Below are 224,988 nucleotides of genomic sequence, written 5' to 3' on the forward strand. Positions count from 1 at the left end.
GACGCGCAGGTGCTGGACGGTTTCCCAAACCGCGTGGGGCGCGTTCATCGTCGCGATGCACAGGGCGGCGAGGATCCACAGCAGCGTGCGGGCCTCGATCCGCCCGCGCGGTCGGGAGAGGGGTAGCGCCGGAGCCGGCATGTTTGGTGGATCACCCGGGCGGGCGGTCGATGCCCTCGCCGGCATGCTCGCGCGGTTCCGCTTAACGCGCGGTCAAAGGGCACCGGACGCGCGGCCCGGCCGTCGATCCGGCCCCGCGGCGCCAGCGATTCCTTAACCACGACCGGGCATCCTGGCGACCGGTCGGCGTCCTGCGCGTCGCGCGCCGCACCAATCGCCGGAGCATGGGATGAGCCACCACACCGAGACGCTGGTGATCGGCGCCGGGCCTGCGGGTCTGACTGCCGCCTACCTGCTGTCGAAGAAGGGCCGCTCCGTCACCGTCCTGGAGCGGGATCCGGCGCAGGTCGGCGGGATCTCGCGCACCGTCTCGCACAACGGCTACCTGTTCGACATCGGCGGCCACCGGTTCTTCTCGAAGTCCCAGGCCGTGGTCGATCTCTGGGACGAGATCCTCCCCGACGACTTCATCGAGCGCCCGCGCCTGTCGCGGATCTACTATCGCGGGCGCTACTACGCCTACCCGCTGAAGGCCTTCGAGGCTCTGCGCAACCTCGGGATCCTCACCAGCGCGGCCTGCGTCGCCTCTTACCTCTACGCCCGCCTGCGGCCGGTGGCGGAGCCCAAGACCTTCCACGCCTGGGTCCGCAACCAGTTCGGCGAGCGCCTGTTCTCGATCTTCTTCAAGACCTACACCGAGAAGGTGTGGGGCATGTCGTGCGACGCGATCTCGGCCGACTGGGCGGCGCAGCGCATCAAGGGGCTCGACCTCGGCGCGGCGATCCGCGACGGCATCAAGCGGTCGCTGGGCCTGCGCAAGGCGCCGAAGGCCGGCGGCCCCGTCATCAAGACTCTGATCGAGTCGTTCCGCTATCCCCGCCGCGGCCCCGGCATGATGTGGGAGGCGGCAGCCGCCAAGATCCGCGCCCAGGGCGGGCAGCTGAAGCTCGACCGCGGCGTCGACTCCCTCAGCTACGATGCCGGAACCGGCATCTGGACGGTGGCGGCCCGCCGCTCGGACGGCAGCCGCGAGACCTTCACGGCCCGCAACGTCGTCTCGTCCGCGCCGGTCCGCGAGCTCGTCGACGCCATCCGCCCGCGGCCGCTCAGCACCTTCAACGCCCGGGCGCTGAAGTACCGCGACTTCCTGACGGTGGCGCTCATCGCCAAGTCGGACAAGAACTTCCCGGACAACTGGATCTACATCCACGACCCGTCGGTGAAGGTCGGCCGGGTGCAGAATTTCCGCTCCTGGTCGCCCGAGATGGTGCCGGACGCGGACCACACCTGCTTGGGCCTGGAGTATTTCTGCTTCGAGGGCGACGGCCTCTGGAACGCCGACGATTCGGAGCTGGTGGAGCTCGCCAAGCGCGAGATCGGTCAGATCGGCCTGATCGACCCGGCCGACGTCGTCGATGCCTGCGTGGTCCGCCAGCCGAAGGCCTACCCGGTCTACGACGAGGAGTATGCCGGCCACGTCGTCACCGTGCGGCGGGAGCTGGAGCGGGATTTCCCGAGCCTGCACCTCGTGGGCCGCAACGGCATGCACAAGTACAACAATCAGGACCACGCGATGATGACCGCGATGCTGACCGTGGAGAACATCCTCTGCGGCCGGCGTCGGCACGACGTCTGGCGGGTGAACGAGGACGCCGAGTACACCGAGTCCGGCGTGTCCGGGGCCGACGTCGCCCTGGGCAGCGAGCGCCTCGTGCCGCGCAAGGTGGCCTGAGGCCAGTTCCGGTCGGCCTCCCGTCTTTGCGAGCGAAGCGAAGCAATCCAGGGCGGCGCTGAGCGCCTCGAAGTCGCGCTGCCCTGGGTCGCTTCGCTTCGCTCGCGATGACGGAGGGTGCGACCCCACTGAGGTGACGATCGGAAACCCCGCGGACAGCGACAGGGCTCCTGCCGCGTCACCGGCGCGGCTTGCCGGTCTCTGCGGCGCCCCTATCGTTCCTTCCCGGTAATGCCCTGGTCCAAGGGCCGCCGGGAGGATTCTATCGATGCGATCTCTGCTTCTCGCCGCGCTCTTCGCGGGCGTGGCCATGCCGGCGGCGGTGCTCCCCGCCCTGGCGCAGGGTGCGGCCCCTGCCGAGACCAAGGCCAAGACCGACGACCTCGAGAAGCTCCAGGGCTTCCACAGCACCGACACCCAGGCCGCCGCGGAGATCCCGCAGACCGGCCGCCGCCCCGACGCGATCCGCAAGAACCTGTCGAAGATCAAGCTGCCGGACGGCTTCAAGATCGACCTGTACGCGGTGGTGCCGGACGCCCGCGCCATCGCGGTCGGTCCCAATGCCGGGGTGCTTTTCGTCGGCACGCGCAAGAGCAAGATCTACACGGTCACCGACCGCGACAAGGACCGGGTCGCCGACGAGGTCCGCCCCTTCGCGCCGGGCATCACGTTCAAGATCCCGAACGGCGTCTGCTTCTCGAAGGACGGCGTGCTCACCGTGGTCGAGCAGAACCGCGTCCTGGCCTTCCCGGCCGCCGAGTTCTTCTACGAGAACCCGGACGTCGCCGCCGGCGTGCTGGTCAAGCAGGGACAGCTGATCCCGGCCTCCGAGGAGAGCTTCAACCACACGGCCCGCGTCTGCCGGGTCGGTCCGGACGGCAAGACCTACATCGCGCTCGGCCAGCCCTACAACGTGCCGCCCGCCGAGAAGGCGGACCTCTACAAGAAGACTGGCATCGGCGGCATCATCCGCATCGACGCCGACGGCAAGAACCGCGAGGTCTACGCGACCGGCATCCGCAACTCCGTCGGGATGGATTTCAATACCGACAAGTCGCTGTGGTTCACCGACAACCAGGTCGACGGCATGGGCGACGACAAGCCGCCGGGCGAACTGAACCGCTCCACCAAGGCGGGCGAGAATTTCGGCTTCCCGTGGTTCGGTGGCGGCTCGGTCCGCACGGTCGAGTACAAGGACCAGACCCCGCCGGCCGACGCCGTCGCCCCGCAGGCCGAGCTGCCGCCGCACGCGGCCGATCTCGGCATGACCTTCTACAACGGCAAGCAGTTCCCGGCCGCCTACAAGGGCGGGATCTTCATCGCCGAGCACGGCTCGTGGAACCGCACCGAGCCGGTGGGCGCCCGGGTGATGTTCGCCAAGCTCGGGGCCGACGGGAAGGTCGAGTCGGTCAAGCCGTTCGCGGAAGGGTGGCTCACCGGCGACGGCGAGTATCTCGGCCGCCCGGTGGACGTCGCGGTGATGCTCGACGGCTCGCTGCTGGTCTCGGACGATTCCGCCGGGGCGATCTACCGGATCTCCTACGAGAAGTAGTCTTTTGTGACCTGGCGCCTCTCCGCTCGTGAGGCGCCAGGTCGCGGAAAGCCGCAACGCGCCCTCTCTGACGTGCGGGAGAGGGCGCGCGTCCCGTTCCGACGCGAGCGGACAAGTCTTCACTGATCTCAGAGTTCGAGCCCGCCCGATGATCCGCCCGCTTCTCCTCCTCGCCGCCACCCTCGTCCCGCTCTCGGCGCAGGCCGGCGACGCGGCCGCAGGCAAGAAGCGCGCGACCGCTTGCCAGACCTGCCACGGCATGGACGGGCTCTCGAAGCTGCCGGAGGCGCCGAACCTCGCCGGGCAGGTCGAGCCCTACCTCGTGAAAGCGCTCACCGAGTACCGCGACGGCAAGCGGCAGAACGAGATCATGAACGTGGTCGCGAAGGAGCTGTCGGACGCCGACATCGCCAATCTGGCGGCGTACTACGCGGGCATCCAGATCGACGTGCTGCCGCCGGGGTAAGCGGCACCACCGTCATTGCGAGCGCAGCGAAACAACCCAGGGCGGCGGGCCATTGACGAGCGTCGCGCACCTGGTTTGCTTCGCTCCGCTCGCAAAGACACGGTGGATCAATCGTCCATCTTCAGGGCGGCGATGAACGCCTCCTGGGGGATCTCGACGCGCCCGAACTGGCGCATCTTCTTCTTGCCTTCCTTCTGCTTGTCGAGAAGCTTGCGCTTGCGCGAGATGTCGCCGCCGTAACACTTGGCGGTGACGTCCTTCGACAGCGCCCGGATGGTCTCGCGGGCGATGATCTTGCCGCCGATCGCCGCCTGGACGGGGATCTGGAACAGGTGGCGGGGGATCAGGTCCTTCAGCTTCTCGCACATGGCCCGGCCGCGCGACTCGGCGCGGGTGCGGTGGACCAGCATCGAGAGGGCGTCCACCGGCTCGGCATTCACCAGGATCGACATCTTCACGAGGTCGCCCTCGCGGTAATCCGACACGTGGTAGTCGAACGAGGCGTAGCCCTTCGAGATCGACTTCAGCCGGTCGTAGAAGTCGAAGACGACCTCGTTCAGCGGCAGGTCGTAGACCACCATGGCGCGCTTGCCGACGTAGTTGAGGTCGATCTGCACGCCGCGGCGGTCCTGGCAGAGCTTCAGCACGCCGCCGAGATACTCGTCGGGCGTCAGGATCGTGGCGCGGATCCACGGCTCCTCGATCGTCTCGATCTTCATGATGTCCGGCATGTCGGCCGGGTTGTGCAGCTCCTTGGTCTCGCCGTCGCGCATCTTCAGGTGGTAGACCACCGAGGGCGCCGTGGAGATCAGGTCGAGGTTGAACTCGCGCTCCAGCCGCTCCTGGATGATCTCCAGGTGCAGGAGCCCGAGGAAGCCGCAGCGGAACCCGAAGCCCAGCGCCGCCGACGTCTCCATCTCGTAGGAGAACGAGGCGTCGTTGAGCCGGAGCTTGCCCATGGCGGAGCGCAGGTTCTCGAACTCGGCCGCGTCCACCGGGAACAGGCCGCAGAACACCACCGCCTGGACCTCCTTGAAGCCCGGCAGCATCTCGGTGGTCTGGCGCTTGTCCTCGGTGATCGTGTCGCCGACGCGGGTGTCGGCCACCTCCTTGATCGAGCCGGTGAAGAAGCCGACCTCGCCCGGTCCCAGCGCGTCGATGTCGGCCATCTTCGGCCGGAACACGCCGATCCGGTCGACGCCGTAGACGGCGTCGGCGCCCATCATGCGGATGGTCATGCCCTTCTTGAGTGTGCCGTCGATGATCCGCACCAGCACGACGACGCCGAGATAGGCGTCGTACCAGCTGTCCACGAGCAGCGCCTTCAGAGGCGCGTCGCTCCTGCCCTTCGGCGGCGGCAGGCGGTTGACGATCGCCTCCAGCACCGCCTCGATGTTGAGGCCGGTCTTGGCCGAGATCGGCACGGCGTCGGAGGCGTCGAGGCCGATCACCTCCTCGATCTGCTCCTTGACCCGGTCCGGCTCGGCGGCGGGCAGGTCGACCTTGTTGAGGACCGGGACGATCTCGTGGTTGGCGTCGAGCGCCTGGTAGACGTTGGCGAGCGTCTGCGCCTCGACGCCCTGCGAGGCGTCGACCACCAGGAGCGAGCCCTCGCAGGCGGCGAGCGAGCGCGAGACCTCGTAGGCGAAGTCCACGTGGCCGGGCGTGTCCATCAGGTTCAGGACGTAGTCCTTGCCGTCCTGGGCCTTGTACTCCAGGCGCACGGTCTGCGCCTTGATGGTGATGCCGCGCTCCTTCTCGAGGTCCATCGAGTCGAGCATCTGCTCGCTCATGTCGCGGAGCGCGACCGTGCCAGTGGCCTGGATCAGCCGGTCGGCCAAGGTCGATTTGCCGTGGTCGATATGCGCGACGATCGAGAAGTTGCGGATGGTGTCGATCGGGGCTGTCATCGGCATTCCGTTCGGGCGCGCGCCGGCGCGCACCGTCTGACGTCAGGACGTGTTCGGATGGAGCGGCTCCCGCGCGAGATAGCAGCGCGGCGGGAAGGCGCCAAGCGCGGCCTGAGCGCCCGGGGGGAGAGCGGGCCCGGTCGGTGATCGCACGCAAGCGAACGGGGGCCGGAACGAGCCGGCCCCCGGGTCACGATCGTGTCTGGCGCCGAGGAGCGATCCGGCTCAGCGACCGCGGTCGCGGATCAGTCGCTCGATCTCGGCCTCGCCGTGGGAGCGCGCCTTGGCCTCGGTCGGATGCTTCCGGTCCGAGCGCTGGTGCAGCTTGCCGTGCTTGCGGATGCTCCACTGGAACAGGGAGCCGCTCTCGCCGACCGGCTCCACGTCGAGGCTGAAGGGGTAGGTATCTGTCTGGGTATCGCTCATGGGGCCGATATGGGGCGGTCAGCGACCTTTCGCCATGCCTGATCGCCAAGTCCTTGCGCGTTTACGCGTCCGCACCGGTCGCGCGCGCCCGCGCGGCCATGGCAACGAGGCTTTTGCGCAGCGCACCCATGTCGGTGACGCGCTCCGGATAGGGGACGCGCACCGTGCGGTCGGCCGCCATCAGGTCCATGCCCTCGGGGTCGAGGCCGGTGAGTCGCCAGGGCAGGTCGGCCGCGCCGCCGGCGCCGGCGGCGTAGAGCGCCAGCGCGTCGGCGTGGTCGGCGTTCATGTGCTCGACGGCGCCGCGCTCGCCCGCCACGATCGCCTGCGCATCCGAGAGGTCGAGGAGGAGCTGGTCGCGGGTCAGGGTCGCGGCCTTGGCGAAGCCGCCATTGAGGTGGCCGGCCTCCGGCGCCAGGGCGAAGAAGCCGAAATCCGGGAAATCGGCGTAGAGCTTGGCCTTCGGGTGCCGGGCCAGGAACCGCTCCCGGGCCCGCGCCTCGGCGGTCTGCAGAGCGCGTCCGACCACGGTCAGGCGGGGATGGGCGAGCGGGTCGCCCTTGCCGCCCTGCGAGAACAGGAGCGAGCAGCGCGGGTCGGCCAGCAGGTTGCGGGTGTGGGCCGACAGCCGCGACAGCAGCATCACCGGCGTGCCGTCCGCGTCGGTGGCGATGGTGACGAGGGAGGCGAAGGGTGTGCCGTCCGGCTCCAGGGTCGCGAGCGCCCCGGACCGGACGCTGCGCAGGAGCGTGCGCGCCAGGCCGATCGCGTCGAACGGCGCCGCCTCGGCCGGCAGCGGACGGGCCGGTCCGCCCGCCCCGGGACCCGTGTCGATCGTCTCGCCCATGCGCGATTCCTCCCCTCCGGACAGCCGCCCGGTTTCGCCGCCACGTTAGCGGCGCAGCGTCGGCGGCGCGAGGCACCGCGACCGCGTCAGATCGGCCGCGGAAGGACCGGTGCGCTCCCGTGTTACGGCCAAGCTATGACCGCCGCTCGCTTTTTCCGATCGGCCGTACTAAAGCACCTGTCCCTTTGCGTGTGCCGGGCTGCGCCCAAACTGCCCGGTTCGCGTTTTTGTCTGCCCCCTCGGGGCCGGGACGTGGCGCGGCCTGTGCGAAGAGCCGGGACCGCGCCTGAGCCCGTTCAGTCAGGGACCGCGCATGCCGACCATCGCCCTCGTCGACGACGACCGGAACATCCTCACCTCTGTGTCGATCGCGCTGGAGACCGAAGGCTACCGCATCCAGACCTACACGGACGGGGCCTCCGCGCTGGACGGTCTGCGCCACTCCCCGCCCGATCTCGCGATCTTCGACATCAAGATGCCGCGCATGGACGGGATGGAGCTTCTCCGACGCCTGCGGCAGAAATCTGACCTTCCCGTGATCTTTCTGACGTCGAAGGACGAGGAGATCGACGAGCTGTTCGGCCTCAAGATGGGCGCGGACGACTTCATCCATAAGCCGTTCTCGCAGCGCCTGCTGGTGGAGCGGGTGAAGGCGGTGCTCCGGCGCTTCGCCAAGGAGGCCCCCGGCAGCACGCCCCGCGGCGAGGCCGAGGTCGCGGCCCGGTCGCTCGAGCGCGGCGCGCTGATGATGGATCCCGAGCGGCACACCTGCACGTGGAAGGGCGAGCCGGTGACGCTGACGGTCACGGAGTTCCTGATCCTCCAGGCGCTCGCCCAGCGCCCCGGCGTCGTGAAGAGCCGCAACGCGCTCATGGACGCGGCCTACGACGACCAAGTCTACGTCGATGACCGGACCATCGACAGCCACATCAAGCGGTTGCGGAAGAAGTTCAAGGTCACCGACCAGAGCTTCGACATGATCGAGACGCTCTACGGCGTCGGCTACCGCTTCAAGGAGGCGTGATCTCCAGGATCAGCCCCGTGGCCGCACGTACCCAGACCCAGACCGAGGATGCCCCGCCCCGCGCCTCCCTGGCCCAGACCCTGTCCCGACCGCTCGGCTGGCCCCGCGCCGTGTGGGAGGCGGTCGGCCAGCGCGCCTCGTCGAGCCTGACGCGCCGCATCGTCGTCCTCAACCTCGTCGGGCTGATCGCGCTCCTCGTTGGGTTCCTCTACCTCAACCAGTTCCGCCAGGGCCTGATCCAGGCCCGGATCCAGAGCCTCGCCATCCAGGGCGAGATCATCGCGGGGGCGATCGCCGCCTCGGCCTCGGTGGACACCGACACGATCCGCATCGATCCCGACAAGCTGCTCCAGCAGCAGGCCGGCGAGGCGGCGGAGGAGGAATCGCAGCCGCTCGCCTTCTCGCTGAACCCCGAGAAGGTGGCGCCGCTGCTGTCGCGCCTCGTGACGCCGACGGGCAACCGCGCCCGGGTCTACGACCAAGAGGGCGGCCTCCTGTTCGACACCCGCACCCTGTTCAAGCGCGGCGATGCCAGCCGGCCCGACCCGCTCGAGCCGAAGCCCCACAAGCCCGGCATCCTCGAATCCGCCTTCGAGGCGGTACAGTCCAAGCTCGGCGGCCTGTTCCGCAGCCGGTCCGAGACCACCGAGGAGACGGGGCCGGTGAACGGGCACTCGCTCCGGGAGGTCCAGGCGGCGCTCGGCGGCAATCGCGGCAGCCTCGTGCGCCGGAACAAGCTCGGTGAGACCACCGTCTCGGTGGCGGTGCCGATCCACCGGGCGGGCTCGGTCCGCGGCGCCCTCTTGATCTCGACTCAGGGCGACGCCATCGACCGGGTCATCGCTTCGGAGCGGTTCGGTCTGCTGCAGGTCTTCCTCGTCGCCTCGGCGGTGATGGTGGTGCTCTCGTTCCTGCTGGCGGGTGCGATCGCGGGACCGGTCCGCCGCCTCGCGGAGGCCGCCGAGAAGGTCCGCATGGGTATCAAGACCCGCGAGGAGATCCCGGACTTCACCGAACGTACGGACGAGATCGGCCACCTGTCGGGCGCCCTGCGCGACATGACTCAGGCCCTCTACCGGCGAATCGACGCGATCGAGAGTTTTGCGGCGGATGTCAGCCACGAGTTGAAGAACCCGCTGACCTCGCTCCGCAGCGCGGTCGAGACACTGCCGCTCGCCAAGACCGACGAGTCCCGTGGCCGGCTGATGGCGATCATCCAGCACGACGTGAAGCGCCTCGACCGTCTGATCAGCGACATCGCCGACGCCTCGCGCCTCGACGCGGAGCTCGCCCGCGCCGAGGCCCGGCGCGTCGATCTCCGGCGGCTGCTCACCACCGTCGTGTCGGTCGCCAACGAGCGCCGGCGCCCGAAGGATTGCCTGATCCAGCTCGACGTCGAGGCGACGGGCTCGGAGCAGGACGCGCCGTTCACGATCATCGGCCACGACAGCCGGCTCGGGCAGGTGGTCAACAATCTCCTCGACAACGCCCGCTCGTTCTCGCCGACCGACGCGAAGGTCCGGGTCGTGCTGCGCCGCGTGCGCGGGGAGGTCGAGATGATCTGCGAGGACGAGGGACCTGGCATCCCGGAGCACGCCCTGGAGCGGATCTTCGAGCGCTTCTACACCGACCGGCCGGAGCAGGGTTTCGGCCAGAACTCCGGCCTCGGCCTGTCGATCTCCCGCCAGATCGTCCAGGCCCATCGCGGCACGATCCGCGCCGAGAACCGGCCCGGCGCCCCCGACGAGGACGGCGAGCCGACGGTGCGCGGCGCCCGCTTCATCGTGCGCCTGCCGGCGGCGCCGCGGCAGCTCCACGCCTGATGGTCACCCTGCACGGCGCCTGCATCGCGCTGTGCGGGGCCGGGATCCTGATTCGGGGTCCCTCGGGCGCGGGCAAGTCCAGCCTCGCGCTCCTGCTCGCCGCCGCGCCGGACGGCGCCTTCGTGGCGGACGACCGGGTGCTCTGCGCGATTCGCGACGGGCGAATCACGGCCGGTCCCCATCCCGCGCTCGCCGGACGTGTCGAGGTCCGCGGCCAGGGGATCCTGTCGGCGGCCGATCTCGGCCTGGCGGTGCGGCCGGAGGCGGTGCTGCATCTCGCCGTCGACCTGGTGGAGACGGCACCGCGCCTGCCCGAGCCGCCGGAACCCGCCGACATCCTCGGCCTCGCCGTTCCGCGCCTCGTCCTCGATCGGGGTGCGCGGGCGGCCGGCCTCGCACCGCTCCTGGTTCGTGCGGCGCTGCGAAAGCCACGGCCGTGACTTCGCAGCCGCACAGGCGCCTCGATTCGCCCAAGACTGGTATCCCCCATGGCGCACACGCGGCGGCCGTGGCATGATCGCACCAATGTCCGGGCAAAAAAGTCGCGATCGCCTTGTGGGGGGCTGTGCGATGCACAACATGGCGGCACACACAGGACGTTGGAACACGTGTCGATGATTGGCATGGTGCTCGTCACCCACGGACTCCTGGCGACCGAGTTCAAGGCCGCGCTGGAGCACGTGGTCGGTCCACAGGATCAGATCGAAACGATCACGATCGGGCCGGAGGACGATATGGAGCTGCGACGCCGGGACATCATGTCCGCGGTCTGTCGCGTGAATACCGGGGACGGTGTGGTGGTGCTGACCGACATGTTCGGGGGCACGCCGTCGAACCTCGCGCTGTCCTGCATGAACGGCGGATCGGTGGAGGTCGTGGCGGGGATCAACCTGCCGATGCTGATCAAGCTGGCCAGCGTCCGCGACGAGGAGAAGCTCGGCGACGCCGTGCTGCACGCGCAGGAAGCCGGCCGCAAATACATCAACGTCGCTTCGCGCGTCCTGGCGGGCAAGTAGTTCTCCGGGATCAGGCTTCCAGGACGGCCGCCGGCGGAGCCGCGCGCCGCGCGCTCACGGTGATTCCCACCGATGCCGCGATCACCAGCGCGATCGCCAGCCACTGGACGGCGCTGATTCGCTCTCCCAGCAGGACCAGACCCGCGCAGGCCGCCACGGCGGGCTCCAGGCTCATCAGCACGCCGAAGCTCTTCCGGTCCAGGCGGCGCAGGGCGACCATCTCCAGTGAGTAGGGCAGGGCGCTCGACAGCAGCGCCACCGCGAAGCCGGCGATGAGGAGTCCGGGCGCGAGCAGGGCCGGTCCGGCCTCCGCCACGCCGAACGGCGCCACGACGAGGGCCGCCGTCAGCATGCCCAGGGACACGGCCTGGCCGCCGTCGATCCGCCCCGCGCGCTGCCCGAACAGGATGTAGAGCGCCCAGCACAAGGCCGCGCCGAGATCGAGGGCGACGCCGACCGGGTCGAGGCCGTCCGCGCCGGCGATCGGCAGCAGCAGCGCGAGCCCGGCCACCGCCACGCCGATCCACAGGAAATCCGAGCGGCGGCGCGACGCGATCAGCGCGACCGCCAGCGGCCCGACGAATTCGATGGCCACGGCCGGCCCGAGCGGCAGCCGTGCCAGCGCGAGGTAGAACAGGAGGTTCATCAGCCCGAGGGCCGTCCCGTAGAGGGCGATCCAGCCGGCCTCGCGTGCCGGGAGGCTGCGCCGCCAGGGCCGCCAGACGGCGATCAGGATCAGCGCCGAGAAGCCGACCCGGAGGGCCGAGGTCCCCGCCGCGCCCAGCGCTGGGAACAGGCTTTTGGCGAAGGTCGCGCCGCACTGGAGCGACACCATGCCGGTGACCAGCGCCGCCACGGACAGCACCGTATCGCCGAGGCCGAACCTGTTGCGTGACACGGGGGCGACATTCCTGAGGACCGGGATCCGGCGCGGGCATAGCAGATGCCGGGGCCGCCGCGGCCCACGCTCGGCCTCATGGCACACGCCATCCTCGCGCACGGCTCGCCGTCCCGGGCCAGCGGAGCGTCCGCCGGCCCGGCGTCGTCCGTGACCGGCCCTTACAGGATGAAGCGGCTCAGATCCGCGTTCGAGGCCAGATCCTGCACCCGGTCGCGCACGTAGGCCGCGTCGATCGGCACCGTCTCGCCGGACCGATCGGTGGCGGTGAAGGAGATCTCGTCGATCACCCGCTCCAGCACCGTCTGGAGCCGGCGCGCGCCGATATTCTCCACCGAGGAGTTCACCTCCACGGCGACCCGCGCGAGGGCGTCCACGGCGTCGTCGGAGAAGGTGAGGGTGACGCCCTCCGTCTCCATCAGCGCGACCGTCTGCTTGAGAAGGCTCGCCTCGGTGGCGGTCAGGATCTGCTTGAAATCGTCCACCGTCAGCGGCTGCAATTCCACCCGGATCGGCAGGCGGCCCTGCAGTTCGGGGAGGAGGTCCGCCGGCTTCGAGACGTGGAAGGCGCCAGAGGCGATGAACAGCACGTGGTCGGTCTTCACCGGCCCGTGCTTGGTCGCGACGGTCGTCCCCTCGATCAGCGGCAGCAGGTCGCGCTGCACGCCCTCGCGCGAGACGTCGCCGGACGAGCGGCCCTCGCGGGCGCAGATCTTGTCGATCTCGTCGAGGAAGACGATGCCGTTGTTCTCGACCTCGCGGATCGCCTCGCGGACGAGCACCTCGTCGTCGACGAGCTTGTCGGATTCCTCGGCCATCAGCGGCGCGTAGGCGTCCCGCACCAGCACACGGCGCGGCTTGCCACGCTGGCCGCCGAGCGCCTTGCCGAGCATGTCGCCGATGTTGATCGCGCCCATCGAGGCGCCCGGAACGCCGGGAATCTCGAACATCGGCATGCCCGCGGGGGCGCCGGAGGTCAGTTCCAGCTCCACTTCCTTGTCGTCAAGCTCGCTGTTGCGGAGCTTGCGCCGGAAGCTGTCGCGGGTGGCCTGGCTCGCCGTCGGCCCGACGAGCGCGTCGAGGATCCGGTTCTCGGCGGCCGCCTCGGCCTTGGCCTTGACGCCCTCGCGCTTCACCTGCCGCGTCAGGCCGATCGCCACCTCGACGAGGTCGCGGACGATCTGCTCGACGTCGCGGCCGACGTAGCCGACCTCGGTGAATTTGGTGGCCTCGACCTTCAGGAACGGCGCGTTGGCGAGCCGGGCGAGGCGGCGGGCGATCTCGGTCTTGCCGCAGCCGGTCGGCCCGATCATCAGGATGTTCTTGGGCGCGACCTCCTCGCGGAGCGGACCGGTCAGCTGCTGGCGGCGCCAGCGGTTGCGCAGCGCGATCGCCACGGCGCGCTTGGCGTCGTGTTGCCCGACGATGAACCGATCGAGTTCGGACACGATCTCGCGGGGAGAGAACGTCGTCACCGCTTTGCCATCCCTGTTCCCGGCCCGAAAACGGCCCCGCGCCGGGAATGGGGTCGCGCGCGGCCCCGCGCAAGGGGCCACGCGTCGGCCGGTCGCCGCCTCAGTGCGCCGCCGGGACCGCCGCGGCGTCGCCCTTGTCGTGCCGGCCGAACCGCTCCACCAGGGTCGCGCTGGCCTCGTTGAGGCCGATGACCGTCACGTCGCGGCCCCGGGCGCGGGCCTTGAGCACCACCCGGTCGAGGGCCGCAATGGCCGAGATGTCCCAGAAATGCGCCGCGTGGACGTCGATCACGAGGCGCTCGACCGGCTCCAGCACGTCGATCGCCTCCGAGAAGGTGCTGGCCGAGGCGAAGAACACTTGCCCGGTGACGGTGTAGGTCCGGGTGCCGCCGTCGGCCGAGAGGGCGGACGTGATCCGGTTGAGCCGGGCGACCTTGCCGGCGAAGAACACGCCGGACAGCAGCACGCCGACCAGCACGCCGATCGCGAGATCCTTGGTGGCGACCACGACCAGGACGGTCGCCAGCATCACCGCCGAGGAGGGCAGCGGGTTGGTGCGCAGCCGCAGCAGCGAGCGCCACGAGAAGGTGTTGATCGAGACCATGATCATCACGGCCGTCAGCGCCGCCACCGGCACGACGGCCAGCAGGTCCTGCAGCGCCACGAGGAGCACCAGCAGGAACGCGCCGGCCACGAGCGTCGAGAGGCGGCCGCGGGCACCCGACGAGACGTTGATCACCGACTGGCCGATCATCGCGCAGCCGCCCATGCCGCCGAACAGGGCCGAGGTCATGTTGGCCACGCCCTGGCCCATGCACTCGCGATTCTTGTCGCTGGCCGTGTCGGTCATGTCGTCGACGATCTGCGCCGTGAGCAGGCTCTCCAGCAGGCCGACCGCGGCGAGCGTCGCCGCGTAGGGCAGGAGGATCCGCAGGGTTTCGAGGGTGAGGGGCACGTCCGGCAGGGCGAAGCTCGGCAGCGTCGAGGGCAGGGCGCCGAGATGGGCGACCGTGCGCACGTCGAGGTGGAAGATCGCGGTGATCGCCGTCAGGACGGCGATGGCCACGAGCGGCGACGGGATCGCGCGGGTGAGCCGCGGGAATCCGTAGATGATCGCCAGACCGAGGGCGATCAGCCCGTAGGTCGCCGGCGTGACCCCGGTGAGCTCGGGCAACTGCGCCAGGAAGATCAGGATCGCCAGCGCGTTGACGAAACCGGTCATCACCGATTGCGAGACGAACCGCATCAGCCGGCCCAGCCTGAGCAACCCGGCCAGGATCTGGATGACGCCCATCAGGATCGTGGCGGCGAAGAGGTACTGGACGCCGTGCTCGCGCACGAGGTCGACCATCACCACCGCGGTCGCGGCGGTAGCGGCCGAGATCATGGCCGGCCGACCGCCCGCGAAGGCGATGGTGCAGGCGATGACGACCGAGGCGTAGAGGCCGACCTTCGGGTCGACCCCGGCGATGACCGAGAAGCCGATGGCCTCTGGGATCAGCGCGAGGGCGACGACGATCCCCGACAGGGTGTCGCCGCGCAGGTTGGAGGTCCACGACCGGAGATATCCGGCGTTCCGGGCTGCGTGTGTTGACATCGATGAATCCGCACGAGCGGCGTGCCCGCGTCGCTGGCGGGTCAGAGCGCGTCTCGAATGCGTGGTCCGGCGGATCGGCGGCCGGAAGAGCCACCCGGGCTTTCACCGGGTCCTTGCGAATGCGCCGACCCTAGGGGCGCGCGCGCTGCAATGCAACAACGTGGCGGGAAACGCTCGGCGACGCTTCCGTCATCGCGGGTCCGGCTCTGCGGTTCCGAAATGACGGGCGCGTCGGTCCGGCCGCCTCAGGCCGCGCGGACCTGGGTCACGAAGCCCGCGACCTCGCCGCCGAGCCCGTTCGAGCGGCGCGCGATGTCGGCGGCGGCGTTGAGGACTTCCGCGGCGCTGGCGCCCGTCTCGCGGGCCGCGCCCAGGACCAGCGCCATCGTGTCCGTGACGGCGCGGGTGCCGCTGGCGGCCTCGGAGACGCTGCGGGCGATCTCCTGGGTCGCCAATTGCTGCTCCTCGACGGCGGCGGCCACGCCGAGGGCGATCCCGTGGACCTGCTCGATCGTGCCGCCGATCTCCTCGATCGCCGCGACGGCGTCGTGGGTCGCGGTCCGCATCGCGGCGATCTGCCCGGCGATCTCCTCGGTGGCCTTGGCGGTCTGCGTCGCGAGATCCTTCACCTCGGTGGCGACGACCGCGAAGCCGCGCCCGGCCTCGCCGGCCCGCGCCGCCTCGATCGTGGCGTTGAGGGCCAGCAGGTTGGTCTGCCCGGCGATGGTGGAGATGAGGGAGACGACCTGCCCGATGCCGTCGGCGCTGCGGGCGAGGGCCTGGACGCTCGCCCGGGTCCGCCGCGTCGCCTCGACGGCGCTCTCGGCGGCCGTCGAGGTCTGGGTCACTTGGACGCCGATCTCGCTGGCGGTGGCGGCGAGTTCCTCGGTGGCGGCGGCGACGGCCTCGACGTTGTGGGCCGTCGTCTCGGCGGCGCGGGTGACCGCCTGCGACTGCGTGCCGGCGTGCTCGGCGTTGCCCGCCATGGTCGCGGCGGCACGCTCCAGCCCGGCGGCGGCCCCGGCGAGGTGCTCGACGAGTCCGCCGATGCTGCCCTGGAACCGCTCGGCGAGCCCGGCCATCTCGGCGCGCTTGCGCGTCGCCGTGTCGGCCTCCAGCCGCTGGTGCTCGTGCCGCAGGCCCTCGGCCTCCCGCATCGTGTCGCTGAAGACCTGCATGCTCGTCCAGATCGCACCGATCTCGTCGCGTCCCGGCTTGACGGCGGGCAGGGTGTGGTCGCCGCGCGAGAGGCGCTGGATCGCGTCCGAGACCGCCCGCAGCGGCCGGGCGATCTGCCGCTGACCGATGAGCAGGCCGAGGGCGCAGCAGATCACGGTGCCGATCAGGGCGAGGCCGAGCAGGAGGAGCGTGCGCGTCTCGAACAGGGCCTGGGTGTCGGCCTTGATCGCCGCCATCTCGCCCCGGCCCTGCTTCACCAGGGCGTCGATGCTGGCCTGGAAGGCCTTGCGGTTTGCCCGGTTGGCGTCGTTGAACCCGAGCTCCGCGGCCGCCTTGGGGCCGGTCGTGTCGCCCGCGTCCGCGAGGGCGCTGCGGAGGGCGCGGAACGCGTCGGCGTTGCGCACCATCGTCTCGAAGAGCGGCCGCTCGGCCTCGGTCACCCGCGGTGCCCAGTCGGTCCGCAGCGCGTCCATCTCGGCGAGACCCTTGCGGATCCCGGCGGTGTACTTCGCGGCTTCCGCGCGGTCGGCGGAGGCGTAGACGCCGCGCGAGTCCATGGTGACTTCGGCGGCGAGGCGGTTGAAGTTCGCGGCGTCGAGCGCCCGGATCGACGCGCTCTCGACGCTCGTCAGCGAGCGCTCGAAGCTCTTCAGCGTCGCGACGCTGACCCCTGCCACGACCAGCGTCGTCAGGCTGCAGGCGCCGACGAAGCTCAGGAGTTTTCCGCCGATTTTCATTGCTATCCGACCGTCGAGGCGCGATTGGCGTCAAAATGCCGGTTATTCGTCAAGACGTCGTAAACTGAGCTGATCCGGAATTATTTGTCACGCCTCTGAGCAGGGTCCTGATGAGGAAGGGGCGCGGCGGGCGCCGCGCCCGACCCGATCAGGCCGCCCGGACGGTGTCGAGGAAGCGGCTGACTTCCGCAGTCAGGTGCTCGGATTGCCGGGACAGCTCCGAGGCCGCGTCGAGGACCTGGCCGGCGGCGACGCCGGTCTCCTCGGCCGCGCCGGCGACGCCGGAGATGTTGCTCGTGACCTCGCCGGCGCCGACGGCCGCCTGCGCGACGTTGCGGACGATCTCCTGGGTCGCCGCACCCTGTTCCTCGACCGCGGCGGCGATCGAGGTGGCGACGCCGCTGATCTCGCGAATCCGGTCGGTGATGCCGGCGATCGACGTCACCGCCTGCCCGGTCGAGGCCTGGATCTGCGCGATCTGGCCGGAGATCTCGTGCGTCGCCTTGGCAGTCTGCTCGGCCAGCGCCTTCACCTCGGAGGCGACGACCGCGAAGCCCTTGCCGGCGGCCCCGGCGCGGGCCGCCTCGATGGTGGCGTTGAGGGCCAGCAGGTTGGTCTGGCCGGCGATGTTGGAGATCAACCCGACCACGTCGCCGATCCGCGACACGGAGTTGCTCAGTTCCTGGACGAGCGCGCCGGTCTGATCGGCGTCGGAGACGGCCCGCTGCGCCAGATGCGCTGAGCCGTCCACCTGCCGGCCGATCTCCTGCACCGAGGAGCCGAGTTCCTCGGCCGCCGCCGCGACGGTGTTGACGTTGGAGGCGGCCTCCTCGGCGGCCGCCGCGACCGTGTTCGACTGGCTCGAGGTCTGGGACGCCGTCGCCGACATGGTCCGGGCGGTCGCCTGCAGCTCGGTGGCCGAGGACGAGACCATGCCGACGATGCCGCCGACCGCGCGATCGAAGCTGTCGGCGAGTTCAATCATGGTCCGGCGCCGCTCGGCCGCGGCGGCCGCGTCGGCGATCCGCTTCATCTCGGCCTCCTCGGCGGCCTTCTTGGCGACCATCGCCTTGATCCCGTCCACGGCACGCCCGACCGCGCCGATCTCGTCGCCGCGGGCGGCCTCCTTGATCTCGGCCTCGATCTCGCCGCGGGCCATGCGCTGCAGCACGGCCACGAGGCGGCCGAGGGGGCGGGTCAGCATGGCGAAGACGAGGAAGGCCAGCAGCCCCGCGATGACGACGCTGGCGACGCTGCCGAGCAGGCTCGCGAGGTAGGCGGCGCCGAAGGAGCGCGCCTGCTCGTCGCTTCGGGCGGCGAGGAGGTCGCGCTCCGCTTTCTCGGCCTCGCCGATCTTGGCGCGCAGGGCATCCATGGACGCCTTGCCGGCGCCGCTCGCCTCGATCTGCCGGGCCTTGTCGAGGTTCCCCGCCTCGACGAGGGCCATCTCCTTGGCGGCGATATCGTTCGACCACGTCTCCGCCGAGCCGCGCACGGCCTCCAGGCGCGCCTGCTGGGCGGCGTTGTCGGCGGTGAGCGACTTGGCGCTCTCCAGGGACACCTTGAAGGACTTCTGGCCGGCGCGGAGCGGCTCCAGGAATTTCGGATCGCCCGCGATCAGGTAGCCGCGCAGGCCGGTCTCCTGATTGACCATCGCCTGCGTGAGGCCGTCGAGGGCGGAGATGACCTGATAGGAGTGCTCCGTGAGATGATTGACGCGCTCGATCGAAGACAGGTGACTGTATCCGATGGCGCTGATCCCCACCGTGACCGCCGCCAGGCTGCCGAATGCGGCAGTCAGCTTCGTTACGATCCGGACATCGTTGATCGAGCGCATAGTCAGTCCCCAGGGCCCCATTCGGGAATTCGGATTTGGTTCCCTGGCGGCTGTGATAAATTATACGCTGTAAATTTTGTCTTACTGCGGGCTGTATCGCCCGGATGAACCCTGTTGAACGGCGGTTGAAAACCTGCTGTCAGCAGTCGAGCGTCGGTGATCGTTCCGCGCAGTGCTGTCGTCGGCGAGTACAACCTGAGATAAGAGGCGGCGCGCCGGATTTCGTTGCGGCGCTACGATCCGTGCGCGGCTTCGAGGAAGGTTTGCAGGATGCAAAGACCGGCGCCGCAGCGTATTCGCCCGCGGCGCGGTTCGCGCGGAAGCTGTGATGACCCGCGTAGAGCCGGGCAGACCCCGCGCCGATGCGCGAGCGCCCGCGACGGGATCCCGGCGACGCGGGCACACCGTGAGCGATCGAGCGCGCGGCGACGGCGGCGGAGCCGGCGAGCCCGGCTCCGCCCGGCCGGGTCTCAGGTATCCAGTGCCTCGATGACGAGGTTTCCGTTGGTGTAGACGCAGATCTCGGCGGCGATCGTCATGGCCCGCCGCACGATCGCCTCGGCGTCGAGGTCGCCGTCCTCCAGCGCGCGGGCGGCCGCCAGGGCGTAATTGCCGCCAGACCCGATGGCCATGACGCCGCTCTCGGGCTCCAGTACGTCGCCCGAGCCCGACAGGAGCAGGCTGACCTCGCGGTCGGCGACCAGCATCATCGCCTCGAGCCGGCGCAGGTAGCGGTCCGTCCGCCAATCCTTGGTGAGTTCCACGCAGGCCCGGGTCAGCTGACCGGGATACTGCTCCAGCTTGGCTTCGAGGCGCTCGAACAGCGTGAACGCGTCCGCGGTGGCGCCGGCGAAGCCGCCGATCACCGCACCCTTGGCGAGGCGCCGGACCTTGCGGGCGTTCCCCTTCACGATGGTCTGGCCGAGGCTGACCTGACCATCGCCGCCGATGACGACGCGGCCGCCCTTGCGGACCATCAGGATCGTGGTCGCGTGCATCTGGGGAACGGCGCCCCGGTCGTCGTACCTGAATGCGTCCTGGCTCAAGATTCGGCTCCGCTCTCGATCGCGCCGAGATGGGGAGCTTCGCCGGCCGAGTCCAGCCGGTGCCGGGATCGCGCGCCTACTCGGCGACCGCCTCGGGGCTGCGCACCGGGCCGGCATCCTGCAGGATCGACTGCGCGGCGGCCTCGGCCAGGAGCGCGTAGCCGCGGTCGGCCATGTGCAGGCCGTCGGCGGCGAAGAGCTGTTTGGTCGTCAGCTTACCCTCGCGCACCCAGCCGTGCATCAGGTCGGCCCGGCGGATCACCGGCACGTCGAGCTCGTCGCCGATGCTGCGCACCGCGTCGCGGAAGCGCGAGGCGCCCGGCGTGGATTCGAGCTTCGGGCACCATTGCGGCTCCATCAGCACCACGTCGATGCCGGCCTCCCGGATCCGGCGGATCGCCGACACAGTGGCCTCGCGGAAATGGTCGAGCGACACGCCGCGCAGCGGGTCGTTGCTGCCCGTCTGCCAGATAACGAGCTGGGGCTCGGCCGCGATCACGTCGCGGTCGAGGCGCGCCAGCATGTCGTCGACGTGCTCGCCGCCGATGCCGCGGTTGATGACCGCCACGTCCATCCCGTGCAGCTTCTTGCGCAGGTCGATCTGCAGGCGGGCCGGGTAGGCGTTGGCCGGGGTCGACGCGCCCACGCCCTCCGTCGAGGACGACCCGAAGGCGACGATCTTGAGCGGGGCGCCGATGGCGATCTGGCGAGCGACGTGGGGCAGGTCCGGGCTGTCGCCCAGGTCGAAGCCCAGCATGTCCAGGGATTCGGGCAGCAGGTCCGCGTAGGCGAGGACCGCCGTCGGAAGGACCAAGAGGGCGCCCAACAAGCCCAGGCGGCGCAGCATCCTGCGGGCGGGGAAGACAGTGTTCAGCGTCTTGGACACGGGACCGACGGCTCCGGCTCTCGTGAGCGGTAGATACAATCTGACACAGGGCCCTGAAAAGAGCGGTTCCGGGCAGAGTTTGAAAACGCACTGAATTCGTAACGCAAAATTAGGCATGAGTGGGGAGGCGCGCCCTTGCCCGAGGATTCCCGGCAACATCGGCGCGGCGGGTCGACCCCAGCGACGTTGGCGTCGCGGCACCCGCACGCCCGCCGCCGAGTCGGCATGAACCATGCAGAACAAACCCCGACGCGTCTCCGAGAGGGCGGCGGAGCGCGCGGTCGGGGCCGCGGCGCGTCCCCCGACCGGCCGCGGGGCTCCGTGAGCCGTCCCATGGTCGACCGCTTGCGCATCGCGATCCTCACGCACTCGACCGACCCGCGCGGCGGCGTGGTCCACGCTCTGGCTCTCGGGGAGGCCCTGGGCAGGCTCGGCCACGAGGCGGTGGTCCACGCGCCCGACCCGACCGGCGGCGGCTTCTTCCGCGCGGCGCAGTGTCCGGTGATCTCGGTCGCGGCCAAGCCGGTCGCGGGACCGGCCGCCGCGCTGGTCGGCGCCCGGATCGCCGACTACTTGGCGCATTTCTCGACGCCCGCCGCCTGCGACTTCGACGTCTTCCACGCCCAGTGCCGGATCAGCGGCAACGCGCTCGCCACCCTGACCCGGCGCCGCCTGATCCCGGGCTTCGTGCGCACGGTCCATCGGATCGACACGTTCACCGATCCGCGGCTCGCGCAGTGGGAGGAGCGGGCGATCCTCGATGCCGGGCGCCTGCTCTGCGTCAGCCGGACCTGGGCGGCGACGCTGGCGGCCGAGTACGGCGCCCGGGCCGACGTGGTCGGCACGGGCGTCGACGGGGCGGCCTTCACGCCCGATCCCGGGCCGGAGGATGACGCGCTCCGCCGCCGCCTCGGCCTCGGCGGCGGCCCGGTCTTCCTCAGCGTCGGCGGCTTCGAGGCGCGCAAGAACACGCTGGCGATCGTCGAGGCCTTCGCGGCCCTGCGCCGGACCTGCCCCGACGCGCAGCTCGTCGTGGCCGGCGCCGCGCCGCCTCTCGATCAGGCCGGCTACGAGGCCCGGTGCTGCGCCACGCTCGAGCGCGAGGGGCTCGAGGTCGGGCCCGGCCGGCCGGTGATCCGAACCGGCGCCTTGGCGCAGGCGGACATGCCGGGCCTCTACCGCCTCGCCGACACCCTGGTCTCTCCCTCCCTCGCGGAGAGCTACGGCCTGTGCGTTCTGGAGGCGATGGCCTGCGGAACGCCGGTGATCGTGTCGGGCCGGCCGCCCTTCACCGAGTATATCGCCCCCGGCGAAGCCCTGTCGGTGAACCCGGACGACACCGACGCCATTGCGTCGGCCATGCGGGCGAGCCTGGAGCCGAGCCGGCGGGCGCGGCTGCGCAATGCCGGCCGAGAGGTCGCCCGGGCGCATGTCTGGGACGCCTGCGCGGCGCGCCACCTGCCGACCTACGCGGAACTCGCGCCCGGGGACGCGCCGTTGATGGCCGCGGCCACGGGGGCGGCGGCCTGGAACACGCTGCGGGTCCCGCGCGATGCCTGAGATGCGCTTCCATATCCGGTGGCCGGACGGGACCCGCGAGGCCTGCTACTCGCCGTCGCTGGTGATCAAGGACCACCTCGCGGTCGGGCAGGACTACCCGCTCGACGAGTTCGTCGCGCTGACCCGGCTGGCCCTGGGCATCGCCAGCGAGCGCGTCCGCGCCCGCTACGGGTTCCCGTGCGGCCGCGCGCAGGCGCAGCTCGCCCGGATCGAGGAGGGCGCCCGCCGCCAGGAGCCCGGGACCGTCCACGTCGAGGCCTTCGAGGACTGATGAGGGCCCGCGGCATCGCCGTGCGGCGAGGCGACGCGGCGCGGACCAGCGGCGCGCCGGGTTGTCCGCAGGACCCACGGCGCGCGGAGGCCTAGGCGATGATGACCCGGATTGCGGCAGTGCTGGTGCTGGTGCTGGCCGCGTCACCCGCGGCGGCGCAGACGCGGCCGTCTAGCACGGCGATGACCTGTCAGCAGACGATCCGCCTCATCCAGGCGCGCGGAGCGCTCGTCCTCGGGACCGGCGGCATGACCTACGACCGGTTCGTCCGCGACCGCTCGTTCTGCGAGCCCACCGAGATCGCGCGGCGCGCCTTTCGGCCGACCCGCGACAACCCGAGCTGCCTGATCGGGTACACCTGCTACGAGCCCGGACGCGGCGACTGGTTGGGTGTGGACGACTAGCACCGTTCCCGATCGCGCTGCCGCGTTTCTCGAGCGTGGAAGAGGGGGGTGAAGTGCGGGACGCCGGCGCAGCGAGCGCGCCGCGTCAGCCGGCGTCCGGGACCGCCCGACCGGGTTCGAGGGCGACGATCACCCGACGATCCCCGGCCCGGCGGGTGAAGCCCGTGGCGTCGAGGTGCTCCAGCAGCGGGATCGAGAACTTGCGTGAGATTCCCAGGGTCGCACCGGCCTCGCGGGCCAGGAATCCGGTCTCCGCCGTCCGCGCCGTCGGGAAGGCGTCGATCAGGCGGCTCTTGGCGGTGGCCACCGCTTCCCGGTGGAACAGCACGGCGCGGCGCTGCACCCGGTCGACGGCGCGGATCACCGTGCCGGCTCCCACGAGGTAGGTCAGCGCCTCGCGGCGGCGCACGTCCCGGCCGATGGCCTCGGCCTCGTCGGGCGGGCTGAGGCCGGCGCGGCGGAAGACCTGCTCCAGCCGGCGGGCGGCCTCGCTCTCGTTCCGCGCGGGGTCGAACTCGGCCCGCCGCCACAGGGCGCCCGCCTGGGCGACGCCGCCGGCGGCCGCGAGGTCGCGCAGGACCGCGCCGGTCACCGCCTCGGGCAGCGCCAGGGCGCGGGACAGGCGCTCCAGGGCGATGCCGTGCTCCATCGGGTAGTCGCGGTGATGGTGTGCCAGGGCGGCCAGCGTGCCGGTGCGCAGCGCCTCGAAGGCCGCGGCCCCGACGAAGCGGTCGCCGATCGCGCGGGCACCGTCTTCGGAGAGCGCCTGCCGAGCGCGGTCCGGCGCGATACCGGCGATCCGGGCGAGCTCGTTGAGCGGTGCCCCGGCCGCGCCGAGCTGCCCGAGGCGGACCGTGATCGCCTCGGCGGGACCGCCCGCCGCCAGGGCGGCGAGGTCGGCCATGACCCGGGGATCGTGGCGCCGGCGGCGGCGGCTCGCCGGGTCGAGGATCCGGCCGCCCGCCACCGTGACGGAGGGCGAATCGAGCCGCAGCACGAAGGGCTCCCGCGCCGGCACCGCCACCGGTTCGCCGAGGTGGAGCTGCGCCTGGGTACTGGCGCCCGGCTCCAGGGCGTCGCAGTCGAGCAGCCGCAGCCGCGCCTCGACCTCGGTGGTGCCGAAGAGCAGGCGGCAGGCCGTGCCGCCTGCCAGGGCGTCCGGCAGGCTCGCGGCCGCGGTGATCGCCACGTCGAGCCACGGGCTCTGCGCGAGCAGGCCCGGCAGCGACAGCGCCTGCCCACGGGCGATCTGGTCGAGGTCGATGCCGCGCAGGGCGACCGCCGTGCGGCGCCCCGGCTCGGCGCGCTCGACCGCGCGCCCGTGGATCTGCAGGCCGCGCACCGTGGCGGTGCGGCCGCCGGGGGCGATCTCGACGGTGTCGCCGACCGCGAGCGGCCCGCGTCGCAGCGTCCCGGTCACGACGGTGCCGAAGCCCGGCCGGGAGAAGACCCGGTCGACCGGAAGGTAGGGGAAGCCGTCGTCGCGGACCGGTTCCGTCTCCGCCACCAGCGCCGAGAGGGCGGCGGCGAGCTCCGGCAGGCCGTCGCCCGTCACGGTCGAGGTGGCGATGACCGGGCCGGCCTCGATCCCGGCCCGGGCGGCCGCTGCGGCGATCTCGGCGGCGCGCGCGGCCACGGTCTCGCGCGTCGCGAGGTCCGCCTTGGTCAGCGCCAGGACACCGCGGCGGACGCCGATGAGGGCGGCGATCTCGAGATGCTCCACCGTCTGCGGCTTGATGCCCTCGTGGGCGTCGACCGCCAGCAGAACGGCCCGCATGCCGGTGGCGCCGGAGATCATGGCGCGGACGAACCGTTCGTGGCCCGGCAGGTCGACGAGGTCGATCTCGCCCTGCGCGGCGGTCAGCAGCGCGAAGCCCGGCACGATGGACACGCCGCGGGCGCGCTCTTCCTTGAGCCGGTCGGTCTCGACGCCGGTGAGCGCGCGGACGAGCGCCGTCTTGCCGTGATCGACGTGCCCGATCACGCCGACGAGGAGTGTCTTCAAAGCAGCCACCGACCGCATCTTCTCCGCGGTGCCGCCGTCCACAAGGGGCGCGCCGCTCGCTCGAAGGGGAATCCGCCGCGCCGGCGCGTCGCGGCGCCGTGTGCGCCTCCGGGCGGTCGGGGCCGGGGCTGCGAGGCAGATGGATTGTGGACAATTTGTCTTGCCACGCCGTGCCGTTTTGGGAAAGCGCGATTTTAACGCAGCGCAGCATCCATCCGCCGCGGGCGACCGGTCCCGTCCCAGCTTGACGACGGCGGCGCCGCCGCCTTTGCTGCCGCGGGTGCGTCGGACGGTCACGCCCCGATGCCGGCTCCGCGAGATGCGACGCAGGATGCGATGCAACCGGAGCCCATCCCTGGCTCGTTAGCCGGGGCAGGCGACGAAGAGGAGCGTATGAGCGACACCGATAGCCACGCCGCGGCGGAGCCCCGCGAGGTCGAGCTGAAGCTCGACTGCGCCGGGCCGGATCTGACGGCGCTCGCGTCCCATCCCCGGTTGAAGGACGCGTCGGCGACCGAGCCCGAATCCCTGGTGACGACCTACTACGACACGCCCGATCGCGCGCTCCGGAAGAACGGCCTGACCCTGCGCGTCCGCGCCAAGGGCGACCGCCATATCCAGACCGTGAAGGCCGGGAGCGGCGGCGTTGGCCTGTTCGACCGGGCCGAGTGGGAGAGCGAGATCGCCGGGCAGGCGCCGGAGCCCGCGGCCTGGGCCGACACGGCCGCCGGGCCGATCCTGCGCGAGGCCGACGCGCCGCTGGAGCGGCTGTTCGCCACCGTGGTGCAGCGCCGAGAGATCCCGGTCGCGCAGGGCGAGTCGCGCGTGCTCGTCACCCTCGACGAGGGCCATGTCGAGACCGACTCGGGCGTCGCGCCGCTCTGCGAGGTCGAGCTGGAACTCCAGTCCGGCGATCCGGCCGACCTGTTCGCGCTGGCGCGGGAGCTGGCCGAGACCGTGCCGCTGCGCCTCGGCGTGAAAGCCAAGAGCGCGGTCGGCTACGCGCTCCTCGACGGGATCGAGCCCGGCGTCGTGAAGGCCGAGGCGGTGGAACTGCCCGAGGGCGCGAGCGCCGGGGAGGTCTTCCGCCGGGTGGCGCGCGCCTGCCTGCGCCACATGCGCCTCAACGAGACCGCCTTCCTGGAAGGCGGCCGCCCGCCCGAGGCGCTCCACCAGATCCGCGTCTCCCTGCGCCGCCTGCGCTCGGCGCTGTCGCTGTTCGGGCCCATGCTGGAGAGCGATCCCCGGGCGGCCGGCTTCAACGACGAGATCAAGCGCGTCACCGAGCCCTTCGGCCACGCCCGCAACCTCGACGTATTCCTGAGCGACACGCTGCCGGATCTCGCGGAACAGCGCCCCGACGAGCCCGGCCTGGACGCCCTGCGCGCGCGCGCCGAGGCGGAGCGCGCCACCGCGTACGACGCGGTCTCGGAGACCCTCGAGAGCCCGCAATGGCGCGCGCTCGTCATCGACTTCGCCGGCTGGGTCGAGGCGGGCTCCTGGGCCGCCGGCCCCGACGCGGCCGTCGACGGGCGCCACTTCGCCGCGCAGGTGCTCGACAAGGCGCGCGCGCGCCTCAAGAAGCGCGGGCGCGGCCTCCGGCACCTCGATCCGCACACGCGGCACCGGGCGCGGATCGCCGCCAAGAAGCTCCGCTACGGCGCGGAGTTCTTCGCCGGTCTCTACCGGAAGAAGAAGGCGGTCCGCCGGCAGGAGAAGTTCGGCGCCGCGCTCTCCGACCTGCAGGACCATCTCGGCGCGCTCAACGATCTGGAGACGGCCCGGGCGATGACCGAGAGCCTGTCGGGACCGCCGATGCCGGGTTCCGACGATCCGGGGGCACAGAAATTGCTCGACGAGGCCGCGGACGCACGGTCCGAGCTCCTCGACGTCAAGCCCTTCTGGCGCTGAGGCTTCTCGCGCCGCCGGCCCGGTCGGAACCCGGCCGGTGCGGCGGCGTTCGCCGGACGCGGATCGGCCCGTCCGGGGCAGGGAGCGCGGATGGCCCACGCCTACAGGTTCGGCATCGAGGAGGAGTTCTTCCTGGCCGATGCGCGCACGCGCGGCACGCCGCGGGCCGGCCTCCGGGCCTTCCATGCCGCCGTGCGGGCCCGCCTCGACGACGCCGAGCGCGAGCAGCTCCAGTGCCAGGTTGAGGTGGCCTCGCCGCCGACCGCCGATCTCGCCGAGGCACGGGGGCATCTCGCGGATCTGCGCGGCAGCCTCGCGGAGATCGGCGCCGAGCGCGGGATCCTGACCTTCGCCGCGGGCACGCATCCGATCGCCCGGTGGCGTGACCAGCGCCCCACCGACAAGGCCCGATACCACGGGATCATGGCCGACCTCCGGATGCTCGGCCGGCGCAACCTCGTCTGCGGCCTTCACGTCCACGTGGAGGTCCCGGACCCCGAGGCGCGGGTCGGGCTGATCAACCGGCTGCTGCCCTACCTGCCGGTGCTGCTCGCGCTCTCCACCGGCTCGCCGTTCTGGCAGGGGCAACTGACCGGCCTCGCCGGCTACCGGATGCGCGCCTACGCCGAGCTGCCGCGCACGGGCGTGCCCGAGCTGTTCGCCGATGCCGACGACTACGCCCGCTACGTCGACGTGATGACCCGCTCGGGCGCCATCGCGGATGCCAGCTATCTCTGGTGGCACGTGCGCGCGTCGCTGAAATATCCGACCCTCGAACTGCGGGTCGCCGACAGCTGCACGCGCCTCGACGACGCGCTGTGCATCGCCGCGCTGTTCCGCTGCCTCGTGCGCCGGGTGGTCCGGGACAAGCGGCTCAATGCCGGCCTGACCGCCGCCTCCCGCGGCTTCGTCATGGAGAATCTCTGGCGGGCCGAGTGCGACGGCGTGCGCGCGACGCTCATCGACGAGGCGCAGGTCCGGACGGTGCCGGTCTCCGCGCTGGTCGAGACCCTTCTCGCCGACATCGCCGAGGATGCCGAGGCGCTGGGCTGCGCCGCCGCCTGCGGGCACGCGGCGCGGATCGTGGCGGAGGGGACCAGCGCCGACAGGCAGATGGGCGTGTTCGCGGCCGCGCGCCGGTCGGGCGCGCGGGAGCGCGCGGCTCTGTCGGCGGTGGTCGATCATCTCGCGGCGGAGACCGCCGCCGGCTCGAGGTCCGGGCCTGGGGGGCACCCGAACATCGCTCCGGCGGCGTGACGACGGGCGCGGAACCGGCTGAGGGGGGATCGTCGAGGCCGCGTTCCGTCGGCCGCGCTCGAGGACGCGGTCGGCCGTATGAGTCGCATGGCCATGTTGCCGAAGGATGTCTGGCCGCCGGTACCGCGCGCCTTTATGGCCGGTCGCGCGGCGACGGGTTCCCTCCGTGCCGTCCTCTGCTATCCCTCGCGTCCCAGCAGCCACCCCGACTCCGCGGCCGACCCTCCGGAATGAGCCTCCTGCGCGACCTCTTCGGCCATGTCGGCCGTACCGTGACGGCCTATGCCGGCGACAAGGCGTTGATGCTCGCGGCGGTCTCGGCCGCCGCCAACGTCATCGTGGCCGACGGCGAGGTCGCGGGCCCCGAATTCGACGCCGCCCTGCATGGCCTGAAGGCCGACCCGGTCCTGATGAAGGGCTACGACGCGCTCATGCTGGAGACGGAGCTCTACGAGGGCATCGCCCGGGCTCGCACCCGCCTCGGCCGGGCCGAGAACCTGCGCCACGTCGCGGCGGTCGCCGAGCGGCCCGCGGCCCAGCGCGAGAACGTCTTCCTGATCGCCGCGGACGTCGCCGACCAGGACGGGATCAGCAACATCGAGGCGGGCGCTCTCGGCGAGATCGCCGTCGCCCTCCGGGTCGACGCGATCGCGCTCCTGCGCGCCAACCCGGTGCGGCGCCCGCTGGCCTGACCGGCCCGGTTGGCACCGCGGTTGCTCTCGGGTGCGCGTGGTGGGAGCGCTGCGAAGTCGGCCGCGCCCGCCTATAACGTCAGCGTCGCACGGCGATCCGCCGTGAAAGGAACCGGCATGGCCGAGATGAGCCTCAGCAAGACCCACAACCTGCGCGCCGACGGAGCGCGCCTCTGGGCGACGATCCTGGAGACCGCGCAATTCGGCGGCACGCCGGCCGGCGGCATCAACCGCCTGACGCTCTCGGCCGAGGACGGCCAGGTCCGCGACTGGTTCCGGGAGGCCTGCGAGGCGGCCGGGCTCACCGTGTCGGTCGACGCGCTCGGCACGCAGTACGCCCTGCGGCCGGGCCGCGACATGGGCCGCAAGCCGATCGCCTTCGGCTCGCACCTCGACACCCAGCCGACCGGCGGCAAGTTCGACGGGGTCCTCGGCGTGCTGGCGGGGCTCGAGGTGATGCGCAGCCTGAACGATGCCGGCATCGAGACCGAGGCGCCGCTCCTCGTGGTCAACTGGACCAACGAGGAGGGCTCGCGCTTCGCCCCCGCCATGATGGCCTCGGCGGCCTACGCGGGCGACTTCACCACGGACGAGATCCTGGCCAAGCGCGACGCCGCCGGCACCACGGTGGCGGAGGCCCTCGACGCCATCGGCTACCGCGGGGTGGAGGCCGTCGGCACGCGGGAGATCGGCGCCTTCGTCGAACTGCACATCGAGCAGGGGCCCATCCTGGAGGCCGAGGACAAGACCATCGGCGTGGTCGAGGGCGGCCAGGGCATCATGTGGTTCGACGGCGTGATCACCGGCTTCGAGAGCCACGCCGGGACGACGCCGATGCCGCGCCGCCGCGACGCGCTGCTCGCGCTCTCGGAATTCGCCCTGGCCGCCGAGCGGATCGCGCTGGGCCACGCGCCCACCGCGGTGGCGACGATCGGCGAGGCCGCGATCCTGGCGCCCTCCCGCAACGTCGTGCCGGGCCGGGTCGCCTTCACGGTGGACGTGCGCGATCCGCGCTCCGAGACCCTCGACGCGATGGAGGCGGCGCTCGGCGAGGCGGCCGCCGAGATCGCGGCGCGGCGCCATCTGGAGATCGCGCTGACCCGGATCTGGCGGAAGGAGCCGGTGCCGTTCGACCCCGCGATCGTGGCGGCGATCGACGCGTCCGCCGAGAGCCTGGGGCATCCGCGCCGCCGGATCATCTCGGGCGCCGGCCACGACGCCTGCAACCTCGCCGCGAAGGTCCCGGCGGCGATGATCTTCGTGCCGTGCAAGGACGGCGTCAGCCACAACGAGTCGGAATCGGCCACGCAGGCCGACTGCGCCGCCGGCGCCGACGTCCTGCTGCAGACGGTGCTCCGCCTCGCCAACGCGCCGCGCGCCTGAGGCTTCCCGCCGGGACGGCGCCCGTCGTCCCGGCGCCGGGCGCGCCGCACCGCCCGCGCGGAGGTGTACCGCGGCGGAAAATCCCGTAAGGACCGCTCCATGAGCGCGCGATCCTACCGCGACGCCAGGGGCCGGCCGCTCGTCGCGGTCACCGGCATCGGCGTCGTCTCCTCCCTCGGTCAGGGACAGGCCGACACGTGGGCGGCCATGACCGAGGGCCGGTCGGGCATCCACGCGATCGCGCGGTTCCCGACCGACACGCTGCGCACCCGCATCGCCGGGACGGTGGACTTCCTCGACACCGATCCGCTCGTCGCGCCGCTCCTGTCCGAGCGGTTCGCCGCCGTCGCCGCCGAGGAGGCGGTGGCGCAGGCCGGGATCGGCGCCAGGGGCGATTTCCCGGGCGCCCTGTTCATCGCGGTCCCGCCGGTCGAGATGGAGTGGCCGCAGCGGCAGGCCCTGGCCGAGGCCGCGGGCGGCGACGGCCCGGTCGACTACGCCGGCCTCCTGCGGGCGGCGGCGACGCGCCGCTTCGATCCCTGGCACGACCTGTTCATCTTCGGCACGGTCGCCGATCGCATCGCTGACCGCTTCGGCACGAAGGGCTCGCCGATCTCGCTCTCGACCGCCTGCTCGTCGGGGGCCACGGCGATCCAGCTCGGCGTCGAGGCGATCCGGCGCGGCGAGACCGCGGCGGCGCTCTGCATCGGCACGGACGGCTCGGTGAACCCGGAATCGCTGATCCGCTTCTCGCTGCTCTCGGCGCTCTCGACCCGCAACGACGAGCCCGCGACCGCCTCGAAGCCGTTCTCGAAGGACCGGGACGGGTTCGTCATGGGCGAGGGCGCGGCCGCCCTGGTGCTGGAGGACGCCGAGGTCGCCGTCGCGCGCGGCGCCGCGATCCTCGGCTACGTCCTCGGCTGCGGCGAGAAGGGCGACGGCTTCCACCGCACCCGGTCCAGCCCCGACGGCGCGCCGATCATCGCGGCGATCCGGGCGAGCCTGGACGATGCCGGTGTGGCGGCCGAGGCGATCGACACGGTGAACGCGCACGGCACCTCGACGCCGGAGAACGACAAGATGGAGGCCCTGGGCCTCGCGGCCGTGTTCGGCGACCGCGCGGCCGCCCTGCCGGTCACCTCCAACAAGTCGATGATCGGCCACACCCTCACGGCGGCCGGCGCCATCGAGGCGGCGGTCTCGCTGCTGACCATCCGCCACGGCCGCATCCCGCCGACCATCAACCACCGCGTGCCGGACCCGACCATCGCCCTCGACATCGTGGAGACCGCCCGCGATCTGCCGGTGCGGACCGTGCTGTCGAACTCGTTCGGCTTCGGCGGCCAGAACACCTGCCTGGTCCTCGGCGCGGAGCCCGCGTGAGCGCCGCCGACACCCCGCGCCGGGTCCTCGTGACCGGCGGCGCGTCCGGCATCGGCGCCGCGATCGTCCGCGCGCTGGCGGGATCCGGCCTCGGCGTCGACTTCACCTACCGCGCCTCGGCCGAGGCCGCGCAGGCGCTGCTGGCCGAGCTGCGGACGACCTACCCGGACCGGTCCTTCGCGGCCCATCCCGTCGACCTCGCCGACCGGGCCGCGCTGGACACCTTCTGCGAGACCGCCGAGGCCGCGGGCTATTACGGCCTCGTCCACAATGCCGGCCAGTCCTGCGACGCCCTCGCGGCGATGCTCGATCAGGAGCGGGCCGAGGCCGCCATGCAGGTCAACTTCTTCTCGCTGACGCGCCTCGCCAAGGCGCTGGTGCGGGAGATGACCCGGGCGCGCGCGGGCCGCATCGTGGCGGTCGGCTCCGTGGCCGCCCTGCGGGCCAATGCCGGCAACGCCGCCTACGCGGCGACCAAGGGCGCGCTCATCGCCTATTGCCGCACCCTGGCGATCGAGACCGCCAAGCGCGGCGTGACCGTCAACGTCATCGCCCCGGGCTTCGTCGACACCGCCATGATGGAGCGCTACGCCGCCTACCGCGACGGGATGGAGCGCCAGATTCCCGCCGGCCGCTTCGGGCGGCCCGAGGATGTCGCGGCGCTGGCGGCCTTCCTGATGGGCGAGGGGGCATCCTACATCACCGGGACCGTGCTGCCCGTCGATGGCGGCCTGACCGCCATGATGGGTGTCCACCGGACCTGACGGTGGCGCCGCCGAACCGGACGATTCTGCCGATGCGCGCCAGCCTCGCCCTCACCGCCGCCCTCTGCGGCGCGGCTCTCCTGGCCCCGGGCGACGCCCGGGCGGAGCCGCAGGTCTACCGAATTTCCGGCCTGCCGCCGGGCGAGCCGCTCAGCATCCGCGCCGAGCCGGACCCGTCCGCCGAGCAGATCGGTGAGATCCGCAGCCGCGCCCTGGTCTTCGGCTGCACCAACGACACGCCGAGCCGCACCACGTGGTGCCGGGTGAAGGCCGGACGCGCCCTCGGATGGGCGCGGCGGCGCTACCTGGCGCCGGAGTGACGAGAGACACGATGCGAGCCCTCCAACTGTTCGGCGACCGCGACCTGCGCCTCACCGAGATCGAGCCGCCGCCCGCGCCCGGCGCCGGCGAGGTCCGGATCCGCATCCGCGCGGTCGGCCTCAACTTCATCGACGTCTGGGGCTTCCGCGGCATGGCCTTCGCCAAGCGGAAGATGCCGCTGATCGTCGGCGCGGAGGCGGCCGGGATCGTCGAGTCGGTCGGGGCGGACGTCACCGGCCTCGTCGCGGGCGACCGGGTCGTGCCGTACGGCGCCATGACCTGCGGCAAGTGCAAGGCCTGCCGCGAGGGGCGCGACAACCTCTGCGAGGACGTGTCCGGCGTGATGGGCTTCCATCTCGACGGCTTCGCCCGGGAGTTGGTGACCATGCCGGCCCGCCTCGTCGTGAAGGTGCCGGACGGCGTCAGCGACACCGACGCCGCCTGTGCGGGCATCGCCTTCGGCACGGTCCAGCACATGCTGTTCGACAACGCGCGCCTTGAGCCCGGCGAGAGCGTGTTGGTCCATGCCGGCGGCTCCGGGATCGGGACCGCGGCGATCCGCATGGCCAAGGCGATCGGCTGCACCGTCTACACGACGGTCGGCGACGACGAGAAGGGTCGCAAGGCCGCCGAGCTCGGCGCCGACCACGTCATCAACTACCGCACCGAGCGCTTCGAGGGCGAGGTCCGCCGGCTCACGAAGCGCAAGGGAGTCGACGTGGTGTTCGAGCATGTCGGCGCCGATACCTGGAACGGCTCCCTGCTCTGCCTGAAGCGCGGCGGCCGACTCGTGACCTGCGGATCGACCTCGGGCGTCTCGGCGACCATGAACCTGATGCAGCTGTTCCAGCAGCAGTACCGCATCACCGGCTCGTTCGGCTGCTCGCTCGCGAATATCGGGCAGGCCCTCGCCAAGATGGAAGCGGGCATTCGACCGGTGGTGGATACCGTGTACCCGCTGGCGGATTTCGCGCAGGGTCTGGAGCGCCTCGAATCGCGCCGGGTGTTCGGCAAGATCCTCGTCAGCCTGTAGCGCCGGCAGCGGCGCACCCGCCCGGCGCCGCACCGTCACCGGGTGCGGCGATCCGCATTTCGCGCTGCGGGAGACTTGTCGTAAACGTCGCTGTACGGGTGCGCTGGGGGGCCGCCCGTACCGTTCTCTGGAATCGACTGTGCTGCGTCTCGCCCTCCTGCTCAAACGGTCGTACCCGCGCCTCGCGGGCTTCGCGATGATCCCGGTGATCCGCGCCCTGGTGCTGCTGGCCCGGATCCTCGGGCCGGTCCGGTCCACGGCACTCGGCGCCGCGCTCCTGCGAACCCTCGGACCGCTCCTGCCGGCGCACCGCACGGCGATGGCGAACCTCCGGGCGGCCTTCCCCGACATGTCGGAGGCGGAGCGGAAGCGGATCGCCCTGGAGGCCTGGGACAATCTCGGCCGGACGGGGGCCGAGTACGCCCATCTCGACAGCCTGTTCGATTACGATCCCGCCGCCACCGGCGACTTGCGGACGGAGGTCGCCGGGATCGAGCACTTCTACGCCCTGCGCGACGATGGCCGGCCCGGTCTGATCTTCTCGGCGCATCTGGCGAACTGGGAATTGCCGGCGATCTGCGCGGCCCGTTTCGGCCTGGACGCCACCGCGGTGTTCCGGCCGCCGAACAACCCCGCCGCCGCGCGCCTCGTCCAGGAGGTCCGCCGCCGGACGATGGGCGGGCTCGCCGCCTCCACGCCGGGCGCCGTCTTCGCCATGCGCGACGTGGTCGAGACCGGCGGCCACCTGGGTCAACTGATCGACCAGCACTTCACCCGCGGCGTCGTGGTGGAGTTCCTCGGCCGGCCATGCCTCGCCAACCCCCTCTTGGCCAAGCTCGCCCGCCACTACGACTGCCCGGTGCACGGCGTGCGCGTCGTGCGCCTGCCGGAGGGCCGCTTCCGCCTCGAGCTGACGCCGCCCCTGGACCTGCCCAGGGCGGCCGACGGGACCATCGACGTCGCCGGCGCCATGCAGGCGATGACGGCCGTGGTCGAGGGCTGGGTGCGGGAGAACCCCGGCCAGTGGCTGTGGATGCATCGCCGCTGGCGGCCCGACATGCTGCCCAAGCCGAGAGTGGCGCCGGCGCCACTTCAACCGACAGTAGAGATCTCTCAAGCCAACGTGATTTCACCTTCGGCCTCGCAGACGGTCTGATGGATCGATGACGCCCCGGCACCGCGCCCCGACCCGCGACCGCCGCGCGCTGCGCGCCGCGCTGCTTGCCTGCGCGACGCTGGCCGCGATGCCGGCGCGGGCCGAGCCCGTCCGCGCCGTGGTCGAGCTCTTCACCAGCCAGGGCTGCGGCGCCTGCCGCTCCGCCGACCCGGTCCTGCGCGACCTCGCCCACAAGCCCGGCGTCATCGCCCTGACCCTGCCGGTGACCTACTGGGACTATCTCGGCTGGAAGGACACGCTCGCGCTGCGGCCGCTGACCGAGCGCCAGCGCGCCTACGCGCGGGGCCGCGGGGCCCGACAGGTGTTCACGCCCCAGGTCGTGGTCGACGGCAACGGCTTCGCCGTCGGGTCCGACCGGCCGGCCCTGGAGCGCCTGATCCGCGATGCCTGCCAGCACGGCGGGCTGCCGGTGCCGGTGCGCGGGGAGACCAACGGCGACCGGATCCTAGTGGAGGTCGGGGCGGCCCCGGAGGCCAAGACCGAGATCCGCGGCGACGTCTGGCTGGTGCCCGTGCTCCGCAGCCGCGCCATCGCGATCCAGTCCGGGGAGAACGGCGGCCGGACGGCGACCTACGTCAACGTCGTCCGAGGCATGCAGCGGCTCGGTCCCTGGACGGGCCAGCCGACCCGCTTCGAGGTGCCCGACACCCAGGCCCGCGTCGCCGACGCGGACAGCTGGGTCGTCCTGCTCCAGGGCGCGGCCGACGGCAAGCCGGGCCGCATCTTCGGGGCCGCCAAGGGACCGGGGCTCTAGGCGCGGGGTCGCGCGCTGCTACTCCAGCGAGATCGGGTCGATCTGCCGGCGGCCCTCGCGCCGGTGGCGCGCCCGGGACGCGTCGGCGAGCGACGACAGGCGAGCGTCGAGGCGCTCGGACAGGCGGCCCACCAGCCCGATCAGCCCGTCGATCATCCGGCTGACGCCTGCGACCGTCCCGGTCACGGCTCCGACGATCCCGTTCTCGATGGCACGACCGATTCGGCGAACACGCTGCATGACGACTGTCGCTGGGTGGGCGGCGCCGGCGGCGCCCCGATCCGCGGCAGGTAGGGCGGCCGCTCCGGCCCGTGATGCGGCCGAAAGCGGCGCGGGTCCGCGCCGCGGGAGCGGAACCTTCGCGCGTCGCGGCCGGAGCGCTCGAACCGGCGGGTCGGCAGGCTCGTTGCATGGGTGAGCGGCCCGCCGTCCCGCGCGGGCGCCCGAGATCGAGGGTCGGCCATGCGGCGACGCCCGTTCCTGTCCGGGATGTTCGCCGCCCTGTCGCTGGCCGGCCGCCCCGCCCGCGCCGCGGATACGGGCGTCGACCTCCTCCTCGTCCTCGCGGTGGACGTGTCGCTCAGCATCAGCGAGGCCCGGTTCGACCTCGAGCGCCGCGGCTACGCCGAGGCCTTCGGCGACCCGCGCGTGCTGCGCGCCATCGGCGACGGCTTGACCGGGCGCATCGGCGTCGCCCTGTTCGACTGGGCCGGACCCGGCGAGCAGCAGGTCGCGGTCGACTGGATGGTGATCGCCTCGGCGCAGGACGCGGCCGCCTTCGCGGCGCGCCTCCGCGCGGTGCCGCGGCCGTTCTACGGACGCACCGCCATCGGGTCCGCGATCGGTTTCGCCGCCGACCTTCTGGCCCGCGCGCCGTTCCGCGCCGAGCGCCGGGTGATCGACATCTCCGGTGACGGCACCGGCAATGCCGGGCGGCCCATCGCCGAGGCCCGGGACGCCGCCGTGGCGGCCGGCATCACGGTGAACGGCATCGTCATCCTCACCGAACCCGAGGGGATGCCGGCCTTCCTGAAAGAGCATACCAATCCGGCGGGCGGCCTGGCCGCGTATTACCGGAGCGTCGTGATCGGCGGGGAGGGCGCCTTCGTGATGACCGCCGAGAGCTTCGCGGCCTTCGGACGCTCGCTCATCGCGAAGCTCGTGCGCGAGATCTCCTGACCGTCACCCGGATCCCAGAGGACCGACCATCGATGCGCCTTGCCGTCCTCCAGTTCACGCACGAGACCGTCACGTTCCTGCCGAACGACACGACCCGGGACGACTTCATCTATCCCGGCTCACCGGCCGCCGGGGCCGCGCTGCTCGCCACCGATCCCAAGGGCTACATGGGCGGCTTCGTGCAGGTGGCGCGGGAGTACGACGGCGTCGAGCTCGTGGGGATCACCTCGCCGCTCTGGCCGCGCACCGGCACCGCCTCGGGCTGGATCACCGCCGACGCCTACGCGCATTTCCTCGGGCAGATGGTGGCGGAGCTGCGGGCGCAGGGCCCGTTCGACGGGGTCTATCTCGCCCTGCACGGCGCGATGGCGGTGCGCGGCGTCCCCAGGCCGGAGGCCGACATCGCCCGCCAGGTGCGCGCCGCGGTGGGCGAGGGGTCGATCCTGGTCGGGACCTTCGACCTGCACGGCAACGAGGACGCCGCCTTCCTCGACCACGCCGACATGGCTTTCGCGGTGAAGTACTTCCCGCATTACGACGGCCACCTGCAGGGGCAGCGGGCCGCCCGGATGCTGGTGCGCGCCGTGCGCGGCGACTTCCGGCCGGCGCACCGGACCCTCAAGGTGCCGATCCTCTCGCCGACCGTCGTGCAGTGGACCGGCGCCGCACCGTGGTCCGACCTCGTGCAGCGGGCCCTCGTCTGGGAGGCGCGCGAGCCGGACGTGTACGTGAACGTCTTCTTCGGCTTCCCGTGGGGCGACGCCCCGGACGGCGGGATGACCGTGCAGGCGATCACCGACGACGACCCGGCCCTCGCCGAGCGGGTGGCGCGGGATGTCGCGGATTTCGCGTGGCGGCAGCGGCGCGCGCTGCTCGAGGCGACGCGGATCCACACGATCGCCGACGGCGTGCGCCTCGCCCGGGCGGCGGTGGCGGAGGGCGCCGCCCCGGTGGTCCTCGCTGACCACAGCGACCGGTCGGGCCGGGCGACCTGGCTGCTGCGCGAGATCCTCCGGCAGTGCCTCGCCCGCACCCTGGTCGCCACGGTGGCGTCCCCCGACATCGCGGCGGGGTCCCTCGCGGCCGGCGACCCGTTCGACGCGCCGGTCGGCGGTGGCGGCGACCCGTCCGCGGGCGACCCGGTGCGCATCACCGGGACCGTGCTGCGCGTCGTCGCCGCGCCGGAGCCCGGCGTCGCCGGCAGCGGCGGCGGAGGCACCTGGATCTGCGTCGCGTTCGGGGCCGGCAACGTCCTCGTGCTGAGCCCGCAGCTCGCGCAGATCGTCGAGCCCGACGAGCTGTGGCGGCTCGGCCTGGACCCGGCGGATTTCGACGTCGTGGCGATCAAGTCGCGGGTGCATTTCCGGCGCGGCTTCGACGACAGCGGCTACGCCCGCACGATCCTGCTGGTGGAGCCGCCGGAGCCGTTCCTCGGCACGGTGCGCCTCGATCACCTCGCCTACGCGCAGATGCGGGCCGCCGACTTCTTCCCCTACGGCGACCCGCCCGGGCCCGTCCCGTCCGACCCGTGACCGGTCCGGCGGGGACGACAGGTGGCGGCCGCCGTCACCCGCCGGTGCTCGCCCCGCACGTGCGAGGGCGCTAGGTTCATCCCGTACGCGCTCGGTGAGGCGCGGCGAGGGAGAGACGGGATGCGGATTCCGGCCGACAGGCTGACCGCCTACGTGCGGGACATCTTCGTGCGCGAGGGCTGCGCCGAGCCGGAGGCCGAGCGCATCGGCCGCTTCCTCGTGGCGGCGAACCTCACCGGCCACGACAGCCACGGCGTCGTCCGCGTCACCCGCTACATCGAGTGGCTGCGCGCCGGCGAGGTCGAGGCCGGCCGCACGCCCGAGATCGTGACCGACGCGCCGAACTTCGCACTCGTCGACGCCCATTACGGGTTCGGGCAGACGGCCGGCCCCGTCGCCATCGATCTCGGGATCGCCAAGGCGCGGGCGAACGGCGTCGCGATCATCGCCCTGCGGCATGCCGGGCATATCGGCCGGATCGGCGAGTGGGCCGAGCGGGCGGCGGCGGCGGGGCTCGTCTCGGTCCATTTCGTCAACGTGGCGGGGAGCCTCCTCGTGGCGCCGTTCGGCTCCGTGGAGCGCCGCTTCTCGACGGCGCCCTTCGCGGCCGGCTTCCCGGTTCCAGGAGGCGACCCGATCATCCTCGACTTCGCCACGTCGCTGGTCGCCGAGGGCAAGGTGCTCGTCGCCTCGAGGGGCGGCAAGCCGCTGCCCGAGGGCGCGCTGATCGAGCCCGACGGCCGCCTCAGCGCCGACCCGGCGACCCTGTTCGGCCCGCTGGAGGGCGTCGAGCGCGACAACCAGCGCGGGGCGGGTGCGATCCGGGCCTTCGGCGAGCACAAGGGCTCCGGCCTCGCGCTGATGTGCGAGCTATTGGCCGGCGCGCTCACCGGCTCGGGCACGGCCGGTCCCGGGCAGCGGCGGATCTGCAACGGCATGCTGTCGATCTACGTCACGCCGTCGGCCCTCGGCACCGAGGACGCCCTCGCCGCCGAGACGCGGGCCTATCTCGAGTTCTTCAAGAGCGCCAAGCCGATGCCGGGTGCCGAGGTTTTGCTGCCCGGCGAGCCGGAGCGGCGGATGCGCGCCGAGCGCCTCGCCGAGGGCGTGCCGCTGCCCGAACCCGTCTGGGAGACCCTTCTCGCCGCCGGCCGGCCGCACGGCCTCGACGGCAACGCCTATCGCACCTGAGCCGGGAACGACCCGGCACGACACCACGCTCGGCGGCGACCCCCGGCCTCAACGGGGGCGCCGCACGGACCGGGGACGCCATACCCGGAAGACGGGAGGAGCCCACGATGCCTCGCTTGCGCTGGCTCATGATCGGCCTCTGCATGGCCGCCAACGCCATCAACTACATCGACCGCGCCAACCTCGCGGTCGCCGCGCCATCCATGACCAAGGAACTCGGGCTCGACGCCACCGACATGGGCCTGATCCTGTCGGGCTTCTTCTGGACCTACGCGATCATGCAGCTGCCCTTCGGCTACGTGGCCGACCGGGTCGGCGCGCGGCTCTCCCTCGTCGTCGCGGTGGTCTGGTGGTCGGCCTGCACGGCGCTGACCGCGGTCGGACGGGGGTTCCTGTCCCTGCTCGGCCTGCGCATGCTGCTCGGTATCGGTGAGGCCGGGGCCTACCCGTCCTTCGCCAAGGTCGCGGCCTCGTGGTTCCCGCGCAGCGAGCGCAGCTTCGCCAGCAGCATCTTCGACAGCGGCTCCCGGGTGGGCTCCGCCCTGGCGATCCCGCTGGTCTCCTGGGTCATCGCGACGCTGGGCTGGCGGGAATCCTTCGTCGTCACCGGCGTGCTGGGCTTCGTCTGGGCGGTGTTCTGGATGTGGCTCTACCGCGAGCCCGAGAACCACCCGAAGGTGTCGCCGGAGGAGCTCGCCCGGCTCCGGGCCGCGCAGGAGCGGCCGAAGACCATCGACGCGGCGGACGCCCAGAACCAGGTGCCGTGGCTGTCGCTGTTCCGCTACCGCACGGTCTGGGGGATGATGGCCGGCTTCTTCTGCCTCAACTTCGTGATCTACTTCTTCATCACGTGGTTCCCGACCTATCTGGTCAAGGCGCGGGGCTTCTCCCTGGCGGAGCTCGGCACGCTCGGCAGCCTGCCCGCCCTGGCGTCGATCCCCGCGGGCTGGCTCGGCGGCTTCGCGTCGGACGCGCTCTACCGCCGTGGCTGGAGCCTCACCGCCGCCCGCAAGACCTGCCTCGTCGGCGGCATGCTAATGTCGTCGGTGATCACCCTGTCGATCATCGCGCCCAACATCTACGTGGCGCTGCTGTGCTTCGCGGTCGCCTACGGCAGCCTCGCCTTCACGGCGGCCTCGATTTGGGCGCTACCCGGCGACGTGGCGCCGACCCCGGCCCACGTGGCCTCGATCGGCGGCATCCAGAACTTCGCGTCGAACGTCGCCGGGATCGTGACGACGACCTTCACCGGCGTCATGCTGACGGTCACCCAGGGCTCGTTCGTGATCCCCCTGATCGTGGCCGGCGGGTTCTGCCTGCTGGGCGCCTTCATCTACCTGTTCGTGGTCGGCGAGATCGCGCCGCTGCCGGTCCGCGACGCTCGCGCCCCGGCCCTGCGCCCCGAAGCGGCGCGGTGACGGCGCGGTGACGGCGACCGGCGCGACGGCATCCGAGGAGAGACCGATGTCCACGTATCCCGTGATCACCCTCCGCCCCGCCGACGGCGTGGCCGTGGCCCGCGGCGCCATCGAGCCGGGAACGCCGGTCGCCGACGGCGTCGCGGCGGCGGAGCGGATCCCGGCCGGCCACAAGGTCGCGGTCCGGGCCCACCGGAGCGGCGAGCCGGTGACCAAGTACGGGCAGATCATCGGCTTCGCCAAGGCGGACATCGCGGCCGGCCGCCACGTCCACGTCCACAATCTCGGGATGGGCGAGTTCGCCCGGGACTACGCGTTCGGGGTCGATGCGAGGCCGACCCAGCTGGTGACGCCGCCCGCGACCTTCCAGGGCATCCGCCGCCCCGACGGGCGCGTGGCGACGCGCAACTACGTCGGCATCCTCACCTCGGTGAATTGCAGCGCGCACGTCGCCGACCTGATCGCCGACGCGTTCCGGCGGCACCCGATCCTCGGCCTCGACCCGCTCGCCCCCTATCCCAACGTCGACGGTGTCGTGGCGCTGACCCACAAGACCGGCTGCGGCATGGCGATGGGCGAGCCGCTCCGGCTCCTGCGGCGGACGCTCGCGGGCTACGCGCGGCACGTCAACTTCTCCCACATCGTCATGATCGGGCTCGGCTGCGAGGTGAACCAGATCGGCGCCTTCCTGGAGGAGCAGGGGCTCGGCGGCCGGATCCGCAGCATGAACATCCAGAGCCTCGGCGGCACCCGGAAGACCGTCGAGGCCGGGATCGAGTTCGTGACCGGCATCCTGGCCGAAGCGAACGTGGTCCACCGCGAGCCGGTGCCGGCGAGCGAGCTGATCGTCGCCCTGCAGTGCGGCGGCTCGGACGGGTATTCCGGCGTGTCGGCCAACCCGGCGCTGGGGATCGCCAGCGACCTCGTGGTGCGGAACGGCGGCACGGTGATCCTGTCGGAGACCACCGAGACCTACGGCGCCGAGCACCTGTTCACCCGCCGCGCTATCAGCCCGGAGGTCGGCCAGAAGCTCGTCGACCTGATGCACTGGTGGGAGGAGTACACCCGCAAGGAGGGCTCGGAGATCGACGCGAACCCGTCGCCGGGCAACAAGGCCGGCGGCCTGACCACGATCCTGGAGAAGTCCCTCGGCGCCATGGCGAAGGCCGGCAGCACCAACTTGGTCGACGTGCTGCGCTACGCCGATCCCGTCACCGCCAAGGGCTTCGTCTTCATGGACACGCCCGGCTACGACCCGGTCTCGGCGACCGGGCAGGTCGCGGGCGGCGCGAACCTCGTCTGCTTCACCACCGGCCGCGGTAGCGTGTTCGGCTGCAAGCCGTCGCCTTCGATCAAGATCGCCACCAACTCGGCCATGTACCGTCGACTCGAGGAGGATATGGACGTCAATTGCGGCACGATCCTCGACGGCGCGGAGAGCGTGGAGCAGGCCGGCCACCGGATTTTCGACCTCATCCTGCGGGTCGCCGGCGGCGAGCGGACGAAGAGCGAGCAGTTCGATTTCGGCGCGTCGGAATTCGCCCCCTGGCAGATCGGCGCGACCGTGTGAGGGAGCGGGGCGCGCGCTCCGCCGTCATCGCGAGCGCAGCGCGGCGATCCGGGGAGGCGAAACTTCGGTGAGTGTGGCGCAGCCCTGGATTGCTTCGCTGCGCACGCAGAGACGGCCATTCCGACCGCCGTGCAGGCCTGGTCTCAGAGGTCGGTCCGGACCACGTGCGGGAAGCTCAGGATGAAGTCGGGGCCGAAGGCCGTGACCGGCGTGTGGAAGCCGGGCGCGACGGTGCCGGCAGCGACGCGGCGGGCCGCCTCCAAGGCGGTCCAGACGGTGAGCGTGTAGCCCTCGGGCGTCTCCATCCGGCTCGCCGCGCGGCGGCCGGCGCCGTCCCAGGCCTCCGCCAGGAAGGTGCTGCGGGCCTTCTCGCGCGCGGCGGCCGAAGGGCCCTCCGGCAGCCGGTCGATGCCGCGATTGATCAGGCGCTGCGCGGTGCCGCCCGCGATGATGCGGCGGATGCCGGCGGGCAGGCCGGCCGCCGCCGCCATGGCGGGGAAGGCCTCGAAGTAAACGTCTATGTTCGGGACGCCGGTCGAGTACCACGCGCTCGACACGTCGCCCCAGCCGAGCCCGACGGTCCGGCGCGGTCCCGTTCCGAAATCCGCGGTGGCGCGCGGCGGGCTCGGCAACTCTACGATGCGCCCGTCCCGGCGCACCCGCGTGCCCCAGGCGATGCCCTCCACCATGGTGCGGGCCGTGCCGCGGCTGAAGCCGCCGAACCCGCCGATGGAGATGCGCAGATGCGTCGCGCCGGGAACGCGGCCGGCCACGTGCGCGGCGAGGCAGTCGCTCGGCACCACGTCGAAGCCCGCCGCCGGCAGGAGGACGATGCCGGCCGCCTTCGCGGCCGCATCCTTGGCCGCGAGGGCCTCCAGCACCGCGATCTCGCCGGTGATGTCGACGTAGTGCGCGCCGGCGGCGAGGCAGGCCTCGGCCATCGGCCGCGCCGTCCGCGAGAACGGGCCGGCCGCGTGGATCACCGCCGCCACGCCCGCGAGGGCGGATTGCAGGCCCGCGGCATCGTCGAGCCGCGCGGCCCGCATCTCGAGGTTCAGCCGGGCCGCCAGCGGCCGCAGCTTCTCGGGATCGCGCCCTGCCAGGATCGGGCGCAATCCCTGCCCGACGGCGTGCGCGGCCAGGAGCTGCCCGGTATAGCCGGTGGCGCCATAGATCAGGATCGCGGTCATCCCGGGGTTCTGACACCGCTTCCGCCGGTGTCAAAGCGCGCGCCGCGTCGCCGCCCCGGATGCTAGGGCTGCGCCGATCCGATCGTCCCGCGGCGGGGATCTGAAACCCTCCGTCCCCGCCCGAACAGGAGCCGAGGCACGATGTACGAGCGTAACCTCCCGCCGCGCGCGCGCCGCGCCAGCCGCAGGATCGCCTGCCTTGGCGCTGTCCTCCTGGGTCTGGCCGCGCCCGCCCGGGCCGGTGACGGGTCGGTGGTCCTGAAGGCGCCGTCCGACGCGAGCCCCGGCATCGCCGCCATGCCGCAGATCGCCGCGCCGGCCGACGAGGCCGAGCGTCGGATCAACGCGGCGCTGAAGCGCCTCGACGCGCGGGCCCTGCAGGCCGAGCAGGCGTGCAAGGATCAGGGCGGGAAGAACAGCTCCTGGGAGCGCACCGTCCAGGCCCCGATGCGCGGCCCGCGCTTCCTGAGCTTCGTCATCTTCGACAGCGGGTTCTGCGGCGGCGCGCACCCGAACAGCGGCACGATGTCGATCGTCTACGATCTCACCACCGGCGCCCCGGTCGATTGGACGACCCTGCTGCCCAACTCCCTGACCGGCAAGCTCGCCCTGGCGGAGGGCCCGGGCGGGACCAAGATGGTGACGCTCGCGTCGAAGAGGCTGCACGCCCTCTACCTCGCGGGCTATCGCCCGAAGACGGGCGATCCGAAGGCGGACGACGCCGACAAGGAGTGCCGCGAGGCCGTCGCCGAGACCTATGACGGGCAGCCGCCGGCCATGATGGCGTGGCTCGACGCCAAGGCCGGTGGCCTCGCGGTGCAATTCGACCTCGCGCACGTCGTCCAGGCCTGTGCCGACCCGGTGGTGATTCCCGTGGCGACGCTGCGCCGGGAGGGCGCGCAGCCGCTCCTGGCCGTCGCGCTGGAATCCGCGCACGCGCAGGCCTCGAAGTGACGCGATCGGCCACAGCGTGTTCGGCCTCGACGCGGGCCCCCGACGGTGTAGCGTGAGTCCGCGACGGCGCGATGCCAGCGCGCCGTGTCCGAGGGGCGGCCCATGTCTGGATCCGGCGTTGTCGACGAGGCGGCCGTCGCGGCGAGCGGGCCTTTCGGCGCGTTCGCCGGCGGCCTGCCGGACCTGTCGCCCCTGCGGCGGGCGGTGATCGCGGCCTGCCGGCGGCCCGAGCGGGACTGCGTGCTCCCGCTCCTCGAAGAAGCGCGCCTGCCGCCCGAAGCGGCTCGGCGCGTCGCCGAGGACGCGCGTCGCCTCGTCGAGACCCTGCGGCGCCAGGGCACCCGCGGCGGCGTCGAGGGGCTGATCCAAGAGTACGCGCTGTCCAGCCAGGAAGGCGTGGCGCTGATGTGCCTCGCCGAGGCGCTGCTGCGCATCCCCGACGCGGCGACGCGGGACGCGCTGATCCGCGACAAGATCGCCGGCGGCGACTGGGCCGCCCATCTCGGGCACAGCCCGTCGCCCTTCGTCAACGCGGCGACCTGGGGCCTGCTCGTGACCGGCAAGCTGGCGGCGACCCGGGACGAGGCCGGCCTGTCGGCCGCGCTCACCCGGCTGATCGCCCGCGGCGGCGAGCCCGTGATCCGGACCGGCGTCGATCTCGCCATGCGGATGATGGGCGAGCAGTTCGTGGCGGGGCGAACCATCGCCGAGGCCCTGCGGCACGCGGCGCGGCTCGAGGCGAAGGGCTTCACCTACTCGTACGACATGCTCGGCGAGGCCGCCGTGACCGCCGAGGACGCCGAGCGCTACCGGCGCGCCTACGCGGACGCGATCGCGGCGATCGGCGCGGCCTCTGCCGGGCGCGGCGTGCTCCGCGGCCCTGGAATCTCGATCAAGCTGTCGGCGCTCCATCCCCGCTACGCCCGCGCGCAGCGCGACCGGGTCCTGGCCGAACTCTATCCCCGCGTGCGGGACCTCGCCCGCCTCGCCGAGGGGCACGGCATCGGTCTCAACATCGACGCCGAGGAGGCCGACCGCCTCGACCTGTCGCTCGACATCCTGGAGCGTCTCGCCGCCGAGCCCGATCTCGCCGGCTGGGACGGGCTCGGCTTCGTGGTCCAGGCCTACGGCAAGCGCTGCCCGTTCGTTATCGACGTGCTGATCGACCTCGCGCGGCGGTGCCGCCGGCGGCTGATGGTGCGCCTCGTGAAGGGCGCCTACTGGGACAGCGAGATCAAGCGGGCGCAGGTCGACGGTCTGGCGGATTTCCCGGTCTTCACCCGGAAGGTCCACACCGACGTCTCGTACCTCGCCTGCGCGCGCCGGCTGCTCGCGGCGCCCGACGCGGTCTTCCCGCAATTCGCCACCCACAACGCCCAGACCCTCGCGAGCATCGTCGAGATGGCCGGCCCGGATTTCCGGCTCGGCCAGTACGAGTTCCAGTGCCTGCACGGCATGGGCGAGCCGCTCTACGAGGCGGTCGTCGCCGGCGAGATCCTGCAGCGGCCCTGCCGCATCTACGCGCCCGTGGGCACCCACGAGACCCTGCTCGCCTACCTGGTGCGGCGCCTCCTGGAGAACGGGGCCAACACGTCCTTCGTCAACCGGGTCGCCGACAAGGCCGTGCCGGTGGCGGATCTGATCGCCGACCCCGTCGTCGCCGTCGAGGCCGCGCCGGATCCCGGCGCGCCGCATCCGCGGATCGCGGCCCCCCGGGCGCTCTACGGCCCGGCCCGCGCCAACGCGGCCGGGCTCGACCTCGCCGACGAGGCGGCCCTCGCCCAGCTGTCGGACGGGTTGGCGGCGAGCGGCCGCACCGCGTGGCGGGCGGCACCCTCGGGCGCGGACGACGCGGCGGCCGACGAACCCGTCCACAATCCCGCCGACCGCCGGGACATCGTCGGCTTATACCGGGCGGCGACGGCCGAGACCGTGGCGGTCGCCGTGGCGCGCGCGCAGGCGGGCGCGGCCGGCTGGGCGGCGACGCCGGCGACCGCGCGCGCCGCCTGCCTGCGGCGGGCCGCCGACGCCCTCGAGGCGCAGATGCCGCCGCTGATCGGGCTCGTCGTGCGGGAGGCGGGCAAGACCTGCGCGAGCGCCGTCGCGGAGATCCGCGAGGCGGTCGACTTCCTCCGCTACGCCGCCGCCGAGGCCGAGCGGACCCTCGGGGACGCGCACGCGCCGCTCGGTCCGGTCACCTGCATCGCGCCGTGGAATTTTCCGCTGGCGATCTTCGTCGGTCAGGTCGCGGCCGCCCTGGCGGCGGGCAACACGGTCCTGGCGAAACCCGCCGAGGAGACCCCGCTGATCGCGGCCGCTGCCGTCCGCGCGCTGCACGCGGCCGGGATTCCCGTCGAGGCGCTGCACCTCCTGCCGGGCGACGGCCGTGTCGGCGCCGCCCTGGTCGAGGATCCGCGCGTGCAGGGCGTGATGTTCACCGGATCGACGGCGGTGGCCAAGGGCATCCAGCGGGCTCTGGCGGAGCGGCTGAACCGTTTCGGCGAGCCGGTGCCGTTCGTGGCCGAGACCGGCGGCCAGAACGCCCTCGTGGTCGATTCCTCCGCGCTCGCCGAGCAGGTGGTGGCGGATGTCATCGCCTCGGCCTTCGATTCCGCCGGGCAGCGCTGCTCGGCGCTCCGCATCCTGTGCCTGCAGGAGGAGATCGCCGACCGGTTGCTGCACATGCTGAAGGGCGCCCTGCGCGAGCTGCGGGTGGGCGACCCGCGGGCCCTGCCCGTCGATGTCGGGCCGGTCATCACCGCCGAGGCCGCCGACCGGGTCGTCGGACACGTGGCGCGGATGCGCGCGCGGGGCTTCCCGGTGGAGCAGTTTCCCCTGCCGCCCGAGGCCGGCGCCGGGACCTTCGTGCCGCCGACCCTGATCGAGATCGGGGCCGTCGCCGATGTCGAGCAGGAGGTGTTCGGGCCGGTGCTGCACGTGCTGCGCTACCGCCGCGACGGCCTCGACGCGCTCCTCGCGGCGATCGACGCGACCGGCTACGGGCTCACCTTCGGGCTGCACAGCCGCATCGACGAGACCATCGACCGCGTCCTCGACCGCGTGCGGGCCGGCAACCGCTACGTCAATCGCAACATCATCGGCGCGGTTGTCGGCGTGCAGCCCTTCGGCGGCTCCGGGCTGTCGGGGACGGGCCCGAAGGCCGGCGGCCCGCTGGCCCTCGGCCGCCTGCTGCGACGCGCACCCGCCGCCGCCCGCGACGGGCTGGCCGCCGACGATTCGGCACTGCGTCCCTACACGGCGTGGCTGCGCTCGCGGCACCGGCACGACCTCGCGGACAGGCTCGAATCCGTCCGCTATCCCAGCCGCGCCGCGATCGCGCTGGCCGGTCCCGTCGGAGAGCGCAACCTCTACGCGCTGCGTCCCCGCGGGCGCGTCGCGGCTGTGGCGGCGACCGAGACGGCGCTCCTGCTCCAGCTCGGCGCGATCCTCGGCACGGGCAACGCGGCCGTCGTCATCGGGCCGGACGGGCGCGATCCGGTCCTGGACGGTCTGCCGGAAGCGTGCGCGGCGCGGGTTGCCCGGGCGCCGGACCTCGACCGCGCGGGCGCGATCGCCGGGGTCCTGTTCGCGGGCGACGCCGACGACCTGCTGGCCCTGAACAGGGCCGTCGCGGCCCGCGAGGGCGCGATCCTGCCGATCCAGGCCCGCTGCCCGGAGGCGCTGGCGGCCGGCGACCTCTACGATCCGGCCGGCCTGGTGGAGGAGGTCACCACCACGATCAACACCGCGGCGGCCGGCGGCAATGCCAGCCTGATGAGCGTCGGGTGAGCTCGCATCTGCCCGGTCAGGCCGACCGGCGCAGGTTCCAGAACAGCGGCAGCCCGGTCAGCATGCCTTCGAGGTCGCGCCGGTAGGCGGTCGGCTGGAAATACTGGCCGCAGGGCAGGTAGGCGCCGACCTCCAGGGCCCGCGCCTGGATCCGCGCCGCCAGGGCCTTCTGGGCGTCGAGGTCCGGCGCGTCGAACCACGCGCCGCGCAGCTCCTCCAGGCGCGCGTCGGTCAGCCAGCTCGGCACGCCGGCCCGGCCGTTCCCGCGGGCGGCCAGATGGTAGGCCGGCGAGAGGTGGTCGAGCCCGCCGGAGAAGATGCCGAACATCGACCAGCCACCCTGGTCCAGGGGCTTGGCGTTCAGGATCCGCTGGTTGACCGTCCCCCAGTCGGTGGCGACGACGTCGAGGTTCATCCCGATCTTGCGGCAGGCATCGGCCATCACCTCGCAGATCGCGTTGATCCGCGGCACGTCGGTCCCGGAGAGCAGCACGACGCGCTCGCCCTTGTAGCCCGCCGCCGCCAGCGCCCGCTTCGCGGCGGCGAGGTCGCGGGGGGCGGTCAGCGCCTCCATGCCGGCCGAGGACGCCATCGGCCCGCCGGCCGTGAAGATGCCGACGGGCCCGCGCCGGATCGCCGGGTCGCTGCCGGCGACGGCGTCCATCATCTCGGTCTGGTCGACGGCCGCGAGCAGCGCATGGCTGATCGCGGGATTGTCGAAGGGCGGCAGGGTGTGGTTGAGGCGGATCTGGCCGATCAGCCCGGCGGTTTCCACCAGATCCACCCGCACGGCGGGCTGGCGGTTCAGGTCCGGCACGAGATCGACGAGGGGCTGCTCCCACCAGTCGATCTCGCCCGAGCGCAGGGCGCCGGCCGCGGTCGCGCCGTCGGGGATCGTGCGCCACTCGACGCGGTCGAAATGCGCGATCCGCGGTCCCGCCGTGAAGCTCGGCGTGCCGTCGGGGCGCGGTCGATAGGCCTCGAACCGGCGGTAGACGTTGAGTGAGCCCGGGACCCGCTCCTCGGGGACGAAGCGGAACGGGCCGCTGCCGACGATCTCCGGCACCGGCTGCGTCGCGGGCGTCGCGCTCAGGCGCTCCGGCATGATCACCGGGACGTAGGAGGTCGGCTTGGCCAGGGCGTCCGGCAGGAGCGGGAAGGGCCGCTTCAGGCGGAACTGCACCACCGTGTCGGAGGGGGCCGAGAGTTCGTCCACCGTCGCGAACAGGGCCCCGCCATAGGCATCGCGCTGCGCCCAGCGCTTCAGGCTCGCCACCACGTCGCGGCCGAGGACGGGCGTCCCGTCGTGGAAGCGCAGGCCGTCCCGCAGGGTCAGGCGCCACGTGAGGCCGTCGGACGCGACCTCGTGGCCCGCCACCATCTGCGGCTGAGCGCGGTAGGCGGTGTCGAGGCTGTAGAGCGTGTCGAACACCATCAGCGCGTGGGTGCGCGTGACGTAATTGGTGGTGATGATCGGGTCGAGGAGCGCGAGGTCCGCGTAGGGGACGAACCGCAGGGTCGTCGCGGAGGCCGCTCGGACCAGGGCCGGCCGGGCGAGAGCCCCGGCCATCAGGGCTCCGGCGCCGGTCAGCAGGGTACGTCGCTTCATGAATCGATCCCGGTCACGGCGGCGTCCGATCTGGCCGCAAGCCGGGTTCGCGTGCAAGTGGTGCGCCACTGCCGCGCTTCGATCAGGATCTCAGAACCCGCCCGGGCCGGTAGCCGGACGGGTCGCCCGTGATCGCGCTGCGCGGGCCCTCAGGCGGCGCGCGACCAGCGGATGTCGCCGAGGCTCTCGCGGAAGGCGAAGCGGGCGAGATGGTCGGCCACGACGTTCTCCAGCCGGGTCAGGTTGACCGGGTCGGAGCTGTCGATGCGCATCACCAGCGCGTCGGGCTCGGCATCGAAGGTGCAGACGCGGTCCTCGCCGAAGGGCACGGTGCCGTGAACGGGGGTCGCCTCGACCTTGAACTTGTGGCTCCAGTGCCGGCAGAGCTGCTGCAGGTAGCGGCTCGCCTCGGTGGTCTGCACGCGGGCCTGGGAGGTGGGCATTCCGTCGGTCTCCAGATGGATGTGAAAACAGCCTGTCGGTGACGGTTCGTCGTTCGATCTCGCACGTGCGAGATAGGGAGGCCTCAGAGCAATTGCCATGCCTGGCGCCGACGGATCCGTCTCCGCCGTCTGTGTTGAGCGTGTGTCCGAAGCGTTAGCAGCACCTTAACGCGACGGGCCGCCCCGGCGGTTCGCGGCGCGGCGTGGCTGTCCTGCACGCGTCTCCGCGCCGAATTATGGCGCGATGCACAAATTCGCTCAGGCCGGCGGCGGGCCGCGATCGGTCGGGACGAGCACCTTGCCGGGGTTGAGCAGGTCGTCCGGATCGAGCGCGGCCTTCAGGCGCCGCATGAGGTCGAGTCCGACCGGGTCGCCGTAGCGCGCGAGTTCCTCGCGCTTGATGAGGCCGACGCCGTGCTCGGCCGCGATGGAGCCGCCCAGGGCGTGCACGAGGTCGTGAACGATCCGGTTGAACCGGCCCCAGGCGGACAGGAACGCCGCGGGCTCCATGCCGGGCGGCTGTGACAGGTTGAAATGGATGTTGCCGTCGCCGAAATGGCCGAAGCCGCAGGGCCTCAGGCCCGGCATCTCGGCGAGGCAGGCCGCCCCCGCCCGCTCCAGGAACTCGGGCAGGCGGGAGAGCGGCACCGACACGTCGTGCTTGATCGAGGCGCCCTCGCGGGTCTGCGCTTCGGGAACGCCCTCGCGCAGGCGCCAGAGCGCGGCGTTCTGGGCCCCGCTGGTCGCGATGGTGGCGTCGGCGATCAGCTCGTCCTCCAGGGCCTGCCCGAGGGCCGATTCCAGTTCGGCCCCCGTGTCGGCGTCCGGTCGCGCGGACGCGACCTCGATCAGCGCGTAGGCGCCGTGCGCGCCGTCCAGCGGCCGCACCGTCCCCGGGACGTGGCGCAGCACGATCTCCAGGGCGAAGGGCGGCAGGTACTCGAACGCCGTGAGGTCGCGGTCCATCCGCGTCCGCAGGAAGACGAACAGGTCCAGAGCCGCCTTCGCCGAGTCGAGGCCGACGAAGGCGACGCTCGTCGAGCGCGGCCGCGGGAACAGCTTCAGCACCGCCGCCGTGACGATGCCCAGCGTGCCCTCCGAGCCGATGAAGAGCTGCTTCAGGTCGTAGCCGGCATTGTCCTTGCGCAGGGCCCTCAGCCCGTTCCAGACGCGCCCGTCGGCGAGCACGACCTCGAGCCCGAGGACGAGGTCGCGGGCGTTGCCGTAGGCGAGGACCGCGATCCCGCCGGCATTGGTGCTCACGCCGCCGCCGATCCGGGCGGAGCCGCGCGACGCGTAGGAGAGCGGGAACAGCATGCCGGCGGCCTCGGCCGCCTCCTGCACCTCCTCCAGGATCATCCCGGCCTCGACCGTGATGGTGGCGTCCACCGGGTCGACCGCGCGCAGGCGGTTCATGCGTTCCAGGGACAGGACGACGCCGCCTTGCGGCACGCCGGCGCCGGTGAGGCCGGTATTGCCGCCGAGCGGCACGACGGCGATCCCGGCCTGCGTGCAGGCGCGGACCGCGAAGGCGACCTCCTCGGTGCTCCCCGGCCGAAGTACGGCCAGGGCCGACCCGGTGAACAGGCGGCGGCTCTCCGTCAGGTAGGGCGCGAGGGCGTCGGGATCCATCAGCACGTGCCGCGCGCCGAGCCCGTCCCGGAGCGCGGTCAGCAGGGTGTCGAGGGCGGCTGTCGGCGTCATCGCGCGGATTCTGTAGGCCGGAGCAGGCCGGACGCAAGCGCCGGTATGGCGCGCGCCGATGCGGACCTTACAACGATGATGTAGGGCCCGGGCGTCGTCGCGCCGGTCCACCCGGACGATCCACCGCAGAGGCAGAGATGCTCTCCGTCATCCAGAACCCGCCCCGCATCGCGCTCCCCATCGTCGGTAGCAGCGACTTCTATCCCGTCCGCCGCGTCTACTGCGTCGGGCGCAACTACGCCGCCCACGCCCGCGAGATGGGCGCGGACCCGGACCGCGAGCCGCCGTTCTTCTTCATGAAGCCCGCCGACGCCCTGCAGATCGTCGGGCCGGAGCCGACGGCCCACGCCTACCCGCCGAAGACCGCCAACTACCATTTCGAGGTGGAGATGGTCGCGGCCCTCGCGAGCGGCGGCAGCGACATCCCGGCCGAGACCGCCCTGGAGCACGTCTACGGCTACGCCATCGGCCTCGACATGACCCGGCGCGACGTCCAGGACGAGGCCAAGAAGATGTCGCGGCCCTGGGACACCGCCAAGGCGGCCGACGGGTCGGGGCCGATCGGCGCGCTCCACCCGGTCTCCGCCATCGGCCACCCGGCCAAGGGCGCCATCACCCTGTCGGTCGACGGCGAGGTCCGCCAGAAGGGCGACCTCGGCGACATGATCTGGTCCGTCGCCGAGCAGATCGCCTACCTGTCGGGCTACTTCGCCCTGCAGCCCGGCGACCTGATCTTCACCGGCACGCCCTCTGGCGTCGGCCCGGTCCAGCGCGGCCAGCGCATGGTCGCGGCGATCGACGGTCTCGGCGCCATCACCCTCGACGTCGTCTGAGCCGCGCGGCCGCATGCTCCTCGATCGGCCGCTGCTGCGGCGCCTGTTCCACCTCGGGGCGCTCGCGTCCCGGGGCATGACCCTCGGCGTGCGCGGCGTCGCCCTCGACGGGGCCGGGCGCGTCGCCCTGGTGCGCCACACCTACGTGAGTGGCTGGCACCTCCCCGGCGGCGGCGTCGAGCGCGGCGAGACCGCGCGCGACGCGATCGTGCGGGAGTTCCGCGAGGAGGCGGAGATCGTCGCCGAGGGAGAGCCGCGCCTGCACGGCCTCTATCGGAACGTGGTCGCCGCGCCCCGCGACCACGTGGCCCTGTTCGTCCTGCCGGCCTTCACGGTCCTGCGCCCGAAGGCGCCGGACCGGGAGGTCGCCGAGTGCGCCTTTTTCCCGATGGACGCGCTCCCCGAGGGGACCACGCGCGGGACCCGCGCCCGGCTCCGGGAGATCCGCGACGGCCTCCCGCCGGAGCCGAACTGGTAAATCGTGACGGTTCGCGAAAAGGGCGCTTGCGTCGCCCGGCGGAATGGTGTTTAGAGAGCCGCGCCGGGGGCCGCCGGCACGAAAGTCCGGGCGGCGCGGCACAGTGAGCGGGTGTAGCTCAGGGGTAGAGCACAACCTTGCCAAGGTTGGGGTCGAGGGTTCGAATCCCTTCGCCCGCTCCAGTTTTCCCAACCATACGATCGACCTACAAGGCCGCAGCTCTGCGGCCTTTGTCGTTTCTGGACCTCGGCGAACTGCCGGTCGCGGAAAGGCGAACGGCGTCCGGGTGGACCGAGGCGCGGGATCGCGCCCGGTCAGCCCGGCTCAGGCGTCCTGTTCCTTCGCGAAGGCCCGCAGTGAGACCCGGGCGACCTCCCGCAGCGCCTCCCGGTCGGCGCCCGAGGAGGCCAGCACGCCCATGCCGGAGGCGACGGTGGACAGGAATCGCGCCAGCGCGACCGGGTCGGAATCCGCCGGCAGGTCACCGTCCTGTTGGGCCTGAATGAAGCGCTCGCGGAGTTCCATCTCGCCCTGCGCCCGCCGGGACGCCAGCTCGAACGGGATGTTCTCCGAGCCCGCGCCGCAGGCGAGACCGCCCTGAACGAGGAGGCAGCCGGGCGGGTTCGCCGGATCCGTGTGGCTCTCGGCGATGCTGCTCAGGAAGCGCTCGGCCACGTCGCGCGCGGTCTCGCCCGCCAGGACGAAGCGCATGTGCTCGGAGCGCCGCTGCGCGTACCGGTCGAGGGCGGCCTTGAGCAGCCCCTCCTTGCTGCCGAAGGCCGCGTAGAGACTCGGCGGCTTGATGCCCATCGCCTTCGTGAGCATCGCGAGGCTCGCGCCGTCGTAGCCGTGGCGCCAGAACACCTCCATCGCCTCGTCGAGGGCCTTGTCCGTGTCGAAGGACCGGGGGCGCCCCATCACCATTGCCTGCGGACTCCAACTTTTATATCGAGTGGTAGATAAGTCACTTGACGCCCCGCGTCCATGCCGACATGTGTAGCGACCTATACAGATGTTGGAGTCGCTCGTGGAACCTCAGCGTCATCCCTCGCGCAATCCTCTCCGTGCCCGGCGCCTCGCGGCCGGAAGCCTCGCGGTCGCCCTTCTCGCAGGCGTCTCCTACACCTTCATACCCGGCGCCCTGGTCCGGGGAACCGTGGCCGTCGCCGCGACGCCGCCGACCGAGGTGGCGATGCCGGCCTCAGTCGCGACCGTCGAGCCGCGCGACGTCATCCTCTGGGACGAGTTCTCGGGTCGTCTGGAGGCCGTCGAGCGCATAGACGTCCGTGCCCGGGTGGGCGGCGCGATCCTGGCCACGCATTTCGCGGAAGGTGAGGTGGTCAAGGCCGGCGACCTGCTGGTGACCATCGATCCCGCGCCCTACGCGGCCGAGGTCCAGCGGCTGGAAGCCCAGGTCGCGGGCGCCGAGGCGCGGGTCGGCATGACGGCGAGCGACCTCGAGCGCGGGCAGAAGCTGTCGGACCAGCACATCGTCACGGCGCGCGACCTCGACGTCCGCGCCAACGCGTTCAAGGAGGCCAAGGCGAGCCTCGACGCGGCGAAGGCGGCCCTGGAGGCGGCGCGCCTGAACCTCGGCTACACGCAGGTCCGGGCGGCCGTCGGCGGCCGCGTCGGCCGCCGCGAGATCACGCCGGGCAACCTCGTGGCCACGGGCGCCGGGGCCGCCGTGCTGACCACGCTCGTCTCGGTCGATCCGGTCTACGCCAGCTTCGATGCCGACGAGGGCGTGGTCCTGAAGGCGCTGGCCTCGGTCGCCGAGTCGGGCGGCCGGCGCGGCAAGCTCGACCGCATCCCCGTGGAGATGGCGACCGCCGACGGCGCCCGCGCGGCCGGGCATCTCCAGTTCATCGACAACAAGGTCGACGCGCGCAGCGGCACGGTCCGGGTGCGCGCGACCGTCTCCAACGGCGACGGCCGCCTGATCCCGGGCCAGTTCGCCCGGATGCGCCTCGGTCAGGCCGCGCCGGAACGCCTCGTCCTCGTCGACGAGCGGGCCGTCGGCACCGATCAGGACAAGAAGTTCGTGCTCCTCGTGGGGTCGGACAACCGGGCCGAGTTCCGCGCCGTCACCCTCGGCCGGGCGGTCGACGGTCTGCGCGTCGTGACTTCCGGCCTGTCGGGCGGCGAGCGCATCGTGGTCAACGGCCTGCAGCGCGTCCGTCCCGGGACCCTCCTGCGCCCCGAACCGGTCGCGATGGGCGCGCGCCCGCAGGACGCCGCCTCCGGGCCGCGCAAGCTGGCGCAGCGCTGACGGCCGGCGCGCCGCGCCCGTCCGCCCGATCCAGATCCCCGACGCCTTCGAGACGGCGGCCGCACGCGGCCGCCCGGACGCCCCTGCCTCACGCCCTCGGAGGGCGGCATGAATCTCTCCAAATTCTTCATCGACCGCCCGATCTTCGCGGGTGTGCTCTCGATGCTCATCTTCATCGGCGGCCTGCTCTCGCTCTTCGCGATGCCGATCTCCGAGTACCCGGACGTGGTGCCCCCCTCCGTCGTCGTCCGCGCGACCTTCCCGGGCGCCAACCCCAAGGTCATCGTCGAGACCGTGGCGACGCCGATCGAGGAGCAGATCAACGGCGTCGAGGGCATGCTCTACATGTCGAGCCAGGCCACGACGGACGGCATCATGACGCTGACCGTCACCTTCCGGCTGGGCACCGACCCCGACAAGGCGCAGCAGCTCGTCCAGAATCGGGTCTCGCAGGCCGAGCCGCGGCTGCCGGCGGTGGTGCGCCAGCTCGGCATCGTCACGGTGAAGAGCTCCCCCGACCTGACGATGGTCGTGCATCTCGTCTCGCCCAACGGGCGCTACGACATGACCTACCTGCGCAACTACGCGGTGCTGAACATCAAGGACCGCTTGGCGCGGCTCGACGGCGTCGGCCAGGTCCAGCTCTTCGGCTCCGGCGACTACGCGATGCGGATCTGGCTCGACCCGCAGAAGGTGGCCGAGCACGGCCTGTCCGCGGGCGACGTCGTGCGGGAGATCCAGGCCCAGAACGTCGAGGCCGCGGCCGGCGTGATCGGCGCGTCGCCGGCCGTTCCGGGCCTCGACCTGCAGCTCTCGCTCAACGCCGAGGGGCGCCTGAGCAGCGAGGAGCAGTTCGGCGACATCGTGGTCAAGACCGGCGCCGACGGGGCGATCACGCGCCTGCGCGACGTCGCGCGCATCGAGCTCGGCGCTTCCGACTACGCCCTGCGCTCGCTCCTCGACAACAAGTCGGCGGTGGCGATCCCGATCTCGCAGTCGCCGGGCTCGAACGCGATCCAGATCTCCGACGAGGTGCGCCGCACCATGGCGGAGATCAAGCGGACCATGCCGGAGGGCGTCGACTACCAGATCGTCTACGACCCGACGCAGTTCGTGCGCGCCTCCATCGAGGCCGTGATCCACACGCTGCTGGAGGCGATCGCCCTCGTCGTGCTCGTGGTGATCCTGTTCCTGCAGACGTGGCGGGCCTCGATCATCCCGCTGCTCGCCGTGCCGGTCTCCATCGTCGGCACCTTCGCGGTGATGCACGTCTTCGGATTCTCGATCAACGCGCTGAGCCTGTTCGGCCTCGTGCTGGCCATCGGCATCGTCGTCGACGACGCGATCGTCGTCGTCGAGAACGTCGAGCGCAACATCGAGAGCGGCCTGTCCCCGCGGGACGCCAGCTACCAGGCCATGCGCGAGGTCTCGGGCCCGATCATCGCCATCGCCCTGGTGCTGGTCGCGGTCTTCGTGCCCCTGGCCTTCATCAGCGGCCTGACGGGCCAGTTCTACAAGCAGTTCGCCCTCACCATCGCGATCTCGACGGTGATCTCGGCGATCAACTCGCTGACCCTCTCGCCGGCCCTCTCGGCGCTGCTGCTGAAGGATCACCACGCGCCGAAGGATCGTCTCACCCGCATCCTCGACCGGCTGCTCGGCTGGTTCTTCCGCCGCTTCAACCGCGCCTTCGGGCGGGCCTCGAACGGCTACGGCCGCGGTGTCGGCTTCGCGGTGTCGCGCAAGGCCGCGATGATGACCCTCTACGTCCTGCTCGTCGGGCTGACCGTCGGCCTGTTCCGCCAGATCCCGGGCGGCTTCGTGCCGGGCCAAGACAAGCAGTACCTCGTGGGCTTCGCGCAGCTGCCCGACGGCGCGACCCTCGACCGGACGGAGGAGGTCATCCGCCGCATGAGCGAGATCGCCCTCAAGGAGCCCGGCGTCGAGAGCGCCGTCGCCTTCCCGGGCCTCTCGATCAACGGCTTCACCAACAGCTCCAACTCGGGGATCGTGTTCTCGACGCTCAAGCCGTTCGACGAGCGCAGGGACCCGTCCCTCAACGGAGCGGCGATCGCGCAGTCGCTGAACAAGAAGTACGCCGCGATCCCCGAGGCCTTCATCGCGATGTTCCCGCCGCCGCCGGTGAACGGGCTGGGGACGATCGGCGGCTTCAAGCTGCAGATCGAGGATCGCGCCGGCCTCGGCTACGAGGCGCTGAACGACGTCACGAAGGCGTTCATGTCGAAGGCCGCCCAGGCGCCGGAACTCGTCGGGCTGTTCTCGAGCTTCCAGATGAACGTGCCGCAGCTCTTCGCGGACATCGACCGGACGAAGGCCCGTCAGCTCAACATCCCGGTGACGGACGTCTTCGACACGCTGCAGATCTATCTCGGCTCGCTCTACGTCAACGACTTCAACAAGTTCGGCCGCACCTACTCGGTGCGCGTCCAGGCCGACGCCCCGTTCCGGGCGCGATCGGACGATGTCGGTCTGCTGAAGGTCCGGGCCGGTTCCGGCGAGATGGTGCCGCTCTCCGCTCTGCTGCGCGTCCGCCAGACCGCCGGACCGGAGCGGGCCATGCGCTACAACGGCTTCCTGTCGGCCGACATCAACGCCGGTGCGGCGCCCGGCTACTCGTCGGGTCAGGCCCAGGCGGCGGCGACGCGGATCGCGGCGGAGACGCTGCCGCGGGGCTTCGCCTTCGAGTGGACGGACCTGACGTACCAGGAATTCATCGCGGGCAATTCCGGGGTCTGGGTCTTTCCCCTCGCGCTGCTCCTGGTCTTCCTCGTCCTCGCCGCGCAGTACGAGAGCCTCGCCCTGCCGCTGGCGATCCTGCTGATCGTGCCGATGGGGCTGCTCGCCGCGATGTTCGGCGTCTGGCTGTCGGCCGGCGACAACAACGTCTTCACGCAGATCGGCCTGATCGTGCTCGTCGGGCTCTCGGCCAAGAACGCCATCCTGATCGTCGAATTCGCCCGTGAGCTCGAATTCGCCGGTCGGACGCCGCTCCAGGCGGCGATCGAGGCGAGCCGCCTCCGGCTGCGGCCGATCCTGATGACGTCGATGGCCTTCATCATGGGCGTGCTGCCGCTGGTGACAGCGACTGGCGCCGGATCGGAGATGCGCCGCGCGATGGGCGTCGCGGTGTTCTCGGGCATGATCGGCGTGACCGCCTTCGGCCTGTTCCTGACCCCGGTCTTTTACGTGCTGCTGCGTCGCCTGAGCGGCAACAGGCCCCTGAAGCATCACGGCGCCGCCGCGCCGGTCCCGGCGCCAGCAGCTGTGCCGAGCTCCGCGCCGGCCGATCACGGGATCCCGTCAGCCGCGCCGCTGCCACAGGCCTGACAGGGCGCGCCACGCCGGCGCCAGCACGACGTTCGTCAGCGGGATCAGCGCCCCGCCGACGACCAGCCCGATGAGGCCCGACACGGTCGCGGTGACGAGCCACTCGACGAGGCCCGCGGCGAACGGCACGCGCGCCGCCGCGGCCTCCGCCATCGCGTGGGCGGCGTGCGCCGGTGCCGAGAACCCGTAGGTCTCCAGACCGTGCATGAGGATCCCGCCGCCGACCCAGATCATCGCCGCCGTCCCGATGACGGCCAGGATCTTGAGCAGGATCGGCATGCCCTTCACGACGCCGCGGCCGAGCCCGCGGATCAGGCTTCCGAGCGGTGGGCCCGCGGTGCTGCGGGCGAGGGCCAGACCGGCATCGTCGGCCTTCACGATCAGCGCGACCACGCCGTAGACGCCCGCGGTGATGCCGACCGCGACGATGGCCAGCACCGCCGCCCGCATCCAGAAGCTGCCCTCCGGCAGCGCCGCCAGCGTGATGGCCATGATCTCGGCCGACAGGATGAAGTCCGTCTTGATGGCGCTCGCCACGCGCCGGTCTTCCCGGGCCTGATCGCCGCCGGCTCCACCCTCTTGGTCCGCCTCGTCGCCGTGGCCGTGATGGGCGAACACGGCTTCGTAGACCTTCTCGGCGCCCTCGAAGCACAGGTACGCGCCGCCCAGCATGAGGAGCGGCGTGATCGCCCAGGGGGCGAAGGCGCTCAGCGCCAGGGCACCCGGCAGCAGGAAAAGGATCTTGTTGCGCAGCGATCCGAGGGCGATCCTGCCGACGATCGGCAATTCGCGCTCCGCGGCGAAGCCGACGACGTAGCGCGGCGTCACGGCCGCGTCGTCGATGACGACGCCGGCGGCCTTGGTGCCGGCGCGCGCCGCCTGGCCGGCCACGTCGTCGAGCGAGGCCGCCGCGGCCCTCACCATGAAGGCGACATCGTCCAACAGGGCGATCAATCCGACGCTCACCCGTCCCCCCTCGTCCCTGACCGGTCCGCCAGACAGACGATCCGCGGCAGGATTTGATCCCTGACCGGCGAAAAATCGGCGGATCCGGCCGTCGCCCGGGACTGGCTGCCCCTGCTCGCGCCTAGCGCAGCGCCAGGGCGTCGAGCCATCCGTGCGCGGCGGCGTAGCGGATGATCTCCGCGCGCGTGCGCAGGCCCAGCTTCTCGGCGGCCCGCGCCTTGTAGGTCTCGATGGACTTCACGCTGAGATCGAAGCGCCGCGCGATCTCCTTGTTGCTGAAGCCCTGCGCGATCAGCCGGAGCACGTCGGTCTCGCGCGGGCTCAGCGCTTCGGCCGACGGCTCGGACTCGCCGCCCTGCGCCGGGGCCCCGGGATGCGCCAAGGCGTGGCTCGCCACCGAGGGGTCGAGGTAGATCCCGCCAGCCGCGACGGCGCGGACCGCGCGGAGCAGGTCCTCCGCGGCCGAGCGCTTGAGGAGGTAGCCCCGGGCGCCTGCCTTGAGCAGCGGCTGAACGTAGGCCGCGTCCTCGTGAACCGTCAGCACCAGCACGCGCGTCCGCGGGCAAGACCCGGCGACGCGCTCGGTCAGCTCCAGGCCGTTGAGGCCCGGCATCGAGACGTCGACGACGGCGACGTCCGGGTCGGCGGCGTGGATCATCGGCAGCGCCTCGCTGCCGCTGGTGGCCTCGCCGACCAGCTCGATCTCCGGGTCGGCGTTCAGGAGCGTCCGGATCCCCGCGAGGACGATGGGATGGTCGTCGGCCAGGGCGACGCGGATGCGGTCCGTCATGCGCTTCTCCTCAGGTCTCGGGATGTTCCGGAATCGGGATGGTGACGAACAGCGTCGTACCGATGCCCGGGGACGATTCCAGCGTGAGAGTCCCGCTCAGGAGCGACAGCCGCTCGCGGATGCCCGACAGGCCGAGCCGCAGCTTGGCCGGCGCCTCGCCGCCGGCGCGCTCACGCTGCTCGTCGGCGTTGAAGCCGGTGCCGTCATCCTCGATCACGACCCGCATCTCGCCCGCGCGCTTCTCCACCGAGACGCTGACGCTCGCGGCCCGGGCGTGCTTGAGGACGTTGGTCAGGGCCTCCTGCACGATCCGGTAGACGGCCGTCTCGATCGCGGCCGGCAGCCGGGTCGCCTCGCTCAGGAATTCCAGGTCGGCGCGGATCCCGTGCCGCTGGCTCCAGTCGCGCAGCAGGGTGGCCAGGGCCTCGCGCAGGCCGAGATCGTCGAGGGCGGTCGGCCGGAGGTCGACGGCGGCCCGGTGGATGTCGCGGCCGATCTCGCTCGCGAGGGATTGCAGCCACTCCACCTGCCGGCCGGCCTCGGCCGTCGCGCCGCGTGCCAGGAGCCGCTCCATGCTCTTGAGGCCCAGCGACAGACCGGTCACCGTCTGGCCGACCTGGTCGTGGAGTTCGCGGGCGATCCGGCGCTGCTCGTTCTCCTGGGCCTCGCCGAGGCGGCGCAGCAGCGCGAAGCGCTCGGCCTCCGCGCGCTTGCGCGGCTCGATGTCCGACACCACGCCGTAGATCAGCCCGGCCGGGGTATGCTCGTGGAGCTGCGGCACGCGGCCGGCGACCCGGACCCATCGCGGCTCCCGACCCTCCTGGATCACGCGGAACTCGACGTCGAGCGGCGTGCCCTCGGCGAGGCTCCGGCGCAGGGCCTCGCTCAGGCGCCCGCGATCCTCGGGATCGACCGCCTGCAGGACCGTGTCGGCGTCCACGGCGCTGTCGCGCCCTTCGGCGGCGGCCGTCCAACCGAGGAGATCGGCCGCGCGGGGCGAGCCGGTGACCCGGTGCGCGACGGTGTCCCAGCGCAGCGTGCCAAGCTCCGCGGCCTCGGCGGCGACGGCGCCCTGTTCTTCGCTGGAGCGGAGCGCGAGGGAGAACCGGGCCTGCTCGCCCGCCCGGCGCTGCGCCATATCGCGGCCGACGAGACCGACCAGCGCCAGGGCGAGCCCGATGCTGACGAAGCTGCCGCCACCCAGGACGGCGTAGGACCGCGAGACCGGCGCGTTGAGCGTCGCGACCGGCATCCCGAAATGCACCGACCAGCCGCCGGTATGCTGCAGGGTCCGGTAGACCACCTCGACATCGGCGCCTTCCAGCGTCGGTCCGGTGTAGAAGCCGTTCGGGGCGTTCCGGATCGCCGCCTGGAGCGCCGGGTTCGCCGGGTGGCCGAGCTCCTCCACCTCGGCCCGGGTCCGGGCGATCGTGTTGCCCTCCGCGTCCACGATGGTGCCGACCCAGCCCTCGGGGGCGCCGGCGTCGCGCAGGATCGAGCTCACCGCGTTCGTGGCGAGCCGGATCGAGAGGACGTAGCGCAGCGTGCCGTCCCGGATGACCGGCACGCGCAGCGCGACGAGGCGCTTGCCCGAGATCGAGCCGGCCGGGCCGATGCCGCCGATCACCGGCTGCCGCGTGCGCACCACCGCGTCGAAGCTCGTCCGGTCCGAGGTCGGTCCGAGTTCCTCCTCGAGGGACCGGAGAAGATTCACGATCTGGGCGCCGTCCGGTCGCGCGAGTTCCACCGTCTCCCAGAGCGGGTGCGCCTGCCGGAGGCGCACGGCCTCGGCGTAGAAGGCCGCGAGGTCGGGCCTGTCGAGGGTCGCGGAGGCGGCCTCGGCCTCGAGGACCGCGATCTGGGCGGCGATGTCCGAGGCGACGCGCTCGGCCACCCGGGTCGCGCTGGCGACGGCGGCGCTCCGGGCGAGGTCGCGCTGCTGCTGCGCCATCAGCGTCGCGACCCAGCCGCTGAGCAGCAGGACCGGGATCGCGGCCGCGAGGGCGAGGGCGACGAAGGTGCGGCGGCTGCCGCGGCTCAGCTGGAGCTCGGGCCTCCGGATCCCGGTGTCGCGGGCGCGAACATTCATGCGGCCGTGCGCGGACACGCTGCGCGTCGGTCCGGACCCGGCGCCCATCGCTCGGACGGCCCGACGCCCCTGTCTCGCCGTCCCGCGCGCACCGTCGCCCGCCTCCCGTATCCCCGCATCGGCCCGTAAGCTCACAGCTCTCCTACGGGAAAGTCGGGCCGCCGTCAGGCCGGGGAGGCGGGGTCGGACGCGGCACCGGCGTCGGAAAGGGCCGATCCGGGCAGCATCCGGGCGGGGTGCGGCATCCGCGTCGCGACCGCCCACGAGGAGCCGTCGTAGCCCTCGTACCAGGCCCGGCGCTCGCGCGACTCGCCGGGATAGGGGCAGGCGTCGCGGGGCCGACCGACGGCGCGCGCGCGGGCGCCCTGTTTGACGATGTCCATGAGCATGGGCGCTGATCTCTCCGGCCGCTCGGGAGCCTGTCCCGCCGGGTCAGAAGCGCCGAGTTCGAACGGCCAAGCAAGCTGTTTCGAGCCGGGATACCGCTCACACCGACGCCTGTCGGGAATATCCCGACAGGCCGTGCGTGCGATGATCGATTGACCATTGCACGAAAGCGGCACCGGGTCTTTCGGGGATCGCCCCGATCCGTCCGAATGATGCGCGGAGAGACACGAGATCCTCGCGTCGTCGGACGCGAGGATCACGAGTGCCCCGCCGACGTGGGCGTGGCGTGGGACGCCGATCGGGAGACCGTGACGGCCCGGCCTCCCGGTCCGGATGCGCCGCCTAGTAGGCGCAGCCGTAGCCGACCGGTGCATAGCCGTACCCGTAGGGCCGCCCGTAGGCCGCGCCGTAGAGACCGGGCCGTGCAGCGGCCGCGAGGCCAAGGCCTGCGCCGGTCGCGAAGCCGACCCCGCGATAGCCGCCCCAGCCACCCGAGCGATACGCGTGGGGCCGGAAGCCGTAGCCGGCGGGGCGGAAGTGGACGCCGCGATATCCGCGGTAGCCCCGGTGCCGCCGGTAGTGCCGGTGCAGACGGTGATGGCGGTACCGGTGGAGGCCGTGGCGCCGCCCCCTCCAGACGCCGTGGCCCAGATGGTGGGGCCCATTATGGAAGCCGCGGCCGTGGGGTCGCGCCTCGCTCGACGGGGCGAACAGGACGAGGCTCGACAGCGCCGTGAGGGCGATCGCGAGACGTTTCATGGGCTGAGCTCCAGAGACGGTGAAGGACGTCCGCACGGATCGGACCCGATGCCGGATCCGACCGCGCGGCGCGGTCTGTCGGGACGGCGATGCCGGCCGCCATCGCGGGCCACCGCGCATTCCCCGGTACGCGCGGACGGCGGGAGACCGCCCGTCGCTGTCCCGCAGGCTCATCTGTGTTGCCCGGCGCCGATCCGCAGTCGGAGAGATCGGCAATCGTGTCAGGGTCGGCCCGACATGCCCGGGCGACCGGCCTGGATTAGCTTGGCCGTGGACATTCGCGCGCGCTGCACAGGGGGACGGCATGCGGAAGGCGTTGGGACGGCCGGTGCAGAGGGCGCGATCCTGGTACCGGCGCTACGGGCGCCTCGGCGCGCCGCGGACGCCGCGACCGGTCAAGCAGGGCCCGCAGGCCGCCCCCGGACGCTCGCTGGAGGACTGGGCGCGGTTCGGCGGCGGTCTGCTCGGCCCGGAATCCGCCGATGCCCCGCGTCCTGAGATCCGCGCCGATCGAGGGGCCGCCCTCGGCATCCCGATCAGTCCGCCGGGCTGAAGACGTCGTCGCCCACGAAGATCATCTCGCGGTCGATCTCGGGGGGATCCTTCTGCGAGCCGTAGGCGAAGAACAGGCGCCGGGTCCGGCCATCCGCCGCGGTCAGCGTGAGCGTGTGGCGATCGAGGGCGTAGCGCCCGCCCTCCGGCGCGCGCCGACGGGCGATCGCCGTGCCGACGCCGGTGCTCGCCCCCGAATTCGTCGCGCCGACCGAGCCGCCGCGGCCGTAACTCCCGTCCGCGTGGAAGTCGTAGCGGCTCTCGACGGCGATCGCGACGTCGCCGCCCAGGGCTGTGTTGCCGCCGCCCGACAGCCTTCGGTACGCCCGCGCCACCCGCTCGCCAGAGCCGGCCGGGAAGGCCCGGAAGAAGCTGCCGTCGCCGAGGGCGTAGTCGTTCGCGCGGCCGCGCGCGTCGGTCAGGACGAAGCCGGCGCCCTTGGCGCTCCACCGCCCGAATCGCTTGGGCCGTGCGGCCCGCTCGGCGGCGAGGTCCACGTCTTCGAGCGCGGTGTCGGCGACCTCGTAGTAGGTTCCGTCGCGCAGGAAGATCAGCGGCTCGAAATCGATCGTCATGAGACCGCCGACGCCGAACCCGGTGGTCGAACGGAAGTACACGCCCTCGACCTGATCCCAGTTGGCGGCGTGGCGCGGGGGACCGGCCGCGTCCGGGGCGGACGGAGCCGGGGAGGGAGCCGGCCGCGCGTCCGGCACGGACGGGCTCTCCGCGACCGGTGGCGGCTTCGGGGCCGCGCGTCCGGCCCGGTCCTTCGGCACCAGCCCGTCCTCGGTCAGCGCCAGATTCCGCAGCGTGGCGACCGGGATGAACTCGTTGGACAGGCCCGCCAGGAAACGCGGCAGCACGCCGAGCCGCTTGGCCGCCTGCCAGCCGGCATGGTGGAGAACGGCGCGCAGCTTGACCTGCTCGGCGAAGGCTGCCCGCGTGACCGGCTGGGACAGGGGCGGCCGTTCCGCCATCGGCGCCACGAACCGGGTCCGGATCGCCCGCAGGGCCGCCGCGCTCGGCTCGACCGTCGCGTCGTTGGCGACCATCCATTGCAGGGCGATGAAGGCGGTGAGCACGTCGCCCGCATCGTCCGGCCGCAGCGGCGTCCCGTCGAGGAAGCCGCGGAAGATGGTGTCGTAATCGTGCTGGGCCATCTCTCGCGCCGTCTCGGCCGCGGCGATCGGGTTCGTGGCGCGCTGGTCGCGCACCGCCCGCGCGACCGTGGCGGCCCGCAGGTCGGGCGTCGAGGCGTAGGGGAGGGCCGGTCCCTCCACCTTGGTCGCCTGCGCCCGTGCCGGGGTCGCCGACACCGGGATCGCCAGGCTCGACAGCGGGACGGCTGCCACGCCGAGGCCGAGCAGTGCGGCCGCGCGCCGGAAGGTGAACCGCATCATCGCCGCAACCACGCTCGAAGGATCATCAGCAGGCCCTGCACGACGGTGAGCAGCAGTGTCAGGGCCATGAAGGGCAGGAACGGGATCAGCAGCCAGCCCGTCATCGTCAGCGTGTAGAGCAGGCCGCCGATATCGTGTCCGGCCACCGGGCAGGGGTGCGTCCCCGCCTCGTTGACGGTGCAGCCGGTCAGGTTCGTCAGCGCGAGGCCGAGCGCGAAGGGTACGACCGGCAGCCACGTGATGAGCAGCAGGATGAGGATCACGCGCAGGCGTCGCCGGGACGGGCTCGGCCGCGCCATCGTGCGGATGGCCATCGGTCACAAGCCCCGCGCGGAGCCGGGGCGGCCGCGCCGCGCCGCGCCGCTCATGGCTGGCGGCGATAGAGGCCGCGGAAGGTGACGTTGACGCCTCCGCAGCCGAGGTTGTCGTCGACGACCAGCCAGGGGCCGACCCGCCGCAGCCAGACCTTGCAATCGGACGCGTCACCGGCCTCGACTGGCAGCGCCCCGTTCTCGCCGACGGCGAAGCTCGCCGCGGCGCCCTGCGGGGCGACCGTGCCGGCGAATTCGCCGATATGGACGCCGCCGCGGCGCGCCCGCTCCGGATCCCCGGCGCCCCAGGTGGCGTCGCCCCCGAAGGTGAGCAGCCCCGGCTTGTCGGCCTGGGTGATGCGGATGCGCGCCTCCGCACGGGTCCAGGTGCCGAGCCAGTCCGCAGGCGCGACGGCACCGGGCGGCTCGACGGCGACGGCCTCGCCCGGGAGCCAGCCTGTCCGGCCCATATCGTCGCCCGCGCCCCGATAGTGGGCGCAGACATAGGCGCCGCGTCGCTCGCCGAGGATGACGGGATCGGCGCTCACCAGGTAGGCGCGCTCGCGGCAGGCGGCGCTCGGGTCCGGGCAGCCGGCGCGGGCGAGCCCGTCCTTGACGAAGGCCGTGCGCCCCGGCGCGCTGATGCGCCCGAAGGTTGGGGGCGCGCCGGACGCGAGCGTGGGGGACCGCCGGCACTCATTCTCCTCCGCGCGCGCCGGGCCAGCGAGCAGGGCGAGGGCGGAGACCAGGAGCAGCGGGGCGAGGAGCGGCGGGCGCATCGGGAAGGCTCTCGTTGTGGGTGCAGAGGTCGGTCAGCGCATCGCCACCGAGGCGGCGACACGGTCGGCCCTGTCCAGGGCGTCGAGGCGACCGGCATCGGCGAAGCCCAGCACCCGCAGGTAGCGCTGGCCGTCGAAGACCATCGTCTGCGTCACGCCGAGGGCACGGCCGCTCTTGGTGTCGGTCCCGGTGCCGCGCAGCCGCACGACGACCGCCTCGCCGCGACTGGACCGCGCCTCGTCCGTGACGTTCACGTCGGCGAAGTCCTTCTGCGCCGCGAACAGCCGGCGGGCGACCGCGACCTCCGCGCCCGCCGGGACCGGCGCCTGACCGAGCGAGGGCGCGACGACGATCACCGGCTGCTCGCGCTCGGGATCGACGTCCTTGGGTCCCTCGGTGAGGAGGAGGCTGTTGCCCGCGAAGACCGCGGTCGGCCGGTAGCCCGCCATGTCGCCGACCGTGTAGGGCAGCGCCGCGACCTGATCGGTCAGGCTCGCCTTCGCCCGGAACGCGATCGTGCGGAGGGCCGCCTCGACGGAAGCGGCGGGCACCTGCCGGGCCGCCTTCTCGGGGACCTGCACGGTGACGAGCCCGGTCCCGGGGGCGCCGCGCACGACGGCGACCCATTTCGCGTAAGTGAGGCCGTTGGCCGGCTGGGTGCCGCGCAGGACGAAGCCCTCACCGCCCGCGACCGGCAGGGGCTCGGCCCCGCCCTTCACCCGGAAGCCCGTGGCGGCCAGCGCCTCGGGGGTGAACCGGCCATTGATTCGGTCCCAGGCCTCCGGCGGCATCTCCACCAGGATGATCGACGCGCCGGCCGGATGCTCGAAACCGGCGAAGCGCCGGCTCACGCTCATCCCGGCCGGCGGCGTCAGGCCGAGGGCGCCGGCGCCCGGAAAGACCGGGTCGGCCCGGGCCTCGCGGGCCGCGATCGCCAGGGGCGCGAGGACCAGTCCGGCCAGGATGACGCGCCGCGCCGGGCGTTGCGGGACAAGATGGGAGAGGGCGCCGCGCAGGCGCTCGCGAACCGACATGGTCAACCTTCAGGGAACGGTGGGACGACGAGGAAGGCGAAGGTTCGGCTACCGCGTCGCCACGCGGCTGATGACGAAGGTGTTGCCCGAGAACTGGACCTGACCCGGCGCGCTCATGTGCTCCAGCATCAGGCGGAGGTTCCGGCCGAGCCGGGCGGAATCCGAGCGGGTCTCGTACCAGTACTCGGTGCTGGCCCCGCTCGCGCGCACCGGACGGTGGTGCTCGTAGCAGCGGAAGGCCGCCATGTACTCCTCGGCCGCCTGGACCTCCTGGGCCGAGAAGCCGCTCAGACGGACGACGTAGGCGCTGGGCAAACCCCCACAGCCCTCGCCGCCGGGCGCCGCCGCCACGGCGCCGCCGACCGGAGCGGCGTCAGGGGGCGCAGCGCCGGCATCGGCACCGCGGCGGGGCGCGATGACGCCGTCGAGCTTCGCGGTGAGGGCGGCCGCGAGGTCGGCGGCCACCGTCTTCGCCTCGGCGCCGACCCGCTCGAGCAGGCACTCGCGGTCGCACCCCTGGGGCAGGGGCGGCAGCTGGAGCCCGGCCACCTCGAACGAGCCGAGCGACTGACCGGTGCGGACGTTGAGGAGGCGTCCGGGGATACGGATCTCCGGACGGACGATATCCGAGTAGGCGGATTTCGACGCCGACGCGTAGATCTGGAACACCGCCACCACGTCGAGCGGCGGATTCTGGACCGCGCGGGCGACCTCGATCAGCTCGGCATCCCGCCGGCGCACCCGGTTGGCCTGGGTGAACCCCATCGCGACGGCGGTCTCGTCGTAGACGTTGTAGCCGCGCAGGTTCATGGTCTCAGACAGCTCGTGGATCACCCGCTGGAAGATGCGGTTGCCGCGGGGCACCGCGTCCTCGTCGGCGTCCTCGCCCATCACGACGACGTTGGGCTTGGTCTGCGCCCGGGCCGGTGCCGCGTAGGCGGAACCGAGGGCCAGGACGGCGAGGCAGGCGGCGCGGAACGCGGTGGTGCGGAACGCGGTGGTGCGGACGAGGGGCATCGGGATCCTCCAGGACATCGCGGGTCTCTCCGTCTTCGGACCGTCGGTGAGGCGAGTTGGCGTCATTCGGTGCAGGGACGTGGGGTCGGCGCCGCGCGGAAATCGTCGAGGTCGAGATCCGTCCGCAGGCGCGGATCGGCCAGGTCGCTGCACGGACCATCCGCGACCGGCAGGACGAAGCGGAGGGCACCGCTGCGGGCCGGCGCGATCAGGCTGACCTCCACCCTGCGGTTCACCGGTGACAGGGGTGCGTCGGGATCCTTCGGCCGCGCGGGTCCCCAGCCGTGGACGCGCAGGCGCTCCGGGGCGATGCCGTAGGTCTCGACGAGATGCGCCTTCACGGCCCGGGCCCGGGCCAGGGAGAGGCGGCGGTTGTAGGCGCGGCCGCCGGCGGCGTCGGTGTGGCCGGCGATCAGGAATCCGTGGCCCGCGAGCGGCTCGGCGCGCAGGGCCTCGCCGAGCGGTTCGAGCTGGATGCGCGCTTCGGGGGTCAGGCGCGCGCTGTCGTAGGCGAAGAACACGGTGAGATCGATCGACCGGGCGGGAACGACGCGGACCGCCGGGCCGCCGTCGTCGGGGCTGACCGCCAGCGGCCGCGCGGGAGCTCCCGGATTGCCGTCGGCGAACGGCGCGAGCGACCGGATGATCGCGGTCGGACCCGGGTTCGCGGCCCGCGCCTCCTCGGCCTCCGCCCGCTCCGCGGCCGGGTCCCGCGGCGGAGGCGCTTCGTCCGGCTGCGCTGCCCGGGCACCCGGCACCTCGGTGAGCGGGTTCGCCCGCGCGGGCGCGGCCAGCGCGAGGGCGAGGCCGACGGCGAGCAACAGGCCGGAGCGGCCGAGGCGCGCCCGCGCGGCGCGCGGCAGATCGTGGGTCCGCATCGCTTACCCTTCCAGTGTCCCGGGCCTTGCTTCGGCCCCTCTCACCCCGTCCATGGGCGGCCCAGAGCGATTTTCGTCGCCCGGCCTCGCGATCTCCGCGACGGCGCTCAGCGTCCCCGCAGGATGGCGTTCATCCCGGCCGGGTCGAGGGGTCCGTCGGTCGCCGGCCTGGGTTGGGGTGCCGGGCCGGGCCCGACCGGCCTGGTCCCCGGATCCGCGGCGGCGACCGGGCGCCCCTGGGCCGCCGCGATCCGCGTCAGGGTCGGGCTCCGGCCCAGGATCGCCGAGAGGCGGGTCGCGCTGTTGAAGCTCGTCGGATCCTTCGGATCGAGGCCGCCCTCCTTGTGGAGCGCGATGCCGGCCACGGAGGCGTCGAACATGAGCGAACCGGACGAGCCGCCGAGCGTGTCGCAGCGGTGGCGCAGGTCCGGGCCTTCGGCCTGGTCCTTCACGGCGAAGCAGCGGAAGCGGCTCATCACCTTCGGTCGTCCGAGGGGATGGTGGATGACCAGCATCGAGCGGTTGGCCGTCACCGGCTCGCCCGAGAGCCGCGCGGCGCCGTAGGTCGCGGTCGGATTGCCCGCCACGCGGGCGAGGGCGAAGTCGAGGCGGGCGTCGAACTCGACGGGCTTCGGGTCGATCTCGAACCGGCGGGAGCCTTTCCCGTCGAGGGTCAGGTAATCCATCAGGATCGACGCCTTGATCGGGCGCAGGTCGCCCGATTGCGGCAGGCAATGGTGGTTGGTCAGCACGTAGTCGCCGGTCAGGAGCGTCCCCGTGCAGGAGGCACCGACCTGCTGCCCGGTGCGGCCGTTCTGGAGCACGATGTCGACGCGGCCGATCGGTCGGGCGAGGGCCGCGAGGCCGTCCTTCGGGTCGAGCTCGCTCACGGGCTCGAAGGCGCCCTTGTTCTGGTCGACATAGGCGGCCGCGTCGCCGGTCGTCTGGCGCAGGGGCAGCTGCGCCCGGCCGTAATCGGCGGGATCGAAGCCGACGCTCTGCGCCCGCGCGGCATCGCCGCGGCCGAGCACGATCAGCGCGCAGGCCGTTCCCAGAAGGAGTGGGCCTCTCCGGCGCATCGCGATCATCCTCTCCCTCCTCTCGGTCCGCGAATCGGGCCCGCGCTCGCGGGGTCGATCGACAGCATTCGCAACACGCCGGATTCTCATCAGCGCGCCAGGGTGTGGACCAGGCGGCCGGCAAGCGCGCCGGTTCCGGCCTCCGGAACGGCCTGGACCGTGTAGACGAGGTTCTGCCGCGCGCCCTCGCGCAGGAAATAGCCGAGCGCGCCGTCCGCCAGCCGGACGGCCGGGAGGGCGGCGTCGCGCAGTTCCGGCCCGACCTGCACGCGCAGGCCCGGCTCCGCTCCGATGGCGAGCCCGCACAGGTCCGGCGTGAGGCGGCTCGCGGCCAGGTGATCGCCCGACTCCGCCGGTACCGGGCGCCGCTCGGGCGGGTCGGCTCCGAAGGCGACGCGGCGGCAGGAGGAGCCCGCCGGGGCGCGCAGCTCGGAGACGTGGATCGGCGACGCGATCCGGACTTCGATGCTGGGGGGAGGGCTGGCGGGACCGGCCGGCGCGTCGGGGCGCGGCTTACTGACGGGATCGGGCCGCGTGGCCCCGAGAGCGAGCACACCGGCGAGTCCGGCTGCCGCGACGGCGCCGGCCGGCAACGCGAGACGCCACCATCGCCGCGCCGGCGGCGTCTCGGCCCTCTCCAAAGGCCGCGGCGCGGTCAATGCGGCCAGGGCTGCGGGCACGCTGTGCGACGGCAGGATCCGCACGTTCCGGCCCATGCCGCGGAAGACGGCCTCGGCCTGCGCGCGCTCCGGCCCGTCCGGCAGGAGGACCGCCAGCGCGGCGTCCGGAGCCTCGGCGATCGTCGCAGCGGAGCGCTCGATCTTGTCGAGGAGCGCGTAGTCGCCGGGCAGCACCGCGAGGTCGAGATCGACCGCGCCGGTCGCCCAGAGGATGAGGTCGGCCTCCTCCGGTGCCGCGGCGAGCGGGTGGCCGCCATCGGCAAGGCCGTGCGCCAGGCAGACCGGAACCTCCCAGGAGCGTCCGGCATCGAAGGAGCCCGACAGCCGCAGCTCGTGGGGCTCCGGAGTCCGGCCCGTCCACCGGGCGAGCGGGCCGGCGGCCCCGCAGAGCCGGGCGTAATCGGCCGACCACGGCAGCGGGCGATAATCGCCGTCCGCGAAGGCGGCCGGGGCCGGAAGGCCGGGGCGCGGCCTGAGTCCGCGCAGCACCAGCGGTCCGCGGGTCGTGGGCACCACGACGAGGATGGCCGGACGCGTCATGCGCGGGCCGGTCTCCCGGACGGGCCGAGACCGGCCTGCCGGCTGGTCCGACGGCTCGTCAAAGCAGGAACACCGCGCAGGCCGGGTCGCGGAGCATCCGGCCCATGAGGGCCGCGTCCGGCACGGCCGGGTCGAGGGCGAGCACCGCCGCGCCTTCGATCGCCGGACCGAGGTCGAGCCGGACCGTCTCGTCGCCGAGCCACGCCTCGATCACCCGCGGCATCTGCCCCGACTCGCCGCGCAGGACGAGGAGCGGCGGTGCGCCGTCCGCGGCCTCGAGGATCTCCAGCGCGTAGGCGCCGACCCGGCGCCGGAGAATCGCGCCGTCCGAGGCGGCCGCAGCGAGCGGCGCGTGGGCGAGCGCCAGGGCGCCGAGCATCGTCCGGTAGCGCCGGGCCGTCGCGGCGTCGCCGCGGATCGCCCGCACTGTCGCGAGGTCGACCGGGCCGTCGGGCGCACGGGTCGCGTGGGCCCACAGCCCCGCGTGGTTCGGCCGGGCGGTCGTCGCCGCATCGCGCACGAGGGCGCGGGCCGCGTGGATCTCGGCGAGGAGCCGTGCCGCGTCGCTCACGCCGCGGCCTCCCCGGCATAGGCCGCCGCGAGCGCGACCGCGAAGATGTCCCGATCCGCCGGGAACAGCGCGTCCAGCGGCCGGTGCCGGGCGAGTCCGTCGAGCGACCGCTCCAGGTCGGCCGCCGCCTCGGCGAGGCGCAGCAGCGCCGGTTCGGCGGCCGCGAACCCGGCCGAGAGACCGGCCCGATCATCGAATCCGGCGCGGCGGACGCGGCGCAGGTCGGCCTCGGCGGCCTCCAGCGCGCCCCGCACCGCCTCGGGCAGCGCGTCGCGATCGGCGATCCGGAGGGCCGCCGCGATGCGCAGCATCCGGTCGAGATGGGCCGCGAGCAGTCCCGCGCGCGTCCGGAGTTCGGCGTAGCTCTCGGCCTCCAGGCAGGTCGCCCGCTCGGCGATGGCGGCGCCGCCGCCGCCGCGGCGCAGGCGGTTGGCGATGCCCGACTGGACCCGGCCGAAGCTCACGGCGCGGAGCGTCGTCAGCGGGCGGGTCCGGTGGTAGGGCTCGAGGCGCAGGAAGTCGGCCAGGTCCTCGCGCTCGGCGCCGGTGAGGATCTTCGGGCCCTCCGGCCAGTCCGCCAGCAGGGTCGCGAGCGCCGCGGCGGGTTCGGCGGCCGCGAGATCGCCCAGGGCCGCGTCCAGCCGCTCCTCCCAGCCCGCGTGGGCGTCGAGGGCGGCGGGGGCCGCGAGGGCGTCGAGGCCTTCGAGGAGGCGGCCGGCCGCCTCGAAGGTCACGAAATGCTCCGCGACGATGCGGAAGCCCGGCCGCTCGCCCGTCGCCATCTCGGCGCGCCAGAAATCGAGGATGTCGTCGTCCGCGACGGACCGGCGGCCGCCCAGGAAGGTCAGGAGCGCCCGGAAGCGCCGCTCCAGCGGCGCCAGCGGCAGATGGGCGTTCCGGTAGGCGGCGAGATGCCGGGCCAGCCGCTTGGCCAGGATCGCCGCGCTTTCCGCGTCGGGCGCGGCGGCGAGTTCGTCGAGCCAGCCCGCGACGGTCGCGAACTGGGCCAGGTCCTCCGCGGTGAGCACGAACTCGGCCAGCGCGAGGAGCCGGGCGAGCCCGGCCCAGCCGGTGGACCAGGCGGTGCCGAGCACGGGGCCGCGGTCGTCGACGGCCGGGCCGCCGCCGAAGCGCGCCGAGAGGGCGGCCGGTCGCGCGAGGCCGGGGTCCAGGGCGAGGGTGATGAGATCGCGCCCGTCGCGGGCCCCGGCCGCCTCGGCCAGCGCGGCGAGGGCGTGGGCGAGGTCCCAGAGGGGCTTGTCGCGGTTCGGGCGCACGGCACCCGTGACCACGCGGGCGAGCCAGGCACGGTCGGCGCGGGAGAGATCGCGGCCGTCGCCGACGTTGGCGAGGTCGGCCGCGCAGCGCTCATCGTATCCGCCCGTCATGCGCCTCCCGGTCGCGGGCTGCCACGCAACCCCTTGTGATCGTTCGATTCGCCTTATGGTTACCTCGCGACCGGCCATCCGTCGACCTCCGGCGGCCATCCGGGCGCCACCCGTCTGCTCTGGGCGGTCCAGACGCGCTTCTGATCCCGTCGCGCTCCGGCTCAGCGCACCACGACGCGCGCGGCGGCCTCCGTGACCCCGGGCGTGGCCCGGATTCGGTCGAGGAGGTCCAGCACGTCCGGGGGCTGCAGGAGACGCGCCTCGCCGTCGGCGCCCGGCGCCGCCGCCAGCCACCGCGCCGCGAGCCCCGGCGGCAGGCCGCCCGGCACGCCGAAGCAGGCGAACAGGTTCTCGAAGGGCTCCCCCGCGACGATCTCGTCGAGGCCGTAGCCCCGCGGATAGCGCCGCGAGTCTCCCGGCTTGAGTGCCAGCTGCGAGGCCGGGTTGTCGCGCACCGGCAGGGCGACGAAGGCGGTCTCGTCGGCCGCGACCACCCAGCAGTACAGGTTCTGCGCGACGCGGGACTCGATGCGCATCTCCAGGCGCTGACCGGCCGCGAACGGCGTGGCGGCGGCCGCCACCGAGAGGCGGCCGGCATCCGTGCGCGCGGTGGCGGCGAGGTGATCCAGGAACGGCCGCGGGACGGGATCGCAGCCGAGCCCCTCCGTCGCGATCCGGCGTCGCCCCGTCGGGGCCAGGACGGCGCCGTCGCGCTGGAACTCGACCTCCATCCAGGATTGCCGGTCGTGGTCCGTGCGGAAGCGGCCGCGCGCGGTGACGGTGCCGGCGCAGGCGGTGCCGGGCGGCCGGCGGCGCACGTCGAGGCGCGCGCCGCGGAGCACCCGGTTGGCCGAGCGGGCCTCCGCGTCGAGGGCGATGACGAGGCGGTCCGTGAGGGCGCCGGCGCAGGTGGAATGGCCGCCCTCCGCCACGAACGGGCAGACCTCGACGGCGCCGGCATTCGGTGCGGCCTGCGCGAACGCCTTCACCGCACCGTCCATGACCGCGTCGACGTCGGCGACGCCGGCGCCGACATGGATCGGCACGACCAGAGGGTCGCTCGTCGCCTTGCAGGCGGCGCTCTGCGTCACGGCCTGGAGCCGGACGGAGGCGGTCTCGCCGGCCCGGCGGGGCTCGACCAGGAACACGGCCGCGTCCCCCGCGAAGGCGGACCGGATCTGCGCCTCGGCCTCCGCGCCCGAGAGGCCCGTCGTGCCCTCGCGCAGGGCCTTGATCCGCACGACGTCGGCCGCCGCCGCCAGCCTGACCCGGCCGGTCGCCTGGAGCCGCGTCTCGACGGCGAGGCGCACCTCCTCGGACTGCTCGCGCGACAGGGCCGTCTGGCCGGGCTCGACGCCGACGACCGCGAGCGTCAGGTCCGGCCGGCCGGCACAGGCCGCCACCGCGTCGAGGAACGGTGCCAGCGTCTGCGTCGCAGGGTCGGCGCGCGCCGCCGCCGGGGCGAGCAGCAGCGCGGCGAGGAGGAGGCGCCTCATTCGGTCTCGTTCGCCCGGGCGTACTGATCGAGAGCGCGGACGAAGACCGGATTGAACCGCCCGTCCAAGGCACCGGTGTAGTAATCCGCGTCCTTGATCGCGCGCTGCACCGAGCGGATCGTCTCGGGCTTGAGCTTCTGGGCGGCGGTGTCGGTCGCCGAGACGGAGGCGGCGCCGAGTTCCCCGTGCTTCAGCGCGCGCAGGACCATGTCGGCCGAGCGCACGCCGGGGAAATACCGCCCGAAGCCGTTGTCGATCAGCGTCGCCATCGTGGCCATGGCCACCGGGTCGCCCCGGTCCGCCGCCTGCCGGAAGAGGTCGAAGCCCTGGCGCAGGTCCTTCGGGAAGCCGTAGGCGCCCGTCGCGTAGTGCGGCACGAGCTTGCTGATCGACGCGACGTCGCCCCCGGCCACGGCGCGGCGATACAGGGCGACCGCCTGCGCCTCGTCCTTCGGGATGCCGTTGCCGTACTCCAGCATCCGGGCGGCGTTGGCCAGCGCCACCACGTTCCCGCCTTCACCCGCCTGCCGGTAGAGGCGGAACGCCTCGGCCTGCTGGCGCTTCACGCCCTGGCCGTTCTCGTAGAGGGCGGCGAGGTTGTTCAGCGCCGAGATGCTCCCGGCCTTGGCGGCGCGGTCGTAGGCGGCGAAGGCCTCCTTGTAGCGGTCGGCCCGGTCGTAGGCGCGGCCGAGCTGGTAGGAGAGCCGGCGCAGGTCCGGATAGGCGGCCGCGGCCCCACGGCAGGCTTCGATGGCGGCCGCGGGCTCGATCCGGCCGAGCTTCACGCCCGCGACCCCGCTCGGACGGTCGGGATCGTCCGTGCCGGCGGCGAGCTCGTCGCAGCGCTTGACGCGCGGATCGGCGCTCGGGTTCTTGCCGCCGAGATAGCCCTCGGCGAGGCTGCGATAGGCGCAGACCTCGCCGCAGGAATCGAGATAGGCCTGATATTGCCGCTGGGTCCCGAACTTGGCCCAGTTCTCCTGGTCGATCGCCGCCGCGTCCCGGCGCCGCCCGGCCAGGAGCCTGTCCATGGCCTGAGGCCGGTACAGGCAGGTCTCGCCGCAGGCGCCGATATAGGCCTCGAAGCCCTCCCGGGTGCCGAGCGCTTCGGCCCGCCGCCAGGCCGCCTCGTCCCGGATGGCCTCGACCCCCTTCGCGACGGCCGCCACCGGCAGGGAGGCCTTGAGGACGATCGGGGCCTCGTCGATCTCGGGTACCTGCTCGCGGCCCGACGCGCGGCGGGCCGCGTCCTCCACCTCGCGGCGGAGGTAGCGCTTCAGCTCCGTCCACTGCACGAGCCCGTCGCCGTCGCCCTGATGTTCGCGCGCGTCGGCGAGGCCCGACACGCCCATCAGGAACCGGCTGGTCAGCAGGCCGAGCTTGTTCGCCTCGTCCCAGTTGGCCGGTGTCGCGCCCGATGTCGCCACCAGCCGGACGATGCCGCCCTCCGTCTTCGGCCGGGCGGGCGCGAAGCCGGGCGCGGACACCGCCAGCAGGCTCTCGCCCTTGCGGCCGGTCTCGCCGGTGAAGCAGGCATCGACCATCACGACGAGCTGGTGGTCGGCGCCGATCTTGCGCTTCACGAGCTCGAGGTTGCGGTACAGGGTCTCCAGCGCGTACCCGCTCTCGCCCTGGTTCGGGTTGCCGTCCTCGGGCAGCAGGAACGGCTGCTTGGTGGCGAGATCCGGGACGCCGTGGCCGGAATAGTACACGAAGACGTTCGAGCGGCCCTCGCGCACGCTGCGCCAGAGGCGGCCGGATTGCGGATTCCGCTCGGTGCCGAAGACCTGGTTGAACTCGTTGAGGGTCGCGTCCTTCAGGAGGAAGACGTTGCTCTCGCGGTAGCCCAGGCGCTCGATCAGGTAGGCGCGGATCGCCTCGGCATCATTGTGCGCGTAGTCGACAGGCACGGTCTGCTTGTAGCTGCGGTTCCCGATCACCACCGCCACGGCATCGGCATTGTCGGCGAAGGCTGCCGGATCCGGGGCAGCCCTGGCCGGCGCGAGCGGGGCGAGGCAGGTCATCCCGAGCAGGATGAGCGCGGTGCGGGCGAACCGCCGCAGCGCGGATACCGGGTTGGCTCTCGGCAAGCGCGTCCTCCTGTCCGGGTCGCGGCCCGGTTTCATCGTCCTCGGAGCGGGGCGCGCCCGGTCGGCACGCGCGACAGGGTTATCCGCTGGAGGATCGGGAAACAATCTCACGGTGTGAGCGCGGCCGGTCGAGGCGGCCTCCGCGACGATGCGGATGACATCGGGGGCACAGGTGCCGGCGCGGGGAGCGGGCATCTCAGCCCCAGCCGAGATACGCGACGATCAGGCTGAGGGCGGCGAGGTGGAGCGGCGAGAGGGCGGTCAGCATGGTCTCGCTCCTCACGGCAGGTAGAGACCGCGGCCGCAGCGGCGGGCGCGCCGCGCCTCGAAGTAGCCGGTGTAGCGATTGTAGACCTCGACCGTGCGGTAGACGCAGTAACGGCCGGAGTTGCGGCCGTTGTAGTAGACGCCGCCGTTGTCGAGATCGACGCCGAGGAACTCCTGGTTCCCGTGCTGCGGCGCGGCTTCCTGGGCGAGGGCGGGACCCGCGGCGCAGAGAAGGCTGGCGGCGAGGACGAGGATCTTGGTCTTGGTCATCTCGGGTCTCCCTGGTCGGGCGGTGGATCGTCCGCCTCGACAGGGGCATGGGTCGGCCAGACGCGGTTTCGTGCGGCCGGCGCGGTTTGACGCGAAAAATTTTTTCCGACAGGCGCGGCCGAGATGGCGTCGGTCGTCCGGTAACCGCCCGACGGCGGCGGTGCCCGTCGCCATCGACGGCAGGGTCACCCCGATCAGCCTTGACCCACAGGACCATCGGCGCGCTCCGATCGAGAGCGACGCGGGCACTGCGTTCGGTCCAGAACACGCGACGCGACGGCGTCGAATGCTCATCATCTGCCGCAAGCCATCCTGGCTTACTGAACCGGTAACACTATTTCTCACGACTCGTTGACCCGGGATCGGAGAGGGGTCAATACAGCGTCCGCTGATCGTTGAGAGCCTATGCGATGGAAGGCGAATACTGTTAAGGGCTTCTCTTCATTTGAGAGGTATTCATGAAATCTCTCGTGGTGGCTCCGGCTGCGCGCATGGCGGACCGGATCGTGCTCCCGACCGCCTGAGGGTGGACAGGCTCTCGCCGCCGACCGCCCGGATCCGGTCCACCACGCCTGCGCAACCGTGCGCGGACTGAAGAGCTGTTCTCGACGCCGATGCGGATCGCGCGCGGTGTCGACTCGGAAACGACATCTCCCGGGGCCGACATGTGCCAGGTGTTTCAGCATCCTCCGCGCTCAGCTTGCCTGACCGTCCGTCCTGGGGACCCTCACACCCGATCGGTCTCGGCTCTCCTCGGCGTCGGGATCGCGAGCGCGGCCTTGCTCGGCCCGGCGATGTCGGCGCGGGCCGACGATGGGCCGAGCTACGGCGATGACCGACGCGGCATCTTCCTGCCCTTCCTCAACGCGCCGCGACCCGGCGACGCCATCACGAAGTCCCCGCGCCTCGGCCTGTCGTTCGGCGGCGAGGCTCGTCCGGTGCTCGTTGATACCGGTTCGACCGGCATCGTGGTCTCAGCCGCTCGGATTCCCGACAATGAGAGCCTGCCGAGCGAGCCCGGACGGCTGACCTACTCGAGTTCCGGCCGGATCATGGTCGGACGCTGGGTGCGCGTCCCGGTTTCCATCGTCGGCCGCGATGGAGCGAGCGTGGTCACGCAGCCCATCCGGGTCCTCGCCGTCGACCGGATCGACTGCACCGCGCGCGCTCGCAGCTGCACGCCCGAGGTGGCGCCGGCCCACGTGGCGATGATGGGGATCGGTTTCGGCCGTGAGGACGACAGCCAGACGCAGAGCACGCCGGACACCAATCCGCTCCTCAACGCGGAGCCGCCGGGACCCGGTTCGGTGCACCGCGGCTACGTGCTGACCCGACGCGGCGTGCATGTCGGCTTGACGCGCGCCAACACGCGCGGCCGCTACCGCTTCGTGAAGCTCGACCCGCACCCGCACGTGCCGGGCGACTGGCTCGGCGTTCCCGTCTGCATCACCGTCGACGGCCGTGAGCCCGCCGCCTGCGGCCGGGGGCTCCTCGATACCGGTGTCACCGGCATGTTCCTGACGCTGCCGCCGTCCCAGGTCGCCGACAGCCTCCGGGCCGATGCGGGCGATCACGCCGTGCTCCGCCCGGGAACGCGCCTCGGCTTCCAGTTCGGCGACGCGGCCGGCTACGCGATCGATGTCGGCGACCGAGCCGCGCCGCTCGCTCCCGAACGCATCGTCCTCAACACGGTGCGCCCGCAGCCCTTCGTCAACACGGGGCTGCACGTCCTGAACGGCTTCGACGTCCTCTACGACGCCGACCGCGGCTATTACGGCTTCCGGGCCCGCGACGCACAGTCGGCGTCCGACGACCCGTGATCTGCCCATCGGCCGCCGTGTCGTCCGCCCTCTCCCGCACCGAGTCCGCCATGCTGCGCAACGCCTTTCTGACTGCCGTGATCCTCATCCCGACCGCCGGATACGCGGCGGAGGTCGATTGCGGCGCCTCCGCGAACCAGATGGACGCCAACGTCTGCACGGCCCAGGAATTCGACCGGGCCGATGCGGAGCTGAACCGCCGCTACACGACCCTGCGCAGCAAGCTCGACGAGAACGGCCGACGCAATCTGGTCGCCGCCGAGCGCGCCTGGATCGCCTTCCGCGATTCCGAGTGCAACCTGCGGACCGGCTTCAACACGCTGACGCCCGACGACAACGGAAGCATCGCCCCGATGCTCCTGGGCGCGTGCAAGATCACGCTGACGCGCCAGCGGATCCAGGACCTGACAGCCCAGATCAAGTGTCCGGGCGGCGACCTGTCGTGCTCGCCCTGACTGCCTCCCGTCTTTCCCAACCACCGGCCTGAGCGAGCTGCCATGATCATCGTCACGACCGAGAACATTCCGAACTACCACGTGCGCGAGGTCCGCGGCCCCTGCTTCGGCGCCGTGGTGCACAGCCGCGGTGCGGTGGGCAATTTCACCGCCGGACTGCGCAGCATCATGGGCGGCGAGATCAGCGAGTACAGCCAGCTGATCGAGCAGGCGCGGTCGCAGGCGATCGACCGCATGGCGCAGAACGCGGCGCAACTCGGCGCCAACGCCGTCGTCATGATGCGTTTCGATACCGCGGACACCGACCAGTCGATGATGGGCGTCGTCGCCTACGGCACCGCCGTGGTCGTCGAGGCACGCTGAGGTCGCGGCCCGGGCCGCGTTCCGCTCCGACCCGCCGTCACCCGCCGCGCGCAGGACCCCTCAGCCGGGTCGATGCGACGCGCGAACCGGATCCCAGAGCCATGAATCACAAGCGCCCACGCCTGCTGCAGGTTTCGGCCCCCGTCCTTGCCGGGCTGCTCGCCTGCCTCGCCGTGCCGACGACCGCCCGAGCCGACCAGCCGTCCGCGAAACTGTGTCTGACCGAGACCTCCACGCCGGGCACGACGGCGTGCATGACCCGCGCCCTTCAGGAGGCGGACGCGAAGCTCAACGCGGCCTACAGGAAGGCGATGTCGGTGATCGATCACGACGACCGCACGCCGGACCCCGACGCCAGGGCGCTCTGGAAGACGCGGCTCGAGCGGGCGCAGCGGGCCTGGATTGCCTTCCGGGACGCGGATTGCGGCGACCTGACCGACAGCGAGTGGGCCAACGGGAGCGGCGCGAACGCGGCGCTGCCCGCCTGCCTCTACGACAAGACCGTCCAGAGGACGGCCGACCTGCTGAGCCGCTACCCGCTGCATTGAGAAGCGGCGCGGCATCGCCAGGGGTCCGTCGCGGGCCGGTGAATACTTCGGTTCCGCCGGAAGCTCCTCCGGCCCCGATGCAGTCCTCGTGCGCCTGCGGACGGCCGTCCGGCGCCCGATCTCACCCCGCTTCGATGGGACCGGGAGGACGCGGCGCCGGCGGCTCGGCCGGCGGGTCCCCGTCGGGCGGTGCGGGCTCCGGCAGCGGATCGTCGATGGGAGGCAGCGGGTCGTCTCCGGGACGCGGCGTATCCGACGACATGGTGCGGTGTCCTGTCCGAATCTTCGGGCGGTCGGGGACGTAACGCGCGTCGGTCCGGTCGGATGCGACCTCGTCAGCCGAAGGTCAGCGCCGACCGTTCCCGGAGCGCCCTGCGCAGGGCCCGGCTGAGGTCGGCCACCGAGTAGGGCTTGTGCAGGAGCTCGAAGCCGGCGGTGCCCTCCGACGCCAGCACGTGGCTGTAGCCGGAGGTGAGGACGACGGGCAGGTAGGGACGACGGCGCCTGATCTCCCGGGCCAGATCGACACCGTTCATGCCCGGCATCACCACGTCGGAGAAGACGATCTCGATCTCCTGGCCGTTCGCCTCGATCGTGGCGATAGCCGCCTGTGCGTCCTTCACCCAGACAGCCCTGTAGCCGAGTTCCACGAGGGCTTGCCGGGCGAAGGCGCCGACCTCCTCGTTGTCCTCCACCACGAGGACGGGCGTGCCGTGACCCTCGGCGAGCGGCTCCGGCTCGTCCGGCACGCCCTCCTGGACCTCCGCCTGCTGGGACCGCGGCAGGAACAGCGTGAAGGTGGTCCCGACGCCGACGACGCTGTCGACCGCGACGTCACCGCCCGACTGCTTGGCGAAGCCGAACACCTGGCTGAGGCCGAGGCCGGTGCCGTGGCCGACGCCCTTCGTCGTGAAGAACGGCTCGAAGATGCGTTCGAGGAGGTCCGCTTCGATGCCCGAGCCGGTATCCGAGACCGACACGGCCACGAAATCGCCGGGCACGGCCGGATGCGCCCGCAGCGCCGGGATCCGGTCCGCGCGCCGCACCTTGATCACGAGGCGGCCCTCGCCCTGCATGGCATCGCGGGCGTTCACCACGAGGTTGACGAGGGCCGTGTCGAACTGGCTGGGGTCGGCATCGACGTGGCAGCGCAGCCTGCGGCCGTCCGCGTCCGTGCCGGCATCCGTGTCGGTCGCGACGTGGATGCGCGCGCCGGTCAGCGTGCCGACCATGTCGGCGATGGCGGCCACCGACTGCACCACGTCGAAGATCGACGGTCGGAGTGCCTGCCGGCGCGCGAAGGCCAGCAACTGGCTGGTCAATCTGGCGGCGCGGTCGACCGTGTCGGCGATGGCGTCGACGTAGCGGCCCCGCCGATCCTCGCTGAGGCCCGGTCGCTTCAACAGATCGGTCGACGACTTGATGACGGTCAGCAGGTTGTTGAAGTCGTGCGCCACGCCGCCGGTGAGCTGCCCGACGGCCTCCATCTTCTGCGACTGACGCAGCTGCTCCTCGAGGGCGCGGCGCTCCGTGACGTCGCGCCCTGTCGCGTGGAACCGGTCCCCGCGCGCGATGGCGTTCCAGGCGATCCAGCGATACGCGCCGTCGGCGGTCCGGAACCGGACGTCGAGGTCCGACAGCGTGTGGCCGGTCCGCAGCGTCTCGAACGCGCTGGCCGCGGTCTCGCCGTCGTCCGGATGGATCAGGGTATCGATGCGGATGCCGACCAAGCTGCCGGCCGGCCACCCGAGCAGCTCCGTCCAGGCCGGGTTGACCGCCTGGCAGGTTCCGTCGAGGGCGCAGACCACGAGAAGGTCGCGGCTCGTCCGCCAGACCAGGTCATGCTCGATCTTCCGGTCGCGCGTCCGGGCCTCCCGCCGCTCCTCGTCCGCCTGCCGGGCCGCCGGATCCTCGAGAAGGATCGCGACGCGGTTCTGCGTCCCGCTACCGGTCCGCATCGCGCGGACGTCGAGGATGGGCCCCGTTCGCGACAGGGCTCCCTTGAACCGGGCGCTGTGCCCGGATCGCGCTACCTCACCGAGGGTGTCGAACCAGCGTCGGGCGTGGTCCGGCTCGAGCGCGCTCATCCAGCGTCCCGCCGCGGCGCCGAGGCCGGACTGATCCTCGAAGGCGGCGTTGGTCTCCACCACGCGGTAATCCGCGGCCCTGCCATCCCCGTCGAAGCGCAGCTCGACGATGCAGAAGCCCACCGCGTCGTCCGCCCGGGCATGCCGCGGCGCGATGGTCCGCTCGACGGCCTGCGCCTCGCGCTGCCGGAAGCGGGTGAGGTCGAGCTGACTGCCGAAGAAGAACAGCAACTCGCCGAGCGGTCCGAAGACGGGGCTGATGTAGAGTTCGTTGACGAAGGTGCTGCCGTCGCGCCGATAGTTCAGCAGCTCGACCACCACGTCGCGCCGCGCGGCGATGGCATCGCGGATGCGGGCGACATCGGCCGGATCCGTCGCGGGCCCCTGGAGGAAGCGACAATTGCGCCCGATCAGCTCTCCCGCCGAGTAGCCGGAGAGTTCCAGGAAGGCGCGGTTGGCGAAGACGATCGGGTTGTCGGGCAGGTTCGGATCGGTGACGATCATCGCCATCCGGGTCTTGTCGGCGGCGGTGAACAGAAGATCGGAGCGGGCGGTGCCGACTCCGGCCAGAGTGGTTGTCGGGGCGGTGACTGGGGCCTGTGACGCGCGCAGGCGCGCGTTCTCATCAACCAGCGCGCGCTCGCGCCGACGCAGCCGCTCGACCTCCCCCCGAAGATCTTCGATGCTCATGGCCCGGTCTTATCCGGAGCCGCCGCCGCGTCCAACCGCAACCGGCACGCGGATGCGAGAAGGGGGTGTGACCTCTGGTCCCGACAGTGCCGGCGTCGGACACCGGGCGTTCGGATCCTGCGATGCCGAAAGGGGGCGGGTCCGCCGGTTCCTGACCCGCGATGACCGGCGCTGCCTCCACTGGAATCCGGGGGACAGCGGCGGGCTGCGGGCGGTCGTACCGCCGGGACCGGTCTCTCGCGTTCCGGCCGGATGCGACCTCGGGACCCCGCGAACGAGAACGGCCGGAGTTCGACTCCGGCCGTTCGGTCGACGCGGTGCGTGTCGCTTACCGCAGGAGCTGGAGGACGCCCTGCTGGGCTGAGTTGGCCAGCGACAGGGCCGAGATGCCCATCGACTGGCGGGTCGACAGCGCCTGCGAGTTCGCCGCCTCCTGGTTCAGGTCGGCGTTGGTCAGGTTGGCCGAGCCCGTCTGCAGCACGTTGATCAGCTGCTTGGAGAAGTCCTGGCGGTTCTGAACCACCGATAGGTTCGAGCCCAGCGTGCTCGCCGCGGAGTTCAGGGCCGCGCCGGCCGTGGTCAGGACCGCCAGGGTCTTGTTGACGTCGGCGTTCAGCAGGAAGTTGCCGAGGCCGTTCTGGCTGGTCGAGCTGTTCGAGTTGGTGATCGACGACAGGCCCAGGCCGCTGGAGGTCGCGTCGACCGAGGCGACGTTCAGGTTCGAGCTGCCGGTGTCGTTGAACTTGATGTTCATGTCATTGCCCTTGCCGGCAATGAGGTTGACGCCGTTGTAGCTGGCGTCGCTGGCGAGCTGCGTGATCTGGTTGAGCAGGTTGTTGTACTGATTGGCCAGCGAGGCGCGCTGCGTCACGCCCGAGATCGACAGGTCGCTGGACACCACGGTGCTGGCGGCGGTGCCGTAGGTCGAGGCGGTGGTGGCCGAGGCGGTGAAGCCGAGCGCCGTCTGGCTGCCGGAGTTCTGGAATTCCACGTCCGCCTGGGCGTTCAGGACGATCTTGGTGCCGGTGCTGTCGACCGAGAAGATCGCGCCGGCGCCGAAGGCGCCGCTCGACGAGGTCGAGGCCGAGCTGACCGCGGCGTTGAGGGCGGCGACCGTGGCGTTGACGCTCGAGGAGGCGGCGACCGTGGCCGAGACCGAGCTGCCGTTGATGGTCAGGAGCACGGTCGAGGAGGCGGTGCTGGCGCTGTAGGCGTTGGCGGCGGTGCCGGTGGTGGAGAGCTGGGTCGAGAGCGCCTGGTTGGCGATCGACTTGGCCTGGTCCACGAGCTTCTGGATCGAGGTGATGCCCTGGTTGGCGGCCTGGATCGACTGGATGCCGTTGGAGATGCCGTCGAGGAGGGAGTTCAGGCTCGAGGAGCGTCCGTCGAGGGCCTGGGAGGTGAAGAAGTTGGTCGGGTTGTCGAGGGCGGAGTTGACGGTCTTGCCGGTCGCGAGCCGGTTCTGGGTGGTCGCCATCAGCTGGGCGGTGTCCTGCAGCGAGAGCAGGTTCTGGCGCGTCGCGGCCGACAGGGTGATGGAGGACATGGATCGCTATCTTTCCAACCGGAGCAACCCGATTCTCGGGGATGACTAAGAATACCGGTTAGGGTTAAGTCCGGATTAAGCGCGCGAGTATTTTCGCCGCGCCGGTAGCGTTACCGGAAAATTTACGGCCCGCGCGCGCAAGCCAGTCCCGGACGGCATCGATCAGGGGCGTCCCGACCAGGAGGTCATCGGAGACTTGAAGCGGCGGGAGTCCATCCCGTCCGGCGCGGGCGGATCAGGCGATCCGGCCGGCGCCTCGCGCCGCGGGACGGATTCTCAGTCCAGCGCGTAGCCGAGCATCCCTTCGGACATGTGACCCTCACAGTCCGGGACGGTCGACACGAAATGATCGCGGCCTCCGGCGATGCAACGGTAGATCGGATGGCTCCCCGGCCTCTGCGCCTCGTAGACGTAGCCGGTCTGCCCGAGCGGTGTCTGGCCCTCGCATCTCGGGTCGCGGCTGAGGAAGTGGTCCTGTCCTGCCGCGCAGCTCATCAGCATCGCGGTCCCGGGCGCCGGGAGCGTCAACACGGTACCGAGGCTGCGCTCGATCGTGTAGCCCGGCCCGATATAGCCGGTCGTCACCCAGTGGCCGCCGGGCCCGAAGGCGCGCCGCAGGGGAAGGCGGTCGGCGCCCTTCGGCCGCCGCGCCTCGGCGACCCGCCACGTGCCGGGATAGGGGTCACCCCCTGAGAAGAAGACCGTGATGTCCGGCAGGAACGGCGTCAGGAACCCCGCCCCGTCGCGCTGGAAGCCGGGACTGTGGTTCAGGTAGAAGCCCGTGACGTCGGAGTTCAGGTAGCCCAGGGGTGTCCACGCCGCCGGCGCCCCGCTCAGCACCGCCTTCAGGGGCATCCTGAACAGCCCCATCTGGTAGGTTTCCCGGTCGGGATTGCGCCCCGGATCCTTGCAGGCCACCTGCTGGCACACGCGGCCCGGCAACCCGGTGATGACGTAGACCTCGCCGGTCTTGGGATCGTAGGCGAAATCCGAGTTCGGGTTGATGGTCGAGCCGTCGGTCGTGGCGTTGGGGACTCGCGCCGGCGCCCCGAAATGCACGCCGTCGGCCGTGTGCCGGACGTAGAGGTCCCCGAAGCCCGGCACGCCCTGCGGCCCGGTGAGATCCGTGGTGAAGACGAACAGGCCGGACCGGCCGTCCGAGAAGGTCGCCGGCTGGCCCGTGCCGTAATTGCCCTGCGCGATGACCGGGTTGATCGGCTTGATGACCGGTTCCGGGTAGTCGACCCACGTCACCTTGTCGTTCGAGAAGGCGAGGCCGGTCTGGTTGTTGTTTCCGGGCAGGTTGTCGGCGCCCGAATAGTACATCGCGTAGGCGTAGGTCTGCCCGTCCGCCGGGTTGACGAAGCGGCCCCGGATCACGCTGGGATCACAGACGTACTGCCGGTTCCAGGAGTTGGGCGTCGGCTGGAACACGATCCGCGCCGGCGAGAAGCCGGTCTGCGGCGTGTAGGAGCGATGGAAGATGACGTCCGTCTTGCCCTGACCGCACCACCAGATGTCGGTGGTCCCGTTCTCGGTGATGACGCTCGGCGCGTAGTTGTAGCCGGCTGGATTGGACTCGTTGACGAACAGCGGTTGCGCCTCCGGCCCCTTCCAGCCGGCCTCGCCCGCGACCGGGACGGCGAGCACTGCCAGGAGCATCCCGACGAGAGCGCCCTTCCGCGCAACGAGAACCGGCAGCATCCTCATTCCCATCGCTCCCACCGGTCCGCTCCTGACTCCGAGATGCCGAGACATTCCGGCGGCGTGCTGACGACCGGAATGTGGCCGTCTGATATCCGGCGGCTCTGACCGGCGGCTCCGATCGTGTCCCGACGCGTCTCCCGCGGACGCGATCACGCGCCCTGCGCGGGCGGGACCGCGCGGCGGCAGACCGGCCGCAGGGCGCGGTCGAGCAGCGATTGCCGCCCGAGGATCATCTCGAAGAAATCGTACTCCCCCGGCCTGAAATTGGCTTTCAGGAACTGGAAGTGCATGTGGAAAGGCTTGAGGCGCAGACGCTTGTAGTCGTCCTCGGGTATCCTGTCCTTGACCCCGGCGGAACGGATGAGCGGGTTGCAGGCCAGGAAGGCGGGTCGTCCGAATCCGAGATCGAAGATCGGATTGAAGCCGTAGCAGTTGAGCCAATCCTGGGGGGCTTGGTAGTCGCACCAGACGATGCGGTCGCTGAAGACGAGGGTCGCGATGTCGTCGCGCAGCGCGCGGGCCTCGTGCTGGAGCGCCACGAAGGGCAGCCCCGAGCCGAGCGTGACGAGCGACAGGCGCGGATGCCCTCGATCGTCGGTCCCGAGGCGCGCGAGGACCTGCGCGGCAACCTCGACCGCCATGGCTGCGCCGAGGGAATGGCCGACGATCATGACCTCGTCGGGCGCGTCCGCCGGGTTCGCGCGCCAGTGGGCCAGTTCGGCCAGGACACGGTCCCGGAAGGCCGCGACCCGGTCCGCGTAATCCGGCCGCCGACCGGTCGCGTGCTGCCAGAAGAAGATCCGGATGCTCAGGATGTGCCAGAAGAACAGGCGCCCGAGCACCTTCTTGGCGCCGTACAGGAGCGCGAGCGCCGCGGCCGCGAGAAGCAGCGCCACGCCGACCGTTTCCGTCAGCGCCGACGGGCTGACGGCAGCGTAGATCGCGGTGCCGAGCGCGATCAGGAGCGCCGGGGCCACGAAGGCGACGAAGAACGGGAAGGCGGTCAGCACCGTGTAGGGCCATCCGAACCGGGACGTCTTGAAGACCAATCCCTGTGCGAGCCCCGCCGCGACGCTCCGCGCCAGCAGAGCCAGCTTGCGCGACACGGGACGCGCGAGATCCGCATGGACGATATCGCTCCAGATCAGGGTCTCGCAGCGGACCGCCGCACCGTCGCCGTCGGCGGGTGCGTCGACCGTCCAGCTCCGGGTCAGACCATCCGGATCGGTCCGGATCTCCGAGACCGCGCGCGGCATCGCCCCGAACCGGGTCGCGTGACGGTGAAGCTCCCGCTTGAAGAAGGCGGGGAAGCGGATGCCGCTGCGGGCGTCGAATCCGTGAATGAAAAAGACATGTCGCCGCGCCACCGGTGCCGGATGAAGGTCTCTCAACTTGAAGGGCGTGAACGATAAGTAGCCGCGGACCATGTGATCGATCGAGGACGAGAGCACGAGAGGGATTCGTGGCGGTCGACGGCGCCCGCAGGGGCGGCTCCATTGCACCATCGCGGAGGGCTCCACAACAGCGCACCGGCGGATCTGGTTCCGCCACCGGCCAGCATTCATGATCCGGGCGGCATTCCCGGCACTGTCGCCCGGCAACACCGGCGGCGCCGAAAATCCGTTTCGCGCTCGGGGGGGACTGGACTTGGGAAAACTGAGCCTCCTACGGTGCGGGACGCGGGGGCGGTGTTCAAGATTCGTATGGGTTTGTCAGAGGCCGTGAGGGCGCTCCGCAGCGGCGCCCTCCGCCGTCACAAGATCGGCCATATCCAGGCCGTCTTCGACGCTGCGCCGAGCGGCTGCGTCGTGCTCGCCGGCGACTCGCACGCGGCTCACATGCCGCGGCCGGTCGTTTCCCGTCCCGTGCTGAATGCCGGGCTCGCGGGCGCGACGGCCCGCTCCTACCGCCGGGCCCTCGACCTGCTGCGTGCGCCCCTGCCGGCCTTCCTGGCGGTCCTGTTCGTCGGGACCAACGACATCCGCTCGCCGTCGGCGCTCGGGCGATCGGCGACGGCCGATTTCTCCGACCACGCGGATCGCATCGTCGACCGCTTCCAGGCCTTCGCCCTCGACACGCTGGTCTCGGCGCTGCCGCCCACGCCGGGCTCGTGGGTTACCGAGCGCGATCCCGCCGCGGTCGAGGTCTATTCCGATCTCCTCCGCGCCGTCTGCGCACGCCGGGGGGTCTCGTTCTTCGACCCGTTCGCGGCGCTGCGCGGAGCGCGCTTCGGTCTCGCCGAGGACGAGGCCTTCGTCGAAGGGACGCATCTGCGGGATTACGCGGCCGTCGCCGCGCGCGTCGCCGGCCAGATCCGCGACCGGTACGGTCTCGATCATTATCTGGAGAGCCCGCTCCCGGGCTTCGATGAGGCCTATTACAGGAGCTGGTACGCCGACACGTGCCAGTATCCCCACGGTCCGGCGCGACACTACCTCGATCTCGGCTGGCGCGAGGGCCGTGACCCGAGCGGGCATTTCAGCACCGACGGGTATCTCGACGCGAACCCGGATGTTCGCGTGGCCGGGGTCAACCCGCTCGTCCACTTCCTGGAGGTCGGCTTCGCGCAGGGGCGGACCGGCTGGCAGAAGGCGCGCACGCATCCGACGCGCTATCGCGGCGTCGACCCGGACACCTGAGGGCAGCGCCGCGGGCCGGCAGCGCGCACGCCATCGTGACCGCCGCCGCCGCGAAGCTGACGCAGGACGGTGTACGCATGTGATCATGCGCCTCCTCCTCGCCGTCCCACTCCTCGTCCTCATCGCCACCGGAGCGTCGGCCGGAGAGCCGCTCCTCGACGGACCCGTCGTCGCCGGCGGCTTCGGGATGGGCGGGTCGGACTATTACGGCGACGTTCACAGCCGCATGCCGTTCACCGGCGAGGCACCGCCGCGGCCGGTCGGGATGGCCGACATCGTGCGCGTCCGGGCGGCCCGCGCGCGCGCCGCGACCGCGTCCCGGCGACAGGCGCCGCACCGACCTGCGCATCGCGGCTGAGTGTCTCCGGCCTCCGCCGATCCGAACCAGCCGGACGAGGAGAGCGCGGTCCGAACGATCGGGCCGTAGCCGTAGGAGGACGGTCGGAGCGGCGGATCAGTGCCGGTATCGTTCGGCCAGGGCCATGAGGGCCTGGGCGAGCTCGGTGAGGTTGGCGGAGGCGGCCTCGACCTGCCGCGTGCCGGCCGCGGTCTGCTGGCTGGCCTGGCGGATGTTCTGCAGCGCCCCCATCACCTGCTCGATGCCCAGCTGCTGCTGGTTGGTCGAGGCCACGATCTGCTGGAACGTCTGCACGTTCTCCTCCACCCGCGCGGTGATCTCCTCGATCGTGCGCTGCGTCGTGTCCGAGCGCGTCTTGCCCGCCGCCGCACGCTTGACCGCCTCCTCGGTCAGCATCACCGACGTGTTGATGCCCCGCTGGATCTCGCCCAGGATCCCCCGCACCTGCCCCGTGGCCGCCTTGGCCTGGTCGGCCAGGAGCTTCATCTCCGAGGCCACCACCGAGAAGCTGCGCCCGCTCTCGCCGGCCGCGGCCGCCTCGATGGCGGCGTTCAGCGCCAGCAGGTGCGTGCGCTCCGAGATGTCGTTGACCGTCTCGATGATGTCGCCGATCGTCTGGGTCTTCTCCGACAGGCTGACGATGTTGCCGGCCACCGCCTCCGCCTGCTCGCGGATCGCGTCCATGGCCTTGGCGGTGTCGGACACCGCGCGCAGCCCCTGGCGCGAGGTCTGGGCGGTCGCCTGGGCGGTGGCGATCACCTCGGTGGCGCGCTTGGAGATCTGCGCCCCCGAATGGGTGATCTCGTCGACCGTGGCGGCCGTCTCCTGCACGGCGGCGAACTGCTGCTCGACCGAGGCCGCCTGCTCCTGCGCCGAGGCGCGGATCTCGGCCGCGGCCGCGTTCAGGTCCGCCGTCGCCGCCCGGTTCGTCCGCGCCAAGTCCGACAGACCCGAGACCATCGTGTTCAGCGTCGTGCTCAGACGGCCCACTTCGCCGCCGGCGCGGACATCGAGCGTGCTCGACAGGTCGCCCTCGCCGACCCGTCCCACGAAGCCCATCACCGCCACGAGAGGCCTGACGACGAGGCGGTTGATGGCGACCCCGATGCCCAGGCAGATCAGCAGCGTGATCAGCGTTCCGCCCCAGAGGGCGAGGCCCTCGTTGCGCTCGCTCCGCGCGACGCGCTCGGCCAGCGCGGCCCGAACCGCTCCTTCGAGACCCTCGATGGCCGCGAGCTTCTCGCGGAAGGTGTCGAACAGCCGCTTGCCCTGACCGTCCGCCTCGATCTTGACCGCCTCGTCACGCTTCGCCGGATCGGCCGCGATTCGCACGACGACCTCGCCGACCTCGGTCTGCCAGCTGCGGGCCGCGGCCACCGCGTCGGCCAAGAGGCGCGTCCGCTCGGGATCGTGGCCGATCAGGGTCCTGAGCCTGTCGATCGCCTCGTCCAGTGTCTGGCGCCCCGTGCGGTAGGGCTCCAGGCTGCCGTCGCGGCCCGTGATCAGGTAGCCGCGCAGTCCGGTCTCCTGATTGAGCATGGCCGCGCGGAAGCCGTCGAGGGCGCGGATCAGCTGGTTGGACCGGCTCCGGGCATCGGTCGCGTCCCGCAGCTGATCGGCCGTGATCAGGACCGCGCCGCTGGTCAGGACCGACACCAGGGCGATGACACCGATCGCACCGCCCAGGATGCGGTTGAGGCCCAGCGTTTGCGGCATCGTCTGCTTCATCCTACGCGGCCCCGCGGACGGCTCTGGCTGAGCCGCGACCGGGGCGCGCTCGCCTCTTAGCGCCGCCGCCCGGCGGATGCGAGCCGCAGCGCCGGGTGCTGGTGCGATATTTACGAGTTGTAAACCGACGAGCGACTTGTACTTGTGCAAGCGAGCGATTGTGTATGCATCTAAATAGCGAGAGCCGCAGTTTTCGATCGTAAAGGTTTTTCAGAGGGCGTTTGCGTCGCGCGAGATGTTGATTTCTTTCCTGATCGATACCGATCGCAAAGCGGATCCACTCGACGCGAACCTTCGCGCGCGGGCCCGCGTCGAGCAGCTCGACGTCGCGCTCCGCCTGGTTCCCTTCACGATTCTTGTGAGCCTCAGCGTCGTACAGGTCATCGTTTATCTGTTCTGGCAACCGGGCAACCGGGTCTACCTCGCCGGGCTCGAGGCGCTCGTCCTGCCCCTGGCGGTGGTCTCGCTCCAGCAGTGCTGGCGCTGGCGCTCCCGTCCGAAACCCCTCGAAGTGCCGTCCTCATTCGTCCAGGGCGTGGTGCTGGCCGCCCAGGCCTACGGCCTCCTGCTGGCCTCCATCCCGGTCATGCTCTTCGCCGGGGCCGACGCGCACGGGCGGCTCCTGATCGCCTCCAGCATCGCGGGCCTGATCGCGACCGGCATGAGCGCGGCGGTGCTGCCCCGCGTCGCCATCGGCTATTCCGGCCTGATCATCCTCGGCTCATTCATCGCCCTCGCGACGACCGGGGAGCCCTTCTACATCTACGTCGCGGTCCTGCTGTTCTTCTACGCGATCTTCATCTGCTTCACGATCGTGCATCTCAGCCGGCTGTTGACGATGCGGGTCATCGCGCAGATTGAGCTGGAACGGCAGCAGGAATTCACCCACCTCCTGCTCAACGAGTTCGAGGAGAGCGCCAGCGACTGGCTCTGGGAAACGGATGCCGACCTGCGCCTCCAACACGTCTCGCCGCGCCTGATCGAGGTCGCCGGCTCCTCCGAGCGCCAGCTGATGGGCCTGCCCCTGGAGCGGCTGCTGCTGCCGCCGGTGGCGCCGCCCAGGAGCCACTCGAGCACCACCCTGTGGGGCTGCATCGCCGAGCGGCGCGCCTTCCGGAACCTGCACCTGCAGCTCGACATCGCCGGCGAGCGGCGGACGTGGTGCCTCAGCGGCAAGCCGACCTTCAACCGGGCCGGCGCATTCTCGGGCTATCGCGGCGTCGGCTCCGACGTGACCGAGAAGCGGCGCTCCGAGGAGCGGCTGTCGTATCTCGCCCTGCACGATTCCCTGACCGATCTGCCCAATCGGGTCCTGTTCCATCAGCTCCAGGAAACGGCGCGGGAACGGCTCGCGCAGGGGGACCGGTTCGCCGTGCTCGCCCTCGACCTCGACGAGTTCAAGAGCGTCAACGACACCTTCGGCCACGCGGCCGGCGACAGGCTCCTGAAATCGGTCGCCGAGCGGCTGCGGAGCTTCGAGGCGTCCGATGTTCAGCTCGCCCGTCTGGCGGGCGACGAGTTCGCGGTCCTCGCGACCGGACGGAGCGCCCGTGACCTGCACGGCATCGAGTCGCTCGCGAACGGCATCGTCGAGGCGCTCGCGTCGCCCTTCACCATCGACGGCATCCGGCTGACCGTCAGCGTCAGCATCGGGATCGCGATCGCCCCGCAGGACGGGTGCCAGGAGATCATGCGGCGGGCCGACCTCGCCCTCTACCGCATGAAGAGCGAGGGCCGGAACGGCTACCGCTTCTACGAAGCGGAGATGGATGAGCGGATCGAGGCGCGGCGCGCCCTGACGGCCGACCTGCGGGGCGCCCTCGATCGGGACGAGTTCGTCCTCTACTTCCAGCCGATCGTGGCGGCCAAGGAGTGCCGCGTGCGCGGCTTCGAGGCGCTGATCCGGTGGAAACATCCGGTGCGCGGCTTCGTCTCGCCCGGCGAGTTCATCCCGCTCGCCGAGGAGACCGGGGTGATCATACCGCTGGGCGAGTGGATCCTCCGCGAGGCCTGTCGGATCGCGGCGGGCTGGCCGGGAGATGTCCGCATCGCCGTCAACCTGTCCCCGCGGCAGTTCCGCCACTCGGACCTGACGCAACTCGTCCGCTCCGCGCTGCGCACGAGCGGGCTCGCCGCGCCGCGCCTGGAGCTGGAGGTGACCGAATCGGTGTTCCTGGAGGCCACGCCGGCGATCAACGCCACGCTCGCCAAGCTCCGCGAGATGGGCGTGCGGCTGTCCCTCGACGATTTCGGGACAGGCTACTCGAGCCTGAGCTACCTGCGCCGGATCGCCTTCGACAAGATCAAGATCGACCAGAGCTTCGTCCGCGACCTGCCGCAGGAGCGGAGCGCTGCGGCGATCGTGAACGCGATCATCGACATGGCGACGAGCCTCGACATGACGATCACCGCGGAGGGCGTCGAGACGGATGCCCAGCGCGCCTGCCTGCTGGAGCAGGGGTGCCACGAGTTCCAGGGCTACCTGTTCAGCAAGCCGCTGCCGGCCGAGCAGGCCGCCGCGCTGGCGCGTAGCGGTCAACTCCTCCCGGCGGCGGTTCAGGCGGCGTGAGGCGCGTTCAGACGCCGAGCGGCGCGACGCCGGTCGTGCCGCTCCCGCCCGCGACGGCGTGCGGGGACGTCTTCGGCCAGTAGGGCAGGAAGCCCTCGATGATCGCCCGCGGAATATCGAGCGGGCGATAGTGGACGGTGTCCACGAACATCAGCGACTGCTCGCCCCGGCCGAGGAGGCCGTTGACCTCGCTGTGGATCTCGTGCGCCAGGGTCACGAACTTCCTGTTGTGGCTCGCGATCGAGATACGGACGGTGACCGGCTCGAACTCCATCGCCTCCCGGCGGAAGTCGTGCTGGAAGGACTTCGTCAGAATGTAGAAGTCCGTCGATTTCAGGTCGAAATCCGGCATGCAGATGTTGAAGAACAGCTCGCGGGCCTTGCCCACCCAGCGCACGTAATTGGCGAAGTAGACGTTCCCGACCGAGTTGGTGTCGTCGTAGGTCGGGATGAGGCGCAGGACGAACCAGTGCCCGTCGAACCCGTGCGACGCGACGGCGTCGGTCTGGTCCAACGCCACGGGCACCGGCGCCGCCCGCGGCGCCCGCTCCGCCGCCGGGATCAGCTCCGCGACCGGCGGCGGCGCGCGCCAGCCGAGGACCTCGGCGATCATCGGGAGAGCGCCGATCAGGCCGATCAGCGGCGCGATGGCCAGCAGCGCCCAGCTCGGGGCCAGATAGCCTGTCACGAAGATCAGGCACGCCGTCGCCCCGATCATGGAGGTGAGAACCGGGTCGTAGCGGCGGGTCGCGCCGAGCGTCTCGCACACGAGACACGCCGCCGCCCCGACGAGGAGCGTGGCGAAGGGCATCATCAGGTAGAGGAGCGAGAGGTTCGCCCAGATCGCCGCCGCCGCTGTGGCGAGCGCGGCACCGAGGATCCAGACCGGCGACGCCACGAGGCCGGCCGGCACGAAGGCGAGGAGCGGGGAATTGCTGCGGGCCGTGACCGAGATCCCGAGCCAGCGCGTGGCGCTGTAGAAGCTGTCGATCGTGGTCGCGGCGGCGATCGCCGTCCAGATCACGAAGGCCACCGCGACGCCGGTCGCGGGTTCGCGCCCGATCGCCTGCGCCACGGCCGCGTAGGCTCCCGACAGGCCGTCGGACGAGACGACCGGCATGCCGAGCCCCGCCCGCGCGGCGATGAGCGCGTTGATCGTCAGGAGACCGAGGAAGAGGAGCGCGCCGGTCACGTAGGCCGCGCGCACCGACCCGCCCGAGCGCCGGATCTCGACCGCCCGCTGCCACTGCTGGATGTCCATCCAGGGGCCGAGCAGGAAGCCGACCAGCGAGGGGACGACGAGCCCGTAGAAGCGCTCGTCGAAGGCCTGCAGCGGGACGTCCCAGCCGTCCCGCTGCGCGGACAGCCCGCCGAGCAGGATCACGCTCGCGGCGAGCCCGACCGCCAGCGCCCCGCAATGGACGATGCGGATCCCGCGCAGCGGGACGGCATGGCCGAGCGAGCAGGCGACGAGGACCAATGCGATCACGCCCACGGCGGCGTCGTGGCCGAACAGGGGAAGCCACGCGTAGGCCGCGAAGCCGAAGATCGTGATCGCGACGGCGAAGAACTGGGCTCCCATGAACAGGAGCGCGTAGGGGCCCTGCACGGCGGCCACGATCGCGTCGATATTCCGACGCGGCGCGCCGAGCATCCAGCCGAACAGGCCGAGACCGGTCGCGTTCGGCAAGGCGAAGGCAAGGAACCCGAGCCAGCCGTATGTCAGCGTGACATGGATCGCGTAGAAAAACCCGAGCCCCCAGAACCACGACAAAGCAATCGTGGGTGCCCAGGCCGCGGAGCGGATGAACTGGGAAGGCATTGTGGCTTCAAGCGCTCCGGACCTTAAGCTGCAATAGCGTATCAGATTCGTTTCGGGAATATGGCGAACCCAAAAGAAGGCGGATACAAGAAATTCAGTGAGGGAAAAGCATCGGGCTGCTCCGCCACGGCCGGCGATCCGAGGGGGGCGCGTGTCCTATAGGCACCCGCCACGGCGCCGAGGCCCGGGTGATCCGCCTAGTCGGCGAGCGTCTTCCGACCGTCGCGGACCAGATCGACGAAGTTGCAGACCAGGGCGGCTTTCGCGGGCGACCACAGCGCGAAGACGTCGGCGCGGATGCGGGGTCCCTCGAGCGGCCTGTAGACCACGTCGGCATGCGCCAGCCGGGCGACGTATTCCGGGATGATGGCGATGCCCAGGCCGGATGCGACGAGGCTCGTCAATGAGGCCGCCTCGACGGCCTGATGGGTGATGGTGGGGACGAACCCGGACTCGACGCAGCAATCCCAGAGATACTTGGCGAACAGCGAATCGGACATCCGGAGGAACACGAACCGCTCGTCGCGCAGGTCGGCGAGCCGGAGGCTGCCCCGCGCGAGACGGTGCCCCCTGGGAAGGACGACCTGCACGGTCTCGCTCCACGCGCGGACCCGGACCAGATCGGCATCCTGCGGCGGGGCTCGCAGGAAGCTGACGTCGGTCTGCCCCGCCTTCAGCATCGCGATCTGGCAATCCGGCGACATCTCGTGGATTCGGAGATCCACCGCGGGATAGACCTGCGCGAAATCCCGGATCGCGTGCCCGAGCGGCCCCGCGAGCATCGAGCCCGTCAGGCCGACATTGATGATGCCGGCGGTGCCCCCGCCGATCGCCCGGGCGCGCTCGACGGCCTCGGCGGCCCGCTCCAGGAGCCCGATCGCCTGAACGTGAAAGTCATGACCTGCCCGCGTCAGCGCCACGCGCCGGGTCGTCCGCTCGAAGAGAGCCGTCCCGATCTCCGCCTCCAGATCGCGGATCTGCTGGCTGAGCGGCGGCTGCGCGACACCGAGGCTCTCCGCGGCGGCGGTGAAGCTCAGGTGCTTCGCCACAGCGACGAAGTAGCGGAGATGGCGCAGTTCCATGGGCGGATTAAAACTCTGAGCGTTTCAAACTAAATGAAATAGATATTTGACGTCTAGATCGTTCGGCACGATTTTGCCGCCGGGAAGGCCGAGCAGGCATCGCTTTGCACAATGGCGCCGCGCCGCGCGGTCGGGCTCGACCGGACCCGCCCATGAGAGGCGGGACGATCGCGGTCGGGTCGGGTCGGGTCGAGCCTTCCGAGGGAGATCGCGATGAAGCGCTTGTACGGGTCGCTGTTCGGGCAGGTTGTGGCCGCCCTGATGATCGGCATCCTCGTCGGCCGGCTCTGGCCCGACTTCGCCGTCACCCTCAAGCCGCTGGGCGACGTCTTCATCAAGCTCATCAAGATGGTGGTCGCGCCGCTGGTCTTCGGCGTCGTCGTGCACGGCATCGTCGGCGCGGGCGACCTCCGGAAGGTCGGTCGCGTCGGGCTCAAGTCCCTGATCTACTTCGAGGTGGTGACGACCATCGCGCTCGCGCTGGGGCTCGTCCTCGCCTACGTGTTCGCGCCCGGTCACGGCATGAACGTCGATGTGGCGACCCTCGATGCCAAGTCGCTCACCAGCTACACCGACCGCGTCGGGCAGGTGACGGGCACCGTCGACTTCCTGATGAAGATCGTGCCGACGACCTTCATCGACGCGTTCGCCAAGGGCGACATCCTCCAGGTCCTGCTCCTCGCGATCCTGTTCGGCGCCGGGCTCTCGCTCCTCGGCGAGCGCGGCAAGCCGCTGGCCGACAGCCTGGAGCGCATCACCGAGGTCCTGTTCCGGATCATCGGCTTCATCGTGCGGCTGGCGCCGCTCGGCGTGCTGGGCGCGGTCGCCTTCACGGTCGGGAAATACGGCGTCGGGTCCCTGAAGCAGCTCAGCATGCTGGTGATGCTCTTCTACGCCGGCGTCGCGCTCTTCGTGGTCGTGGTGCTCGGAAGCATCATGCGGCTCGCGGGATTCAGCCTCTTCAAGCTGCTCGCCTACCTGCGCGAGGAGTTGACCGTCGTCGCCGGCACCGCCTCGTCGGACTGCGTGCTGCCGCAGGTCATGCGCAAGCTGGAGCGGCTCGGCATCAAAGAATCCACCGTCGGCCTCGTGATCCCGACCGGCTACTCCTTCAACCTCGACGCCTTCTCGCTCTACCTGACCCTCGCCACCGTGTTCATCGCCCAGGCGACCAACACGGACCTGTCCTTCGGCCACCTGATGCTGATCCTCGGCATCGCGCTCCTGACCTCCAAGGGCGCCCACGGCGTGCCCGGCTCGGCGATCGTCGTCCTCGCCGCCACGTTGTCGGCGGTGCCGGAGATCCCGGTGATCGGGCTGGTCCTCGTCCTATCGGTCGACTGGTTTGTCGGCATCGCCCGCGCCCTCGGGAACCTGATCGGCAACTGCGTCGCGACCGTCGTCATCGCCGCCTGGGAGGGCGACATCGACCGAGTGCGGGCCAATCGCGTCCTGAACGGCGAGGACACCACCAACACGGCGGAGATCCTCGAGGCGCCCGTCGCCGAGCCGCGCACCGCGTGACCAGATCCCCGACAGACGTTTACAGCTTGAAGTCGAATTCTGGAGACCGACCATGAGCGCTGGAGCCTACAACCCCCCGTGCGGTGGCCTACCCGGCCAGACGCGGCTGATGACCGGCCGCGCGGTGTTCACCGAGGCCTACGCGGTGATCCCCCACGGCGTCATGAGCGACATCGTCACCAGCCTCCTTCCGGGCTGGGACAGGACCCAGGCCTGGATCGTGGCCCGGCCGCTCTCGGGCTTCGCCGAGACCTTCGCCCAGTACCTCATGGAGGTCGCCCCCGGCGGCGGCAGCCAAGCCCCCGAGCCGGAGCCGCAGGCCCAGGGCGTCCTGTTCGTGGTCGCCGGCACGGCCAGCCTCACCCTGGAGGGCGCGCGGCACGCCCTGCGGCCGGGCAGCTACGCCTACCTCGCTCCCGGGGCGGCCTGGGCGCTGCGCAACGACGGCGACGCGCCCGCGCGCTTCCATTGGATCCGCAAGGCCTACCAGCCCGCCGCCGGCCTCGACGCGCCGACGTCCTTCGTCACCCACGAATCGGCGGTCGAGCCGGCCGGCATGGTCGGCACCGACGGCGCCTGGGCGACGACCCGCTTCGTCGCCTCCGACGACCTGCGCCACGACATGCACGTCAACATCGTCAGCATGCGCCCGGGCGCCTCGATCCCGTTCGAGGAGACCCACGTCATGGAGCACGGACTGTTCGTGCTGGAGGGCAAGGCGGTCTACCGGCTCAACCGCGACTGGGTTGAGGTCGAGGCGGGCGACTTCATGTGGCTGCGCGCCTTCTGCCCCCAGGCCTGCTACGCGGGCGGGCCGGGCCCGTTCCGGTACCTGCTGTACAAGGACGTCAACCGCCACCCGGCGCTGGCGCCGCGCGGGCTCGGCCGGTGAGCGCTGGCGCCCGCACGGTCGTCGCCCGGCCGCTGACGGCCGAGGCGTTCGCGCCGTTCGGCACGGTGATCGACGTCGCCGCGGTGGCGCCGCGGCCGATGAACGGCGGGATGGCGCGGCGCTTCCACGATCTGGCGGCGGTCGAGGTCGTGGGCGAGGGGTCGCGGGTGGTGATCGGGCTGGTCGAGGCGCAGCCCTACCCGGTGCCGCTGCGGCTCGGCCTGGTCGAGCGGCACCCGCTGGGCGCGCAGGCGTTCCTGCCGCTGAGCGTGGCGCCGTTCCTGGTGGTGGTCTGCCCGGACGCGGAGGGCCGTCCCGGCCCGCCCCAGGCCTTCGTGACGGCGCCGGGGCAGGGGGTCTGCTACGCGCGCAACACGTGGCACGGGGTGCTGACGCCCTACGGCCAGCCGCAGGACTTCGTGGTGGTCGACCGCGGCGGCCCGGGCGTGAACCTCGAGGAACACACCTTCGAGGAACCCTGGACGGTGCATCTGCCCGGCCAGGACTGAGGCCGAGCGCGCCATCCGCGCCATCGTCGCGTCGCCACGGTCTCGCGCGGCCGGGGCCGCCTCCGGTCGCCCCGTATCAGCGGCGGCCGGATGCAATCATTCCCGGGGACGCGGCCGCGAAAGTCCGTTGACTGGCACCGGTCAGCGGCTATCGAGGCCGCAATCAGGAGTCCGCACCAACGCGGACCCGAGGAAACGTCGGGCCCCGCGCCCGCACCGGAAAGGCCGCCATGTCCCCGTACCGCACGCCCCTGTCCCGCCGCCGATTCCTGGCGACCGGCTCGACGGCCCTCATCGCCGGTACCGTGGCGGCACCGCACGTGGCGCGGGCGCAGAAGGCAGAATTCACGTACAAGTACGCCAACAACCTGCCCGACACGCATCCGATGAATATCCGCGCCCGCGAGATGGCGGAGGCGCTGCGCACGGAGACCGGCGGCCGGTTCGACCTCAAGATCTTCCCGACGAGCCAGCTCGGCTCCGACACCGACACGCTCAGCCAGCTGCGCTCGGGCAGCGTCGAGTTCTTCACGATGTCGCCGCTGATCCTCTCGACGCTGGTGCCGAACGCGTCGATCAACGGCATCGGCTACGCCTTCCCGAGCTACGACGCCGTCTGGCCGGCCATGGACGGCGAGCTCGGCGCCTGGGTCCGCCAGCAGATCGCCAAGGCCGGCCTCGTCGCCATGGAGAAGATCTGGGACAACGGCTACCGCCAGACCACCTCGTCGACCAAGCCGATCGCCACGCCCGACGACTTCAAGGGCTTCCGGATCCGCGTCCCGGTCTCGCCGCTCTGGACCTCGATGTTCAAGGCCTTCGACGCGGCTCCCGCGTCGATCAACCTGAACGAGACCTACTCGGCCCTGCAGACCAAGATCGTCGAGGGCCAGGAGAACCCGCTGGCGGTGATCTCCACGACGAAGTTCTACGAGGTGCAGAAGTACTGCTCGCTCACCAACCACATGTGGGACGGGTACTGGTTCCTGGCGAACCGCCGCGCCTGGGAGCGCCTGCCGGCGGACCTGCGCGAGACGGTGGCCCGCCACATCAACGCCGCCGGCATGAAGGAGCGGGCGGACGTCGCCCAGCTCAACGCAAACCTGCAGGCGGACCTGTCGAAGAACGGGATGGTCTTCAACAAGCCCGACCCGGAGCCCTTCCGCGACAAGCTGCGCAAGGCCGGTTTCTACGCCGAGTGGAAGGGCCGGTACGGCGACGAGGGCTGGTCGCTGCTCGAGAAGGCCTGCGGGAAGCTCACCTGATGAGCGCCGCGGGGGCGCCGCGCGGCGGGGTCGCGCCGTGCTCCCGGCGGGTGATGAATCTCGCCCATTTCCTGCGCCGCGCCGCGCGCCGGTTTCCGGACGCGGTGGGGCTCGCCTGGGGCGCGCGGCGCTGGACCTGGGCCGAGCTCGACGCCCGGGTCGACGCGATGGCGGCGGCGCTCGCCGCCCGTGGTGTGACCAAGGGTGATCGCGTCCTGGTCCAGGCACGCAACAGCAACCAGCTGTTCGAGTCGATGTTCGTCTGCTTCCGGCTCGGCGCCGTCTGGGTGCCGGCCAATTTCCGGCAGACGCCTGCGGAGATCGCCTATCTCGCCCGTGCCAGCGGCGCCTCGACGCTGATCTGCGGCGCGGGTTTCCCGGAGCACGCCGCCGCGGTGCGCGAGGCCTGCCCGGATCTGGACCGCGTCGTGGCGATCGGCGACGCGGCCTTCGGGGCCGGCTACGACGCGCTCGTCGCCGACCATCTCGGCGCGGCCGCGCCCGTCGCCGATGTCGAGCACGACGATCCGTGCTGGTTCTTCTTCACTTCCGGCACGACGGGCCGCCCCAAGGCGGCGGTCCTGACCCACGGCCAGATGGCCTTCGTCATCACCAATCACCTCTGCGACCTGATGCCGGGCACGACGGAGGCCGACGCGTCCCTGGTCGTGGCGCCGCTCTCGCACGGCGCCGGCATCCACCAGCTCGCGCAGGTCGCGGCCGGCACCAAGACGGTGCTGACCGCGGGCGAGCGGCTCGATCCCGAGGAGGTCTGGGCTCTCATCGAGGCGTGGCGCGTCACGAATCTCTTCACCGTGCCGACCATCGTCAAGCTGCTGACTGAGCACCCCGCGGTGTCGACGCACGACCATTCCAGCCTGCGCCACGTCATCTACGCGGGCGCGCCGATGTACCGGGCGGACCAGCAGCACGCGCTGCGAGTGCTCGGGCCGGTGCTGGTGCAATACTTCGGCCTCGGCGAGGTGACGGGCAACATCACGGTGCTGCCGCCCCGCCTGCACGCGGCCGAGGACGGGCCGGACGTCAAGGTCGGCACCTGCGGATTCGAGCGCACCGGCATGCAGGTCCAGATCCAGGACATGCAGGGGCGCGAGTGCCCGCCGGGCGTCACCGGCGAGATCTGCGTCTGCGGCCCGGCCGTGTTCGCGGGCTACTACGACAATCCGGAGGCCAACGCGGCGGCGTTCCGCGACGGCTGGTTCCGGACCGGCGATCTCGGCCATCTCGATTCCGAGGGCTTCCTGTTCATCACCGGCCGCGCCTCGGACATGTACATCTCCGGCGGCTCCAACGTGTATCCGCGCGAGATCGAGGAGAAGCTCCTCACGCATCCGGCGATCACCGAGGCCGCGATTCTCGGCGTCCCGGATCCCGGCTGGGGCGAGGTCGGCGTCGCGGTCTGCGTCGCCCGTCCCGGGGCCGCGGTGCAGGAGGGAGAGCTGATCGCGTGGCTGTCCGCGACTGTCGCTCGTTACAAGCTGCCTCGGCGCGTGTTCTTCTGGGAGGCCCTGCCGAAATCCGGCTACGGCAAGGTGACAAAGCGCGCGATCCGCGAGGGACTTGAGGCGCGGGGCGACCTGCCCCTCGCCGGGCAGGCGAGGCCGCAGGCCCGATAGGGCTGTCGCGATCCCATCCGGTTGATGCGGCATCCCGTCTTTGCGAGCGGAGCGAAGCAATCCAGTCAGCGCCACGATCTCAGTGGACGCGCCGCCCTGGATCGCTTCAATTCGCTCTCGAGGACGCCAGCGGCGGAATCGGCCTCCATATGCGGGATGCAGTTTCAGGGAGTCGCATCGACCTAAGGGGGTCCGACCGGTGGCAGGCATTCCGAGCGGAAAGTCGGGCCGGTCCACATCCCTCCGCGCACATCATGATCTCGTTGCATGACAGCTCCGAGATGCAGACCCTGACATGTCCCCGGAGCTGCGCGCATATTGCAGTGCAGCACGCCGGGCCCCCGCCCGGCCACGATCGGGATCTCGGCACGATGACCACCCTCGCGAATCTCGTCAGCCGGCTCGAGGGTGCAGTGCGGCGCGCCGCGGCCGAACGCTACGCCGAGCAGCGCGAGCGGATCGCGCGGACCGGCGGCGCCGGCATGATCTGATCGCGCGCGGCGCGTCCCCGCGGTGGAGATCGTCAGAGGAAGCCGATCGAGAACCAGGGGACGAGGATGATGGCGAGCAGCCCGATCAGCAGGGCCACGATGTAGCCGACGATCGGGCGCATCCCGGCATCGGGATGGATCCGGCTGATGGCGCAGGCGGCGTAATAGCCGACGCCGAAGGGCGGGGCGAACAGGCCGATGCCCATCGCGAGGATGACCACCATGGCGTAGTGGACCTCGTGGACCGCGACTGCCCGCGCGATCGGGAACAGCAGCGGCCCGAACAGCACGATCGCCGGGATGCCCTCCAGCACCGAGCCCAGGATGATGAAGGCGAAGGCCGAGACGAACAGGAACCCGAGCGCGCCGCCCGGGAGGCTCTTCATCACCTCGGCGAGCGTCTGCGAGAAGCCCGACTGCGTCAGCGCCCAGGCCATCCCGGTGGCCGCGCCGATGATCAGCAGGATCGCCCCCGACAGGGTCGCGGTGGTCACCAGCATCGGGTAGAGCCGCCGCCACTCGAACTGACGGTAGATCAGCAGGCCGGCCAGCGCCGCGTAGACGATGCCGATGGTCGAGACCTCGGTGGCGGTGGCGATGCCCTCGACCACGGCGAAGCGGATCACGAAGGGCAGCGCGAGTGCCGGGATCGCCACCAGGAAGGCGCGACCGATGACCCGGCCGGACGGCCTGGCGACGTGGCTCAGGTCCTCGCGGCGGTAGCGCCACCAGACCAGCGCGCACAGCGTCGCGGCGAGGACGAGGCCAGGCATCAGGCCGCCGGTGAACAGCGCGGTGATCGACACGCCGGTGACCGAGCCGATGGTGATCAGCACGATCGAGGGCGGGATCGTCTCGGTCTGCGCGCCGGTGGTGGCGAGCAGGGCGACCAGATCGCCCTCCTTGGCGCCGCGGGCCTTCATCTCGGGGAACAGCACGGGGGCGACGGCGGCCATGTCGGCGGCCTTGGAGCCGGAGATGCCCGAGACGAGGTACATGGCCCCGACCAGCACGTAGTGCAGGCCGCCGCGGACGTGACCGAGCAGCGAGGCCAGGAAGCCGACCATGGCTTTCGCCATGCCGGTCATCTCGATCAGCAGGCCGAGGAACACGAACAGCGGCACCGCGAGCAGGATGAGGTGGCTCATGCCCTCGTCCATGCGGCCGACCACCACCATGGAGGGCGCGTCGGTGGTCAGCGTGATGTAGGCGAAGGTCGACAGGCCGAACGCGAAGGCGATCGGCACGCCGGAGAAGACCAGCGCGCCGACGCCGACGACGAAGAACAGCAGCAGGTTGAGGTTCCCGAGGTTGGCGAGCCACGGCTGCAGCGCCAGGAGCGCGGCGGCAACACCGCCCCCCAGGATCAGCGCCCCCACGGTCAGTTTCCAGTCGGCGGTCTCCAGGAGTCGGATCAGCGCCACGATCAGCATGAGGCCGAGGCCGATCGGCAGGGCGGCGGCGCGCCACGCGTTGTTCAGCTCCAGCGCCGGCGTCTGCACGAAGGTCTCCTCGCTGGCGAACTCGAAGGCCGGCTCCAGCAGCAGGGCGACGAAGATCAGGCCGGCGACCAGGGCGACCGTCTCCAGGAAGGCGCGCAGGCGCGGGCCGCTCATGGCCACGAAAGCGGTCATGCGCATGTGCTCGGCGCGCCGGAAGGCGACCACGGCGCCGAGCATGGCGAGCCACAGGAACAAGATCGAGGCGAGCTCGTCCGACCAGATGATGGGATCGCGGAACACGTAGCGGCTGACGACACCGCTGAGCAGAACCGCGATCTCGGCCAGGACGAGCAGTGCCGCCGGGATCTCCACGAGGTGGCCGAGCCCGGCATCCACCCGGCGCAGCCAGCCCCGGGCGCGCAGCGGCGGTCCCGAAAATTCAATCCCCGCCGTCGACTCGACGGCCGCAACATCGATCTGCATGGCGCCCCTCCGTCGGGGCCGCTCCCGATGCCGCTGGCGGCGGGATCGACCCCACATGCGTCTTCGCGTGTGTCTTGCGGTGCGTCTCGGCGCGCCTTCGTTCTCCGATACCGTTATCCGATCCTGCGGAAAACGGTCCCGGTCAGTTTGCCCGACGCATCTTCACGATGCGACCGCGCCCCATCGCCGTACTTCGTTTTCCAGTCCTTGTGGAATCTCTGCCGTTCAGCGGCGCGCGAATCCGCGCCAGCAGGTCGGCCGGCTCGCGGATGCGGGCCGCCCGAGCGGGTCGCGGAGCGGCGTGACAGTTTCCTAACCCAGCGGCATCCGCATTAAATTTTCGCCGCGGGGTGATCCTGAGACGTTGTCGGCGTCGAACGCGTCGGTGATGAGGTGGGCATAGTCCATGCGGGCGGCGACCCGCACCCCGAAATCCGGATGGGCGCTCAGGAATCGCGCCGGCCGCAGCGCCACGAGGTCGGAGGCGCGGTTCGACTCGGCGGAGGCGCGCCCGACATGGTCGCGCAACGCCTATCCCGCAGGGGTCCGCGGGATGCCCTGACCCACCTGCTCGAACAGAACGACGCCCAGCGTCTCTTCCGTCCTGCGCGATGCCTGACTGACTGCGCTCGGGGGAGAGGTTGGACGGCGGAGAGGGGTACGGACGGCCTCATCCGGAACAGGATAGGCCGCGACCGGTGCCGCTGGGATCGGGCCCGGGCCGGCGATACGCCGGTCGCGGCGCGCCGAGATCAGGCCGACCGGTGGCCGCGGACCCGGACCGGCGCGGCGACCGGGACGATCTTGCCCTGCTGGGCAACCTCGCAGAGGACCGCCACCATCGCGTCGGCCTGCGTCTCGAGGTCGGGCGGCCCGACATCGTCGCGCGTGTTACGCCAGGCGATGAAGATGCAGGCCAGGATGGCCGACGCGCTGGCTGCCAGGGGTGCGATGATCAGCGCGGCGAGGGCGCTCACCGGCGCCAGGATCGTGGCTGTCGCGAGACCGCTGACGATGGCTGCGGCTATCAAGACGATCATCGGAGCCTCGCCCGATCTGCGTGGCCGGATCCCGTGCCCGTCCACCGTCCTAGGATCACGTCACAAAGGTTTACGCTTCGTTAACGGGAAGCTTCCATCCGCTAATTCCGTGGCAGCTGTCCCGCCGATTGCTTGACGATCGCCCGTTCAGCGCCCGCGAGGACAGGTCGGGGCGCGGATTCGTGCCCCCGGCTCCGGTCAGCCGGGTCGCGCAACACGACGAGCTGCGCCGTGGTCGGCCCGATCGCGGACGCCGGCACGCCGGTGGCGCGGACTGTGCGGAGACTGTTCACGCCTTCGTGAGGTTACGCGCTGCAATCCGCTCGCGCAGCGTGTCGACCACATGCCCAGATGTGTTCAAACTGATACGATCGGATCAGGCCTAGTACAGGGCGATCCCTTGCTGCTCAGGGTTGGGCAATGATAGCCCTTGCGCGCCCGGCGTGTAGGAATTCTGTCTCCAATGGCCATCGATGTTCGAGCTGTCGCGCGCCTGCGCGAGATCGCAGCCGTCATTGGCTGTCCGGTCGAGGCCTTCTACGGACCGGATGGCGAGGCCGTCGACCTCGGCATGACGCACGAACTCTTTCACCTCTGGCACGCGATACAGGATCCGAATGCGCGTCAGCGGGTCCTGAACAGCGCGCGGCGTGAGGCTCTCGGCGACGCGGTCCCCGGGACGGCCGCCGAATAGCCGCCGCGCCGTCAGCGCCCCTGTGCGATCCAGCCCAGGACCGTCGCGCAGCGCTCGGCCTGCTCGCGGGTCAATCCCGACGCGACGGCGGCGCCGTTGCGGTAGACCACGAAGGTCCCGTCGTCGGTCGCGCGGATCTTGACGGACGCCATCACTCGGCTCCCGACGTGAGAGCCCGAAGCTGGGAGAGGCCGGCCGCGGTGATCTGCCAGACCGCCACTGGACCACCCGGATCCTCGAGCGGGTCGATCCGCCGGAGATGGCCGGTGCTCTCGAGCGCCGTCAGTCGGCTGTGGTCGCCGGGCCAGGACGCGTCCGCCCTCTGACGGATCGTGATCTGGTAATCCCGTGCCTCCGCTGCCTTGTTGAGGAGACGGCGCTGGTGGTTCACTCGCATCGGCACTCCGGCTCAGCTCGGGTCGGTACGCAGTAACTACGGACAGGCTGGCCGATACGGTTAAGCTTGGCAACCCCGCGGTCGCAACGGGCTCTGGATCGTCCTGTTCAGAGGGCGGGCGGCGGGAGCTTCGGATCACCGGCGCGGAGCCGCCCTGCCGCGTCGATCCTGCGCGGCGCTCCCTCGAGCCGGGGCGGTTGCCGGCGCGACGTCGGTTTCGGATGCCGGGCTCCACGATCGCGGGCGCGGACATAGTGAAAGGCCGACCGGGTTGCCCCGGCCGGCCTCTGTCGCTTCGCGGTGCGTGTCGCTTACCGCAGGAGCTGGAGGACGCCCTGCTGGGCGGAGTTGGCCAGCGACAGGGCCGAGATGCCCATAGACTGGCGGGTCGACAGCGCCTGCGAGTTGGCCGCCTCCTGGTTCAGGTCGGCGTTCGTCAGGTTGGCCGAGCCCGTCTGCAGCACGTTGATCAGCTGCTTGGAGAAGTCCTGGCGGTTCTGAACCACCGACAGGTTCGAGCCCAGGGAGCTCGCCGCGGATGTCAGCGAGTTGCCGGCGCTGGTCAGGGTCGCCAGAGTCTTGTTGACGTCCGAGTTCAGCAGGAAGTTGCCGAGGCCGTTCTGGCTCGACGAGTTGTTCGAGCTGGTGATCGACGACAGGCCGAGACCGCTCGCCGTGGCGTCGACCGAGGCGACGTTGAGGGTCGAGCTGCCGGTGTCGTTGAACTTGATGTTCAAGTCATTGCCCTTGCCGGCAATGAGGTTGACGCCGTTGTAGCTGGCGTCGCCGGCGAGCTGCGTGATCTGGTTGAGCAGGTTGTTGTACTGGTTGGCCAGCGAGGCGCGCTGCGTCACGCCCGAGATCGACAGGTCGCTGGACACCACGGTGCTGGCGGCGGTGCCGTAGGTCGAGGCGGTGGTGGCCGAGGCGGTGAAGCCGAGCGCCGTCTGGCTGCCGGAGTTCTGGAATTCCACGTCCGCCTGGGCGTTCAGGACGATCTTGGTGCCGGTGCTGTCGACCGAGAAGATCGCGCCGGCGCCGAACGAGCCGCTCGACGAGGTCGAGGCCGAGCTGACCGCAGAGTTCAGGGCCGCGACGGTGGCGCTGATGCTGGAGGAGGCGGCGACCGTGGCCGAGACCGAGGTACCGTTGATCGTCATGAGCACCGTCTGGGAGGCGGTGCTGGCGCTGTAGGCGTTGGCGGCGGTGCCGGTGGTGGAGAGCTGGGTCGAGAGCGCCTGGTTGGCGATCGACTTGGCCTGGTCCACGAGCTTCTGGATCGAGGTGATGCCCTGGTTGGCGGCCTGGATCGACTGGATACCGTTGGAGACGCCGTCGAGGAGCGAGTTCAGGCTCGAGGAGCGTCCGTCGAGGGCCTGGGAGGTGAAGAAGTTGGTCGGGTTGTCGAGGGCGGAGTTGACGGTCTTGCCGGTCGCGAGCCGGTTCTGGGTGGTCGCCATCAGCTGGGCGGTGTCCTGCAGCGAGAGCAGGTTCTGACGCGTGGCGGCCGACAGGGTGATCGAGGACATAGGTCTTATCTTTCTGATTTGATGCACCCGTTTCTCGGGTACGCCAGTAATCGCCCTTCAAATGTTTCGCGGGGGTTAAATCAATTGCTGACTCCGAGTGTGTCCGAAGTGATCGTTAATGAATCGATCCTTGAAGCGCTAAGTATTTACGGATCGCGGAGCGTGTTCAAGATCTATTAACCATCCGCAGCCATAAGCTGTGACGCAAACCAAGTCTGTCGCGCCTGCCCGACCGGTGCCGATCCGGTTCGGTCGGCGCGGCGGGTACGGGGCGCACCTTGCAGGGAGCTCAGATGTGATCGCTCAAGCGTCTGGTGATGTTGGCGCCGCGACCCCTTCAGCGTCGCCGAAGTTGCCCCATGTGGCGATCGCGATCCCCTGCGGGACCATGGTCCACGCGGACTTCGCCGTGAGCCTCGGATCGATGATGCACTCGCTCGGCGAGATGCCGATGTCGATCGTCGTCGGGAAGTCGTCGATCGTCGCCGATGCCCGCAACCTCGGCCTCGAATACGCGCAGAAGTACGGGGCGGAGTACGTCCTGTTCATCGACAGCGACATGACCTTCCCGAAGGACGCACTCCTCAAGCTCCTCGTAAGGCAGGTCGACATCATCGGCGCGACCTATTCCCGCCGCACCGCCCCGTTCCACTTCCTGGGCGACATCCTCCCGGAGCAGCCGGCCGACGCGCCGAAGGGTCTGCTGGAGATGTCCCGGATCCCGACCGGCTTCCTGCTGATCAAGTCCACGGTCTTCGAGAAGCTGAAGAAGCCCTATTTCCGCTTCCGCGTCGACGAGGAAGCCGGCGTGAACATCGGCGAGGACTTCGACTTCAGCGACCGCGCACGCGCCGCCGGCTTCCGGATCTGGTGCGATCCGTATCTCAGCAAGGAGCTCGGCCATATCGGCGAGCAATCCTTCAAGCTCTGACAGCGTTCCGCGCCGCGGCGCGCGACCCCCGACACGGTGAGGCGTGGGAATGAGGATCGCGATCATCACGCCGTCGAGGCTCAAACCCTCGACCCTGGCCGGAAAGGCCGGCCAGTACTTTTTGGAGCACGCGATCGCGAGCGCCAACGCCCAGGAGCTCGACCGGCCGGCGACGATCCACTTCTTCGTCGGGATCGACCCCGGGATCGAGATCCCGGCGCGGCTCGCCGCGCACCCGCAGACCACCTTCGCACGCGGCCCGCAGAGGGGCCAGATCCCCGCGCTGAACGCCGCCATTGCCGCCGTCGACGACAGCTGGGACCTCGTCGGCTTCCTCGAGGACGACGATCACTGGCTGCCGGCCTATCTGGGCTTCGCGCTGAGGGCCCTCGAGAGCTTCGATTTCGTCTCCTCGACGCAGCTCGAGACCGACGAGGCCGGCGAGGTGGTGCGGATCAACGACTTCGCGACGCCGTCGGGCTGGCTGATGCGGCGGACGACCTTCGCGCAGGTCGGCGCGATCAGCCCGGCCGCGAAGTGGCACTACGACAACGAGTGGCTCGGCCGCCTCGCCGAGACCGGCCTGCGCCGCGCCCACCTCGTCGAGGCGACGGCGCCCGTCACGCTGCAGGACGCGATCCAGGTCCGTCCGTGGCTCGCCAACGTCCTGCGCAACGGCGGCCCCAACGTGCAGCTCGTGCGGCACGGCTTCGTCCTGCCGCTGGTGTGCCGCCTCGTGCATCCGGGCTCCGGGACCTCGGATGTCGGCTCGGGCGGCACCTCCAAGGCCGAGAGCAACGCCGAGTACCAGCGGCTGGTCGACCGCTTCGGTCGCATCCCCTGGTGAAGGCGCCGGGTGGAGCACCCGACGCCCGCAGCCCCCCTGCCCGAGGCGGCCGACCTAGGCGGTCCGCCCCCGAGCCCGCCCCCGCAGCGCGTCCTGGAACGCGGCGAAGACCCGGCGCATCTGCGGGGCCTTGTAGGGGTACAGCTCCGCCGAATCCATGTCGTGGACGACCATCCCGGTATCGGCCTCGAAGACCAGCAGACGGCCGTCCGCGCTCTCGGCGCAGTCGATGATCAGGTAATCGAGGCCGATCCTGCGGTGGATCTCGGCGAACGCGGCGCGGTGGCGCTCGGCGAAGTCGGTGTCGAACGTGGCCATGGCGGCGGCCTCGACCTGCCGCTTCACCGGATCCTCCAGCATGCCGGCGTTGAGGTAGTGGATCATCCAGTGATCGCGGATGGCCATGTGGCAGAGGTAGGGCACACCGTCGATCAGTACGATGCGCAATTTCCGATAGAGGCCGTCGGGACCGCGGTAATCGCAGAACTGCGTGACGTAGAACGCCTCGGCCTCCGTCTGCGCGAGGTAGAGATGCAGGTCCTCCGACCGGTCGATCTTCTGGAGGTCGTTGCCGGCGTGCGTGTCCAGAGGGCGCACGAGGAGCGGGTATGTCGGTCCCTCGGCTCTGCGGGACGCCGCGGCGCTCAGGATGGAGCGGCTCACGCGGACGACCTCCGGCGCCAGGATCTCATCCGCCCCGCGGAGCGCGTCCGCGATCCCGTGGCGGGACGTCTTGAGGACGTGGCGCGGGTGATTGACGATCGGCCGCGTCCACTGGTCCGCCGCCGCCGCGAGGGCTTCCAGGAGCGGCTCGGCGGTCCGCGCGTAGGCGATGCCCGTGACGATGACGTCGTGCGCCGGCAGGTCGTGCGGGATCGGCTCGCCGGGGCGGAGATAGAGGTAGGTGAGGCCGAAATCGCCGTCGTTCAGCAGGAAGTCGATCGGCGTGTTGGCCATGAGATCGCCGGCCGTGACCAGGACGAGGACGCGAATCCGCGCCTGATCCGGGTTCGAGCGCAGCGAGAAGACCCGCTGTCCGTCCAGCACCTCTCTCTGGAGCGCGAGCCCCTCGGTGAAGCGGTGCTTCAGCAGCAGGATCGTCGCCATGTCCAGCGCCGTCCCGGCGTCGAGGGCGGAGTCTCCGCCCTCGGCGAGGATCTCGGCGGCCAGGGCGGCCATGTCGGCGCCCTCGAAGGCCGCCCGGATCAGGCGGGCCGGGCCGATCATCGGGTTCGGGTTGTCGATCCCCGCAACGTGCGCTTGCATCAGAGCCTCCGAGCCGTGGGGTCGCCGCAGCGATCCCGGAACCGCGATCAGGTGTTTCGAATCGCGCTCCGCGGCACGACGAACGCACTCTGACCGCACGGAGGTTTACGAAGCGCTAACCATGTTCTCGGTTCACCGGCGGCAGTCCCGGCCGCGACGCGGAGGCCGTGCACGCGCGTCAGGCGTGCCTCACTCGCGCCGCGGCGCGGCGCCCGCGCGCCGGAGAGCGTCGGCCAGCGCCCCGCCGGGGGCCTCACCCGGGCTCGGTCGGCTCCGCGGCGCGTCCTGCCGCGGCTCGGCCGTCCTCCGGGTCTGCTGGCCCGGCTCGACGGGATCGTCGAGCCGCAGCGACAGCGCGATGCGCTTGCGCGGGACGTCGACGCTGAGGACCAGCACCCGGACGACCTCGCCGATCCGGACGACCTCGGTGGGCGACGCGATCCGCCGCCGGGCCATCGCGGAGATGTGGACGAGCCCGTCCTGGTGGACGCCGATATCCACGAAGGCCCCGAAGGCCGCGACGTTGGTGACGACACCCTCGAGCTGCATCCCGGGCTTCAGGTCCCCGATTGTCTCGACGCCCTCCTGGAAGCGCGCCGTCTTGAATTCCGGCCGCGGGTCCCGCCCCGGCTTCTCGAGCTCGGCGATGATGTCGCGCACGGTCGGCAGGCCGAAGCGCGCGTCGACGAAGGGCTCCGGCGCGAGGCGGCCGAGGAGGGCGGCGTTGCCGAGCAGGACGTGGATATCGCTCTTCGTCGCCTGGAGGATGCGGCGGACCACCGGATAGGCTTCCGGGTGGACGCCAGACCCGTCGAGCGGGTCGTCACCGCCCTGGATGCGGAGGAAGCCGGCGGCCAGCTCGAAGGTCTTCGGGCCGAGCCCCGGGACCTTCTTGAGCGCCGCCCGCGTGCGGAACGGGCCCTGGGCGTCGCGGTGGGCGACGATCCGCGCCGCCATCGCGCCGCCGAGGCCGGAGACCTGCGCCAGCAGGGCCGGGGAGGCGGTGTTGACGTCCACCCCGACCGCGTTGACCGCGTCCTCCACCACCGCCGAGAGCGACCGCGACAGCTTCGCCTCGCTCACGTCGTGCTGGTACTGCCCGACGCCGATCGACTTGGGGTCGATCTTGACCAGTTCCGCCAGGGGATCCTGGAGGCGCCGAGCGATCGACGCGGCGCCGCGATGGGACACGTCGAGGTCGGGCAATTCCTTGGCGGCGATCTCGGAGGCCGAGTAGACCGAGGCGCCGGCCTCGGAGACCACGACCTTCGCCAGCGGCAGGTCCGGGTTCGCCGCGATGATCTCCGCGGCGAGGCGCTCGGTCTCGCGGGACGCGGTGCCGTTGCCGACAGCGAGAAGCTCCACGCCGTGCAGCCGGCAGAGCCGGCCGAGCGTCGCGACGGCCTCCCGCCAGCGCCGCTGCGGCTCGTGCGGGTAGGTCGTCTCCACCGCGACGACCCGCCCGGTCCGATCAGCTACCGCGACCTTCACGCCGTTCCGGTAGCCCGGATCGAGCCCCATCGTCGCCCGGCCGCCCGCCGGAGCGGCGAGGAGCAGGTCCTTGAGGTTCCCGGCGAAGACCGACACGGCCTCGTCCTCGGCCCGCTCGAACAGCCGGCCGCGCAGGTCCTGCTTGATCCCGGCCCGGATCTTCGTTCGCCAGGCCGTGCGCACCGTGTCGAGGAGCCAGGCATCGCCGGGACGCCCCCGCGCCGCGATCTCGAAGCGGCGGCAGATCGCCATCTCGAAGGGCCCGGGAAGGCCCGGCGCCGACTCCTCCCCCTCCGCGGCGAAGCCGACGTCGAGCACCTCTTCCCGCTCACCGCGGAAGATCGCCAGGATCCGGTGCGAGGGCATGCGCTCCAGCCGCTCGCTCCAGTCGAAGTAGTCCAAGAACTTCGCCCCCTCGTTCGCCTTGCCCTTGCGCACCTGCGAGACGAGCTGGCCGGTCCGCCAGTAATCCGCCCGCAGGCGCCCCACGAGGTCGGCATCCTCGCCGAAGCGCTCGATCAGGATGGCGCGGGCGCCCTCCAGCGCGGCCTCGGTGTCCGGCACGCCGCGCGCGTCCGACACGTAAGCGGTCGCGACCGCTTCGGGCGCGCGGTCGGGACGGCTCAGCAGGGCCTGGGCCAGCGGTTCGAGGCCGGCTTCGCGGGCGGATTGCGCCTTCGAGCGCCGCTTAGGCCGGAAGGGCAGGTACAGGTCCTCCAGCCGCGCCTTCGTGTCGGCGGCGTCGAGGGCCGCCGCCAGGGGCGGGGACATCTTGCCCTGGGCGGTGATGCTCGCGACGATCGCGGCGCGCCGCTCGTTGAGATCGCGCAGGTAGGACAGGCGCTCCTCCAGCCTGCGCAGCTGCGTGTCGTCGAGGCCGCCCGTATTCTCCTTCCGGTAGCGCGCGATGAACGGCACGGTCGCGCCGCCGTCGAGGAGCGCGACGGTGGCCGCGACCTGCGCCTCCCCGACACCGAGTTCCTCGGCGATCAGAGCGTTCACGGATTTCATGGGTTCTCCGACTAGGGTCGCGGCGACGGACGAGCTGCCTGGGTGGGGCGCCAAGCCGTCGGAAACAAGGCACCGGTCAGGGGCGCGGCTGCGCGTCCGCCCCGGCCTCGGCCTTCACGGCCCGGGCACAATCCAGGATGCGGTGCCGGGCATCGGGATCCTTGATCGAGAACCACAGGGTCAGCAATTCTTCGGTCATCGCACGATCGTCCTGCGGGTCCGGATCGAAGAAGACGTCGACCGAACATCCGAGAGTCTCGGCCAGATCGCCGAGAAGGCGACGCGACCGTTCGTTCGGGACTCTGCTGTGATCTGCCATCACGTCGATCCGCCTCGCAGCGCCACCGGGTGCTGCCGCCAGAATGCCCTCGACCCCGCCCGCAACGGGTCAGAGCATCGAGATCCAGACAATCCAGTCAAGTCCGCACGTCGCAGGCTTGTCGCGGCGTCGGCAGCGCGGATGCCGAGGCGGCTGTCACGGGGCCAGCGCAGTTCCTGGGGATAGCTGGCCGGCTGTCCGCTCATCCTGGCACGGATTTCGCACCCGATTGTTCGGGTCAGATCTCGATGGATAGCTGGCACGATGCTGAACCATCGATCTCCCCGCGCTTCGTCCACGAAGACAACAGTCTTCAGCAGAATTTCGCGGCGGCCGGCGCGCCTTGACGGTCGCGAAACAACGTCATCCGGATGTCACCCGCGGATGCAAGTCTTTCGCTTCGCATGTCCCGGACAGGGAGGCGCCCGTGCAATTCGAGATACGAGAGCGTAGCCGGTCGCTGTGGTCCTGGGTTCTCGTCAACGAGACTGACGAGCCCGTTCTCGAATCGCGACGCAGCTTCCCGTCCCGCGCCCAGGCCACGGCGGCGGCCCTGGCCTTCTCCCAGCTCGTCTCCCGTGCGGGGCGCAGCCTGGGCGGCGGCCCGCGTCAGGTCGGGTTCCTCTGACGGTAGCTTGCTCCGGTCCGGTGTCAGGTCGTCCGGATCCGGTGGCGCACGAGGCTCACGAGACTCGTGGCGGCGATGACGCAGCCGACGCCCATCGCGCCGAGGCAGCTGATGGTGCGGATCGGCTCGCCGCGGGCCAGGACGATGGCCACCGCGAGCGGCAGGAGCAGGAACACGAACAGCAGGGTCATGACCGGATCCGAATGACGATGCGCGAATCTAGGACCCGAATGGTTAATCACTTCTCACGGCTCGGTCCGGCTGACGGCCTCGGTGGACCTCGCGATCGGGGCGGACCGACACGTCTTCGCGAGCGGCGCTGAGCGTTCCCGGGCGCGCCGCGACCCGTCACTCGGCGGGCGGACGGACCGCAATCACCGTTCGCGCGCGTCGAGGCGGACGAGACGGTCGACCAGGGCCCGGTCGTGCAGGAGCGCCATCCGCTCCTTCGGCGAGAGCCACGCCTGCGCCTCCGCCACCGTCTCGGCCTCGCAGACCTTGGCGGTGGCCAGGGTCTGGTCCGGATCGATCGCGCCCCGGGGCCGCCGCTGTCCGAGGGGCAGCATCCGCGTGTGGTCACGCGCGAGGTCGGGATCGGCGTGGAGGGCCGCGAGGGCATCCGTCTCGTCGAACCCACGCTCCGCGTTGCGGGCCGCGAGGGACGCGGCGCGGACCGCGATCTCCGGCGGGGTGGCCTCTTCCGGCGTGGCGAGGAGCAGGCGTCGCTTGAGCGCCAGGCCGAGCCCGAGCTGGCCGCTCGCCCAGGAGATCGGGATCGCCAGAACGAGACCCAGGATCGTCGGGCTCATCCAGAGGAACAGCGAGGTGGCGATCGCGAAGGCGGCGACGCCCGCCACCAGCCCCAGCAGCGTGTGCCAGCGATGGCGGACGACGATGTCGCGCAGCGGGATCGAGCCGTCGTCCCGCCGCTGCGGGTTCCAGCCCGTGTCCCGTCCGAGCAGGATGCCCATCACGGAGCCCGACTGGATCACCATCGCCACCGGCGCCACCAGGGCGGACAGCAGGATCTCGACGAGGCTAGACAGGACGAGCCGTCCGGCGCCGCCGCAGGCGCGCCGCACCGGGCCGTCCAGCAGCGCCAGGATCAGGCCGAGGAACTTGGGTGCCAGCAGCACCGCCATGGTCAGGCCGAACAGCTGGAGCGCGCGGACCGGATCGAAGCGCGGGAAGACCGGCGAGAAGCCGGCGCCGCCGAAATAGTCCGGCCGCTCCGTCGCCGTCTGGAGCACCAGCAGGATGCCGACCACCAGCTGCAGCAGCCACAGCGGTGAGGCGAGGTAGCCGGCGATGCCGGTGGCGAAGTGCTGCCGCGTCGCGGGATGCAGCCCGGCGGAGCCGATCACCCGCGCGTGCTGAAGATTGCCCTGCGCCCAGCGCCGGTCGCGCACCGCCACGTCGATCAGCGAGGGCGGGCTCTCCTCGTACGAGCCCGGCAGGCGATGGAGCATGTACACCGCCCAGCCCGCCCGGCGGATCAGGGCCGCCTCGACGAAGTCATGGGACAGGATGTGTCCGCCGAAAGGCGGTTTCCCGGGCAGGTCCGGCAGGCCGCAGGAATCCGCGAAGGCGCGGGTCCGGATGATCGCGTTGTGACCCCAGTAGTTGCCGTCCCGGCCCGACCACGCGGCGAGGCCGGCTGCGATCACCGGGCCGTAGATCCGGGCCGCGAATTGCTGGAGTCGGGCGAACAGGGTGTTGCGGTTGATGATCAGCGGCAGCGTCTGGATGATCCCGGCATCCGGGTCCGCCTCCATGGCGGCCGCGAGCGCCACGACGGCAGATCCGCTCATCAGGCTGTCGGCGTCCAGCACGAGCATGTGGTCGTAGCGCCCGCCCCAGCGGGTGACGAAATCGCCGATGTTCCCGGCCTTGCGGTGATGGTTCTTCGGCCGGTGCCGGTAGTAGAGCCGGGCCTCGGGGCCGAGCCGGCCGCGCAGGTCGAGATAGGCCCGCTCCTCGGCGATCCAGGCATCGGGCTGGGTGGAGTCCGACAGGACGAACCAGTCGAAATGATCGCCCAGCCCGGTCGCCTCGACCGCCTCGCGCATGGCCTCGATGCCCGCGAAGGTGCGGGCCGTCGCCTCGTTGTAGACGGGCATCAGGACCGCGGTCCGCGTGCGCAGCGCGGCCGGGTTCGGCGCCGGCCGGGGCCGGCGCAGCAGCGTCGCGAAGCCGAGCACCGCGCTGGTGAAGGCCAGGGCGATCCACGAGAAGGTCAGGCAGAACAGGACGACCAGCACGAGCTGGAGGGCGGTCGGGCTGCCGGAGACCGACACGGTCTCGACCATCTGCCAGCCGCCGAAGGCCGTGAGCGCCAGGGCGCCGCCGAACACCAGGATCCGCTCAGGCCAGGGCGTCCGGACCCGGCGCTCCGGCCGGTGACCGAGCCCCGGATCCCAGCGCGCCAGATCCTGGACGGGCATCGACAGGGGAGCCTCGGGCGGCAGATAACGGCCGCCGTCGGTCACGGTCTCGCGCCCGGAACCGGCGTCCGTCGCTGGCGGCAACATCATGGTCTCGTCCAGTCGCACGGGGGAGGCCGTTCCTCAGCAATCGGGTCGGGGTTCAGGGTGTCCAGCGAAACAGCCAGGTCTCGCTGGCCCGGGCCTGGCCGCGCCGGAGCGCGAGACGCAGCTCGCTCGCGCGCTCGCTCCCCGGATCGAGCTCGAACAGGATCCGCAGCGTCTTACGATCGGGGTACCGAAACCGTTCCTGGCGCGTGATCGTCCCGGCCGAGGCGCCGAGGTCGACGTCGATGTCGCCGGGCTGGAACAGCGCGTCGCCCTCGAAATCGACGGCGAAGAGCCGGCGGTTCCCCGTGCTGCCGTGGCCGCAGCGGCTGTCGCGCACCCGGGCGATCTCCGGCGGAAGCGGGTCCGGCCAGCCCTTGGACCAGTGCTGCCGGCACTGGAAGCGCATCTCCGCGCCCTTCGCGAGCTTTGCCTTGGGTCGCCAGTAGGCGAAGACGTTCTCGTTGAGCTCGGAATCGCTCGGGATCTCCAGCAGCGTGACCGCGCCCTCGTTCCAGTCGTCGAGGGGCTCCAGCCAGAGGGACGGTCGCTGCTCCCAGTGGCGCCGGTCGTCCTCGAAATCGTCGTAGGCGCGGGCGCGCTGCATGAGGCCGAAGCCCTTGGGCCCGCGATCCACGAAGGCCGAGACCTGCAGCGCCTCGGGATTGTGAACCGGGCGCCAGATCGGCTCGCCGTAGCCGTTGTGGATCGCCAGGCCCTCCACCGAGAAGGCCGCGGCGCGCAGGTCGTCCACGCGGTTCCGGTCGAGGGGCCCGAACAGGTAGCTGCCCTGCATGCCGCCGAGACCGATATGGTCGAGCTCGGCGCGGGCGAAGACCGTCCCGTCGATCTGCGCCGTGGAGACGTCGCGGCCCGGCGTCAGCGTGATCTTGAAGGCCGCGGTCGCCGATTCCGATTCCGCGAGGGCGTGGACGATGACCGGCTGGCCCGCCCGCGGCGCCTCGACGAACAGGGCCCGGAACAGCGGGAATTCCTCGCCGCGGGAATCCGCCGGCCGCAGGGCGAGCGCCCGGGCGTTGATGCCGAAATCCTGGCCCTCGGCGACAAGGCGAAAGAACGAGGCGCCCTGGAACAGGGCGAAGTTCGACAGCCCGTCGGCACCGTCGAACCGGGCGCGCAGGCGGAAGCCCGAGAAGGCGGTGTCGGCGGTCAGGTCGGGCAGGTCGAGGCCCGGCGCCGCGATGGCGGACTTGTCGTACCCGACCGGCTGCACCACGCCGTTCTCCACGACGAACAGCGACACCGGCGTCTCGAAGATCGAGCCGCGCAGCAGCGGCTCCAGGACGTAGCCGGTATTCCGGTCGGCCCAGACCGCGCGGCCCTCCGCGGGACGGATCGCCTCGTAGGCCTCGCGGGAGAGGTTCTTGAGAACCGTCGGCGCGTCGCCGGACTTCGGGGCGGCGTAGGGGGCGGCGGCCCGGGCGCGGGCGAGGTCGGTCAGCGTGCCCGCCGCGAATGCCTCGCCGGCGCCGGGCAGGGGCGGGGCCTTCTCCGGGTCGGCCGCCCGCGCGGCTGCCGGGAGCAGGCCCGCGGCAGCGCCGAGCGCGCCCCCCAGGACGGCGCGGCGTGTCGCGGTGGCGGAGAATCCGGGGTCGATCATCATGCAGGCGGTCGTCTCACGTCGCAAGGCAAGGTGCCGGAGGCCCCGTGTATACGGACAGGCCGGCTGAACCCAGCGTTAAGCAAGCGCTTGAACCGCAAGGGGCTCCGTTGACTTAACCCGAGCCGGCTCTCTAATTCGGCCGACTGCATCGGAACGGGGGAGGCAGCATGGGATCGTTGCGAGTGACTGGCCACGGCGTGGATCTCGGCGAGAGTCTGCGCGGCCGCGTCGAGGAACGGATGTCGGCGATCCAGGCGAAGTATCTCGACTCGCACATGCACGATTCCTGCAACGGCCACGTCACGCTCCGGCGCGACGGCACAGCCTTCCGGACGGATTGCGTCCTGCACCTCGTCTCCGGCCTGACGATCGAGGCCAACGGCTTCGCGCACGACGCGCGGTCGAGCTTCGAGCAGACCGCGGAGCGCCTGGAGACTCGTCTGCGGCGCTACAAGCACAAGCTGAAGCAGCACGCGACGGGCCCGGGGGACGACGCGGCAGTCGAGGCCGCCTACGCGGTGTTCGCCGCCCCGGAGGTGGAGGAGGACGACGCCGCCGAGGGCGACGCCCACCCGCCGATCGTCGCCGAGAGCACCAAGACTCTCCAGCGCCGCACCATCGGCGAAGCGGTGACGGCCCTCGACATGACGGGATCCCCAGTGGTTGTGTTCGTCCACGCTGGCACCGGCCGCGTCAACGTCGTATATCGGCGGAGCGACGGAGCGATCGGCTGGGTGGACCCGCCGAACGCCACCGAGTGACGCCGCGGGTCGGGAGGAACGGAGCCGGAACCGGCTGGTTTCCCCGCTTATTGAATCTGGTGGGGGCGCGGCCGGAACGGTCGTCGATGCCCCTGCGACGAGGCCCGCTTCCTCGCGAACGGGCGACGGGGCAACGGTCGTTCGATGCCAGTTCTGGAATTCCTCGACCCCGACTCGGTCGTGCCGGCCCTGCGCGCCCGCGCCAAGAAGCAGGTGCTGCAGGATCTCGCCGCGCAGGCGGCGCGGCGCCTGCCCGCCCTCGGTGAGCGCCCCGTCTTCGACACGCTGCTCCAGCGCGAGCGGCTCGGGTCGACCGGCATCGGCGACGGCGTGGCGATCCCGCACGGCAAGCTGCCCGGTCTCGACCGTCTCTTCGGGCTGTTCGCGCGCTTCGACCGACCGGTGGACTTCGAGGCGCTCGACGGACAGCCCGTGGACATCGCCTTCCTGCTGCTCGCGCCCGAGGGCGCCGGCGCCGATCACCTGAAGGCCCTGGCGCAGGTCGCCCGCATCCTGCGCGAGCCGGGCATGCTCGCGCATATCCGCGCCGCCCGGGACGCCGGCGCGCTCTACGCGCTCCTGACGCGCTCGACGGCACCGCAGGCCGCGTGATGATCCAGAGCTTCCGAACGGCCGCCGCCCTGACCCTCGCGGCCGGCATCTCCGGCGCCGCCGCCCAGGGCGAGACCACCTGCGCGCGCGACGTCCTGGTGGCGCAGTCGATGCAGCGCCAGGCCCTCGAGCAGCTCGAGCAGGCGGACGGGGACGACGCCAAGAACTGCCGCGTCTGGCGGCGCCACGTGGAGACGATGCGCCGCGTGGCGAGCGTCTACGGCCGCTGCCTGTCCGGTTCGGAGCGCGGCGAACGCCTCGCCCAGGTCCAGGGGTCGGACCGCGAGTTCTCGGCCGCGATCAAGGCCCGCTGCAAGGGGCTGTAGGGGCGGGGGTGGCGCGCGCCGCGCCCTCAATCCACGCCGCGGAGCATGAGCGGCTCGGCCACCATCTTCACCGGCTTGCCGCGCCCGATCAGGATCGCCGCGCGGGAGCGCTCGGGATCCGCCTCGAAGCGCGTGCGGACCCAGCTGACCAGGAACTTCATGTACTCGGAGGCCAGGAGGCGCGCGGCCGGCGGGTTCTGCCACCAGCGATCGGCATCGAAGGCCTCGCTCACGACCGGATGCGGCAAGACGCGGTCGCTGTCCTGGAGGGCGTGGTCGAGCTCGACCAGCGTCCGCGGCATGTGGTAGTTCGAGGTCACGACCGCGACGGTGCTGAATCGGTGCGCGCGCATCCAGCGGCGCGTTTCGATGGCGTTCCCGATCGTGTTGCGCGCCCGGTAGTCGAGATCCACGCAGCAGGCGATCAGGGCGCGCTGGGTCGGGTTCAGCCGGGCGATCTCGTCGCGGCTGGTCCGCTCGTTGACCCCGGTGATGAGCAGGCGCCGCCCGTAGCCGCCCGCGAGCAGGTCGATCGCGTCGCCGATCCGCTGGGCACCGCCGGTCAGCGCGACGATCCCGTCGGCCCGGTCGGTCGGCGTCCGCTCCTGGCGGGCGAGCGCGCCGACGAACACGAGAAAGCCCGCGAACAGGGCCAGCATCCCGAGCCCGGCGCCGAGGCCGCAGGTCCAGAGCGCGATCCGCCGCCGGTCGCGCGGGCGCGCGGCGGCGCGGCGCGGGAGACCCCACTCGTGCCAGGCCCAGCCGACGGCGTCGGTCGAGGGCGGATCCGATGCGCGCAGCATACGCGTGGTCATCCTCCGGAGAATCGGCGCCGATTGCGGCGGCTCGGAGGCCGGCGCGGTCGGCTGTTTCCACACCGCAACGATAAAGTTTCCAGATGGTAAACGCGCTCGGCAGACCCCCTATTTCCACGTCTTCGTGACGCAGCAGGGATCAGGCCAGGAAGCGCCGCACGGTCACGCGCGAGACGACGCCCGTGACGAGGGACGCGATCACGCCGATCAGGATCACGCTGGCGTAGCCGCGCAGGCCGATATGGAACGCGCCGAACAGCGCCTCGACCTCCTGACCGGCCGGTCCGGAGCGCGCGGCCCGGGCGAGGAGCCCGGCGATCACGAAGGCCACGAGGGCCAGACCGGCGCCGATCGCGCCGCCGCGCAGGCCCAGGCCGAAGAACCGCCGCTGGAACGCGCGGGCGATGTAGTCGTCGTCGGCGCCGACGAAATGCAGCACTTCCACCACCTCGCGGTTGCTCGCCATGGCGCCGCGTGTCGCGAAGGTCACCGCGAGGCCGGTGGCGATCAGGACGAGCAGCACGAGCCCGATCCCGATCCCGACGAAGGCGTTGGCGGCGGTCGAGAGCCGCTGCAGCCAGAGGGCGTGGTCGTCGAGGCTGGCGACGCCCGGCAGCGCCTCGACGAGGCGTGATCGCAGCCGCTTCAGGTCGGCCGCCTGGCTGCTGGAGAGCTTGAGGGCGATGAGCCGCGGCACCGGCAGGTCGGACAGGTCGAGCCCGGTCCCGAGCCACGGCTCGAGCAGGCGCTCCGCCTCGGCCTTGCTGAACACCCGCGTCTCCGCGATCCCGGGTTCGGCCTTGGCGATGCCGTCGGCGCGCGCGACGTCGGCGTCGACGTCGCGGCCGGGACCGGGCCGGACCTGGATCGTGACCTCCCGCGCCACGTCGCCCTGCCACTGGGCGGCGTTGGTCGCGACCATCTCGGCCGCGCCCGCGCAGAGGCCGGCGAGGAAGGTGAGGATCGCGATGACCGCCGCGAGGGAGCGCCCCGCCGCCGTGTCGGTGGGCACCAGCGGCGCGTTGCGGCGCAGGTTGGCCGGCATCGACGGGTCGGGCGGCACGGCCGATCCACCGGCCTTCGTCCGCGGCATCGCCTGAGTGCTCATTCCTCGATCCGCAGCCGGCCTTCGCCCAGGACCATCCGGCGGGCATCGACGGCGTCCATGATGCCGAAATCGTGGGTGGCGATGATGACCGAGGTCCCGAGCTTGTTCAGCTCCAGGAACAGGCGCAGCAGCCGCCGCCCGAGGCCCGGATCGACGTTGCCGGTCGGCTCGTCCGCGAGCAGCAGGTCGGGCCGCGCGATCAGCGCGCGGGCGATGGCCGCGCGCTGCTTCTCGCCGCCCGAGAGCAGCGGGGGCAGGGCGTGCATGCGCTCGCCGAGGCCAACCCAGCGCAGCAGTTCCACCACCTCGGCCCGGTAGCTGGCCTCGGCCCGGCCCTGGACGCGCAGGGGCAGGGCGACGTTCTCGTAGGTGGTCAGGTGGTCGAGGAGCCGGAAATCCTGGAACACCACGCCCATCCGGCGCCGGAGCCCGGTCAGCGCCTTCGCGGAGATGTCGCTCACCTCCTCACCGAAGATCGAGACGAGCCCGCGGGTCGGCCGCACCGACAGAAGGATCAGGCGCAGCAGCGTCGTCTTCCCGGCGCCGGACGGGCCGGTCAGGAACTGGAAGGAGCGCGGCGCGATGCGGAAGCTCACGTCGGACAGCACCTCCGGCCCGAGGCCGTAGCGCATGCCAACATTCTCGAACTGCACCACCGGCCGCTCCGCGCCGGGCAGCAGGCTCTTCATGCTCGCCTGTAGGTTCAAAGCCGTGCCGTATCTCGTCTGTCCGTCCCTCGGGAATCGCCGGAGCGGCGGGCGTTTTCAAGGCCTCGGGGATTTCACGGCCCCTTAACCCTGTTCGGGCACACTTCTTCAAGCAATTCACAGTCCGGCCCGGTCGCGGCCGATCGATGCGAGTATGGCGCGGATGCTGATCGCCTGCCCGAGCTGCGCGAGCGAATATCGCATCGACGCCAGCAAGGTCGGCATGGAGGGCCGTTCGGTCCGCTGTGCCGCCTGCCGCGAGACGTGGTTCATCTCGCCCGCCGACGTCCTCGCCGGCCACGAGGCGGAGCTCGCCGCGCAGGCCGAGACCGATCCCCTCGCGGACGCGGCCTGGGAGGAGGCGACCGCCTCGGTGCGGAATGCCACCGACGTTCCGGCGCCCGAATCCCGACGGTCCGCCAAGCGCAAGTCCGCCGGGAAGGCCGCCGGGAAGGCGCGCCGCGCGATCCCGGGTCTGACCCCGTCGCTGGCTCTCGGCCTGACACTCCTGGCGGCGATCCCGCTCGTCTGCCTCGCCCGGACCAGCGTGGTCCGGGCCGTCCCGCAGACCGCCTCCCTGTTCGCGCGCATCGGCCTGCCGGTGAACGTGCGCGGGATCGAGATCCGCGACGTCGTCGCCTTCAACAACCCGGCCGAGGACGACAGTCCCGCGGAACTCGTCGTCGAGGGCGACCTCGTCGGCGTCGCGCGCTCGGACGCGCCCGTCGCGCCGCTGAGCGTCGAAATCCGCGACGCCGGCGGTCGGACGATCAAGACCTTCACGGTCGCGCCGCCGCGGACGATCCTCGCCGCGACCGAGACCGCGCGATTCCGCGCGAGCCTGCCGTCGCCGCCGGCCGCTGGGCGCGCGGTGGTGCTGCGTTTCGCCGACGCGTCCGCGACCCGCTCCGACCCTCGGGTGGCGGCGGCGGATCGGTGAGGCAGGTCCGCGCCGGCAATTAGCTCAGGTTGCGCCTCTCCCGCGGATCGGCAACCTTCTCGACGGCGCTCCCGTTGCGGGCGTGAGCGTCGGCCGACGTCGGCGTATGGGATCGCCGTGCCTTGAGTGTTCGCGAAACCGTTCCCATCGTCGTCGAGACGACCGACTCGGTCGATCAGAAGCGCGCCTTCGACTACTGGCGCAGCACGGCACTGGCGCGCGTCGACGCGACGCCGCTGGCACCCGACATCCCGTTCGCGGCGGGCCGCCGGCTCGCGATCACCCGTCACGGCGCGATCCTGCACACCCTGAGCAAACCGATCGGGGTCGAGCGCACGACGCAGCACGTGCGCCGGGACGGGCGCGACGACATCGCGATCGTGCTCCTCGTCCAGGGCAGCGGCTACATCGAGCAGGGCAACAGCGGCGCCGTGCTGGGCGCCGGCGACATCGCCGTCCATGCCATGGACCAGCCCTTCGCGATCGGCAGCCGCGATTCCTACGAGGAGATCCGCCTCCAGGTGCCGCGCGCCGCCTTCGTGAGCCAGGTCGGCAGCGTGCACGCCTTCGCCGGGCGCGGTCTCCGCGCGACGCCGCTCAGCGGCCTGTTCGCGACCTATCTGCGGTCGTTCTCCGAGACGGTCGGCGGTATGTCGGAGGCGGAAGCCGGCATCGCCCTCGAGGGCGTCCTGCACCTGCTGCGCGCCCTGGCCGACCGCCAAGGCGAGACGGCCGGCGACGAGCTGTCCGGGGACGCCGTACGGGCCCTGGCCCTCGCCCATATCGAGCGCCGACTGCACGATCCCGCCTTCGGGCCGGAATCGCTGCCGACGGCTCTGCGGGTCTCGCGAAGCCGCCTCTACGCGGCTTTCAGCGGCGACGAGGGCGTGGCGGCGAAGATCCGCGACGCCCGGCTCGACCGGGCCTACAGGCGGCTCCGCGGCGGCACGCGGATCGGGTCGGTGATGACGAGCTGCGGCTTCACCGACGCGGCCACCTTCAGCCGCGCCTTCCGCCGCCGGTTCGGCGTGGCGCCTCGGGACGTGCTGGAACGCCGCCCCTGACGGAGTCAGATGCGGCTGCCGCGCGGGTCGGAGACCGTCCGCCCGGGCGCGACCGCGCCCGCGAGCCGCTGCGCCACGCCGATGAACCCCAGGCCGAGGCGGATCGCGACGACGCCGACCCGCGCGATCCGGATCTGCCCGGGCAGCTGGCGCGGGCCGATCGGGCGGTAGGCGAGGCGCGGGCTGGCGCGCTCCGCCTCCGCGATGGCCTGACCCAGCGGGAGGGACGCGATGCGCCGCGCCTCCGGCGGAACGATGCCGATCGCCCGCGCCCAGCCGTCGCTCCGCGCGAGCGCCCCGCGCCCGTGCATCTGGCGGAATCGCCGCCGCCAGAGGTAGCGCCGCACGGCGCGCGGGAAGGTCTCCATCCGGGCATCGCAGAGCGCGTCGGGCTCCTCGCAGCGGGAGCGGATCGTGTCCGCCACGCCGCCCGGCGCGCGCCCGGCGAGGCGGGCCGAGATGGTCACGCAGACGTCGGTGGCGTGCCGGACCCGCAGCCCGTGTTCCAGCAGCCGGGCGATGAAGGCGCCGTCCTCGCCGAGCGGGATCTCGGGCATGCCGCCGACGGCGAGGTACGCGCTGCGGGTCACCGCGAGGGTCGCGCCGATTGCGGTCCGGTGGCAGGGCCAGGGGTCGTTCGGATCGGGATCGATCCGCGCCTCGGCCTCGGTGATCAGGGCGTCGTAGGTGTCCTCCAGCCGGCCGCGGGCGGGGAGCGAGGGCGGCAGCAGCGCCGCCTCCGCCGCGTCGAGCTCGACCCGGCCGGCCACAGCGTCGGCCCCGGCCTCAATCGCCGCGCGATTGCGCGCCACCCAGTTGGGCGGGACCCGGCTGTCGGCGTCGGTCGACAAGATGATCCCCGCATTCCCCGCATCACCCAGCCAGGCGGCGGCGGCGTCCATGGCCCGGCGCCGGGCCCATCCGGCATGGGCGCCGGAAAAATTCTCGACGGACACGCGGACCGGGATCGACAGCGTCGGCACCAGCGCGGTGACGAGGGCCTCGGTGCCGTCCGTGCAGTTGTTCAGGAACAGCACGAGCCCGACGCGCCCCGATTCGGCACCCTCCTGGGCGTCGATCGCCCGCAGGCACGCGGCGATCCGCTCCTCCTCGTTGCGCACGGGCACCGCCACGATCGCATCGGGACCCGGGACGTCTGACAAAGGGGGGCTCGACACCGGTGATCATCTCCGCCGGACCCGTCGTGCGGGTCTGGATCGGGCTTATGCCGGAGCTTCCCTGAACGGGACCGGACCGGGGAGACCTAGCGACGCGCCGCCGGTCAGAGGGTCTTCTCGACGAAGCCCTCGATCCATTCCGGCTGGGTCTCGCCGACCGAGCGGCCGACCTCGGTCTCGCCCTTGTAGGCGATCAGCGTGCTCTGCATCCGCACGTTCAGGCGGCGCAGCAGCTCCTTCTGGCTATCGAAGTCGATGTCGAAGATCTGGAGATCCTTGAAACGCGGCTCGGCCGCGAGTTTCGCGAGGATCGGCTTCTGCGTCCGGCAGATCGGGCACCACGGGGCGCTGACCGCGATCAGCACCGGCTTCCCGCCCTTCTGCGCGGCCTCGAAGGCCGCGTCCGAGAACGGCCGGGTCTCGCCCGCCAGGGCAGCGGTCGGGACCTCGAGCAGGGCCGGGCCGGCGAGGGCGAGGCCGACGAGCGCGAGGACGTGACGGCGGCTCTTCATGGCATGCGATCCTCCCGCGACCCCGTCGGCGCGGGGGGCTGCTGGTGGCGGGATGCTACGTCGCGCGCCCGGCCCCGTCCCTGTGACCTGTGCGCCCCGGAGACGGAAAGCCCCCGCGCCGGATCACATTGTCGAGACGCCGGACGGCGGCGCGTCGGACGACCGGTCCTCCGCCACGAGCGCCGCGATGTCGTCGGGATCCACCGCGTCGATCGGGCGCCGGATCTTCAGGGCGCGCGTGGGCGCGCCGGCGCGCATCACCAGCACGATCGTCTCCATGTCGGGGCAGCCCGGATCGGCGCAGGCGATCTCGTTGACCGCCAGCGTGTCGGCCTCGCCGAGGCCGAGGGCCGTCCGCAGATCCTGCTTCAGGCGCGCCGCGATCGCGGCGCGCTCCGCCGAGCGGGCCCGCCACGCCTTGAGGCTCACGAAAGCCATGCGCGATGCTCGTTGTCCTGCCGTGGAAGCCCGGTTGCGGATGTGTAACACTGTTACAGTTTTCCGGGGGCGGTCAAGCGTCGCCCCATGCGCCTGAAACAACCGTCGTGTTCACCGGTCATGTAGAGGCCGACCTCGGAAAAACCGACTGCGTTGGTCTTCGGACTCGACAGGGGCGTAGAGGTCCGGTGTGGTGTAATAGGCGCGCGAAGGATGTGAGATCTTGCGACCCTGGCGGGACGGACCGGACGACCGGCGGAGCTACCATCACGGCAACCTGAAGGAGGCCCTGCTGGAGGCCGCGCGCCGGTTCATCGCCGAGCGCGGGATCGGCGGCTTCACCCTGGTCGACGCGGCGCGGCTCGTCGGCGTGACGCCGGCCGCCTTGTACCGCCATTTCCGCGGCCGCGAGGCGCTCCTCGAGGAACTCGCCGGGCGCGGCTTCGCGGAGCTCGCCGCGCGTCTGGCGCGGGCCCTGACGTCGCGCGGGACGCCGCTGGAGCGGTTCACCCGGATGGGTGAGACCTATCTCGCCTTCGCCGAGGAGGAGCCGGCCTACTACGCGGCGATCTTCGAGACCCGCGGGGCACCCGTCGGCGGGGCCGATCCCGACGCGCCGCCCGGCACCCCCGGTGCGGAGGCGCGGCCGAGTCCCTTCGACCTGCTGGTGGAAGCGCTGCAGGCGACCTTCGCGGACGGGTTCGGGGGCGTGGCGCCCCGCTTCATCGCCCTGGAAGTCTGGGCCCTCGCGCACGGCCTCGCCACCCTCTCGGCCGCCGGCCATCTGCCGCGCGGCCCCGGCTTCCCCGACAAGTACGAGTTGCTGCGGGCCGGAGTCCTCGCCCTGGTCCACGGGGCGGGGCGCCCCGGCGAGCGCGACGGCGGCGGTGGGCGGCCTTGAAAGGCCCCCGCCGGACCCGCATGTTAACCGCGTTCACATGAACAGCGGAGCACAGCCGTGACCTCTCAATCCTCCTCTCCCTGGGCGACCGGCAGGCTCTGCCGGTCCGGCCCGTTCCCGCGTCGGTCGCTGGAGATCGGCGCGATCGTGGTGGGCTTCATCTACTGGTGGCCGATCGGCCTCGCGCTCGTGGCCTGGAAATTCGCGGGCTACCCGGCCTTCGCCGAGATGCGGGACGCCGCGCGCCGGACGGTGTCGGGGTTCGAGGGCGGGCGCCCCGCGTCGCGCTTCGCCCGCGCCTTCGAGGCCGCGAACCGCCGCGGCGGCAGCGGGAACGCCGCCTTCGACGAGTACCGCCGGGCCGAGCTCGACCGCCTCGAGGCGCAGCGCCGCGCCCTCGAGGAAGAGAGCCGCGCCTTCTCGGACTTCGTGGAGGAGCTGAAGCGCGCCCGGGACCGCGAGCAGTTCGACGCGTTCATGGCCAAGCGCCGCACCGAGGGTGGCGGCCGCGCGGTCTGATTCTGCGACGCGGCGTCCGGGCCCATCGGCCCGGACGCCCCCCTGAACGCCGCGTGCCGTCTCAGGCCGCGCGGACGCGATCGAGGAACCGCGCCACCTCGCCGTTCAGGTGCTCGGACTGCTCCGAGAGCCGCGACGCCTCGGCCAGAACCTGCCCGGCGGCCTGACCGGTCTTCTCGACGGCCCCAGCGACGCTGACGATGCTGCGGGTCACCTCGCCGGTGCCGGCCGCGGCCTGACCGACGTTGCGGACGATCTCGTGGGTCGCCGCGCCCTGCTGCTCCACCGCCGCCGCGATCGTGGTCGCCACGCCGTCGATGTCGCGGATCCGGGCCGTGATCGTCCCGATCGCCGCGACGGCCTGCCCGGTCGAGGCCTGCACCCGCCCGATCTGGCCCGCGATCTCCTCCGTGGCCCGGGCGGTCTGCTCGGCCAGCGCCTTCACCTCCGTGGCCACCACCGCGAAGCCGCGGCCGGCCGCGCCCGCGCGCGCCGCCTCGATCGTGGCGTTGAGCGCCAGCAGGTTGGTCTGGCCCGCGATGGTCGAGATCAGCCCGACCACGTCGCCGATCCGCGCCACGGCCTCGCTCAGGTCCCGGACCAGCGCGCCGGTCCGGTCGGCCTCCGCGACCGCCGCCCGCGCGAGGCCGGCCGAGCCGTCGACCTGCCGGCCGATCTCCTGCACGGAGGCGCCGAGTTCCTCGGCCGCCGCCGCCACGGTGCCGACGTTGCTGGCCGCCTCCTCGGCCGCGGCCGCGACGGTGGTCGACTGCCCCGCGGTCTCGGCCGCGGTCTCCGTCATGCCGCGGGCCGTGGCCTGCAGGCCGGCCGCCGCGGTCGAGACCTGCGCGACGATCCCGCCGACGGCGTCGGCGAAGCGGTCGGCGACCTGCCGCATCGCGAGGCCGCGCTGGCGCTCCGCGTCCTGCCGGGCCGCCTCGGCCTCGGCCTCCAGCTGCCGGGTGCGGATCAGGTTGTCCTTGAACACCTGCACGGCCGCCGCCATGGCGCCGATCTCGTCGCGTCGGTGCCGGAACGGGACCTCGGTGCCGGCCTCACCCCGCGCCAGCCGGGTCATCGCGGCGGTCATCGCGGCGATCGGCCGCGAGATGTAGAGGAGGCCGAAGATCGCCGCCGCCAGGGCGGACACCAGCGCGAGGCCGATGCTGGCGACGGCCGCGGCGGACGCGGCCTCGACTCGGGTCATCGCCGCGTCCGCGTCCTGCTGGGCCGCTTTCTCGTCGTGGTCCGCCAGACGGGCCAGGGCCGCCCGGGCACCGTCGTACAGTGCCACGACGTCGGGCCGGATCAGCAGCGCGGTCGCCTCCGTCTGCCGCCCCGCCTCCACGAGGCGCCGCACGTCCTGATCCACCTCCGCGAATCGGGTCCAGGACGCGCCGAACGCGTCGTAGTGCCGCCGCTCCTCGGCGGTGGTGATCAGCGGTTCGTAAGCCCGGCGCGCGTCGCGCAGCCGCGCGTGCGTGTTCGCCAGGGCGGCCTCATTGGCGTCCCGGTGCTCCGGCGTATCCGACAGCAGGATGAGCCGGTACTGCTTGATGCGCACCTCGGAGGCCGCCACTTCGATCGCGCCGACCTTCTCGAGGGAGGGCACCCAGTCCCTGGCCAATGCCGTCGCAGCCTGCCCGATCCCGGCCAGCTGACGGAGGGACAGACCGCCCTGCGCCGCGGAGATCAGGGCAAGTCCCGCGAAGAGAAGGGCCAGGATTGCTTTGAGTGGAATGGATACGCGCATGACGATCCTCGGCCAGATCCGAGTGCGGGACGGTCGCATCGGGCGGTCCGACGCAGTCGACTGCATCTAGCCACTTCAGGATCTCGCGCAACTCGCGCCTTAGAGACATCATAGAACGATTTTCACTTATAATAATGCTCTAGAACCGATAATTTACCGAACAAAGCTACATTATCATATCAGATAAAGGTCAACCGTCGCGCAAGTTCGGGTATCTGCTTCGGCCGAAAATCTCTCTTATCCAGACGAAAGCGTTGACGGCGACGATACAAGTGACGCTTGTGCCGGACCCGCACGCGACGGTCCGCGTCGACCGAGCCCCCATCCTTCCGAGAGGATTCCGCGCCCGGCCGCGATGCCTACCCGAGTCCTCACGCACCTCCGTCGATCCGGCCTTCCGCCGGGATCACCGGGACGAGTTGCACCCCGGCCTTCGCTCCTGCATTGCTCCTCAACCGCAAGGGGAGGGTTCGGGGCATGTCGACGGCTCGGGTCACCGTGGTCGATCACCCGCTGGTGCAGCACAAGCTGACCCATCTGCGGGACAAGAACCGCTCGACCAAGGGCTTCCGGCAGATCCTCAACGAGATCGGGATGCTCCTGGCCTACGAGGTGACCCGTGACCTCCCGCTGGAGCCCGTCACCATCGAGACGCCCCTCCAGCCGATGCAAGGGCAGCAGATCCAGGGCAAGAAACTGGTGCTCGCGCCGATCCTCCGCGCCGGAGTGGGTTTTCTCGACGGCATGCTGTCGCTGGTCCCGTCGGCCCGCGTCGCGCATATCGGGCTCTACCGGGATCCCGAGACGCTGGAAGCCGTGGAGTACTACTTCAAGGCGCCGTCCGATCTCGCCGACCGGACGGTGCTGGTGCTGGATCCGATGCTGGCGACCGCCAACTCGGCGATCGCGGCCCTCGACCGCCTCAAGGCCCGGGGCGCCTCCGACCTCCGCTTCGTCTGCCTGCTGGCGGCGCCGGAGGGCCTCGCCAAGTTCCAGGCCGCCCATCCGGACGTGCCGGTCTGGACCGCGGCGATCGACAGCCACCTGAACGACCACGGCTACATCGTCCCGGGCCTCGGCGACGCCGGCGACCGGATGTACGGCACCCGCTAAGAGCCGGCCTCAGCGCCGCCGCCGGGCTCCGGCGCGGCCCTTGCCGACGACCTTGCGGAGGGTCTGCGAGAGCTGATCCACCGAGTAGGGCTTCTGGATCAGGTCGAAGCCGTGGACGCCCTCCTGCGCCAGCACGTGGCTGTAGCCGGAGGTGAGGACCACCGGCAGGTCGGGCAGGCGCCGCTGCAGCTCGCGGGCCAGCGCGATACCGCCCATGCCGGGCATCACGACGTCGGAGAAGACGGCGTCGAAGCGGAAGGGGATCCTCTCGATCTCGACGAGCGCCTCCTCGGCATTGGTTGCCCAGACGGTCTTGTGCCCGAGATCTTCCAGGATCTGCGTGGCGAAGCGGCCGACCTCGATGTTGTCCTCGACCACCAGCACGCAGAGGCTGGCGCCGTCGAGCCCGCTCTCCTCGCTCCGCGGCGTGACGGACATGTCCGGCGCGTGCTCCGCCTGCGGCAGGTAGAGCGTGAAGGTCGTGCCGTGGCCCGGGCTGCTGGACACGTCGACGTCGCCCCCGGACTGCTTGGCGAAGCCGAAGACCTGGGACAGCCCGAGCCCGGTGCCCTTGCCGATGTCCTTGGTGGTGAAGAACGGTTCGAAGATGCGCGGCAGCACGTCGGCCGGAATGCCGATGCCGGTGTCGGACAGCGACACCGCCGCGAAGGTGCTGCGCGACCCCGCATGACCGCGGATCGCCGGCATCGGCCGGTCGCCGGATAGCTTCAGGGTGAGGGTGCCCTCACCGCCCATCGCGTCGCGGGCGTTCACCGCCATGTTGATCAGCGCGGTCTCGAACTGGCTGAGGTCGGCGCGGATGTAGCAGGGGGTGGCGGGGATCTCGGCCAGAACGCTGATGCGCGCTCCGGTGACCGAATCCAGCATCTCCGCCACGGCCCGCAGCGAGGCGCCCACCTCGAAAACCTCGGGCCGGAGGGCCTGACGGCGCGCGAAGGCCAGGAGCTGGCCGGTCAGCTTGGCGGCGCGGTCGACCGTGTCGGAGATGGCCTCGACGTAACGGCGACGGCGCTCCTCCGGCAGGTCCGGGCGCTTGAGCAGGTCGGTGGAGGATTTGATCACCGTCAGCAGGTTGTTGAAGTCGTGGGCGACGCCGCCGGTCAGCTGCCCCACCGCCTCGAGCTTCTGCGACTGCCGCAGCGCCTCCTCCACGCGCTCGCGCTCGGCGCTCTCGGACTGGAGTTTGGCATGGGCCTCCGCCAACGCCTGCATATTGCGTCGCTGCTCGGTCAGGTCCGTGAGGATCCCGCAGAGGAGCGGCTGATCGCCCTGGCAGGCGAAGCGGCTGAGCGACAGGAAGGTCGCGCTCTCCGATCCCGCCGCGTGCAGCGCGATCTCCTCGCGGACGGGCCCGTCCATCGCGTGCCGGATCAGGCGCCCGAGGTCGACATCCGCGTGGACGAAATTCCGGAGCGCGCGGCCGGTCAGGCGCTCCTGCGGCTCGCCGAGCATCTCGGCCAGCCGCCGGTTGCAGTAGAGCAGCGTCCCGTCCAGCGCCAACGTGAACGCGCCTTCCTGCATCTGCTCGATCAGTGCCCGGTAGGGCAAGTCCGCGTTCTCGAGTGTGTAGACGAGACGCTCGTGGTTCGGGCCCTCCACCACGACGGCGTCGAAATCGCCCCGGCGGATGGCCGCGAGGGTCTCCTCACTCTCCTCCAGCCGCGCCTCGAGCTCACGGATATGGGCGCGATAGGCGTCGAGCCCGGGCTCGTCGCCGGGCAGCAGAGCGTCCACACCCATCAGAGCGGCTCCGCGGCGGACGCGATCTCGAGACTGCGCAGCACGCGGCCCTCATCCAGGAGGTCGCCCGAGAGGCGCCGTTCCGGCCCCGGCGCCAGTCTCAGGAGTGTGGGCGCGGCGAGGATCCCGTCGCGCTCGGCAAGGTCGGGTTGTTGATAGATGTCGACGATCTCCAGCTCGTAGCGGCCCGGGAAGTGGGCCTCGCAGATGCGGCGCAGCACTTCGACCGCGCGCAGCGAGCGCGACGCGGTTCCGGCCACGAACAGCCGCAACCGGACGTGCTCCGCGTCCGTCGGAGACGAGGCGGCCGCGTTCAAGGCCGGTCGGCCTTGGGACGGATGTCGAGGCCGACCAGAACCTTCTCGGTGTTCGACAGGTCGCCGATGATCCGCTTGAGCGGCGACGGCAGCCGGCGAACGAGGGTCGGGATCGCGAGGATCTGATCGCCGGCGGCGAGCTGAGGGTTCTTCATGAGGTCGATGACCTCGATGTCGTAGTGGCCGGCCAGGTGCTCCTCGCAGAACCGCTTCAGGTTGCTCAGGGCAGCGAGAGACTTGGCCGTCTGCCCGGCGACGTAGAGGCGCAGGTGATAGTGGCCGGAATCGCGGTCGAGATCCGTCTCGGGTGCTTGGTCGTCCGATGTCGTATCGCTCATTCCGCGGCACTCCGTCGTGCGCTCAACGCCTGCTGCTCCGCCGCGAGCGTGACGCCCCGCGCCGCGTCCTCGGCACGCAGGCTCTCCTCCTCGTCCACGGCCGCCTCGAGACCGGCCCTGAGCTCCTCGATCTGGCGCTCCAAGGCGGAGCGTCGGCGCGCCATATCCCGGAGCCGGCGCTCGGTCGCGTCCCGGTGCTGCTGCGCGGCCGCGCGTTCCTGAGCCTCCTGAACCAGGCGCGCGGTGCCGGTGAGAACACCTGAAGGACCAATATAGGCATCCACCAACTGGATCCCGTCCGACGACATCAGAAATTCGCGGATCTGGTTGGAGTGGCTCATACCCCGCGCCTTGATGACGTACAGGGTCCGCGTCCGCTCGCCGTTCGCCTCCATGTTCTGGAGCTTGATCCAGGCATCCATCAGGGAGGACACGCCGAGATCGTTGTCCTCGATCAGGGAGCCGTCGCCGCGGAGGGTCGTGAAGATCGCCGTGATGCCGCGGGTCTTGATCAGGTCGATCATGCGCAGGAGCGTCGCCTGCAGCTCGCCCGACGACCCGCGCAGGGCCGAGATCGGGTCGAGCACCACCACGTCCGGCCGGAACTGGTCGAGGTCGCGGTGCATCCGCGCGAGATGCGTCTCCAGACCGAACAGGCTCGGCCGCGCGGCCTCGAAGCGGAGGCGGCCGCTCGCCACGTGCGCGGCGAGGTCGAGCCCGATCGAGCGCGCGTTGCGGATGATCTGGGCACCGCTCTCCTCGAACACGAAGGCCATGCAGCGCTCGCCGCGCCGGCAGGCCGCGTCGAGGATCGAGGCGGCGAGCATGCTCTTCCCGGTCCCGGCCTCGCCGGAGATCAGGATCCCGGAGCCGCGATGGAAGCCCCGCGGTCCCAGCATGGCGTCGAGCCCGGCGATCCCCGTCGAGAGGATGCCGTCGGGCACCCCGTAGACGAGATCCGCCGAGGTCACCGGCAGGACGCTGATCCCCGCGTGATCGATCAGGAACGGGTACTCGTTGGTGCCGTGGGCGGAGCCTCGATACTTGACGACGCGCAACCGTCGCGTGGTGATCTGGTCCTCGACGCGGTTGTCGAGCAGCACGACGCAGTCCGAGACGTACTCCTCCAGGCCCTGGCGGGTGAGCGGCCCGTCGCCGCGCTCGCCCGTGATGATCGCGGTCAGGCCGCGATCCTTGATCCAGCCGAACAGGCGGCGCAGCTCGGCGCGGAGCAGGGTCGGATCGGTGAAGCCCGCGAACAGCGTCTCGATCGTGTCGAGGACGACGCGCTTGGCCCCAATCGAGTCCACCGCGAAGCCGAGGCGGATGAACAGGCCCTCGAGGTCGTACTCGCCGGTCTCCTCGATCTCGCTCCGCTCCACGCGCACGTGGTCGATGGCAAGATGGCCCGCGGCGATGAGACCGTCGAGGTCGTAGCCGAGCGACGCGACGTTCGCCGCCAGATCCTCGGCCCGCTCCTCGAAGCTCATGAACACGCCGGGCTGGCCGTAGAGCGTCGCGCCGTTGACCAAAAAGGTCGTGGCGAACAGCGTCTTGCCGCAGCCCGCGGCGCCGCAGATGAGCGTCGGCCGCCCAGCCGGCAGACCGCCATGGGTCAGGTCGTCGAAACCGGTGATGCCGGTCGCGACCTTGGGTAGTGTCCGGGCGGCTTGCGGGTCGGGCACGATGGGCGAATCCCTGGACGTCTCGGAGGACGGCAAGTCCGGAAGTGGGGCGGCGCTCTCAACCCTGCCGGGCCGATCGGGACGGTTCGCACCGCGAGAGACGCGGAGGCTGGCGCGAACAGCGCATCGAACGGGCGGAACACCGGTGGAATGCGGTATGGCAACGGGTCCGCCCGCGCAATATGGGTGCGTGACGCGTCCGGCCGCCATCCCGTCGACGGACTGCGCAGACCGATGGAGGGCCTCCATGCTCGGCTGGGACGTCGACGTCAACGAGGCCCTGACGGCGCCGGCCGTCGCGCGCAACCGCGACGCGATCCTGGCCGTGCTCCGCGAGATCCTGCCCGACAGCGGCACCGTTCTGGAGATCGCCAGCGGCTCCGGTGAGCACGCGGTTCACGTCGCCGCGGCCCTGCCTGGCCTGGACTGGCTGCCGAGCGATCCCGAACCCGCCGCCCGGCGCAGCATCGCCGCGCACGCGCTCCGGGCCGGGCTCGCCAATATCCGGCCGCCGCTCGCGCTCGACGCCGCCGCCGCGGCGTGGCCCGTCGAGCGGGTCGACGGGATCGTGTGCATCAACATGATCCACATCGCGCCCTGGGCCGCCACCGAGGGCTTGATGGCCGGCGCCGGACGCGTCCTGAGCGCGGGCGGCGTCCTGTTCCTGTACGGGCCGTTCCGCGAGGCGGACCGGCCGTTCGCGGAGAGCAACGCCGCCTTCGACGCCTCCTTACGCGCGCGGGATCCCGCCTGGGGCGTGCGGGACCTCGACGCCGTCGCGGCGGAAGCGACCCGGCACGGGCTCAGCCTGGTCCGGCGCGTGGCCATGCCCGCCAACAATCTGAGCCTGATCTTCGGCCGGGCGGACAGGTGAGCGCCCGTCTGTCACGGCTTTCCGCATCTGCACACTGTATTCAAGCATCCGCGTGCTGCACTATCCTGTCCTGAACCCGATGCGGCGGCAAAAGCCGCACGGGCCGCAGGAGGAAGCCCATGCCGATGGAACGCAGCGTCTCGAGCCGGGCCCTCGCCCTGCTCGCAGTGGCCGGATTACTGGGATCGACACAGGCGCGGGCCGCGGATCCCATCAGGATCGGGGTGATCGCCGAGGCGCAGTCGGTGGTCGGGGCCTCGATCCCGCAGGCCGTCCAGCTCGCCGCCGACGAGATCAACGCCCAGGGCGGCGTCGACGGGCGCCAGATCCAGGTCGTCACCTACGACGACAAGTCCTCGGCCTCCGACGCGGTCCGAGCCTTCCAGCGGGCGGTCTCCGAGGACAAGGTCAACCTCGTCATCGCCAGCTACATCTCCGAGGTCGTGCTGGCGCTGATGCCCTGGGCGGCCCGGCTCAAGACGCCGATGATCACGCCCGGCGCGGCCTCGAACGAGATCAGCGCCGCGGTCCACAAGGACTACGCGCGCAACAAGTACACCTTCCATGGCTACCTGACCTCGGCGGCGCTCGCCCAGTCCATCTGCGATTCCACCAAGGACATGCTGATCGACCTGATGAAGGTGAAGACCGCCGCGATCATGAGCGAGGACGCGGCCTGGACCCGGCCGCTCGACGTCGGCTACGAGAAGTGCCTGCCCGAGATCGGCGTGAAGGTCGTCGACCACATCCGCTTCTCGCCGGACACGGGCGACTTCACGCCGATCTACAACAAGATCGAGGCGGCCAAGCCCGACCTGATCGTCACCGGCATCTCGCATGTCGGCGTGCAGCCGACCGTGCAGTGGCAGAACCAGAAGGTGCCGCTCGCCATGACCGGCATGAACTCGCAGGCGACCTCCTCGACCTTCTGGTCGAACACCAACGGCGCGACCCAGGGCGTGATCTTCCAGAGCATCGCCGTGCCGGGCGCGGCGATCACCGACAAGTCGCTCGCCTTCAGCGCCGCGTTCAAGAAGCGCTTCGGCAGCGACCCGTCCTACGCCGGGTACATGGCCTACGATCAGGTCTACTACGCCGCCGACGCGGTGAAGCGGGCCGGCACCACGGAGGCCGACAAGCTCGTCGACGCCCTGGAGAAGACCGACTGGGTCGGCACCGTCGGGCGCACGCAGTTCTACGGCAAGGACGACCAATTCACCCACTCGATCAAGTACGGGCCGGGCTTCGTTACCGGCCTGATGGCGCAGTGGCAGGACGGCAAGCAGGTCGCGGTCTGGCCGAAGAGCCTCGCGCAGGGCGCGATCGTCCTCCCGGCCGCCGTGAAGGCGGCGGCCCGCTAGGCGGCTCCCCGGACCGGCAACGGGCACGCGGCTTGCCAAGCGCGCCCGTTGCCGCAAGTAGAGCCGGGCCGCGACACCGTGAGCGCGGCCGAGACGACGTGCGCGCTGAGGACAATCGCTGATGGCCACCACCGACCTGCCCGGGACCATGCGCCAGATCCGTTACGCGGGTTCCGGGGGACCGGAGGTGATCAGCCTGGAGAACGCGCCCGTGCCGAGCCCGGGGCCCGGCCAGGTCCTGATCGAGGTGGTGGCGGCCGGGGTGAACCGGCCCGACGTCGCGCAGCGGTCCGGGGTGTACCCGCCGCCGCCCGGCGCCACCGAGATTCCCGGCCTCGAAGTCGCCGGCCGCGTGGTCGCGCTCGGCAGCGGGGTCGAGGGCCTGTCGGCCGGCGACGAGGTCTGCGCCCTGGTGATCAGCGGCGGCTACGCCGAGTACGCCGTGGCCGAGGCGGCCCACTGCCTGCCGCGACCGAAGGCCGTCTCGCTGGTCGATGCCGGCGGTCTGCCGGAGACCTTCTTCACGGTCTACTCCAACGTGGTCCAGCGCGGCCGCCTGACGCGCGGCGAGAGCTTCCTCGTCCACGGCGGGTCGAGCGGCATCGGCGCCACGGCGATCCAGATCGCCAAGCATGTCGGCGCCCGGGTCTTCGCGACGGCGGGCTCCGCCGAGAAGTGCCGGTTCTGCGAGGATCTCGGGGCGGATGCCGCGATCGACTACAAGCAGGCCGACTTCGCCGAGGAACTGAAGCGCCTCACCGACGGGCGCGGCGTCGACGTCATCCTCGACATGATCGGCGCCAGCTACCTCGCCCGGAACCTGAAGTCGCTGGCACCGGACGGGCGGCTGGTGATGATCGCGCTGATGGGCGGCTACAAGGTCGACGGGCTGAACATCACGCCGATCATGCGCAACCGCCTGACCTTCACCGGCTCGACGCTCCGGCCACGCGGGAAGGCCGACAAGGCCGCGATCGCCGACGGTCTCCGTCGGGACATCTGGCCCGAACTCGAGGCCGGACGCATCCGCTCCGTCACCCACGCCACGTTCCCGCTCGAGCGGGCGCGGGAGGCGCACGAGCTGATGGAATCGAGCGCCCATCTCGGCAAGATCCTGCTGACGACCGGCCGCTGAGCCGGCCCCGTCAGGAACCTGCCTCGGCGGCCCCGCGTTGGCGGCCGGTAACGAGATCGTGTCGCACAGCGCCCGTTCCGGCGTGTGGCGTCCCGCCGAGGAAGGTTTTGCACATGGCCGAGAGACTGAACCCCAACGAGAGCCGCCAGGGCGAGCGCGGCAAGCCGGTGCTCTGGGTCCTGGTGGCGAGCCTCGTCCTGCTGGCGATCGCCACCGTGGGCCTGCTCACGTGGAACGGCGCGAACTCGCCGAAGGACTACGCCAGCCAGAGCCAGGACGCGTCGCGCAAGGAGGTGACGGGCTCGGTCAACGGCCAGTCCGGCGGGTCGTCGCCGTCGAACAGCACCGCCGTCCCGGGCGGCAACCCGTCCTATCCGCAGCCGGCCCAGCCGGGCGCGAACGGCGCGCCGAAGTAAGGCGTCGCGCGCGGGACGGGATGCGCCGTCCCGCGGCCGACCCTCTCAGCGGGTCGGGATCGGCGTCGGGCCGCGGTAATCGTAGAAGCCGCGCTTGGCCTTCCGGCCGAGCCAGCCGGCCTCGACGTACTTCACGAGGAGCGGGCAGGGCCGGTACTTCGAATCGGCGAGGCCCTCGTAGAGAACCTGCATGACCGACAGGCAGGTATCGAGGCCGATGAAGTCGGCCAGCTGCAGCGGGCCCATCGGGTGGTTCGCGCCGAGCTTCATGGCGGTGTCGATCGACTCGACCGATCCGACGCCCTCGTAGAGCGTGTAGATCGCCTCGTTGATCATCGGCAGCAGGATCCGGTTGACGATGAAGGCCGGGAAATCCTCCGACATCGTCGACGTCTTGCCGAGTTTCGCGATGAACGCCTTGGCCGACTCGTAGGTCGTGTCCTCGGTCGCGATGCCGCGGATCAGCTCGACGAGCTGCATCACCGGCACTGGGTTCATGAAGTGGATGCCGATGAACTTCTCCGGCCGGTCGGTCGCCGCCGCCAGCCGGGTGATGGAGATCGACGACGTGTTGGTCGCCACGAGGGTCTCCGGCCGCAGCGACCCGCAGAGCGTGGTGAAGATCTCGCGCTTCGTCGCCTCGTTCTCGGTCGCCGCCTCGATGACGAGATCGCACGGGCCGAGGGCAGCGAAGTCGCGGGCGGGGACGATGCGCGAGCGGGCCTCGCCGCTGTCGCCTTCGGTGAGCGTGCCCTTCGAGACGAGGCGCGCGAGGCTGCCCTCGATCACCGACAGCCCGTTCTCGAGCCGGGCGGGATCGCGGTCGTTCAGCAGAACCTCGAAGCCGGCGGTGGCGCAGACTTGCGCGATGCCGCTGCCCATCTGGCCCGCGCCGACGATGCCGACCCGCTTGATCTCCATATGCATGTGCCGACCTGTGCCCCCAAGGCGGATGCCGCAGCGCTGCCGCCCAGCTCTCTGGACGGCACGGACGCGACGGCACCGCGCGAAGTCTCGCCGCTGCTGCCTTCTAGACCAATCCTCGATCCGGAAGGAACCCGTGAAGCCGCGTTCTGCGACAATGCTCGCGGGTTGCCAGATCCGGTGCCGTTACTGGCCCTTGGCTTTGCCGATCTCGGATTGCAGCTCGGGAACGACCTGGAACAGGTCGCCGACGAGGCCGTAATCGGCCACCTGGAAGATCGGCGCGTCCTCATCCTTGTTGATGGCGACGATGACCTTCGAGTCCTTCATGCCGGCGAGGTGCTGGATCGCGCCCGAGATCCCCACCGCGACGTAGAGGTCCGGCGCCACGACCTTGCCGGTCTGCCCCACCTGCCAGTCGTTCGGCGCGTAGCCCGCGTCCACGGCGGCGCGCGAGGCGCCGACGGCGGCGCCCAGCGAGTCGGCCAGCGGCTCGATCAGCTCGTGGAACTTGTCCGAGGATCCGAGCGAGCGGCCGCCGGAGACGATGATCCGCGCCGAGGCCAATTCCGGCCGGTCGGACTTGGCGATCTCCTCGCCCTTGAAGCTCGAGCCGCCCGCCTCAGGCGCGGCCGCCGAGACGGCCTCCACCGGCGCCGGGGCGCCGCCCTCTTCGGCCGCCTTGAAGGCCGCCGTGCGCACGGTGATCACCTTCTTGCCGGCGGGCGCCTGCACGGTCTGGATGGCGTTGCCGGCGTAGATCGGCCGCTCGAACGTGTCGGGCGAGACCACCTTGATGATGTCGGAGACCTGCGCGACGTCGAGCAGGGCGGCCACGCGCGGCAGCACGTTCTTGCCCGTGGTCGAGGCCGAGGCGATGATCGTGTCGTAGGGCTCGGCGATGGCGGCGATGAGCGCCGAGACCGGCTCGGCGAGATCGTGGTCGTAGACGCCGTCCTCGGCGTTCAGGACCTTCTCGACGCCGTCGAGCTTGCCCGCGGTCTCGGCCACGGCCTTGGAGCCGGTGCCCAGCACGAGGGCGTGGACCGGCGCGCCGATCTCCTTGGCGGCGGCGAGCGCCTTCAGCGTGCTGTCCTTGATCTGGCCGTTGCCGTGCTCGACGAAGAGAAGTGTCGTCATGGTCTGCTGGTGCCCTCGAAGGTGGTGGCGCGGGGCTCGACCGTCGACCGGGAGCCCCGCCTCGGATCAGATGACGCCGGCTTCGACCTTGAGCTTCTGGACGAGCTCGGCCGCGGAGGCGACCTTGACGCCGGCCGAGCGGCCCGGCGGTTCGGCGGTCTTCAGCACCGTGAGCCGCGGCGTGACGTCGACGCCGAGCGCGTCGGGTGCCAGCTCCTCCAGGGGCTTCTTCTTGGCCTTCATGATGTTGGGCAGCGATGCGTAGCGCGGCTCGTTGAGGCGGAGGTCCGTCGTCACGATGGCCGGCAGCTTGAGGCTCACGGTCTGCAGGCCGCCATCGACCTCGCGGGTGACGTCGAGGCTGCCCTCGCCGGGCTCGATCTTGTACGCGAAGGTGCCCTGAGGCCAGCCGAGCAGGGCGGCGAGCATCTGGCCGGTCTGGTTCGAGTCGTCGTCGATCGCCTGCTTGCCGAGGATGACGAGCTCCGGCCTCTCCTTCTCGACGACGGCCTTCAGGAGCTTCGCGACGGCGAGCGGCTCGCAGTTCACGTCGGTCTTCACCAGGATCGCCCGGTCGGCGCCCATGGCGAGTGCCGTGCGCAGCGTCTCCTGCGCCTGCTGCGGGCCGATCGACACGGCCACGATCTCGGTGACCTTGCCCTTCTCCTTCAGGCGGATCGCCTCCTCGACGGCGATCTCGTCGAAGGGGTTCATGGACATCTTGACGTTGGCGAGCTCGACGCCGGAGCCGTCGGCCTTCACGCGAATCTTGACGTTGTAGTCCACCACCCGCTTGACGGGCACCAGCACCTTCATGGCGGTCACGATCCTTCCCCGGAGGATTCTTGTCGTCGTGCAGGCCACTCCCACGGGCGCGCGAGGCGCAGCGTGGCCGGGGCACGCAAGGCGCCGGACCGTAACGGCCACATTTCCGCCTTGTCAACGCGGCGCCGTGGCGGCCCCGCGAAAACCGCGATGCCGGCTCAGCGATTGGCGCCGGGCACCCAGAGCACGTCGTCGGCCCCGTCGCCGTTCGCCGCCCGGCTCGCCACGAACAGGAAGTCCGACAGGCGGTTGAGGTAGCGCAGCGCCTCGGACGAGACCGTCTCGTCCTCCCGCGCCGCGAGGCTCACCGCGAGCCGCTCGGCGCGCCGGCAGACGGTCCGGGCGAGGTGCAGGGCCGCGGCAGCCGGCGAGCCGCCGGGCAGCACGAAGGATTTCAGCGGCGGGATCGCGGCGTTGAGCGCGTCGATGTCGCGCTCCAGCCGGTCGACCTGGCTCGCCACGATCCGCAGCGGCTCGTAGGGGAGGGGCTCGGGGGTCGGCGGCGTCGCGAGGTCGGCGCCGAGGTCGAACAGGTCGTTCTGGATCGCCCCCAGCATCCCGTCGAGGGGGCCCTGCGTGTGCAGGCGCGCCATGCCGATGCAGGCATTGGTCTCATCGACGGTGCCGTAGGTCTCGACCCGCAGGTCCGCCTTCGAGCGCCGCTGCCCGTCCGCTAGCGCGGTCGTCCCCTTGTCGCCGGTCCTCGTGTAGATGCGGTTGAGCTTGACCACGGGGTGGCGTGCCTCAGAACGTGTAGCCGATCTTGCCGCCGAAATTGGTCAGGCCGCGGTTGTTGGCGCAGAGCCCGGCATTCGACATGTGCTCGACCGTCGCCATGATGCTCCAGTGCTCCGTCAGGCGGAAGCCCAGGGCGGCCGCCTCGCGGAACATCGGCGAGCAGCCGAGGGTGTTGAAGCCGTAGGGCGTCTCGGCCTTCGGGCCGGTCCAGCCGTTATGGGCCACGCCGCCGAAGAACCCGTCGAGGAACACGCGGCGGTTGAAGGTCTCGGGGAAGATCTCGAGCGTCCAGGTCGCGCCGAGATAGGCGTAGCTGGTCCGGCCGCCGGTGTTGTAGCTGCCGCCGACGGTCGGCCGCGGCACGAAGGCCTGCCAGAACGGATCGTCGCTGATGCGCGGCTTGGCGAACAGGATCTCGCCGTTGACGTTCGCCTTGCTGAAGCCGGGGAGCTTGCCCTCGGCGCTCCCGGGATCCTGCACCGAGCCGCCGATCCGGATCTCCGACACGATGCTGAGCGGCTGGACGGGGGTCGCGTAGGCGGCGGGCGGCGGCGGCGCGAGGTCGGCGGCCGAAGCCGGCAGAATCGCCGCCCCGGTCAGAAGGCCGAACAGACGGAGGCGGGAAGGGGCAGTCATGCGGGCTCGGCCGGTTAGGCGCAGCGATTTGCTTCTACCGAGCGTAGCAGAGGCCCGCGCGGCGGGGCGGCCTATTCATCCTTCACCGGATCGAAAGGTGTTCGGTGCGGCGGCGCGGTCACACCCGGCCCGACGACGTCACGCCGAGCGCCACCAGACGACGCCCATGATGATCACGATCGCGACGAACTGCAGGAGCACCCGGAGGCGCATCAGCTTCTGCGAGAGGTTCACGCTGCCGCCGCGCATCATGTTGGCGAGGCCCGCGACCAGGACCGCGGCGACGGCGAGGCAGGCGATCAGGACGAGGGTGTTGGACGACATGCGGTCGGGGATCCGGGTGGGGCGCAAGCCGCGATGCGGCTCGGCGCGTCGTTGAGGTGTCGGGCGCTCAGTTGCGGCGGAGCAGGCGCTCGAAATAGTCGAGTTCCTCGCGGGGGCGACTCGGGTCGCCGAGCTTGCGCCGCAGCTCCTCCATGATGCGCCGGGCGCGCTGGACCGCGGATTCGTCGGCCGTGGGGACGCGGACCCGCCCGTCGCTCATGTCGCGGCCGCGGGTCGGGCGCCCGAGGGGATCGTCGTCGCGCGCGCCGGCCTGACCCTGCTGGCCCGGCTGCTGGCCGCCCTCCTGCTGGCCCTCGCCCTGGCCCTCGGCCATCTCCTGCATCTGCTGGGCCATGCCGTCGGCGCCGCGCTTGAGGCCGTCGAGGGCGCGGCCCTGCGCGTCGACCGCGCCGTCCGAATCGCCGTCCTTCAGCGCGTTCTCGGCCTCGCGCATGGCGTCCTCGGCGTCGGAGAGGCCCTGCTCGCCGCGCATGCCGTTCTCCTTCATGCGCTTCTGAAGGTCCTCCAGCCGCTGCCGGAGCGCCTGCTGGCGCTCGCCGACGCCGCCCTGCTGGCCCTCGCCCTGCTGCCCCTGACCCTTCTGGCCCTGTTGGCCCTGACCCTGCTGGCCTTGCCCCTGCTGACCCTTCTTACCCTGCTGGCGCTGGCCCTGCTGGCCGCGCTGTCCCTGCTGCGGCTGGCCGCGGTTCTGCGGGCGCTGGCCGTCGCGCTGCTCCTCGCCGTCCTTGAAGGTCTCGTCGCGCAGGCCCTGCTGCTCGCGCGACATCGCGTCGAGATCGCGCATCTGCTTCTGCATCTCGCGGGACGCCTGATCGGAGCGTCCGCCGCGCTCGGCGGTCTGGAGATTCTCCAGGATGTTGCGCAGCTGCTCCATCAGGCGTTGCGCCTCGGCGGTGTCGCCGCGCTTCATCGCCTCCGCCATGTCCTGGATCATCTTGTCGAGATCCTCCGGCGTGACGGTCTTGGTCTGCCCGTTGCTCTGGCCGCGCTCGCTCTGCTCGCGGGGCTCGCGGCCCTGCTTCTGCGCCATCTCGGACAGGAACTTGTCGAGCGCCTGCTTCAGGTCCTGCGTCAGGCGCTTGATCTCGTCGTCGGGCGCGTTGCGCTCGATCGCCTCCTTCAGCCGGTCCTGGGCCTGGCGGAGCTGCTTCTCGGCGTCCGACAGGTCGCCGTCCTCGATCTTGAGAGCCATCTCCCAGAGGAGGTCGGCCACCGCGACGAGGTCGGCATCCGTTCGGGCGCGGCGCAGGCGCTCGGTCGCGGTCCGCAGGCCGAGGAAGATCGCGGGCTGCGGCGTGTACGTGTCGGGCGCGACCAGCAGGGCGTCCAGCGCCCCCTGGACCCAGCGGCGATCCGTGTCGGGCGCGATGACGAGCCGGCGGCGCTGCTCGGCGAGCGCCCGCGCCAGCGGCTCGCGGAACGGCCGCGCCGGCAGGACGATCTCGGTGTCGGGCGTGCGCCCCTCCTGGCCGGCCTCGTCCTTGACGACGATGTGGTAGCGCACCTTCGCGCCGGACCACGGGCTCTCGGTGAGGTCCACGAGGGTCTTGGTATCGGTGTCGCCGCTCGCGTCGCCCGGCAGCGCCAGGTTGATCTGCGGCACCGGGACCAGGGCCCGCGCGGATTTCAGCGGCTCGATCACCGCCTCGGCCGAGCTGATCCCGTAATCGTCCTTCGCCCGGTAGGTCAGGTTGAAGGTGCCGCGCCCGTTCACCTCGGGGCCGCCCACGGCGGTCACCTCCGGCGGCCGGTCGGGGATCGCGTCGACCGTGAGACGCTGCTTGCCCGCCGGGGTGACGATCGTCAGCGCGGCGCCGCCGACGATGCGGTAGCGCTCCTCGCGCAGGTCGGCGCGCGCCTCCTGGCCCGGCACCGGGACGAGGCCGGCATTCGGCGTGGGGGTCGTCTCGGACGCGGCCTTGCCCTGGCCGGCGATCCGCACGATCAGCTGCGCGTTGACCGGCGCGCGCAGGTGCTGGTCGCTCCCGTCCATCGCGATCAGCAGCGGCGGAAGCCGCGTGTAGAGCGGCGGGTCGATCCAGCCGTCCACGCGGAAGTTCGGGCCGGGCGCCGCCGGCTCCTGCCAGTCGAAGGCGGCGCCGATCCGCTGGCGCCACTCGGGGCCGGCCACGAACAGGCTGGCGACCGCCGCGACCACTAGGCCGGCGCGCAGCGCGAAGGGGTCGTGCCGGGTCATGCCCGGCCGCGGCAGGCCGACCCGCAGGGCCGAGATCGCCTGCGCGGCGCGGCGCTGGTGGAGGTCCCACAGCAGCCGGCTCCCCGGATCGGCGGCGCCGACGGCGAGGCTGTCCTGGGCGGCCGAGGCCGGCCCGTGCCGCAGCTTCGGATCGCGGGAGGCGGCCTCGCGGTCGAGCCGCGCCAGGGCGAGGCGACGGTCCGGCCGGGCGATGTGGATCAGCGGCAGGAGCGCGGCAACGAGCAGGATGGCGAGGGCGCCGAGGCCGATCTGGCGCCAGAGCGGCGTGAGGTCGAGCCAGACGCCCGCCCAGGAGACGACCAGGAAGAGCAGGAAGACGCCGATGCCGCGCCAGAGCACGGGCCAGGCCTGCTCCCACAGGGCGGCGGCCCGCGCCTGCGCCACGAGCCGGTCGAGCCGCGTGGACGCAGCGTCCGCTCCGCCCACCCGGGTCTTGCTCTCGGTGCCGTTGCTGCCGATCACGCCGACCGTTCCGCCTCACGCCGAAGGAGTGGCCCACGGAGCCGCGCCCGGCGGGCCCCGTCACACGTGCCTAGCATGGTGGGCCGCGCAGGTCGGCGGGTCAAATCGGCGCGACGCCGACCCGACCGGGGCGCGGTCAGTTGTGCGCCTGGATGAAGTTCCGCACCTGCGGGTAGATCTGCGACTCCCAGCGCCGGCCGGCGAAGACGCCGTAATGGCCGACGCCGGCCTGGAGGTGATGGGTCCGCATGTACGGGGCGAGGTCCGAGCACAGGTCGTGGGCCGCCATGGTCTGGCCGACGGCGCAGATGTCGTCCCGCTCACCCTCGACCGTCATGAGCGCCGTGCGGCGGATCGCGCGCAGGTCGATCGGCTCGCCCCGATACGACACCGCGTTCCGGGCCAGGGCGTGGTCCTGGAACACGGTCTTGACCGTCTCCAGGTAGAAATCGGCGGCGAGATCGAGCACGGCGAAATACTCGTCGTAGAAGGACTCGATCGCCTCGGCCTTGTCGTGCTCGCCGTTGGCCATGTGCCAGAACAGGTCGGCGTGGCCCTGGACGTGGCGCTTGGCGTTCATCGCCATGAAGGCCGAGACCTGCACGAAACCCGGATAGACCTTGCGGCCGGCCCCCTTGTGGCGCGACGGCACCGTGGCGATCAGGTTCTTCTCGAACCACTCGATCGGCTTGGAGGTCGCGAGCTCGTTCACGCCCGTCGGGTTGATCCGGCAATCCACCGGTCCGGCCATCAGGGTCATGCTGCGCGGGGCGGCCGGGTCCTTCGACTGCGCCATCGCGGCGGCGGCTACCAGGGCCTGCACGGCGGGCTGGCACACCGCCACCATGTGGGCGCCTTCGCCCATGGTCCGCAGGAACTGGATGAGGTGGCTCACGTAGTCGTCGAAGCCGAAGGTCCCGTCGGAGAGCGGCACGTCCCGGGCGTTGTGCCAGTCGGTGATGTAGACGTCGTGGTCGGGCAGCATCGTGCGCACGGTGGCGCGGAGCAGCGTGGCGAAGTGGCCCGACATCGGCGCCACCATCAGCACCTTGGGCTGCTCGGTGTGGATGTCCTTCTTGAAGTGGAGCAGCGTGGCGAAGGGCGTGACCTCGACCGCCTCCTCGGAGACCGGGACGCTCCGGTTCCCGACATTCACCGACTCGATGCCGTAGGGCGGCCGCGCGAAGGTCAGGCCGGCGCGCATCATCATCCGGGCCCCGGCGGACATCCAGGTCGCCGGCTCGCCCCACCCGACCCAGGGCGACCAGATGTCGTTCAGCAGCCGCCCCCACGCCCGGGTCTGGGCGGCCATGTCGGTCTGCAGATCGAACGCGTCGTACAGCATCGGGCAGGCACTCGCTTGAGCCCTGCCCGGCACGCGGGCCATCGGGGCGGCAACGTTGGCGGATGCCGGAGTGAGGGTTGCATCAGCGTGGCCGTGCAGGATGGGTCCCGTTCCCGGGGGCGGCAACTGTCCGATAGGCGGATGCGAACAAGAATTGTCGTGACGTGACTTTGATGCACCACGCGCCGCGCCGATCACATTCGGGTGTGCCGAATCGTCCGGCACACCCCCGCCGTCACGAGGCGCGGCGAATGACCGGGCGCGGGTCGGACTCGCTCCGACGATGCTCGCAGGCGACCTTGAGGTACCGGTCGCTGCCCCCGGGCAACCCGGCCTGGGCGGCCATCGTCTGGGCGTGCATCAGGCATTCCATCGGCGTGTGCGCCGGCGCGACGATGACGTCGAGGGCGGTGTCGCGCGAGCAGTCCTGGGCCAGCAGCGTGCCGGCACAGACGAGGGCAACGGAGAGCAATTCCGACATGACGGACCTCAGCTTCGAGTGATCGAAAGGTCCGCGGGGTGCTCCGGCGTGCGAGCCACCGCGTTGTCGTTGCCTGGTCGCTTCCTCCGGTTGCTGAAGACTTGAAGCACGTCATGTGCCAGCGCAGCACGACGCGTCCCTTGAGAGGTGCAGTGCCGTCCGGGCCGGCCTCAGTCGCGGGCGGGAAGCCAGCGCGTCTCCGGCTCGTCGGCGGGCAGGAGCGCCGCGACCGCGTCGAGGTCGACCACGTACTGATCGGTGAGGCGCTGCCACATCTCGACCGGCGAGGCGACCTGCGGCCGGAGCCCGTCGAGGGCGCGGGCGAGCAGAGCCGCATTGACGAGCTTCGGGCGCGGCACGAGCGGGTCAGCGTTCAGCATCGATGACGATCCCATTGGAGTGACGCCATCCTGCGTCGATCGTGGTTAACGATGGGTTACGTGCCGCCTCGACATCTTGCGCTGTTCTTGCGGACGCTTTCGCGCCGGGCTCTGAGCTGGATTCGTCGGCGCCCTCGGTCACGCCGAGGCGCCGCCAGACCTGAGTAACGCTGCCCGCGGACGCACCGGGCCGCGTGGGACGCCCAGGCGAATCCACGCGCGTTCGCCAGGGCGTCGGCACCCGCTCGAGTTCACAAGCCGGACCCCTTCCCTTATCAGGCAGGCGCATCGAGCCTGTCCCGGCCGACGAAGTGCCGCCGCGCAGGGCGCGCACGGCTCCGGTCGCGCGGCTCCGGTCGATTGTGCGAACGGGACATCATGGACGCCAAACCTGAAGCGATCGGCGCGACGCATGAGCCGACGGCGCGACTCGTGCTCGCGTCCGCTTCGCCCCGCCGTCTCGCGCTGCTCCAGCAGATCGGGATCGAGCCGGCGGCGCTCCTGCCCGCCGAGATCGACGAAACACCGCGCAAGGCCGAGCCGCCGCGCGAGCTGGCGCGTCGCCTCGCGCGGACGAAGCTCGCCACCGCCGAGGCGGCGCTCCACCTGGAGGACACGACGACGCCGACCTGGCTTCTCTCGGCCGACACGGTCGTCGCGGTCGGGCGGCGCGTCCTGCCGAAGGCCGAGATCCCCGACGAGGCCGCGGATTGCCTGCGCCTGCTCTCGGGCCGGCAGCACCGGGTCTACACGGCGGTCTGCGTGCTCTCGCCCCGCGGGCGCCGCGAGCGGATCGTCGAGAGCCGCGTCCGGTTCAAGCGGCTCTCGGGCCGGGACATCCAGGGCTACGTGGCCTCGGGCGAGTGGCGCGGCAAAGCCGGCGGCTACGCGATCCAGGGCCTGGCCGGGGCCTTCGTGGTCAAGCTGGTCGGCTCGTACAGCGGCGTGGTCGGCCTGCCGCTCTACGAGACCCTGAGCCTGCTCGACGGCGAGGGGTATCCTGTGCGAGCCGGGTGGGGCGCCCTCGCATGAACCGCGAACGCCGGCCGCCGCCCTGTCCGATCTGCCGGAAACCGTCCGCGCCGGAGTTCCAGCCGTTCTGCTCCCAGCGCTGCGCCGACGTCGATCTGGGGCGCTGGCTCAACGAGCGCTACGCGATCCCCGAGGAGCTCGATCCCGACGCGCCGCCGCCCCCGCCGGATCCGGAGCGCTGAATTTTTCGGCCTTCCGGTCCCGTCAATGTCACGCGAGGCTGGACAGGCCGCCAAGCACTCACTATACCCCGCGACGTCCGAGGCCGGCACCGGCGCGGACGACGCCCAGGTAGCTCAGTTGGTAGAGCATGCGACTGAAAATCGCAGTGTCGGCGGTTCGACTCCGTCCCTGGGCACCATCATCCCGCTGAGCCCCCGACCATCGGATCGGTAGAGCCGGCGACAGGATCCTCGATTTTCTGACAATACTCGGCTGCAGGTCGCGCGCGTCCGCGCGTCCCAATCAGCGCGTCTCCGCGTCGCGCAGGTGCAGGTAGGTCGGATCGAATTCGGCCGCTTCCTGCAGCCCGGCCCAGTCGTGGACGGTGAGGCGGCGACCCCGGAGCGTGATCAGGCCGGCGGCTTTGAGATCGCGGATCGTCCGATTGACGTGGACCGACGTGATCCCGAGGGCATCCGCGAGTTCGGGCTGCGTCATCGGCAGGTCGCAGGTCCGGTCGGGTGCCAGCCCGACGGCGTCGAGGCGGGTCATCAGCTCGCAGAACAGGTGGGCCATCCGCGCATACGCTTCCCGGCGCCCGGTGTTGAGCATCCATTCCCGGACCAGGGCGGCGTCCATCAGCGTCGCGCGCCAGAACACCTCGTTGAGGCGCGGGTGCGCCCGCAGCATCGCCCGGACCGCGTCGTGCTGGACGAAGCCGAGGCGGCAGGCGCTCACCGTGGCGATGTTGATGTCGAGTACCTCCAGGAACAGGCTCTGGAAATCCGGCACATCCCCGGGCACGTGGTAGCTCATCACCTGCCGCTTGCCCGCGCGTGTCGACTTGTAGGTGCAGGCGATACCGCTGAGCAGCGTGAAGCTCCGGGACGGCCGGTCGCCCTCCCGAATGATGTCCTGGTTGGGCTCGAACTGGGCGACCTGCAGCGGGAGCGCGACGAGGGCGGCGCGCTCCGCGTCGGACAGCCGGAACAGGGCCACGGTCTCGATCCGGCGCAGGAACGGATCTCTGACCGACGGTTGGGGTGTCTCGTTCATCGCGCCTCGGCCGTCCGGCAGAAGCGCTCGGCGTCGCGCAGCCGGTCGTCCACCGTCGTTGGTCCCCGCGTAAGTGTAGGGTCCCGGTCGGGCGCGACCAGGGCGAGGGCCGGCACCGGGCGCCCTCGGTGAGGCCGGGACTGGAATTTCCCGGCCCGTCCGCGCACAGAAGTCCGGCGGCGCGGTCGCCGTTCAGCCTGACGGAAAGCCCGATGAACACGGCAGATCTCGCCCCGCACGCGCATCAGGTCCTGCGCGACGCGACCCTGCCCGAGCTGCCCCGGCACTACCGCGGCAAGGTCCGGGACAATTACGACCTCCCCGACGGCCGTCGCATCCTCATCACGTCGGATCGGATCAGCGCCTTCGACCGGGCGCTCGCGGCGATCCCGTTCAAGGGCCAGGTCCTGACCCAGACCGCCCGCTACTGGTTCGAGCAGACCGCCGACCTGTGCCCGAACCACGTCCTCGCCTATCCCGATCCCAACGTGGTGGTCGGCCGGCGCCTGGAGATCCTGCCCGTGGAGGTGGTGGTGCGCGGCTACCTCGCGGGCACCACGTCGACCTCGATCCTGACGCGCTACCGCGCGGGCGAGCGGGACATGTACGGCCACACCTTCCCCGACGGGATGCGGCCGAACCAGCGCCTGCCGGAGGCGATCATCACGCCGACCACCAAGGCGTTCGACGGCGGCCACGACGAGCCGCTCACCGAGGCGGAGATCCTCGAGCGCGGGTTGCTGACGCGCGCGCAGTGGGAGACCGTGTCGGGGGCGGCCCTGGCGCTGTTCGCGCGCGGGACGGCGCTGGCGGCGGAGCGCGGCCTGATCCTGGCCGACACGAAGTACGAGTTCGGCACGGATCCCGAGGGCCGGATCGTCCTCGCCGACGAGATCCACACGCCGGACAGCAGCCGGTACTGGTTCGCGCAGAGCTATCCCGAGCGCTTCGCCGCGGGTTCGGCCCCGGAGAGCTTCGACAAGGACTTCGTGCGCAACTGGGTCGTCGCCCGCTGCGACCCGTACAAGGACGCCATTCCGGAGATCCCCGCCGAGGTCGTCCTGGAGACCGCGGCGGTCTACATCCGCGCCTACGAGACGATCACGGGCAAGCGCTTCGTCCTGCCGGACCCGGCCGAGGAGCCCCTGGAGCGGATCCGGCGCAACATCGCCGCCTATCTCGCGGCGTAGCCTCGGGGTCGGGACAGGAGGTGCGGCGCCCGGCGCCGCACCCGGTCGAGCCTGTCAGGCCGCCGCGGCGATCGGGGCCGGCGACGGCGCGTCCATGGCGCGCAGGTAGACGTCGAGCAGCGTTTCCTGCTCGTCGCGCTCGTCCTTGTCCTGCTTGCGGATCTTCAGGATCTCCTTGAGCACCTTCACGTCGAGACCCTCGCCCTTGGCCTCGGCGAAGACCTCCTTCTTGGCCTCCATCAGGTCCTTGATCTCCTCCTCCAGCCGTTCCACGCGCTCGATGATCGAGCGGATGCGGTCGCCCGCGACGCCCACGGTGTCGGTCATGTCGGTCATGCAGTCCCTCGTCGGATGACGGGGGCACCCTCGCCCGACAGGGTAAGCGGCGGGTTAAGGCCGGGCCGGCGCTTCGACTTGGCCCTGGACCGGGCCCTGGACCCGGTTCCGGATCCACCCGGCGATCGCGTCCGCCACGGCGTCGCTGTTCGATTCCAGCATCATCATGTGGCCGTTTCCGCGGATGCCGTGCTCGGCGAGCGCCAGCCGGTCCGGCTTCGCGCCCGCCTGAGTCAGGAAGGCCGCCGTGCAATCGTCCATCGTCGCCCGGAACGACGCCTCGGCGGTCACGATCACCGCCGGCACCCGGGCGAGGTTCGGCAGTTGGCGCGCGGGCTCGGCCTGGAGCCAGCAGCGGATCCGGTCGGGCGCGGCGGCGCTCTCCGCCTGGACCACCGTCAGGTCCGCCGGGCCGCTCACCGGCGGCTCGAAGTGCAGCGGCACCCGGGTGATGCCGTAGGGCCGCGCCCGGGCCTCGCCGACGCGCTCGTACCAGTCCGCGCCGCCCTTGAAGCGGATGTCGTAGAAGGTCGGCCCGTTCGGCTCGACGGCGACGTGCGCCTTCACGAGGTCGGGCCGCTGATCGGAGACCGCCCAGCCGAAGACGCCCGCCTGCGAGTGCGTCAGCAGGATCGCCGGGCCGATCTTCTCCAGCAGGGCGATCAGCGCCGGGTCGACCAGCTCCTCGCTCCGCAGCGCGCTGGCGATGTAGGGCACCTGGGAGAGGTAGAACTGATCGAAGGCGGCGTTGCCGCGGATCCCGGCGCCGCCCGGCCACTGCGTGTGGAGCTTCGCCTGCGGGTAGAGCGCGGACCGCTCCTGCCCGGTGAACACCGTCTCCAGATCCTCGGCGGGCAGGCGGGCGTAGGGGCCGTAGGTGTCCGGGTCGCCGCCCGAGCGGCCGCGACCGACTTGGTCGACGACGTAGACCGCGAAGCCCTGCGCGGCGAAGCGGTCGGCCCAGCCCGGCCGGCCGTCGGGCGTCCCGAGGAAGTTGGTCCCGGTCTGGGCGGTGCCGTGCACCAGGACGATCGGGTAGGGCTGCGTCACCCGCTCCGGAACGCGGTACTCCACGAACATCTGGCCGGACGCCGTCGTCTTGCCGCCCGCGGTGGCGTAGCGGCCGCCGACAAAGAAGTAGCCCGCGGGCTGCGTCGGCCTGAACGGCCCGTCGGCGGCACCCGGCTCGGCGGCCCCGGACGGGGATGCAATGGCGAGACAGAGCAGGGCCAGCGCCCCGGCGGCGGCGTTCCTCGACATGGCGTCCTCCCGCGGGCGTCTGGCGCGCCCGGCGGGAGGCATATCAGCTTGAAAGTCCGGCCCGGTCCAGCCGGGCGGCCGATCAGGCGTGGGCGAGGCGCGGCTTCTTCCCCAGCGCCTCCTCGACGGTGCCCGCGCCGTCGAGATAGCCGTGGACCTTGGGGTTCGGCATGATCAGCGAGGCCACGAAGGCGATCGCCATCAGGACGGTCACGTACCAGAAGAACGTGCTCTCCATGCCGGCGTCCTTGAACCACAGGGCGACGAACTCGGCGGTGCCGCCGAAGGTGGCGTTGGCGATCGCGTAGGAGAGGCCGACCCCGAGCGCCCGGACGTTGGTGGGGAACAGCTCGGCTTTCACGATGCCGCTGATGCCCGTGTAGAACGACACCACGGCGAGCCCGAGGGTGATCAGCGCGAAGGCGAGGTAGGGGTCCTTGTTGGTGCCGAGGGCCGTCATCAGCGGCACCACCATGAGCGTGCCGAGGCCGCTGTAGAGCAGCATGTTCGCCTTGCGGCCGATCTTGTCGGAGAGCGCGCCGAAGATCGGCTGGATAATCATGTAGACGAACAGCACAACCGTCATCGTCTGCGACGCCGAGGTCTTCGGCATGCCGGCGGTGTTGACGAGGTACTTCTGCATGTACGTCGTGAACGTGTAGAAGCTCAGGGAGCCGCCGGCCGTGTAGGCGACCACGACCAGGAACGCCCGCCAGTGCTTGGCCAGCGCGGCGAAGGTGCCGGCGGTCTCCTTGTCGCTGCTGTCCTTCGTCTCGGCCAGGGAGCGCCGGAGATAGAGCGCGACGACCGCCAGCGCGGCGCCGATGAAGAACGGGATGCGCCAGCCCCAGGCGGTGAGTTCCGGACCGGTCATCACCGTCTGCAGCAGCACCAGGACCAGCGAGGCGAGGAGCTGGCCGCCGATCAGCGTCACGTACTGGAACGAGGCGAAGAAGCCGCGCCGCCCCTTGATCGCCACCTCGCTCATGTAGGTCGCCGAGGTGCCGTACTCGCCGCCGACCGACAGGCCCTGGAGCATGCGCGCGAGCAGCAGCAGCACGGGCGCCAGCGTGCCGACATGCTCGTAGGTCGGCAGGATGCCGATCAGCAGCGAGCCGAAGCACATCATCAGCACCGAGATGACCATCGAGGTCCGACGGCCGACGCGGTCGGCGATGCGCCCGAACAGCCAGCCGCCGATCGGCCGCATGAAGAAGCCCACCGCGAAGATGCCGGCGGTCTGCAGGAGCTGACTGGTCGAATCGCCCTTCGGGAAGAAGGCCGGCGCGAAATAGAGCGCGAAGAACGCGTAGCAGTAGAAATCGTACCACTCGACGAGATTGCCCGACGACGAGCCGACGATCGCCCAGATCCGGCGCTTGCGGTCCGCGGCATCATCGAGGTCGCTCGGTGCGATACCGATCGTATCGTCGCGCGAGGCGGACATGGCGTCTCCGTCGATCAATCTTGGTGCCGGCCGAGGCCGGTCTCTTCTTGGTGCGGCGCGACGTTACAGGTGACGCGCCTGATCGCAAGACCGTGATCCGACTTAGCCGAGGACAGCGCAGGGCGGTGTCACCGGCCGCGCGTCCACGGTGCCGCGGGAGGGAACGGTTCGGCCCGGGGCCCCGTTGCGGGCCGGCGTGGGCGTCGATGGCGTTCCGACCACCACAGGAGGAAGAAGCCATGAAGCGAGTTCTGAGAGACGCGGTCGCGGCCGCCATCGTCGTCGCCGGAGCGGCGACGGCGTTCGCGCAGGGCGGACCGGGCGGCGGCGGGGCCGGACCCGGTGGTGCGGGCGGCGGCGCCGGCGGTCCGGGTGGTGGGGCCGGCGCGGGCGCGGGTCCGTCCGGCGGCGGCCCGGCCGGCGGCCCTGCTGGCGGCGCCGGCGGCGGGATGCGGGGCGGCGCGCCCGAAGGCGGGGCGGTGCGCGGTCCCGGCGGTGCCGAGGGTGGGCCGCGCGGCGCCGAGGGACCGGGTCGCCCGGGCGGCGCGGCCGAGCGCAACGGACCGGCGGACCGGGGCGGCGCGGCCGCGAATCCAGGTGCGGGCGAACGCGGTGCGGGCGAACGCGGTGCGGGCGAACGCGGTGCGGGTGAACGCGGTGCGGGTGAACGCGGTGCGGGTGAACGCGGTGCCGGCGATCGGGGTGGCCGCGAGCCGGGTGCCGGACCCGAGCGGGGCAACCGCGACGCGGCCGGTCCCGAGCGCGGCGGTCGCGGTCCGGCCGGCGAACGGGACGGCCGTGCCGGTGCCCGCGACCGCGGCGCCGTCCGCGGCGCTGTCGGCCGCCTCGACACCCGTCAGCGGACCGAGTTCCGCAGCTCGATCACGCGTCTGGGCGTCTCGCCGCTCCGGGACGTGGCTTTCGGCTTGGCGATCGGCACCGCGATCCCCCGCTCGGTCAGGCTCCACAGGCTGCCGCCGGCGATCATCGAGCTGGTGCCGGAATACGAGGGCTACGACTTCGTCCTGGTCCGCGACGACATCGTGATCATCGATCCCGACACCTACGAGATCGTGGACGTGATCCCGGCCTGAGCGGGCAATCACAGGAAGATCGGTGGGCCGGGCGGATCCTCTGCCCGGTGCCCTCTACCGTCCGCCGTCCAGGAGTTTCGACACCACGCGCGCCGTGTAGTCGACCATCGGCACGATCCGCGCGTAGTTCAGCCGGGTCGGACCGATCACGCCGACGACGCCCACGATCTTCTGCGAGCCGTCGCGGAACGGCGCCGCGATCAGCGAGGATCCGGAGAGCGAGAACAGCTTGTTCTCCGAGCCGATGAAGATCCGCACGCCCTCGCCGCCCTCGGCGCGGGACAGGAGGTCGATCACGTCCTTCTGGGTCTCCAGATCGTTGAACAGAAGGCGGATCCGCTCGAGATCCTCGACCGCGCGCAGGTCGTCGAGCAGGTTCGCCTGCCCGCGCACGATCAGCTGGCGGGCCTCCGTGGGGCCGACCGGCGTGGCGAGCCCGGCATCGACGAGGCGCTCGGTGATCGCGTCGAGCTCCCGCTTCATCGCCTTGCGGCCGGCCTCGATCTCGGCGCGCAGCGTGCCGAGGGTGCGGCCCTGCAGGCGCGCGTTGAGGAAGTTCGTCGCCTCTTGGAGGGCCCCGGCCGGCAGGCCCGCCGGCAGGTCCACGAGGCGGTTCTCCACCGAGCCGTCGTCCGAGACGAGGATGACGAGGGCGCGGGCGGGATCGAGGCGCACGAACTCGATGTGCTTCAGGTTGACGTTCGCCTTGGTGGTCAGGACGACCCCGGCGCCCCGGGAGACGCCGGACAGCATGGTCGAGGCTTCGGCCAGGGCCGAGTCGAAGGTGTGACCCGAGGCGGCGGCGCGCATCTGCGCCTCGATGCGCGCCTGCTCGTCCTGGCTGACGTCGCCGAGCTCGAGCATCGCGTCCACGAAGAAGCGCAGGCCGAGCTCCGTCGGCAGGCGGCCGGCGGAGGTGTGCGGCGCGAAGATGAGTCCGGAATGCTCCAGATCCGCCATGACGTTGCGGATCGAGGCCGGCGACAGCGCCATCGGGAGGATGCGCGCGAGATTCCGGGAACCGACCGGCTCGCCGGTCGTGAGGTAGCTCTCCACGATCTGCCGGAAGATCTCCCGGGCACGCTCGTTGAGGGCGGCGAGCGCCTGCATCGCTTGGCCGTTCGAGAAGTTGGAACTGGGGTGTGTCACGGGGTCATCCTGTGGTCCGATCATGTCCAACCGTCCCGCGCGGATCAATCCGTACGGCGATGCTTGCCCGCGGTGGCGCGGCGGCCTAAGAGCCCGGCCCTCGACACTCTCGACAGAAGGGGCCCGCGATGCGGCCTTCCAAGCGTGCCGCCGACGAGTTGCGGCCCGTGAGCCTGGAGCGCGCGGTCTCGCGCTACGCCGAGGGCTCCTGCCTCGTCAGCTTCGGCAACACCCGGGTGCTCTGCACCGCGTCGCTGGAAGAGCGCGCGCCGCCGTGGCTGCGCGGTTCCGGCAAGGGCTGGGTCACGGCCGAGTACGCCATGCTGCCGCGTGCGACGCACGAACGCACCCGCCGCGAGGTCGGTTCCGGGAAGCCTTCGGGGCGGACGCAGGAGATCCAGCGGCTGATCGGCCGGTCGCTGCGCGCCGTCACCAACCTCCCGGCCATGGGCGAGCGCCAGATCACGATCGATTGCGACGTGATCCAGGCCGACGGCGGCACCCGCACCGCCGCGATCACGGGCGCCTGGGTGGCGCTGCACGACTGCTTCGCCTGGATGCGGACCCGCTCGATCATCTCCGTCGACCCGCTGCGCGACCACGTCGCCGCCGTCTCGTGCGGCCTCTACAAGGGCATGCCGGTCCTCGACCTCGACTACGCCGAGGATTCGGCGGCCGAGACCGACGCCAACTTCGTCCTCACCGGCCGGGGCGGCATCGTCGAGGTGCAGGGCACCGCCGAGATGGAGCCCTTCACGCAGGAGCAGCTTCTCGAGCTCCTCGGCCTCGCCCGCGCCGGCACCGAGCGGCTGGTCGCCCTGCAGAAGGAGGCCCTCGCGTGAGCCGCCGTCTGACCGGGAAGGTGGTCATCGCCACGCACAATGCCGGCAAGCTCGCCGAGATGCGCGACCTGCTCGCGCCGTTCGGGATCGAGGCGGTGTCGGCGGGCGAGCTCGGCCTGCCCGAGCCCGACGAGACCGGCACGATGTTCGCCGAGAACGCGGCGATCAAGGCGCGGGCGGCGGCCGACGCCACCGGGCTGCCGGCCTTCGCGGACGATTCCGGCCTGTGCGTCGACGCCCTGGACGGCGCGCCGGGCATCTTCTCGGCCCGCTGGGCCGGCGCGACCAAGGACTTCACCGGCGCGATGGCGCGGATCTTCGCCGAACTCGACCGGCGCGGGGCCGCCGAGCGCCGGGCGCACTTCGTGTCCGCCCTCGTGCTGGCTTGGCCGGACGGGCACACCGAGCTGTTCGAGGGACGGGTCTTCGGCGACCTCGTCGCCGCGAAGGGCTCCGCAGGCTTCGGCTACGACCCGATCTTCCGGCCGGACGGCCACGACCGCACCTTCGGCGAGATGAGCGCCGAGGAGAAGCACGGGGTCGACTGGCAGCAGGGGCGGGGCCTGTCGCACCGGGCGCGGGCCTTCGTCGAGCTGAGCCGCGCCTGCCTCGCGCCCGGCGCCTGATTGCCAAACGGCGCGCGGGCGCTCACATGCCCGCCATCATGTCATCGATCGGCCCGGACCATCCGACCCGCGACGCGGGCTTCGGGATCTACCTGCACTGGCCCTTCTGCGCCGCGAAGTGCCCGTACTGCGACTTCAACAGCCACGTCCGCCACGCGGGCGTGGACGAGCCGCGCTTCGTGGCGGCCTTCCGCGCCGAGATCGCCCACACCGCCGCCCGCACGCCGGGCCGGACCGTGACCAGCATCTTCCTCGGCGGCGGCACGCCCTCGCTGATGCAGCCCGCGACCGTGGCCGGCCTGCTCGACGCGGTGGCGGAGCATTGGGCGGTCGCGCCGGACGCGGAGGTAACCCTCGAGGCCAACCCGTCGAGCGTCGAGGCGGGCCGCTTCCACGGCTACCGCGCCGCCGGGGTCAACCGGGTGTCGCTCGGGATCCAGGCCCTCGACGACGCCTCGCTGCGGACCCTCGGGCGCCTGCACGACACCGCGCAGGCGCTCGGCGCGATCGCGCTGGCGCAGTCGGCCTTCGCGCGGACCTCCTTCGACCTGATCTACGCGCGGCCCGGACAGACGCCGGACCTGTGGCGGGCGGAGCTTAGCGACGCGCTCGCGCGGGCCGCCGAGCACCTCTCGCTCTACCAGCTCACCATCGAGCCCGGGACGCCGTTCCACGGGCTCGCCGCCGCCGGCAAGCTGGTGACGCCGGACGATGAGGTCGGTCGCGCCCTCTACGACGTCACCCAGGAGCTCTGCGCTAAGGCCGGCCTCCCGGCCTACGAGATCTCGAACCACGCGCGGCCCGGGGCGGAATCGCGGCACAACCTGCTCTACTGGCGCTACGGCGAGTATGCCGGCATCGGTCCGGGCGCCCACGGACGGCTCGTGACGGGACAGGGTCGCGTTGGAACCGTGACGGAGCGGTCGCCCGAGGCGTGGCTCGCCCGCGTCGAGGCCGAGGGCCACGGGATCGTCGAGACCGAGAGCCTCTCGGCCGCCGACCAGGCCGACGAGTTCCTGGTGATGGGCCTGCGCCTGCGCGAGGGGATCGATCCCGACCGCTACGCGGCGCTCAAGGGCCGGCCCCTGAACGGCAACCGCATCGGCATGCTGATCGGGGACGGCCTGCTCGAGCGGCTGCCGGGCGGCCGCATCGCCGCCACGGCGCGGGGGGCGCCGGTGCTCAACGCCCTGGTCGCCGAGCTCGCCGCCTGATCAGATCGCCGGCTTGGCGAGAACCCGGGGCGCCGGGCTGACGGGCGTCGCGGCGTTGTTGCGGATCTCGTAGACCGCGAGGGACCGCTCGCTCTGACCGTCCGGCCGGAACCGGAACGTCCCGTCGACGCCGGCGAAGCCCAGGCCGTTGGTCAGGGTGCTCTCGGCGAAGCGCTGCGAGCCGTAGCGCCGCGACAGGGCCGCGGCGAGCAGCACCGCGTCGTAGGCGAGCGAGGCCACCCGCGGCGGGACGGCGCCGAACCGAGCCTGGTAGCGCGCGCTGAAATTCGAGAAGCCGACGCGGTCCGGCGCGGCGAAGCGGCCACCCTGGAGGGCCGGCAGCGCGAACAGTGACGGCTCGTTCCAGAGGGCGGTGCCGAGGGGGCGCACCCGTGCCGGCGAGAAGCCCGCCTTCGTCAGCGCGGCCGCCACGGCGGGCATCGCGTCCGCGGTCTCGGGGATGAACAGCGCGTCGGCGGTGGCACCGGGCCCGGCGATCACCCGCGCGAGCCGCTCGACCGCCGGGCCGGGCGCGCCGGCCGGGTATCGCTCCACGGCGGCGACGCGCGCGCCCTTGCGGGCGACGACCTCCCGGAACGCCGCCTCGACGGCGTTGCCGTAGGCGGTCTCGGGGATCAGCGCCGCGAAGGACCTCTTTCCGCCCGCGACCGCGTCCTCGACCACGCGGTCCACCTCCGGCTGCGGCAGGAAGCTCAGCAGGTAGACGCCCTGGTTCGCCACGGTCGCGTCCGTGGAGAAGCCGATCACCGGCTTGCCGGCGGTCCTGGCGACGGCCGCGGCGGCCTGGACGCTGCCGGCGAAGAGCGGGCCGAGGACGATCTCGGCGCCCTGCCGCAGCGCCTCCTGGGTCGCCTCCCGGGCGCCGTCCGGACTGCCCCGGTCGTCCTCGACGATGAGCGTCAGGTCGGGCTGCTGGGCCTCGTCGTAGGCGAGCTGCGCGGCGTTGCGCATGGCGGCCCCCACGGTCGATCCCTGGCCGGTCAGCGGCAGCACCAGGGCGACCTTCACCGAGCCCGCCCCGATGCGCCCGCTGCCGCCCGCGGCCGGCATCGGCGCCGCGGGCGCGGTGCCCGGTGCATCCGGCACGGCGGCCGGCGGTGACAGCTCGGCCTGCGGCCCGGTCACGCGTCGCGCGAGGTCGCTGCCGACGCAACCGCCGAGCGTGAGCAGGATCGCGCAGAGCGCGGCGGTCTGGGCGGTGACACGCACGAGACGGTCCCGCGCGCTTGTCGGGCGCGCCATGGCGCGTACTCCTTCGGGCAGGCTCCGCAGCCTGACCGGCGGATACTCAAATGTAAACGCGGCGGCGGGGACTTGCCCCCCGGCCACGCGGCCTCGCCGCGACGAGAGGCGACCAGTGTGGCAAGATCGCCGGTGATGACCCGCAGATTCGACGACCCGGGGCCCGCCGCCCCGACCCGAGCTCCGTCCCCGAAGCTCGCCCCCGACCGCCCGCGCAGCACGACCTTCACGGCCTTCGGCCTCGCGAGCGAGACCGAACCCCTGTCGCCGGGCCTGCACATCGTGGCGACGCCGATCGGGAACCTGCGCGACATCACCATCCGGGCGCTGGCGACGCTGGCGGCCGCCGACGCAGTCCTGGCCGAGGACACCCGCGTCACCCGGAACCTGCTGGCGCATTACGGGATCACGACGCCGCTGCTCGCCTATCACGAGCATTCAAACGACGCGGTGCGCGAGCGGATGGTGGCGCGGCTCACCGCCGGCGAGGCCCTGGCGCTGGTCTCTGATGCCGGGACGCCGCTCGTCTCGGATCCCGGCTACAAGCTGGTCCAGGCCGCCATCGAGGCCGGGATCGCCATCACGCCCGTCCCGGGGCCGTCCGCGGTGATGACCGCGCTGGTCGCGGCCGGCCTGCCGACCGACCGGTTCTTCTTCGAGGGCTTCCTGCCGCAGAAGGCCGGAGCGCGGCGCAACCGCCTAGAGGCGCTGATCCAGGTTCCCGGCACCCTGGTCCTGTTCGAGTCGCCGCATCGCCTGCCCGACATGCTGGCCGACGCCGCCGCGGTGCTCGGTCCGGAGCGGCCGGCGGCCGTGACCCGCGAGCTGACCAAGCTCTACGAAACCATCCGGCGCGATACGTTGGGCAGCCTGAGCGCGCGCTTCGCCCAGGAGGGACCGCCGAAGGGGGAGATCGTGGTGATCATCGGTGCGGCGACGGCGCCGGAGCGCAGCGCGGATTCGGATGCCGCCCTCGACGCCCTGATCCTGGCGGCGCTGGAGCGGCATTCGATCAAGGATGCCGCCAGCCTCGTGTCCGACGAGACCGGTCAGCCGCGGCGCCTCGTCTACACCCGCGCGCTGGCGCTGGCGCGGGACCAGGGATGACCGGGGCCCTGCCGGACCGGGCCGGCCGGCGCCGCGCCGCCTACCGGCTCGGCCACCGCGCCGAGTGGCTGGCGCTCGCCGCGCTGATGCTCAAGGGGTACTGGCCGATCGGCCGGCGCGTGAGCGTCGCGGGCGGCGAGATCGATCTCGTCGTCCGGCGCTGGAAGACCGTCGTGTTCGTGGAGGTGAAGGCTCGGGCGCGCCGCGACGATGCCCGGGAAGCGATCGACGCTGCCAAGCGGCGGCGGTTCTCCCGCGCGGTCCGCGCCTGGATCGGACGCAATGCGTGGTGTGCCGGGTCGACGTTCCGGGCCGACGCCGTGTTCGTCGGATCCCGCACCTGGCCCGCCCATGTCGAGCGGGTCTTCACCATCGAGGGTCTCTGACGGGCGGCCCGAGGCCGGCGGAGCCGACGCGCCGGGTCTCAGTCCCGGGCGGCGCGGATCGCTCCGATCAGGGTCCGCTTCAGGTCGGCCTGGCTGAACGGCTTCTGGACGACGGGCCTGTCGCGGAACGGCTCGCGGATGCCGGCACCGCCGTAACCGGTCGAGAAGACCAGAGGCAGGTCGCGCTTGGCGATGGCCTCGGCCACCGGGTAGATCGGCTCACCCGCCACGTTCACGTCGAGAATGGCGACCTCGAACGCTTCCTGCGACGCCATCTCCAGCGCGGAGGACAGCCGCGCGGCCGGCCCGACCACGGCGCAGCCGAAATCGAGGAGCATGTCCTCCAGCAGCATCGAGATCGCGGCCTCGTCCTCGACGACGAGAACACGGACGCCGTTGAGGACGTCGTCGTTGGGGTCAGCAATCACGCCGGGCCGTCTTCCCTTCGAATGCCCCCGTCGCCGGGGATCTTGCCATGCGGCTGGTCACGCCTTGCGCACCGCGTGAGCAGCGTCCGGACGGGTGAACGCGGCCCGAGGGTCAGCCCGCGAGACAACCTGAGGCGTCGCCCGTAATGCGCAATGTGTCAAGCGTTCCCGGCCCGTTCCGACACCCAGACCGGGCGCTATGTTAACCGATGATACATTTTTGTGCGGGCGGGTTCGCGCGGGCGTATGCGAGTGTCGCCGCGCTGCCGCTCAATCGTCCTTGAACGTGACCGTGGCGCCCCGTGTCACATGCGCGGCGAGGTCGCGGGCGTTCCAGTTGGTCAGGCGGATGCAGCCGTGGGACTCCGTCTTCCCGACCTTCTCGGGCTCGGGCGTCCCGTGGATCCCGTAGCTCGGAATCGCCAGGTCGATCCAGACCAGGCCGACCGGGTTGTTGGGCCCCGACTGGATGGTGAATTTGTGCTGCGCCTTCACGCCCTTGAACGCGTATTTCGGGTTGTAGGTGTAGTCCGGGTCGAACGCGACGCCCTTCACCTTGGTCTCGCCGCTCGGGGCCGGCTTCTCGGCACTGCCGATCGACGCGGGGTAATAGGCCACGAGCTTCCCGTCGGCGCCGTAGGCGCGGACGTCGAGGCTCGACTTGTCGACCTCGATGCGTTCGACCTTCGGCTCCTGGGGCAGATCCTTGCCCTTCGGCTTGTCCGTGCCCATCGGGTCCACCGCCGCGACCGCGATGGTCGTGCCGGCCTTGTCGAGGGGCTTGCCGGGATTGAGCGCGCTGACGAGGTCGCGGCTCATGTGGAAGCGCTCGGCCAGCATCTCGCGGGGATTGGTGTAGCCCAGCGACTTGAGCTCGGCCTGCTCCTCCATCTTGGGCGGGATCCGCTCGACGTAGGGGCCCGCGGCGTCGGCCTCGGAGAGCGTGTAGTCGGTGACGGCGGGCTTGTCGCTGGTCGCCTGGAGCTTGTCCCAGATCTCGGGCGTCAGGGTCTCGCCGGCGGGAAGCCCCTGGGCCACCGCGAAGGCCGAGAGGGCGTGACGGTAATTGTCGCCCTTCCGGCCGTCGATCGCTCCGGGATAGAAGCGCGCGCGATCGAGCAGCACCTGGGCCTTGACGATTAGCGGATCGGGCTTGTCGTCCGACGACTTGGCCCGACGCGCCTTCTCAGACTTCGTGCCCTCGGTCTTCCCGGCGCCCGGCTGCGCCAGGGTCGCGGCGTTCACCGCCTCGGCGGTCAGCGCCGGCGGCTGGGCCGTCTCGGCCTTCCGGCCCTTCCCGGTCCGGGCGGCCGCGCCGTGCGCGGCCAGACAACTCGCCAGGAGGGCCACGCAGACCGGCCGCCAGGGTTTCGGGATCATCGCCGTCGTCATTCCGGGGAGCGGACGCGCTCCCGAGCCGAGAAATGCCGGACCTGCGGGAACGTTCCACCCGGTTCTACTGGCACAGGCGGTGACCGCCATTGCGCTCGCGCTCGTCGAGGTGGAAATGGTTGGCGTGGGCGGCGTTCGAGCCCGGGCCGAGGACGGTGCGGAAGAAGCCGCAGGCCTTGGCGCGCACCGCGCCGAGGAACTGCGCCTCCTCGGAACCGTCCGGCATCGCCTTGACGGGGATACTCGCGCGTCCGGCGAAGGCGAAGCCCATGATGTCGGCGGCGTTGGCGAAGGCGTGCTCGCTGAGCTTGGCGTCGACGTCGTGGTTCTGTCCCCGGCAGACATAGGAACCGCCGAGTTCGAGCGCGGTCAGCGGATGCTTCAGCGTTCGATCGGCCTCGATCTGAACCTCCGTGACCCAGCGAGCCAGCGCCTCGGCGGTTCGGCAGGTCAGCGTGGCGCCCTGCGGCAGCGTCACGCCGTCGGCGAGCTTCGTCACCTTGAGCGGCAGCGGCGCGGTGCACTGGCCTTCGGAGATCGGCGGCAGCGGCTCGAACTCGACCCCGAGGCGCTTGAGGCGTGTCCGGCAGGCGGAATCGTCCGGCGGTGTCACCTTGAGCGCCAGGGCTGCGGCGCCCGACAGCTCCGGCGGCCGCGCGGGCGGCGCCGGCGGCGGTGCGGGGATATCGGGCTTCGCGGTCTCCTTCGCGGTCTCCTTCGCGGTCTCCTGCGCCGACTCTGTCGGCTTGTCCCGGCCGGTCTCCCTCGACGGCTCCCTGCTCGGCTCAGCCGCGGCAGGTTTCAGCTCGGGCGGCCGCGCCGGCGGCGTCGGTGGCGCCGGCTCGGCGACGGGCGGCTTCAGCGCCTCTGGGCGCTCCGGCGGCAGGGGCGGGGGCGTCGGCACCGTGGCCGCCGGCGTCTCGACGGCGCCGACCGGCGTGGCGGAGAGGGCGAGCCCCGCGGCGAGGGCGCCGCCCGCCAGGAGCGTCGCGGATCGGAGGATCGACAGGCTGCGTCCCGGCATGGGGCCTCGAAGCGTGGGCGTTGGCCTCTACAACGGGCGAGACGCCATTCGGATCGCCCGGACCCGGTTGACGGCCGCGCCGATCGGACCACTGTCTTCCGGATCGCGCCGGCACACCCCATGTCGGCGCACCTGCGGCGCGGACGATCGCGCCGTCGCGTGGACGTCGAGATCGAGGACTGCATGTCGGACGCAGCTGATGCCGGGCTCCCGAGCCTGCCGCCGGACAATCCCTTCCGCGAGGCGCAGTGGAGCACCCCGCACGGCCTCCCGCCGTTCGAGCGGATCCGGCCGGAGCACTACCGGCCCGCGTTCGACGCCGCCCTGGCGGCGCACGATTCCGAGATCCGCGCCATCGCGAGTGAGTCCGCTACCGCCACCTTCGGCAACACCGTCGAGGCGATGGAGCGGGCCGGCCTCGCCCTCGAGCGCGTCGCCGGTGTGTTCTACAACCTGACAGGCAGCCACACGAACCCCGAGTTGCAGGCCATCGAGCGGGAGATCGGGCCGAAGCTCGCCCGGCACGGCAGCGCCATCTACCTGAACCCCGAGCTCTGGGCCCGGATCTCGGCGATCGACGCCGAGCGCCTGAGCGCGGAGCAGCGCCGGGTCCTCGACCGGTACCGGATCCGCTTCCGCCGGTCGGGGGCGGATCTCGGGCCCGAGGACAAGGCCCGCATCGCCGAGATCGCGGCGCGTATGTCGGAGCTCGGGACCACGTTCAGCCAGAACCTCCTGGCCGACGAGAGCAGCTTCACCCTGCCGCTGCAGGGCGAGGAGGATCTGGCCGGCCTGCCGCCGTTCCTGCGGGCCGCGGCCGAGAGCGCCGCGAAGGAGCGCGGCCTCGACGGGCACGTCATCACCCTGTCCCGCTCGCTGATCGAGCCGTTCCTGGTCTGCTCGACCCGGCGCGACCTGCGCGAGCGCGCCTACGCGGCCTGGACGCGGCGCGGCGAGAACGGCGGCGCGACCGACAACCGGGCGATCATCGCGGAGATCATCCGGCTGCGCGCCGAGCGGGCGCGGCTCCTCGGCTTCGAGAGCTTCGCCCATTTCGCCCTCGACGACACGATGGCGGCGAGCCCGGACGCGGCGACCGGGCTGCTGCGGGACGTGTGGACGCCGGCCCGCGCGCGGGCGGCGGAGGAGCGCGACCGTCTCCAGGCCACCATCCAGGCGGAGGGCCACAACTTCGCCCTCCAGGCGCACGATTGGCGGCACTACGCCGAGAAGGTGCGGCGCGCCGAGCACGACCTCGACGAGAGCGAGATCAAGGCGTACCTGCCGCTGGAGCGAATGATTCAGGCGGCGTTCGACACGGCCTCGCGGCTGTTCGGTCTGACCTTCACGGAACTCGCCGACGTGCCGCGCTACCATCCCGATGTCCGGGTCTGGCGGGTCGGCAATCCCGACGGGTCCGAGGTCGGCCTGTTCCTGGGCGACTACTTCGCCCGCGCCTCGAAGCGGTCCGGCGCCTGGATGAGCGCCTTCCGCTCGCAGGAGCGCCTGAACGGGACGGTCACGCCGATCATCGTCAACGTCATGAACTTCGCCAAGGCGCCGGACGGCGAGGCGACGCTGCTGTCCTTCGACGACGCGCGCACCCTGTTCCACGAGTTCGGCCACGCCCTGCACGGGCTGCTCTCGGACGTGACCTACCCGCTCCTGTCGGGGACGGCGGTGTCGCGCGACTTCGTGGAGCTGCCCTCGCAGCTCTACGAGCACTGGCTGGAGCAGCCGGAAGTCCTGCGGACCCACGCGCGCCACCATCGCACGGGCGAGCCCATGCCCGACGCCCTGCTGCGGAAGCTGCTCGCCGCGCGGACCTTCAACCAGGGTTTCGCCACCGTGGAGTACACGTCCTCGGCGATCGTCGACATGACCCTGCACCTCTCGGCGCAAGGCGAGGGCGGTCTCGACGTGCCCGCCTTCGAGGCCGAGGCGCTGCGGCGGATCAGCATGCCGGCCGAGATCAGCATGCGGCACCGGACGCCGCACTTCGCCCACATCTTCTCGGGGGACGGCTACGCCGCCGGATACTACAGCTACCTCTGGTCTGAGGTGCTGGACGCGGACGCCTTCGACGCGTTCCGCGAGTCCGGCGACATCTTCGATCCGGAGACGGCGAAGCGGCTGCGGACCTTCGTGTACGGGGCCGGCAATTTGCGCGACCCGCGCGAGGCCTACACGGCCTTCCGCGGGCGGATGCCGAGCATCGAGCCGCTCCTGAAGAAGCGCGGGCTCGCGGCCTGAGCCACGGGCGTGCGGTAAGGGTTTCGTAAACAAACGTCCTTAACGAACGCTTGCAGCGCGAGGCCGCGTGCGGAGTTCGGGGCGATGACGAAGATCGAAGCCAAGCAGGGCGTTTCCCAGGGCATCTCGCCGGCCGACCTGCTCAAGGCCGCGGTGACCGGCAAGACCGACGCAGCGGCCGCCGCGACCGAGACCGCAGCCTCGCCGGCCGGCGGGAAGCTCGCGCTGGCGTCGCTGGCGCGCCTGGATCCGAAGCGGTTCGCGATCCCGGGCGCGACTCTGGCGGTCGGCGTCCTCCTGGGCGGGGGCGTGATGGCGCTTTCCCGCCCGGCCTCGGTCCGGCCCGACGCGCTCGCGGCCCTCGAGACGACGCTCGATGCCGGCCGCACCGAGACCGTGCGCCTCGCCGCCGACATCGCGCAGCTCCACACCGTGCTCGCCGACCTGCGCGCCTCGACCGACGTGGCGCGGAAGGAGGCGGCCAGCCGCAGCACCGCCCTCGGCGAGCGCCTGGCGCAGGTCGACAAGAGCCTGAACGGCAAGGTCACGGCCCTCGGCGAGCGGCTCGAGCAGGTCGAGCGCGACCACAACACCCGCCTCAGCGGCCTCGCCGCGCAGCTCGACCGCCGCGCGGCCGCGACTCCGGCCGCCGCGAAGGCGGAGCCGACCCAGACCGGCAGCATCGGCGAGCCCGCCCGCGCCGCCGAGGCGAAGCCCGAGGTCAAGGTCGCGGACGCCAAGGTGAGCGAGCCCAAGCCGAAGCCGGCGGCGGCCGACAAGCCGCCGGTCATCGAGGGCTGGGCCCTGCGGGACGTCTACGAGGGCACCGCGATCCTGGAGAACCGCCGGCGCCGCCTCGTCGAGGTCGCGCCCGGCGACGTCATCCCGGGCGTCGGCCGCGTCGAGGGCGTCGAGCGCCACGGTCGGGAATGGGTGGTGGTGACCCGCCAGGGCCTCGTCACCGCGCAGGCTTGGTAGACCTCAGCGGCCCGTGAACCCGGTCGGCGCCAGCTCGCCGGGCGCGATCGGGAAGCGCGGCTCGATCGTCATCGGATCGGCCAGGGCCGCCGCGCGCTCAGCGCGCCGGCGACCGTGCCTCAGGGCCCGGGTCTGCGCCGCGCGGGTCGGGTGCAGGATGGCAGCGAGCAGGGACTGCCCTTCGAACTCGCTGTCCAGGTTCTTGGCTTCGAAGACGGGCATGGCCGGCCTGCTTGAGTGCGGTACCGGACACTGCCGAAGGCGTCGATCCGGGCCACATCCCCAATAACGGGGATCGCGTGGACAGGTTCCGTCAAGCTTTCGCTCCGCAACCTCTTTTTTACTTTCGTCCAGGCGTCACCCGAATGCAGTGCGGCCGCGCACACCGGCCCGCGGTCAGACGAACTGGTTCAGCCCCGGGATCGAGCCGATGATCGGGCCCATCGCGTCCTCGCCGACCTTCTCGCGGCCGAAGGCGAACAGCTCCTGGCCGAGCGGCTGCATCTGACCCATCGGCACGCCGGCGGCCATCAGCTTCTGGCCGAGCGCCATGACGCCGCCGCCGCCCATCATCCCGCCGAGCATGCCCATCAGCCCGCCGCCGCCACTCTCGCCGGCATTCGACTCGGCGATCAGCGCCTCGGAGCCCGGCAGGGCCGCCAGCAGCTGGCTGACCTCGGCGGCGGGCCCTTCCTTCTGCAGGAAGGCCAGGATGTGCCCGATGGCGGTCTGAGCGGTCGCGGCGTCGAGCCCGGTGCGGGTGGTGACGCGGGCGAGCAGTTCTTCCATGGTGATGATCTCTTCGGAACGCTTCCAGACGTCCTTCGACTCTGAGGCGTCGGAAATCAAGCGCGCGGCATCGCTTCCCAGGAAAACTCCCCGGTTACAGCGGGCACGGTGACGCAGCGGGCAACCTCGCCAAGGGCCGCCCCTTCCGGTAGACCCTCGGTCAGTCTTGAACCGTTCCAGGCCGCCGCGCCGGGCCATCCAGGGAGTTGCCGGACCATGCGGGTGGGCCTGTTCGTGCCGTGCTACGTCGACGCCTTCGAGCCCGAGGTCGGGATCGCTACCCTGGAGCTCCTCGAGCGCCTGGGCTGCACGGTCGAGTATCCGTTCGACCAGACCTGCTGCGGCCAGCCGATGACCAACACTGGCTGCCACGCCGAGGCCGCGGCGACCGAGGCCTTGTTCGTCAAGAACTTCTCCGGCTTCGACTACGTCGTCGCCCCGTCGGGCTCCTGCGTTCACCAGGTGCGCGAGCACCTGACGGCGATCCCGCAGACCGACGAGGTCCGACACGTCCGCGCCAGCACCTACGAGCTGGTGGAGTTCCTGCACGACGTTCTGAAGGTCGAGGACCTGCCCTGGGCGAACTTCCCCCACAAGGTCGCCTATCACACCAACTGCAACGCCCTGCGGGGCATCCACCACGCGCGGCCGACCGAGCTGGTGAAGCCCTACTACTCGAAGCCCCTCGACCTGCTGCGCCTCGTGAAGGGCGTCGAGCTCGTCGATCTCGCCCGGCCGGACGAGTGCTGCGGCTTCGGCGGCACCTTCTCGGTGTTCGAGCCCGCCGTCTCGGCGAAGATGGGCTACGACAAGGTCGCCGATCAGAACCGGGCCGGGGCCGCCTACGTCGTCTCGGCGGATTCCTCCTGCCTCATGCACCAGAAGGGCTGCGCCGAACGGCTCGGCTTGCCGCTCAAGTACATCCACATCGCGCAGGTGCTGAACGGAGCCGCCGCATGAGCGTCGAGGACCTCAACCCCCGCGAGCGCGAAGGCGTCATCCACCCCGAGGTGCGGGCCGGCCACGACGAGAGCGAGCGGGCGCCGGACGGCCGGCGCCTCCAGCACGCGGAAGCCGCTTCGAAGCCGATCCGCGCCCCGCAGACCCGGGAGCCGCAGCCGCGCGGCGCGAAGATCCGGGGCGACCGGCCGATCAACCAGTCGGAGGCCGCCGAGCGCTTCCTCGCGGCGCCGCTGCACCAGGCCGCCCACGACGAGCGCCTGTGGGACCTGCGCAAGAAGCGCGACGCCTCCGCGCACGGCATCCCGGAGTGGGAGGAGCTGCGCGAGCTCGCCTCGCAGATCAAGACCCACACGCTGAGCCACCTTGACCGGTACCTCGAGCAATTCGAGGCGGCCGCGAAGGCCAACGGCGTCCACGTGCACTGGGCGAAGGACGGCGCCGATCACAACCGGATCGTGCTGGACATCCTGCGGAGCCACGGCGCCAAGACGCTGGTGAAGTCGAAGTCGATGCTCACCGAGGAGTGCGGCTTCCGCCACCACATGGCGGCCAACGGCATCGAGGTCATCGAGACGGATCTCGGCGAGCGGATCCAGCAGCTCGACAACGAGGAGCCGAGCCACGTCGTGGCGCCGGCCGTCCACAAGACCCGGATGGACGTGGCCGAGGTCTTCGCCAAGACGCTCGGCACCGATCCGGACAACGACGACGCGCACTACCTCGCCGAGAGCCAGCGCGAGACCACCCGGCCCTACATCCTGAAGGCCGATGCCGGCATGACCGGATGCAACTTCGCGATCGCCGAGACCGGCACGGTCGTGACCTGCACCAACGAGGGCAACGCCGACCTGTCCGGCAACGTGCCGCCGCTGCAGATCCACTCCATCGGCATCGAGAAGATCATCCCGAAGGTCGAGCACCTCGGGGTGTTCATCCGCCTGCTGTCGCGCTCGGCGCTGGGCTCGCCGATCACCCAGTACACCTCGCATTTCCGCGGCCCCCGCGCGGGCACCGAGATGCACATGGTGCTGGTCGACAACGGCCGCTCCGAGCGCCTCGGCATGGAGGAGTTCTGGACCTCGCTGAAATGCATCCGCTGCGGCGCCTGCATGAACACCTGCCCGGTCTACCGGCGCTCGGGCGGCCTCTCCTACGGCGCGACCTATTCGGGGCCGATCGGGCTGATCATCGATCCGACCTTTAACAAGCGGAAATACTCGACGCTGCCGTTCTCCTCGACGATGAACGGCTCCTGCACCAACGTCTGCCCGGTGAAGATCAACATCCACGAGCAGATCTTCGCGTGGCGGAAGGTGCTGGTCGAGGAGCACCAGATCCCGGCGCTCAAGCAGGGCATGATGAAGGCCGCGGGCGCCGTGCTCTCGCGCCCGGCCGCCTACCGGGCGGCGATCGGCGCGGCGGATTCCGCCCTGAAGGTCCTGCCGCGCTTCGCGGTCTACAACCCGCTCAACACCTGGGGGAAGAAGCGCGAGATGCCCGACGCGCCGCGCCAGACCTTCCACGCCTGGTACAAGCAGAACCGCATGAAGGACACGGGTCGATGAGCGCCCGCGACGCGATCCTCGACGGTATCCGCAGGAACCGGCCGGCCGGCGACTTCCCGCTGCCGGAGGTGCCGCTGTTCGCGCCGCTCGTCGGCGAGGACCTGGTCGCCGAGTTCGGCGAGCGGCTGAAGCGCATGGGCGGCCGCGTGGCCGAGCCCGGCGCCGCCGACGTGTTCGCGGGCGTGCGCGAGCGCCTCGACGCCGCCAAGGTGATCGCCTCCGCGGTGCCGGAGCTGACCGGCAACCGCGACCTGCGGAGCGTGCGCGCGCCCCAGGAGGTCGAGGACGTGGACGTGGCGGTGGTCCGCGCGGTGTTCGGCATCGCCGAGACCGGCTCGGTGCTGTTCACGCAGGACCAGCTGATCGTCAACGCCGTCGCCTATCTCGCGCAGCACCTCGTCGTGCTGCTCGACCCGGCCGACATCGTGCCGAACGTGCAGGCGGCCTACCGCCGGCCGGAATTCGGCCGCTCGGCCTACGCGGTGCTGCATACCGGCCCGTCGGCCACCGCCGACATCGAGGGCGTCCTCATCCACGGCGCGCAGGGCGTGCGCTCTCTGACGGCGGTGCTGCTCCCGCGGGATGCCGCCGAGCGCGGCTGAGACCGGCTCCATCGCTTCAGCCGTCCTTGCGAGCGGAGCGAAGCAATCCAGGGACGCGCTGCTCTGGCTCGCTTCGCTGCGCTGGCGATGACGGTGGCGCCGTCCGACGCACGCGGCGCCGCCGTCTCGCCCGCGACCCCCCGATCGAGCCGGAACCGACGGTCGGGCGCGCCCCTTGCTTGGACGGCGGATGGGCCGTCATCCGGCAAGGAGATCCGATGCGCTACACCCTCGGTTGCAGCCTGTCCTACAACATCCTCTCGGACACCACCTTCATCTTCAATCTGGAGGTGGCGAAGCTGAAGAGCGTCGAGATCCTGAGCGAGAGCCTGGTCCTGACGCCGAACCTCAAGCGCGATCTCTACACGACCCCCGATCTCCAGAACCGCTATCTCGCGGTCAACGTCCCGACCGGTCAGTTCGCGCTGGAGTACAATGCCGAGGTCGACCTGACCGTGCACCGGGCCGACCCGGCGACCGTCAACGAGACGCCCATCGGGCAGCTGCCGCTCGACATCCTGCCGTTCCTGCTGCCGAGCCGGTTCGTCTCCTCGGACCGGCTGACGCCCTTCGCGCTCGCCGAGTTCGGGGCGCTCCCCAAGGGCCACGCGCGCGTGAACCAGATCTGCAACTGGATCCACGACCACATCGCCTACCAGCCCGGCTCCAGCGACGGCGAGACGACCGCCCACGAGTCGCTCCTGAAGCGCGCCGGCGTCTGCCGCGACTTCGCGCATATCGGCGCCGCCTTCTGCCGGGCGCTCGGGATCCCGGCCCGGTTCGTGAGCTGCTACGCCCACGGCCTCGTCCCGAGCGACTTCCACGCGGTGTTCGAGGCCTATCTCGACGGGCGCTGGTGGCTGTTCGACGCCACCCGGCAGGCCGACCTCGACGGGCTGGTGCGGATCGGCGTCGGGCGCGACGCCGCGGAGATCGCCTTCTCGACGCCCTTCGGCAACATGCAGCCGGTCAATCAGCAGGTCCGGATCCAGCGCGCGGACGGGCAGGGCAGCCCGATGCCGCGCACGGTGGACGCCATCTCGACCGAGATCCCGGCGCCGCACGCCGGAGCGGCCTGAGCGCGGATCCGGCCGGGATCACGTCGTCCTGTGATCCCGTGATCCCGGCCGCGCCGCGGCGAAGCGGGTGCCGGTGCAGGACGCCCGATCCCGGCCTGCGTCGGCGAAGAGCGGCACACGGGCTCCATTCGATCAGGCCCGCGACGCCGCCACGGACGCGCGCCGGACCCGCCGTTCCGCGCGAGCGAGGACCGCGCGGCGCACAAGCAGATTGGCGCGCGGGACCCGCCGCGGCGGCGGCGCGACATGTCGTTCCGCCCGTCGGTCGGCGTATTGCCGGCGCCGGTCCCGCACAGGGATAGTGATACAGCGACTTTCCGGGTGCCGGATTGCCGCGTCCCGCCCGGATCGCGGCCGGGAGATCCTCGGCTTGCCCGAAGACAAGTTGCGTCTCGGGGAAGCGTCTCGTCAGCGCCGCGCCATTGTCCTTCATCTTGTCGTCGCCGCCGAAATGGCCGCAAGCGTGGCTGTGGCGGGGTCGCAACACCGTAAAACGATCCCCGCTCCGCCCCGAGACCTGCCCGTAAACGCCGCGATCCCGCCATAGTCCGGGCCCACCTCAACATCCGCGGTAAACGGCAAATTCGACAACGGTTTACCGTTCGGAAACGAGGACTTCCCGAGCACGCGGACGGATCTCCCGGCGCCTCGCGAACGGCGACGCGCCGCGGTTCAACGCACCCTCGGGATCGGCTGCGAAGGCTTGGTCTGAAGTCATGGTGACGCGTTTGAACGACAAGTCGAAGCTGCCGAGTCGCCACGTCACGGAGGGGCCCGACCGCGCCCCGCACCGCTCCTACCTCTACGCCATGGGCCTGACCCGTGAGCAGATCCACCAGCCGCTGGTGGGTGTCGCCTCCTGCTGGAACGAGGCCGCGCCCTGCAACATCTCGCTGATGCGCCAGGCGCAGGCGGTGAAGAAGGGCGTCGCCGCCGCCAACGGGACGCCGCGCGAGTTCTGCACGATCACCGTCACAGACGGCATCGCCATGGGCCATGGCGGCATGCGCGCGTCGCTGCCGTCGCGCGAGGTCATCGCCGACTCGGTCGAGCTGACCATGCGCGGCCACGCCTACGACGCCCTCGTGGGTCTCGCGGGCTGCGACAAGTCGCTGCCCGGCATGATGATGGCGATGGTCCGGCTGAACGTGCCCTCGATTTTCATCTACGGCGGCTCGATCCTGCCCGGCTCGTTCCGCGGCAAGCCCGTGACCGTCCAGGACCTGTTCGAGGCGGTCGGCAAGGTCGCCGTCGGCGACATGAGCCTCGAGGACCTCGACGAGCTGGAGCAGGTCGCCTGCCCGTCGGCCGGCGCCTGCGGCGCGCAGTTCACCGCCAACACCATGGCGACCGTCTCCGAGGCAATTGGCCTGGCGCTGCCCTACTCGGCCGGCGCCCCGGCCCCCTACGAGATCCGCGACAAGTTCTGCGCCACGGCCGGCGAGAAGGTGATGGAGCTCCTGGAGAAGCGCATCCGCCCGCGCGACATCGTCACCCGCAAGGCGCTGGAGAACGCCGCTACGGTGGTAGCGGCCTCGGGCGGCTCCACCAACGCGGCGCTGCACCTGCCGGCGATCGCCCACGAGTGCGGCATCGAGTTCACCCTGTTCGACGTGGCCGAGATCTTCCGGCGCACGCCCTACATCGCCGACCTGAAGCCCGGCGGGCGCTACGTCGCCAAGGACATGTTCGAGGTCGGCGGCATCCCGCTGCTGATGAAGACGCTCCTCGACCACGGCTTCATGCACGGCGACTGCCTGACGGTCACCGGCCGCACCATCGCGGAGAACATGGACCGGGTAACCTGGAACCCGGACCAGGACGTGGTCTATCCGGCGAACCGGCCGATCACCCCGACCGGCGGCGTCGTCGGCCTCAAGGGCAACCTCGCCCCCGAGGGCGCGATCGTGAAGGTCGCCGGCATCCCGGCCGAGAAGCAGGTCTTCACCGGCCCGGCCCGCGTGTTCGACGGCGAGGAGGCCTGCTTCGCGGCCGTGCAGGCCCGCAGCTACGAGGAAGGCGACGTCCTCGTGATTCGCTACGAGGGCCCGCGGGGCGGCCCCGGCATGCGCGAGATGCTGTCGACCACCGCGGCCCTCTACGGCCAGGGCATGGGCGACAAGGTCGCGCTGATCACCGACGGGCGCTTCTCGGGCGCGACCCGCGGCTTCTGCGTCGGCCATGTCGGACCTGAGGCCGCCGTGGGCGGCCCGATCGGGCTGCTGCGCGACGGCGACGTCATCACCCTCGACGCGATCCAGGGCACGCTCAGTGTCGCCCTGTCGGACGCGGAGCTGGCCGAGCGGCGCAAGGCCTGGACTGCGCGGCCCAACACCGCGACCTCCGGCTACCTCTGGAAATACGCGCAGGGCGTCGGCCCGGCCTTGTACGGCGCCGTCACCCATCCGGGAGGTGCCAAGGAGACGCAGAGCTATGCGGACGTCTAGGACTGACCTCAGCCGGCGCAGGGCGCCGGCCGGGGCCGATCCCGGTCGGTTCCGGTCCGTCGGCGGCCTCGCGGTCGCGGCCTGGGCGCTCGCCCTGGTCGCGCTGCCGGTCGCGCCGTCGCGCGCCCTCGACGCCAATGTCCGCACGCCCGTGCAGGTCCCGGTCGCCGACAAGAGCTACCGCTCGGCCAAGGACGCGCTGCGCGCCGGCATGCGCGAGTACAATGCCGGCGACAAGCAGGGCGCCGCCCGCGCGCTGGAGTACGCGGCCGGCCAGGGCCACGCCCTTGCGCTGTGGAAGCTCGGCCGGATGTACGCCGACGGCGACGGCGTCCCGCACGACGACCTGAAGGCGTTCGAGTTCTTCTCGCGGATCGCCGACGCCAGCACCGATGACGGGCCCGATCCGCAGAACTCGGCGGTCCTGGGCAGCGCCTTCACGGCGCTGGGCACGTACTTCCTGGAGGGGATCAAGGGCACCTACGTGCGCCCCAATCCCGAGCGCGCCTACGACATGTTCAACTACGCGGCGTCCTACTACGGGGACCCCAACGCGCAGTACAATCTCGCTCGGCTCTACCTCGACGGCACCGGCGTCGAGGCCGACCCGCGGCAGGCCGCGCGCTGGTTCAACCTCGCCGCCGAGAAGGGCCACCACCCGGCGCAGGCGCTGCTCGGCGACATGCTGGTCAACGGCCTGGGCGGCATCCCGGTCCAGCGGGTGCGCGGCCTGATGTGGCTCTCGCTCGCCCGGGAAGGCGCCGAGAGCCGCAAGGACGACTGGATCGTCGCGCTCTACGAGAAGAACTGGGCGGCCGCCAGCGAGGACGACCGCGCCGAGGCGCAGACGCAGCTCCAGACCGTGGGCTCGATCCGCAAGCGGCGCTGAGCCGCCCTCGACTGTGCAAGCGGCGCTGAGCGGCCTCAGCTCTTCGCCGCGGCGATCGCCGCGGTGAAGGACGGCCGCTCCAGCGTCGCCGCGACCCAGTCGGCGAGCTTCGGCCACCGGGCGCCGTCGACCGCGACCTTGGCCAGCCGCAGGTTGTGGAACGGCGCCGCCACGGCGATGTCGGCGATGCCGAACCGGCCTCCGACGAGGTAGGGCCCGTCGATCTGCGATTCGAGGTAGTCGAACAGCGGCGGCAGCGCCGTGTCGACGGTCCGCTGCGCCAGGGCCTCGTCGCCCTCGACCTTGAACAGGCGGGGCTTGAGGAAGCGCTCGACGAACGGCACCAGCACCTGCCGGGTCAGCTCGCACTCGCCGAACTTGTCGAACCAGCGGGCGCGGGCGGCGTCCCGCGCGTCCTCGGGGATCAGCGCGGGCGCCGGATGCAGCCGCTCGAGATAGTCCACGATGGCGCTCGAATCGGCGAGGCGATACCCGGCATCCTCCATCGCGGGGATCTTCCCCATCGGGCTCGCCGCCCGGAAGCCGGGATCCTGCGCGTGGAAGCCGACCGGGCGGTGCTCGAAGGCGACGCCCTTCTCGTAGAGCGCCGCGAGCACCTTGCGCACGTAGGGCGACACGCTGCTGCCGTAGATGATCATCGTCGTTCCCCCCGATCGCGGCTCTAACCGGCCGCCAGTTCCGCCGTGACCGGCACGTGGTCCGACGGCTTGTCGAGCCCGCGCATGTGCTTCTGGACCGAGGCCGAGACCAGGCGGTCGCCGGCCTGGGGCGAGAGCAGCAGGTGGTCGATGCGGATGCCGGCATTCCGCTGCCAGCACCCGGCCTGATAGTCCCAGAAGGTGTAGAGCCCGTCGCGCGGGTCGCAGGCGCGCAGGGCGTCGGTGTAGCCCTCGGCGAGGATCGCCCGGAACGCCGCCCGGGTCGTCCCGAGGAACAGGGCGTCCGAGCGCCAAGCCTCCGGATCGGCCGCGTCGGCCGCCTCCGGGATGACGTTGTAGTCGCCCGCCAGCACCACCGCGATCTCGTCGTCCAGCAGCGCCCGGGCGTGAAGCCGCAGCCGCTCCATGAAGGCGAGCTTGTACGGGTATTTCGGGCTGTCCACCGGGTTGCCGTTCGGCAGGTAAATCGACGCCACGCGCACCGGGCGGGTGTCCGCGCCCGAGATCAGCGCCTCGATGTAGCGGGCCTGCTCGTCGGCGGCGTCGCCCGGCAGCCCGCGCCGAATCTCCGACATGGCCAGCGGCGCCCGGACCAGCAGCGCCACGCCGTTATAGGCCTTCTGGCCCAGCGTCTCGACCGCGTAGCCCGCCGCCTCGATGTCGGCGCGCGGGAAGGCCTCGTCCTGACATTTCAGCTCCTGCAGGCAGACCACGTCGGGCCGCGCCTCCTCCAGGAAGCCGAGGAGGTGCGGGAGCCGCTGCTTGATCGAGTTGACGTTCCAGGTGGTGATCCGCATCGCCTCGCTTCCGGTCGCCGCCCGGCCGTCATCCGCGCTTCGCGTCGCGCTGACAAGGCCATCCCGGCGCAAGGACGGGGAAGTAGGGTCGGCGAATGGACTGGTTCGAGCCGGTGTCGGCTTACTGCGAGCGGGGCGGGCCGGACTTCTGGGCCGAGCCCGCGAACGCGCTGTCGAACTCGGCCTTCCTGCTGGCCGCCGCCGCCGCGGCGCGGCGCGCCGCCGTCACCGATCCGCCGGACCGGACCTGCCTCGGGCTGGCGGCCCTGATCGCCGTGGTGGGCGTCGGCTCGTTCCTGTTCCACACCCTGGCGGTCTACTGGGCGATGCTCGCGGACGTCGTCCCGATCGCGCTGTTCATCTACGCCTTTCTCGCGCTGGCCCTCTCGCGGTTCCTGCGCTTGGCGCCGGTCCGGGTCGCGGCGGCGACGGGCGGCTTCGCGCTCCTCGGATTCGCGCTCACGCCCCTGCTCGACGGGCTGACCGGCCTCGACGTCGCGCGGCTCACCAACGGCTCGGTCGACTACCTGCCCGCCCTGCTGGCGCTGTTCGGCGTCGCCTGGGCGGCCGCGCGGCGGCCGGAGGAGCGCTTCGTCGGGACCGGGCGGCGGCTCGCCAGCATCGGCCTGCTCTTCCTGATCTCGCTCGCGGCGCGAACCGGCGACCGGGCGGCCTGCGCGCTGCTGCCGACCGGCACGCACCCGCTCTGGCATGTGCTGAACGCCGTCGTCCTGTACGCCCTCGTGGCGACGGCGATCCGCCACCGGGAGACCGCCGGGTGACACGCCCCACGGTCCCGGGCCAATTCCTTGCGGGCGGGGCGGAATTCTTGCAGAAGTGCGCCGCATCGGGCGCCCGGTCCATCGCGGTCGCCCGGGCACGGAAGGGGTCATGACAGTGAGCTTTCGCCTCGGGATCGCCGGACTCGGGACCGTCGGTGCGTCCGTGGTCCGGATGGTCGAGCGCCGCCGCGCCGCCTTCGCTGCGGCGGGCCTCGACATCCGCGTCACCGCGGTCTCCTCGCGCGACCGTGGCCGGGACCGCGGCCTCGACCTGTCCGGCATCGCGTGGTTCGACGATCCGGTGGCGCTCGCCCGGTCGGAATCCGTGGACTGCGTGGTCGAGCTGATCGGCGGCGCCGAGGGACCGGCCAAGGCCGTGGTCGAGGCGGCGCTCGCGGCGGGCAAGCCGGTGGTGACCGCCAACAAGGCGCTGCTGGCGCGCCACGGCGCCGCCCTGGCCGCGCAGGCCGAGGCGAAGGGCGTGGCCCTCGCCTTCGAGGCGGCGGTGGCCGGCGGCATCCCGGTGATCAAGACCCTGCGCGAGGGCCTGCCGGGCAACGCGGTCTCCCGCGTCTACGGGATCCTCAACGGCACCTGCAACTACATCCTCAGCCGCATGGAGCGCGAGGGGCTGACCTTCGAGGCCTGCCTGAAGGACGCGCAGGCCCTGGGCTACGCCGAGGCGGACCCGACCTTCGACGTCGAGGGGTTCGACACCGCGCACAAGCTCGCGATCCTGACGAGCCTCGCCTTCGGGACCGTCGTCGACGCCGACGGCGTGTCGGTCGAGGGCATCTCCCGGGTGCAGCCCCTCGATCTGCGCATGGCGGACGAGCTCGGATACCGGATCAAGCTGCTCGGCGTCGCGCAGGCGACCGAGGCCGGCATCGAGCAGCGGGTCCACCCGACCATGGTGCCGAAATCCTCGGCGATCGCGCAGGTCATGAGCGTGACCAACGCCGTGACGATCGACGCGGACGCGGTGGGCGAGCTCACGCTCATCGGTCCCGGCGCCGGCGGCGAGGCCACGGCCTCCGCGGTGGTGGCCGACATCGCCGACGTGGCGCGCGGCGTGATCCGCCCGACCTTCGGCGTTCCGGCCGCGGCGATGCGCGCCAGCGAGCGCGTGGAGATGCAGCGTCACGAGGGCGGCTACTACATCCGCCTCACCGTCCATGACCGCCCGGGCGTCGCGGCCGGCGTCGCGCAGCGGATGGCCGAGCGATCCATCTCCCTGGAGAGCATCCTGCAGCGCCGCGTCGAGGGGCCGGAGGCCGATCCGCGCGGCCGCTCCGGTCGGCCGGTGCCGCTGGTGCTGATCACCTACGCGGCGACCGAGGGCAACATCCGCGACGCCCTCGACGCCATCGGCGCCGACGGGCTGCTGGCGGAGCCGCCGCAGCTGATCCGGATCGAGCGTGAATAACAGTGCATACGGTAGCGTGACCCCCCACCGCTTGATGCAGGATAGTGGGCATTAGCGAACCGGCGTATACGCTGCGCGGCCGTCATCCGACGGTATCCATCCGGGATCCGACCCCAAGATCGGACCCGGCCAGAGGCAGGAAACCATGGAAGAGGCCCCCAAGCCGGCATCGCGCGGCGTCCCGCGCACGCTCGCCCTCGAACTGGCCCGCGTGACGGAGCGTGCCGCCATCGCCGCCGCCCGATTGCGCGGCCAGGGCGACGAGAAGGCGGCCGACCAGGCCGCGGTCGACGCGATGCGCGACGAACTCAACGGCCTGCCGATCCGCGGCACCGTGGTGATCGGGGAGGGGGAGCGCGATCAGGCGCCGATGCTGTTCATCGGCGAGCAGCTCGGTCTCGGGGAAGGGCCCGAGGTCGACATCGCGGTCGATCCGCTTGAGGGCACGACCCTCTGCGCCAAGGACATGCCCGGCGCCATCGCCGTCATGGCCATGGCCGAGCGCGGCTCGCTCCTCGCCGCGCCGGACGTCTACATGCAGAAGATCGCGATCGGGCCCGGCTACCCGCCCGGCCTCGTCGATCTCGACGCCAGCCCGACCGACAACATCGCGGCGCTGGCCCGGGCCAAGGGCGTCGACCCGAAGCAGATCACCGCGCTGATCCTCGACCGGCCGCGCCACGCGGCCCTCGTGGCCGAGGTGCGGGCGGCCGGCGCGGCGGTGCGCCTGATCTCGGACGGCGACATCGCCGGGATCATCTTCACGGCGAGCCCCGAGGAGACGGGCATCGACCTCTATCTCGGGACCGGCGCGGCGCCCGAGGGCGTGCTGGCGGCCGCCGCGATGCGCTGCATCGGCGGCCAGATGCAGGGACGCCTGATCCTCGACACCCCGGACCGTCGGCGCCGGGCCGCCGAGATGGGCATCGAGAATCTGGACCGGAAATACGACCTGACCGATCTCGCGAGCGGCGACGTCATCGTGGCCGCCACGGGCATCACGGACGGGGCTCTCCTGCGCGGCGTGCGCTTCCGGCCGGACAAGATCCAGACCGAGACCCTGGTGTACCGGTCCGAGGCCGGGACGGTCCGCCGGATCCTCGGCGAGCACCGGCGCGGGCTGACCTGAACCGGCGGACCGCCGGTCCCGGACCGGCGGCGCTCGGGCGGTGGGCCCGGCCCGGCCTCAGTTCAGCACCACCACCTTGCTGCCGACGCCGACCCGGCTGAACAGGTCGATCGCGTCCTGATTGATCATCCGGATGCAGCCCGACGACACGCTCTTGCCGATGGAGAAGGGCTCGAGGGTTCCGTGGATGCGGAACAGCGTGTCCTTGTTGCCCTGCCAGAGGTACATGGCGCGGGCGCCGAGCGGATTGCGCAGACCGCCGGCGACGCCGAGACCGCTCTGCAGCTTGTCGACCTCGCTGGCGAGCTTCGGGCTGCGGGCGATCATCTCCTTCGGCGGATACCAGTCCGGCCACGCCTGCTTGGAATTCACCGTCGCGGTGCCCGACCACGAGAAGCCCTGCTTGCCGACGCCGACGCCGTAGCGGCGGGCCCGGCCGTTGGCCTCGACCAGGGTGAGCTGGTGGGCCCGCGGGTCGACGATGATCGTCCCCGGCTCGTAGGGACCGTGATAGGCGATCTCCTGACGGAGGAAGGCGGGGTTCATCTTCTTGTAATTGAACGCCTGGACCGGGAACACGTCGTCCGTGATCGGGCCGTAGATCTTGGCGTAGTCGATCGGCTCGTTGTCGGGTGCGCGGAGCACGGCCTTGGCCTTGGCGGCCTCCAGCGGCGAGAGCCCCTCGGCCGCAGGCGCGCTGCCCGGGCGTGCCGGGACCGTCGGGTCCGTCTCCAGGTTGGCGGCCGGCGGCGGCGCGACCGGGACCTGCGCGGCGGGCGGCGGGGGGGCCGGGCGCACGAAGTCGGTGCGGCCGGTATAGGGCAGGTAGCGGCCGCCGCGACGCACGTAGAGCGCGCCGTTCTGATCCTGGTAGAGCTGATTGTCGTCGCCGAACCCGTCGATCCCGGCATCGCCCACGGGGCCGCGGCCCTGGGCGTGCGCGGCGGAGGCGAGGGCGAGGACCGTGAAGCCGGCCAGGAGAAGGCGACGGATCGGGGCGGACATGGTTCGAATTCCTCGGGAGGCGTCGCCGGGGCTTGCCGCGACGCGCAGGCGAGCAGGCCGGCACGAAGTCGCGGCACAGCTCATCCCGGGGCTTAGCAAAGGTCGCGCTTTACCGCCAAGTTGCCGACGGTCATCGAGGGCAACTTACAGGGTCTTCCGGGTCGTTTCTCGCCGCGTGTGTTGCCCTCGTGCAGCAACGATTTCGGCCGCGCCGCTCACCGATCCGTGAGGGCGCCGGGCGAGCGCCCGTTTACTCGGCACGCCTGCCTCGCCGAGCGGCAGCGACTCGGCGCCAGCGACTTGGCGGAACGCGGTTCGGCCGCGGCGCCGCGACGGCCGAGCGATCCGGTCGGCGGGCGTCCGTCCGGGATGGCACGCTTGCTGCATTGCCCAGTCAGCCGCGCCTGCTGCGGCGGCGGAGCAACGACGCTCCAAACAGCGGACGGTGTGAGTCCGGATCCCCGGCATGAGCGACCGCACGGCGGTTCGCCCACTTACGACGAGCACCAGCTATGGCCAGCTTCAAAACGGTGATGAAGTCGGGTCACCCCCCGACGCTGTTCGCGGCATTCCTCTACTTCGATTTCTGCTTCGCCATCTGGGTCCTGAACGGCGCCATGGGCCCGTTCATCACCGAGACCTACAAGCTGACGCCGGCCCAGACCGGCTTCATGATCTCGCTACCGATCCTCGCCGGTGCGCTGATGCGCTTCCCGCTCGGCGTCCTGGCCCAGTATATCGGCCGCAAGAACGCCGCGATCACCGAGATGGTCGTGATCATGCTGGCGATGGCCTACGGCTATCTCTTCGTCTCCTCCTACAACGACGTGCTCGCCATGGGCGTGCTGCTCGGCATCGCCGGCGCGTCCTTCGGCGTCGCGCTCTCCCTCGGCTCCGGCTGGTTTCCGCCGGAACATAAGGGGCTGGCGATGGGCATCGCGGGCGCCGGCAATTCCGGCACCGTGCTGGCCGTGCTGTTCGCTCCGCCGCTGGCCCAGGCCTACGGCTGGCAGACCACCTACGCCTTCGCGGGCCTCGTCATGCTGCTGCCGCTGGCGGTCATGATCGTGCTCGCCAAGGAGCCGCCGGATTGCGAGCACCAGTCCTTCAAGGAGCACGTCTCCTGCCTGTTCACGAAGGATGGCTGGGCGTTCTCGCTGATCTACGTGATCACCTTCGGCGGCTTCATCGGCCTGTCGAACTTCCTGCCGACCTTCTTCTACGAGCAGTTCGCGGTGACGAAGGTCGAGGCCGGGCGGCTGACGATGCTGGCGGCCTTCATGGGCTCCGGCATCCGGATCGTCGGCGGCTACTTCGCCGACCGGATGGGCGGCATCGCGGTGCTGTCGGTGGTGCTGCTGGCGGCGATCGCGACCCTGCTCTCGCTGACCGCGACCCCGTCGCTGGCGCTCACGACGCTCCTGTTCATGCTGTGCTTCGCGGCGCTCGGCGCCGGCAACGGCGCGCTGTTCCAGCTCGTCCCGCTGCGCTGGCCCACCAACACGGCGGTGGCCGGCTCGATGATCGGCGAGATCGGCGCGCTCGGCGGCGCGATCCTGCCGAACGTCATGGGCCTGTCGAAGCAGTATACCGGCTCGTTCTCGCTGGGCTTCGTCGGCTACGCCGTCTTCACCGCGATCGTGCTCGGTTGCCTCGCCCTCTGGCAGCGCAAGTGGGTCGGGAGCTGGGTCGGGCCGCGCGGCAAGGCGCTCGGCAAGGCGATCGGCACCCCGACCGAGGCCGAGCAGGGTCAGCTCCGCCCCGCGACGGCCTGACCGGCGCCGCGGCGCCTCCCGGCGACGACCGACACGATACGGGGGCCCGGGCGGCCCCCGTTTTCAGTTGCACCCCGTGGAATGAATTCACGTGCCGGATGCACGTCGGCGGTTGCGTTCCGCCGCGCGACGCGTTTGAATAATGCATTACGAAAGAGCGCCCGGTCCGAGAGCCGAGGTGCCCGGCGACCGCGCGAGGCGGCGCCCCCATGGGAGGAACGGTCGATGTCGAAGCGCTTCAGCGCCACGAACGGCGTGCTCGGCCTGCTCTGTCTGATGTACTTCATCACGTATCTGGACCGGGTGAACATCGCCACGGCCGGTGCGGAGATCATGCGCGATTTCGGCATGTCGAAGACCGATTTCGGTCTGATCCTGTCGGCCTTCGCGTACCCCTACGCGATCTTCCAGGTGATCGGCGGCTCGGTCGGCGACAAGTTCGGCGCCCGGCGCACGCTGCTCGCCTGCGGCGTGATCTGGGCCTCGGCGACCATCCTGACCGGCATGGTCGGCGGACTCGTCAGCCTGTTCATGGCCCGGGTGCTGCTCGGCTTCGGCGAGGGCGCGACCTTCCCGACCGCGACCCGCGCCATGCAGAACTGGACGGCGCCCGGCCGGCGCGGCTTCGCGCAGGGCATCACCCACGCCTTCGCGCGGCTCGGCAACGCGGTGGCGCCGCCGATCGTGGCGTTCCTGATCTACCATTTCGGCTGGCGGACGAGCTTCGTCATCCTCGGCGCGGTGAGCTTCGTCTGGGTCGCGATCTGGTGGCTGTACTTCCGCGACGACCCATCCGAGCATCCGGCGATCACCGAGGCCGAGCTCGCGACGCTGCCGCCGCCCCGCCAGGTCGGCGCGAAGCAGAGCGTGCCGTGGGGTGCCCTGACGCGCCGGATGCTGCCGGTCACCGTCACGTATTTCTGCTACGGCTGGACGCTGTGGCTCTTCCTCGGCTGGCTGCCGAGCTTCTTCAAGGAGAACTATAGCCTCGACCTGAAGAACTCGGCCCTGTTCGCCTCGGGCGTGTTCTTCGCCGGCGTCGTCGGCGACACGGTCGGCGGCCTGCTCAGCGACTCGATCCTGCACCGCACCGGCAAGGTGAAGCTCGCGCGCCTGTCGGTGATCGTGATCGGCTTCCTCGGGGCGGCCGCGAGCCTCGCGGGCGTGTTCATGACCCGGGACCTGACCCTCGTGGCGCTGCTGCTGTCCTCCGGCTTCTTCTTCGCGGAACTGGTGATCGGACCGATCTGGTCGGTGCCGATGGACATCGCGCCGAAATACGCCGGCACCGCCAGCGGGCTGATGAACACCGGCTCGGCGGTGGCGGCGATCGTCTCGCCGATCGTCTTCGGCGTCATCGTCGACGTGACCGGGAGCTGGACGCTGCCGTTCGTCGGCTCGATCGGCCTGTGCCTGCTCGGCGCCGCGCTGGCCTTCACGATGCACCCTGAGCGGGAATTCGTGGATCCCGTCACGCCGCCGGTCGGCCCCGCGGCCACCGTCCCGGCCGGGGAGTAGCGCGCGATGGCGGAGACGATGAAGCGGTCGGGTCCCCTCGCCGGGATGCGGGTGATCGAACTCGCCCACATCATGGCCGGGCCGGTCTGCGGGCTGATGCTCGCCGACATGGGCGCGGAGGTGATCAAGGTCGAAAAGAGGGAGGGCGACGACACCCGTCGCACCGTCCCGCCCGCCCTCGAGGGCGAGAGCGCGGCCTACATGATGATGAACCGCGGCAAGCGCGGACTCAGCCTCGACCTGAAGGATCCGGACGGCGTCGCGGTCCTGCGGCGCCTGCTCAAGGGCGCGGACGCCCTGATCGAGAACTACCGCGGCGGCACGATGGAGCGCCTCGGGATCGGGTACGAGACCCTCAAGGTCGAGTTCCCGGAGCTGGTCTACTGCTCGCTCTCCGGCTTCGGCCGCACCGGTCCCTACGCCGACCGGGCCGGGTTCGACCTCGTGGCCCAGGGCATGAGCGGCCTCATGTCGGTGACCGGGGAGGGGCCCGGGCGTCCGCCGATGAAGTGCGGGCCGCCGGTCACCGACATCACCGCCGGCATCCTGGCCGCCATGGGCATCCTCGCCGCCTACGCGAACCGGCTCCGCACGGGCCGGGGCCAGGCGGTCGACACGTCGCTGTTCGAGGCCGGCATCACCCACACCTACTGGCAGTCGGCCATCGCCATGGCGACCGGGGTCGCGCCCGGGCCGATGGGCTCGGCCCATCCGCTGAACGCCCCCTACGAGGCCTTCGAGACCGCCGACGGCTGGATCACGATCGGCGCGGCCAACCAGACCAACTGGCTGCGCCTGCTGAAGGCCATCGGCGCCGACGACCTCGCCGAGGACCCGCGCTTCGCGCTGAACCGCGACCGGATGGCCAACCGGCACGCACTCGCCGCGACCCTCGCGCCGATCTTCCGGGCCCACGGCTCGGCCGAGTGGCTCGCCCGGCTGGAAGCCGGCGGCGTCCCGGCCGGCCCGGTCCTCGACGTGAACGCGATGCACCGGGACCCGCAGACCCTCGCCCGCGAGATGGTGGTCGAGGTCGATCACCCGCGGGTCGGCCGCATGAAGACGCTCGGCCTGCCGGTGAAGTTCTCCGAGACGCCGGGACGCGTGCACGGGCCGGCCCCGTTGCTCGGCGAGCATTCCCGCGCGATCCTGGCGGAGGCCGGCTACGCGCCGGCCGAGATCGACGCGCTGATCGCGCGGGGCGTGGTCCGCGAGACCGCGGCCTGACGCCGCCACCCGGAGACCCGCGCATGACCGCCAAGCCCGCGACCGACGAGTTGCTGTTCACCGCCGACGAGGCCGGCATCGCCCGCATCGTCCTGAACCGTCCGCAGGCGCGCAACGCGCTGACCTTCGCGATGTATCAGGGCCTGATCACCTGCTGCGAGGCGATCGCCGCGAACCCGGCGGTCAAGGCGCTGATCATCACGGGCGCGGGCGACAAGGCCTTCGCGGCTGGGACCGACATCGCCCAGTTCCGCGACTTCAGCACCGCCGAGGACGCGCTGGGCTACGAGCGCTTCATGGACAGGGTGCTGGGCTCCCTGGAGCGGCTGCGGGTGCCGACCATCGCGGCGATCGCCGGGGCCTGCACCGGCGGCGGCGCGGCCATCGCGGCGGCCTGCGACCTGCGCATCGCCACGCGCGATGCCCGCTTCGGCTTCCCGATCGCCCGCACCCTCGGCAACTGCCTGAGCCAGGGCAACCTCAAGCGGCTCTCCGGCCTGATCGGCCCGGCGCGAGTCAAGGACATCATCTTCACCGCCCGCCTCGTCGGCGCCGAGGAGGCGCTCGCCATCGGCCTCGTGGGCGAGGTGGTCGACGATCGGATCGCGCTCACGGAGCGGGTCGATACGCTGGCCCAGCTCTTGGCCAACCACGCGCCGCTGACCATGCAGGCGACCAAGGAGGGTCTGCGGCGGCTCGCCGAGGAGGAGGCCGGCGCCGAGGGCGCGCCGCATCCCGGCGATGACCTGATCCTCATGTGCTACATGAGCCAGGATTTCCGCGAGGGCATGGAGGCGTTCCTCGGCAAGCGCCCGCCCAACTGGACCGGGCGCTAGGGCCGCACCGGAGGGTGTTGCGACGGTCCGGATAGAAGGCGTCTTCGGTGTCGAGACAGTGGCGCCATGCCCCCTTTCCCGGGCGGGAGAGGGTTGGGGTGAGGGACGAGAACGTTCAGGATCAAGAGCGCGATCCTCCGTCGACGGCGCGCGCCTCGTCCGGAGAGACCTGATCCCTCACCCTGTCCCTCTCCCGCGCGGGAGAGGGGATCCGCGCCTCGTGCGGAGCGGGAATGGCGCTGGCCACGCCGCTCAGCTTGGCAGCGCGCAGACATCGATCCAGGCGGCGCCGGTGAGCGCGGCCATCCGAGCCGGCGCGATCCGCACCGAGCTGTGGGTGCTGCCGGCCGCCGGCACCACCTCGTCGAACGCCCGCAGCGAGACGTCGCAGTAGACCGGCAGCGGCGTCGACAGGCCGAAGGGGCAGACGCCGCCCACCGGATGGCCGGTGAGCGCCTCGACCTCGCCGAGGTCGAGCATCCGCACCTTGCCGCCGAAGGCAGCCTTGGCCTTCCGGTTGTCGAGCCGCGCGTCGCCGCGCGTCACCACCAGGACGACCTGATCGCCGACCCGGATCGAGAGCGTCTTGGCGATCTGGGCCGGGGCGACGCCGTGGCCTTCCGCCGCCTCGGCAACGGTCGCGGTGCTGGTCTCCAGCACGATGACCGCGATGTCGGGCGCCTTCTCGGCGAAGAAGGCGCGCACGGAGGCGAGGCTCATGGTTCGGTCCGAAGCTCGGGATCGGGGCGGGGCGGCGCGCGCGCTGCCATAGGCGGCTCCGGTCGCGCCGGCCAGCGCGCCGACGCGGGCCGCCGCTGCGCGGGACGCGGCGCTCGCGCGACCACGTTCCCTCACGCGACAGGCCCCTCTCCGGGCGGAGAGGGGCCTGCCTCGCACGGGCCGGATGGATCGAGCTACCGGGTCGTCGTGAGCAGCAGGTCCGGCAGCCACATCGCGATGCCCGGCACGAGGCACAGGATCAGGATTGCCACCGCCATCAGGATCACGAAGGGCAGGGTGCCCCAGATGATGTCCGAGAGCGGGATGTCCGGGGCGATGTTCTTGATGACGAAGATGTTGAGGCCCACCGGCGGGTGGATCAGGCCCATCTCCATGGTGATGGTCATCACCACGCCGAACCAGACGAGGTCGAACCCGGCGGCCTTGAGCGGCGGCAGGATGATCGGCGCCGTCATCAGGATGATCGAGACCGGCGGCAGGAAGAAGCCGAGCGCGATCACCAGCGCCAGGATGGTCACCAGCAGCACCCACGGTGACAGCTGCATCGCGACGATCGCGGCGGCGGCCGACTGCGAGATGTGCAGGTAGCTCATCACGTAGGCGTAGAGCAGCGACATGCCGATGATCAGCATCAGCATGGTCGATTCCCGCAGCGTCGCCGTCAGGATCGGCGTGACGTCGCGGAACCGCCAGACGCCGTAGATCGCGGCGATCAGCGCCAGGGCCATCAGCCCGCCGAGGCCCGCGGTCTCGGACGGCGTGGCGTAGCCGCCGTAGAGCGCCACCATCACGCCGGTGAGCAGGACCACGAAGGGCAGGACCCGCGGCAGCGTCGAGAAGCGCTGCGCCATGCTGTACTGCTCGTCCGCCAGGATCGGCGAGGCCGGCCCACCGCGCTCCAGGGCCACCTTCGCGGCGGCGTATTCCGAGCGGAAGCGCACCATCGACCACGCGGCGAACAGGCCCACGAGCAGGAGCCCCGGCCCGATGCCCGCGAGGAACAGCCGCCCGAGCGACTGCTCGGCCGCCACCGCGTACAGGATCATGGTGATCGAGGGCGGCAGCAGGATGCCGAGCGTGCCGCCCGCCGCGATGATCCCGGCCGCGAAGCCCGGCGAGTAGCCGCGCTTGCGCATCTCCGGGATGCCGGCCGAGCCGATCGCCGAGCAGGTGGCCGGGCTGGAGCCCGCCATGGCGGCGAAGAGCGCGCAGGCGAAGACGTTGGCGATGCCCAGGCCGCCCGGGATGCGGTGCATCCAGGCGTGCATGGCCGTGTAGAGATCCTGGCCGGCCTTGGACCGCCCGATGGCCGCGCCCTTCAGGATGAAGAGCGGGATCGACAGCAGGGTGATGGAGGCCATCTCCTCGTAGACGTTCTGCGCCACCGTATCGAGGGAGGCCCCGGGCATGAACGCCACCATGAAGGCGAGCGCCACGAAGCCCAGCGCGAAGGCGATGGGGATGCCCGAGAGCATCGCCCCAAGGGTCGCGCCCGCGTACAGGAAGCCGATCGCGGCCGTGCTCATCGTTCAACCTTCGCGGAAACGGTCTGACCCATCGGGTCCGGTCCCCGGGGCGCGACCTCGGCCGCCCCGTGCATGTCGCGATTCACGTCGGCCCCGAGCCCGATCTTGGGCTGCGCCCAGCCGGCGGCCCGGGGCCCGTAGGCGAGGGCCTCGGCGATCTGGAGGACGAACTGGACGCACAGCAGGCTCATGCCGACCGACATCAGCGTGTAGGGGATCCAGAGGGGCGGCCCCCAGGTCGATTGCGAGACCTGCCCGTCGACCCAAGCCTCGTGATCGAGCGACCAGCTCTTCCACGCGAAGAACAGACAGAAGGCGAGGCTGACGATGTCGGCCAGCAGGAGCCGGACCCGGTTGGCGGCGGGCGGGAGGAGGCCGGTCAGGGCCTCGATCGCCACGTGCCCGCGCTTGGCCTGCACGCCGGCCGCCGACAGGAAGGTGGCCCCGATGATGAGGTACACCGCCATCTCGTCCTGCCACTCCGTCGGCTCCTTCAGGAGGTAGCGGACGACGACGCTGTGGGTCAGGACGAGGCAGGCTGCCACCAGGCAGAGGCCGCCGACGGCCAGGATCACCTTGTTCAGGAGGCGCATGCCCCGATCGAAGGTGCCGAGGAGGCCCGGAAGGCGCGGTTCCTCGGCCCCGCGCGCCTCCGGAGCGGCCGTGGCCGCGTCGAAGCCGTGGCTCACGCGACCTGCTCCGCGAGCTTCAGCAGTTCCGCGCAGTTCGCGTTCTTGGCTGCGTAATCCTTCCAGGCCGTGCTGCGGGCGAGATCACGCCACTGGCCGAGGGACTTCTCGTCGACTTGGACGACCTTGGCGCCGGCCTTCGCGAAGATTTCCTCGACGCGGGTGTCGTCCTCCTTCGCGCCGGCCTGGCCGAAGGCCTCGAGCTCCGTGCCGACCGCCATGATCAGATCCTGCTGCTCCTTCGGCAGGCCCGAGAACACGATCTTGGACATCATGATCGGCTCGAGCATGAACCAGTAGGAGCGCTCGCGCCCCGAGGTCAGCGCCTTGGACAGCTCCTCCAGGCGGAAGGAGATCAGGCTGGTGGATGAGGTGATCACCGCGTCGCAGGCGCCGGTCTGCATCGCCGCGTAGGACTCGTTCGACGGGATCGAGAGGGTGGCCGCGCCGGCCTCCTTCATCATCATGTCCATCTCGCGCGAGCCGCCGCGGACCTTCATCCCCTTGGCGTCGGCCGGCGCCACGAGGGCGCGCTCCCGGCTCGCGACGCCGCCGGCCTGCCAGACCCAGGAGACCAGGATGATGCCCTTCGCGTCCAGGATCTCGGTGAGCTTGCGGCCGACCGGGGCCGCCTTCCACGCCACGGCCTGCGCGTAGGACGTCACGAGGGCGGGCATCAGGCCGATATTGAGTTCCGGAATCTCGCCGCCCGCATAGGGGCTCGGGTAGAGCGACATGTCGAGCGCGCCCTTGCGCATGGCGCCGAACTGGGCGTTCGTCTTCATCAGCGAGGAGCCCGGGTAGACCTGGACGTCCAGGGCGCCCTTCGAGCGCTCGCCGACCATCTTGGCGAACTTCCGGCACATGCGGTCGCGGAAATCGCCCTCGTCGATCGTGCCGCCGGGGAACTGGTGGGACAGCTTCAGCGTCGTGGCCGCCTGCGCGCTGTTCAGGCCGAACCGCAGGATGGCCGGTGCCGCGAGCGTGGCCGCGATCAGCGATCGACGAGTTGGCGTCATGGAGCTCTCCCGCACCGCAAACAACGCGGCGTAATTTTGTGCGCTGCAATAGTGCGGCGCCTCGTTGTATGCATGGAAAACCGCCTTGTATATTTTGTCAATGCTCCAGCATAATGTCCGCGCGTGCCGAACATCCGCCGGCCTCAAGTGCGGGGCGGCGCGCGACCCGTTCATCGGGGGAGGGAACGGCGGCATGAGCCACGCGCAGCGGCTGCGGCAGCGAATCGAGGATGAGATCGTCTCGGGCGAGCTCGCCTTGGGATCGCGACTCGACGAGAACCAGCTCGCGGCCCGCTTCGGGGTCTCGCGCACGCCCATCCGAGAGGCGCTGCTGCAGCTCGCCGTCACCGGCCTCGTGCAGACGAAGCCCCGGCGGGGAGCGATCGTCAGCGCGCCCGAGCCGCACCTGCTGCTCGCCATGTTCGAGACGATGGCGGAGATCGAGGCGGCCTGCGGCCGTCTCGCGGCGCGCCGGCTCGTCCCCGAGGACGCCGCCGCGCTGCGCGCCGCGCTGGAGGGCTGCCGCGCCGCCCTGGCCACCGAGGACACCGAGGCCTACTACGCCGAGAACTACGTGTTCCACACCGTCGTGTACCGGGCGAGCCGGAACGCCTTCCTGGCGGAGCAGGCGCTGTCACTCCACCGCCGCTTGGCCCCGTATCGCCGGCTGCAGCTGCGCGTGCGCCAGCGCCTGCCGCAATCGCTGGCCGAGCACGAGGCGATCGTCGCCGCGATCATCGCGGGCGACGAGGCCGGCGCCGCGGAGGCCCTCCGGGGCCACGTGATCGTCCAGGGCGACCGCTTCACCGATCTGGTGGCCGGACTGCGGGCGCCGAGCGCTGCCTGAGCGGCGGGGGGCGCGTCGCCCGCGATAATTGTGTCGACGGCCTGTCCGAATCCGGGCCCGGCCCGGGGATCGTTCCTTCATCCCGCCCTAACCCTGCCGGCAGGTCGGACTGCGTAGGTGTTCCGCCGACTCGACCATAAGTTGCAGTCCCGGCATTGTCGATCCGGAGCCGGGGATCGATCATGCTGAAGGACGTCGTCAGGAGCGCGGGCCGTCGCGCGGGGGTGGATATCTTCCGGGCCAGCCGGGAAGCGTTCCGCTGGAGCCACACGGTCCACGATTACTACCCCGTCGTGCCGTCCGCGCGCTGGTCGCCGGGCCGGGCGCCGCACGGCCAGCTCAAGGCGGTGCTCGCCCGGTCGCACGCGGCCTACGACAGCTTCCTCACGGAACTCGAGGCGCGGGCGGACCTGCTGCACAGCGTCCCGCATGATGCGCCCGTGACCGGTGGGGCGACGCCCCACTGGAACAACACGTGGTTCACCGCCCTCGACGGCGCCGCGCTGATGACCATGCTGGCCTGGAAGCGCCCGTCTCGGTTCTTCGAGATCGGCTCGGGCTGCTCGACCTGCTTCGCGCGGCACGCGATCGACACCCTGAACCTTCCGACGCGGATCACCTCGATCGATCCGATGCCCCGCCGCGAGATCGACGCGCTCTGCAACTGGACCGTGCGCAGCCCGCTGGAATCCTGCGACCTGAAGATCTTCGAGGAACTGAAGGCGGGCGACATCCTCTTCTTCGACGGTTCGCACCGCTCCTTCGCGAATTCGGATGTGACGGTGTTCTTCTTCGAGGTGATGCCGCGCCTCGCACCCGGCGTGATCGTGCAGATCCACGACATCTTCATCCCGGACGACTACCCGTCCGCCTGGAACTGCCGATTGTACAACGAGCAGTACCTTCTGGCGGCGATGCTGCTGTGCGGCGCGCCGCCGTTCCGGGTGACCGTGCCGGTGATGTATATCTGCCAGGACCCGGCGATGAGCGCTCGGGTCAAGACGGTCTTCGCCGCCCGCGGCACCGGCCCCGACATCCCGTTCCTCTACGCGAACGATTCCCGCACGCCGGGCGCGTCGTTCTGGTTCGAGATGACCGGGACGCCCGGCTGATCGCGGGCGTGGTCTACCGTGGTCGAGGCGCTCAGGCGGTCTCGGCCGCACCGTAATTGGCGGCGATCACCGACTTCTTCCCGCGGATATGCTCGCGCATCAGGACGGCCAGCGCCGCGCCGTCCCGGGCGCGCAGCAGCGCGATCATGCGCTCGTGCTCGGAGACGGCGCGGGCCCACTGCTCGGGTGTCTGGTGGGCGGAGTAGCGCGAGCGCTGGATCCGGCCGGACAGGCTCTCGTAGATGTTGGCGAGGATCGTGTTGCGGCTCGCCGCCATGATCCCCTCGTGGATGCGCCGGTTGTGGCTGAAGTAACCGGCCTCGTCGCCCGATTTCCAGGCCTCGACCATCGCGTCGTGGTCGACCACCAGGGCGTCGATGTCGGCGTCGGTGATCGTGCGGCAGGCGAGGTCACCGGCCGTCGCCTCGAGGCCGGCGATCACCTCCATCATCTCCTCGAGTTCGCCGTCCGAGATGCTGGCGACGCGCGCCCCGCGATTCGGGAGCAGTTCGAGCAACCCCTCCGTCGCCAGGATCTTGATCGCCTCGCGGAGCGGCGTCCGCGAGATCCCGAAGCGCTCGGTCAGCTCGCTCTCGTTGATCCGCGCCTTCGGCTCCATCTCACCGGACCGGATCAGTTCGCGCATGCGCTCGGCGACCTCGTCGTGGAGGTAGCGGCGGCTGATGCCGATCCCGGGCTCGATTTTATTCATGGTCCCCCGACACACGTCAGGTCAGTGCGACCTGTGGTCTATGTGTAGGTGCCCGGCAATGGAGTGTCGAGGCACGAGGGCCCGATCCAGCACGCGGGCCACATGTTCCGCCTGGAGACCCAGCCCGTCGTGGATCTGGTGACGGCAGCTCGTCCCGTCGGCCACCACGAGGTCGTCGGGCCCTGCGGCGCGTAGCGCCGGGAACAGCGACAGCTCCGCCATGGCGAAGGACGTCTCGATCGATTCCGGCCGGTAGCCGAAGGCACCCGCCATCCCGCAGCAGCTCGACTCGATGACCCGCAGGTCGAGCCCCGGCACCGCCCGGAGCACCGTCTCGACCGAGCCCATGACGCCGAAGGATTTCTGATGGCAGTGGCCGTGCAGGTGCGCGACCCGGCCGCCCTGATCGGCGAACGGCAGCGCGATGCGTCCGGCCGTCAGGTCGGCGGCCAGAAGCTCCTCGAACAGGAACGACTGCTTGGCCAGCAGCGCGGCCTCTTCGCCGGGCAGGAGCGCCGCGAACTCGTCCCGGAAGGTGAGCAGGCAGGACGGCTCCAGGCCGACGACCCGTGCCCCCGCGCGCAGGAACGGCAGCAGCGCGTCGAGGGTGCGGCGCGCCTCCTGGCGCGCCCGGTCGGTCTGGCCGGCGGAGAGCCAGGTCCGGCCGCAGCAGAGGGGGCGCCGGCCGCGGGACGGGTAGACCCGGTGCAGCCGGTAGCCGGCCGCCTGAAGCACCCGCTCGGCCGCCTCGAGGTTCTCCCGCTCGAAGGCCCGGTTGAAGGTGTCGCCGAACAGGATCACATCGCGGAAATCGCCCGCGACGTCCTGCGCGTGGGCGGGCTCGCCCTGCTCGCTCCAGGGCCGGCGCCAGCGCGGCAGCGAGCGCTTGGCCGAGAGGCCGGCGACGCGCTCCGAGAGGGCGGCGAGGGCCGGGTACCGGTCCCGCAGGTTGAGGAGCGGCGCCAGCCGCGCGGCGGCCCCGGCGTAGAGCGGCATCGTCGCGATGAGGCGCTCCCGCAGGGGCAGCCCGTGGCGGGCGTGGTAATGGTGCAGGAACTCGATCTTCATCTTGGCCATGTCGACGCCGGTCGGGCACTCGCGGCGGCAGGCCTTGCAGGAGACGCAGAGATCGAGGGTGCGCTTCATCTCCGGGCTGGTGAAGGCGTCCTTGCCGAGTTGGCCCGAGATGGCGAGCCGCAGGGAATTGGCCCGGCCCCGGGTCAGGTGCTGCTCCTCCCGGGTTGCCCGGAAGGAGGGGCACATGGCGCCGCCGACGAGCTTCCGGCAGGTGCCGTTGTTGTTGCACATCTCGACGGCGGAGCCGAAGCCGCCCCAGTCCGACCAGTCGAGGGCGGTCTTCATCGGCGCCGAAACGGCGTAGTCCGGTTTGAAGCGGAACAGGCTGCGATCGTCGAACTTCGGCGCCCGCACGATCTTGCCGGGGTTGAGCCGGTTGTCCGGGTCGAACGTGTCCTTCACGGTCTCGAAGGCGCGGGTGAGCGTCGCGCCGAACAGCGGCTCGACGAATTCCGAGCGCGACAGGCCGTCGCCGTGCTCGCCGGAATACGAGCCCTTGTAGCGGCGCACCAGCTCGGAGGTCTCCTCCGCGATCGCCCGCATCCGCCGGACGTCACCGGCCTCCTTCATGTCGAGGATCGGGCGGACATGCAGGCAGCCGACAGAGGCGTGGGCATACCACGTGCCGCGGGTGCCGTTCTTGGTGAAGACCTCTGTCACCGCGTCGGTGTAGTCGGCGAGGTGCTCCAGCGGGACGGCGCAATCCTCGATGAACGAGACTGGCTTCGCGTCGCCCTTCATCGACATCATGATGTTGAGGCAGGCCTCGCGCACCTCCCAGACGGATTTCTGGCGCGCGGGCTCGACGACCTCCACGACGGCGTCTGGGAAGCCGTGATCGGCCATGCAGGCGTCGAGGCGCTTCAGGTCGCGCCGGAGCGACGCGAGGTCGTCGCCGGCGAACTCCGTCAGCAGAAGGCAGTTCGGCTTGCCCTTGGTGATGTCGGCGAGCGTCGTGCGGAACAGCGGGATATCGGCGCCGAGCACGAGGACGTTGTTGTCGACCAGCTCGACCGCCACCGGGTCCAAGCCGACGATGTGCCGCGTCGTCTGCATGGCCGCCCGGAAGGACGGGAAGTGGCACACGCCCATCACGCGGTGTGTCGGCAGGCGCGAGAGCTTCAGCGTCACCGCGGTGGTCGCGGCCAGCGTGCCCTCGGACCCGACGAGCAGGTGCGCGATGTTCGGCTGGGCCTCGATCAGCGAATCGAGGTTGTAGCCGCCCACGCGGCGCTGAACCTTCGGGTAGTGCGCCTCGATCTCGGCGCGGTGGTCCTCGGCAAGGCCGCGCATCCGCGCGGCGAGCGCCGCGGCCCGATCCGACCCGTTCACGCCCGGATGCGCGTTTCCGGTCGGGCCGAAGCCGAAGGCCTCGCCGTCGTGGAGCAGCGCCTCGATCGCGAGGACGTTGTCGCTCATCTTCCCGTAGCGCAGGGAGCGGGCCCCGCAGGAATTGTTGCCCGCCATGCCGCCGATGGTGCAGCGGGTGGCCGTCGAGGGCTCGACCGGGAAGAACCAGCCGTCGGCCTTCACTCGGGTGTTCAGGCGCTCCAGCACCATGCCGGGCTCGACGGTGATCGTTCCGGCCTCCGCGTCGTAGGCCAGGACGCCGTTGAAGTACCGCGAGCAGTCGACGACGAGGCCGGACCCGATCGGCTGGCCGTTCTGCGAGGTGCCGCCGCCACGCAGGATTACCGGGGCGCCGTGCTCGGCGGCGATGCGCAGGGTCGCGGCGATGTCGGCGGCGGAGCGCGGCAGCACCACGCCGGCGGGCATGATCTGGTAGATCGACGCATCGGTGCTGTAGCGTCCGCGCGTGAAGGCGTCGAAGCGCGCCTCACCCTGGAGCTGCTCCGCCAGCCGGCGCGGCAAACCGGCCTCGAGGCGCGCCGCTGCACGCGGCGCCGGAGCATCCGCCCTCGCTTCCGTCACGATCGATCCCTCCCGAGATGGGACGCGCCCACCCGCGGGGAAATGTATTCAAAATTCACTGCGGCGCAAATCGGCCGCCGTGTCACGCTGGCAGCGGGCGGCCGGAGTCCTGTACTGCGCCGGGCCTCGCGGGCTGCCGCGAACCTCGCCCGGCGCGCGGGCCGTCGCAGCCCCGCGTCCGCCCGTCGGGCGGGTTCTGGTAACGGCCTCAGTGGTTGTCCCGCGGCACCCCGGAGGCCTGCGCGACCTTCTGGAACTTCACCGCGCCCTTCAGCACCATGCCCTGGTCGAGCTGGTCGACCTGATCGCGGTAGATCTCCTGCCAGGGCGTCTGCGTCGCCGGGTAGGGATATCCGCCGCGCGCCGCCAGATCCGAGCGCCGGCGCGCGATCTCCTCGGCCGGGAGCAGGATGTCGGCGCTCCGGCGGTTGAGATCGATGCGGATGCGGTCGCCGCTCTGCAGCAGGGCCAGCCCGCCGCCCACGGCCGCCTCGGGAGACGCGTTCAGGATGGCGGGCGTGCCGGAGGTGCCGGATTGCCGGCCGTCGCCGATGCAGGGCAGCGAGGTGACGCCGCGCCGGATCAGGGCGCCGGGCGGCTGCATATTCACCACCTCGGCGGCGCCGGGATAGCCGATCGGTCCGGCCCCGCGCATGATCAGGATGGTGTTCTCGTCGATGTCGAGCGCCGGGTCGTCGATCCGCGTGTGGTAGTCCTCGGGACCGTCGAACACGATCACCCGCCCCTCGAAGGCCATCGGATCGTTCGGATTGCGCAGGTAGCGGGCGGCAAATTCCTCCGAGATCACGCAGGTCTTCATGATCGCGGAATCGAACAGGCTCCCCTTGAGATTGAGGAAGCCGGCGCGCTCCATCAGCGGCTCGCCGTAGGCGCGGATCACGTCGCGGTTCCAGCTGTGCCGCCCGCGGTAGTTCTCGCCGACGGTCCGGCCGTTGCAGGTCAGGGCACCCTCGTGGACCTTCCCGGCCTCGATCAGCTCGGCGAAGACCGCCGGCAGGCCGCCCGCGCGGAAATACTCCTCGCCGAGCCAGCGGCCGGCGGGCTGCATGTCCACGAGCAGCGGGATCTCGAACCCGACCCGTTCCCAGTCGTCGCAGCTCAGCGGCACGCCGATATGCTTGGCGATGGCGTTGATGTGGATCGGCGCGTTGGTCGAACCGCCGATCGCGGCGTTGGCCACGATCGCGTTCTCGAAGGCCTCGCGGGTCAGGATGTCAGAGGGCTTGAGGTCTTCCCAGACCATCTCGACGATCCGCTGGCCGGTGGCGTAGGCCGCCTGGCCGCGCTCGCGGTAGGGCGCCGGGATCGCCGCCGAGCCGGGCAGCGCGAGGCCGAGCGCCTCGGCGAGGGCGTTCATCGTCGAGGCCGTGCCCATCGTGTTGCAGTGGCCCGTGGACGGTGCCGACGACCCGACGATGTCCATGAACTGCTGGAAGTCGATGTCGCCGGCGGCATGCCGCTCGCGCGTCTTCCAGACGATCGTGCCGGACCCGGTCAGCTCCTTCTGGAAGTAACCGTTGAGCATCGGCCCGACGTTCAGCGAGATCGCCGGGATGTTGACGGTGGCCGCCGCCATCAGACAGGCCGGCATGGTCTTGTCGCAGCCGGTCAGCAGCACGACGCCGTCGAGCGGGTAGCCGTACAGCACCTCCACCAGCGACAGGTAGGCGAGGTTCCGGTCGAGCGAGGCGGTCGGCCGCTTCCCGGTCTCCTGGATCGGGTGGCAGGGAAACTCGAAGGCGACGCCGCCGGCCGCCGTGATGCCGTCCCGCACCCGCTTGGCGAGCTCGACGTGATGGCGGTTGCAGGGCGAAAGGTCGGAACCCGTCTGGGCGATGCCGATCAGGGGCTTGCCCGACCGCAGCTCCTCCGGCGTCAGCCCGTAATTGAGGTAGCGCTCCAAGTAGAGGGCGGTCATGCCCGGGTTGTGCGGGTTGTCGAACCAGGCCTTCGAGCGCAGGTCGGCGGGCGTGATCCGGCGTTTGTCGCTCATGGTCGCTTCCTCGCATCCTGGGGCCGGCGCTGGCGGTCCGGCTCGTGTCTTCCGCTACCGCGGCGGGCGTCGCGGCCGCGGTCGCGGCGCCCTGAGCTCGATCTTGCAATACTCTGAGGATTGATCCGCCGCAGCATCTCCGGCGCTGGATTAATTTCAGGACAGCATCCGGGTGTCACCATCGATGGAAATGGCCTGCCCCGAGATCGTCCGGCCACGCGGCGAGCAGAGCAGCAGGATCTGGTCGGCGAGCTGCCGCGCCGTGACGTACTCCTTCACCGACACGAACGAGAACGCCCGCGCCTCCATGTCGGCGAAGCTCGTGCCCTGCTGCTGGGCCTTCGATTCGAGTACCCGGCGCTGGCGATCCCCGGCGACGAGACCCGGGAGGATCGCGTTCACCCGGATCCCCGCGCCGCCGAGCTCGATCGCCAGGGACTTGGTGAAGCCGATCACCCCCCACTTGGCGGCCGCGTAGGGGCTGCGCAGCGCGAAGCCGAACTTGCCCGCGGCCGAGGAGAGGTTGACGATCGAGGCGTTGGCGCTCTGGCGGAGGTGCGGCACCGCCAGCCGCGCGCAGTTGAACTGGCTGGTCAGGCAGACCGTGAGGCAGCGATCCCACTCCTCGGGGGCGATCTCCTCGACCCGGCCGGTCGGACCGGCGATCCCGGCATTGTTGACGAGCACGTCGAGGCCGCCGAGGAACTCGACCGCCTGGTCCATCATCGCGGCGACCGCGTCGCGGTCGGCGACGTCGGTCCGGCTGCGCCCGACGGTGTCCGGCAGCGCGGCCAAGGCGTCTATGTCGATATCGCAGGCGAAGACGCGCGCGCCTTCGTCCAGGAAGGCGTCGACGATCTCGCGACCGATTCCGGCAGCGCCCGCCGTCACCAGGACCCGCAGGCCGGCAATCCCCAGATCCATGATCAATCCTCTCCCTGAACGTCCCGCAATCCGCCGCGGGTCAAGATGAACTCCGCGGCTTCCCGGATGTCGGCGGCGATCGCGGCCGCGGCTGCCGCGCCGTCCCGGATCTCGATGGCCGAAACGGCCTCGGCGTGCCGGCGCAGAGCGAAGCCCTGGAGGAGGCGCTCCGGGTGGGCGCGCAGATCCAGGTTGATCACCGGGCCCGCCTTCAACCAGAGCCGCGCGATGATCTCCTGCAGGGGTCCCAGTCCGCAGGCGCCGTAGATGGCGAAATGGAGGTCGCGGTTGAGCTGGACGGCGCGCGCCCTGTCGGGCTCCGCCGCCTCGGCCTCGGCCCGGAAGGCCGCCTCGGCGCTCCGTATCGCCGCGAGTTCGGCGGCCGTCCGCCGCTCGGCCGCCCGCGCCACCGCGATGCCCTCGACCGCGATGCGGGTCTCGACCAGGGCCCGGAACGCGGCCGCGCCCATGACCGGCACCCGGATCACGCGATTCGGCGCCACCTCCAGCACGCCGTCCGCCGCGAGCCGGCTCACCGCCTCGCGCACCGGCATGACCGAGACGCCGAGGGCCGCGGCGCTCTGCCGAAGGGACAACCGGTCGCCCGGCGCCAGCCGCCCCGAGGCGAGCAGGTCCGACAGGGCCTCGTAGACGGTGTCGGACAGGGTCCGCCGCTCGAGCTGGGGCAGGTCGGCCAGCGCCGAAGTGGAATTCATATGCCGACACTAGACGGATCCGGCACTATCGCGCTAGTGATCTGTGATCACAGTTCGGGTGAGGGCCGTCAGAGCCCGCCACAACAACCCGGCTGGAGGACACGCACGGGAGCGGAACGATGACGGACCGGTACGGGGATTCCCTTTCTCGCCGCAGCCTCCTGCGCGCCGGCGGCGCGGCGCTCCTCGCGCCGGCCCTCGCGAGCCCGGCGCTCTCCCAGGGGCAGTCCGAGGTGATCCGGATCGGTCACCTCACGCCGCGGACCGGCTTCCTCGGGCCGCTCGGCGAGTTCGCCGTGCAGGCGGCCCAGCTCGCGGTGGAGGAGATCAACGCCGCCGGCGGCATCGCGGGCCGGAAGGTCGAGCTCCTGTCGGAGGACAGCGTCAACCCGCAGACCGCCTCGGCCAAGGCCGAGCGCATGGTCCAGCGCGACCGCGTGGCGTGCCTCGTCGGCGAGATCAACTCGGCCTCCGCGCTGGCGATCAGCCAGGTCGCCCAGCGCGAGAAGATCCTGTTCATCAACACCGGCGCCAACTCGGACGCGCTGCGCGGCTCCGACTGCAAGCGGTTCATGTTCCACGTCGAATCGCAGAACACCATGATGGTGCGGGCCTGCGGCCGAGCACTGCTCGACCGGGGCCTGATCAAGGGGCGCAAGGTCTACGCGCTCACCGCCGACTACGCCTTCGGCCACGATCTCCTGAAGCAGGCCAAGAAGTACTTCGCCGCCAACGACGCCACCCTCGTCGGCGAGGATCTGATCCCGACCGAGCTCACCGACTTCTCACCGTTCCTGCTCAAGCTCCGTCAGGCCAAGCCGGACCTCGTGATCTGCAACCTCGCGGGCGCGCAGATCACCAACTTCCTGAAACAGTACAGCGAGTTCGGCCTGCCGTTCCCGGTCGCCGGCTTCGGCTTCGACACGGCGCTGGCCTGGGGCGCCGGGCCGGGGAACTTCCTCGGCACCTGGCCGGTGATCTGGCACCACCAGATCGACTCGCCCTCGGCGAAGAAGTTCGTCGCCGCCTTCAAGGCCAAGTACAAGAAGCCGCCTGAGAACCAGGGCTGGGGCGACTACACGGCGATGAAGATCGTCGCGCAATCGATGAACGAGCTCAAATCGACCGAGTCGATCAAGGTCGTGGAGCACCTGGAATCGGGCGCGAAGTTCGACATCGCCAAGGTCCGCGAGGGCTATTTCCGCCCCTGGGACCACGAGCTGATGCAGGAGATGTTCGCGATCACCGCCCTGCCGGCGGACCAGGTCAAGAACCCCTACGACATCTTCACCTCGACCGGCCCGCTGCCCGGTCCCGGCGAGAGCCTGGAAGTGCTCGCCACGACCCGCGACGAGAACGCCTGCACCTTCCCGGCGTGAGGCGTCCATGCAGCTCGTCTTCATCCTGGAGCAGGTGCTCAACGGCCTGCTGATTGGCGTCCAATACCTGCTGATCGCGCTGGGCCTGTCGCTGATCTTCAGCCTCGGCGGGATCGTGAACCTTGCCCACGGCGCCTTCTACGCGATCGGCGCCTACATGACCGTGCTGCTGACGCCGACCATCGGCTTCGGCGGCGCCCTCATCGCCTCGCCGCTCGCGGTGGCGGTGCTCGGCCTCCTGATCGAGCGGTTCCTGCTCCGGCGCTTCTACCGCGGCGACCCGACGCTCGGCCTGCTCCTCACCTTCGGGCTCGCGATGGTGGCGGAGCAGGCGCTGCGCATGGCCTTCGGGGCGGCGCCGGTGCCGTTCGGGATCCCGAGCTGGCTGCGCGGACAGATCTTCATCGGCGACCTGATCTACTCGCGCTACCGGCTCTCGATCCTCGTCGTGGCCCTCGCCTGCGTCACCGGCCTGTGGCTGCTCCTGACCCGCACCAGCTTCGGGCGGGTGGTCCGGGCCGGCGTGCAGAACCCCGACATGGTCGCGGCGCTCGGCATCTCGCTCCGGCCCTACATGACCGCCGTGGTGACGATCGCGGTCGGGCTCGCGGCGCTCGCCGGGACCATGATGGCGCCGGTCACGGGCGTGCAGCCCGCCATGGGCGCCGAGATCCTGACCTTCGCCTTCGTGGTCGTGGTGATCGGCGGTCTCGGCTCCTTCTGGGGCGTGGTGCTCGCCGCGCTGATCGTCGGCGTGGTCCGGGGCCTCACCGCCTACGCCTACCCGCCGGCCACCGAGGCCGCCGTCTACGCCCTCATGGTGCTCGTCCTGCTGCTGCGCCCGCGCGGCCTGTTCGGCGAGCACATCGCCCGGTTCGAGTGAGCGGAGAGCGTCCCATGTCCGGAACCGCCGAGCCGCTGCCGCTCGCCCTGCCGCAGCGCGGCCTGATCCTGCGCGAGAGCCGCCAGCTCTGGGCGGCGCTCGCCGCCCTGATCGTCCTGCCCTTCGCCCTCGACGCGATCGGCCTGACGCTGATCACCGCCACCGACGTGGTGATCTTCGCCCTGGCGGTGCTCGGCCTCAACATCCTGGTCGGCTGGACCGGGCTCACGTCGTTCGGCCACGGGGCGTGGTTCGGGATCGGCGCCTACGCGGTGGCGATCCTCCAGATGCGCCTCTTCCCCGGCGACATGGCCCTGCCGCTCCTCGGCGCCCTGGCGATCACCGGGCTCGCGGCCCTCGCCGCCGGCGGCCTGATCCTCCGGCGGCGGGGCGTCTACTTCTCGCTCCTGACCCTCGCGTTCACGGCGATGCTCTACGCCATCGCGTTCCGCTGGACCGACCTCACCGGTGGCGAGAACGGCATCGGAAACCTGCACCGCTGGGCGGCGCTGCAGGAGCCCGGCGCCTACTACGCCGCGGTGTCCGGTATCGCCTTCGCGGTCCTGATCGCCCTGTGGCGCTTCCGGCGCTCGCCCATGGGCACCGTCCTGGTGGCGATCCGCGAGAACGAGCAGCGCGCGGGATTCCTCGGCTACGCCACCAACCGCTACAAGCTCGCGGCCTTCGTGATCTCGGCGACGATCACCGGGCTGGCGGGGGCGCTCGCGGCCTACAGCCACCGCTTCACCTCGGCCGACCCGATCTCCATCGCCTTCTCGGGAGAGCTGCTCGCCATGGTGGTGATCGGCGGGATGCGCTCGTTCCTCGGGCCGGCGCTCGGGGCGCTGTTCTACATCCTCTTCCGCGAGTTCCTGTCGATCTACACCGCCGATTGGCTGCTGTATTTCGGCCTGCTGTTCGTCGCCTTCATCGTGTTCTCGCCGGACGGCCTCGTCGGCATCGCGGCGCGGCTGCTCAAGCCGTTCCGGCGCGTCCCGACCGAGGGCGCGGCCATGTCGGCCCGCCGCGCCGGCGCCTCGGGCCGCGTCCCGGCCCGCTTCATCGCGGAGGGGCGCGGCGACGGCCCGGTGCTGGTCGCCGACGAGATCCGGAAGAGCTTCGGGCCCGTGAAGGCGGTGCGCGGCGTGTCCTTCGCGGTGGCCGACCGGACGCTCCACGCCCTGATCGGACCGAACGGCGCCGGCAAGACCACCGCCTTCAACCTGCTGTCCGGGATGTTCCGCCCGAGCGGCGGCAGCATCCGACTCGACGGAAGCGAGATTGCCGGCTTGGAGCCGCACGCCATCACCCGCGCCGGGATCGGCCGCTCGTTCCAGATCACCAACCTGTTCCCGGGCCTCTCCGTGGAGGAGAACGTTCGCCTCGCGGTGCAGGCCCGGCACGCCGCGCATTTCAGTCCCTGGCGGGACGCGCTGGCCGTCCGCGAGATCGCCGACGACACCGCCGAGCTGCTGCGCTGGACCGGCCTGTCCGGCATCGAGCGGGCCGAGGCCGGCAGCCTGTCCTACGGCGGCCAGCGGCTGCTCGACATGGGGCTGGCCCTGGCCACGCGGCCGCGCGTGCTGCTGCTCGACGAGCCCCTCGCCGGGCTCGCGGCGGCCGAGCGCGAGCGGGTCGGCGACCTGATCAAGGCGCTCTCGGCCGACATCCCGGTGCTCCTCGTCGAGCACGACATCGACCGCGTCTTCCGCCTCGCCGACCGCGTCACCGTGATGGCCGACGGCGCCGTGCTGGTCGACGGCTCGGTCGCGGACGCCCGGGACGACGATCGGGTGCAGGCGGTCTATCTCGGCTCGGGCACGGCGGCGATCGCCGCGAAGCCGCGCGCCAGCGCCGCCGAGGCCGAGACGCTGCTCGCCATGGAGGGCGTCGACACCTTCTACGGCAAATCGCACATCCTGAACGGGGTGAACCTGGCGGTGCGCCGGGGCGAGGTCGTGGCGCTCCTCGGACGCAACGGGGCCGGCAAGTCGACACTGCTCAAGACCCTGATCGGCACCGCGCCGCCGGCCGCCGGCCGGATCGTCCTCGCCGGCAAGGACATCGCCGGCCTGTCGCCCGACCGGATCGCCCGGCTCGGGATCGGCTACGTCCCGCAGGGGCGGGCGCTGTTCGCCGGCATGACCGTCGCGGAGAATCTGGGCCTCGGCCGGCTGCGGCGGCTCACCGGCGCCGGCATCCACTGGGACGAGGAGAAGGTCCTCGAGTTCTTCCCTCGCCTGAAGGAGCGCTGGACCGTCGACGCGGCCCGCCTGTCCGGCGGCGAGCAGCAGATGGTGGCGGTGGCCCGCGCCCTCTCGGGGGACACGCGGCTCCTCCTCCTCGACGAGCCCTTCGAGGGCCTGTCGCCGGCCGTGACGGAAGAGCTGTTCGAGGCCTTCGACCGGCTCCGCCGGGAGATCGCGATCATCCTGGTGGACCACCACCTCGACCTCGCCCTGGCGCTGTCCGACCGCACCGTCGCCCTGGAGCGCGGCAGCGTGCAGTGGACGGGCGAGTCGCGTCTCCTGCGCGAGGATCAGGAGTTGAGGCGGAAGGTGCTGTGGCTATGACCGAGAGCGTCGCGATCGTCGGCGCCGGCCTGATCGGCCGGGCCTGGGCGATGATCTTCGCCCGTGCCGGCTGGGACGTGCGCCTGTTCGATCCCGCGGCGGGCGTCGCCGAGGCCGCGATCCCGCTCTGCGCCGAGGGGCTGCGGACCCTGGCGGCGAATGACCTCTGCGCGGATCCCGCGGGTGCCGCGGCGCGCATCCGCGCGGCCGGCACGCTCGCGGCCGCCCTCGACGGCGTCGCCTTCGTGCAGGAGAACGGACCGGAGCGGCTGGAGGTGAAGCGGAGCCTCTTCGCGGACCTCGACGCCGCGACGCCGCGGGAGGCCGTCATCGCCTCGTCCTCCTCGGCGATCCGCTGCTCCCTGTTCACCGAGGATCTGCCCGGTCGGGCCCGGTGCCTCGTCGGCCATCCGGTGAACCCGCCGCACCTGATCCCGCTGGTGGAGATCTCCGGCGCGCCGTGGACGGCGCCCGAGGCACTGGCGCGGGCCCGTCAGGTTTACGAGCAGATCGGGCAGGTCCCGATCACCGTGTTGAAGGAGATCGAGGGCTTCATCCTGAACCGGCTCCAGGGCGCCTTGTTGGCGGAGGCGTTCCGCCTCGCCTCGGAGGGCTACGTCACCCCGCAGGACCTCGACAAGACCGTCGCGGACGGCCTCGGCCTGCGCTGGAGCTTCATGGGTCCGTTCGAGACGATCGAGCTCAACGCGCCCGGCGGCATCGCCGATTACTGCGCGCGCTACACCGGTTTCTACAAGAGCCTCGCCGCCGACCCGGCGCCACCCTCGGTCTACGAGGCGCCGGCCACCGAGGCGATCCTGGCCAAGTGGCAACCGCCGACCGATCTGCCCGCACGCATGAACCGCCGCGACGCGCGGCTGGCGGCGCTCCGCGCCCACAAGGCTTCACGGAAGGACTGAGCATGGCCTCACAGCGGAAAGTCATCATCACCTGCGCGGTGACGGGCGCGATCCACACGCCCAGCATGTCGCCGCACCTGCCCGTGACGCCCGAGGAGATCGCCGACGCGGCCATCGGTGCCGCCGAGGCCGGCGCCGCCATCGTCCACCTGCACGCCCGCAACCCGGAGAACGGCCAGCCCGACCAGACACCCGAGGCCTTCGCCAAGTTCCTGCCGGTGATCAAGCAGCGCACGAACTGCGTGGTGAACATCACCACCGGCGGCGCGCCGACCATGTCGATCGAGGAGCGTGTGCGCCCGGCCGCGACCTTCCAGCCGGAGGTCGCCTCGCTGAACCTCGGCTCGATGAATTTCGGCCTGTTCGGCATGCTCGACCGATTCAAGGACCTGAAGCACCAGTGGGAGCGGGACTATCTCGGCAACAAGGACATCATCTTCCGCAACACGTTCGGCCAGATCGAGCACATCCTGACGACCTGCGGCCCGAACGGGACGAAGTTCGAGTTCGAGTGCTACGACACCGCGCATCTCTACAACCTGAAATACTTCTTCGACCGCGGGCTGGTGCAGGCGCCGCTGTTCATCCAGACGGTCTTCGGCCTGCAGGGCGGGATCGGCGCGCATCCGGACGACGTGATGCACATGAAGCGCACCGCCGACCGTCTATTCGGCGATCAGTACCGCTGGTCGGTGCTGGGCGCGGGCCGCAACCAGATGAACATCGCCGCCATGGCGGCCGCGATGGGCGGCAACGTCCGCGTCGGCCTCGAGGACAGCCTCTGGGACGGTCCGGGCAAGCTCGCCGAGACCAACGCCGCGCAGGTCCGGCGGGTGCGCGCGATCATCGAGGGGCTGGGCCTCGCGGTCGCCTCGCCCGACGAGGCGCGCGAGATGCTGGCGCTGAAGGGCGGCGACAAGGTCGCGTTCTGATCGATCAGTCGATGGACGATGCGTCGCGGAAGGTGGGACGCATCGTCCGAGAGCGGCTGACGTTCAGGCTCTTCCGTCCTTGCGAGCGCAGCGAAGCAATCCAGGCGCGCCTCAGGCCTCCGATCGCGCGCAACACTGGATTGCTTCGCTGCGCTCGCAAAGACGTAGGCGAGCGCTCACGGCGAACCGAACACGCGATCCAGATCCGCCTGCGCGACGCCGTCGATCTCCAGGATCTTCAGCCGGCTCTGCTCGCCGGTCACGATGCGGACCGAGCCGCGGCTGACCTTCAGCGCCTTGGCGATCAGCGCGACGAGCGCCTCATTGGCCGCGCCCTCGACCGGCGGGGCGGCGACGCGGACCTTCAGGTAGGGCTGCCCCTTCTCGTCCCGGGCCCAGCCCTCAGCGGCGTCGCGCCCCCCGCGCGGCGTCAGGCGCACCGCCAGACGGATCGCCACGGCGGAGCCCTCAGAAGATCTTGCCCGGGTTCAGCCGGTTGTCCGGATCGAGCGCCCGCTTCACGAGCCGCATGACGGCGATCTCCTCGGGCGAGCGTGACAGCTTCAGCTTGGCCCGCTTCTCGAGCCCGATCCCGTGCTCCGCCGAGACGGAGCCGTTCAGCTCCGCCAGCGGCTCGTAGATCGCCGCATCGATCGCCGCGTTGCCGGCGGCGTCGAGGCGGGTGGTGTTCCAGTGGAGGTTGTTGTCGCCGATATGCCCGTAGACGACCGCCCGGCAGCCCGGGATCGCCGCGAGCCGGTCGAGCGCGCCGCGGACGTAGCCGTCCATCCGCGCGAGCGGCACGCTCACGTCGAAGGCCCGGTCGATCCCGTCGGCGTTCAGGTGCTCGACGCGGTCGCGGATCCGCCACATGCCACGGCGCTGCTCCTCCGAGGCGGCGACCACGGCGTCGAGGATCGTGCCGTCTCCCATCAGCCCTTCCAGCAGGCCGAGGAACCGGTCCGATTCCTCGGGGACGCACTCGACCTCGATGATCGCGTAGAACGGGTAGTCCGGTCCCAGCGGCGGGGTCGCGCGCCCGGGTGCCGTCATCAGCCGGTAGAAGTCCGGCCACAGGCCTTCGAACGAGGAGACACGCCCCTGGAAGGCGCTCTGCGCCGCCCGCAGCACCCGCGCGCCGTCGTCGACCCCGGGGCACGCGATCAGCGCCGTCGCGTAGCCGGCGGGCTCCGGCCGCAGGCGGATGACCGCCCGCGTGACGATGCCCATCGTGCCCTCGGTGCCGAGGAAGAGCTGCTTGAGGTCGAGCCCGGTATTGTTCTTGATGAGCGGCCGCATCGACGACACGACCGTGCCGTCGGCGAGCACCGCCTCCAGGCCGAGCACCATCTCGCGCATCATGCCGTAGCGCAGCACCCGCAGGCCGCCCGCGTTGGTGGAGATCGCGCCGCCGATCGTCGCCGAGCCGCGGGCCCCGAGATCGAGGGGGAAGAACAGGCCCGCCGCGGACGCGGCGTCCTGCACGCTCTCGAGGGTCGCGCCGGTGCCGACCACCACCGTCATGCCGAGCGGGTCCACCGGCTCGATGCCGGTCATGCGCTCGGTCGACAGGGTGATCTCGTCGGGCTGGCAGAGCGTGCCGTCGACGAGGCCGGTGGCGCCGCCCCGCGGGACCACCGCGACGCCCGCCGCGTGGCAGGCGGCCATGACGGCGCCGGTCTCCTCCGTGCTGCGCGGGCGGACCAGCGCCAGCGCGGCGCAGGGCTCGGTCGGGCGCGTCCAATTAGCCGAGCGTCCCCGCAGCTCCGCGCCGGTGACGAGACCGGACGGTCCGACGATCGCGGCGAGGCGGTCGAGGAAGGCGGTGTCGGTCATCGGCATCATCTCGGGGCTCGGTCCGGTGGCCGCTCTGTCACAGAATCCCGCGCGCGGCGAGGTTCCGCATGAGCGCGCGGGCGCCGAAGGTCCAGGGCTCGCAGGCGTCGCAGCGGCGCATGCGGTTGACGAGGCTGCCGAGTTCCGGGCTCGCCACCACGACGCGGTCGCCGTCGGCGTGGGTGAAGCCGAGGCCCGGCCCGTGCCGGTCCTGGATCGGCGCGAACATGGTGCCGAGAAGGAGGAGGGCGCCGTCGGGGTAGTCGTGCGTCCGCCCCATCAGCGCCTCCGCCAGCTCCTCCGGGTCGCGGCTGATCTCGGAGAGCGGCGAGGTGCCCTCCAGCCGGAAGCCGTCCGTGCCGGTCACCTCGAGGGTCACGGTCGTGCGGCGCACGTCGTCGAGGCCGAATGTCCCGTCGAACAGGCGCAGGAACGGCCCCACGGCGCAGGAGGCGTTGTTGTCCTTGGCCTTCCCGAGGAGCAGCGCCGACCGGCCCTCGAAGTCGCGCAGGTTCACGTCGTTGGCGAGCGTCGCCCCGATGATCCGCTGGTCGGAGGCGACCGCGAGCGCCACCTCGGGCTCGGGGTTGTTCCAGTGCGAGTCCGGGTGCAGGCCCGCATCCGCGCCGCAGCCGACGGCCGAGAGCGGCTGCGCCTTGGTGAAGATCTCGGCGTCCGGGCCGATGCCCACCTCCAGATACTGGCTCCAGGCGCCCTGCGCGACCAGCACCTCCTTGAGGGCCATGGCCTCGGGCGAGCCGGGCTTCAACCGGCGCAGGTCGTGCCCGACCAGGCGCTCGACCTCGGCGCGGATCGCCGCCGCGGCGGCGAGATCGCCGCGTGCGCGCTCCTCGATCACCCGCTCCAGCATCGAGGTGGCGAAGGTCACGCCCGCCGCCTTCAGGGCCTGGAGGTCGACCGGGGCCAGGAGCCAGGGCTTGGTGGCGTCGCGCGCGTCCGGCGGCGTGTTGGCCAGCACCGCGTCGAGGCTGCCGAGGTCCTCGCCCTGGGCGCCGCGCAGGGCGGCGGCGGGGTCTCGGGCCTCGCACAGGTCGCTGACGGTGGGGAAGGCGGCGGTAACGTCGACGATTCGGGCCGCACCGTCCGCGTCGGCGCGGATCGCCACGACGCTCGGACCGGCCACGTCCGGCCGCCACACCCGGCCCACGAGGGCGCCCCGGCATCCGTCGGCGGGCAGGATCTCCCGCGCGGTCAGGCCCGATAACGACATGTGCTCATGCCCCTGAATGTGTGACCCCGAGATGTCCGCGCGCGACGGGCCCGGTTCCGGGACCGCGGCCGGCGCGCGATCCCATAGCATTCCGCGCCGCCCGTCATCCCGCCGGAAGTTTCACCGGGCCGCGCTCGTCACGGGCGCCGGGGGGCTCGCCTGACAGATCCAAGATTATCTGCAGCTTTGCCAGGAGGCCGGCTTGCTTTCCCGCGAACCCTCATTTGTACTACTGCCCTAGAGCCGCCGACAGAGCGGCCTTGATCGGGAGGAAGCATGGCCTCGGTGGGAATCCGCGAGGTTCGCAAGGCTTTCGGATCGACGAATGTCCTGCACGGCGTGTCGGTGGATATCCGGGACGGTGAATTCGTGATCCTGGTCGGCCCGTCGGGCTGCGGGAAATCAACGCTCCTGCGGATGATCGCCGGGCTCGAGAACATCTCCGGCGGCGAGATCCGCATCGGCGAGCGCGTGGTGAACGATGTGCCGCCCAAGGAGCGGGACATCGCCATGGTGTTCCAGAACTACGCCCTCTATCCGCATCTCACCGTCCGCGAGAACATGGCGTTCTCGATGCGGATCCGGAAGGCGCCGGCCTCCGAGATCGATCTCCGGGTCAACAAGGCCGCCCAGATCCTCGGGCTGGCTCCCCTGCTGGACCGCTACCCGCGCCAGCTCTCGGGCGGCCAGCGCCAGCGCGTCGCCATGGGCCGGGCGATCGTGCGCGACCCGCAGGTCTTCCTGTTCGACGAGCCGCTGTCCAACCTCGACGCCAAGCTCCGCGTGGCGATGCGCACCGAGATCAAGGAGCTGCACCAGCGCCTGAAGACGACGACGATCTACGTCACCCACGACCAGATCGAGGCCATGACCATGGCCGACCGGATCGTGGTGATGCACGACGGGGTCGTGGAGCAGATCGGGCCGCCCCTCGAGCTCTACGACCGGCCCGACAACCTGTTCGTCGCCGGCTTCATCGGCTCGCCGGCCATGAATTTCATGCCCGGCAAGGTCCGGGCGAACGGGCGTCTGACCTTCACCACCGAGACCGGCCTGTCGATCCCGCTCGCCGACGCGCCCTCTGGGGTCGACGGTCGGCCGCTCATCCTGGGCGTCCGCCCCGAGCATTTCGACCTCGCGCCCGAGGGGATCGCCGCGGAGGTCGTCGTCGTGGAGCCGACCGGCTCCGAGACCATGCTGGCGGTGCGGGCCGGGGGCCAGGACCTCACCTGCGTGCTGCGCGAGCGCGTGCGCGAGCGGCCGGGCGAGACGATCTCCCTGCGGCCGAACCGCGTGCACTTCTTCGACGCCGAGACCGGCCGTCGCCTGCCGAACTGACCCGCGTCGGATCCGACGCGGATTCGAGGCGCGCGGCGCCTCCAGGATCACGATCACCGAGGGAGAAGAAACGATGTCCGTTCTCGATCGCCGGTCCCTCCTCGCGGGCGCCGCAGCGACAGGCCTCGCCGCCGGCGGCGACCTCCTCGGCTTCGCCAAGGCCTGGGCGCAGAACGCGGAGTGGAAGCCCGAGCCGGGGGCGAGCCTGTCGCTCCTGCGCTGGAAGCGCTTCGTGCCGGCCGAGGACGAGGCCTTCATGAAGCTCGTCGACGCCTTCACCAAGGCGACGGGCGTCAAGGTCACGGTGACCAACGAGTCGTTCGACGACATCCAGCCCAAGGCGTCCGTCGCCGCCAACACGGGCCAAGGGCCCGACATGGTCTGGGGTTTGTTCTCGTTCCCGGCGCTCTTCCCCGACAAGTGCCTGCCGCTCGAGGACGTGGCGGAATCCCTCGGCAAGAAGTACGGCCCCTGGTTCCCGTCGGCCGAGGCCTACGGCAAGGTCAAGGGCAAGTGGATCGCGATCCCCGTGGCGTTCAACGGCGGCTATCCGAACTACCGCATCTCGGCGATGAAGAAGGCCGGGTTCGACAAGTTCCCCACCGACACGGCGGGCTTCCTCGAACTCTGCCGCGGCTTGAAGAAGAACAACACGCCCGCCGGCTTCGCCCTCGGCCATGCGACCGGCGACGGCAACACGTGGTGCCACTGGGCGCTCTGGTCGCACGGCGGCAACCTCGTCGACGCCAACGAGAAGATCGTCATCAACTCGCCCGAGACCGCCAAGGCGCTCGAATACGTCAAGTCCCTGTACGAGACCTTCGTGCCCGGCACGGTGTCGTGGAACGACTCGTCGAACAACAAGGCGTTCCTGGCCGGCGACCTGTACCTGACCAACAACGGCATCTCGATCTACGCGGCGGCCAAGAAGGACAACCCGAAGCTCGCCGAGGACATGGACCACGCGGTCTGGCCGATCGGCCCGGTCGGCAAGCCCACCGAGTTCCAGCTCGCCTTCCCGATCCTGGCCTTCAAGTACTCCAAGGCGCCGAACGCCTGTAAGGCCTTCATCGCCTTCATGATGGAGGCGGCGAACTACAATCCCTGGCTGGAGGCGGCCCAGGGCTACCTCTGCGAGCCGCTGTCGAACTATCCGAAGAACCCGATCTGGACGAGCGACCCGAAGAACGCGGTCTTCGCCGAGGCGGGACGGCGCTCCCTGGCGGCGGGCGGCCTCGCGCCGGTGAGCGAGCGGATCGCCGCGGTGCTGGCCGACTTCGTGATCGTCGACATGTTCGCCAGTCACTGCACCGGCCGCGAGGACGTGAAGGGCGCCATCAAGAACGCCGAGCGCGCCGCCACCCGCATCTTCCGGAACACCTGACCGCACCCGCCGGAGGCGAGACGATGGCGCACACGGCCCTGACGCAGCCCGCCCCGGCCGCAATCCCCACCCGCTCGGCCTGGCAGCGCGTCCGCGCCAGCCGGGGCTGGGCGGGGTTCTGGTTCATGCTGCCGACGGCGCTGATCCTCGGCCTGTTCCTGGCCTACCCGCTCCTGAAGGGCATCTGGCTGTCCTTCACCAACGCGCGGATCGGCCGAGACGGGGTCTTCGTCGGCCTGGAGAACTACGAGTGGCTCTGGGACGACGACGTCTTCTGGCTCTCGGTGTTCAACACCTGCCTCTACACGGCGGTGGCGTCCGTGGTGAAGTTCGGGGTCGGGCTCTACCTCGCGTTGCTGCTCAACAAGAACATGCCGTTCAAGTCGATCATCCGGTCGATCGTGCTGATCCCGTTCGTTGTGCCGACCGTGCTGTCGGCCATCGCGTTCTGGTGGATCTTCGACAGCCAGTTCTCGATCATCTCCTGGTCGCTGCGCCATCTCGGGGTGATCGACGGCAACATCGACTTCCTCGGCGATCCCGCCATGGCGCGGGCCTGCGTGATCTTCGCCAACATCTGGCGGGGCGTGCCGTTCATCGCCATCACGCTGCTCGCCGGTCTCCAGACGGTCTCGCCCTCGCTCTACGAGGCCGCGACGCTGGACGGCGCCTCCAACTGGCAGATTTTCTCGCGGATCACCCTGCCGCTGCTGACCCCGATCATCGCGGTCGTGATGACCTTCTCGGTGCTGTTCACCTTCACCGATTTCCAGCTGATCTGGGCCATGACGCGCGGCGGCCCGGTGAACGCCACCCACCTGATGGCGACCCTGTCGTACCAGCGCGGCATCCTCTCGGGGACGCTCGGCGAGGGCGCAGCCATCGCCACCGCCATGGTGCCGTTCCTGCTCGCGGCCATCGGCATCTCGTGGTTCGGCCTGCAGCGCAGGGCCTGGCAATCCGGGGGGAACGACCGATGAGCGCGCCCGCACCGCCGGCCCACGCCGATCCGCATCTCAACTCCGTGCTGGAGGCGCGGCCCGCCGGGCTCACGGACAATTCGGAGGGCATGGCCTATCTCGAGCGCCTGCCCCGGCGGCTCGTGACGACCTACCTGCCGCTCCTCCTCATCCTCGCCGTGCTGCTGTTCCCGTTCTACTGGATGGCGCTGACGGCCATCAAACCGGACGAACAGCTGATCGACATGGAGCGGTTCAACCCGTTCTGGGTCGTGGATCCGACGCTCAAGCACATCAACAAGCTCCTCTTCGAGACGCAGTATCCGCGCTGGCTCTGGAACACGATGTACGTGTCGGTGGCGGCGACCGTGCTGTCGCTGTTCGCGAGCGTGCTCGCCGCCTACGCCTGCGTCCGCGTGCGCTACCGGGGCGCCGGCTGGGTCGGGGCGGCGATCTTCCTCGCCTACCTCGTGCCGCCCTCGATCCTGTTCATCCCGCTCGCCACGATCATCCAGGCCTACGGCCTGTTCGACTCGCCGATCGCCCTGATCCTCGCCTACCCGACGATCTTGATCCCGTTCTCGACGTGGCTCCTGATGGGCTACTTCAAGACCATTCCCTACGAGCTGGAGGAATGCGCGCTGATGGACGGCGCCAGCCGGTGGCAGATCCTCACCAAGATCATCCTGCCGCTCGCCTTCCCGGGGCTGATCTCGGCGGGGATCTTCTCGCTGACCCTGTGCTGGAACGAGTTCATCTACGCGCTAACCTTCCTGTCCTCGACGCAGAACAAGACGGTGCCCATCGCCGTGGTGAGCGAGTTCGTGGATGGCGACGTCTACAAGTGGGGGTCGCTGATGGCCGGCGCGCTGCTCGGCTCGCTGCCGCTGGTGATCCTCTACTCGTTCTTCGTCGAGTACTACGTCTCCGCGCTCACCGGCGCCGTGAAGGAATAGGGGACGGGCAGGACCGTCGTCGTCGCGCGCGCAGCGAAGCGCGCCGGGGCGGCGGGACCTCGGTCGGCGTGGCGCGGGCCGGATCGCTGCGCTGTGCTCGCGAGGACGGAGACCGTTGCCAGCAGAGCTCGACGACGCCGAGAATGCGCGCGGATCCGCCGGCGCCGAATCGCGGACCGGCCCCATCTAAGGTCACGCCATGGCCCACTTCATCGACGCCCGCTCCACCCTGGTCAACGACGCCGTCGACGGCCTCGTCGCCGCGAGCGGCGGACGCCTGGCACGGCTCGACGGCGACCCGGGCATCCGCGTCGTCCTCCGCGCCGCTCCGGATCCCGGGAAGGTCGCGGTCATCTCCGGCGGCGGCTCCGGCCACGAGCCGGCCCATGCGGGCTTCGTGGGACCGGGCCTGCTCAGCGCCGCTGTCTGCGGCGACGTCTTCGCCTCGCCGAGCGTCGACGCGGTGCTAGCCGGGATCCTCGCGGTGACGGGGCCGGCGGGGTGCCTGCTCGTCATCAAGAACTACGCGGGTGACCGGCTGAATTTCGGGCTCGCCGCCGAGCGCGCCCGGGCGCTGGGCCACAGGGTCGAGACCGTGATCGTCGCGGACGACATCGCGCTGCCGGACGCCAAGCAGCCGCGCGGCGTCGCCGGGACGCTGTTCGTCCACAAGGTGGCGGGTCACGCCGCGGAGGCCGGGGAACCGCTCGAGACCGTGGCGTCGCTCGCCCGCCGGGCGGCCGGGGCGGCGAAGTCGCTCGGCATCGCGGTCTCCACCTGCACGATCCCCGGCTCGCCGCGCAGCGAGCGGCTGGCGGAGGGAGAGGCCGAGCTCGGCCTCGGCATCCACGGCGAGCCCGGCGCGGAGCGCATCGCGCTGCCGAAGGCCAGCGACCTCGCCGAGCTGATGGCCGATCGTCTCGCGCGGGCCGTCGAAGGTGCGGACCGGCTGGCGCTGCTCGTGAACAATCTCGGCTCCGCCTCCGCGCTCGAGATGCAGGTTCTCACCCGCGCCGTGCTCGCCACCGACCTGGGGCGGCGCGTCGGCCTGCTGCTCGGGCCCGCGCCGCTGATGACGGCGCTCGACATGCACGGTGCCTCGCTGTCGGTCCTGCCGCTCGACGACGCGCTGGAGCGCGCCCTGTCGGAGCCAGTCCCGGTCCCGGCCTGGCCCGCGGCGGTGCGGGTCGCGCCGCCGATCCTGCGGCCGGTGCCCGAGGGACTCGCGGGCGAGGCCTTCGCGCCGTCGCACGACGCCGTCACCGCCGCCCGGATCCGGGCCGTCGCCGAGGCCCTGATCGGGGCCGAGGACACCCTGAACGGCCTCGATGCCAAGGTCGGGGACGGCGACGCCGGCACGACCTTCGCGGGCGCGGCCCGCGCCGTCCTGGCCGATCTCGACCGGCTGCCGCAGGCGGAGCCCGCGGCCCTGTGCCGGGCGCTCGCCGAGCGGATCGGGCGCGCGGTCGGCGGATCGAGCGGCGTGCTCGGATCGATCTTCTTCGCCGCGACGGCCTCGGCCCTCGCCGACGGCGCCGCGTGGCCCGAGGCTCTCGGGCAGGGCGTGGCGCGCGTCCAGGGGTACGGCGGCGCCCGGGCGGGCGACCGCACCCTACTCGACGCCTTGATCCCCGCCGTCGAGGCCCTGACGGGCGGCGATCTCGCGGCCGCCGCGACGGCGGCCCGGGCCGGCGCCGAGGCCACGGCCGGCATGGATCGCGCCGGCGCGGGCCGCTCCAGCTACCTCGCGGCCGGGGATCTCGCCGGTGTCCAGGATCCCGGCGCCGCCGGCGTCGCGGCGGCGTTCGGGGCCCTAGCCGGGGCGTAGGAACTGGGCGCCGCGCGCCGTCACCCGGCATCCGTTGACGCTCCACCCGTCGAGGCCTACCCCATCCCCATGCGCACCGGCCTGATCCTCGACGATTACCAGCAGGCAGCCCTCGCGCTCGCGGACTGGGCGCGCCTCTCCGACCGCGTCGCGATCTCCGCGATCAGCCAGCACATCCCGAACCCGGACGACCTCGTGGCGCGGATCGCGCAGGCCGAGATCCTCGTGATCATGCGGGAGCGGACGCCGTTCCCGGCGGCTCTGCTGGAACGGCTGCCACGGCTGGAGCTCCTCGTCACCAGCGGCATGCGCAACCTCGCCATCGACCTCGCGGCGGCCCGCGCGCGCAACGTCGTCGTCTGCGGCACCGATTCCAGGCCGACGCCGCCGACGGAGCTGACCTGGGCGCTGATCCTCGGACTGGCGCGCCACGTGGCGCCGGAGAGCCTGACCCTGCGCGCGGGCGGCCCCTGGCAGAGCACGATCGGGACCGATCTCGCCGGCGCGACCCTCGGCGTTCTGGGCCTGGGGAAGATCGGGACGCGGGTGGCCGAGATCGGGCGCGCCTTCGGCATGCGGGTGATCGCCTGGAGCCCGAACCTCGACGATGGTCGCGCCGCCGCCGCCGGGGTGGAGCGGGCGACCTCGAAGGAAGCCCTGCTGGAGGCGAGCGACGTCGTCACGATCCACCTCGTGCTGGGCGACCGGACCCGCGGCCTCCTGGGCGCGGCCGAGCTGCGCCGCATGCGCCGCAACGCTTTTCTCGTGAACACCTCGCGCGCGCCGATCATCGATCAGGCCGCGCTGGTCCAGGCGCTGGAGGAGGGCTGGATCGCCGGCGCGGGCCTCGACGTGTTCGAGACCGAGCCGCTGCCGGCCGACAGCCCGTTCCGGCGCCTGCCGAACGTGCTGGCGCTGCCGCATCTCGGCTACGTGTCGCGCAACAACTACCGGACCTTCTTCACCCAGGCGGTGGAGGACATCGAGGCCTGGCTCGCCGGCGCCCCGATCCGGCAACTGGGCTGACGTCGCGGAGCTTGCCGGACCCGGGCTCAGTCCCGGCGCGGGTCCAGCGCGTCCGCGAGGCCGTCGCCGATCAGGTTGAGCGCCACCAGGGTCGCGATCAGGAACGCGGCCGGGGCCGCGAGCAGGTGCGGCGCCGCCTCGATGGAGCGGGCGCCCTCAGCGATCAGGACGCCCCAACTGGTCTGCGGCTCCTGAACGCCGAGCCCGAGGAACGACAGGAAGCTCTCCAGCAGGATCACCTGCGGCACCAGCAGCGTCGCGGTCACGGCCACCGGGCCGAGGGTGTTCGGCACGATGTGCCGGAGGATGATCCGGGGTGTTCCGAGGCCGAGCGCCCGCGCGGCGCGGACGAAGTCGCGCTCGCGCAGCGACAGTGTCACGGCGCGCACCACCCGGGCCATGTCGAGCCATTCCACCGCGGCGATCGCCACCAGCATGAGCAGCAGGCTCGGGCGGAAGAAGACCAGCAGCAGGATCACGAAGAACACGAAGGGGAGCGCGTAGAGCACGTCGACGGCGCGCATCATCACGGCGTCGACGGCGCCCCCGACGAAGCCCGCCGTCGCCCCGTAGGCGACGCCGATGAGCAGGGCGACGAGGCTGGCCGCGAGCCCGATCGCCAGCGAGATCCGGCCGGCGACGAGGCAGCGGGTCAGCAGGTCGCGGCCCTGGATGTCGGTGCCGAGGGGGAAGTGCAGGCGCCGGACCGGCACCGCCACGACGAGCCCGCGGCCGCCGTCCCGCTCGTCCACGACGGTCGGGGTCCCGAACAGGGCCGAGCGCGGGAGGTAAACGAGGCTACGCCGGTCGACGCCCGCGTCGGAGCCGAGGGTGAGCCGCAACGTGTCGCCGTCGCGCTCGACGGCGTCGAGCCGCGCGCGCATGCGGAAGGCCAGACGCTCGAGCGCCGGCCGGAGACGCGCGGCGTCGGGCTGCGCGGTGAGGCCGGCCGGGAGCTGGCGCAGGTCCGGATAGGCGCGCTCGGGGTCGTGGCCGGTGAGGCCCGGGCCGATCAGGCAGGCGAGGGCGATCAGGACCAGCACGGCGAGCGCCGCCACGGCGGTCCGCTCCCGCGCGAACCGGAGGACGGCGCGCCGGGCCGGCGCCGTGGAAACCGCCGTCACGCCGCCACCCGGAGGCGCGGGTCGAGCCACGCGCAGGCGAGGTCGGCGGCGAGGTTGAGCAGGATCACCAGCCCGGCGACGAGCAGGACGGTGCCCATCACCAGCGTGTAGTCGCGGTTGAGCGCGCCCTCCACGAAGTACCGGCCGATCCCCGGCAGCCCGAAGATCGTTTCGACCACCACCGAGCCGGTGAGCAGGGCCGCCGCCAGCGGTCCGAGATAGGCGACCACCGGCAGCAGCGCCCCCCGCAGGGCGTGCCGGGTGACGCGGGCCGGCGGCAGGCCGAGGCTGCGCATGGTACGGACGGGCTGCGTCCGCAGCGCCTCGGCGAGCGAGGTCCGGGTCAGCCGGGCCAGGGCACCGACCTGCGGCAGGGCCAGGGTCACCACCGGCAGGACGAGGTGGCTCGGGGCGCCGTCGTTCCAGCCGCCGAGCGGCAGCCAGCGCAGGGTCAGGCCGAAGGCGATCTGCAGCAGGGGCGCGACGACGAAGCTCGGCAGCGAGAGGGTCAGGGCGGCCCCGACGCCGAGCAGCCGGTCGACGAGCCCGCCGCGCCGGAGCGCCGCCGCGATCCCGATCCCGACGCCGAGCGCGGTGGCCAGCGCGAGGGCGAGGGCGCCCAGCGTCGCCGAGACCGGCAGGCCCCGCGCGATCAGGCCGAGGACGCTCTGGTCGCGGAACGAGAAGGACGGACCGAGGTCGCCCCGCGCCAGCGCCGCGAGGTAGCTGCCGAACTGCGCGATCAGAGGCCGGTCGAGGCCGTAGACCCGACGCAGGTTCTCCATGGCGGCGGGCGCCAGCGGCCGCTCCAGATCGAAGGGGCCGCCAGGGGCGAGCCGCATCAGGAAGAAGCTGACGGTCACCACGGCGAACAGCGTCGGCACCGCCTGGAGGAGGCGGCGCAGGATGAAGCGGATCACGCGTCGAGCCTCATGAAGCGGGTCGGCGCGGCGTTGCGCAGGTTCGGGTGGTAGCCGTGCAGCCGCGGCGCGATCAGGGCTTTGGAGCGGTAGTGCATCAGCGGGATCCAGGGCAGCTCGCGCAGGGCGATCGCCTCGGCGTCGTGGAGCAGGCCGGCCCGGCGGGTGAGGTCGCGCTCGGTGGCGGCCCGCGCCATCAGGGCGTCGTAGGCGGCGTCCGACCAGTGGCCGGCGTTCATGCCGTCATTCCCGCTCTGAAGCAGGAACAGGAAGTTCTGCGGATCGGAATAGTCGGCGATCCAGCTGTAGCGGGCGACGTCGAAGTCGCCGCCGTCGCGCAGGTAGGCGAAATGCGTCTTCGCGTCCGTGTAGACGTAGCGCGTCACGATTCCGAGGTCGCGCCACATCTCGCCGAGCGCCACCGCGATGGTGCGGTTGTTGTCGCTGATATTGAACCGGTACTCCACGGTGAGTGGCCGGTCCGGGCCGAACCCCGCCTCCGCGAGGAGCCGGCGCGCCTCCGCCTCGTGGTCGATCGGCAGGCCGAGGCGGCCCTCGGTCTCGGGGGGCGTGCGGTAATTGTCGAGGCCGGGTGGGCACAGGGAGTAGGCCGGGCTCATGGTGCCGCCGTTGAGGCCGTCGGCGAGGTACTCACGGTCGATGACGAGCGACAGCGCCCGGCGGACGCGGCGGTCCGAGAACGGCGCCTTGCGAGTGTTCACCACCAGCGCCGCGAGCCCCAGCGAGGGGCCGAGCACCACCTGCGGCCCGAACCGCCGGCGCAGGTCGGTGATCTGGTCGACGGGCAGGTCGGAGAGGGAGTCGATCTCCCCGGCGGCGTAGCGGCGCACCGCGGCGGCGATGTCGGGCGTCGGCAGGAAGGCGACGCGCCGGATCGCGAGGCTCGCGGCGTCCGGATGGTGCGGGTTGGCCTCCAGCGTGATCGCGCCGCCCGGCACGCGGTCGGCGAGCCGGTAGGGTCCGTTGGTCACGAGGTTTCCCGGCCGGGTGAAGCTGTCGCCGTAGCGCTCGACCGAGGCGCGGTGGACCGGAAGCGCGGTCTGGTGGGTCAGGAGTTCCAGGATGTAGGGCGTCGGCTGTTCCAGCGTGATCGCGAGCCGGAGCGGCGCCTCGGCGGCGACGCCGAGGGCGTCGGCCGGCCGCTCGCCGCGGTTCACGGCGGCGGCGTTGCGGATCGGGAACAGGATCTCGGCGTATTTCGCCGCCGTGGCCGGGTCGAGCATCCGGCGGAACGCGTAGACGAAGTCGTTCGCTGTGACCGGCTCGCCGTTCGACCAGCGGCCGTCGGGGCGCAGGTCGAAATGCAGGCTCACCCCGTCCTCGGAGATCGACCAGGCGCGCGCCGCGCCCGGGATGATCGTGCCCCGGTTGTCGTAGGTGAGCAGCCCGTCGCAGAGGTCGCGCAGGATGTGCGCCTCCGCGACCGTGGACGAGCGGTGCGGGTCCAGCGTCTCGGGATCGGCGTCGTTGCCGCGGCGGTAGAGCGCGTCGGCCGCGCGGGCGGGCCGCACGGCCGCGAGGGCGAACGCGCCGGCCAGCCAGTCGCGCCGGCGCGGGCGCACGGTCAGGCGCCGGTATCCGGCTTCAGGCCGGCCGCCTCGATCCCCGCCACCGCGCAGATCTCGTCGTTGTCGGAGGTGTCCCCGGAGATGCCGACCGCGCCGAGAAGGCGTCCCTCGCCGGAGCGGATCAGCACGCCGCCCGGCACCGGCACGAGGGCGTCGGGCCCGGCGAGGTGCGTCACAGCGGCGACGAAGTAGGGCTGCTGCTCGGCCCGCGCGTGGATCGCCCGGGAGCCGAGGCCCAGCGCCAGGGCACCGTTGGCCTTGCCGCTCGCGATCTCGGCCCGGCGCAGGGACGTGCCGTCCTCGACCGAGACCGCCTTGAGCGCGCCGCGGGCATCGTAGACGACGACGGCGAGGGGCTTGAGGTTGCGGGTTCGCGCCTCCCGCAGGGCGGTGTCGACGATGGTGCGGGCGGCCTCGAGGGTCAGGTCGATCATCGGATTCCAACACGGACGCCGCTCCGGGCGGCGTCTCCATCCTTACGGACGGGGGCGCGCCGGGTCCACCGACGCGGATCGCTGCGGCCTCCGACACACGACTTCGACGTTCGGCGGCCGGCGCGAGCTCGACCCGCCGGTCTGCGAGCGCCTGCGCGCCGGTGTCCCGCGGGCCCGCTAACGGAT

The 224,988-nt window shown here is 71.4% G+C and carries 204 protein-coding genes, 2 tRNA genes and 1 other annotated feature (2 of these 207 cut by a window edge); of the genes, 99 read left to right on the top strand and 107 right to left on the bottom strand.

Annotation, left to right across the window (positions count from 1 at the left end; genetic code table 11):
• Positions 1-141, bottom strand: the start of a protein-coding gene (locus LXM90_RS08045) for a hypothetical protein (protein WP_020094613.1). It extends 1,644 nt beyond the left edge of the window; the window shows 141 of its 1,785 coding nt (coding positions 1-141); it begins with the start codon at positions 139-141; its stop codon lies beyond the left edge, outside the window.
• Positions 142-349: 208 nt separating this feature from the next.
• Here LXM90_RS08045 and LXM90_RS08050 point away from each other — a divergent pair, with 208 nt between their 5' ends.
• The 3 genes from LXM90_RS08050 to LXM90_RS08060 all read left to right on the top strand — a co-directional run bounded on the left by LXM90_RS08050 (position 350) and on the right by LXM90_RS08060 (position 3,870).
• Positions 350-1,852 (top strand): NAD(P)/FAD-dependent oxidoreductase, encoded by a 1,503-nt coding sequence (locus tag LXM90_RS08050; RefSeq protein ID WP_020094612.1) that lies wholly within the window; start codon positions 350-352, stop codon positions 1,850-1,852.
• 268 nt (positions 1,853-2,120) lie between these two features.
• A complete protein-coding gene (locus LXM90_RS08055) occupies positions 2,121-3,404 on the top strand; it encodes a PQQ-dependent sugar dehydrogenase (RefSeq protein ID WP_020094611.1) in 1,284 nt (427 codons plus the stop codon).
• Between the two features lie 148 nt (positions 3,405-3,552).
• On the top strand, positions 3,553-3,870 hold the full coding sequence (locus LXM90_RS08060) for a c-type cytochrome (RefSeq protein WP_020094610.1): 318 nt from the start codon (positions 3,553-3,555) through the stop codon (positions 3,868-3,870).
• Positions 3,871-3,977: 107 nt separating this feature from the next.
• Here the strand turns inward: LXM90_RS08060 and lepA are convergent, their stop codons facing one another.
• The 3 genes from lepA to LXM90_RS08075 form a co-directional block, all read right to left on the bottom strand.
• Positions 3,978-5,780 (bottom strand): translation elongation factor 4, encoded by a 1,803-nt coding sequence (gene lepA / locus LXM90_RS08065; protein WP_234082310.1) that lies wholly within the window; start codon positions 5,778-5,780, stop codon positions 3,978-3,980.
• A gap of 225 nt (positions 5,781-6,005) precedes the next feature.
• Complete coding sequence (locus LXM90_RS08070; protein ID WP_010682254.1) at positions 6,006-6,206, bottom strand: hypothetical protein; 201 nt, start codon at positions 6,204-6,206, stop codon at positions 6,006-6,008.
• A 61-nt stretch (positions 6,207-6,267) separates the two neighbouring features.
• The gene (locus LXM90_RS08075; protein WP_020094608.1) at positions 6,268-7,053 is read right to left on the bottom strand and encodes a HugZ family protein; all 786 of its coding nucleotides are present in this window, start codon (positions 7,051-7,053) and stop codon (positions 6,268-6,270) included.
• Between the two features lie 313 nt (positions 7,054-7,366).
• Here LXM90_RS08075 and LXM90_RS08080 point away from each other — a divergent pair, with 313 nt between their 5' ends.
• From LXM90_RS08080 to LXM90_RS08095, 4 genes are all read left to right on the top strand, one after another.
• Entirely contained in the window at positions 7,367-8,077 is a 711-nt protein-coding gene (locus LXM90_RS08080) for a response regulator transcription factor (protein WP_020094607.1), read from the top strand.
• Between the two features lie 68 nt (positions 8,078-8,145).
• A complete protein-coding gene (locus tag LXM90_RS08085) occupies positions 8,146-9,900 on the top strand; it encodes a stimulus-sensing domain-containing protein (protein ID WP_419149864.1) in 1,755 nt (584 codons plus the stop codon).
• Positions 9,900-10,340 (top strand): HPr kinase/phosphorylase, encoded by a 441-nt coding sequence (locus tag LXM90_RS08090; RefSeq protein ID WP_020094605.1) that lies wholly within the window; start codon positions 9,900-9,902, stop codon positions 10,338-10,340. The genes LXM90_RS08085 and LXM90_RS08090 overlap by 1 nt, the downstream gene beginning before the upstream one ends.
• Positions 10,341-10,514: 174 nt before the next feature.
• Entirely contained in the window at positions 10,515-10,916 is a 402-nt protein-coding gene (locus LXM90_RS08095) for a PTS sugar transporter subunit IIA (protein ID WP_010682249.1), read from the top strand.
• Between the two features lie 10 nt (positions 10,917-10,926).
• Here LXM90_RS08095 and LXM90_RS08100 read toward each other — a convergent pair whose 3' ends face one another.
• The 7 genes from LXM90_RS08100 to LXM90_RS08130 form a co-directional block, all read right to left on the bottom strand.
• Positions 10,927-11,814: an EamA family transporter gene (locus tag LXM90_RS08100; protein ID WP_020094603.1), complete on the bottom strand. Its 888-nt coding sequence runs from the start codon at positions 11,812-11,814 to the stop codon at positions 10,927-10,929.
• Between the two features lie 161 nt (positions 11,815-11,975).
• Positions 11,976-13,289, bottom strand: coding sequence for an ATP-dependent protease ATPase subunit HslU (hslU, locus tag LXM90_RS08105; RefSeq protein WP_020094602.1), 1,314 nt, complete (start codon positions 13,287-13,289; stop codon positions 11,976-11,978).
• Between the two features lie 100 nt (positions 13,290-13,389).
• A complete protein-coding gene (locus LXM90_RS08110; RefSeq protein ID WP_234082313.1) occupies positions 13,390-14,886 on the bottom strand; it encodes a SulP family inorganic anion transporter in 1,497 nt (498 codons plus the stop codon).
• A gap of 60 nt (positions 14,887-14,946) precedes the next feature.
• Positions 14,947-15,002: a sequence feature (sul1 is cis-regulatory element that is thought to sense ions involved in sulfur or methionine metabolism; They are found in Alphaproteobacteria), on the bottom strand.
• A gap of 129 nt (positions 15,003-15,131) precedes the next feature.
• On the bottom strand, positions 15,132-16,802 hold the full coding sequence (locus LXM90_RS08115) for a methyl-accepting chemotaxis protein (protein WP_234082315.1): 1,671 nt from the start codon (positions 16,800-16,802) through the stop codon (positions 15,132-15,134).
• A 148-nt stretch (positions 16,803-16,950) separates the two neighbouring features.
• Positions 16,951-18,639 carry a methyl-accepting chemotaxis protein gene (locus LXM90_RS08120; protein WP_020094599.1) on the bottom strand — a complete coding sequence of 563 codons (1,689 nt, stop codon included), beginning with the start codon at positions 18,637-18,639 and terminating at the stop codon, positions 16,951-16,953.
• Between the two features lie 470 nt (positions 18,640-19,109).
• The gene (gene hslV, locus LXM90_RS08125) at positions 19,110-19,637 is read right to left on the bottom strand and encodes an ATP-dependent protease subunit HslV (RefSeq protein WP_020094598.1); all 528 of its coding nucleotides are present in this window, start codon (positions 19,635-19,637) and stop codon (positions 19,110-19,112) included.
• Positions 19,638-19,761: 124 nt separating this feature from the next.
• Positions 19,762-20,571, bottom strand: a complete 810-nt coding sequence (locus LXM90_RS08130; protein ID WP_020094597.1) for an SGNH/GDSL hydrolase family protein — start codon at positions 20,569-20,571, stop codon at positions 19,762-19,764.
• A gap of 333 nt (positions 20,572-20,904) precedes the next feature.
• Here LXM90_RS08130 and LXM90_RS08135 point away from each other — a divergent pair, with 333 nt between their 5' ends.
• The 3 genes from LXM90_RS08135 (at position 20,905) to LXM90_RS08145 (ending at position 22,806) form a co-directional block, all read left to right on the top strand.
• On the top strand, positions 20,905-22,131 hold the full coding sequence (locus tag LXM90_RS08135) for an MSMEG_0565 family glycosyltransferase (protein WP_103985750.1): 1,227 nt from the start codon (positions 20,905-20,907) through the stop codon (positions 22,129-22,131).
• Positions 22,124-22,402, top strand: coding sequence for an MSMEG_0570 family nitrogen starvation response protein (locus tag LXM90_RS08140; RefSeq protein ID WP_026605168.1), 279 nt, complete (start codon positions 22,124-22,126; stop codon positions 22,400-22,402). The genes LXM90_RS08135 and LXM90_RS08140 overlap by 8 nt, the downstream gene beginning before the upstream one ends.
• 98 nt (positions 22,403-22,500) lie before the next feature.
• Positions 22,501-22,806 carry a hypothetical protein gene (locus LXM90_RS08145; protein WP_026605167.1) on the top strand — a complete coding sequence of 102 codons (306 nt, stop codon included), beginning with the start codon at positions 22,501-22,503 and terminating at the stop codon, positions 22,804-22,806.
• A gap of 85 nt (positions 22,807-22,891) precedes the next feature.
• Here the strand turns inward: LXM90_RS08145 and selB are convergent, their stop codons facing one another.
• Positions 22,892-24,829, bottom strand: a complete 1,938-nt coding sequence (gene selB / locus LXM90_RS08150) for a selenocysteine-specific translation elongation factor (protein WP_234082317.1) — start codon at positions 24,827-24,829, stop codon at positions 22,892-22,894.
• Between the two features lie 375 nt (positions 24,830-25,204).
• Between selB and LXM90_RS08155 the strand changes: the two genes are divergently transcribed.
• From LXM90_RS08155 to LXM90_RS08200, 10 genes are all read left to right on the top strand, one after another.
• Complete coding sequence (locus tag LXM90_RS08155; RefSeq protein WP_020094592.1) at positions 25,205-26,722, top strand: CYTH and CHAD domain-containing protein; 1,518 nt, start codon at positions 25,205-25,207, stop codon at positions 26,720-26,722.
• A gap of 90 nt (positions 26,723-26,812) precedes the next feature.
• Positions 26,813-27,979 (top strand): carboxylate-amine ligase, encoded by a 1,167-nt coding sequence (locus LXM90_RS08160; RefSeq protein ID WP_020094591.1) that lies wholly within the window; start codon positions 26,813-26,815, stop codon positions 27,977-27,979.
• A gap of 230 nt (positions 27,980-28,209) precedes the next feature.
• On the top strand, positions 28,210-28,671 hold the full coding sequence (locus tag LXM90_RS08165) for a tellurite resistance TerB family protein (protein WP_020094590.1): 462 nt from the start codon (positions 28,210-28,212) through the stop codon (positions 28,669-28,671).
• Positions 28,672-28,788: 117 nt separating this feature from the next.
• The gene (locus LXM90_RS08170) at positions 28,789-30,054 is read left to right on the top strand and encodes a Zn-dependent hydrolase (protein ID WP_419149854.1); all 1,266 of its coding nucleotides are present in this window, start codon (positions 28,789-28,791) and stop codon (positions 30,052-30,054) included.
• A gap of 99 nt (positions 30,055-30,153) precedes the next feature.
• Positions 30,154-31,437 carry a beta-ketoacyl-ACP synthase gene (locus LXM90_RS08175; protein WP_020094588.1) on the top strand — a complete coding sequence of 428 codons (1,284 nt, stop codon included), beginning with the start codon at positions 30,154-30,156 and terminating at the stop codon, positions 31,435-31,437.
• The gene (locus LXM90_RS08180; RefSeq protein WP_020094587.1) at positions 31,434-32,201 is read left to right on the top strand and encodes an SDR family oxidoreductase; all 768 of its coding nucleotides are present in this window, start codon (positions 31,434-31,436) and stop codon (positions 32,199-32,201) included. The genes LXM90_RS08175 and LXM90_RS08180 overlap by 4 nt, the downstream gene beginning before the upstream one ends.
• A gap of 32 nt (positions 32,202-32,233) precedes the next feature.
• On the top strand, positions 32,234-32,521 hold the full coding sequence (locus LXM90_RS08185) for an SH3 domain-containing protein (RefSeq protein ID WP_026605165.1): 288 nt from the start codon (positions 32,234-32,236) through the stop codon (positions 32,519-32,521).
• An 11-nt stretch (positions 32,522-32,532) separates the two neighbouring features.
• Positions 32,533-33,555 carry a zinc-binding dehydrogenase gene (locus LXM90_RS08190; protein ID WP_234082321.1) on the top strand — a complete coding sequence of 341 codons (1,023 nt, stop codon included), beginning with the start codon at positions 32,533-32,535 and terminating at the stop codon, positions 33,553-33,555.
• A 139-nt stretch (positions 33,556-33,694) separates the two neighbouring features.
• Positions 33,695-34,711, top strand: a complete 1,017-nt coding sequence (locus LXM90_RS08195; protein ID WP_020094584.1) for a lipid A biosynthesis lauroyl acyltransferase — start codon at positions 33,695-33,697, stop codon at positions 34,709-34,711.
• Positions 34,712-34,718: 7 nt separating this feature from the next.
• A complete protein-coding gene (locus LXM90_RS08200) occupies positions 34,719-35,486 on the top strand; it encodes a DUF1223 domain-containing protein (RefSeq protein WP_020094583.1) in 768 nt (255 codons plus the stop codon).
• 18 nt (positions 35,487-35,504) lie between these two features.
• Here LXM90_RS08200 and LXM90_RS08205 read toward each other — a convergent pair whose 3' ends face one another.
• Positions 35,505-35,726: a hypothetical protein gene (locus LXM90_RS08205; protein ID WP_020094582.1), complete on the bottom strand. Its 222-nt coding sequence runs from the start codon at positions 35,724-35,726 to the stop codon at positions 35,505-35,507.
• A gap of 222 nt (positions 35,727-35,948) precedes the next feature.
• Here LXM90_RS08205 and LXM90_RS08210 point away from each other — a divergent pair, with 222 nt between their 5' ends.
• The 5 genes from LXM90_RS08210 to LXM90_RS08230 all read left to right on the top strand — a co-directional run bounded on the left by LXM90_RS08210 (position 35,949) and on the right by LXM90_RS08230 (position 42,376).
• Positions 35,949-36,665: a DUF1194 domain-containing protein gene (locus LXM90_RS08210; RefSeq protein WP_020094581.1), complete on the top strand. Its 717-nt coding sequence runs from the start codon at positions 35,949-35,951 to the stop codon at positions 36,663-36,665.
• 32 nt (positions 36,666-36,697) lie between these two features.
• Positions 36,698-38,197, top strand: coding sequence for a M81 family metallopeptidase (locus LXM90_RS08215; RefSeq protein ID WP_020094580.1), 1,500 nt, complete (start codon positions 36,698-36,700; stop codon positions 38,195-38,197).
• Between the two features lie 120 nt (positions 38,198-38,317).
• A complete protein-coding gene (locus LXM90_RS08220) occupies positions 38,318-39,388 on the top strand; it encodes a malate/lactate/ureidoglycolate dehydrogenase (protein WP_234082324.1) in 1,071 nt (356 codons plus the stop codon).
• 107 nt (positions 39,389-39,495) lie between these two features.
• Positions 39,496-40,806 carry an MFS transporter gene (locus LXM90_RS08225; RefSeq protein ID WP_026605164.1) on the top strand — a complete coding sequence of 437 codons (1,311 nt, stop codon included), beginning with the start codon at positions 39,496-39,498 and terminating at the stop codon, positions 40,804-40,806.
• Positions 40,807-40,852: 46 nt separating this feature from the next.
• Positions 40,853-42,376 carry a UxaA family hydrolase gene (locus LXM90_RS08230; RefSeq protein WP_091978743.1) on the top strand — a complete coding sequence of 508 codons (1,524 nt, stop codon included), beginning with the start codon at positions 40,853-40,855 and terminating at the stop codon, positions 42,374-42,376.
• A 143-nt stretch (positions 42,377-42,519) separates the two neighbouring features.
• Here LXM90_RS08230 and LXM90_RS08235 read toward each other — a convergent pair whose 3' ends face one another.
• Complete coding sequence (locus LXM90_RS08235; protein ID WP_091926893.1) at positions 42,520-43,566, bottom strand: saccharopine dehydrogenase family protein; 1,047 nt, start codon at positions 43,564-43,566, stop codon at positions 42,520-42,522.
• 141 nt (positions 43,567-43,707) lie between these two features.
• On the opposite strand from LXM90_RS08235, the gene LXM90_RS08240 reads away from it, so the two are divergent.
• Together LXM90_RS08240 and putA are read left to right on the top strand one after the other, a co-directional pair.
• On the top strand, positions 43,708-44,520 hold the full coding sequence (locus LXM90_RS08240; protein WP_020094575.1) for a hypothetical protein: 813 nt from the start codon (positions 43,708-43,710) through the stop codon (positions 44,518-44,520).
• Positions 44,521-44,622: 102 nt separating this feature from the next.
• The gene (gene putA / locus LXM90_RS08245) at positions 44,623-48,309 is read left to right on the top strand and encodes a trifunctional transcriptional regulator/proline dehydrogenase/L-glutamate gamma-semialdehyde dehydrogenase (RefSeq protein ID WP_020094574.1); all 3,687 of its coding nucleotides are present in this window, start codon (positions 44,623-44,625) and stop codon (positions 48,307-48,309) included.
• A gap of 16 nt (positions 48,310-48,325) precedes the next feature.
• Here the strand turns inward: putA and LXM90_RS08250 are convergent, their stop codons facing one another.
• The 3 genes from LXM90_RS08250 to LXM90_RS08260 form a co-directional block, all read right to left on the bottom strand.
• On the bottom strand, positions 48,326-49,918 hold the full coding sequence (locus LXM90_RS08250; protein ID WP_234082326.1) for an ABC transporter substrate-binding protein: 1,593 nt from the start codon (positions 49,916-49,918) through the stop codon (positions 48,326-48,328).
• A 149-nt stretch (positions 49,919-50,067) separates the two neighbouring features.
• Positions 50,068-50,361, bottom strand: a complete 294-nt coding sequence (locus LXM90_RS08255) for a DUF2218 domain-containing protein (protein ID WP_012320003.1) — start codon at positions 50,359-50,361, stop codon at positions 50,068-50,070.
• Between the two features lie 258 nt (positions 50,362-50,619).
• On the bottom strand, positions 50,620-52,065 hold the full coding sequence (locus LXM90_RS08260) for an FAD-binding oxidoreductase (RefSeq protein WP_234082328.1): 1,446 nt from the start codon (positions 52,063-52,065) through the stop codon (positions 50,620-50,622).
• 137 nt (positions 52,066-52,202) lie between these two features.
• Here LXM90_RS08260 and LXM90_RS08265 point away from each other — a divergent pair, with 137 nt between their 5' ends.
• The 3 genes from LXM90_RS08265 to LXM90_RS08275 all read left to right on the top strand — a co-directional run bounded on the left by LXM90_RS08265 (position 52,203) and on the right by LXM90_RS08275 (position 53,558).
• Positions 52,203-52,898, top strand: a complete 696-nt coding sequence (locus LXM90_RS08265) for a fumarylacetoacetate hydrolase family protein (protein WP_042670673.1) — start codon at positions 52,203-52,205, stop codon at positions 52,896-52,898.
• A gap of 13 nt (positions 52,899-52,911) precedes the next feature.
• Positions 52,912-53,376 (top strand): NUDIX domain-containing protein, encoded by a 465-nt coding sequence (locus tag LXM90_RS08270; RefSeq protein WP_042670671.1) that lies wholly within the window; start codon positions 52,912-52,914, stop codon positions 53,374-53,376.
• Positions 53,377-53,483: 107 nt separating this feature from the next.
• Positions 53,484-53,558: transfer RNA gene (locus tag LXM90_RS08275), tRNA-Gly, on the top strand.
• Positions 53,559-53,700: 142 nt separating this feature from the next.
• Here LXM90_RS08275 and LXM90_RS08280 read toward each other — a convergent pair.
• Entirely contained in the window at positions 53,701-54,300 is a 600-nt protein-coding gene (locus LXM90_RS08280; RefSeq protein ID WP_042670669.1) for a TetR/AcrR family transcriptional regulator, read from the bottom strand.
• A gap of 88 nt (positions 54,301-54,388) precedes the next feature.
• Here LXM90_RS08280 and LXM90_RS08285 point away from each other — a divergent pair, with 88 nt between their 5' ends.
• Complete coding sequence (locus LXM90_RS08285; protein ID WP_419149855.1) at positions 54,389-55,648, top strand: efflux RND transporter periplasmic adaptor subunit; 1,260 nt, start codon at positions 54,389-54,391, stop codon at positions 55,646-55,648.
• Positions 55,649-55,756: 108 nt separating this feature from the next.
• Complete coding sequence (locus LXM90_RS08290; protein WP_020094567.1) at positions 55,757-58,996, top strand: efflux RND transporter permease subunit; 3,240 nt, start codon at positions 55,757-55,759, stop codon at positions 58,994-58,996.
• Here the strand turns inward: LXM90_RS08290 and LXM90_RS08295 are convergent.
• The 5 genes from LXM90_RS08295 to LXM90_RS08315 all read right to left on the bottom strand — a co-directional run bounded on the left by LXM90_RS08295 (position 58,970) and on the right by LXM90_RS08315 (position 63,987).
• On the bottom strand, positions 58,970-59,962 hold the full coding sequence (locus LXM90_RS08295) for a DUF808 domain-containing protein (RefSeq protein WP_026605162.1): 993 nt from the start codon (positions 59,960-59,962) through the stop codon (positions 58,970-58,972). The two genes, LXM90_RS08290 and LXM90_RS08295, sit on opposite strands and share 27 nt — an antisense overlap.
• A 121-nt stretch (positions 59,963-60,083) precedes the next feature.
• Positions 60,084-60,752: a response regulator gene (locus LXM90_RS08300; protein WP_020094565.1), complete on the bottom strand. Its 669-nt coding sequence runs from the start codon at positions 60,750-60,752 to the stop codon at positions 60,084-60,086.
• A gap of 10 nt (positions 60,753-60,762) precedes the next feature.
• The gene (locus LXM90_RS08305) at positions 60,763-62,841 is read right to left on the bottom strand and encodes an ATP-binding protein (protein WP_051123768.1); all 2,079 of its coding nucleotides are present in this window, start codon (positions 62,839-62,841) and stop codon (positions 60,763-60,765) included.
• Between the two features lie 164 nt (positions 62,842-63,005).
• On the bottom strand, positions 63,006-63,230 hold the full coding sequence (locus tag LXM90_RS08310; RefSeq protein ID WP_020094563.1) for a ribosome modulation factor: 225 nt from the start codon (positions 63,228-63,230) through the stop codon (positions 63,006-63,008).
• Positions 63,231-63,570: 340 nt separating this feature from the next.
• On the bottom strand, positions 63,571-63,987 hold the full coding sequence (locus tag LXM90_RS08315) for a hypothetical protein (protein ID WP_020094562.1): 417 nt from the start codon (positions 63,985-63,987) through the stop codon (positions 63,571-63,573).
• 304 nt (positions 63,988-64,291) lie between these two features.
• Between LXM90_RS08315 and LXM90_RS08320 the strand changes: the two genes are divergently transcribed.
• Complete coding sequence (locus tag LXM90_RS08320; RefSeq protein ID WP_091680694.1) at positions 64,292-64,540, top strand: hypothetical protein; 249 nt, start codon at positions 64,292-64,294, stop codon at positions 64,538-64,540.
• On the opposite strand, the gene LXM90_RS08325 is transcribed toward LXM90_RS08320, so the two are convergent.
• From LXM90_RS08325 to LXM90_RS08385, 13 genes are all read right to left on the bottom strand, one after another.
• Positions 64,524-65,939: a hypothetical protein gene (locus tag LXM90_RS08325; protein ID WP_020094560.1), complete on the bottom strand. Its 1,416-nt coding sequence runs from the start codon at positions 65,937-65,939 to the stop codon at positions 64,524-64,526. The genes LXM90_RS08320 and LXM90_RS08325 overlap by 17 nt on opposite strands.
• Complete coding sequence (locus LXM90_RS08330) at positions 65,936-66,253, bottom strand: hypothetical protein (RefSeq protein WP_020094559.1); 318 nt, start codon at positions 66,251-66,253, stop codon at positions 65,936-65,938. The genes LXM90_RS08325 and LXM90_RS08330 overlap by 4 nt, the downstream gene beginning before the upstream one ends.
• Positions 66,254-66,303: 50 nt before the next feature.
• The gene (locus tag LXM90_RS08335; protein ID WP_234082330.1) at positions 66,304-67,029 is read right to left on the bottom strand and encodes a hypothetical protein; all 726 of its coding nucleotides are present in this window, start codon (positions 67,027-67,029) and stop codon (positions 66,304-66,306) included.
• Positions 67,030-67,062: 33 nt separating this feature from the next.
• Positions 67,063-68,064 carry a hypothetical protein gene (locus LXM90_RS08340; protein WP_234082332.1) on the bottom strand — a complete coding sequence of 334 codons (1,002 nt, stop codon included), beginning with the start codon at positions 68,062-68,064 and terminating at the stop codon, positions 67,063-67,065.
• 48 nt (positions 68,065-68,112) lie between these two features.
• Entirely contained in the window at positions 68,113-69,099 is a 987-nt protein-coding gene (locus tag LXM90_RS08345) for a hypothetical protein (protein WP_234082334.1), read from the bottom strand.
• 44 nt (positions 69,100-69,143) lie between these two features.
• Positions 69,144-69,959: an OmpA family protein gene (locus LXM90_RS08350; protein ID WP_234082336.1), complete on the bottom strand. Its 816-nt coding sequence runs from the start codon at positions 69,957-69,959 to the stop codon at positions 69,144-69,146.
• Between the two features lie 107 nt (positions 69,960-70,066).
• Complete coding sequence (locus LXM90_RS08355; RefSeq protein WP_091978712.1) at positions 70,067-71,047, bottom strand: trypsin-like serine peptidase; 981 nt, start codon at positions 71,045-71,047, stop codon at positions 70,067-70,069.
• An 80-nt stretch (positions 71,048-71,127) separates the two neighbouring features.
• Complete coding sequence (locus LXM90_RS08360) at positions 71,128-72,258, bottom strand: hypothetical protein (RefSeq protein WP_234082339.1); 1,131 nt, start codon at positions 72,256-72,258, stop codon at positions 71,128-71,130.
• Between the two features lie 58 nt (positions 72,259-72,316).
• Positions 72,317-72,829, bottom strand: a complete 513-nt coding sequence (locus LXM90_RS08365) for a hypothetical protein (RefSeq protein ID WP_234082342.1) — start codon at positions 72,827-72,829, stop codon at positions 72,317-72,319.
• Positions 72,826-74,217, bottom strand: a complete 1,392-nt coding sequence (locus tag LXM90_RS08370; RefSeq protein WP_234082345.1) for a hypothetical protein — start codon at positions 74,215-74,217, stop codon at positions 72,826-72,828. Before LXM90_RS08370 ends, LXM90_RS08365 begins: the two co-directional genes overlap by 4 nt.
• 161 nt (positions 74,218-74,378) lie before the next feature.
• Positions 74,379-75,713: a hypothetical protein gene (locus tag LXM90_RS08375; RefSeq protein WP_103985765.1), complete on the bottom strand. Its 1,335-nt coding sequence runs from the start codon at positions 75,711-75,713 to the stop codon at positions 74,379-74,381.
• Complete coding sequence (locus LXM90_RS08380; RefSeq protein ID WP_042672952.1) at positions 75,710-77,803, bottom strand: caspase family protein; 2,094 nt, start codon at positions 77,801-77,803, stop codon at positions 75,710-75,712. The genes LXM90_RS08375 and LXM90_RS08380 overlap by 4 nt, the downstream gene beginning before the upstream one ends.
• Before the next feature lie 279 nt (positions 77,804-78,082).
• Positions 78,083-78,340, bottom strand: coding sequence for a hypothetical protein (locus LXM90_RS08385; RefSeq protein WP_020094549.1), 258 nt, complete (start codon positions 78,338-78,340; stop codon positions 78,083-78,085).
• 779 nt (positions 78,341-79,119) lie between these two features.
• On the opposite strand from LXM90_RS08385, the gene LXM90_RS08390 reads away from it, so the two are divergent.
• From LXM90_RS08390 to LXM90_RS08405, 4 genes are all read left to right on the top strand, one after another.
• Positions 79,120-80,160, top strand: a complete 1,041-nt coding sequence (locus tag LXM90_RS08390) for a hypothetical protein (RefSeq protein ID WP_307188526.1) — start codon at positions 79,120-79,122, stop codon at positions 80,158-80,160.
• 50 nt (positions 80,161-80,210) lie between these two features.
• Complete coding sequence (locus LXM90_RS08395) at positions 80,211-80,615, top strand: lysozyme inhibitor LprI family protein (RefSeq protein ID WP_234082366.1); 405 nt, start codon at positions 80,211-80,213, stop codon at positions 80,613-80,615.
• A gap of 42 nt (positions 80,616-80,657) precedes the next feature.
• Positions 80,658-80,978, top strand: a complete 321-nt coding sequence (locus LXM90_RS08400) for a YbjQ family protein (RefSeq protein WP_020094546.1) — start codon at positions 80,658-80,660, stop codon at positions 80,976-80,978.
• Positions 80,979-81,079: 101 nt separating this feature from the next.
• Entirely contained in the window at positions 81,080-81,526 is a 447-nt protein-coding gene (locus LXM90_RS08405) for a lysozyme inhibitor LprI family protein (protein ID WP_234082369.1), read from the top strand.
• A gap of 335 nt (positions 81,527-81,861) precedes the next feature.
• On the opposite strand, the gene LXM90_RS08410 is transcribed toward LXM90_RS08405, so the two are convergent.
• From LXM90_RS08410 to LXM90_RS08430, 4 genes are all read right to left on the bottom strand, one after another.
• Positions 81,862-84,303 carry a PAS domain S-box protein gene (locus LXM90_RS08410; RefSeq protein WP_042672954.1) on the bottom strand — a complete coding sequence of 814 codons (2,442 nt, stop codon included), beginning with the start codon at positions 84,301-84,303 and terminating at the stop codon, positions 81,862-81,864.
• Positions 84,304-84,631: 328 nt separating this feature from the next.
• Positions 84,632-85,849: a flagellin gene (locus tag LXM90_RS08420; protein WP_042672956.1), complete on the bottom strand. Its 1,218-nt coding sequence runs from the start codon at positions 85,847-85,849 to the stop codon at positions 84,632-84,634.
• Positions 85,850-86,125: 276 nt separating this feature from the next.
• The gene (locus LXM90_RS08425) at positions 86,126-87,559 is read right to left on the bottom strand and encodes a hypothetical protein (protein ID WP_234082372.1); all 1,434 of its coding nucleotides are present in this window, start codon (positions 87,557-87,559) and stop codon (positions 86,126-86,128) included.
• Positions 87,560-87,705: 146 nt separating this feature from the next.
• Positions 87,706-89,007, bottom strand: a complete 1,302-nt coding sequence (locus LXM90_RS08430; protein ID WP_020096557.1) for a lipase family protein — start codon at positions 89,005-89,007, stop codon at positions 87,706-87,708.
• Between the two features lie 270 nt (positions 89,008-89,277).
• Here LXM90_RS08430 and LXM90_RS08435 point away from each other — a divergent pair, with 270 nt between their 5' ends.
• Together LXM90_RS08435 and LXM90_RS08440 are read left to right on the top strand one after the other, a co-directional pair.
• Positions 89,278-90,195, top strand: coding sequence for an SGNH/GDSL hydrolase family protein (locus LXM90_RS08435; protein ID WP_103985771.1), 918 nt, complete (start codon positions 89,278-89,280; stop codon positions 90,193-90,195).
• A gap of 85 nt (positions 90,196-90,280) precedes the next feature.
• The gene (locus tag LXM90_RS08440; RefSeq protein WP_042672101.1) at positions 90,281-90,553 is read left to right on the top strand and encodes a hypothetical protein; all 273 of its coding nucleotides are present in this window, start codon (positions 90,281-90,283) and stop codon (positions 90,551-90,553) included.
• A 96-nt stretch (positions 90,554-90,649) separates the two neighbouring features.
• Here LXM90_RS08440 and LXM90_RS08445 read toward each other — a convergent pair whose 3' ends face one another.
• Complete coding sequence (locus LXM90_RS08445; RefSeq protein WP_132366516.1) at positions 90,650-92,269, bottom strand: methyl-accepting chemotaxis protein; 1,620 nt, start codon at positions 92,267-92,269, stop codon at positions 90,650-90,652.
• A gap of 247 nt (positions 92,270-92,516) precedes the next feature.
• Between LXM90_RS08445 and LXM90_RS08450 the strand changes: the two genes are divergently transcribed.
• Positions 92,517-94,850, top strand: a complete 2,334-nt coding sequence (locus LXM90_RS08450) for a putative bifunctional diguanylate cyclase/phosphodiesterase (RefSeq protein WP_020093570.1) — start codon at positions 92,517-92,519, stop codon at positions 94,848-94,850.
• Positions 94,851-94,857: 7 nt separating this feature from the next.
• Here LXM90_RS08450 and LXM90_RS08455 read toward each other — a convergent pair whose 3' ends face one another.
• The gene (locus tag LXM90_RS08455) at positions 94,858-96,672 is read right to left on the bottom strand and encodes an acyl-CoA thioesterase (protein ID WP_026604997.1); all 1,815 of its coding nucleotides are present in this window, start codon (positions 96,670-96,672) and stop codon (positions 94,858-94,860) included.
• A 197-nt stretch (positions 96,673-96,869) separates the two neighbouring features.
• Entirely contained in the window at positions 96,870-97,754 is an 885-nt protein-coding gene (locus LXM90_RS08460) for a LysR family transcriptional regulator (protein ID WP_234082376.1), read from the bottom strand.
• Positions 97,755-97,967: 213 nt separating this feature from the next.
• Between LXM90_RS08460 and LXM90_RS08465 the strand changes: the two genes are divergently transcribed.
• The 5 genes from LXM90_RS08465 to LXM90_RS08485 all read left to right on the top strand — a co-directional run bounded on the left by LXM90_RS08465 (position 97,968) and on the right by LXM90_RS08485 (position 103,581).
• Entirely contained in the window at positions 97,968-99,278 is a 1,311-nt protein-coding gene (locus tag LXM90_RS08465; protein WP_234082380.1) for a dicarboxylate/amino acid:cation symporter, read from the top strand.
• 52 nt (positions 99,279-99,330) lie between these two features.
• The gene (locus tag LXM90_RS08470; RefSeq protein ID WP_026604998.1) at positions 99,331-100,170 is read left to right on the top strand and encodes a bifunctional allantoicase/(S)-ureidoglycine aminohydrolase; all 840 of its coding nucleotides are present in this window, start codon (positions 99,331-99,333) and stop codon (positions 100,168-100,170) included.
• Positions 100,167-100,679 (top strand): ureidoglycolate lyase, encoded by a 513-nt coding sequence (locus LXM90_RS08475; protein ID WP_020093575.1) that lies wholly within the window; start codon positions 100,167-100,169, stop codon positions 100,677-100,679. Before LXM90_RS08470 ends, LXM90_RS08475 begins: the two co-directional genes overlap by 4 nt.
• Before the next feature lie 230 nt (positions 100,680-100,909).
• Positions 100,910-101,944: a TRAP transporter substrate-binding protein gene (locus LXM90_RS08480; RefSeq protein WP_020093576.1), complete on the top strand. Its 1,035-nt coding sequence runs from the start codon at positions 100,910-100,912 to the stop codon at positions 101,942-101,944.
• Positions 101,944-103,581, top strand: coding sequence for an acyl-CoA synthetase (locus LXM90_RS08485; RefSeq protein WP_020093577.1), 1,638 nt, complete (start codon positions 101,944-101,946; stop codon positions 103,579-103,581). The genes LXM90_RS08480 and LXM90_RS08485 overlap by 1 nt, the downstream gene beginning before the upstream one ends.
• Before the next feature lie 523 nt (positions 103,582-104,104).
• On the opposite strand, the gene LXM90_RS08490 is transcribed toward LXM90_RS08485, so the two are convergent.
• From LXM90_RS08490 to LXM90_RS08500, 3 genes are all read right to left on the bottom strand, one after another.
• Positions 104,105-105,997 carry a TRAP transporter large permease subunit gene (locus LXM90_RS08490; protein ID WP_234082383.1) on the bottom strand — a complete coding sequence of 631 codons (1,893 nt, stop codon included), beginning with the start codon at positions 105,995-105,997 and terminating at the stop codon, positions 104,105-104,107.
• Between the two features lie 312 nt (positions 105,998-106,309).
• Entirely contained in the window at positions 106,310-106,525 is a 216-nt protein-coding gene (locus LXM90_RS32090) for a hypothetical protein (RefSeq protein ID WP_020093580.1), read from the bottom strand.
• Between the two features lie 224 nt (positions 106,526-106,749).
• Complete coding sequence (locus LXM90_RS08500; protein WP_020093581.1) at positions 106,750-107,037, bottom strand: hypothetical protein; 288 nt, start codon at positions 107,035-107,037, stop codon at positions 106,750-106,752.
• A gap of 463 nt (positions 107,038-107,500) precedes the next feature.
• On the opposite strand from LXM90_RS08500, the gene LXM90_RS08505 reads away from it, so the two are divergent.
• On the top strand, positions 107,501-107,731 hold the full coding sequence (locus LXM90_RS08505; RefSeq protein WP_020093582.1) for a hypothetical protein: 231 nt from the start codon (positions 107,501-107,503) through the stop codon (positions 107,729-107,731).
• A gap of 11 nt (positions 107,732-107,742) precedes the next feature.
• On the opposite strand, the gene LXM90_RS08510 is transcribed toward LXM90_RS08505, so the two are convergent.
• The 3 genes from LXM90_RS08510 to LXM90_RS08520 all read right to left on the bottom strand — a co-directional run bounded on the left by LXM90_RS08510 (position 107,743) and on the right by LXM90_RS08520 (position 109,657).
• A complete protein-coding gene (locus LXM90_RS08510; protein ID WP_012319948.1) occupies positions 107,743-107,883 on the bottom strand; it encodes a hypothetical protein in 141 nt (46 codons plus the stop codon).
• Positions 107,883-108,128 (bottom strand): hypothetical protein, encoded by a 246-nt coding sequence (locus LXM90_RS08515; RefSeq protein ID WP_026604999.1) that lies wholly within the window; start codon positions 108,126-108,128, stop codon positions 107,883-107,885. Before LXM90_RS08515 ends, LXM90_RS08510 begins: the two co-directional genes overlap by 1 nt.
• A gap of 311 nt (positions 108,129-108,439) precedes the next feature.
• Entirely contained in the window at positions 108,440-109,657 is a 1,218-nt protein-coding gene (locus tag LXM90_RS08520) for a flagellin (protein WP_042670618.1), read from the bottom strand.
• 361 nt (positions 109,658-110,018) lie between these two features.
• Here LXM90_RS08520 and LXM90_RS08525 point away from each other — a divergent pair, with 361 nt between their 5' ends.
• Entirely contained in the window at positions 110,019-110,588 is a 570-nt protein-coding gene (locus tag LXM90_RS08525; RefSeq protein ID WP_020093585.1) for a glycosyltransferase family 2 protein, read from the top strand.
• 49 nt (positions 110,589-110,637) lie between these two features.
• Complete coding sequence (locus LXM90_RS08530; RefSeq protein ID WP_020093586.1) at positions 110,638-111,435, top strand: hypothetical protein; 798 nt, start codon at positions 110,638-110,640, stop codon at positions 111,433-111,435.
• A 54-nt stretch (positions 111,436-111,489) separates the two neighbouring features.
• On the opposite strand, the gene LXM90_RS08535 is transcribed toward LXM90_RS08530, so the two are convergent.
• From LXM90_RS08535 to LXM90_RS08545, 3 genes are all read right to left on the bottom strand, one after another.
• Positions 111,490-112,701, bottom strand: a complete 1,212-nt coding sequence (locus LXM90_RS08535; protein WP_020093587.1) for a hypothetical protein — start codon at positions 112,699-112,701, stop codon at positions 111,490-111,492.
• A 189-nt stretch (positions 112,702-112,890) separates the two neighbouring features.
• Positions 112,891-115,203, bottom strand: coding sequence for a Tex family protein (locus tag LXM90_RS08540; RefSeq protein ID WP_020093588.1), 2,313 nt, complete (start codon positions 115,201-115,203; stop codon positions 112,891-112,893).
• Between the two features lie 76 nt (positions 115,204-115,279).
• Positions 115,280-115,522 carry a hypothetical protein gene (locus LXM90_RS08545; protein ID WP_234082387.1) on the bottom strand — a complete coding sequence of 81 codons (243 nt, stop codon included), beginning with the start codon at positions 115,520-115,522 and terminating at the stop codon, positions 115,280-115,282.
• 427 nt (positions 115,523-115,949) lie between these two features.
• On the opposite strand from LXM90_RS08545, the gene LXM90_RS08550 reads away from it, so the two are divergent.
• Entirely contained in the window at positions 115,950-116,150 is a 201-nt protein-coding gene (locus tag LXM90_RS08550; RefSeq protein WP_020093590.1) for a hypothetical protein, read from the top strand.
• A gap of 23 nt (positions 116,151-116,173) precedes the next feature.
• On the opposite strand, the gene LXM90_RS08555 is transcribed toward LXM90_RS08550, so the two are convergent.
• The 3 genes from LXM90_RS08555 to LXM90_RS08565 all read right to left on the bottom strand — a co-directional run bounded on the left by LXM90_RS08555 (position 116,174) and on the right by LXM90_RS08565 (position 120,305).
• The gene (locus tag LXM90_RS08555) at positions 116,174-116,341 is read right to left on the bottom strand and encodes a hypothetical protein (RefSeq protein WP_020093591.1); all 168 of its coding nucleotides are present in this window, start codon (positions 116,339-116,341) and stop codon (positions 116,174-116,176) included.
• A 183-nt stretch (positions 116,342-116,524) separates the two neighbouring features.
• Positions 116,525-118,684 (bottom strand): glucans biosynthesis glucosyltransferase MdoH, encoded by a 2,160-nt coding sequence (gene mdoH / locus LXM90_RS08560; RefSeq protein ID WP_267965795.1) that lies wholly within the window; start codon positions 118,682-118,684, stop codon positions 116,525-116,527.
• Between the two features lie 52 nt (positions 118,685-118,736).
• Positions 118,737-120,305, bottom strand: a complete 1,569-nt coding sequence (locus LXM90_RS08565) for a glucan biosynthesis protein D (protein ID WP_234082390.1) — start codon at positions 120,303-120,305, stop codon at positions 118,737-118,739.
• 167 nt (positions 120,306-120,472) lie between these two features.
• On the opposite strand from LXM90_RS08565, the gene LXM90_RS08570 reads away from it, so the two are divergent.
• The 3 genes from LXM90_RS08570 (at position 120,473) to LXM90_RS08580 (ending at position 122,004) form a co-directional block, all read left to right on the top strand.
• Complete coding sequence (locus LXM90_RS08570; RefSeq protein ID WP_026605000.1) at positions 120,473-121,066, top strand: ribosome hibernation promotion factor; 594 nt, start codon at positions 120,473-120,475, stop codon at positions 121,064-121,066.
• 144 nt (positions 121,067-121,210) lie between these two features.
• Complete coding sequence (gene ptsN / locus LXM90_RS08575) at positions 121,211-121,678, top strand: PTS IIA-like nitrogen regulatory protein PtsN (protein ID WP_020093595.1); 468 nt, start codon at positions 121,211-121,213, stop codon at positions 121,676-121,678.
• Positions 121,678-122,004, top strand: coding sequence for a hypothetical protein (locus tag LXM90_RS08580; protein ID WP_020093596.1), 327 nt, complete (start codon positions 121,678-121,680; stop codon positions 122,002-122,004). Before ptsN ends, LXM90_RS08580 begins: the two co-directional genes overlap by 1 nt.
• 26 nt (positions 122,005-122,030) lie before the next feature.
• Here LXM90_RS08580 and LXM90_RS08585 read toward each other — a convergent pair whose 3' ends face one another.
• From LXM90_RS08585 to ftsE, 3 genes are all read right to left on the bottom strand, one after another.
• The gene (locus LXM90_RS08585; protein ID WP_056528310.1) at positions 122,031-122,807 is read right to left on the bottom strand and encodes a YdcF family protein; all 777 of its coding nucleotides are present in this window, start codon (positions 122,805-122,807) and stop codon (positions 122,031-122,033) included.
• Positions 122,808-122,958: 151 nt separating this feature from the next.
• Positions 122,959-123,927 carry a cell division protein FtsX gene (locus tag LXM90_RS08590; RefSeq protein WP_020093598.1) on the bottom strand — a complete coding sequence of 323 codons (969 nt, stop codon included), beginning with the start codon at positions 123,925-123,927 and terminating at the stop codon, positions 122,959-122,961.
• Entirely contained in the window at positions 123,924-124,616 is a 693-nt protein-coding gene (gene ftsE, locus LXM90_RS08595) for a cell division ATP-binding protein FtsE (RefSeq protein WP_020093599.1), read from the bottom strand. Before ftsE ends, LXM90_RS08590 begins: the two co-directional genes overlap by 4 nt.
• Positions 124,617-124,797: 181 nt before the next feature.
• Between ftsE and LXM90_RS08600 the strand changes: the two genes are divergently transcribed.
• Both LXM90_RS08600 and LXM90_RS08605 read left to right on the top strand, forming a co-directional pair.
• Positions 124,798-125,574, top strand: a complete 777-nt coding sequence (locus LXM90_RS08600) for a zinc-ribbon domain-containing protein (protein WP_042670636.1) — start codon at positions 124,798-124,800, stop codon at positions 125,572-125,574.
• A 122-nt stretch (positions 125,575-125,696) separates the two neighbouring features.
• On the top strand, positions 125,697-126,638 hold the full coding sequence (locus LXM90_RS08605) for a helix-turn-helix domain-containing protein (protein ID WP_020093601.1): 942 nt from the start codon (positions 125,697-125,699) through the stop codon (positions 126,636-126,638).
• 5 nt (positions 126,639-126,643) lie between these two features.
• Here LXM90_RS08605 and LXM90_RS08610 read toward each other — a convergent pair whose 3' ends face one another.
• From LXM90_RS08610 to LXM90_RS08620, 3 genes are all read right to left on the bottom strand, one after another.
• Positions 126,644-127,771, bottom strand: coding sequence for a glycosyltransferase (locus tag LXM90_RS08610; protein ID WP_020093602.1), 1,128 nt, complete (start codon positions 127,769-127,771; stop codon positions 126,644-126,646).
• Positions 127,772-127,920: 149 nt separating this feature from the next.
• Positions 127,921-128,328 (bottom strand): thioredoxin family protein, encoded by a 408-nt coding sequence (locus tag LXM90_RS08615; RefSeq protein WP_020093603.1) that lies wholly within the window; start codon positions 128,326-128,328, stop codon positions 127,921-127,923.
• A 123-nt stretch (positions 128,329-128,451) separates the two neighbouring features.
• Positions 128,452-128,766, bottom strand: coding sequence for a hypothetical protein (locus tag LXM90_RS08620; RefSeq protein ID WP_020093604.1), 315 nt, complete (start codon positions 128,764-128,766; stop codon positions 128,452-128,454).
• 223 nt (positions 128,767-128,989) lie between these two features.
• Between LXM90_RS08620 and LXM90_RS08625 the strand changes: the two genes are divergently transcribed.
• Both LXM90_RS08625 and LXM90_RS08630 read left to right on the top strand, forming a co-directional pair.
• Positions 128,990-129,667: a TetR/AcrR family transcriptional regulator gene (locus LXM90_RS08625; RefSeq protein WP_020093605.1), complete on the top strand. Its 678-nt coding sequence runs from the start codon at positions 128,990-128,992 to the stop codon at positions 129,665-129,667.
• A gap of 57 nt (positions 129,668-129,724) precedes the next feature.
• Positions 129,725-130,186, top strand: coding sequence for a DUF2852 domain-containing protein (locus tag LXM90_RS08630; protein ID WP_026605002.1), 462 nt, complete (start codon positions 129,725-129,727; stop codon positions 130,184-130,186).
• Between the two features lie 61 nt (positions 130,187-130,247).
• Here the strand turns inward: LXM90_RS08630 and LXM90_RS08635 are convergent, their stop codons facing one another.
• Positions 130,248-131,939, bottom strand: coding sequence for a methyl-accepting chemotaxis protein (locus LXM90_RS08635; RefSeq protein WP_234082394.1), 1,692 nt, complete (start codon positions 131,937-131,939; stop codon positions 130,248-130,250).
• 477 nt (positions 131,940-132,416) lie between these two features.
• Between LXM90_RS08635 and upp the strand changes: the two genes are divergently transcribed.
• The gene (upp, locus tag LXM90_RS08640; protein ID WP_020096508.1) at positions 132,417-133,052 is read left to right on the top strand and encodes a uracil phosphoribosyltransferase; all 636 of its coding nucleotides are present in this window, start codon (positions 132,417-132,419) and stop codon (positions 133,050-133,052) included.
• A gap of 9 nt (positions 133,053-133,061) precedes the next feature.
• Here the strand turns inward: upp and LXM90_RS08645 are convergent, their stop codons facing one another.
• Genes LXM90_RS08645 through kaiC form a run of 4 tightly spaced genes read right to left on the bottom strand, consistent with a single transcriptional unit; the run spans position 133,062 to position 137,153 of the window.
• A complete protein-coding gene (locus LXM90_RS08645) occupies positions 133,062-134,813 on the bottom strand; it encodes an ATP-binding protein (RefSeq protein WP_234082397.1) in 1,752 nt (583 codons plus the stop codon).
• Positions 134,813-135,085 carry a circadian clock KaiB family protein gene (locus tag LXM90_RS08650; RefSeq protein ID WP_020096506.1) on the bottom strand — a complete coding sequence of 91 codons (273 nt, stop codon included), beginning with the start codon at positions 135,083-135,085 and terminating at the stop codon, positions 134,813-134,815. Before LXM90_RS08650 ends, LXM90_RS08645 begins: the two co-directional genes overlap by 1 nt.
• 41 nt (positions 135,086-135,126) lie before the next feature.
• Positions 135,127-135,468, bottom strand: a complete 342-nt coding sequence (locus LXM90_RS08655) for a circadian clock KaiB family protein (RefSeq protein ID WP_091677182.1) — start codon at positions 135,466-135,468, stop codon at positions 135,127-135,129.
• Complete coding sequence (kaiC, locus tag LXM90_RS08660; protein WP_234082400.1) at positions 135,465-137,153, bottom strand: circadian clock protein KaiC; 1,689 nt, start codon at positions 137,151-137,153, stop codon at positions 135,465-135,467. Before kaiC ends, LXM90_RS08655 begins: the two co-directional genes overlap by 4 nt.
• A gap of 247 nt (positions 137,154-137,400) precedes the next feature.
• On the opposite strand from kaiC, the gene LXM90_RS08665 reads away from it, so the two are divergent.
• From LXM90_RS08665 to LXM90_RS08680, 4 genes are all read left to right on the top strand, one after another.
• Complete coding sequence (locus tag LXM90_RS08665; protein ID WP_020096503.1) at positions 137,401-138,027, top strand: DUF938 domain-containing protein; 627 nt, start codon at positions 137,401-137,403, stop codon at positions 138,025-138,027.
• A 119-nt stretch (positions 138,028-138,146) separates the two neighbouring features.
• On the top strand, positions 138,147-139,388 hold the full coding sequence (locus tag LXM90_RS08670; RefSeq protein ID WP_091677173.1) for an ABC transporter substrate-binding protein: 1,242 nt from the start codon (positions 138,147-138,149) through the stop codon (positions 139,386-139,388).
• Positions 139,389-139,509: 121 nt separating this feature from the next.
• A complete protein-coding gene (locus LXM90_RS08675) occupies positions 139,510-140,523 on the top strand; it encodes an NAD(P)H-quinone oxidoreductase (RefSeq protein ID WP_020091846.1) in 1,014 nt (337 codons plus the stop codon).
• Between the two features lie 113 nt (positions 140,524-140,636).
• A complete protein-coding gene (locus LXM90_RS08680; protein WP_020091847.1) occupies positions 140,637-140,939 on the top strand; it encodes a hypothetical protein in 303 nt (100 codons plus the stop codon).
• 45 nt (positions 140,940-140,984) lie between these two features.
• Here LXM90_RS08680 and LXM90_RS08685 read toward each other — a convergent pair whose 3' ends face one another.
• From LXM90_RS08685 to LXM90_RS08730, 10 genes are all read right to left on the bottom strand, one after another.
• Positions 140,985-141,866, bottom strand: coding sequence for a 3-hydroxybutyryl-CoA dehydrogenase (locus LXM90_RS08685; RefSeq protein ID WP_026604743.1), 882 nt, complete (start codon positions 141,864-141,866; stop codon positions 140,985-140,987).
• A 183-nt stretch (positions 141,867-142,049) separates the two neighbouring features.
• Positions 142,050-143,003, bottom strand: coding sequence for an electron transfer flavoprotein subunit alpha/FixB family protein (locus tag LXM90_RS08690; protein WP_020091849.1), 954 nt, complete (start codon positions 143,001-143,003; stop codon positions 142,050-142,052).
• A gap of 66 nt (positions 143,004-143,069) precedes the next feature.
• On the bottom strand, positions 143,070-143,819 hold the full coding sequence (locus LXM90_RS08695) for an electron transfer flavoprotein subunit beta/FixA family protein (protein ID WP_020091850.1): 750 nt from the start codon (positions 143,817-143,819) through the stop codon (positions 143,070-143,072).
• A gap of 167 nt (positions 143,820-143,986) precedes the next feature.
• Positions 143,987-144,559: a cob(I)yrinic acid a,c-diamide adenosyltransferase gene (locus LXM90_RS08700; RefSeq protein WP_020091851.1), complete on the bottom strand. Its 573-nt coding sequence runs from the start codon at positions 144,557-144,559 to the stop codon at positions 143,987-143,989.
• A gap of 13 nt (positions 144,560-144,572) precedes the next feature.
• Positions 144,573-145,202, bottom strand: a complete 630-nt coding sequence (locus LXM90_RS08705; protein WP_234082403.1) for an acyloxyacyl hydrolase — start codon at positions 145,200-145,202, stop codon at positions 144,573-144,575.
• A 138-nt stretch (positions 145,203-145,340) separates the two neighbouring features.
• Positions 145,341-145,526, bottom strand: coding sequence for a twin transmembrane helix small protein (locus LXM90_RS08710; protein WP_020091853.1), 186 nt, complete (start codon positions 145,524-145,526; stop codon positions 145,341-145,343).
• A gap of 67 nt (positions 145,527-145,593) precedes the next feature.
• Positions 145,594-148,227 (bottom strand): TIGR02302 family protein, encoded by a 2,634-nt coding sequence (locus tag LXM90_RS08715; protein WP_234082406.1) that lies wholly within the window; start codon positions 148,225-148,227, stop codon positions 145,594-145,596.
• Between the two features lie 136 nt (positions 148,228-148,363).
• Positions 148,364-149,572: a polyhydroxyalkanoate depolymerase gene (locus LXM90_RS08720; protein ID WP_020091855.1), complete on the bottom strand. Its 1,209-nt coding sequence runs from the start codon at positions 149,570-149,572 to the stop codon at positions 148,364-148,366.
• A gap of 235 nt (positions 149,573-149,807) precedes the next feature.
• Positions 149,808-150,053, bottom strand: a complete 246-nt coding sequence (locus LXM90_RS08725) for a hypothetical protein (protein WP_020091856.1) — start codon at positions 150,051-150,053, stop codon at positions 149,808-149,810.
• Between the two features lie 170 nt (positions 150,054-150,223).
• Positions 150,224-150,433 carry a hypothetical protein gene (locus tag LXM90_RS08730; RefSeq protein ID WP_020091857.1) on the bottom strand — a complete coding sequence of 70 codons (210 nt, stop codon included), beginning with the start codon at positions 150,431-150,433 and terminating at the stop codon, positions 150,224-150,226.
• 378 nt (positions 150,434-150,811) lie between these two features.
• On the opposite strand from LXM90_RS08730, the gene LXM90_RS08735 reads away from it, so the two are divergent.
• The 3 genes from LXM90_RS08735 (at position 150,812) to LXM90_RS08745 (ending at position 151,826) form a co-directional block, all read left to right on the top strand.
• On the top strand, positions 150,812-151,465 hold the full coding sequence (locus LXM90_RS08735; RefSeq protein ID WP_020091858.1) for a Maf-like protein: 654 nt from the start codon (positions 150,812-150,814) through the stop codon (positions 151,463-151,465).
• The gene (locus LXM90_RS08740; protein WP_020091859.1) at positions 151,462-151,647 is read left to right on the top strand and encodes a DNA gyrase inhibitor YacG; all 186 of its coding nucleotides are present in this window, start codon (positions 151,462-151,464) and stop codon (positions 151,645-151,647) included. The genes LXM90_RS08735 and LXM90_RS08740 overlap by 4 nt, the downstream gene beginning before the upstream one ends.
• A gap of 103 nt (positions 151,648-151,750) precedes the next feature.
• Positions 151,751-151,826: transfer RNA gene (locus LXM90_RS08745), tRNA-Phe, on the top strand.
• A 104-nt stretch (positions 151,827-151,930) separates the two neighbouring features.
• Here the strand turns inward: LXM90_RS08745 and LXM90_RS08750 are convergent.
• Entirely contained in the window at positions 151,931-152,683 is a 753-nt protein-coding gene (locus tag LXM90_RS08750) for a Crp/Fnr family transcriptional regulator (RefSeq protein WP_091677156.1), read from the bottom strand.
• Between the two features lie 212 nt (positions 152,684-152,895).
• On the opposite strand from LXM90_RS08750, the gene LXM90_RS08755 reads away from it, so the two are divergent.
• Positions 152,896-153,873, top strand: a complete 978-nt coding sequence (locus LXM90_RS08755) for a phosphoribosylaminoimidazolesuccinocarboxamide synthase (RefSeq protein WP_234082409.1) — start codon at positions 152,896-152,898, stop codon at positions 153,871-153,873.
• A gap of 54 nt (positions 153,874-153,927) precedes the next feature.
• On the opposite strand, the gene LXM90_RS08760 is transcribed toward LXM90_RS08755, so the two are convergent.
• The 3 genes from LXM90_RS08760 to LXM90_RS08770 all read right to left on the bottom strand — a co-directional run bounded on the left by LXM90_RS08760 (position 153,928) and on the right by LXM90_RS08770 (position 156,916).
• On the bottom strand, positions 153,928-154,209 hold the full coding sequence (locus LXM90_RS08760; RefSeq protein WP_020091862.1) for a DUF2312 domain-containing protein: 282 nt from the start codon (positions 154,207-154,209) through the stop codon (positions 153,928-153,930).
• A 54-nt stretch (positions 154,210-154,263) separates the two neighbouring features.
• On the bottom strand, positions 154,264-155,469 hold the full coding sequence (locus LXM90_RS08765) for an alpha/beta hydrolase (protein WP_205833786.1): 1,206 nt from the start codon (positions 155,467-155,469) through the stop codon (positions 154,264-154,266).
• An 82-nt stretch (positions 155,470-155,551) separates the two neighbouring features.
• A complete protein-coding gene (locus LXM90_RS08770; RefSeq protein WP_091677151.1) occupies positions 155,552-156,916 on the bottom strand; it encodes an MFS family transporter in 1,365 nt (454 codons plus the stop codon).
• A 23-nt stretch (positions 156,917-156,939) separates the two neighbouring features.
• Here LXM90_RS08770 and LXM90_RS08775 point away from each other — a divergent pair, with 23 nt between their 5' ends.
• Positions 156,940-158,010, top strand: coding sequence for a DUF1236 domain-containing protein (locus LXM90_RS08775; RefSeq protein ID WP_326491905.1), 1,071 nt, complete (start codon positions 156,940-156,942; stop codon positions 158,008-158,010).
• Positions 158,011-158,064: 54 nt separating this feature from the next.
• Here the strand turns inward: LXM90_RS08775 and hrcA are convergent, their stop codons facing one another.
• Entirely contained in the window at positions 158,065-159,120 is a 1,056-nt protein-coding gene (gene hrcA / locus LXM90_RS08780; RefSeq protein WP_020091867.1) for a heat-inducible transcriptional repressor HrcA, read from the bottom strand.
• A 167-nt stretch (positions 159,121-159,287) separates the two neighbouring features.
• Here hrcA and rph point away from each other — a divergent pair, with 167 nt between their 5' ends.
• Genes rph through hemW form a run of 3 tightly spaced genes read left to right on the top strand, consistent with a single transcriptional unit; the run spans position 159,288 to position 161,841 of the window.
• Complete coding sequence (gene rph, locus LXM90_RS08785) at positions 159,288-160,001, top strand: ribonuclease PH (RefSeq protein ID WP_026604745.1); 714 nt, start codon at positions 159,288-159,290, stop codon at positions 159,999-160,001.
• The gene (gene rdgB / locus LXM90_RS08790; RefSeq protein ID WP_020091869.1) at positions 159,998-160,627 is read left to right on the top strand and encodes an RdgB/HAM1 family non-canonical purine NTP pyrophosphatase; all 630 of its coding nucleotides are present in this window, start codon (positions 159,998-160,000) and stop codon (positions 160,625-160,627) included. The genes rph and rdgB overlap by 4 nt, the downstream gene beginning before the upstream one ends.
• A gap of 26 nt (positions 160,628-160,653) precedes the next feature.
• Entirely contained in the window at positions 160,654-161,841 is a 1,188-nt protein-coding gene (gene hemW / locus LXM90_RS08795) for a radical SAM family heme chaperone HemW (RefSeq protein WP_020091870.1), read from the top strand.
• Here the strand turns inward: hemW and LXM90_RS08800 are convergent, their stop codons facing one another.
• Positions 161,842-163,104, bottom strand: coding sequence for a penicillin-binding protein activator (locus LXM90_RS08800; RefSeq protein ID WP_020091871.1), 1,263 nt, complete (start codon positions 163,102-163,104; stop codon positions 161,842-161,844).
• 135 nt (positions 163,105-163,239) lie between these two features.
• Here LXM90_RS08800 and rsmI point away from each other — a divergent pair, with 135 nt between their 5' ends.
• Both rsmI and LXM90_RS08810 read left to right on the top strand, forming a co-directional pair.
• Positions 163,240-164,211 (top strand): 16S rRNA (cytidine(1402)-2'-O)-methyltransferase, encoded by a 972-nt coding sequence (gene rsmI / locus LXM90_RS08805; protein ID WP_020091872.1) that lies wholly within the window; start codon positions 163,240-163,242, stop codon positions 164,209-164,211.
• A complete protein-coding gene (locus LXM90_RS08810) occupies positions 164,208-164,597 on the top strand; it encodes a YraN family protein (protein WP_020091873.1) in 390 nt (129 codons plus the stop codon). Before rsmI ends, LXM90_RS08810 begins: the two co-directional genes overlap by 4 nt.
• A 38-nt stretch (positions 164,598-164,635) precedes the next feature.
• On the opposite strand, the gene LXM90_RS08815 is transcribed toward LXM90_RS08810, so the two are convergent.
• From LXM90_RS08815 to LXM90_RS08825, 3 genes are all read right to left on the bottom strand, one after another.
• Positions 164,636-165,025, bottom strand: coding sequence for a response regulator (locus LXM90_RS08815; RefSeq protein WP_012319888.1), 390 nt, complete (start codon positions 165,023-165,025; stop codon positions 164,636-164,638).
• Positions 165,026-165,295: 270 nt separating this feature from the next.
• Complete coding sequence (locus tag LXM90_RS08820) at positions 165,296-166,405, bottom strand: L,D-transpeptidase family protein (protein WP_043712288.1); 1,110 nt, start codon at positions 166,403-166,405, stop codon at positions 165,296-165,298.
• A 76-nt stretch (positions 166,406-166,481) separates the two neighbouring features.
• On the bottom strand, positions 166,482-167,441 hold the full coding sequence (locus LXM90_RS08825) for an extensin family protein (protein ID WP_020091875.1): 960 nt from the start codon (positions 167,439-167,441) through the stop codon (positions 166,482-166,484).
• Positions 167,442-167,624: 183 nt separating this feature from the next.
• On the opposite strand from LXM90_RS08825, the gene LXM90_RS08830 reads away from it, so the two are divergent.
• Entirely contained in the window at positions 167,625-169,694 is a 2,070-nt protein-coding gene (locus tag LXM90_RS08830) for a M3 family metallopeptidase (RefSeq protein ID WP_234082412.1), read from the top strand.
• 84 nt (positions 169,695-169,778) lie between these two features.
• Positions 169,779-170,672 (top strand): hypothetical protein, encoded by an 894-nt coding sequence (locus tag LXM90_RS08835; protein ID WP_020091877.1) that lies wholly within the window; start codon positions 169,779-169,781, stop codon positions 170,670-170,672.
• A 3-nt stretch (positions 170,673-170,675) separates the two neighbouring features.
• Here the strand turns inward: LXM90_RS08835 and LXM90_RS08840 are convergent, their stop codons facing one another.
• On the bottom strand, positions 170,676-170,894 hold the full coding sequence (locus LXM90_RS08840; RefSeq protein WP_012319883.1) for a hypothetical protein: 219 nt from the start codon (positions 170,892-170,894) through the stop codon (positions 170,676-170,678).
• 174 nt (positions 170,895-171,068) lie between these two features.
• Entirely contained in the window at positions 171,069-171,461 is a 393-nt protein-coding gene (locus LXM90_RS08845) for a DUF2267 domain-containing protein (RefSeq protein WP_020091878.1), read from the bottom strand.
• 216 nt (positions 171,462-171,677) lie between these two features.
• Here LXM90_RS08845 and LXM90_RS08850 point away from each other — a divergent pair, with 216 nt between their 5' ends.
• The 6 genes from LXM90_RS08850 (at position 171,678) to LXM90_RS08875 (ending at position 179,006) form a co-directional block, all read left to right on the top strand.
• Positions 171,678-172,421, top strand: a complete 744-nt coding sequence (locus tag LXM90_RS08850; protein WP_020091879.1) for a (Fe-S)-binding protein — start codon at positions 171,678-171,680, stop codon at positions 172,419-172,421.
• Positions 172,418-173,989: a lactate utilization protein B gene (locus LXM90_RS08855; RefSeq protein ID WP_020091880.1), complete on the top strand. Its 1,572-nt coding sequence runs from the start codon at positions 172,418-172,420 to the stop codon at positions 173,987-173,989. The genes LXM90_RS08850 and LXM90_RS08855 overlap by 4 nt, the downstream gene beginning before the upstream one ends.
• Positions 173,986-174,591, top strand: a complete 606-nt coding sequence (locus LXM90_RS08860; protein WP_020091881.1) for a LutC/YkgG family protein — start codon at positions 173,986-173,988, stop codon at positions 174,589-174,591. The genes LXM90_RS08855 and LXM90_RS08860 overlap by 4 nt, the downstream gene beginning before the upstream one ends.
• A gap of 218 nt (positions 174,592-174,809) precedes the next feature.
• Positions 174,810-175,670 carry a transglutaminase-like domain-containing protein gene (locus tag LXM90_RS08865; protein WP_020091882.1) on the top strand — a complete coding sequence of 287 codons (861 nt, stop codon included), beginning with the start codon at positions 174,810-174,812 and terminating at the stop codon, positions 175,668-175,670.
• A gap of 716 nt (positions 175,671-176,386) precedes the next feature.
• Positions 176,387-178,117 (top strand): dihydroxy-acid dehydratase, encoded by a 1,731-nt coding sequence (gene ilvD / locus LXM90_RS08870; RefSeq protein WP_020091883.1) that lies wholly within the window; start codon positions 176,387-176,389, stop codon positions 178,115-178,117.
• On the top strand, positions 178,104-179,006 hold the full coding sequence (locus tag LXM90_RS08875; RefSeq protein WP_020091884.1) for a tetratricopeptide repeat protein: 903 nt from the start codon (positions 178,104-178,106) through the stop codon (positions 179,004-179,006). The genes ilvD and LXM90_RS08875 overlap by 14 nt, the downstream gene beginning before the upstream one ends.
• Before the next feature lie 35 nt (positions 179,007-179,041).
• Here the strand turns inward: LXM90_RS08875 and LXM90_RS08880 are convergent, their stop codons facing one another.
• Both LXM90_RS08880 and xth read right to left on the bottom strand, forming a co-directional pair.
• On the bottom strand, positions 179,042-179,665 hold the full coding sequence (locus LXM90_RS08880) for a glutathione S-transferase family protein (protein WP_020091885.1): 624 nt from the start codon (positions 179,663-179,665) through the stop codon (positions 179,042-179,044).
• A gap of 23 nt (positions 179,666-179,688) precedes the next feature.
• Positions 179,689-180,483, bottom strand: a complete 795-nt coding sequence (xth, locus tag LXM90_RS08885; protein ID WP_020091886.1) for an exodeoxyribonuclease III — start codon at positions 180,481-180,483, stop codon at positions 179,689-179,691.
• 95 nt (positions 180,484-180,578) lie between these two features.
• On the opposite strand from xth, the gene LXM90_RS08890 reads away from it, so the two are divergent.
• The 3 genes from LXM90_RS08890 to glpX all read left to right on the top strand — a co-directional run bounded on the left by LXM90_RS08890 (position 180,579) and on the right by glpX (position 183,820).
• Positions 180,579-181,265 carry a ceramidase domain-containing protein gene (locus LXM90_RS08890; protein ID WP_020091887.1) on the top strand — a complete coding sequence of 229 codons (687 nt, stop codon included), beginning with the start codon at positions 180,579-180,581 and terminating at the stop codon, positions 181,263-181,265.
• Between the two features lie 109 nt (positions 181,266-181,374).
• Positions 181,375-182,691: a homoserine dehydrogenase gene (locus LXM90_RS08895; RefSeq protein WP_020091888.1), complete on the top strand. Its 1,317-nt coding sequence runs from the start codon at positions 181,375-181,377 to the stop codon at positions 182,689-182,691.
• 145 nt (positions 182,692-182,836) lie between these two features.
• Positions 182,837-183,820 (top strand): class II fructose-bisphosphatase, encoded by a 984-nt coding sequence (glpX, locus tag LXM90_RS08900; protein WP_020091889.1) that lies wholly within the window; start codon positions 182,837-182,839, stop codon positions 183,818-183,820.
• Between the two features lie 57 nt (positions 183,821-183,877).
• Here the strand turns inward: glpX and LXM90_RS08905 are convergent, their stop codons facing one another.
• Positions 183,878-184,825: a L,D-transpeptidase gene (locus tag LXM90_RS08905; RefSeq protein WP_020091890.1), complete on the bottom strand. Its 948-nt coding sequence runs from the start codon at positions 184,823-184,825 to the stop codon at positions 183,878-183,880.
• A gap of 512 nt (positions 184,826-185,337) precedes the next feature.
• On the opposite strand from LXM90_RS08905, the gene LXM90_RS08910 reads away from it, so the two are divergent.
• The 4 genes from LXM90_RS08910 (at position 185,338) to LXM90_RS08925 (ending at position 190,181) form a co-directional block, all read left to right on the top strand.
• Positions 185,338-186,600, top strand: coding sequence for an MFS transporter (locus LXM90_RS08910; protein WP_020091891.1), 1,263 nt, complete (start codon positions 185,338-185,340; stop codon positions 186,598-186,600).
• 225 nt (positions 186,601-186,825) lie between these two features.
• The gene (locus LXM90_RS08915) at positions 186,826-188,118 is read left to right on the top strand and encodes an MFS transporter (protein ID WP_020091892.1); all 1,293 of its coding nucleotides are present in this window, start codon (positions 186,826-186,828) and stop codon (positions 188,116-188,118) included.
• 6 nt (positions 188,119-188,124) lie between these two features.
• Positions 188,125-189,345: a CaiB/BaiF CoA transferase family protein gene (locus LXM90_RS08920; protein WP_020091893.1), complete on the top strand. Its 1,221-nt coding sequence runs from the start codon at positions 188,125-188,127 to the stop codon at positions 189,343-189,345.
• 23 nt (positions 189,346-189,368) lie between these two features.
• Positions 189,369-190,181, top strand: a complete 813-nt coding sequence (locus tag LXM90_RS08925; RefSeq protein ID WP_020091894.1) for an enoyl-CoA hydratase/isomerase family protein — start codon at positions 189,369-189,371, stop codon at positions 190,179-190,181.
• A gap of 252 nt (positions 190,182-190,433) precedes the next feature.
• Here the strand turns inward: LXM90_RS08925 and LXM90_RS08930 are convergent, their stop codons facing one another.
• The 4 genes from LXM90_RS08930 to dctP form a co-directional block, all read right to left on the bottom strand.
• Entirely contained in the window at positions 190,434-190,901 is a 468-nt protein-coding gene (locus tag LXM90_RS08930) for a YbaK/EbsC family protein (RefSeq protein ID WP_020091895.1), read from the bottom strand.
• Positions 190,902-191,095: 194 nt separating this feature from the next.
• Positions 191,096-192,448: a TRAP transporter large permease gene (locus LXM90_RS08935; protein ID WP_020091896.1), complete on the bottom strand. Its 1,353-nt coding sequence runs from the start codon at positions 192,446-192,448 to the stop codon at positions 191,096-191,098.
• Positions 192,445-193,137 (bottom strand): TRAP transporter small permease, encoded by a 693-nt coding sequence (locus tag LXM90_RS08940; RefSeq protein WP_020091897.1) that lies wholly within the window; start codon positions 193,135-193,137, stop codon positions 192,445-192,447. Before LXM90_RS08940 ends, LXM90_RS08935 begins: the two co-directional genes overlap by 4 nt.
• The gene (gene dctP / locus LXM90_RS08945) at positions 193,134-194,156 is read right to left on the bottom strand and encodes a TRAP transporter substrate-binding protein DctP (RefSeq protein ID WP_020091898.1); all 1,023 of its coding nucleotides are present in this window, start codon (positions 194,154-194,156) and stop codon (positions 193,134-193,136) included. Before dctP ends, LXM90_RS08940 begins: the two co-directional genes overlap by 4 nt.
• 193 nt (positions 194,157-194,349) lie before the next feature.
• On the opposite strand from dctP, the gene LXM90_RS08950 reads away from it, so the two are divergent.
• Positions 194,350-195,003, top strand: coding sequence for a GntR family transcriptional regulator (locus LXM90_RS08950; protein ID WP_020091899.1), 654 nt, complete (start codon positions 194,350-194,352; stop codon positions 195,001-195,003).
• Positions 195,004-195,185: 182 nt separating this feature from the next.
• Positions 195,186-196,115, top strand: a complete 930-nt coding sequence (locus LXM90_RS08955; RefSeq protein WP_020091900.1) for a class I SAM-dependent methyltransferase — start codon at positions 195,186-195,188, stop codon at positions 196,113-196,115.
• A gap of 31 nt (positions 196,116-196,146) precedes the next feature.
• Here the strand turns inward: LXM90_RS08955 and LXM90_RS08960 are convergent, their stop codons facing one another.
• From LXM90_RS08960 to LXM90_RS08980, 5 genes are all read right to left on the bottom strand, one after another.
• Complete coding sequence (locus LXM90_RS08960; protein WP_020091901.1) at positions 196,147-196,827, bottom strand: GntR family transcriptional regulator; 681 nt, start codon at positions 196,825-196,827, stop codon at positions 196,147-196,149.
• 21 nt (positions 196,828-196,848) lie between these two features.
• Complete coding sequence (locus LXM90_RS08965) at positions 196,849-199,836, bottom strand: FAD-binding and (Fe-S)-binding domain-containing protein (protein WP_234082414.1); 2,988 nt, start codon at positions 199,834-199,836, stop codon at positions 196,849-196,851.
• A 208-nt stretch (positions 199,837-200,044) separates the two neighbouring features.
• Positions 200,045-201,850 (bottom strand): IlvD/Edd family dehydratase, encoded by a 1,806-nt coding sequence (locus tag LXM90_RS08970; protein WP_020091903.1) that lies wholly within the window; start codon positions 201,848-201,850, stop codon positions 200,045-200,047.
• Between the two features lie 156 nt (positions 201,851-202,006).
• Positions 202,007-202,774, bottom strand: a complete 768-nt coding sequence (locus LXM90_RS08975; protein ID WP_020091904.1) for an SDR family oxidoreductase — start codon at positions 202,772-202,774, stop codon at positions 202,007-202,009.
• 2 nt (positions 202,775-202,776) lie between these two features.
• On the bottom strand, positions 202,777-203,490 hold the full coding sequence (locus LXM90_RS08980; protein ID WP_020091905.1) for a GntR family transcriptional regulator: 714 nt from the start codon (positions 203,488-203,490) through the stop codon (positions 202,777-202,779).
• Between the two features lie 119 nt (positions 203,491-203,609).
• On the opposite strand from LXM90_RS08980, the gene LXM90_RS08985 reads away from it, so the two are divergent.
• The 5 genes from LXM90_RS08985 to LXM90_RS09005 are packed head-to-tail and all read left to right on the top strand — an operon-like array spanning position 203,610 to position 210,177.
• Positions 203,610-204,869, top strand: a complete 1,260-nt coding sequence (locus LXM90_RS08985) for an ABC transporter substrate-binding protein (RefSeq protein ID WP_020091906.1) — start codon at positions 203,610-203,612, stop codon at positions 204,867-204,869.
• A 7-nt stretch (positions 204,870-204,876) separates the two neighbouring features.
• Positions 204,877-205,752 (top strand): branched-chain amino acid ABC transporter permease, encoded by an 876-nt coding sequence (locus LXM90_RS08990; protein WP_020091907.1) that lies wholly within the window; start codon positions 204,877-204,879, stop codon positions 205,750-205,752.
• Between the two features lie 14 nt (positions 205,753-205,766).
• Positions 205,767-208,325 (top strand): branched-chain amino acid ABC transporter ATP-binding protein/permease, encoded by a 2,559-nt coding sequence (locus tag LXM90_RS08995; protein WP_020091908.1) that lies wholly within the window; start codon positions 205,767-205,769, stop codon positions 208,323-208,325.
• Positions 208,322-209,245, top strand: a complete 924-nt coding sequence (locus LXM90_RS09000) for a 3-hydroxyacyl-CoA dehydrogenase (protein ID WP_020091909.1) — start codon at positions 208,322-208,324, stop codon at positions 209,243-209,245. The genes LXM90_RS08995 and LXM90_RS09000 overlap by 4 nt, the downstream gene beginning before the upstream one ends.
• A gap of 2 nt (positions 209,246-209,247) precedes the next feature.
• A complete protein-coding gene (locus tag LXM90_RS09005; protein ID WP_020091910.1) occupies positions 209,248-210,177 on the top strand; it encodes a 3-keto-5-aminohexanoate cleavage protein in 930 nt (309 codons plus the stop codon).
• Between the two features lie 176 nt (positions 210,178-210,353).
• Here LXM90_RS09005 and LXM90_RS09010 read toward each other — a convergent pair whose 3' ends face one another.
• The 3 genes from LXM90_RS09010 to LXM90_RS09020 are packed head-to-tail and all read right to left on the bottom strand — an operon-like array spanning position 210,354 to position 213,244.
• The gene (locus tag LXM90_RS09010) at positions 210,354-210,635 is read right to left on the bottom strand and encodes a DUF167 domain-containing protein (RefSeq protein ID WP_020091911.1); all 282 of its coding nucleotides are present in this window, start codon (positions 210,633-210,635) and stop codon (positions 210,354-210,356) included.
• A 10-nt stretch (positions 210,636-210,645) separates the two neighbouring features.
• Positions 210,646-212,013: an FAD-binding oxidoreductase gene (locus LXM90_RS09015; protein ID WP_234082416.1), complete on the bottom strand. Its 1,368-nt coding sequence runs from the start codon at positions 212,011-212,013 to the stop codon at positions 210,646-210,648.
• Positions 212,014-212,050: 37 nt separating this feature from the next.
• Complete coding sequence (locus tag LXM90_RS09020; RefSeq protein WP_020091913.1) at positions 212,051-213,244, bottom strand: fumarylacetoacetate hydrolase family protein; 1,194 nt, start codon at positions 213,242-213,244, stop codon at positions 212,051-212,053.
• Positions 213,245-213,520: 276 nt separating this feature from the next.
• Between LXM90_RS09020 and LXM90_RS09025 the strand changes: the two genes are divergently transcribed.
• The 6 genes from LXM90_RS09025 to LXM90_RS09050 all read left to right on the top strand — a co-directional run bounded on the left by LXM90_RS09025 (position 213,521) and on the right by LXM90_RS09050 (position 220,735).
• Complete coding sequence (locus LXM90_RS09025) at positions 213,521-214,582, top strand: ABC transporter ATP-binding protein (RefSeq protein WP_020091914.1); 1,062 nt, start codon at positions 213,521-213,523, stop codon at positions 214,580-214,582.
• A 73-nt stretch (positions 214,583-214,655) separates the two neighbouring features.
• Positions 214,656-215,966 carry an ABC transporter substrate-binding protein gene (locus tag LXM90_RS09030; protein ID WP_020091915.1) on the top strand — a complete coding sequence of 437 codons (1,311 nt, stop codon included), beginning with the start codon at positions 214,656-214,658 and terminating at the stop codon, positions 215,964-215,966.
• Between the two features lie 23 nt (positions 215,967-215,989).
• Complete coding sequence (locus LXM90_RS09035; RefSeq protein WP_020091916.1) at positions 215,990-216,946, top strand: carbohydrate ABC transporter permease; 957 nt, start codon at positions 215,990-215,992, stop codon at positions 216,944-216,946.
• Positions 216,947-217,035: 89 nt separating this feature from the next.
• Complete coding sequence (locus LXM90_RS09040) at positions 217,036-217,881, top strand: carbohydrate ABC transporter permease (protein ID WP_234082978.1); 846 nt, start codon at positions 217,036-217,038, stop codon at positions 217,879-217,881.
• A gap of 199 nt (positions 217,882-218,080) precedes the next feature.
• On the top strand, positions 218,081-219,709 hold the full coding sequence (locus LXM90_RS09045; protein ID WP_020091918.1) for a dihydroxyacetone kinase subunit DhaK: 1,629 nt from the start codon (positions 218,081-218,083) through the stop codon (positions 219,707-219,709).
• A gap of 69 nt (positions 219,710-219,778) precedes the next feature.
• Positions 219,779-220,735: a D-2-hydroxyacid dehydrogenase family protein gene (locus LXM90_RS09050; protein ID WP_020091919.1), complete on the top strand. Its 957-nt coding sequence runs from the start codon at positions 219,779-219,781 to the stop codon at positions 220,733-220,735.
• Between the two features lie 26 nt (positions 220,736-220,761).
• Here LXM90_RS09050 and LXM90_RS09055 read toward each other — a convergent pair whose 3' ends face one another.
• The 5 genes from LXM90_RS09055 to LXM90_RS09075 form a co-directional block, all read right to left on the bottom strand.
• Positions 220,762-221,859, bottom strand: coding sequence for an ABC transporter permease (locus LXM90_RS09055; protein WP_234082418.1), 1,098 nt, complete (start codon positions 221,857-221,859; stop codon positions 220,762-220,764).
• Positions 221,856-222,779 (bottom strand): ABC transporter permease, encoded by a 924-nt coding sequence (locus tag LXM90_RS09060; protein ID WP_020091921.1) that lies wholly within the window; start codon positions 222,777-222,779, stop codon positions 221,856-221,858. Before LXM90_RS09060 ends, LXM90_RS09055 begins: the two co-directional genes overlap by 4 nt.
• Positions 222,776-224,362, bottom strand: coding sequence for a peptide ABC transporter substrate-binding protein (locus LXM90_RS09065; RefSeq protein WP_234082420.1), 1,587 nt, complete (start codon positions 224,360-224,362; stop codon positions 222,776-222,778). Before LXM90_RS09065 ends, LXM90_RS09060 begins: the two co-directional genes overlap by 4 nt.
• 2 nt (positions 224,363-224,364) lie before the next feature.
• Complete coding sequence (locus tag LXM90_RS09070) at positions 224,365-224,802, bottom strand: GlcG/HbpS family heme-binding protein (RefSeq protein ID WP_020091923.1); 438 nt, start codon at positions 224,800-224,802, stop codon at positions 224,365-224,367.
• A 185-nt stretch (positions 224,803-224,987) separates the two neighbouring features.
• Position 224,988, bottom strand: a 1-nt sliver of a protein-coding gene (locus tag LXM90_RS09075) for an alpha/beta fold hydrolase (RefSeq protein WP_026604751.1). Its footprint extends 1,028 nt past the window's final position; just 1 of its 1,029 coding nucleotides falls inside the window; the start codon falls outside the window, past its right edge; its stop codon straddles the right edge of the window (only 1 of its three bases is visible, at position 224,988).

It is taken from the genome of Methylobacterium oryzae, assembly GCF_021398735.1.
Classification (GTDB): Bacteria; Pseudomonadota; Alphaproteobacteria; order Rhizobiales; family Beijerinckiaceae; genus Methylobacterium.

What these genes read in the sequence shown, in the direction of transcription:
- LXM90_RS08050 (WP_020094612.1), top strand. Translation starts at nt 350, where the DNA reads ATGAGCCACCACACCGAGACGCTGGTGATCGGCGCCGGGCCTGCGGGT.
- LXM90_RS08055 (WP_020094611.1), top strand. Translation starts at nt 2,121, where the DNA reads ATGCGATCTCTGCTTCTCGCCGCGCTCTTCGCGGGCGTGGCCATGCCG.
- LXM90_RS08060 (WP_020094610.1), top strand. Translation starts at nt 3,553, where the DNA reads ATGATCCGCCCGCTTCTCCTCCTCGCCGCCACCCTCGTCCCGCTCTCG.
- lepA (WP_234082310.1), bottom strand. Translation starts at nt 5,780, where the DNA reads ATGACAGCCCCGATCGACACCATCCGCAACTTCTCGATCGTCGCGCAT.
- LXM90_RS08070 (WP_010682254.1), bottom strand. Translation starts at nt 6,206, where the DNA reads ATGAGCGATACCCAGACAGATACCTACCCCTTCAGCCTCGACGTGGAG.
- LXM90_RS08075 (WP_020094608.1), bottom strand. Translation starts at nt 7,053, where the DNA reads ATGGGCGAGACGATCGACACGGGTCCCGGGGCGGGCGGACCGGCCCGT.
- LXM90_RS08080 (WP_020094607.1), top strand. Translation starts at nt 7,367, where the DNA reads ATGCCGACCATCGCCCTCGTCGACGACGACCGGAACATCCTCACCTCT.
- LXM90_RS08090 (WP_020094605.1), top strand. Translation starts at nt 9,900, where the DNA reads ATGGTCACCCTGCACGGCGCCTGCATCGCGCTGTGCGGGGCCGGGATC.
- LXM90_RS08095 (WP_010682249.1), top strand. Translation starts at nt 10,515, where the DNA reads ATGATTGGCATGGTGCTCGTCACCCACGGACTCCTGGCGACCGAGTTC.
- LXM90_RS08110 (WP_234082313.1), bottom strand. Translation starts at nt 14,886, where the DNA reads ATGTCAACACACGCAGCCCGGAACGCCGGATATCTCCGGTCGTGGACC.
- LXM90_RS08115 (WP_234082315.1), bottom strand. Translation starts at nt 16,802, where the DNA reads ATGAAAATCGGCGGAAAACTCCTGAGCTTCGTCGGCGCCTGCAGCCTG.
- LXM90_RS08120 (WP_020094599.1), bottom strand. Translation starts at nt 18,639, where the DNA reads ATGCGCTCGATCAACGATGTCCGGATCGTAACGAAGCTGACTGCCGCA.
- hslV (WP_020094598.1), bottom strand. Translation starts at nt 19,637, where the DNA reads ATGCACGCGACCACGATCCTGATGGTCCGCAAGGGCGGCCGCGTCGTC.
- LXM90_RS08135 (WP_103985750.1), top strand. Translation starts at nt 20,905, where the DNA reads ATGGTCGACCGCTTGCGCATCGCGATCCTCACGCACTCGACCGACCCG.
- LXM90_RS08140 (WP_026605168.1), top strand. Translation starts at nt 22,124, where the DNA reads ATGCCTGAGATGCGCTTCCATATCCGGTGGCCGGACGGGACCCGCGAG.
- LXM90_RS08145 (WP_026605167.1), top strand. Translation starts at nt 22,501, where the DNA reads ATGATGACCCGGATTGCGGCAGTGCTGGTGCTGGTGCTGGCCGCGTCA.
- selB (WP_234082317.1), bottom strand. Translation starts at nt 24,829, where the DNA reads ATGCGGTCGGTGGCTGCTTTGAAGACACTCCTCGTCGGCGTGATCGGG.
- LXM90_RS08155 (WP_020094592.1), top strand. Translation starts at nt 25,205, where the DNA reads ATGAGCGACACCGATAGCCACGCCGCGGCGGAGCCCCGCGAGGTCGAG.
- LXM90_RS08160 (WP_020094591.1), top strand. Translation starts at nt 26,813, where the DNA reads ATGGCCCACGCCTACAGGTTCGGCATCGAGGAGGAGTTCTTCCTGGCC.
- LXM90_RS08165 (WP_020094590.1), top strand. Translation starts at nt 28,210, where the DNA reads ATGAGCCTCCTGCGCGACCTCTTCGGCCATGTCGGCCGTACCGTGACG.
- LXM90_RS08170 (WP_419149854.1), top strand. Translation starts at nt 28,789, where the DNA reads ATGGCCGAGATGAGCCTCAGCAAGACCCACAACCTGCGCGCCGACGGA.
- LXM90_RS08175 (WP_020094588.1), top strand. Translation starts at nt 30,154, where the DNA reads ATGAGCGCGCGATCCTACCGCGACGCCAGGGGCCGGCCGCTCGTCGCG.
- LXM90_RS08185 (WP_026605165.1), top strand. Translation starts at nt 32,234, where the DNA reads ATGCGCGCCAGCCTCGCCCTCACCGCCGCCCTCTGCGGCGCGGCTCTC.
- LXM90_RS08190 (WP_234082321.1), top strand. Translation starts at nt 32,533, where the DNA reads ATGCGAGCCCTCCAACTGTTCGGCGACCGCGACCTGCGCCTCACCGAG.
- LXM90_RS08200 (WP_020094583.1), top strand. Translation starts at nt 34,719, where the DNA reads ATGACGCCCCGGCACCGCGCCCCGACCCGCGACCGCCGCGCGCTGCGC.
- LXM90_RS08205 (WP_020094582.1), bottom strand. Translation starts at nt 35,726, where the DNA reads ATGCAGCGTGTTCGCCGAATCGGTCGTGCCATCGAGAACGGGATCGTC.
- LXM90_RS08210 (WP_020094581.1), top strand. Translation starts at nt 35,949, where the DNA reads ATGCGGCGACGCCCGTTCCTGTCCGGGATGTTCGCCGCCCTGTCGCTG.
- LXM90_RS08215 (WP_020094580.1), top strand. Translation starts at nt 36,698, where the DNA reads ATGCGCCTTGCCGTCCTCCAGTTCACGCACGAGACCGTCACGTTCCTG.
- LXM90_RS08220 (WP_234082324.1), top strand. Translation starts at nt 38,318, where the DNA reads ATGCGGATTCCGGCCGACAGGCTGACCGCCTACGTGCGGGACATCTTC.
- LXM90_RS08225 (WP_026605164.1), top strand. Translation starts at nt 39,496, where the DNA reads ATGCCTCGCTTGCGCTGGCTCATGATCGGCCTCTGCATGGCCGCCAAC.
- LXM90_RS08230 (WP_091978743.1), top strand. Translation starts at nt 40,853, where the DNA reads ATGTCCACGTATCCCGTGATCACCCTCCGCCCCGCCGACGGCGTGGCC.
- LXM90_RS08235 (WP_091926893.1), bottom strand. Translation starts at nt 43,566, where the DNA reads ATGACCGCGATCCTGATCTATGGCGCCACCGGCTATACCGGGCAGCTC.
- LXM90_RS08240 (WP_020094575.1), top strand. Translation starts at nt 43,708, where the DNA reads ATGTACGAGCGTAACCTCCCGCCGCGCGCGCGCCGCGCCAGCCGCAGG.
- putA (WP_020094574.1), top strand. Translation starts at nt 44,623, where the DNA reads ATGTCTGGATCCGGCGTTGTCGACGAGGCGGCCGTCGCGGCGAGCGGG.
- LXM90_RS08250 (WP_234082326.1), bottom strand. Translation starts at nt 49,918, where the DNA reads ATGAAGCGACGTACCCTGCTGACCGGCGCCGGAGCCCTGATGGCCGGG.
- LXM90_RS08255 (WP_012320003.1), bottom strand. Translation starts at nt 50,361, where the DNA reads ATGCCCACCTCCCAGGCCCGCGTGCAGACCACCGAGGCGAGCCGCTAC.
- LXM90_RS08260 (WP_234082328.1), bottom strand. Translation starts at nt 52,065, where the DNA reads ATGACGCCGACAGCCGCCCTCGACACCCTGCTGACCGCGCTCCGGGAC.
- LXM90_RS08265 (WP_042670673.1), top strand. Translation starts at nt 52,203, where the DNA reads ATGCTCTCCGTCATCCAGAACCCGCCCCGCATCGCGCTCCCCATCGTC.
- LXM90_RS08270 (WP_042670671.1), top strand. Translation starts at nt 52,912, where the DNA reads ATGCTCCTCGATCGGCCGCTGCTGCGGCGCCTGTTCCACCTCGGGGCG.
- LXM90_RS08280 (WP_042670669.1), bottom strand. Translation starts at nt 54,300, where the DNA reads ATGGTGATGGGGCGCCCCCGGTCCTTCGACACGGACAAGGCCCTCGAC.
- LXM90_RS08285 (WP_419149855.1), top strand. Translation starts at nt 54,389, where the DNA reads ATGTTGGAGTCGCTCGTGGAACCTCAGCGTCATCCCTCGCGCAATCCT.
- LXM90_RS08290 (WP_020094567.1), top strand. Translation starts at nt 55,757, where the DNA reads ATGAATCTCTCCAAATTCTTCATCGACCGCCCGATCTTCGCGGGTGTG.
- LXM90_RS08300 (WP_020094565.1), bottom strand. Translation starts at nt 60,752, where the DNA reads ATGACGGACCGCATCCGCGTCGCCCTGGCCGACGACCATCCCATCGTC.
- LXM90_RS08305 (WP_051123768.1), bottom strand. Translation starts at nt 62,841, where the DNA reads ATGAATGTTCGCGCCCGCGACACCGGGATCCGGAGGCCCGAGCTCCAG.
- LXM90_RS08310 (WP_020094563.1), bottom strand. Translation starts at nt 63,230, where the DNA reads ATGCTCATGGACATCGTCAAACAGGGCGCCCGCGCGCGCGCCGTCGGT.
- LXM90_RS08315 (WP_020094562.1), bottom strand. Translation starts at nt 63,987, where the DNA reads ATGAAACGTCTCGCGATCGCCCTCACGGCGCTGTCGAGCCTCGTCCTG.
- LXM90_RS08320 (WP_091680694.1), top strand. Translation starts at nt 64,292, where the DNA reads ATGCGGAAGGCGTTGGGACGGCCGGTGCAGAGGGCGCGATCCTGGTAC.
- LXM90_RS08325 (WP_020094560.1), bottom strand. Translation starts at nt 65,939, where the DNA reads ATGATGCGGTTCACCTTCCGGCGCGCGGCCGCACTGCTCGGCCTCGGC.
- LXM90_RS08330 (WP_020094559.1), bottom strand. Translation starts at nt 66,253, where the DNA reads ATGGCCATCCGCACGATGGCGCGGCCGAGCCCGTCCCGGCGACGCCTG.
- LXM90_RS08335 (WP_234082330.1), bottom strand. Translation starts at nt 67,029, where the DNA reads ATGCGCCCGCCGCTCCTCGCCCCGCTGCTCCTGGTCTCCGCCCTCGCC.
- LXM90_RS08340 (WP_234082332.1), bottom strand. Translation starts at nt 68,064, where the DNA reads ATGTCGGTTCGCGAGCGCCTGCGCGGCGCCCTCTCCCATCTTGTCCCG.
- LXM90_RS08345 (WP_234082334.1), bottom strand. Translation starts at nt 69,099, where the DNA reads ATGTCCTGGAGGATCCCGATGCCCCTCGTCCGCACCACCGCGTTCCGC.
- LXM90_RS08350 (WP_234082336.1), bottom strand. Translation starts at nt 69,959, where the DNA reads ATGCGGACCCACGATCTGCCGCGCGCCGCGCGGGCGCGCCTCGGCCGC.
- LXM90_RS08355 (WP_091978712.1), bottom strand. Translation starts at nt 71,047, where the DNA reads ATGATCGCGATGCGCCGGAGAGGCCCACTCCTTCTGGGAACGGCCTGC.
- LXM90_RS08360 (WP_234082339.1), bottom strand. Translation starts at nt 72,258, where the DNA reads ATGACGCGTCCGGCCATCCTCGTCGTGGTGCCCACGACCCGCGGACCG.
- LXM90_RS08370 (WP_234082345.1), bottom strand. Translation starts at nt 74,217, where the DNA reads ATGACGGGCGGATACGATGAGCGCTGCGCGGCCGACCTCGCCAACGTC.
- LXM90_RS08375 (WP_103985765.1), bottom strand. Translation starts at nt 75,713, where the DNA reads ATGAGGCGCCTCCTCCTCGCCGCGCTGCTGCTCGCCCCGGCGGCGGCG.
- LXM90_RS08385 (WP_020094549.1), bottom strand. Translation starts at nt 78,340, where the DNA reads ATGACCAAGACCAAGATCCTCGTCCTCGCCGCCAGCCTTCTCTGCGCC.
- LXM90_RS08395 (WP_234082366.1), top strand. Translation starts at nt 80,211, where the DNA reads ATGCTGCGCAACGCCTTTCTGACTGCCGTGATCCTCATCCCGACCGCC.
- LXM90_RS08400 (WP_020094546.1), top strand. Translation starts at nt 80,658, where the DNA reads ATGATCATCGTCACGACCGAGAACATTCCGAACTACCACGTGCGCGAG.
- LXM90_RS08405 (WP_234082369.1), top strand. Translation starts at nt 81,080, where the DNA reads ATGAATCACAAGCGCCCACGCCTGCTGCAGGTTTCGGCCCCCGTCCTT.
- LXM90_RS08410 (WP_042672954.1), bottom strand. Translation starts at nt 84,303, where the DNA reads ATGAGCATCGAAGATCTTCGGGGGGAGGTCGAGCGGCTGCGTCGGCGC.
- LXM90_RS08420 (WP_042672956.1), bottom strand. Translation starts at nt 85,849, where the DNA reads ATGTCCTCCATCACCCTGTCGGCCGCGACGCGCCAGAACCTGCTCTCG.
- LXM90_RS08425 (WP_234082372.1), bottom strand. Translation starts at nt 87,559, where the DNA reads ATGAGGATGCTGCCGGTTCTCGTTGCGCGGAAGGGCGCTCTCGTCGGG.
- LXM90_RS08440 (WP_042672101.1), top strand. Translation starts at nt 90,281, where the DNA reads ATGCGCCTCCTCCTCGCCGTCCCACTCCTCGTCCTCATCGCCACCGGA.
- LXM90_RS08445 (WP_132366516.1), bottom strand. Translation starts at nt 92,269, where the DNA reads ATGCCGCAAACGCTGGGCCTCAACCGCATCCTGGGCGGTGCGATCGGT.
- LXM90_RS08450 (WP_020093570.1), top strand. Translation starts at nt 92,517, where the DNA reads ATGTTGATTTCTTTCCTGATCGATACCGATCGCAAAGCGGATCCACTC.
- LXM90_RS08455 (WP_026604997.1), bottom strand. Translation starts at nt 96,672, where the DNA reads ATGCCTTCCCAGTTCATCCGCTCCGCGGCCTGGGCACCCACGATTGCT.
- LXM90_RS08460 (WP_234082376.1), bottom strand. Translation starts at nt 97,754, where the DNA reads ATGGAACTGCGCCATCTCCGCTACTTCGTCGCTGTGGCGAAGCACCTG.
- LXM90_RS08465 (WP_234082380.1), top strand. Translation starts at nt 97,968, where the DNA reads ATGAAGCGCTTGTACGGGTCGCTGTTCGGGCAGGTTGTGGCCGCCCTG.
- LXM90_RS08470 (WP_026604998.1), top strand. Translation starts at nt 99,331, where the DNA reads ATGAGCGCTGGAGCCTACAACCCCCCGTGCGGTGGCCTACCCGGCCAG.
- LXM90_RS08480 (WP_020093576.1), top strand. Translation starts at nt 100,910, where the DNA reads ATGTCCCCGTACCGCACGCCCCTGTCCCGCCGCCGATTCCTGGCGACC.
- LXM90_RS08485 (WP_020093577.1), top strand. Translation starts at nt 101,944, where the DNA reads ATGAGCGCCGCGGGGGCGCCGCGCGGCGGGGTCGCGCCGTGCTCCCGG.
- LXM90_RS08490 (WP_234082383.1), bottom strand. Translation starts at nt 105,997, where the DNA reads ATGCAGATCGATGTTGCGGCCGTCGAGTCGACGGCGGGGATTGAATTT.
- LXM90_RS08500 (WP_020093581.1), bottom strand. Translation starts at nt 107,037, where the DNA reads ATGATCGTCTTGATAGCCGCAGCCATCGTCAGCGGTCTCGCGACAGCC.
- LXM90_RS08505 (WP_020093582.1), top strand. Translation starts at nt 107,501, where the DNA reads ATGGCCATCGATGTTCGAGCTGTCGCGCGCCTGCGCGAGATCGCAGCC.
- LXM90_RS08510 (WP_012319948.1), bottom strand. Translation starts at nt 107,883, where the DNA reads ATGGCGTCCGTCAAGATCCGCGCGACCGACGACGGGACCTTCGTGGTC.
- LXM90_RS08515 (WP_026604999.1), bottom strand. Translation starts at nt 108,128, where the DNA reads ATGCGAGTGAACCACCAGCGCCGTCTCCTCAACAAGGCAGCGGAGGCA.
- LXM90_RS08520 (WP_042670618.1), bottom strand. Translation starts at nt 109,657, where the DNA reads ATGTCCTCGATCACCCTGTCGGCCGCCACGCGTCAGAACCTGCTCTCG.
- LXM90_RS08530 (WP_020093586.1), top strand. Translation starts at nt 110,638, where the DNA reads ATGAGGATCGCGATCATCACGCCGTCGAGGCTCAAACCCTCGACCCTG.
- LXM90_RS08535 (WP_020093587.1), bottom strand. Translation starts at nt 112,701, where the DNA reads ATGCAAGCGCACGTTGCGGGGATCGACAACCCGAACCCGATGATCGGC.
- LXM90_RS08540 (WP_020093588.1), bottom strand. Translation starts at nt 115,203, where the DNA reads ATGAAATCCGTGAACGCTCTGATCGCCGAGGAACTCGGTGTCGGGGAG.
- LXM90_RS08545 (WP_234082387.1), bottom strand. Translation starts at nt 115,522, where the DNA reads ATGGCAGATCACAGCAGAGTCCCGAACGAACGGTCGCGTCGCCTTCTC.
- LXM90_RS08555 (WP_020093591.1), bottom strand. Translation starts at nt 116,341, where the DNA reads ATGACCCTGCTGTTCGTGTTCCTGCTCCTGCCGCTCGCGGTGGCCATC.
- mdoH (WP_267965795.1), bottom strand. Translation starts at nt 118,684, where the DNA reads ATGATGTTGCCGCCAGCGACGGACGCCGGTTCCGGGCGCGAGACCGTG.
- LXM90_RS08565 (WP_234082390.1), bottom strand. Translation starts at nt 120,305, where the DNA reads ATGATGATCGACCCCGGATTCTCCGCCACCGCGACACGCCGCGCCGTC.
- LXM90_RS08570 (WP_026605000.1), top strand. Translation starts at nt 120,473, where the DNA reads ATGGGATCGTTGCGAGTGACTGGCCACGGCGTGGATCTCGGCGAGAGT.
- ptsN (WP_020093595.1), top strand. Translation starts at nt 121,211, where the DNA reads ATGCCAGTTCTGGAATTCCTCGACCCCGACTCGGTCGTGCCGGCCCTG.
- LXM90_RS08580 (WP_020093596.1), top strand. Translation starts at nt 121,678, where the DNA reads ATGATCCAGAGCTTCCGAACGGCCGCCGCCCTGACCCTCGCGGCCGGC.
- LXM90_RS08585 (WP_056528310.1), bottom strand. Translation starts at nt 122,807, where the DNA reads ATGCTGCGCGCATCGGATCCGCCCTCGACCGACGCCGTCGGCTGGGCC.
- LXM90_RS08590 (WP_020093598.1), bottom strand. Translation starts at nt 123,927, where the DNA reads ATGAGCACTCAGGCGATGCCGCGGACGAAGGCCGGTGGATCGGCCGTG.
- ftsE (WP_020093599.1), bottom strand. Translation starts at nt 124,616, where the DNA reads ATGAAGAGCCTGCTGCCCGGCGCGGAGCGGCCGGTGGTGCAGTTCGAG.
- LXM90_RS08600 (WP_042670636.1), top strand. Translation starts at nt 124,798, where the DNA reads ATGCTGATCGCCTGCCCGAGCTGCGCGAGCGAATATCGCATCGACGCC.
- LXM90_RS08615 (WP_020093603.1), bottom strand. Translation starts at nt 128,328, where the DNA reads ATGAAGAGCCGCCGTCACGTCCTCGCGCTCGTCGGCCTCGCCCTCGCC.
- LXM90_RS08620 (WP_020093604.1), bottom strand. Translation starts at nt 128,766, where the DNA reads ATGGCTTTCGTGAGCCTCAAGGCGTGGCGGGCCCGCTCGGCGGAGCGC.
- LXM90_RS08635 (WP_234082394.1), bottom strand. Translation starts at nt 131,939, where the DNA reads ATGCGCGTATCCATTCCACTCAAAGCAATCCTGGCCCTTCTCTTCGCG.
- upp (WP_020096508.1), top strand. Translation starts at nt 132,417, where the DNA reads ATGTCGACGGCTCGGGTCACCGTGGTCGATCACCCGCTGGTGCAGCAC.
- LXM90_RS08645 (WP_234082397.1), bottom strand. Translation starts at nt 134,813, where the DNA reads ATGGGTGTGGACGCTCTGCTGCCCGGCGACGAGCCCGGGCTCGACGCC.
- LXM90_RS08655 (WP_091677182.1), bottom strand. Translation starts at nt 135,468, where the DNA reads ATGAGCGATACGACATCGGACGACCAAGCACCCGAGACGGATCTCGAC.
- LXM90_RS08665 (WP_020096503.1), top strand. Translation starts at nt 137,401, where the DNA reads ATGCTCGGCTGGGACGTCGACGTCAACGAGGCCCTGACGGCGCCGGCC.
- LXM90_RS08670 (WP_091677173.1), top strand. Translation starts at nt 138,147, where the DNA reads ATGCCGATGGAACGCAGCGTCTCGAGCCGGGCCCTCGCCCTGCTCGCA.
- LXM90_RS08675 (WP_020091846.1), top strand. Translation starts at nt 139,510, where the DNA reads ATGGCCACCACCGACCTGCCCGGGACCATGCGCCAGATCCGTTACGCG.
- LXM90_RS08680 (WP_020091847.1), top strand. Translation starts at nt 140,637, where the DNA reads ATGGCCGAGAGACTGAACCCCAACGAGAGCCGCCAGGGCGAGCGCGGC.
- LXM90_RS08685 (WP_026604743.1), bottom strand. Translation starts at nt 141,866, where the DNA reads ATGCATATGGAGATCAAGCGGGTCGGCATCGTCGGCGCGGGCCAGATG.
- LXM90_RS08690 (WP_020091849.1), bottom strand. Translation starts at nt 143,003, where the DNA reads ATGACGACACTTCTCTTCGTCGAGCACGGCAACGGCCAGATCAAGGAC.
- LXM90_RS08695 (WP_020091850.1), bottom strand. Translation starts at nt 143,819, where the DNA reads ATGAAGGTGCTGGTGCCCGTCAAGCGGGTGGTGGACTACAACGTCAAG.
- LXM90_RS08705 (WP_234082403.1), bottom strand. Translation starts at nt 145,202, where the DNA reads ATGACTGCCCCTTCCCGCCTCCGTCTGTTCGGCCTTCTGACCGGGGCG.
- LXM90_RS08710 (WP_020091853.1), bottom strand. Translation starts at nt 145,526, where the DNA reads ATGTCGTCCAACACCCTCGTCCTGATCGCCTGCCTCGCCGTCGCCGCG.
- LXM90_RS08720 (WP_020091855.1), bottom strand. Translation starts at nt 149,572, where the DNA reads ATGCTGTACGACGCGTTCGATCTGCAGACCGACATGGCCGCCCAGACC.
- LXM90_RS08725 (WP_020091856.1), bottom strand. Translation starts at nt 150,053, where the DNA reads ATGTCGGAATTGCTCTCCGTTGCCCTCGTCTGTGCCGGCACGCTGCTG.
- LXM90_RS08730 (WP_020091857.1), bottom strand. Translation starts at nt 150,433, where the DNA reads ATGCTGAACGCTGACCCGCTCGTGCCGCGCCCGAAGCTCGTCAATGCG.
- LXM90_RS08735 (WP_020091858.1), top strand. Translation starts at nt 150,812, where the DNA reads ATGGACGCCAAACCTGAAGCGATCGGCGCGACGCATGAGCCGACGGCG.
- LXM90_RS08740 (WP_020091859.1), top strand. Translation starts at nt 151,462, where the DNA reads ATGAACCGCGAACGCCGGCCGCCGCCCTGTCCGATCTGCCGGAAACCG.
- LXM90_RS08750 (WP_091677156.1), bottom strand. Translation starts at nt 152,683, where the DNA reads ATGAACGAGACACCCCAACCGTCGGTCAGAGATCCGTTCCTGCGCCGG.
- LXM90_RS08755 (WP_234082409.1), top strand. Translation starts at nt 152,896, where the DNA reads ATGAACACGGCAGATCTCGCCCCGCACGCGCATCAGGTCCTGCGCGAC.
- LXM90_RS08760 (WP_020091862.1), bottom strand. Translation starts at nt 154,209, where the DNA reads ATGACCGACATGACCGACACCGTGGGCGTCGCGGGCGACCGCATCCGC.
- LXM90_RS08765 (WP_205833786.1), bottom strand. Translation starts at nt 155,469, where the DNA reads ATGTCGAGGAACGCCGCCGCCGGGGCGCTGGCCCTGCTCTGTCTCGCC.
- LXM90_RS08770 (WP_091677151.1), bottom strand. Translation starts at nt 156,916, where the DNA reads ATGTCCGCCTCGCGCGACGATACGATCGGTATCGCACCGAGCGACCTC.
- hrcA (WP_020091867.1), bottom strand. Translation starts at nt 159,120, where the DNA reads ATGCAGGCGCTCGCCGCCCTCAACGAGCGTGCCCGGGAGATCTTCCGG.
- rph (WP_026604745.1), top strand. Translation starts at nt 159,288, where the DNA reads ATGCGGCCTTCCAAGCGTGCCGCCGACGAGTTGCGGCCCGTGAGCCTG.
- hemW (WP_020091870.1), top strand. Translation starts at nt 160,654, where the DNA reads ATGCCCGCCATCATGTCATCGATCGGCCCGGACCATCCGACCCGCGAC.
- LXM90_RS08800 (WP_020091871.1), bottom strand. Translation starts at nt 163,104, where the DNA reads ATGGCGCGCCCGACAAGCGCGCGGGACCGTCTCGTGCGTGTCACCGCC.
- rsmI (WP_020091872.1), top strand. Translation starts at nt 163,240, where the DNA reads ATGACCCGCAGATTCGACGACCCGGGGCCCGCCGCCCCGACCCGAGCT.
- LXM90_RS08810 (WP_020091873.1), top strand. Translation starts at nt 164,208, where the DNA reads ATGACCGGGGCCCTGCCGGACCGGGCCGGCCGGCGCCGCGCCGCCTAC.
- LXM90_RS08820 (WP_043712288.1), bottom strand. Translation starts at nt 166,405, where the DNA reads ATGATCCCGAAACCCTGGCGGCCGGTCTGCGTGGCCCTCCTGGCGAGT.
- LXM90_RS08825 (WP_020091875.1), bottom strand. Translation starts at nt 167,441, where the DNA reads ATGCCGGGACGCAGCCTGTCGATCCTCCGATCCGCGACGCTCCTGGCG.
- LXM90_RS08830 (WP_234082412.1), top strand. Translation starts at nt 167,625, where the DNA reads ATGTCGGACGCAGCTGATGCCGGGCTCCCGAGCCTGCCGCCGGACAAT.
- LXM90_RS08835 (WP_020091877.1), top strand. Translation starts at nt 169,779, where the DNA reads ATGACGAAGATCGAAGCCAAGCAGGGCGTTTCCCAGGGCATCTCGCCG.
- LXM90_RS08840 (WP_012319883.1), bottom strand. Translation starts at nt 170,894, where the DNA reads ATGCCCGTCTTCGAAGCCAAGAACCTGGACAGCGAGTTCGAAGGGCAG.
- LXM90_RS08845 (WP_020091878.1), bottom strand. Translation starts at nt 171,461, where the DNA reads ATGGAAGAACTGCTCGCCCGCGTCACCACCCGCACCGGGCTCGACGCC.
- LXM90_RS08850 (WP_020091879.1), top strand. Translation starts at nt 171,678, where the DNA reads ATGCGGGTGGGCCTGTTCGTGCCGTGCTACGTCGACGCCTTCGAGCCC.
- LXM90_RS08855 (WP_020091880.1), top strand. Translation starts at nt 172,418, where the DNA reads ATGAGCGTCGAGGACCTCAACCCCCGCGAGCGCGAAGGCGTCATCCAC.
- LXM90_RS08860 (WP_020091881.1), top strand. Translation starts at nt 173,986, where the DNA reads ATGAGCGCCCGCGACGCGATCCTCGACGGTATCCGCAGGAACCGGCCG.
- LXM90_RS08865 (WP_020091882.1), top strand. Translation starts at nt 174,810, where the DNA reads ATGCGCTACACCCTCGGTTGCAGCCTGTCCTACAACATCCTCTCGGAC.
- ilvD (WP_020091883.1), top strand. Translation starts at nt 176,387, where the DNA reads ATGGTGACGCGTTTGAACGACAAGTCGAAGCTGCCGAGTCGCCACGTC.
- LXM90_RS08875 (WP_020091884.1), top strand. Translation starts at nt 178,104, where the DNA reads ATGCGGACGTCTAGGACTGACCTCAGCCGGCGCAGGGCGCCGGCCGGG.
- LXM90_RS08880 (WP_020091885.1), bottom strand. Translation starts at nt 179,665, where the DNA reads ATGATCATCTACGGCAGCAGCGTGTCGCCCTACGTGCGCAAGGTGCTC.
- xth (WP_020091886.1), bottom strand. Translation starts at nt 180,483, where the DNA reads ATGCGGATCACCACCTGGAACGTCAACTCGATCAAGCAGCGGCTCCCG.
- LXM90_RS08890 (WP_020091887.1), top strand. Translation starts at nt 180,579, where the DNA reads ATGGACTGGTTCGAGCCGGTGTCGGCTTACTGCGAGCGGGGCGGGCCG.
- LXM90_RS08895 (WP_020091888.1), top strand. Translation starts at nt 181,375, where the DNA reads ATGACAGTGAGCTTTCGCCTCGGGATCGCCGGACTCGGGACCGTCGGT.
- glpX (WP_020091889.1), top strand. Translation starts at nt 182,837, where the DNA reads ATGGAAGAGGCCCCCAAGCCGGCATCGCGCGGCGTCCCGCGCACGCTC.
- LXM90_RS08905 (WP_020091890.1), bottom strand. Translation starts at nt 184,825, where the DNA reads ATGTCCGCCCCGATCCGTCGCCTTCTCCTGGCCGGCTTCACGGTCCTC.
- LXM90_RS08910 (WP_020091891.1), top strand. Translation starts at nt 185,338, where the DNA reads ATGGCCAGCTTCAAAACGGTGATGAAGTCGGGTCACCCCCCGACGCTG.
- LXM90_RS08915 (WP_020091892.1), top strand. Translation starts at nt 186,826, where the DNA reads ATGTCGAAGCGCTTCAGCGCCACGAACGGCGTGCTCGGCCTGCTCTGT.
- LXM90_RS08920 (WP_020091893.1), top strand. Translation starts at nt 188,125, where the DNA reads ATGGCGGAGACGATGAAGCGGTCGGGTCCCCTCGCCGGGATGCGGGTG.
- LXM90_RS08925 (WP_020091894.1), top strand. Translation starts at nt 189,369, where the DNA reads ATGACCGCCAAGCCCGCGACCGACGAGTTGCTGTTCACCGCCGACGAG.
- LXM90_RS08930 (WP_020091895.1), bottom strand. Translation starts at nt 190,901, where the DNA reads ATGAGCCTCGCCTCCGTGCGCGCCTTCTTCGCCGAGAAGGCGCCCGAC.
- LXM90_RS08935 (WP_020091896.1), bottom strand. Translation starts at nt 192,448, where the DNA reads ATGAGCACGGCCGCGATCGGCTTCCTGTACGCGGGCGCGACCCTTGGG.
- dctP (WP_020091898.1), bottom strand. Translation starts at nt 194,156, where the DNA reads ATGACGCCAACTCGTCGATCGCTGATCGCGGCCACGCTCGCGGCACCG.
- LXM90_RS08950 (WP_020091899.1), top strand. Translation starts at nt 194,350, where the DNA reads ATGAGCCACGCGCAGCGGCTGCGGCAGCGAATCGAGGATGAGATCGTC.
- LXM90_RS08955 (WP_020091900.1), top strand. Translation starts at nt 195,186, where the DNA reads ATGCTGAAGGACGTCGTCAGGAGCGCGGGCCGTCGCGCGGGGGTGGAT.
- LXM90_RS08960 (WP_020091901.1), bottom strand. Translation starts at nt 196,827, where the DNA reads ATGAATAAAATCGAGCCCGGGATCGGCATCAGCCGCCGCTACCTCCAC.
- LXM90_RS08970 (WP_020091903.1), bottom strand. Translation starts at nt 201,850, where the DNA reads ATGAGCGACAAACGCCGGATCACGCCCGCCGACCTGCGCTCGAAGGCC.
- LXM90_RS08975 (WP_020091904.1), bottom strand. Translation starts at nt 202,774, where the DNA reads ATGGATCTGGGGATTGCCGGCCTGCGGGTCCTGGTGACGGCGGGCGCT.
- LXM90_RS08980 (WP_020091905.1), bottom strand. Translation starts at nt 203,490, where the DNA reads ATGAATTCCACTTCGGCGCTGGCCGACCTGCCCCAGCTCGAGCGGCGG.
- LXM90_RS08985 (WP_020091906.1), top strand. Translation starts at nt 203,610, where the DNA reads ATGACGGACCGGTACGGGGATTCCCTTTCTCGCCGCAGCCTCCTGCGC.
- LXM90_RS08990 (WP_020091907.1), top strand. Translation starts at nt 204,877, where the DNA reads ATGCAGCTCGTCTTCATCCTGGAGCAGGTGCTCAACGGCCTGCTGATT.
- LXM90_RS08995 (WP_020091908.1), top strand. Translation starts at nt 205,767, where the DNA reads ATGTCCGGAACCGCCGAGCCGCTGCCGCTCGCCCTGCCGCAGCGCGGC.
- LXM90_RS09000 (WP_020091909.1), top strand. Translation starts at nt 208,322, where the DNA reads ATGACCGAGAGCGTCGCGATCGTCGGCGCCGGCCTGATCGGCCGGGCC.
- LXM90_RS09005 (WP_020091910.1), top strand. Translation starts at nt 209,248, where the DNA reads ATGGCCTCACAGCGGAAAGTCATCATCACCTGCGCGGTGACGGGCGCG.
- LXM90_RS09015 (WP_234082416.1), bottom strand. Translation starts at nt 212,013, where the DNA reads ATGACCGACACCGCCTTCCTCGACCGCCTCGCCGCGATCGTCGGACCG.
- LXM90_RS09020 (WP_020091913.1), bottom strand. Translation starts at nt 213,244, where the DNA reads ATGTCGTTATCGGGCCTGACCGCGCGGGAGATCCTGCCCGCCGACGGA.
- LXM90_RS09025 (WP_020091914.1), top strand. Translation starts at nt 213,521, where the DNA reads ATGGCCTCGGTGGGAATCCGCGAGGTTCGCAAGGCTTTCGGATCGACG.
- LXM90_RS09030 (WP_020091915.1), top strand. Translation starts at nt 214,656, where the DNA reads ATGTCCGTTCTCGATCGCCGGTCCCTCCTCGCGGGCGCCGCAGCGACA.
- LXM90_RS09035 (WP_020091916.1), top strand. Translation starts at nt 215,990, where the DNA reads ATGGCGCACACGGCCCTGACGCAGCCCGCCCCGGCCGCAATCCCCACC.
- LXM90_RS09040 (WP_234082978.1), top strand. Translation starts at nt 217,036, where the DNA reads ATGGCCTATCTCGAGCGCCTGCCCCGGCGGCTCGTGACGACCTACCTG.
- LXM90_RS09045 (WP_020091918.1), top strand. Translation starts at nt 218,081, where the DNA reads ATGGCCCACTTCATCGACGCCCGCTCCACCCTGGTCAACGACGCCGTC.
- LXM90_RS09050 (WP_020091919.1), top strand. Translation starts at nt 219,779, where the DNA reads ATGCGCACCGGCCTGATCCTCGACGATTACCAGCAGGCAGCCCTCGCG.
- LXM90_RS09070 (WP_020091923.1), bottom strand. Translation starts at nt 224,802, where the DNA reads ATGATCGACCTGACCCTCGAGGCCGCCCGCACCATCGTCGACACCGCC.